The sequence below is a fragment of the Sphingobacterium sp. BS-2 genome, from assembly GCF_046161205.1.
Classification (GTDB): Bacteria; Bacteroidota; Bacteroidia; order Sphingobacteriales; family Sphingobacteriaceae; genus Sphingobacterium; species Sphingobacterium mizutaii.
Map to the genome: position 1 here is coordinate 173,015 of NZ_JBIXGO010000017.1, position 189,370 is coordinate 362,384.

Sequence of the window (189,370 nt, forward strand, 5' to 3'; positions counted from 1 at the left end):
CCTTCCAAAAGGAAAACATCAAGCTTGCGGTAGTTTTTCCTGCGAATTTCAATGAGGATCTACTGCATCTGAAAAAAGCACAAATCCAAGTGATTACGGATGGGTCTGATCCTAATACTGCCAGTACCTTGCAGAATTATGCAAATGCCATCATCTTGGATTATCAAATGGAATTGATGCAGGGTCAAGAGATACCTTATTCCATCAATACCGAACTCAGGATGCTCTATAATCCTGAACTCAAGGGCGCGATGAACTTTGTTCCGGGGATTATGGCCTTGGTCCTAATGCTTATCTGTGTGTTGATGACAGCCGTTTCTATAGTGAAGGAAAAGGAAATGGGAACCATGGAAATCTTATTGGTTTCGCCGTTTAATCCATTTCTGGTGATTGTGTCAAAGGCACTTCCTTATTTCATGTTATCATTGATCAATTTGGCGGTCATCTTGATCATGGCAGTGACGCTTATGGGGATGCCGATCCATGGCAGTTTGATCTTGTTGGTCGCTGAGAGTGCCCTGTTGATCATCTGCGCCCTATCCGTAGGCCTTTTGATTTCCAATGTGACTAATTCCCAGCAGGCAGCTATGTTGATCTCAATGATGGGGATGATGTTGCCAATTCTTCTGTTTACCGGTTTTATGTTTCCGATTGAAAACATGCCCATGCCATTGCAGATAGTTTCCAATTTAGTTCCTTCGAAATGGTACTATATCATCGTAAAATCCATTATGTTGAAAGGGTTGGGGATTACTGCCATCTGGAAAGAAACCTTGATTCTGATCGTAATGACGGTAATTCTTTTGGTATTAAGTTTGAAAAATTTTAAAACAAGATTGGAATGAGATCATTGTTGTTTTTATTAAGAAAGGAATTCAAGCAGATCTTTAGGAATAAAGCATTGCTGCCATTGATTTTTATTGCACCCATCATGCAATTGATAATCCTTCCGTTTGCGGCGGATTACGAGGTGAAAAACATCAATGTCTCCATTGTGGACCATGACCATTCTCCATCTTCCCAACAATTGATTGCGAAAATGACGGCTTCTGGATATTTTAGGTTGACAGATTATGGGCAATCCTTTAAAGAAGCTTTGAAACAGATTGAAAACGAAAAAGCAGATTTAATCCTGGAGATTCCAACGAATTTCGAAAGGGATCTGATCAAAGAGAAGTCAGCCGAATTGTTTATAGCTGCCAATGCGATCAATGGCGTGAAAGCAGGTTTAGGTTCAAGCTATCTCAGCCGAATAATCAGGGACTTCAATGAAGATATCCGGACCAAATGGGTTAACCAAAATGGAGTTTCTGCCAATTCGCTTATTGATGTCACCTCTTCCAATTGGTTCAATCCATACCTGATCTACAATAAATTTATGGTACCGGGTATTTTGGTCGCTCTAGTTACCATGGTCTGTTCCTATATGTGCGCCTTGAATATCGTCAAGGAAAAAGAGGTCGGAACAATTGAACAGATCAATGTGACACCGATAAAGAAATATCAATTTATTCTTGGTAAACTGATTCCATTTTGGATCATTGGCATGTTTGTCTTTACTGTAGGATTATTTGTGGTTGGCCGATTTATATATGGAATTGTGCCCGTTGGCAATCTGTTTTGGTTGTATGGTTATTTATCGATTTACCTGATTGCCATTTTAGGGCTAGGCTTGCTGATATCAACCATTTCGGAAACACAGCAACAAGCGATGTCGGTCGCATTCTTTTTCATCATGATCTTTATGATGATGAGCGGATTATTTACATCTATCGACAGCATGCCTCAATGGGCATACATAGTCACGAAAATGATTCCTGTAACTTATTTCATTGAAGTGGTCCGGATGATTGTTTTAAAGGGCAGTGATTTCTATGATATCCAACATCATTTCTTGATCATCACCGGATTTGCCCTTTTGCTGAATGGCTTAGCGATCTGGAATTATAGAAAAACATCATAGGGCAATATCATTAATTTAAGGATTTTATGTCGAGGTCACAATCTTTTAATGGTTTCTCAGACCAGACTTCAATCCTTCCGCAGGAAGTCCTTTAGCAACCGGCTCATTTCCAGTGGCGGAAAAATGGAAAGAATGCCGTTGACCTGTGCGATGGGATTGGCCTTGGGATGCTTTCTTCAAAATTCTCCAACTAAAGGGAGAATTTTGAAGAAAGATATCCCCGACAACAAGGCATTCTTTTCATGTGCGCTGGATGGTGCGAAAAGCCACCTTAAATGAGCCAAAGCGTTTTGGTTACTTTTGCGCTTCAAAAGTAACGAAGGATCTTTGTTTTTTAAAACTTAAGAGGTTTATTCATAGGGGTTTATTCAATCCCTATCCACCATTCCTTGGTGTCATTATCTTTATCTAAATAAATAAGCTGTCCCATTCTTGGAGTCCAAATTGGGACATTTTTATTCTTAGCCTCTTTCGTAATACGGATCATGGGGTCATCCCAAGCATGATTGGCAAGAGGAAATTTAGAGTTATGGACAGGGATTATTCTTTTCGCCTGCAATTCCTGAGCTGCTGTAACAGCTTCTTCCGGCATCAGGTGAATGTATTTCCATAATTCATTGTATTGCCCATTTTCAAGGATGGCAACATCAAAAGGACCATATTGATCGCCTATTTCCATAAAATGTTTGCCATAGCCAGAATCTCCGCCTACAAATATTTTCAACGAATCAGCTTGAACAACAAAGGATGACCATAAGCTAGTATTTCTCTTTAACCAACGGCCAGAAAAGTGCCTTGCAGGTGCAGCGGTGATTTGTAAACTGTCTAGCGTCAATTTCTCACCCCAATACAATTCATGGATCCGTTCAGTAGGGTAGCCCCATTTTTCGAAATGGGCTCCAACCCCTAAGCTCGTCACCACGTCCTTTACCTTACTCTTCAATTGCAATATGGAAGGATAATCCAAGTGGTCATAATGATCATGGGTAAGGATGAGGATATCGATTTCAGGAAAATCTTCCGCATTATATTTATGGGTCATTTTGAATGCCTTTACACTGCCCGGAATGGGTGAGGCATTCCCATTTAAAACAGGGTCCACCAAGATCCTTTTTCCATTCAACTGCATATAGTAGGAGGAATGACCAAACCATACATATACATTTTGGTCCAATGGAATGTTCTTTAAATCAGTAATCTCGACGGGTAAAGGTTTTGCAGGGACATTTCTCTTATCTTTTTCAAAGAAAAAAGACCTGAATACAGCAACTTGGCTTACACCTTCCTTAATAGCTGGTGTTTTTTCTAAATTGTCAAATACCCCATCTTTAAAGGTGGCGGTATGCTCCATTCTCTCCAATCGATCAGCAGAAGCCAAAGCTCCCATTTGATCCGAACGGCTTAATAAATATACTGCCACAGCGATAATTAGGACTAAGGCAAGGATGATATACATAAGTATCTTAAATATTTTTTTCATGTTAATGCGGCACAATTTACAGTATTATCTGTAATCTGATTGCAATAAATGAATTAGGTAAAGTATCTCACTCTTGATTTCAATAATTATGTAAAAATTAACCAATAAAAAATAAAAAAATTAACGAATAGTTAATTTTCATTTATAATTTTGTGTTAGTTCTTTAACATAAACAGTGAATCATGTATTTAATTGGAGATTCTTCGATCAAATTGTTTTATAAAACTATTAACGATTTGGACAAGAAGTATCAAGATTACCTCGCCAATGATGGGAAGTGGTTAGGCGGGGGATTTCAAAATTTATTTTGCGTCTTACCAATACCAGGCTCAAAAAACTACCAACTAAATTTAAAACCAGAGGTATTTATGCAATTACCTCGAACATTACGAAAAGAAATCAGCGGATTAGTGTTTATGGATGGCTAGGCATATAAAAGGTTTAGCCCTAAAGTAAAAAAGCAAGTTAATTGATATTAACTTGCTTTTTTTATTGTGAAATCAGGCTTATTGGTAGCCCAATAATTTCATGACTTGTTTTGAATTTTGCTCTTCGCCAAACACCTCATAGTTAAATGTCTCGTCTCTATTTCTGCGGATCAAAACATGCTTCGGTGAAGGTAATAAACAATGGTGAATTCCACCGTAACCACTCAATACTTCTTGATAAGCTCCAGTGTGGAAGAAACCAAGATATTGTACTTTTCTGGTTTTTGGCATAAATACCGAGTTCATATGGGCTTCTTGGTTATAGTAATCTTGACCATCGCAAGTGATACCACCAAGGTTAACACGCTCATATTCCGAATCCCAATTGTTGATCGGCAATAAGATGTACTTCTGGTTCAACGCCCAAACATCAGGAAGGTTGGTGATAAAAGAACCGTCCAACATTAACCATTTTTCACGGTCGTTCTGTTGTTTTCTGCCCAATACCTTATAAAGGATACCTGAAGCCTCAGCAACAGTGTACTTACCAAATTCCGTAATGATATCCGGTTCTACAACCTCATGGTGAGCACAGATCTGTTTGATGCGGTTGACAATCTCGTTAACCATGTATTCATAATCGAAATCATGAACCAATGAGTCTTTGAATGGCATACCACCACCAATGTCCAAAGTATCTAAGTCAGGGTTGATCTTTTTGAACTTACAGTACAAGGTCACATATTTCTCAAGCTCATTCCAGTAATATGGAGTGTCAGAAATACCTGAATTGATAAAGAAGTGCAATAACTTCACTTTGAAGTGTGGATTATCTACGATTTTGCTGTTGTAGAAATCGATCACATCTTCCATCCTGATCCCTAATCTGGAAGTATAGAATTGTGAATCTGGTTGCTCCTCAGCAGCAATACGGATACCAAGGTTACAAGGTTCAGAAAGCTCAACTTCATCATCATACATGTTGAATTCCTCTTTGTTATCCAATACTGGGATAATATTACGGAATCCATCATGCAACATGTCAACAATGTACTGTTTGTATTGGTAGGTTTTAAAACCATTACAGATCACTGTAATGTCCTTAGTCACCTTACCTTGTCGCTCTAAGGCATCAATCATAGGCATATCAAAAGCCGAAGAAGTTTCCAAGTGGATATCATTCTTCAAGGCCTCTTCAACGATATGTTTGAAATGCGAAGATTTTGTACAATAGCAATATTTATAGGATCCGCGATAGTTATATTTCAACATGGCTGTTTGAAATAAGATTTTCGCTTGTTGTATCTTTTTGCTGATAATGGGTAAATAGGTAAAACGTAGGGGAGTACCGTACGTTTCTATCATTTCCATCAAATTCAAATCGTGGAAGTACAATTCGTCATCGATGATATCGAATCCGTCTTGCGGAAAACCAACACTTAAGTCAAGAAATTCCTGATAGCTCTGCATTTTTTATTATTTTTGGCAAAGATATGCTTTCACGATGAATACCTAAATAATCAATGCGTTATTTTTTAAATTCATTATCAGAAAGTTACGAATATTACGAAATATTTACATGGCAAAATCAATCCAAGAGCTGCTTATTGAGAAGACAGTTGAAGCGGTAAATGCATTGTATGGAGCAGAAATCCCTGCTTCTCAACTCGCATTACAAGAGACTAGAAAAGAGTTTGAAGGTCAAATCACTATAGTTGTATTTCCGGTTACCCGATTTTCTAAAAAATCTCCGGAAGTTACTGGAAATGAAATAGGTACTTATCTAAAAGAAAACATCCAAGAGATCAGTGACTTCAATGTGATCAAAGGTTTCTTGAACCTGAGTTTCTCTGATGATTACTGGATCTCCCTGTTGAATACAACCATCCTCCCTGATTCATTCGGAAAATACCCGCAGAACGGTAAAAAACTGATGGTGGAATATTCTTCACCTAACACCAACAAACCACTGCACTTAGGACACATTCGTAACAATTTATTGGGCTATTCCGTGGCCGAAATCCTTAAAGCTTATGGTTATGATGTGGTAAAAGCCAACCTTGTCAATGACCGTGGTATACATATCTGTAAATCCATGTTGGCATGGCAAAAGTTCGGTAACGGTGAAACACCTGAATCCGCAGGATTAAAAGGAGACCATTTAGTTGGTAAATATTATGTGGTTTTTGATAAAGAATACAAAAAGGAAATCGACCAACTGAAGCAAGAAGGCCAATCGGAAGATGATGCCAAAAAGAATGCCCCATTGATGAAAGAAGCGCAAGTGATGCTTCAAAAATGGGAAGCAAACGATGCTGAGGTCATCAACCTTTGGAAAACCATGAATGGCTGGGTATATGCCGGTTTTGATAAAACTTATAAACAGCTTGGTGTAGATTTCGATAAATTCTATTACGAATCGGAGACCTACCTTTTGGGAAAGGATATCATCCAAGAAGGTCTTGAAAAAGGCGTTTTCTTCAAAAAAGAAGACAACTCTGTATGGATTGACTTAACTGATGAAGGTCTGGACCAAAAGTTGGTGCTAAGAGGAGATGGAACATCTGTATATATCACACAAGATCTAGGTACTGCGCAATTGAAATATGATGAATTCAAAATGGATGAATCCATCTATGTTGTAGGAAATGAGCAAGATTACCACTTCAAGGTATTGTTCGCCATTTTGAAAAAATTAGGCAAGGAATGGGCAAATGGTCTTTACCATTTATCCTATGGTATGGTGGACCTCCCATCTGGCAAGATGAAATCCAGAGAGGGAACTGTCGTGGATGCCGATGATCTAATGGCGGAAATGATCGAAACTGCCAAAGAAAGAACAGAAGAATTAGGGAAAACTGAAGGTTTTAATGAAGAAGAAAAAGCTTCCTTGTATCAAACCATCGGTATGGGTGCTCTTAAATATTTCCTATTAAAAGTAGACCCTAAAAAACGTTTGCTTTTTGATCCAAATGAATCGGTGGACTTCCAAGGCCATACGGGTCCATTCGTTCAATATACCCACGCAAGGATTAAATCTGTGCTTCGCAAAGCGGAATATACAGGAGCGGATGTGAAAACACCTGCTTCCATTTCTCCTTATGAACGCGATTTGATTCAGGCATTGGCAAATTATCCTGCTATCATTGAAGCTTCTGCGCAAGAATTCAGCCCTGCGCAATTGGCAAATTATGCATACGATTTAGCTAAACTCTACAATAAATTTTATCACGAGGAAACGATCCTAAAAGCTGAAGACGAAAACGTCAAAGGCTTCCGTCTGCAAATGTCTGCCTCAGCAGCAAGGATAATTGCGGAAAGCATGAACATGCTAGGGATCCAAGTACCGGAAAGAATGTAATTATGAAAAACCTTAAAGTCGGATTAATCGGATTTTCAATAGGGGGGCATGTTTTTCATGCCCCATTTATTGATGGCAATCCTGATCTAGAATTATACAAAGTCACTGCCCGCAAACCTGAACAACAGCAAATGTTAGCCGAGCGCTATCCCAATGCTACTGGGGTCCTGTCTGCAGATGATATCATCAATGACCCAGAAGTAGATATCGTTGCGATCGCTACATCAAATGATGTACATTTCAGCTTAGCGAAAGCAGCTCTGGAAGCTGGTAAGCATGTGGTCGTTGAAAAACCTTTCACCAATTATAGCACTGAGGCCGATGAATTAATTGCTTTAGCAAAAGAAAAAGGTCTGCTATTATCGGTGCACCACAATGCCCGTTTCCATTCCGACTTCAAAACCGTTAAAAAGGTGATTGAATCTGGAAGATTAGGAAGAGTGGTGAATTATGAAGCTCGTTACGACCGCTTCAGGAACTTCTTGAGAGCCGGAGCATGGCGTGAAGAGAACTTACCTGGATCTGGTATACATTATGATCTAGGTGCTCACTTGCTCGATCAGGCTTTGCAAGTCTTTGGAAAACCAGAAGCGATATTTGCTGACCTCCGTGTTCAACGTGATGGTGCAAAGGCAATCGATGATTTCGAGTTTATCCTGTCTTACCCCGGTATCAAAGTTTCCTTGAAAGGACAGATGCTGGCTAAAATATCCACCGCTCGATATGCTGTTTATGGAATGAATGGCTGTTTTGTGAAATGGGGCGTGGATGCTCAGGAAGCTTTATTGCGTGACGGAGTTGTCCCTGCCAGCATGCAAGACTGGGGTAAGGAAGATCCATCTTTTCAAGGCACACTTTCCATTGTAGAAAATGGAAAAGATGTTGAAGAGAAAATTGAAAGCGAATATGGTTCAGGCCAAGATTTCTATAAGAATATTGTCGCTGCTATCAAAGGTGAAGAAAATCTGTTCATTAAGCCTGAGCAAGCACGCGATGTCATCCGTTTATTGGAACTTGCAGAAAAATCTTGGGCAGAACAAAGGACTATTCCTTTGGAAGGAGAGTTGATTTCCTAATGAAAGATTATGATGCGATAATCATTGGAGCTGGTGCCTGCGGACTGATGTGCGCGGTGCAGGCAGGATTTCTGGGTAAAAGGACTTTGTTGATTGAACGCAATGAAAAACCTGGCGCCAAGATCCTGATCTCTGGTGGTGGTCGATGTAATTTTACAAACCTTTATACCTCAGTAGATAACTTCGTTTCTGAAAACCCAAAATTCCTTAATGCTATGTTTTCCCAATGGACCGTGGAAGATACCATAAACTTCTTCGAACAGTTCGGGAATATACAAGGGCAAGAAAAGACCTTAGGCCAGTTATTTCCAGTCTCGAATAAAGCGAAGGATATTGTCGCAGTTTTTACCAAGTTAATGTATGAAACAGGACAGGATATCTGGTTAGATACCTTGGTGACTGATGTGCAGAAAACAGATGCTGGCTTCAAAATCAGCTACGAGAAAAACGGCAAACAAGCAAAAATATCTACGCCAAAAGTTGTTCTGACTACCGGAGGTTTGCCGGTTGCCAAACTAGGCGCTTCCGATTTTGCCATAAAGCTGGCACGTAGGTTTAACCATAGAATAGTGGAAACAGCACCGGCCTTGGTTCCATTGACCATTACCGGTAAAGATGCAAACTGGTATGCCTCACTTGCTGGTAATTCCGTGTTCTCTAGGGTATTTAACGATAAGATCTCCTTTGAAGAAAATATCCTTTTTACCCATTGGGGACTTAGTGGGCCAGCAATCTTACAGATCTCTTCCTATTGGAGACCTGGAGAGCATTTCAGCATTGACCTATTGCCGAAATTCAAGTTAGATAATTTGATCAAGGAAGAACGGAACAATGCAGGGAAAAGGACCGTTGGACAATTATTAAATGACCATTTTACCAAAAAAATGGTGGATGCCCTTGGTGAGTTCCTGCCCATTCAGTTAAAAATAGCCTCCCTAAGTAAGGCAGATGCCAAATTGGTGTCAGATAGCATCCATCAATTTAAAGTGAAGCCTGCCGGAGATAAGGGCTATGATAAGGCCGAGGTTATGCGAGGAGGGATAGCAACGGACGAGTTGAACCCGAAAACGCTGGAAAGCAAAAAGCAGGAAGGACTTTATTTCGGTGGTGAAGCTGTGGATATCACAGGCTGGTTAGGCGGATACAATTTCCAATGGGCATGGGCAGCCGGCTTTGCTATCGCCCAAGATCTATAATCAAAACTTTTGGACATAAAAAAAGGCTGCAACCTATTGGGTACAGCCTTGGTAATTATTTTGGGGAAAGTAGTTTCTTGTTTTTTAGATCCTTTAATTAAAATTTGTGTTCCAAAACACCTTCTTTTTTAATGTCTGTAATGTTTGCTTCTAATTTTTTCACTGATTTGTTGTCAACCAAGATTTCTAAGTTTACTTTTCCTGGTTTGTCTACTGTAGTTTTGATTTTCAATGCAGCGTTCTTTGCTGGAGCCGGTCTTCTCAATCTGATTTCTCTTGGAAGTTTGTCTGTATCTTTAACCGCAATAGTTGAATCTTGACCTTTGTACCCAGTTATCACTAAAGATTTTAACTTCAAATCTTTTACTTGCGAGTTAATTTTGTAAACCACGTTTACCAATTTTGTCTTTTTCTTTTCTGGTTTTGGATCCCCCTTTTTCGTGCAAGAAATAGTTGTTAATGCGCCTGCCATTGCTGTAACAGCTAATAATGTCCTTAAAAATGTAGTAGTTTTCATGTTAAGTTATAAATAATGTTTAATAAATAATTAAAAAGAACATCTTGTCGACTTATGTTTTATCATATAACGACAATAAAATTTAGCTCGCTACAGGTGAAGTGAAAAATATTTACTTTTCTTGTTAATTATTTTTCAATTCTATCAAAAATGTATGTTTAGCCTTATTCCATTGAATTTTTTGTAGTTTTGCACATTGAAGCAAACTGGTTCTATCGCTGCATGTTACATGGAGAGGAAAGTCCGGGCAACATAGGGCGATACGCTTCCTAACGGGAAGGCTGATTTTTTATCAGACAGCAAGTGCCACAGAAAATATACCGCCCCTCGGGGTAAGGGTGAAAACGTGAGGTAAGAGCTCACGGATTTGTATGGCGACATACATCTCGGTAAACCTCGTATGTTGAAAGACCAAATAGGTTGCAAGATTAGAAAGCGGCTCGTTTTCTGCCTTCGGGCACTTGCAATGGGTAGGTTGATGGAGTCTGTGTGTGAATGCAGACCTAGATAAATGATAGAAATTCTTATTTTAGAATACAGAACCCGGCTTACAAGGTTTGCTTCTTTTTTTTTAATTATTGTACATTTTCTATTGCCTATAAACAAGTGTGTTAAGTTATGACAACAATTTTAATTATAGATGATGAGCGCCCAATCCGTAGCTCGTTACGTGATATCTTGGAATATGAAGATTATAAAGTCCTCGATGTCGACAACGGTGAGGATGGTCTGAAGATTTTGCAGAAAGAAAAAATCGACTTGGTATTATGTGATATCAAGATGAACAAAATGGACGGTATGGAAGTACTGACCGCTGCAAAAGAGTTTTCCGATATCCCGTTCATCATGATCTCAGGACATGGTACCATTGAAACAGCGGTTGAAGCTGCGCGTAAAGGGGCCTTCGACTTCCTGGAAAAACCTCTTGACCTCAACAGGTTATTGATCACCGTAAGGAATGCCCTAGAAAAGGGCTCCTTGGTTAAGGAAACAAAAGTCCTTAAACGTAAAATCTCCAAAACAAAAGAAATTCTAGGTGACTCTTCCGGTATCAACTTGATTAAAGATACCATCGAAAAAGTAGCCCCAACTGAAGCACGCGTCTTGATCACTGGTGCTAATGGTGCTGGTAAAGAATTGGTGGCGCGTTGGTTGCACGAAAAATCATCTCGCTCGGGTTCTACCTTAGTCGAAGTAAACTGTGCTGCAATCCCTTCTGAATTGATCGAGTCTGAATTGTTCGGCCATGAAAAGGGATCCTTTACCTCAGCGGTAAAGCAACGTATCGGTAAATTCGAACAAGCAAACAACGGTACACTCTTCTTGGATGAGATTGGTGATATGAGCCTTTCCGCTCAAGCCAAGGTATTGAGAGCCTTGCAGGAAAATAAAATCACTAGGGTAGGTGGTGAAAAAGAAATCGATGTCAATGTGCGTGTAATTGCCGCTACCAACAAAGATTTATTGCGAGAAATCGAAGAAGGTAACTTCCGTATGGACTTGTACCACCGTCTGAGTGTTATCTTGATCCATGTGCCATCTTTAAATGAACGCAAGGACGATATCCCGACTTTGGCCAATGCCTTTTGCGAAGAGGTTTGTGCAGAGTACAGCATGCCTGTCAAAGCCTTTACGCCTGATGCTATGAAAGCGCTTCAATCGTTGCCTTGGACCGGGAATATCCGCGAACTGAGGAACATGATCGAACGCTTGATCATCTTGTGTGATAAGAAGATCACCGAAGAAGATGTCCTGAAATTCGCTAATCCCGGAGGTCCTATCACTGCAAATAGCCTGGCAGGAAACCATACGAGCAATGGATTCGATATGGAACAATTTACCTCCTTCCAAGACTTTAAAGACTTCTCTGAATGCGAATTCATTAAATACAAATTGGAAAGAAACAATTGGAATGTCTCCAAAACAGCAGATGACCTGGATATCCAACGAAGTCACCTGTACAGTAAGATCGAAAAATTCGGACTGAAAAGAGACTAAGCATAATATCTTGAAATATAATACAAACACAATACAACGAAAAAGGCCTGATCTAATCAGGCCTTTTCTTATTATACGTATATTTTAATACGTTGTTAATCGTTGAATTTCCGTTTTTGTCGGCTATATAACATGTATATAGCAACGGTTAAAACAATAATTCCGATTATTAAATACGGTAATGCAGATCCCTCACTCGTGCTAGCGTTGGTGTTGTCCTGTGCAAACAAACCAATAGATACTGCATTTAGTAGTACTAACACATTCCACTTTCTCATGATCAATTGATTTTTAAGTTTATATAATAATATGCGAATAATATAATGCAAAAACCATGACAAAGCAAATGTATTAACAATTATTTAACCTATTGAATGCCAAAATCTGTTAATGTAATGATAATGTTACCTTTAGAATGCAAATATTATCCGCTTCCAGGCTTTATTTTTCTAAAAAACAAAAACTTTCAGAAACAAAACATTTTTGTGGGATGCTCTTCCATGCTTTATGACCTAAAATGAAAGCGTTGCAGAATAAAAAAAGTGTTAATCCTTTACAGGAAAAACACTTTCTATCTTAATTTAAAATGGAATTAAATGATTTCAGCCAAGAAATTTCCTTGTTGATGGATAATCTCTCGCTTTGCAATGATTTCTTGGAGATTAATGGTTCCAATCACATATTTGTGATCATCACTATAGAATCTTTCTGAAATACTGATAAACTCAATATTTTCCAATACATCTTCGTCCTCATAGCGGAAATAAGCTTTTAGCGCATAATCAGTTGAATATTCAACCTGTTGAGCCTCTAAATGTTTCTTGTACTCATATTTGTAATCATATCTTAATGCAGCAATATCAGATAGCACAGCAGATCCTGTTGGGTGACCGCCAGCTCCTTTTCCATAGAAAAATTGCTCATCCGCAAATGCAGCTTTTACCAATACACCATTGTATTCATTTTCTACATTTCGCAATATATTGCCTTTAGAAATGAATTTAGGGAGTACATAAAGCACAACCTGATTATTAGTGATTTCTTTAGCTAAAGGAATCAACTTGATTTTGTAGTTTTTCTCTCGTGCATATCGGATATCCGCATTCCCTAAGGTATCAATCCCTAAGTTAAGGATCTCATCTGGGTTGATATAAATGCCATAAGCGTGGGAAGCTACAATAGCCAATTTGTATTTTGGATCATATCCGCCAACATCCAATGTGGGGTCCGTTTCTGCAAAACCCAACTCCTGCGCTTTTTTCAAAGCCTCATCATAGCTTTGGTTTTCGTTGAAGATCTTGGAAAGAATATAGTTGGATGAACCATTGAAGATACCGCTTACAGAGTGCAAAAGCTCATTGTCATAGTATTCTTCCAGGTTTCTGATAATAGGGATACTGCCACACACAGCGCCTTCATACAATAGGGAAGTGCCATGTTGGTTTTGGATCTCGGTCAATTCCTCTAAATGGGTGGCAATCATTTTTTTATTGGCAGAAACAACATTCTTTCCTGTTGTCAGTGCTCTTTTTGTAATCTCAAAAGCAGCTTCGGCATCATCGATCAATTCCACCACGGTATTGATTTCAGGATCTTCTAGAATAGCATTGGCATCTGTGGTAAACAATTCCGCAGGCAAGGTCCTTTTTTTGTCTGCGTTTTTGATAACAAATTTCTTGATTTCTAAGTTTAGGTTCTTTGTCTTTATGATATCGTATAAACCTTGTCCCACCACACCAAATCCAAACATCCCGATGGTAAGTTTCTTACTCATTATTCTTTAATTAAATTTAAGTGATTTTCTGCTTTTGTATTATGTTTCTCAAGAAAGTTGCCTATAACTTGAGTCAGGGTTTTAGTTTCGATCAAGAAGCCGTCATGTCCAAAAAAGGAGTGCAGTTCATAATATTCCGCATTAGGAATATGCTTCGCGATGAATTCCTGTTCCTGAGGAGGGAATAGCACGTCCGATGGAATACCAATGATCAGGGTATTTACCCCTTCAATGGAATTTAGTACTTGTTCCACCTGACCACGGCCTCTGCCTAGATGATGGCTATCCATCGCCTTGGTCAAATACCAATAGGAAAAGGCATTGAATCTTCTGACTAATTTATCGCCTTGGTAGGCTTGGTAGGAGGATGCCTTGTAAGCATCCGTTTTATCATGGTCCGATTCCACTTGGGTCGTTCCATAGGCATTGTAAGTCCTATAGGACAATAATGCCATACTGCGGGCCGCCTTTAGACCATTCAAGCCGGCATCATCCTTTTTCTCTTTAAAACTTGCGTCTGCTTCGATAGCTAGGCGTTGGCTTTCATTGAATGCGATTCCCCAAGGCGAGAAAAACGCATTCGTGCCGATGGCTATTAGATTATGGATCTTTATGGTTTTGGATACGGTCCATTCCAAAGCTTGTTGACCGCCTAGAGATCCTCCAATCAAGGTGTTGATCTCTTGGATCCCTAGATGATCAGCTAATAGTCCATGTGCTTTAACAATATCTCTAATCGTGAATTGAGGGAAGTCTGAATAATAGGGTAGGTTGGTGTCAGGATCAATGGATAGGGGATTCGTCGTCCCATAATGTGAGCCCAATACATTGGCACAGATTATAAAATAATCCTTATCATTAAATAATTCATTCTCGCCAAATAATCCTGGCCACCAGTCAAAAACATCTGAATTTGCAGTCAAGGCATGGCATACCCAAATCACATTGGACTTATCCTCATTTAGCTGACCATAACTATGGTAGGCTATCTGTAGATTTGCCAGTTTTTTTCCACTCTCTAATTCGAAGTCTTGGCTATATCCGAAAGTCTTTACACTCATTCTCTTTAATTATCTTCCTCCTAAAAAATCAGTTAAGCCCCCACTTACTTGATTTTGTCAAATGCTTGTGTTAAGTCTGCTTTAATATCGTCGATGTGCTCGATACCCACCGAAAGCCTCAATTGACCTGGAGCTACTCCAGCTGCTTTCTGCGCTTCTGCACTCAATTGTTGGTGTGTCGTTGCCGCAGGATGGATAATCAAGGATTTCGCATCTCCTACGTTCGCCAAATGGCTGATCAATTCCAATGAATCGATGAACTCATTCGCCTTATCAACTCCACCTTTGATGGTGAATGATAATACCGCACCATATCCGTTTTTCAAATATTTTTGTGCATTCTGATGGTACGGGTGGTTTTTCAATCCTGGGTAGCTTACTTGCTCAACTTGAGGATGTGCTTCCAACCATTGTGCAATTTCCAAGGTATTGTCAACATGGCGTTGTACACGTAGCGACAAAGTTTCCAGACCTTGCACCAAAAGCCATGAGTTAAATGGAGATAGGGCAGGACCGAAATCTCTTAATCCTTCAACGCGAGCGCGGATAGCAAATTGAATGTTTCCAAATGGTCCACCTTCACCGAATACATCGGAAAATACTAAACCATGGTATCCTTCAGAAGGCTCCGAGAATTGTTTGAATTTACCATTCCCCCAGTTGTAGTTTCCACCATCGATAATCACACCACCAATACTAGTTCCGTGTCCACCGATCCATTTTGTTGCCGATTCCACCACCACGTTAGCACCATGCTCCAATGGTTTGAACAAATAACCGCCGGCACCAAAAGTATTGTCTACGATCAATGGTAGGTCATGTTTCTTAGCAACCGATGCGATGCGTTCGAAATCGGGGATATTGTAACTAGGGTTCCCAATCGTTTCCACATAGATCGCTTTTGTTTTATCGTCGATCAATGCTTCAATTTTATCAGGATCTGAATCCTCAGCAAATCTTGCTTCAATGCCTAATCTCTTAAAAGAAACCTTGAACTGATTGTAAGTACCGCCATATAGATTGGATCCTGAAACAAAGTTTTCTCCGGATTCAAGGATATTGGTCAAAGCTAGGAATTGGGCTGCCTGTCCTGAAGAAACAGCAACCGCTGCAACACCACCCTCTAAAGCTGCGATACGTTTTTCGAAAACATCCGTGGTAGGATTCATGATCCGGGTATAGATGTTACCAAATTGCTTCAAGGCAAAAAGGTTTGCTCCATGTTCTGCATTTTCAAAAACGTATGAGGTAGTCTGATATATAGGTAATGCTCTTGATCCAGTTGTAGGGTCTACGTCTTGACCTGCGTGCACTTGTAGTGTTTCAAATTTAAGATTCTTGTTGTCTGCCATTTTTATGTTGATTATAGATGTTAGTAAATTGAATAGATGATTCTCTCCTTGCTGTGTTTCTGGTCGTCGGTACTAAATTTTTGCACTAGTGCTTAGTGCTTGAACATAGGGACGACTATCGCATTCGGGCAATGCAAATAATACAGCTGGAAATAAATTGAATACTGGAATCTGTTGCTGGTTTTCCAACAAGATATACTAATTCCGATTTTGAAAATTTTGAAGTCATAGTCTATTTCATTTATATGCTCCTGGGCTTTATTGCCTCGGACAGGAATTGGCACCTTTTCAATCCTTATTGAAGGTTGCCAGTGGGTCATTGAGCCAGTCTCTCGCCACTTCTTTATAAATCAAGACCATCTTTTTAGAGAGGTAATGATTAGCGTACCACTATCGAAGTACTCCGCAAATATAGTTCACGAAATTTAATTTTGCAATCTTTTTCTGAAAAGTTTATTCTTTGGCATCCCACAAAACTAAATTTCCCTATAAAGACCAGGGCTTCAACCTTTGTTAGTCCCTTCTCTAACGTCGGTTGAAGCCCCAATTTTTTTCTGATATGTTTTTCCGATCAACTAAAAAGTAGTTGTCTTCGCATCACGCATTTGTATAATTTTATCCACTACATATCTTGTATTTCCTCGCCAAGGCAAAACACCATGATATTCCTTGTAGTGTAGGTCGAAAGCTTTTCCGCTATTCAGTTCCAAGATATGGAAAACTGAATCGTTTTCAATGGAAAATTCAAACTCATTGCTCGACAGCCCAGTGCCGGTCTTCTGCGAACGAATGCCCTCTTGGATAAGCTTACCTTCATAAGTCTTGAATAAATTTCCCTTTTTTACCGCATAATTCAAAACCCCAGATTTAACGCCTTCTCCAAATACAAAATAATATTTGAAATAAACAAATCCAGCAAAGGCTAGAAATAGGATGAGTAAAAACCAGCTAATGAATTTTTTGAACTTTGAACCCTTAGTGCTAGGTTGTTGGTTTGATGTTTCCATTTTTTTTGATTCAGTTTCTATTTGGTAACAAAAAGAATACCTAAAAATAAAAAAGGTTGGCGAATTTTCATTGCCAACCTTATATTTTTTTTAACCTAGTAGCTGCATCTCTGCATCTATGGCTGCTTTGGTTTTATCACTTACCGGAACCAATGGCAACCTAACATGGTCTTTGCCAATGCCTTTCTTTTCCAAGATGTATTTTACACCAGCTGGATTTCCTTCAATGAAACAAAGGTCAATGATCTTCAATAATTCCAAATGAATGGCTCTGGCCTCCACATAATTTCCTTCGCGGCATAAATGAGCCAAGGCAGAAACTTTGGTTGGGTAGGCATTGCCAACCACCGAAATAATTCCAGCGGCACCCATCGCCATCATCGGCAATGTAACAGGATCATCCCCAGAAATCAACAGGAATTCCTTGGGTTTGTCACGAAGGATCTCACTGAATTGCGCAAAATTCCCTGAGGCCTCTTTGGTTGCCACGATATTCTTGAAATCCTTTGCCAAACGTACTGTGGTCGCCGGACTGATATTGCTGCCTGTACGTCCCGGTACGTTATACAGGATGATAGGAAGCTTGGAAGCCTCCGCAATCGCTTTATAATGCTGGTAAATTCCTTCTTGCGTAGGTTTATTATAGTATGGAGAAACCGAAAGGATTGCCACATAATCCAGGACTTCGAAGTTCTTGATCTGTTCAACAATTTCATAGGTATTGTTTCCGCCAATACCAGCTACCAATGGAATACGTTTATTGACGTGCTTCGAAGTAAATTGCCACAGCTTCTTTCGTTCATCTTGGGTTAGGGTAGCTGTCTCGCCAGTGGTACCCAATGAAACCAAATAATCAATGCCTCCCTCAATCTGAAAATCTATCAGATTGCCGAGGCTTTCGTAATCTACTGTGCCGTCTGCGTGAAATGGAGTGACTAATGCTACTCCCGCACCTTGAAGCTCGTTCATCGTTTATGTGTATTTATTTAATTTTTTCTTAATTATTGATCATCGCCAGCAGCTGAACATCCGAAATCATCGGAACCTGAAGCTTTTCAGCCTTCGCTAATTTGGATGGTCCCATCTTGTCTCCTGCAACCAAATAATTCAGTTTTGAGGAAATACTGCTCAACATTTTACCACCATGCGACTCTATCAGTTCCGTCAATTCTTCTCGGGAATGATCCGCAAAAACACCGGATATCAAAAAGGTCTTGCCTGAAAGGCTATCACCTGCCAATTGTACTTCTTTCTCTTCGATTTCAAACTGCAAGCCCATCGCTCTAAGTTTTTCGATCTCTTCCCAATGCTCCGGATTGACCAAATAAGCATTGATGCTTTCGGCGATACGCAATCCTATATCCTGAACGGAAAGGATCTCGTCTACCGTAGCCGAACGGATCGCATCGATGTTCTTGAAATGCTGCGCTAATTTTTTCGCAACCGTTTCACCGATATGTCGGATCCCCAAGCCAAACAATACTTTCTCAAATGGCTTGTTCTTCGATTGTTCTATGCCTTTCAGCATATTGTCTATGGACTTCTGCCCAAATCGCTCTATGCCGACCAATTCAGATTCTCTATCCTTCAGTGTATAGATGTCTGAAATCTTTCTGATTAATCCCAAACGGAAAAAGGTTTCGATGGTTTCATCGCCTAAACCTTGTATATCCATCATCTTTCTGCCGATGAAATGCTGCAGCTTGCCAACGATCTGTGGTTTACAGCCATCCTCATTCGGACAATAATGTACCGCTTCGCCTTCCTCCCTGACCAAGGCTGTATTACATTCCGGACAGTGAGTAGGGTATACAAATGGTTTTGCTCCTTCGGGACGTTTTTCAACATTTGCTGAAATAATCTTCGGAATGATCTCGCCACCTTTTTCTACAAAGACCGTATCATGCTCATGCAGTCCCAATCGCTCGATTTCGTTGGCATTATGCAAAGAGGCTCTCTTCACAGTTGTTCCTGCCAATAAAACTGGTTTTAGGTTTGCCACAGGGGTCACTGCCCCAGTTCTTCCAACCTGATAGCTGATGCTGTTCAAAATAGTTTCAACCCGCTCAGCTTGGAATTTATAAGAGATTGCCCAACGCGGAGATTTAGCTGTAAAGCCTAATTCTTCTTGCTGAGCAAAGTCATTTACTTTGATCACGATTCCGTCGATCTCATAGGATAATTGATGCCTAGCCTCATCCCAATGATGGATAAACGCCAATACTTCCTCGATGGAATTGCACAGTTTACTATGTTCGCAAACTGGGAACCCCCAAGATTTAACCTCCTCTATGCTATGCCAATGATCATGGAATAGTTTATTCCTGTTATCGCAGTATAGAAAATATAGAAAACAGTCCAATGGCCTTTTTGCAACTTCCGCCGAGTCTTGCAACTTGATGGTTCCTGATGCAAAATTCCTTGGGTTGGCATAGGTTTGCTCTCCGTTTTCTTCCCTTTCTTTATTCAACCTCAAAAAGGCCGATTTATGCATAAAGATTTCTCCGCGGATATCAAAGCTTTCTGGATAGTCGCCTTTCCTTAATTGATGTGGGATGCTGCGAATCGTTTTCACGTTACTGGTCACATCATCACCTTGTGTTCCGTCGCCGCGGGTCACCGCTTGGACCAATTTCCCATCCTCATAAGAAATGGAAATGGAAAGTCCATCAAACTTCAATTCCGCAACATACTGAACCTGCTCTCCAACCACTTTCCGGACCCTATTGTCAAAATCCTTTAATTCCTGCTCATTATAGGTATTGCCTAATGACATCATGGGCCATTTATGACGTACCGTCTGGAATCTTTGTGTGATATCACCGCCAACTTTTAGGGTAGGGGAATTAGGATCTCTGAATTCAGGGTGCTGCAGCTCCAATGCTTCCAGTTCCTTTAATTTATGGTCAAAATCGTAATCGGATATAGAGGGCTGTGCTAAAACATAATATTGGTAATTATATTCGTTCAGCTCACGTGTAAGTTCTGCTATCTTCGCTTGAATATCTATTGACATAGACCACGAAAATACAAAATATATTAAGGGTAAAATAATTTAAAACAAAAATTGATTGATTGCGCAAAGTGTTGCAAAACAATGTAATTAATGCAGGAAAAGATAATTCAGGACTTTAGCAATTAATAGAAATTATTGTCATGAAGCTCACTGTATTTATGGATATTGTTCATATAATAATCCCAAATAATGGAATTTTTATATTGACCCTTTTTGTTCTCTTTTTGCGCATACTTCCTTCTTTTCTTTGCAGTTTTAAAGAAATTCTTGAAGAAATACTGATGACCTCGGCTTACAGCCCAAGCATCTGCCGTTTTTCCGTCAAAAAGAAATTTGATTAAGGCAAATAGATCCCACCATAATCGCAAGGATATTTTCCAAATACCAGCACCTAGGGAAAGGTTCTTTTGCATCATGACCAGATTGTTGCGGAAGTTGAGATAGGTCTTCTGCGGATTGCTGGTCTTTAACGTTCCACCACCCACATGATAGACGATAGAGTCTGGACAATAGCCAACTTTATACCCCATGCGCTTCAATCGCCAGCACAGGTCTATTTCCTCAAAATGGGCAAAGAAATCGGCATCGAAACCTTCTGCTTCTTTCCAAGCCTTGGATTTGATGAACAATGCAGCACCCGTCGCCCAAAATACCTCTCGGGCATCATTATATTGTCCATGGTCTTTTTCTACCTTATCCAAGATCCGGCCACGACAGAAAGGAAATCCGAAATAATCTATATAACCGCCTGCTGCTCCCGCATGTTCAAACTCGCCTTTGCTATGGTACGCTTGGATTTTTGGTTGGCAAGCCACCATCAAGGGGTCCTGTTCCATGTAGGCAATCACAGGTTCCACCCAATTCTCCGAAACTTCCACATCGGAATTCAATAGGATGTAATAATCCGCCTCCACCTGTTTCAATACCTCATTATAACCACCAGCAAAACCTAAGTTCTCGCTGTTGCGAATGATCTTGAACATCGGGAAGTTCTCTTCCACATACGTAATGGAATCATCGGTCGACCCATTGTCTCCGATAATGAACTCAATATTGGGGTATGTACTATTAAATACCGAAGGAAGGAATTTCTCTAAGAAATACTTCCCGTTCCAATTTAATATGACAACGGCAACTTTCGGGTAATTTGACATTTAATTTCTTCTTTTACGCTTCCATCTGCGATGGGACCATAACCAATACGCCGGTTCCGAGCGAATGATCTGCTCGGTGAACCTATTGTGGATATGGGTAATTTCATGTTCTGGATATTCATCTGGATTCTCCACCAAGGTGGTAAACCTACAGCTGTAATAGCCTCTTTTTTCCTTCCGCCTGACCTCACAGAATACCACTGGAAATTTCGTCAATCGTGAAATCCGTTCGGCACCTGTATAAACCAAGGTATCTTGGTTCAAAAATTCCATGAAATAATCAGAATCCTGATAGGTAGGTGTCTGGTCCGCTACAAACATACTAATATGTGGAACATTTTTCAACTTTATAATATGTCGTAAGATCTGCTTCATAGGGACCATTTCAGCTCCAAACCGCGAACGGATCTGATTATGAATCTTATTGAACACTTTATTGTTTAAAGGTTTGTAGACAATCAGCTCCGGAACATCCATCATCAAGGACAGCCGATGGATCGATAGCTCCCAATTTCCATAATGGGAGGTCACCCCAATAACCCCTTTTCCTTGCTCTGTATATTGATATACTTCCTCCGGATTCAATAATTCAATCCGCTTGATGACCTCATCGGGTTTGATAGTCGCCATTTTTACAGATTCAACCAACAAGTCCGGAAAATACCGGTAAAATTTATAGGCGATGTCTTTGACTTCCTCCTCAGATTTCTCTGGAAATGCGTTTCTCAGGTTATCGAAAACCACTTTCTTGCGATAGCCGAACACATAGTAAATCAAGACGAAAAGAAAATCGGAGATCAGGTAAAGGCACCAAAAGGGCAGGAGTGATATTAAATACAATGTCCCGTAAATCAGTTTTTCCTTCATGCCTATTTTAAAGTACTTTACAAATATCCCCAAATAAAGTTATTTTTGCGGACAATTTGAAGTGAATATTCGTTTATGTCAACAGGAATCCTATTACCGGCACTCTACCTGCCCAATATCAGTTATTTACAAGCCATAAAAAATAACGATGGTCCCATTGTCGTGGAACAGTTCGAGAACTTTCCCAAACAGACCTTCCGTACAAGAACCCAAATTGCCACGGCTAATGGTGTTCTGGATTTGTTAGTGCCTATTCAGCACGGGAAAAAACAAAGGCAGGTCATGAAGGATGTATTGATCAATTATGACCATCCATGGCAAAGACTGCATTGGTTAAGCCTTCAAACAGCCTACCGTAGTTCTGCCTATTTTGAGTTCTATGAGGATGACTTCCGCGGATTTTACGAAAAGGAATACAGCCATCTCCTGGAATTCCATGTAGACCAATTAAAGTTGATCCTTAAATTACTCAAGATAAACCGTGAAATATTGCTAAGCGAAAAATATGAAGTGGAATCGCCAAACGAAATAGATTATCGAAAGGCCATTCACCCTAAAATGCCCTCATTGCTTCAGCAACAAAAGCCATATTATCAGTTATTTGAGGATAAGAATGGATTTCTACCTGATTTGAGCATCATCGATCTTTTATTCAGTCAAGGACCGCAGTCGAAAAACTATTTCTAATCAGTTTTTGTTTTCTTCTTGAAACAATTTCTTTATGTTTAGCGTTCTGTTTTTAAACCGTCTATTTCATGAAGAAAATTGTCTTGATCTGCTTCTGCTTTTTTATGGCAATTTCAGCATTTTCACAAACGGGTGCTGATACCCTACATTACCGTAAAGTGTATTACTTTGGAGGGACTGGACTTTCCTTCCCTTTGGGGAAGACTAAGAATGTCCTGACCACAAAGCTATTTACCGGAAGCATGGGATTGGATATTTCTCTGAAAAATCCTAAATACTACCTGCAGCCCACCTTATATATGTTGAGCTTTGGCTACGATCAATTGCTGGATGATACAGAATACAACCGTGTCTTAAAAAATGCGCGTTCTACGATGTATGTGCTGAGTTTAGCTGGAGGGATGCGTAGACAATGGGAACGCCTGAATACCTATGCATACCTTGGTCCATCTGGAGCCTTGAATATGGAACCACGTTCGGAAGATAAGGGTGATGGGACGGTGGAGCTTAATTATGAATATAGTATTTCACCAGCCATCAAAATGGGAATTGGTTCAGATTATAAATTCAAGGGATTCTTCTTGGGGATGGAAGTCGGATACATGCACAATTTTAGGAAAATGCAGGGCAATCCGGTGCATGTGCTTTCAATAATGGTCGGTTTAAAATCCGATATTACTAAATTAAGTGATAAAGTCGTCGAAGTTATTTCAAAATAATATAAAACTATTTAACTGAAAATCAATTGATTATAAGTTTTCTTCAAAAAAAGAGGTTGTTTTTTTACGATTTCATACAATATGGCAAGGTATATGTCGTTAATACACTATCTAGATAAATAGAAAATATTTAGGTTAATAATTGGTTTGGTAAAATACCTGGAGTTCTCCGCTCCGGGTATTTTTGTTTTTAAATCTTTCGAAAAAAAATAAAAAAATTTCAATCCCTTATAATAAAGCGATTTAGTTACCGTTTAGATAGTAAATTCATAATTTCATAATTTAGGTTAATAATTGGTTTGGAAAAATACCTGAGATCCCCATCTCAGGTATTTTTATTTTATTCTTCCTAGAAACGATAAGTTTTTAACCGGCCGTGTCAGCCTGAGGGTGAAACGAAGGTTCCTGGAACTGTCTGCTGTTTATTTTTTGAAAACCCCCAGCGGGGGTGAAATATTTTTCACCTTTTTTGTGTCACCCTGAGGGTGACCCGAAGGTTCCCGGAACTATCCACCCTTATTTTGAAATCGTAAGATGAGCTAACTATTTTTTATTAAATATGACCTCTTAAACGGGAAGTATTGAAAAATATTCCACCCCCGCTGGGGGTTGTCCGTTATTATCCTTCATTGACCTACAAAGATTCCACCCCTTCCAGGGGTTTAGTAAATGATCCATTTATTTTTGAAGGTTCGTATTTCTCCGAGATGCTTCGGTGAACCTCAGCATGACACAAAAAAACTAAACTTAATGACATTGCCCGCTGGGCTTCAATCTTCAATTTTTTTACTCCTCCTCAAAATTATATTTCAAATCCCTAAAGTAATACACCTTATCCCTGATATTGATCTCTCGCAGAACCCGGCAAGGATTTCCTGCCGCGACCACATTTTCGGGGATATCCTTGGTCACAACCGATCCCGACCCAATCACCGTATTGCTGCCGATTTTCACACCAGGATTGATCACCGTATTGCCTCCGATCCAGACATTGTCACCAATTTCAATCGGTAGGGCATATTCCCAACCTTCAACCCGCAATACCGGATCTACTGGATGCCCAGCCGTAAACAAGCTCACGTTAGGTGCGATCATTACATTGTCTCCAATCTTTACTTGGGCACAATCCAAAATGGTCAGGTTATAGTTGGAATAGAAGTTATCACCGATTTCAATATTGTATCCATAATCACAGTAGAATGGTGGCTCAATAAAGAATCGGGTAGTGGTCTTCCCAAACAATTGTTTGATGATCTGGTTTCTCGCCTTAATCTTTGTAGGGTCCATTAAATTGAACTTCTGTAATTCCAATTTGGCATGTTGCCTCTCCTTAAATAGTTCATCTCCCGAAGCGATATAAGGTTCGCCTGCGATCATCTTTTCTTTTGAGCTTTTATTCATCTGCTATGTCTTGTTGATTACTGATTTAATATACAAAAAATGGCTGGTTCGGAGCAAAATTAGCGGTATTACTGGTTGAATTTGGTAGGTTATGGATAAGATTTTGGCTAAGTATAAGCTTCGAGAGAAGCTTTACCCTGATTCGAGCCATATTCGGAAAATTCGAAATATGTCTCGAATATGGTTGAGCTTTAACAGGGTGGATTGGCTAAAAAACTTTCTTTCTAAGCTATGGATGGGAGCTTTGAAATAGATGGTAATGTAGTCCGTCTGATCGATTGGAGATTATTGTTGATCAAAAAAGGCCTCGAATTTCTCGAGGCCTCTTCAAATATGTTGGATGAAATTTTAGTTTTTGCTGATTACAAAGTTCTCTTTGGTAATCCTAACTTTCTTCAAGTTGACCAACCAATCATTGGATTCATCGCGGTGGCCTAATGCCAAGATGGTTACAGAACGTAATCCTAATTCGTCTAGGCCTAGGAATTGATCTAGCGCCAGGCTATCAAAACCTTCCATTGGCGTGGCATCAACGCGTTGTTCAGCTGCTGCTGCAATAGCGATACCAAAACCTATATAGGCTTGACGTGCAGCATGTGCAAAATGTTGGTCTTTCGTCTGACTGTTGAACCTGGCCATTAGGCTGTTTTTATAATCATTTGCGAACCCTGGAGCCAATCCGCGTTCTTGCTCTTGTTGTAAGAACACAGAATCCACACGTTCCTGTGTATATTCATCGTATGCCGCAAAGACCAATAAGTGTGAAGAATCAACGATTTGAGATTGGTTATAAGCCAAAGGAAGAATCTGTTCTTTGATCTCTTGGTTGCTGATTTCGATAACCTTGAAAGGATGTAAGCCCGAAGAGGTGGGTGCAAGTCTAGCTGCCTCGATGATATAATCTATTTTCTCTTGTTCTACAGCCGCTCCTGTCATTTTTTTAGTAGCGTATCTCCATTGTAAATCTTGTAGTAAGCTCATTCTCTTAAAATTTATGATAGTGTTTCGTGTTAAACCAATATGGATTTTATATAGCCTTCAATAGCGTCTTTAAGGACGGCTGAGGGGCAGATGTTCTCTTTGCTGTTCAAGGCTAGCAGGTCCATGGCGACAATACCATGCAGGATAGACCAAAGGGTCTTCAGTTTCAGGTATCGGTCCAGGTCTGTCTTGCCACTTGCTTGGATCGCTTCATCGATCAAGGCTAACATCAGGTTGGATACCTTTTTGATTTCTTCCGATTCATTGGTTTTTTCACAAGTTGGGATTCCCAGGCCAAACATAATCTCATAATGTTTCGGGAAGTTCACTGCGAATAACCAATAGCCTAATGAAAGCTGTTTGATCTTAGTGTTGATGCTTTCTTTCGTGTCAATTTCGTGGTTGATGGACTTCAATAAATTAATGAAACCTTCCTGGACGAAATGAGCGGAAATAGCCTCTTTATTCTCAAAATGCTTGTAGATCACAGGGACAGAATACTCGATGGCATCGGCAATCTTTCGGATAGAAAGTGCTGCCCAACCTTCTTTTTCGACGATTTCACGGGAGCAGGTTATGATCTGTTCCTTGAGTTCTTGTTGTTGTCTGAGTTTTCTTTCTGTAAGTCCCATTATGCATTTAGTTAACAGTGTTAGCAAAAGTAACAATGATATTTATATGTTGCAAACATATACTTAAAACAAACATCAAAATGACAATTAGCTTCGGGAAATAAGTTTTAACTTTAAGGATGAACTTCTTAAAAAGTAAACGCAAAGTATCATTGGTCTTAGGAAGCGGCGGAGCTCGTGGACTGGTTCAAATAGGGGTTATCCGTAGTTTAGAAGAGAAAGGATATGAAATCGATGAGGTGGTAGGTTGTTCGATTGGTTCTTTGATTGGCGCCGCCTATGTCGAAGGGAAAATGGGGAAACTGGAAGATTGGATGCGGTCAATTACCCGAAGGCAGGTCTTTAAACTGATGGATTTTACGAATCCAAAGTTTGGCTTGCTCAAAGGCGAGAGGGTCTTTGAGTCCTTGAAGGAAATCTTTCCGGACAAGAACATCGAAGATATGGATATTCCATTCCGGGCAATTGCTACGGATATGGTAAGTGAAAAAGAAGTGGTGTTCGATAAGGGGAGCGTTTACAAAGCTATTCGTGCTTCAATAGCCATTCCAGCTGTGTTTACCAGTATAGAAAGTGAAGACTGGAATCTGGTGGATGGAGGCGTAATCAATCCTTTACCCATCAATTATGTGCGAAGGAAAAGAAGGAACATTATCATTGCCGTGAATCTGGATGGGAAACCTGATGCTGAATATGGCCCATACAATGGCGCCAAGGGATTGAATGCGCTTTCGATGTTGCAGGAATCCTATTTTATGATGCGGAGACGATTGAGCCAATTGTCTGTTGAATTGTACAAGCCCGATTATGTGATCAATATCCCCCATAATATCGCTGGGATATGGGACTATGACAAAGCTTCTTTTATGATCGAGAAAGGTAAGGAACTTACAGATAAGGTGGTCCCTGATGTGCCCATCAAGAAGAAGGAGGCTAAGAAGAAAAATAAGTCTCCTAAAGAAAAAGAGAAAGAAAAAGAGGTCGTTTAATCGACCTCTAACAATAATTTATTCATGTGGAGATTAAACTCCTCTGGATGTTCCAAGTTTGGAAGATGACCGCATTCTTCCATTTCGATATATTTTGATCCTTTGATTTCTTTTGTCAATTCTTCCATGAGATTGGCAGGGGTAATTTTATCTTCCTTGCCGCGGACCACGAGGGTAGGGACTTTGACTTTTGAAAGGACTTCTGTGGTATCCGTTCGGGCCGCTAAGGCAAGTAAGGTTGCACAGATGGACTCGATGCTATTTCTTCGGATGCTACTTTTGATCAATTCAATGGCATCGGGGTTATTATCGATACTTTTCTTCGAGAATAGGTTAGCGATAAAACCGATGGCATAGGGTCTGCGTCCGTATTGCAGGACGGCCTGGATGGCATCAAAGCGCTTCTGTTTGCCAGCGTTGTCATCCGCTTTGCTGTGTGTATCGGAGAGGATCAATCCAGAAATCCGATCTGGAAACAATTGATAGGCTCTCAGGGCAATATAACCACCCATAGAGACGCCACATAAAACAGCTTTTTCAATTTCAAGTTTGCGCATGAATACGCCTAGGTCTTTAGCAAAGACATCGATGGAAAAAAATCCATGACCTTTTGTTGTATTGCCATGTCCGCGAATATCGACCGCTATTCCAGTGATATTATCTTCTAAACTTTCGAGCTGTTCGCGCCACATTTTTTTATTGAAAGGAAAACCATGTAGGAAAATGATCGTTTTTTCAGGTTGTTCGCTGGCCTTTTTGATATAATAGGAGATACTGATATCCCCAATCCGGATCTTGTTGCTTTTAATTATACGTTCCGCCATAATTTTAAATATATAAATATCAACACGATAAGCAAAATATAGTTTGAAATTGATTAAAAAAGGGAAAAAGGGTTTGGAAAATCTAAAAAAGTCCCGATATTTGCGCCACCTCAAAGGACAATTCGTCCTTTAAAGAATGCGCTCATAGCTTAATTGGATAGAGCATCTGACTACGGATCAGAAGGTTAGGGGTTCGACTCCCTTTGAGCGCACTTTCTTTTTAAACCCACAGCAAAAATCTTCCTTTAAAAAAATAATTCCTGCAGAGGAAAAGTGGAAAAATAAGTCATTGAGGCTGAAAGGAATTGGTTTTAAAATAAAAAAAAAATTTTGCTGAGGATATTATTTCCTTATATTTGCATCACCAAAACAGAAAGGGCGTCAGTCGTATAGTATTGGTTGCCGCGCTCATAGCTTAATTGGATAGAGCATCTGACTACGGATCAGAAGGTTAGGGGTTCGACTCCCTTTGAGCGCACTTGGAAAGAGCCTAATTCTTATACGGGATTAGGCTTTTGTTTTTTTACATCTAAAAAAATAACAACACATTATGCTAAACCTAGTTTTATTCGGACCTCCAGGGGCAGGTAAGGGGACCCAATCGGCTAAATTGATCGATAAATATGCCCTGCACCATATTTCTACTGGAGATATGTTCAGAGGACACATCAAAAATCAGACTCCACTGGGTAAAGAAGTGAGTCAGATCATTGCTGATGGTAATTTAGTTCCTGACTCGATTACAATTTCTATGTTGGAAGAAGAGTTGAAAAACAATCCTGATGCAAAAGGATTTATTTTTGATGGTTTCCCACGTACAGTAGCACAAGCAGAGGCATTGGATAAATTTTTGGAAGCTAACCAAACTTCCATTACTGGGGTGATTGCATTGGATGTGGATGAAAATGAACTTACCCAGCGTATCGCTAAACGTCAGGAGATTTCTGGACGTGCTGATGATGCTGCTGATAAGTTGAAAAAACGTATCGAAGAATACTTCGGAAAGACCATTCACGTGTTGCCTTACTACGAAAACCAAGGTAAGTTGACCAAAGTGAACGGTATCGGTGAAATCGAAACGATTTTCGCTGACCTTTCAAACGTTATCGATAATTATTAATAAAATATTCTGAATAGGGAGAGATATGGCTCAGGGGTCAAATTTTGTTGATTATGTAAAAGTATGTTGTCGTTCGGGACACGGAGGTGCCGGATCAGCCCATTTGCACCGTGATAAACACACGGCTAAAGGTGGTCCTGATGGTGGTGATGGTGGTCGTGGTGGACATATTATCTTGAAAGGATCGCATCAGCACTGGACTTTATTGCACCTGAAATTTAGAAAACATATTATTGCTGAACCTGGTGAATCTGGGGGAAGTGCCCTGCGTACCGGCGCAAACGGAAAGGATGAAATCCTAGAGGTTCCATTGGGGACTGTTGCCAAAAACGCCGAAACAGGAGAAGTCCTTTTTGAAATCACGGAAGATGGTGAAACCAAGATCCTGACTCCGGGAGGGAAAGGTGGATTGGGTAACTGGCATTTCAAGTCTTCTACCGTTCAAACACCAAGATTCGCTCAACCGGGATTGCCGGGTATTGAAGAGTGGATGATCTTGGAGTTAAAGGTATTGGCAGATGTTGGTCTGGTAGGATTCCCGAATGCGGGTAAATCGACCTTACTTTCTGTGGTATCGGCAGCAAAACCTGAAATCGCAGATTATCCGTTTACCACCCTGGTACCTAATCTAGGGATAGTAAGCTATCGTGATGGCAAGTCTTTCGTCATGGCGGATATCCCAGGGATTATCGAAGGGGCATCTGAAGGTAAAGGCTTAGGACACCGTTTCCTAAGACATATCGAAAGAAATTCGGTATTGTTGTTCTTGGTCCCTGCAGACACAGATCGTACCATCGCCGAGGAATACGAGATCTTATTGAATGAATTGACCGCATATAATCCAGAATTATTGGATAAGCCGAAGCTTTTGGCGATCAGTAAATCGGATATGCTGGACGAGGAGTTGGAAAAGGAAATGGCCCTACAAGTACCGAAAGGGATACCTTATCTATTTATATCTTCCGTTACCGGTAAAAATATCCAGCAACTGAAGGATATGATCTGGAAAGAAATTAATTCTTAATATTAAAATATAGAAGCCATCGGAAGATGGCTTTTTTTTGAACCAGGATTTGAGGATGGACCAAGATCATACTGGACATTTTCGCTGGAAATGTTGATTTTTTTCTGTCATTTTGAGGACCGAAACATCTCGGAACAATCCAAACTTCCAAAACTAATAACAACATTTATTTTATTGACATACAGTTCCTGTACCTTCGGTACAGAATGACAAAATCCTAAGGGAGAAGAACCTTACAGATTCTTCGCCTTTCTCAGAATTCCTCTTTAGCGCATTTCCAATTCTGAACGGAAAGTGAAGAATCTGTACGGTTCTCCACTATTAATGCGTCTCATCCTTTACCGAAGGTAAAGGACCTGTACGCCAATGCAAACCTATTATATGTTCAAAATAGGATGCGGGCTTATGCGATAAGCCCCTACGGAATTGGGGTCAATTATAGTCAAGGAAGCAAGCTTCATATCATAATCTTGGTCTATCCTCTCATCCTCGGTGGGTGAGCGGAGCCGAAGGGCATCCTGGTTCAAATATCCACTGGGTTCAACTGCCCCCTCGACTCCGCTCGGGAATCAAACCCTTTCCCGCTTCAAACTCTCCCGCCATTCTCCTTTCTTTTCCTTAATTTCGCAACAATGGATTTATCATTAAAGGAATTTTTGGACCGCAAAGTGGAAGAATTCAATCAACCGAATTTTATTCCAAATGACCCGATCAGTATTCCGCATCAATTTTCATTAAAGCAGGATATCGAGATCATGGGTTTCTTTGCGAGCATCTTGGCTTGGGGACAACGTAAAACCATTATCAATAAATGTAATGAGCTTATCCAAAGAATGGATGGCAGTCCCTATGATTTTATTATCAACCATCAAGATCATGACCTGAAAAATATGCTTGGATTCAAGCATAGGACTTTCAATGATACGGATCTGCTATATTTTATCAGCTTTTTCCAATACCATTATAGGCATTTCGAGAGCTTGGAAGATGCCTTTTTACAGATTGATGAAGGGGAGAAGTTCACTGTGGAGCAATCCTTAAATGGTTTTAAATCTTATTTTTTCTCTTTGGCGGATTTTCCCGAAAGAACCAGGAAGCATGTCAGTTCGCCGCTTCAGAAATCAAGCTGTAAGCGATTGAATATGTTTCTGCGTTGGATGGTCAGGAAGGACAATAAAGGCGTGGATTTCGGGATCTGGAATAAGATCGATGCCAAAGATTTGATCTGTCCTTGTGATGTGCATGTAGAAAGGGTGGGTAGGAAGTTTGGGTTGATCCAATCGGACAAGGTGAATTGGAAAACTGCCTTGGAATTGACCGAAAATCTACGTTTATTGGACCCAAAAGACCCTGTGAAGTATGATTTTGCTCTTTTTGGACTAGGAGTAGCCGGAGAATTATAAGGGCTTAATAAAAAGGGATATACATTTCCTTATGTTTTCCTGCATCCTTATATTCGAATTCATCGGAGAAGAACTCAAATCCCATTTCTAGATAGAATGGATAGGCGATTTCACGGGCGATACACCATAGGTAATCCCCATGCAATTGGGTTTTGATATGTTCTATGGCTGCGCCTAATAATTCTTTCGCATAACCTTTCCGTCGAGCGTCTGGCTGGGTTGCCATTCCGCGCAAGCGATATCCTTCATGGGGAAGCTTGGGATGATTGGTCTTGTGGACCGTTAGAATACATTGCAGGATGTTTTCATCGTCATAGAGGCCTAAATGGAAGCTGTCTGGCTTTAAATCTTCTGGATTGATGCAAAGCTCCAAAGCTTTGCCTTTTTGCAAGACAGCGCTCCTTAGGGGCAAAGTATCCTCTACTTTGATAAATCGGATCATCGGCTTGCCAGTTTCTGTAGGATATCTACCAATCTATTGGAATAACCAAATTCATTGTCATACCAGCCTACTACCTGGACCAAACCACCGACAATACTGGTAAGTTCAGAATCAAAGACGCATGAATATGGATTATTGATGATATCTACTGATACGATAGGGTCTTCCGTGTAATAAAGTACATTTTTTAATTCACCCTCTGCTGCTTCCTTAAATTTTTGGTTGATTTCTTCCACCGTTGTTTTTCGGGCAAGGTTACAGGTGAAATCCGTTAAAGAGCCATTTAAGACAGGTACCCTGATTCCTGCACCGCCAAGCTTTCCATCCAAATGCTTAAAGACATTGGTAATGGCTTTTGCAGCACCGGTGGTTGTTGGGATGATGGATGCTGATGCAGCCCTAGATCGCCTAAGATCACGATGTGGCGCATCGTGTAAGTTCTGGTCACCGGTCATGGAATGCACGGTCGTGATGTAACCATCGACTATCTCCCAGTTTTCATCCAAGATCTTGATCAGTGGAGCGACATTGTTGGTAGTACACGAAGCATTGGAGAAGATCGGGGTATTCCAATCAAAATCCTTATCGTTGATACCCAATACTACTGTCGGGATTTCTTTGTCAGGGGAAGGCGCAGAGATGATTACTTGTTTGGCTCCAGCTTCCAGGTGCTTTGCTGCCAATTCTTTCTTGACAAAGAAGCCTGTTGATTCTACAACAAGGTCAATATTTAAGTCTTTCCAAGGAAGGTCTTCTGGATTCCTTTGGTTCAAGATCACAATGGATTTGCCATCAATGATCAAATGGTTTCCATCAAAATCTACCGTTCGATTCAATGGTCCGTGGACCGAATCGTATTTGAATAAATGTGCCAATGTTTTTGCATCTGCAAGATCATTAATGGCTACAACCTCGATCTGGTTGAGGTTTCTGTTCAGTAGATTTCTAAGGGTATGGCGGCCAATACGGCCAAAACCATTGATGGCAATTCTCATTATTTATTAAATTCAGCGATTACTTCATTGATATCTTTTTCACCTTCCCAATAAGTTTTCAATTGGCCATCAGGGCCATAAACATAATTGGCAGGGAACATATTCGGGATATGGAATTTCTGTACGAACTCTTGGTTTCTGTCCCAAAGCATTTCAACATTTGGTTTTCCGTCAAGTTCCTTACCGAAGGTACTGAAGAATTGCGCCATCAAAGCAGGGTCATTCATGGATACATAAACCACATTGATATCTTTGATCTTGTCGTAATTTTTAGCTAGACCTTTGGTCTCATTTTGACAGTGGCTACATCCTGGATCGAAAAGTACGAATACGGTATTTTTCCCAGCAGGTAGATCAGCCTTGGTATAGGAGATTCCAGATTTTACTTTATAGAAATTGAACTCAGGGATACTCAATGCTGCAGCTTTTGTTGTTTGTGGTGCAGCAGGAGCAGGGCTACTTGATTGTGCCGTATGCTCGTGAGCAGAGTGGTCATGGGCAGCATGGTCATGGCCGGCATGGTCATCATGCGCTTCCGTATTTTCTGTTTTTTGCGGTTGGTTATTGCATCCCACAGCTAATACACCTAAGGAAAGGCAAAGAGAGGATAGGATTAATTTATTTCTCATGTCTTGTGTTTAAGATTCAAAACTAATAAAAAATATAGAGTATGCCGGCTGCGATGCTAGAATAAACATTATTTTGACATAATAAATGGCCTATTCTGACCTAAGGATTTAAGATGGCATAAAAAAAGGCCCTGAACGTTCAGGGCCTTCTATTTTTCAGGTAGATTCCAAAAGTTATGGAGTTACTACTTTTGCTTGTTTTTTGTCTTTTTCTTTGGCAGAATCTGCTAAGTGTTTACCAGCACTTAGGTCATAAATAGCAGGAGCCGCTAAGAAGATCGAAGAGTAAGTAGCTACTACGATACCCACAAGGATAGCGAATGAGAAACCACGGATAACCTCACCACCAAAGACGAACAATACAGCTAACACGAAGATTACAGTCAATGAAGTAATCACGGTACGGCTCAATGTAGAGTTGATCGCTTTGTTGATGGTAGTTCCCATATCTTCATGGTGTGCATTTGGTTTCTTCAAGTATTCACGAAGACGGTCAAATACAACCACCGTATCGTTCACCGAGTAACCTAATACAGTTAGGATCGCTGCAACGAAGTGTTGGTCAATATCTAATGAGAACGGAACGATACCATCTAAGATCGAGAATAGACCCAATAGGATGATCGCATCGTGTACTGTTGCAATCGCTGCACCAGCTGAATATTGCCATTTGTGGAAACGAACCAAGATATAAGCTGCAATCACGATAATCGAGAAGATTGAAGCATAGATAGCACGGTCGCGGATGTCGCTTGCAATGGTTGGTCCTACTTTTTGTTGAGAAAGGATTTCGTATTTGTTTCCTTGAATTTTAGAAAGACCTTCATTCAATTTACTTAATACTTCCTTGTCAGCTTCATCGCTTGTTTCTTCAATATGATAAGAAGTTGTGATACGCAATTGGTTTTCACTACCAAAAGTCTTAACCTCTGTTGTAGTACCAAAGATATTGTCTAGGTTCTCACGAATTTCTTCAGGAGCAACGTTTTGATCATAACGTACAGTATAAGTACGACCACCTTGGAAGTCAACTCCATAAGAGAAACCTTTGACCATGATGGCAGCAAATGAAAGGATCACGGCGATTAATGAAATTCCATAAGCAACTTTTCTTTTCTTGATGAATTGGAAGTTGGCATTTTTCAAGGTATGGTTTGACCAAGGGAATGACAAAGTGATTTTCATGTCTTTGCTCAACATGTATTCGAAAATCAAACGAGTGATGAAAATCGCTGTGAACAAAGAGGTAATAATACCGATCATTAACGTTGTTGCGAAACCTTGGATTGGACCAGAACCTGTAAAGAATAGGATCAAACCTACCAAGAATGTAGTGATCTGCGAGTCAAGGATCGAAGGCATGGCATGTTTATAACCATCGGCAACAATCTGACGCGGAGATTTACCAAGCGCTTGTTCCTCACGCATACGTTCATAGATCAGTACGTTTGCATCCACCGCGGTACCCATCGTCAATACGATACCTGCGATACCTGGTAAGGTCAGTACTGCATTCAAGGAAGCAAGAACCCCCATTAAGAAGAATACGTTGAAGATTACCGCGATATTCGCTGCGATACCCGCACGGTTGTAATAAGCGATCATGAACGCCATAACCACGATAATACCGATAACAGCTGAGTTAACACCTGAATCAATAGCAACTTGACCTAATGAAGGACCTACGATAGCTTCTTCCACGATCTTAGCTGTTGTAGGAAGCCTACCAGCTTTCAATACGTTTGCTAAGTCTTTCGTGTCTTCAATAGTGAAGTTACCAGAGATTTGAGAGTTACCGTTAGGGATTTCTTCGTTTACACCAGGTGCTGAATATACCACACCATCCAAAACGATAGCGATTGCATCTCTGTTTTGAGCAGCTTGGGCAGTTACACGTTTCCATTGACGAGCACCATCAGCATTCATTTCCATAGAAACGATAGGGCTGTTTTGTTGGTCGAAACCTTCACGGGCATCGGTAATCACCTCACCTGTCATTACTGGGCCGTTTTCAGCTCCAGTAGTTTTGATCGCATAAAGCGAAAGGAAATCCTTTGCATTGTTTTCAGGTTTTACAGCCCATAACAATTTCAAGTTTCCAGGGATAATCGATTTTACCTCTGGACGAGCAAGCAAAGCATTTACTTTAGCAGTGTCTTTTAAGTTAGCATAACCTACTACGGCACCAGGAGCCAATTGTTGTTGGCCATTTTGGCTGAAGGTAGAAGGGGATAATACGGCAAATAGAGGGTTTTCCGCTAATGCTGCTGCATTTGGTTGTGCTGAAGAGTCAGCTGATGCAGAGTCAGAAGATTTTTGGTTAGCCCCTAATTTTGCCAATAAGTTTTCTTCTTTCTTAGTGCTGTCTGCCGCAGTAGTTGCAGCGGTAGAATCAGAAGCAACATTTGCAGCTGGTTTATTAGCTTTCAAAGTTGTTGCCAAGGTTCTGTTCACATTTTCTAATAAAGAATATACCTGTGGATTTTGATAAGTTTCGTAGAATTCCAATTTCGCAGAACCTTGTAATAGCTTACGAACGCGTTCTTCATCGTTTACACCAGGTAATTCGATTAAGATACGGTTGGTTCCTTGTTGGATTTGGATGTTTGGAGAAGCTACACCGAATTTGTCGATACGCGTACGCAAAACTTTATAGGAGTTTTGGATAGCGTTGTCTGCTTCTTTGTCCAAGAAATTACGGACATCCGATTCAGAGCTGTTACCCGTGATTACTGCGGAGTTATCTTTTGTAGCAAAGAAAGTAGCAATCGGCGTGGTAGCACCAGTAGCTTTATATTCATTCAAAAATAATTCAATCAACGAAGTGTTGGTTGTTTTACTTTTTTTCACTGCATTCTCTAATGCTTTGTTGAAGTTTGCATCCTTAGGATTGTCCGCTAAATTGGCGATCAATTCGTTCAATGAAATTTCCATTGTAACGTTCATACCACCTTTTAGGTCTAAGCCTAGCGCAATTTCATTGGATTTTGCTTCGCGATAAGTGAATTTAGCAATACCTATATTATATACTTCCTCACCAGCAATGGAATCTAGGTAGGCTTTTTCTTTAGCCATGTCGCCTTTGGCGTATTCCGCTGCGTCTTTCTCAACTTTTCTAGTTACAAAAGTGAATGATAAGGAGTAGAGGCACGCTAAGGAAACCACTATCACCAAAAATTTAATCAGCCCTTTACTCATTGTCTAATCGTAATAAATTATGGTTTTTTATGTTTTTTTTAAGCTTAATAATATTTTACCAAGATTCGCAAAGGTATAAAAAAATTATATAATGAAAATAGTATATCAAACTTAATACGGAAAAAGTTGTTATTAAATATTGTCTTCATTTTCAGATAGAATTGGAATGTCATAAACCTAATTTTCCGTGTTATTTTTGGGTTAATCTTTTTGCTCTTTGGAAAGGCTCCTATTTCATGGCATAAAGGTCGAAGTTTGAACGATTACCTGAAAATGCCCTGAATTCAGGGATACCTTGCCATGTTGTATTTCGATAAGTTTGCAGTTCAGGTCATTTATACATTGGCCATTGCACAGCTAGAAACTAATAATCAAAAAAATATGGACAGAAATGAATTGAAATTGAATGAGGTAAAGAATCAAGATAATAAGGGCATTGGGATAATTTCCTATTTGACTTGGATCGGTTTATTGGTCGCATTTATCCTGAACAGGGAAAAGAACGATCCATTTGTCAAGTTCCATATCCGCCAGAACTTGGGCTTATTTGTATTGGGGCTTGTAGCGGGAGTATTGCATTATATTCCAGCAGCAGGCGGGATAGTTGCTTATGTAGCATTTACAGCATTGTTTATCTTTTGGGTAATCGGTTTGATAGGAGCGATCAATGGGAAGGAAAAGGAGGTTCCCCTTATTGGGAATATGTTCCAAGACTGGTTTAAGGGGATTTAAGTAAGACCAAATTAAAAAAGGCTTTTCGCTAATTGCGAAAAGCCTTTTTTATAAATTTTAATTCAGCTTATTTCAAAGTGAATTTAAATCCTAAGCTAAAACGTGCAGCTTCAAAGTTAGACTCATGAGAAAGGTTCCACCAAGGTTTCCAATCAAAATGTAGAGCTAAAGGAGCAGCAGGGATTTTGTACTCAAGACCAGCAGCTGGACGTACAGCAAACCAAGTCTCATCACCACCGAAACCTAATTGAGGACCAACACCTACATACCATCCTAAACCGTTAGTACCAGCGAATTGTTGGTTGTAAGAGTAGTCAGCACCAACAGCAGTGAAGTTGTCACCGAATAATACCTGAGCGTTACCCGCATTGTTACCACCGAATGAATGTTTGATCTGTGGACCGAACAAAGTAGCGCCATCACCTAAGTCAATAGCTAAACCGATTGCTGTTTTATAAGGAGTCTGAGCTTTTGCTTCGTTAAAACCAAAAACTAATGCAGCTGCAGCTGCTAATGATAGTAATGTCTTTTTCATAAATATTGTGTTAATTAAACTTTAATTTATACATGATTAGCAATTAGCTTGCCAAAAATTTAACATTCCTTTAACTAATTGCTCAAATACCTGTTTTCCGGTAGTGGGTGACTAATGTCGATTTTATGTAAATAGTTATTTAGAGTTTTATTATTTTATAAATTTTCGTAAATTTGCCTCGCAAATAGGAAACCCCATTTAATATTTGCTATGCAATTAGATCCACAAAAATTCGTACAAGAAGGACTTACCTACGACGATGTATTATTAATTCCTGCATATTCAGAAATCTTACCTCGTGACGTAGACACAAGTACATTCTTAACTAAGAAAATCAAATTAAATATTCCTTTGGTATCGGCCGCTATGGACACTGTAACGGGTGCTGATTTAGCGATAGCGATTGCTCAGGCAGGCGGAATCGGTATGTTACATAAGAATATGACCATCGCAGAACAAGCTGCTGAAGTGCGCAAAGTAAAGCGTTCGGAAAGCGGAATGATCCAAGACCCGGTCACCTTATTGGAAAATGCTACCGTTGGTGATGCTTTTCAGATCATGAAAGATCATAAAATCGGCGGTATTCCAGTGATTAATTTGGAAAGTAAATTGGTTGGGATTGTTACAAACCGTGACCTTCGTTTCCAAAAGGATATGGCTCGTCCGATCAGTGAATTGATGACCAAAACCAATTTGGTAGTTGCTCCTGAAGGGACCGATTTGATCAAGGCTGAGGAAATCCTTCAGAACCACAAAATCGAAAAACTTCCTGTAGTTGATACAAACGGTGTTTTGAAAGGATTGATTACTTTTAAAGACATTCAGAAATACAAACACTATCCTAATGCAGCAAAAGATGAACATGGTCGTCTTTTGGTTGGAGCAGCGGTAGGTGTGACTCCAGATACCTTAGAACGTGTTGAAGCTTTAGTTAAAGCTGGTGTTGATGTGGTGACTATTGATACGGCGCATGGACATTCTCTAGGGGTTATCAATAAATTAAAAGAAGTAAAAGCGGCTTACCCGAACCTTCAGGTGATCGTAGGTAATATTGCTACCGGAGATGCGGCAAAAATGCTCGCTGATGCTGGTGCAGATGCGGTGAAAGTTGGTATTGGTCCTGGATCAATCTGTACTACCCGTATTATCGCAGGGGTAGGTGTTCCGCAATTATATGCAGTTTATGAAGTCGCTAAGGCTTTAAAAGGAACTGGAGTTCCTTTGATCGCTGATGGTGGTATCAAACAGACCGGAGATATAGCGAAAGCGATTGCTGCTGGTGCCAACACCATTATGGCAGGTTCCTTATTTGCAGGTGTTGAAGAGGCACCAGGTGAAACCATCTTATTAGAAGGTAGAAAATTCAAGTCCTATCGTGGAATGGGGTCTGTAGAAGCTATGGAAAAAGGTTCTAAGGATCGTTATTTCCAAGATGTGGAAGATGATATCAAGAAATTGGTTCCAGAAGGAATCGTAGGTCGCGTGCCATATAAGGGTACCCTAGCAGAAGTCGTTTACCAATATATCGGTGGTTTGCGAGCTTCTATGGGTTACTGTGGTGCTGCAACCATTGAAAAATTACAAGAAGCGAAGTTTGTCCGTATTACGGGAGCTGGATTGCGTGAGTCTCATCCTCATAATATCCAAATCACTAAAGAGGCACCTAACTACAATAGTAGAGGATAAGTTCGCCTTCATGGGGTATTTGAACAGGGTTATTATTTCAATAACCCTGTTTTTTTTATAGTCCTTTCCTTTTTAGCTTATTTTGTAATACGCCTCATTTTTAGTAACTTGAGAATCCAAAATATATTTTTATTTAACAATAACATAATAACTAGCTTATGGGAAAAGGAGATAAAAAAAGTAGAAAAGGAAAGATCATCATGGGATCATACGGTAAAAAAAGGCCTAGAGACCCCTGGAAACATAAGACTACAGTAAAGTCTACAGAAGAAAAATCTAAATAGAACATATTTTCTGAAATGTAAGAAGCATCTTGATGAAAGGTAAAACTGGATCAAGATGCTTTTTTTATGCTATGGATATTGGTTAAAATTATCCTTCCCTTAAATTTTCTGCTTGTATTTTATAGAAAAATTGGGTCAATTATTTCTATAAAATTAGCGTGATGTATAGAGATTATCTATGCAATAATTCTGTAAAGCATTGGAAGTATTCTATATTTTAGCGGACCTACCAATTGAGGGACGGATTTATGCAGGAAATTATAGATAAAATTTATAGTATAGTTTGGAGTGATGCTTTGGTGTACTTATGCCTTTTGGCTGGAGTATATTTTACGATTCGCTTTAAATTTCCCCAGTTAATTTATTTGAAAGAGATGGTCCGACTTCTCTTTAAAGGCAATAGTTCCAAAAAGGGAATATCCTCTTTTCAGGCATTTTCATTGGCCATTTCCGGCCGTGTTGGGACTGGCAATATTGCGGGAGTAGCCACAGCGATCGGAATGGGTGGACCAGGAGCCGTGTTTTGGATGTGGATCATTGCGTTTTTGGGCAGCTCTTCAGCGATCATTGAAGCAACGCTTGGCCAATTATATAAGGAAGAGAAGGATGGGCAATATCGTGGTGGTCCGGCATATTATATCCAAAAAGGATTAAAGAGTAGGGTCTTTGCGTGGGTTTTTGCCATTGTGACCATTATCAGTACGGGCTTTTTATTGCCAAGTGTACAGAGTAATAGCATTGCATTGGCTATGAAGTCGGCTTTTGACTTCTCGCCAATGGTCATTGGGATCTTTTTAGTATTGCTTTTGGGTTTTATAATCATCGGCGGAGTAAAAAGGATCTCTAAAGTTGCTGAATATGTAGTTCCATTTATGGCAGGTGCCTATATCTTGATGGCTGTAGTCATCATTGTCCTGAATATCCAACAAGTTCCAGCGGTTTTTAAATTGATCTTCCAATCGGCCTTGAATTTAGAGGCTACATTTGGAGGAATAGTTGGTTCTGCTATTTCTTGGGGTGTGAAACGTGGTATCTATAGCAATGAGGCGGGGCAAGGTACAGCTCCACATGCGGCAGCCGCTGCCGAAGTGAGCCATCCGGTAAAACAAGGCTTGGTACAAGGTTTTTCCGTTTATGTGGATACCTTATTCGTTTGTACAGCTACTGCTTTGATGATCCTGTTTACGGGTCAATATAATGTTGCGGATTCCGCAGGAGGCTTTATTGTACAGCATATCCCTGGGGTTGAAGCTGGACCGGAGTTTACCCAATTGGCAGTTTCGCAACATTTCCCTTCATTAGGAGCAGGATTCATAGCAATCGCATTGATGTTCTTTGCTTTTACGACGATCATGGCTTATTACTATATCGCAGAATGTAATGTGAGCTTTATCGGTAAAAATAGGAGTAGGACCGCCCTGATTTGGGTTCTGAGGGTAATGATTCTGGGTTCAGTCTATTTGGGATGTGTCTCAACAGCCAAGATGGCTTGGGATCTGGGCGATATTGGCGTAGGAATGATGGCTTGGCTAAACATGATCGCCATTATTTTGTTGCACAATAAGGTCTTGAAACTTTTTAAGGATTACAACCAACAACGGAAAGAAGGGAAAGACCCTGTTTTTAATAATTCGGAAACGAAGTTTTCGGATGTGGGGATTTGGGAGAAAAATAAAAATATATAATTACCTATGGCTAAATTAATTAATCTGAACGTTTTTAAGGATTTCTTTGCGTCAAGTAACGCGGGTGGGATCATGTTGTTTCTATGTGTTATCCTTTCCATGATCATTGCAAATAGTCCCTTGGCGGCATCCCTTCAAAATCTTTTGGACTTGCCATTAGGATTTGAAACTGAATCCATCCACTTGAAATATTCTGTTCTACTCTGGATCAATGATGGTCTGATGGCTGTTTTCTTTTTATTGGTAGGCTTAGAGATCAAACGTGAAATTGTAGAGGGTGAACTGTCTTCCCCTAAGAAAGCGAGTTTGCCGATTCTATGTGCTATTGGTGGTGCTGTTGTTCCAGCCTTGATCTATTTATCTTTTAATGCAGGACAGGAGACTGCAAGCGGCTGGGGGATTCCAATGGCAACGGATATTGCTTTTGCATTGGCAGTGATCAATTTACTGGGAAATAGAATTCCTTCCAGTCTTAAGATATTTCTAGCGGCATTGGCTATCGTGGATGATTTGATAGCGATCTTGGTTATTGCCTTTTTCTATTCATCTGGTATCGAATTGACTTATCTATACTATGCAGCTGCAGGAATGGTTGTTCTGATCTTGATGAATAGGTTCAATGTGTTGAATCCTTATCTATATTTGATCCCGGGAGTGTTTATTTGGTACTTTATCCACCATTCTGGTATCCACGCGACTATTGCTGGGGTTTTGGTGGCGATGACCATTCCTACCAATGATACGGCTATTGAATCGCCGTTGGAGCGCCTTGAGCATGCATTGACCAAGCCAGTAAATTTTCTGATCATTCCGCTCTTTGCTTTTGCAAATACCAATATTACCTTGGAAAAGGAAATGCTAGGCGGTTTGACCTCCGGCTTGGGTCTGGGAATATCATTGGGCTTATTGGTCGGTAAGCCGATCGGTATCTTATTAACTTCTTTTTTATGTACGAAGGCTAAACTGAGTTCATTGCCTGAAGGAAGTAATTGGAAGCATATTATCGGAGTTGGTTTATTGGCTGGTATCGGATTTACCATGTCCATCTTTATCGCAATCCTTTCCTTTAACGATCCAGAACATGTTTCAGAGGCTAAGCTTTCGATCTTATTGACTTCATTGTTAGCTGGAGTATTTGGCTATCTCGCCTTAAATTCCAAGAAAGAATATAAATAAAAGCAAAGGGAGGCAATTTGAAATGCCTCCCTTTGTTTTTTATTGATTTGTCCTTACGATTTGGATATTCCCTGTTTGCAGTTTGTTTTCCAGCCATTTCCTTAATTTGTCCAGCTCATCCGGATTTATTGGTTTTTGAGCATTGTAGGTAATGATGTTTTGATAGTGGCTGCTATCTGGAGAAACGACTACCAATTGCTTTCCTATGCTATAAGGGGCCAATTCCGGGAATAGGATGTTGATTTCTTTGATCAGGTTTTGATCGTCAAATGTATAGGTAGACAATTCTTTCCTTAAATTCTGGATCGTTACATCTTTCTCGGAAACATTGCGGGACTGCCTATTGATCTCCGCCAAGATATCCCTTTTTAGGTCGGTGCTATCCTGTCTGATCAAAAGCGCTGTATTTTCAATGTTGTATGAAGCTAATTTCATGTTCAGATCCTTGATTTCCAAGGAGTCGAATTTTTTGTCCAAGAAGGCTAGTTCTATCTTCTTTGGTCTGCTATTGAAATAGGTGTTCTCATATATTAGAGTATAGCCCTTGTTTACAAACTCATTCTGTATGAAATTATCAACATTTTGGCTGTATTTCTTTTCTTGAAGCAGGAGGTAGGCTAAATAGAAACTTGGAATCAATATCACCAAGATTAAGGTGCTGATGGTCCTTGTGATGCGTGTTTCCTTGGCTTGATCAACAAATTTTACTTTAGGGTATTTCAGTAATTTGACAATTAAGAAGGTGGATATACAGATAAAGAAACAGTTGATGGTATATAGATACAGTGCCCCGCCGAAATAACTGAAATTTCCGATGGCTAGTCCATAGCCTGCGGTACAAAGGGGAGGCATCAATGCAGTGGCGATGGCTACTCCTGGGATTGGGTTACCTTTTTCTACCCTGGTTAGGGCTATGACGCCGGCTAAGCCGCCAAAGAAAGCGATGAGGACATCGTAAATGTTTGGTGCTGTACGAGCCAGTAATTCTGATTGGGCTTCCTTAAAGGGGCTTAAAAGAAAGTATAAAAAGGATACAAATAGGCTGACGATCGTGGCGATGGCCAGATTCTTTATCGATTTTTTCAATAAGGTGAAGTCATAGGTGCCCAATGCAAAGCCGGCACCCACAATAGGTCCCATCAATGGAGAAATAAGCATGGCTCCAATGATGACCGCCGTGGAGTTTACATTCAAGCCTACCGAGGCCACGACAATGGCGCAGGCTAAAATCCAAACATTGGCTCCTCGAAAGGAAATGCTGGAGGTTACATTCTCTAAAACTTTGTCTTTGGCTTCTTCTCCAAAATGTAAGTTTAAAAATCTATAAAGTTTGTTCATGGCAGTGTGATTCTGCCTGCAAAAATATTGTTTAATATTAATTGAAAAAATAAAATGGTTTGCTTTCGGGAAATTTTACCAAGATCTATTGACTGGTCCCTTAAGTCCTGAACTGGTTGGGGGTGGTGCCTGTAATGCTTTTGAAAGACTTGTGGAAGCTCACAAAATTGTTGAATCCAGAATCATAGCAGACTTCCTTGAGGCTGATATTACTGTTTCGCAATTGAAAACAGGCATGCGAAATCCTTACTTCATTGATAAATTGCACCGGTGTCTTACCGGTTTTATGCTTGAAATACCTGCAAAATGAGTTTTCAGTCATCCCTGCTACCTTTGCCAAGTCCTGAAGCATGATTTTGTGCTTATAGTTTTCGCGGATGTAGCCCATTAGGCTATTCATCCTAAACTGGTCTTCAGACTGATTCAGGATAGAGTAATTTTCACTGATCAATTCCTCCGATAATAGGTTAGGAACCGCATTCAAGCACTCAAAGAGGAGGAAAAATTTGATCATTCCGCTAGATTGGATGCATTTTTGGATCTGGCTGTCAAAAAATCCATCTTGATCGATGGAAATATACCTTCCTCGGCTCGATTGGTCTAATAACTGTTTGATTTGAATCATCTCAGGGGCATGCAATAACTTCTCTATGCCAAAATCATGGATAAAATGCACCACGATACAATCAATGGGTTCTTCGGGCTTTTCGGGGTTGGATATTTCATCAAATAGCCAATAATGTGGGATCTGAGAAGGGATCAACACCGCAATTCCAGCATGGAAACTTTTGATGCGATCACCAATAAACAGGGTTCCAGACCCTTTTTTCACATAAACCAATTCCCATTCCTCATGATAGTGCCAGATGGATTGATACTTAGGGAAATAATCCCTGCGCATCTGGAAACTTTGATTTTCAGTTTTAGGGACAGCAAGTTGTTTGATGATCATGATGTCTAATTTATTCATAAAAATTGAATTGCAAAGGCAGACTATGGTAAAATAGTTTATTAATTAGGTAATATAGTTCAATACTTTCTGCTGAAATATCTCGTATTTAGTTTTTCAATTATATCCCACAACATGAACAATCGCAGTAACGCTGTAGCTATCGTATTAATCACATCCCTATTTTTTTTCTGGGGATTTATCCATAACCTGGACCCTATATTGATAGCTCACCTAAGAAGTGCTTTCAGTTTGACCCATCTTCAAGCCTCTTTGGTGGATTCAGCAGTGTTTATTGCTTATTTGGTAATGGGGATCCCGGCTGGTCTGATCATGCAGAAGTATGGGTATAAGGTTGGGATTTTAGTTGGATTGGTTCTTTTTTCGGTAGGTTGCTTTTTGTTTGTACCGGCAGCAAACACCATGAGCTATGTGTTTTTTCTATCGGCCCTGTTTGTGGTTGCATGTGGTATCACGATCCTTGAAACGGCTGCAAATCCATATATGACTGTTTTAGGCGATCCTAATACAGCTACGCAAAGGTTGAATTTCGCTCAATCTTTTAATGGTCTGGCTGCATTTGTTGCTCCAATCGTAGGCGGAAAGTTTATCCTGACTGAAGATCCAAAGACGGTGGAACAGGTGGCAGCTTTGACAGATGCGGAGCGATTGGCTTATATCCAAACGGAAACTGCTGTGGTAAAGGGGCCATATGTTATTTTAGGAATCATTATTTTGGTCGTGGCCTTGATCTTTTTCTTTATTAAACTTCCTGAAGTGAAAGAGGAAGAAGGTGAGGGAAAAGGCTTTTTAAAAGCCTTGCGACATAAAAATGTAGCTTGGGCTGTGCTAGCACAGTTCTTTTATATTGGTGCGCAGGTATGTGTTTTAAGTTTTCTGATTGTGTATGCCGTGGAAGTTTCAGGGATTGAGGCAAGGGATGCGAAATATTATGCTGGTGTAGCAGGTTTGATGTTTATGTTAGGACGTTTTGTGGGAACATTCTTTATGCGTTATATCGCTCCTGCGAAGCTGTTGTTGTATTATGCGGCAATTTCGGCCTTGCTAACCTTGCTTTGTATTTTTGGGACTGGCGTTATCACGCTTTATAGCATGGTAGCCATTGCATTCTTTATGTCGATCATGTTTCCGACGATCTTTGCAATTGGGGTTGAAGGTACTGGTGCTGACACCAAATCTGCTTCAAGTTTGATCATTATGTCCATTGTGGGAGGGGCATTATTGCCTCCTGTCTTGGGCTATGTATCTGATTTGACGGGACACATGCAGTATGGATATTTTGTAGTGTTGGTTTGTTTCTTGGTGGTGGCCTTGTTTGCTACCCAAAACAAGAGCGACAAGCTAACTGTTAAACAAGGACATTGATAAATAGAATATGAGTATTAAAAGATATGCCATGGCCTTGGATTTAGTGGATGATCCAAAAATGATCGCTGAATATGAAGATCACCATAGGCGCGTTTCTGCGGAAATAAAAAAGTCGATTACCGACGCTGGCGTGACGGTAATGGATATATATCGCTTTGCTAATCGACTGTTTATGATTATGGAGGTGGATGAAAGCTTTAGTTTTGAGCGCAAAGATAAAATGGATGCTGAGAACCCCGCTGTACAGGTTTGGGAGCAATTGATGTGGAAATATCAGCAGTCTATTCCAGGATCTAAACCTGGCGAAAAATGGGTAATGATGGAACAAATATTTGAATTATAGTACCAAATGGAAAAAGAGAGATTGGAGTTTTTACAAATCCATCCAAAAGATAATGTCCTGGTAGCTCTTCGCGACCTGCCAGCTGGCTATTCCCTGAAGTTTGAAGGGAAAGATATTACCCTGAAAAGGGCAGTTGCTGCGAAGCATAAGTTTACTATTGGTCCTTTTCGCAAGGACGATGAGGTTTACATGTACGGTGTATTGGTTGGAAAGGTGAATGAAGACCTGGAAAGCGGCGAGCTACTGGATGTAAACAACCTGCGTCATGCAGCTGATGATTTTAAGTTAGGAGAAAGGAAATTAGAGTGGCAGCAGCCAAATGTTTCTGCATTCCTAGGGAAGACGTTCCGAGGGTATCACCGGAGTAACGGAGCCGTTGGTACTGCAAACTATTGGTTGGTGATTCCATTGGTGTTCTGTGAGAACAGAAATGTGCTGACCTTGAAGTCTGCTTTGGAAGAAAAGCTTGGTTATCAAGTTGAATCAAAGGATTATTCTGATGAGGTTGATGAGTTGATTTCCAGGTATCAAAGCGGTGCTTCTGTTGACGATTTAATGTCAGTAGATCTAAGTGCTGCTAGAGAGAATAAAACAAAAAAGAGGCTGTTTCCCAATGTGGATGGTGTAAAGTTTCTCAACCATGATATGGGCTGCGGTGGCACTAGAATGGACTCTGATGCATTATGTGGTTTATTGGCTGGGTATATCACACATCCCAATGTAGCCGGTGCGACAGTGCTTAGTTTGGGCTGTCAGCATGCTCAAGCTTCCATCTTGAAAGCGGAGATTGCCAAGCGTGATCCTAATTTTGATAAACCGCTCTTTGTTTTTGAGCAGCAGTTTGAAGGAACTGAACAGGAATTGATGCAAAAGGCTATCAAATCCACCTTCACGGGCTTGGTAGAAGCCAATAAATTGGAACGCAAAGAAGCTGGATTGGATAAATTGTGCATTGGTTTGGAATGTGGTGGTTCAGATGGTTTCTCCGGTATTTCAGCAAATCCGGCATTAGGATATCTTTCAGATATGTTGGTGAGCTTGGGAGGGTCGGTGATACTTTCTGAATTTCCAGAGTTATGTGGGGTGGAGCAAGAATTGAGCGATCGCTGTGTAGATGAGCCTACCGCCGAGAAATTCATTCAATTGATGCGGACCTACAATGCAAAGGCAGAGGCAGATGGATCTGGATTTTATATGAATCCATCACCGGGAAATATCCGCGATGGTTTGATTACGGATGCGATTAAATCTGCTGGTGCAGCGAAAAAGGGTGGAACTTCCCCTGTGGCGGCGGTAATTGATTATCCCGAATTGGCCAATGGTCCTGGGCTAAACCTGTTGTGTACTCCTGGGAATGATGTGGAAAGTACGACAGCCGAAGTTGCTGCAGGTGCCAATGTGGTGCTGTTCACAACGGGCTTGGGGACTCCAACTGGAAATCCGATAACCCCTGTGATCAAAGTGGCATCCAATACAAAAGTTTTCAATAAAATGAACGATGCCATCGACCTCAATTGCGGAACCATCATCGATGGAGAAGAAAGTATTGAGGAAGCCGCTCATCGCATATTGGATTATGTCATTGCTGTTGCGAGTGGAGAACAAACTGCTAAGGCTGTTAAGCTTGGGCAAGATGATTTCATTCCTTGGAGACGTGGAGTTTCACTTTAATTAAGAAAATTAAAACATTTAAATACAAATAATTATGTCTAGGCTAAAAGATAAAGTAGCAATTGTGACGGGCGGCGCAAGTGGAATTGGGAAAGCCATTTCAACCTTGTTTGCCAAGGAGGGAGCAGTTGTGCATATCCTGGATCTGAACCCTACTGGTGGGGAAGAAACCAAGAAGTTGATCGAAGACGAAGGCGGAAAATGTGAAGTCCATATCTGCAACGTGAGCAAGCAAGTTGAGGTGTTGGATATAGTAAAGCAAATCGGCAAGGTAGATGTATTGGTGAATAATGCGGGTATAGCCCACGTAGGAAACCTTGAGGGCTGTAGCGAGGAAGATATGGACCGGATTTACCAGGTGAACATAAAAGGCGCTTATAACGCCTTATTTGCGGTCGTTCCAGTCATGAAGGCAAATGGTGGTGGTGCAATCTTGAATTTAGCTTCTATTGCCACTTTAGTGGGGATCCCAGATCGCTTTGCCTATTCCATGAGCAAGGGCGCCATGTTCGCCATGAGCCTATCTGTAGCGAAGGATTATTTGAAGGATAATATCCGTTCAAATTCCATCTCCCCAGCTCGAGTGCATACGCCTTTTGTTGATGGATTCATCGCCAAAAACTATCCAGGTAAGGAAGCGGAAATGTTTGAAAAACTTTCTAAAACCCAACCTATAGGTCGGATGGCAGAACCTGAAGAAATCGCGAAATTAGCCTTGTTCCTTTGTTCAGATGATGCATCGTTTATTACTGGTAATGACTATGCTATCGATGGAGGATTTGTTAAGTTGAATAACTAGCAATAAGAATTGAGGTCTGAGATTTGATAGAAATCTTCAAATGCCTCAGGTCTAGAAATAATAATATAATACTTCAAAAAGGATATGTAATGGGTTTGATTTTCTCAAATCTCATATCACAATACTTAGGAAAATGAAATTAATCAGATACGGAGAATCAGGAAGAGAAAAAATCGGTGTAAACATCGATGGAAAGAATTATGATGTTTCGGCATTTGGCGGAGACTATAACGAAGAATTTTTTACAGACAATGGATTGGCTCGATTGGAAGAGTTTGTGAAAGCGAATCAGGGGAAACTGATTGAGATTCCAGCAGATTCTCGATTAGGGGCTCCGTTTACGAGACCATCCAAGATCGTATGTATTGGCTTGAACTATAAAGACCATGCGGAGGAAACTGGAGCAAAGATTCCAGCAGAACCGATCATCTTTATGAAGTCTACGACTGCCTTGGTTGGGCCTAATGATCAGGTGATGATCCCAAGGAATTCTGTGAAGACCGATTGGGAAGTCGAATTCTGCATTGTTATCGGAAAGAAAGCTTCTTATGTCGAAGAGGCTGATGCTTTGGATTATGTTGCAGGCTATGTGCTGCACAATGATGTCTCTGAACGTGAATTCCAACTTGAACGTGGTGGAACTTGGGATAAGGGTAAAGGTTGTGATACCTTCGCGCCGATTGGACCATTTATGACGACGGCGGATGAAATACCAGATATCAACAACGTAAAACTTTGGTTGAAGGTGAATGGTAAAACTTACCAGAATGGTAATACCTCTAACTTAATCTTTAATGTACCTTTTGTGGTTTCCTATGTTTCGCAGTTCATGACCCTTTTACCTGGGGATGTTATCTCTACTGGAACACCTGCTGGTGTTGGTTTGGGCTTTGATCCACCAATTTACCTTAAAGCGGGAGATGTTATTGAATTAGGAGCAGATTACCTTGGTGAACAACGCCAAGAAGTAGTTGCTTTCCACAAAGGTTAAAATGATATTATGAGAATAGATACTCATCAACATTTTTGGCTCTATGATTCCGTAAAGGATGCATGGATTACTGATGAAATGTCCGCCATTCAGCGCAATTTCCTTCCAAATGATATTTCAGGTACGCTAAAGCAACTGGGATTTGATGGGGTGGTAGCTGTACAGGCGGATCAAACCCACCGCGAGACCGAATTTTTAGTAGAGCTTTCTCAAGTATATGCCCTGATCAAAGGTATTGTGGGATGGGTAGATCTCAGGTCCGAAAAGGTTGAGGAATATCTTCAAAACTTCTCAAAACATCAGGTTATCAAAGGGTTCAGGCATATTGTGGAAGGAGAGGATGATCCTGATTTTCTTCATCGTGACGAATTCTTGCGTGGGATTGCCGCCTTGACGAAATTCAATTATACTTATGATCTCCTTTTGCGTCCACGTCATTACCCGAGCTCACTGAAGTGTGTGGAAGCCAATCCTAATCAAGCTTTTGTACTGGATCATATTGCCAAACCTCCAATCAAATCCCAGGAATTTACAGAATGGGCCATCTATATTGAACAGTTGGCCAATTATCCGAATGTCCATTGTAAGATTTCGGGCTTAGGGACTGAGGCAGATTGGAAGCATTGGAAATTAGACCATTTTACGGAATACCTAGACCATGTTATCAAATGCTTTGGCAAGGAAAGGTTGATGTTCGGATCTGACTGGCCAGTATGTTTGTTGGCAGGGAGCTACGAAGATGCCCTTAAGATTGTGGAGCATCGCTTAGGAGATTTTAATGAACAGGAGTTGAAAGGGTTTTGGGGAGATAATGCGGTGAAATTCTACGGATTAAAATAGTTTATATGAACTTAAATTTAAAAGATAAAGTTGTTTTGGTTACCGGGGGAGCCAAAGGGATCGGGAAAGGAATTGTGGAGCTTTTAGCAGCAGAAGGAGCGATACCCGTTATTATAGGAAGAAAGGAAAAAGACAATCTTGCCGTAGAGGAGGAGTTAGCTGCCAAAGGCTTTAAATCATTTGCTGTCCAAGCTGAATTAACCAATCCAGAGGATTGCAAAAAGGCAATTGAAGCTGTGGTTGCTAAATGTGGTCGAATCGATGGATTAGTGAACAATGCGGGGTTAAACGATGGGGTAAGCCTTGAGAATGGCGATTACGACTCATTTGTCAAGTCCTTGCACAATAGCTTGGTTCATTATTACCTGATGGCCCATTACTGTCTGCCGGAGCTGAAGAAAAGCAAAGGGAATATTTTAAACATCAGCTCTAAAACTGCAGAAACTGGTCAAGGAGGTACTTCTGGCTATGCTGCCTCCAATGGAGGAAGGAATGCATTGACAAGAGAGTGGGCAGTTGAACTGCTACCTTATTCCATCCGTGTCAATGCCATTGTCGTTGCGGAAAGCATGACTCCACAATATGAAAACTGGATCAAGACCATTCCTAATCCTGAAGAAACATTGAAAAAGATAACCAGTAGGATTCCACTTGAAAACCGGATGACCACTGTGGAAGAAATCGCCAATATGGCTGTTTTTTTATTGTCAGATCGCTCTAGCCATACCACTGGCCAGTTAATCCATGTAGATGGGGGCTATGTGCACTTAGATCGGTCTTTGATTAATGACTAAGTATACCAAGATATATTTGTAATCAACCTTTAGTAAACTCAATTGAGCTGTTTTTATTTAAACAGCTCATTTTTTTTCTTCTATCGAAATCGAGGAAGGCCATAGACCTTGTGGTATCCAAATTGAATTGTTACAAAACGATAAACTTTATTAAAAATGTTGTTAGAATTAAAATAACTCCTGTTTTCATTGGATTATCAAATTTCATGGCCCTTTAATTTGTTCATTTGAGCCAAAATATTTTTACAATTTATTTTGATATTAAACGATTAAGCATTAACATTGTGTAATTATAAACTGAAAAGTTCCGCAATTGTTTTAATGAAATCGTCTCCAGCAGACATCGTTTATTCCTGAAATGCTTAAACGATTAAAGCAATAGCCAAATTCTTTTTCTAACCGGAAGTTTTGGTCGCTCTTTTCAAAAGTAAAATGTGATTTCCGAGTGAACATTTGAATAATCAACTAATAAATAAATCATGAAAATTAAATTATTATTAGCTTCCTTATTTCTTTGCGGCATGTCCTATGCGCAGCAAAAGCAGCCTTTTAACGGAATAGATATGAGTTTGGGAAACCTATCCAAACTTTCCAATGCCAAAACCAGATCAATTAGCCCAGAAAACTTTACCGGTGCAAAAGGGAAAGGCGGAATGGCAGACCCAGCAAAACAGGCGGGTCAAAAGAACGTTGCCAATGCTTCCCATGCTTCCCGTGAACTGGGAGTGGGTTGGAAAGTCAACCCTTATATCACCATTGCGCCAGGAGAAACCTTTACCATGGCTGAAATCAATGAATCCGGGGTAATCCAACACATGTGGATGACACCAACTGGAAACTGGAATCATACCATCTTCAGAATCTATTGGGATGGTGAGTCCACTCCTTCCGTAGAATCTCCGGTAGGACCGTTTTTCGGAATGGCTTGGCATCGTTTTGCTCCTTTGAATTCCCTGGCAATGACGGTCAACCCGGGTAGCGCCTTCAATTCCTATTGGAAGATGCCTTTCAGGAAAAGCGCTAAGATCACGATGGAGAATATTTCCAGTGAACCGATGAACCTGTATTACCAGATTGATTACGCGGTTACGGAGGTTCCTGAAGATGAAGGTTATTTCCATGCACAATATCGCCGTTCCAATCCAACCCAAGGCTCATTGCATACCATCATCGATGGCATCAAAGGAAAAGGACAATATGTAGGAACCTATCTAGGCGTAGGAGTCAACAACATTGGTTGGTGGGGAGAAGGAGAGATTAAGTTCTTCATGGATGGTGATAAGGATTATGCTACCATTGTGGGGACAGGGCTAGAAGATTATTTCTGTGGTTCCTACAACTTCGAAAACAAGGCTACAAGGCAATATCAAGAATATTCAACACCATTCGCTGGCCTGCACCAAGTAATCCGTCCTGATGGCGTATATGAGTCCCAGGCGCGTTTTGGCATGTACCGTTGGCATATCATGGATCCGGTGCGATTCGATGGCGACCTAAAAGTGACGATCCAGGATTTAGGTTGGCGTTCAGAAGGACGATACCTGCCGCAGAAGTCCGATATGATCTCTGTTGCGTATTGGTATCAATCTGAACCACATAACAAGTTTCCAAATCTTCCATCCAAGAACGATCTAGAAGTAAACTAAATTTCTATGAAAAACATATGGTTACATGCATTAATGGGCGCTTCGGCACTTATGCTGGCTAGCTCCTGCCAAGAAACAAAGAAAAATGAATCTTCAACCCAGGATACCGTGAGTACAAATTATAACGTAGGCCAATTTGGCTATGATCTGCAATTCTTGCAGAAGCACGATAGCATTTTGATTTTGAGCAATGAGAGTGGTCTAGGGCAAATCCTGGTGTCTCCAAAATATCAAGGCAAGGTCTTTACCTCTACGGCTGAAGGACCTGATGGTAAAAGTTTCGGCTGGGTGAATTACAAGGCTTTTACGGCGCCGGTCGATCCACACATGAATGCTTATGGTGGGGAAGACCGTCTGTGGCTAGGTCCTGAAGGCGGTCCGTTTTCCCTGTACTTCGAAAAGGGGAGTGAAATGGTCTATGATCAATGGAAAACACCTGCAGCAATTGATACCGAGGCCTGGACCTTACTTTCTGCGACTGGAAATTCAGCAAGCATGGAAAAAACAGCAGAATTGAAAAATTATGCAGGTACCGTGCTCAGCATGAAACTTAACCGTGACATCAAAATGTTAAGTAATTCCCAGATTGAAACCGATTTAGGTATTCAACTATCCGATCAGGTAAAATCCGTAGGCTTTAGCACGATCAACAGCATCAGCAATACCGGTAAAGAAGCTTGGACCAAAGAAACTGGGGCACCGTGTCTCTGGAGCTTAGACATGTTCATGCCTACCGACAGCACCGTTATTCTGGTCCCTTATGAAGAGTCTGCTAAAGGAAAGGTGGCCACGACTGATTATTTCGGAGAAATCGATAAAGATAGAATCAGTTACAAAAATGGTGTCCTTTATTTCAAGGCTGATGGTAAGTCAAGGGGCAAGCTAGGATTGTCGCCTTCCAGAGCTAAAACCATTGCCGGAAGTTATGACCTAGCGAACGGGATCTTGACGGTAACCAAGTTTTCGATCGATTCCAGCAAAGTTTATTTGAACCAGGAATGGACAACCAAAAAAGACCCTTTCGTGGGTGATGCAGTCAATGCCTATAACGATGGCCCATTAGAAGATGGAAGCCAAATGGGACCTTTCTATGAGATCGAAAGTGTTTCTCCGGCAGCATTCCTAAAACCTTCAGAAAAATTGGAGCATACCCACAACGTGTATCATTTCGTAGGGAATAAAGCTCAAATAGCTAGTTTATTAAAGAAATTATTTAACATAACTGTTGAAGACATTCAAACTGCATTCTAAACCGCTTAATAATGAACAAATATCCAAAAATCGGGATCAGACCCATCATTGATGGCCGCTGGGGTGGAATCCGGGAATCCTTAGAAGATACCACCATGAACATGGCCAAGGCTGTGAAAAAACTATATGAATCAGAATTGAAATATCCAGACGGAAGTCCAGTACAGTGTGTCATTGCGGATAGCTGTATCGGTGGGGTCAAAGAAGCGGCAGATTGCCAGGAAAAGTTTGACCTGGAGCAAGTCGGTGTTTCCCTATCCGTAACCCCTTGTTGGTGTTATGGATCTGAAACCATGGATATGGATCCCATCCGACCAAAGGCCATTTGGGGCTTCAATGGAACCGAAAGACCTGGCGCCGTTTATCTTGCGGCAACGGTAGCTGCACATAATCAAAAAGGACTGCCCGTATTTAGTATTTACGGACATGATGTGCAAGATATGGGGGATAGCAAGGTTCCGAACGATGTGAGAGATAAACTGCTCTCCTTTGCCAAATCCGGCCTTGCAGTTGCGATGTTACGCGGTAAAAGCTATTTGGCTATCGGTTCGGTTTCCATGGGGATTGTTGGCTCCATCGTAAATGCTGAATTCTTCCAAGAATATTTAGGCATGCGCAACGAGTATGTCGACTCCTCAGAAGTACTGAGACGCATTCAGTTAGGAATCTATGATGAAGACGAATTCAAGAAAGCCTTAGAATGGACCAAAAAGCATTGTAAGGAAGGTGCCGATTTCAACCAGAAGCATAAAGTAAAAAACAGGAAAGAAAAGGATGAGGATTGGGAGTTTGTAGTAAAAATGACCCTCATTATCCGTGACCTCATGATCGGCAATCCGAAATTGAAGGAAATGGGCCATGCTGAGGAAGCAATGGGCCACAATGCCTTTATTTCAGGATTCCAAGGCCAAAGACAATGGACAGACTTCCTACCAAATGGTGATTTCTCAGAAGCCATCTTGAACTCTTCATTCGATTGGAATGGAATCCGCAACCCTTTTATGGTCGCAACAGAAAACGACTCCCTAAATGGGGTTTCTATGACTTTCAACTATCTTTTGACCAATACTGCGCAGATATTCGCAGATGTCAGGACCTATTGGTCCCCAGAGGCAGTAAAAAGAGTGAGTGGATGGAAACCTACAGGTGCCGCTAAAGATGGCTTTATACATTTGATCAATTCGGGCTCGGCAACCTTGGATGGTACCGGACAGCAATCTGCCAATGGAAAACCAGTCATGAAACCATTCTGGGAGATCTCCGATAAAGAGGCAAAAGCCTGTTTAAAGGCCACGACTTGGTACCCCGCAAACCGTGATTATTTCAGGGGAGGAGGCTATTCTTCCAACTTCCTGAGCAAGGGCGGTATGCCCGTGACTATGTGCAGGATTAATTTAATCAAAGGTTTAGGACCTACTATTCAAATAGCTGAAGGATATACCGTTGATATTCCGGAAAAAGTGCATAAGGTCTTGGATGAACGTACCGACAAAACTTGGCCGACCACCTGGTTTGTGCCTGAACTGACCGGTGAAGGAGCCTTCACCGATGTGTACTCCGTCATGGCAAATTGGGGTTCCAACCATGGTGCCATCAGCTATGGCCATATCGGGCATGACCTGATCACCATGGCGGCCATGCTACGCATTCCTGTCTGCATGCATAATGTTCCCGCAAACCGCTTGTTTAGACCAGCTACTTGGGCAGCTTTCGGTATGAACCAAGAAGGTGCGGATTATCGAGCATGCGAAGTATTTGGACCACTTTATAAATAACAACATGAGCAACCATAAGAAATCATTGTTTCGGGATGATGAAGGGAACTATTTGTTGGTTCCATTTCTGTTCATCTGTAGTTTATTCCTTTTATGGGGCTTTGCCCATGGTTTTTTGGATGTGCTTGATAAGCATTTCCAGGATCTATTGCATGTTTCCAAGGCGCAATCGGGTTTTGTACAATTCTCATTGTACATCGGTTATTTGGCCATGGCCATCCCTGCAGGGCTTTTTATCAAGAAATTCGGTTATCAGAAAGGGATTATCTTCGGCTTGGTACTGTTTGCTATTGGTGCATTTATGTTCTATCCGGCCGCCAAACTCGCAGCATTTATCCCATTCTTGACCGCATTGTTTGTGATAGCCTGTGGCTTGGCCTTCCTAGAAACGGCCGCAAACCCTTATTCCATTGTTTTAGGATCAAAGGAAGGGGCAGCAAGAAGGATCAATATTTCCCAGTCATTCAATGGCTTAGGCTGGATCTTAGGGCCTTTGATCGGCGGATTGATGATCTTTGGAACGGAAGCTGAAGGCGAGCATGATAAATTCGATTCCTTGGTTCAACCCTATATTGGGATAGGATGTGTGGTGGTTTTGGTTGCTATCGTGTTTTTGATTATTAAATTACCTGAAATCAAAGAGAAAAAGGAGTCTGGGGAATACGAGGAAAACCCACCGATGCGGAATTTGCTGAAGCATCCGGTCTTTATTTTCGCTGTAGTGGCGCAATTTCTCTATGTAGCGGCCCAAACTGGTACCAATTCATTTTTCATCAACTACGTGATCGATGCGATTCACGACCTAAAAACTCCGATTTCCAATATCATGGGCAATCTGGGTTCTTTCGGCGAATTCTTTATGCCCAAAAATGATGAACAGGCGGCTTCCCTTATCCTTGCCATCGGTGGGATGGGAGCTTTCTGGATTGGTCGATTGACAGGGTCTTATCTGATGAAGTTTATTGCACCACATCGCCTTCTAGGCTTTTATGCGGTCATGAATGTGATCTTGAACATCTTGGTGTTCATGAACCTGGGTTGGGTATCTGTGTTTGCGTTGTTCTTAACCTACTTTTTCATGTCCATTATGTTCCCGACCATTTTTGCCTTAGGCATCAATAACCTAGGTACCCTAACTAAAAAAGGATCTTCCTTCTTGGTTATGGCAGTAGCAGGTGGGGCATTCTGTCCACCATTGATGGGCTTGATCGCAGACCATAGTTCTATGGCCACTGGATTCATTATTCCAGTGCTTTGTTATGTGGTGATTGCGGTCTTTGCGATTTGGGGAGTAGGTAAAGTAGAAGGTAAATTGGATATGTCAAATCCATCACATTAATAGGAGTTTAAATGAAACAATCATATGTAATTGGCGTTGACTTTGGAACCGATTCCGCTAGGGCTCTACTGGTCGATTCTACTAATGGAGAAGTCCTTGGATCGGCTACATCTAACTTTAAAAGATGGAAGGAAGGACTGTATTGCGACCCGAAACAAAGTCAATTTCGTCAGCATCCATTGGATTATATAGAAAGCCTGGAAGCCTGTCTGAAGGGATGTTTGGCAAATGCCAATGATGAAATCAGGGCCAATGTTGTCGCCATATCCATTGATGCTACGGGCTCAACCCCGGTAGCCATTGATAGGCATGGTCAACCTTTGGCAATGTCAGCGGAATTTTCTGAAAATCCGAATGCCATGTTTTTCCTATGGAAGGACCATAGTTCCATCAAGGAAGTGGAGGAAATCAACCAAAAAGCCCAGGATTTTGAAACCAATTACCTGAGTTATTGTGGGGGTGCCTATTCTTCCGAATGGTTTTGGTCCAAATTGCTCCACATGGCAAGAACTGACGAAGAAGTCTATAAGGCGACGCATTCCTGGTTAGAGCAAAGCGATTGGTTGCCCTATCTTTTGACGGGCAATCAAGATGCGCAGCTCCTCAAGCGGAATGTCTGTGCCGCAGGGCATAAGGCTTTATGGGCACAGGAATTAGGAGGGTATCCTCCGCTGGAATTCTTTACCCATTTAGACCCTAAACTGGAAAGGATTTACCATTCCATTAATAAGGAAGTGTTTACTGCAGATGAGCTTGTCGGGAACCTATCCAAAGAATGGGCCGATAAACTAGGCTTAAAAACCGATGTTTTGATCTGTGTTGGGGCCATTGATGCCCATGTAGGCGCCATTGGAGCACAAATCCAACCGGGGTATATGTGCAAGGTCATGGGAACTTCGACCTGTGATATGATGGTGATTGATAAAGAAGAATTACAAGATCGATTGGTTCAAGGGATCTGTGGACAGGTCCAAGGCTCAATCGTGCCACAATATATTGGTTTAGAGGCTGGTCAATCCGCGTTTGGTGATGTATATAATTGGTTGAAGAACTTGCTGTTGTGGCCAATAAAGAATAGTCTGAAAAGATCTGCATCACTGGGTAGTCAAGCCATTTCAGATTTAAGGGATGAACTTGAGCAAAATTTACTTTCAGAGCTTTCTGAATTGGCCAAACAACAGCCTATCCAAGAAGATTCCGAACTGGCTTTGGATTGGTTCAATGGTCGGCGAACGCCTGACGTAAACCCTTCTTTGACAGCAGCATTGTTCAACCTGGACTTGGGTAGCAATCCAGTCAATATCTTTCAGGCCTTGGTGGAGGCCACCTGTTTTGGCTCCCGTGCCATTGTGGAGCATGTGGAAAACCAAGGTGTGGCCATCCAAGGGGTCATCGGAATAGGGGGGATTGCCAAGAAATCAGATTATGTAATGCAAACCTTGGCTGATGTCCTGCAAAGACCCATTATGGTCCATCGGTCTGATGAAACCTGTGCTATGGGCGCATGCATGCTGGCTGCCACTGCCGCAGGGATTTATACTTCACTGTCCGAAGCCATGGATAAGATGGGGTCAGGCTTCGAAAAGGAATATTTGCCCAATCCAGAAAAGAAGGAGTTGTTTGACAAACGTTATGCAAAGTACTTGGCTTTTGGTTCCATGATTAATACTGTAGAATAAATTGAAATGAGAATTTATTTGATTTACATAGTTGTTGTTTTGGTTACCTGCTTGAATGCTATGCTCTCTTCATTAGCCTTTGGCCAAGGAATCCCGAAATCCTTAAAGTCTTATATTTCCAATCTTGAGTATTCCAAAATTGGAAACCAAAGCCCTGAAATCAAATTCAAAAAAATCGATAAACAGACTTATAGAGTCGAGGTAAATTGGAAAATATTGTCCGATACCAGTCTAGAAAGGCTCTATGTGGCTGTTAAGCCTGCCTTTAAACCAAGCTTTCATTGGGCTCCGCATCTAACACCTACGGATAACCATATCGTAGCACAGCATGTGTTTCGTTCTGCTGCCATGATCGTGCATGGTGCCCAAAAATCCTTGGCTATCATTCCAGATGTGTCCTTGTTGGAGACCAAACCTGCTGTTCCTTGGTATTTGGATCTCAATGCCACAGCAAATTTATTGACCTTGGGACAAGCTAATTCGAAAATTACCGACCATATTCTCTATGAAAAGGAGGAAAAAACCAAGTTCCCCGCAGGTTCCTATCGTTTGGCATTTTATGTCAAATACTCTTCCGATCCCGACAATATTCAAAATCCATTTGCCAGTGTCAACCAGTTTATGTGGAATCAATGGGGTGAAAAACTTTATCAAAAAGGGGAACCTTTTCCAAGCAACAATTTGGATTCTTATGTCGATTATACCTATCAATGGGCTTTCAAATATTGGCGGGATGCGGTCTGGCAAGAGTTTGATTTGAATGGAAAAAGGGTAGGAGCCGCAACCTTTATCGTCAATGTTACCCAAAGCCCAAATTATCCCAGCGAAGTCAATGAAAGGGAGTTTAGGTCGATTTGGAACCAAGCATGGTTCAACTCTTTCCGATCTGCGTCTGGTTTATTTCGCTATGCGAAACGAAAAAACATCGACTCGTTGAAACGTTATGCCAATATGACCAAAGAATTGGCCCTTTCCTTTCCCCAAAAGAACGGTTTCTTTCCGGGCTTGATTGCTACCGAGATGAAGGAAGTGGAAATAGGCGGGAAGAAATATTGGCGTTCTGCAGGTTGGGATACCTATTTCTTCGGCAACTCCAACCGTAATCCTTATACCTGGAATGCAAAGGAGTCGCCTTATCATGTCTTGGATATGAGCTATACCGCTCTATTGATGCTGGACTGGTATATGGAGTTGGAGAAGGATCCACGGCTTTTGGATTATGCGGTTCGTTATGCTGATGCTTTGATCAATACACAGCGACCAGATGGTTATTTTCCGGCATGGCTGGACCTACAGGACCAAAATGATATGGATATCTTGAGCAAATCGCCGGAATCTGCCATGTCTGTAAGTTTTTTGCTGAAACTATATCAAATTAGCAAGCTGGAAAAATATAAAGAATCTGCCTTAAAGGCCTTAGATGTCATTGAAAAGGAAATTGTGCCAATAGGGAGATGGGAGGATTTTGAAACCTATTGGTCCTGTAGCCGCTTTGGACATGACAGCCTAGTTGACAAGAAAATTGCAAGAAATAATATGTACAAGCAGAATACCTTGAGCATGTACTATACCGCTCAAGCAGCGATGGAAGCCTATAAGGTAACCGGTGATAAGGCATATTTACTAAAAGGAAAACGGGTGCTGGATGAATTGTTGATGTGGCAGGCAGTTTGGCAGCCATCCTTCATCTATATACATGCACTTGGAGGTTTTGGCGTGATGAACGCTGATGCTGAATGGAATGATTCTAGGCAAAGCTTATTTGCAGAGCTGATCATGCAATACGGGAAGGAATTAGATCGTAAAGACTATATGCAGCGTGGCATTGCTGCCCTCAAAGCATCCTTTGTGATGATGTATGCGCCAGAAAATCAAGAAACCAAAGAACAGTGGCAAAAACGCTGGCCTTTTCTCGGAAAACAAGATTATGGCTTTATGATGGAAAACTATGGGCATGATGGCTATACGGATTCCAATGGGATTGGAATCGGCGAATTTACCATCTATGATTGGGGGAACGGAGCCGCATCCGAAGCCGTAAATAGAATAATCGACCATTGGGGAGAAAATGTGCTCTCTAAATGGTAACGAAAGGTTAATTATGAATTAATAATAATATATTTACAACATGGTAAAAAAGGTATCATTAAAGGATATTGCTCAGAAAATCGGTGTTTCTACAGCCTTAGTTTCTTATGTGTTAAGTGGAAATGAGGAGAAGGGTAGAGTAGGGAAAGAAACTGCTGAGAAAATCAGGCAAGCCGCCAAAGAACTGAATTATCAGCCCAACCATATTGCGAAAAGTTTAAAAACGGGCAAAACCAATACGATTGGCCTGATCGTGGCAGATATTTCAAATCCTTTTTTTGCCTCTATTGCGCGAGGTGTAGAAGATGAATCTGGACATTTTGGATTGACCACCATTATTGGTAGTTCGGACGAAAGTACAGAGAAGCTAAAAAACTTGGTCGATGTCTTTATTAAAAGACAGGTCGATGGCTTTATTATCTCTCCACCGGATAATTCGGAAGAAACCATTGAATACATAATCTCCCTCGGAATTCCCATCTGTTTGATCGATAGACATTTTAACCATGTCAATTCCAGTTATGTCATTACGGACAATAAGGAATCCATGCAGACTGCCGTCAGCCATCTGCTGGAAATGGGCTACAAGAACTTGGCATTTGTAGCTTATAAAAGCAGCCTTCAGCATATGAAAGATCGTGAGCAGGGATTTTTGGATGCCAGTGCAAGGATTCAATCCAAGGTCTATAAAATCAATTTCAATAAGCAACAGCAGGAACTGAATAAGGTGCTGGATGAAATCTTGGAGACCCAAAAGGCTGATGCCATTGTATTTGCCACCAATACACTTTCCGTTGCAGGATTAAAATACCTGACACAAAAATGCGTTCAGATCCCGAAAGACTTGAATGTGATGTGTTTTGACTTTAGTGAGGTATATGATTTCTTTTACCATCCTATTATTCACGTAAAACAACCTATTGACCAGTTGGCAAAGGATAGTGTGGTTGCTTTGACCCAACAGATGAAAGATCATATCATACAGAAAAAGGTGTTGCGTTCAGAATTGATTGCCAAGACTAGGGCATAGTTTATTACTGGAACAATCTTGAAATCATTATTCCAAAGTATACCGCGGCCAATCCCAATAGGACGCTAAGGCCTATATATAAAATAGCTTGGGAAACCTGTTGATTTTGGATAAGAGTGATATTCTCGGCTGCAAAGGTGGAAAAAGTGGTGTAACCTCCGCAAAAGCCTGTTACAAGCAGAAGTTTCCATTCATTGCTCAATCCTTGGTTCTTGGCGAAATAGCCCAGTAATATTCCGATCAGCAGGCAGCCCAAAAGATTGACGATCAAAGTGCCCAGTGGAATCTGGCTAGGATAATTTTTACTGATAAATTGTCCACTGTAATACCTTAACACACTTCCTACAGCTCCACCTGCACCTATAATGAATGCCTCTTTGATCATGAATAGTAAATTTTCAGTGATTTATTTTTTCGAATTTAATGAATTCCTGTAGAAGTTGCGAATGGATTGTAATTCAATAAAAATACTCGAAATGAATGAGAATGAATGAAATATGATTTATGTCAGAAATTTATTACGGAAATATTCTTATATATTTTCAAATAATATCCTGAGATTGTAAAAAATTGATATTTTTGTTATAACTAAATTATGAATATCATTATACCCAAACAACATTAACCAGTTGAATAGGGACAAAAAATAGGAATGTATGGAAGCTTTAAAGACAATGGAAGCAAGGTATCCAATTGAATTTACTGTGCCTGCTTTCGGAGCTGGTTCGTTTTATATTCAAGAAGACCTGAGGGAGGAATTCTATACTCATTACCATAGGCACAAGGAAATCCAGGTTTCCTATATCCTAAAAGGTAGGGGTTCGGTCGTTATCGGAAACTTGATACAGCCATTTTTTGAAAATGAAATCTATATCCTTAAGGCCAATGATCCCCATATCTTTATTAAGGAAGGAGCGGAGGAGGACCAAATCCATGTGGTCCATATTTTCGTAGCCTTTGACAAAATGCAGTCATTCTTCAATATGCAGGAGTTGCATCGGATCCGAGATATCTTTAATTCCTTAGATTCCAGTAAAAAGCTGATCCAGCGATACAGCCTTCCAGTTAGGTCCATTTTCCAATCCCTATTGCGGGAGGAAGGCCTCCCTAAACTCATGCGCGTCTTGGAGATTTTCGATTACCTGATTGCCAACGAAAAGGAGATGATCTCCTTGTATTCCGGTCTGCCAGAGTCAAACTTCAACGATAAGGTCGGAGTAAGGATCAATGAGGTCCTTCGCTATTCCCTAGAAAACTATAATCGGGAAATTAGTATCGACGCAGTCGCCAAACTCATCCACATGACGCCATCTGCATTCTGTAAGTATTTTAAAAAGCACACCATGAAAACCTACGTGACCTTTTTAAATGAAATCCGAATCGAAAAAGCCTGCCAATTGCTCATCAATAAATCCACCGAAAACATTTCCGAAGTCGCCTACCAATGTGGCTTCAATACCGTTGTCCATTTTAATCGGGTATTCAAACATATCTTGCATAGTTCACCGTCGGAGTTTATCCATAGGCATGCAGTGAATATGGCGAATTAGGGGGGGATAAGTCAATAGACATAAGACAATAGACATAAGACAATAGAACCTGCTGAAAGTGTTATTTTTTTTGTCATGCTGAGGAACGAAGCATCTCGGAGTAATGCAAACAAAGGTTGCATTGGCGAACAGGTCCTGTACCGAAGCTAGAGGATTACACAAAAAAAATCTTTCCTTTCCGGTGTCAAACTGAGGCACGAAATTCTCGGAACTATACAAACAATGATTGTATTAGCGTACAGGTCCTTTACCTTCGGTAAAGGATAACAGGCATTAATAGTAGAGAACCGTACAGATTCTTTACTAATCGTTCAGAATTGGAAATGCGCAATTGTTCATCTATTCAGTTGAACCCTATCGGGGTTCCATTATTTTAGCAGGCATGGCACGTTAGCCTGGAAGTCGCGCAAAAACGATGTTCGATTAATCGAACATCGTTTTTGCATTAACCCTATATTGTTTACCATCCATGCTAAAATAATTCATCCCCTCTGGGGATGTATGGCGGATAAAAATATTCTTCTGGAAAATATAAATAGGTCTAAATACCTAGAAACACAATCGAATGAATTTGTCATTGGTAGAAACGAAGCATCTCGGTAGTATGCAAACAATGATTGCATTGGCGTACAGGTCCTTTACCTTCGGTACACGATGACAGGCATAAATAGTAGAGAACCGTACAGATTCTTCACTGTTCGTTCAGAATTGGAAATGCGCAATTGTTCAACTATTCAGTTGAACCCTATCGGGGTTCCATGATTTTATCAGGCATGGCACGTTAGCCTGGAAGTCGCGCAAAATCGATGTTCGATTAATCGAACATCGATTTTGCATTAACCCTATATTGTTTACCATCCATGCTAAAATAATTCATCCCCTCTGGGGATGTATGGCGGATAAAAAATATTCTTCTGGAAAATAGAAATAGGTCTAAATACCTAGAAACACAATCGAATAAACTTGTCCATTGGTAGGAAGGAAGAATCTCGGAACCATGCAAACCATAATTCCATTGGCGAACAGGTCCTTGATCTTCGATCAAGGATGACAAGCACATGTTGGGGCATTTACGTACAGATTCTTCACTAATCGTTCAGAATTGGAAGCCTCCTGAGAGGGATTCTGAGCGATTAGTGAAGAATCTATTTTTTTGTTTTTTTGAGATGTCTGCCATCGTGGGCACCGCGAACGCACTGTTTTTAAAAGGTTTTTCAGAAAAATATTTCACCCACTCTGTGGGTTATCCGTTTGAAGATTCGTTTTTCTACAAAGATTTCACCCAGGCTGTGGGTTTACTACAAACATCAAATCTTCCGCAGGAAGCCCTTTAGCCTCCGGCTCATTTCCTTGGCAGAAAAATGGATAGAATGTCGATGCCCCGTGCGATGGGATTGGTTTGTAGAAATTGTTCGACCAAGAATTTGAAAATCTATGAATTTCATTAATCAGAAGATGATAATAATTTAGGTATGGATGCTGCGGGCGTATGCGATACGCCCCTACAGTATTGGGGTCTTTCCAGCGACAAATTGACCATAATCTTGGTCCATCCTCCAATCCCTTCCATCCTGGTTCAAATTCCGACGGTCTAAAAAAATATCAAAAACAATTTCCTTTACTGTCTAAAAACAATCCTCCACGCAGGTCTCTTGTCTTATGTCTTCCCTTAATTTGGAATTTGGCTCAAAATTTGTTATATTACTAGCAAACAATAAAAGAAAGGTAATAATATGATTAAAAAAGAAAGAAGTAAAAAAGAAAAAATGATCCAGAACCCATTTTCATTCTATGTGACGAATGTAGGGTTTATCGGAAACCAACCAAGCCCACAAACTAGAAGTGTTAACAAGAAAAGTTAACCCTTCTACAAAACCAAAACAAATTAAATTAGACGTGCTTTTTGAGAAAAAAGCATTTTGTGTTTCTAGAGGGTTCGTATTCTCCTGACCCTAAATCCCAAAAACTAAATAATTTTAGAATGTGAAACTGGCTGTCCGTTTAGGATTGTCGAGTTTGGTGCTTTTTTTAGTGTTGTTGACTTTGATGTGCATGATGTTCGATTGGTTCTTGAAGTCCTTAAACAGCAGCTGGTTGACGATGTCCAATTTGCTGATGGCAGCAACATCGCTGACCTCTAAATAACACCAGGCTACATCTTCCTCGATTTCATAGCCTACATAACGGAGGTTACGCGGTTGATTGTTGACATTGATCTTGAAGTTTTGACGGATATATTTCGATATAGCAGAATCTGCTGCCGCCTTGTTTTTTGGGTGGATCACATCTATGTGTTGACCCAATTGGTTTTTCAAGGCTACTTCCAGGTCATCATAAAACAATCGACAGGAAACCTCTACCCGTTTTTTGCTCAGGTTGAAGTCGACAGAGGTAATGCTGACATAAAAAGGATGCGCAAAGGCAATTAAAGCACTAAAAACCCCAATTAACAACAATCCTAATTTTAATTTCTTCCAATCCATGCTCTAGACTTTTTGCAACAATTATGTGCAAAATTGCTTAAAATTAGTAAATCCGTTTGTCTATGTTAAAATAATATTAATTTTGCTATGTTATTATTACAAGACCTAATTAATGAGCGATTTTTCTATCTATTTTCAACTTGGTTGGCAGCATATCTTAGACTTGACCGGTTACGACCACATTCTGTTTGTCCTCGTATTATGTTGTAGTTATACGCTTAAAGATTGGAAGAAAATCCTTTGGCTGGTAACCGCTTTTACCGTCGGACACTCCATCACCTTGGCACTGGCCGCTTTCAAAATAGTAAGGGTGGATACCGCTTGGGTAGAATTCTTGATTCCAGTTACCATTCTGGCTACTGCTTTCTATAATCTCCCAAAAAGAAGAAAACAGCGCAGTCCTTATGTCCTGTATGCAATGACCTTGTTCTTTGGACTGATCCATGGTCTTGGATTTTCAAATTACTTGCAATCTTTATTAGGGCAGGAGGCGAATATTGTCCTTCCATTGTTGTCCTTTAATATAGGTCTGGAGTTTGGACAACTGATCATCGTATTTTTTGTTATTCTGTTGTCGGAACTGATGCTGAAGATTTTTGCGGTCAGCAACCGCGATTGGAGCTTTTTCCTTTCATCGGCAGTGATCGGGATCTCCTTTATTATGGCACTTGAACGTATTCCATTATGAAATTATATTCAAAATTAATCAAAACCATTTGCCTGGCCCTGATAGGTTCGGCAAGCATATATTCTGCCCACGCGCAGATGCAGCATAACCCAGGGTCCAACCATGGGAATAAGTTCGAGCAATTGGGAAACCTTTTGACGGATCCGAATATCTTCCGAACGGCATCTGGTGCGCCAGGTTCCATGTATTGGCAGCAGAAGGCGGATTATGTGATTGATGTGGAGGTGGATGATGTCAATCGGGTACTGAAAGGATCGGAAACGATCACCTACACCAACAATTCTCCTGATCCCCTGACTTATTTATGGATTCAATTGGATGAGAATGAGCATGCAGATAATGCTGAAAATAAACGTTTCGACCAAAGCAGCTTAAGGGAGAAAATGTCTATCGGAGAGCTGAAATCCTTGGTTCCAGAGAAAAAAGGATTTGGCGTCAATATCCATAAGGTTACCGATGGTGCCAACAAGGCTTTGAAATATACCATCAATTATACCATGATGCGTATCGATCTTCCTACAGCATTGAAACCGGGGGCTAAATTCGTCCTGAAAATTGATTGGGATTATAAGATCTCTGATCGTATGGTAGAAGGTGGACGTGGTGGATTTGAGCATTTTGCTAAAGATGACAATAACTTATATACCATAGCACAGTGGTTTCCACGAATGGCAGTCTATTCCGATTTCCAAGGCTGGCAAAACAAGCAGTTTACAGGAAGAGGGGAGTTTGCTTTAGTTTTCGGCGATTATAAAGTGAATATCACCGTTCCAGCTGACCATGTGGTTGGTGCTACCGGTGAATGCCAAAACTATGCACAGGTATTGAGCGCTGCTCAACTAGGTAGGTGGAAACAGGCCCAGCAATCGAAAGAACCGGTTGAGATCGTGACCCTAGAGGAAGCAAACAAAGCGATCCAACAGAAATCGACCGCCAAGAAAACTTGGGTATATGAAGCTAAGAATGTACGTGATTTTGCATTCGTAACGTCCCGTCGCTTGATCTGGGATGCTCTGCGGGTCAATGAAGGTATTCCAGGAAACCAGCCTATGGCCATGTCTTATTATGGTCCTGAAGCCTATCCGCTATACCGTAAATATTCTACTAAGGTAGTTGCGCATACCTTAAAAACTTATTCTAAATTCTCTATCCCTTATCCTTATCCGGTAGCTATCTCTGTAGAAGCTGCAAATGGTATGGAATATCCGATGATCTGTTTCAACTATGGTCGTGCAGATGAAGACGGTACCTATACTGAGGCGGTGAAATATGGGATGATCGGGGTAATTATCCACGAAGTAGGCCATAACTTCTTCCCGATGATCGTCAATTCAGATGAGCGTCAATGGACTTGGATGGATGAAGGCTTGAATACCTTCCTTCAGTATTTGACTGAACAGGAGTGGGACAAGGATTTTCCTTCCCGTCGTGGTCCTGCCTACAAGATCGTGGATTACATGAAGCTTCCAAAAGACCAATTGGAGCCTATCATGACCAACTCTGAAAACATTGTCCAATTTGGACCAAACGCTTATGCTAAACCAGCAACTGCATTGAACATCTTGAGAGAGACCGTGATGGGACGTGAGCTCTTTGACTATGCCTTCAAGGAATACGCAAGGAGATGGGAATTTAAACATCCTACACCAGCAGACTTTTTCCGTACTATGGAAGATGCTTCAGCGGTAGACCTTGACTGGTTCTGGAGAGGTTGGTTCTTTGGAACGGACCCGGTTGAAATTTCATTGGATAATGTGACTCAATATAGAATGAGTGGAGCTGACCCTAAGAAAACGCAACAAGAGAAAAAAGATGCTTTTGAAAAAGACCTAAACAGTATTACACGCCAAAGAAACATGGAAGAAAATATGGCTTTCTTGGTGGATAAGGATACCTCTCTTTTGGATTTCTATAATAAATGGGATCGTTTTGCGGTTAAACCAGCAGATGAGGCAAGCTACCAAGAATTCTATAATAAGCTAACCGATAAAGAAAAAGACATCTTTAATGGTAAGACGACATTCTATGAGTTGAACTTCAAGAACAATGGTGGATTGGTGATGCCATTGATCATAGAATGGACTTTCACCGACGGAAGCAAGGAAATCGATCAAGTACCTGCTTATATCTGGAGAATGGATGAAAATGAAGCTACGAAAGTATTTGCCAAGAGCAAGCAAGTTGCCTCCATCCAATTGGATCCATACCGTGAAACTGCGGATATAGATGAGTCCAATAATGCATGGCCGAGAACATCGCAACCTTCCAGGTTTGAATTGTACCAACAGAATGGCCGCACTGCTCGGGGTCAATCGGCAGAAAGCAACCCGATGAAGGAAGCAAAAAAGCAAAACAATAGATAGGTAATACTAAACCAAAATTTAAAAGGGCAGTTCATTTTTTGAGCTGCCCTTGTTTTATATCCTACCTTTTTTTTGCAATATTATGTTGATTTTAATTGGGTTTTATTCGAGACACATTTTGAATTTTCCGAATATGCCTCGAACGAGAGTAAAGCTTGGGTAAGAGCACGTCCTGCATGAACGTTTGAACCGTGAAATTTTCGGAGGAGCAGGAATAGCTTTTAGTTTTCCTAAACTTATGGTTTATCTGATTTCAGCCTGCTGAAGACCAAGAGGTCCCTAAACTGGAAGTTGCCCATCCATTCGCCATTTCTCTTTGTCCCTTCGAGTTTAAAGCCCAGTCTTTTGGGGATATTGATGCTTTTTTCGTTGCCGATTGCACAACAGATCTGGATGCGTTCTAGCTTAAGTTCTTCAAAAAGCTCTTGGATCAGGGCTTCCACCGAGCGGGTCATGATACCCTGATTTTGGAATTCTTGGGAGAGCCAATAGCCAATTTCTGTGTTTTTGTTCAGTAGATCGGTCTCCTTTGTGCCGATCAAGCCAATCATACGGTCATCGAAACAGATCTTATAGACATAATCTTTTTTAAGCTTTCGGCTGAGCATCGCCATTTCAACAAAACCTTTGCTGTCTTCCACTTTGTTGGTGAACTGTACGAAAGGGAGCCATTCGCCAAGATATTCCCTTTGGCTGTTGATGATATTGAACATCCGGATGGCATCACTCTCTACGATCGCTTTCAAGCTTAAATTTTGATCTATTTCGATGATTCTTTTCATGTTTGCGTCTTTGTCAGTATTTCTCTAAGTGCTGCTGAAACACGTTCTTGGTCTTGCTCGGTATTGAGGTCAAGACCGCAGAAAGTACTTCCGTTCGTTTTTGCGTGAAGGGCAAGGTAATATAAACCTGCTGTCTGTAGTGCAAGGATGGCACAGGTATCGACATCGCTATTGGGACGGCTCTTTTCGTATTTACGGATGAGCTCGGCTCCAATTTCCTCGCGGCTATCGGCTAATTTGCGGAGGATTTCCTTGTTTTCAGAAAGTTCCCATTGTAGGATGCGCTGTAGGATTTCGTCGTTAAGAACAGCATTAAATTGTCCTTGCAAGAGGGCGAACATCTCGTCATCCTGAATGATTTCCTGGCCCAACAATTTGGAAATAGTGGATTTGGCCTTGGTTTTCCAATAATCCCTTTTCTCGATATACAGCTCCACCAAGTTGTCCAAATTATCGAAATAGGTGTAGATCAATTTACGGTCTACTTTTGCTTCTGCAGCAATATTTGCAATGGTCAATCCAGGATAGCCATGTTTTTTTAATACTTTTCCGACGGCATTGACGATTTTATTCATCGTTCTTGCCTTTTCGCGTAGGGGTCCAGAAGTGACCTTTCTGGACTTTTGCTCAGTATTCGGAGCTTTTTTCATATCTGTCTAAAATAGTAGGCTAAATTTAAGCATTATTCACAGTATGGAGAATAAAGTGAGTTATATCATTATTTATCAACCTGTTTCTGCTGTTCCTTATCTTCTCTTATGATCTGGGCCTTGGCGTATTGATTTAACGCCTTATAGTGTCGGTAAAGTATCCGTTTTTCTAAGCTTTTTGGTGTCAATACCTTGATGCATTCACCGAAACCCAATATCTCGCGTTCTAATTCAAGATTCAGTGTCACATCAATCCGGATCGTGATGGAACCATCCTCATGTTTTTTTAGGATCTGTTGTGAACTGTGTAATGGTTTGGTCTCTACATAAGGCGCATTTGCAGCATTTATCAGTAGAATAACCTTCTGTCCACGGTCTTTTGCAGATTTGGTGACCCCAATAGTGTCTGCAAAGTATCGTTCGAAGTCGACCCCTTCATAAGGTTGGAAACCATTTTTGGCCATCATATCAATTTCTGCAATCCGGTCTAGCGCCAAAGTGATCAGGCTGGATTGGTTCTTTTTGCAACAAATAAGGAACCAGCGGTTTCTATATTCCTTTAAAAGATAGGGACTGTATACCTCCACAGTGGGCTGTTTTGACTTGAATGATTTGTACTTGATCAAAACCGGGTTTTCATCCTTTATAGCTTGATAAAGTGGGGTGATCCATTTCAATCCTTTTAATAAGGGGTTGGCTTCTAGTTGTACGATGGATTTCCCTTCTCCCTTAGATGCATATAAATGGCTCTCCAAACGGACGATCATATCGCTCATTTCCTCGAAAAAGGTAAAGCCATTCAAATGTTTCAAGACATCGACGGCTTCTTTCATTTTTTCCATGTCCATGGAAGAAATAGGGGAATTGCTGATGCTGTAGTTCGGATCTTCATAGCTATAATATCGACGGTCTTTGACCACGATGGGAGCGTTATAACCTAGTTTATTGCTCCGCATCAATTGGATGTCACCCTGTATAGTCCTTTTGCTGACCCCACTATTGATTCCTTCCAACTCATAAAGTGCTTCCGAAACCTTTTCTATCAAGTCTTCTAACGTCCATTTCCGATGGGTTTGTTGAAGGCATTGGTCAATGATTTTGTATCGAATGAGTGCAAGTTTGTTTGTAGACATGGATTTCCTTTCCCTTTTGGTTAATATAAAGATAGTTAATAAAAGGTATCTGCGCAAAGTATCTGCGTAGTAATACGAATCCGTAAAAATATTATTTTAAAAATGTAAAATTATTGATTTGTAAATCAGGTTATTATCTATTTAATATTTAAAAATATGTAATTATTTTTTATTGCGCATTAGTACTGCGTAGTACCATGCACACCTTTGTATTGTCGGGTATGACAAATGTTCTTTGATTAAACAAGCGATAAGCTTTTTATACGATATATGTCCGAAAGGATATATAATCTGTAGAGATCAAATCGTAATCCTGGTGTCCTGTTTCTGTATGGCAGGCTAGTGCTTATCCGGTAGGATGGAGTATACTGATTATGAGATGGGTCTATGGGTTAATTGTTTGCAGTGCAGGTTCGAATCCTGCTCCTGGTTTCCAGGATAATTCAAATGGCTAGAATAACAAACCATTGGTTGAAATAGGACCAATAACATCCTCACACGATGCATTCCGTGGTAAAACACGCTGGACGAGTTTAGGTCTTCTCTAAAAAGATCAAAAGCTTATTGCCAATGGTTCGGTTGGAGGCATATAATGCCAAAAACAGTTGGAAAAGATCTTTGCAATTTTTTGCTAGACCTAGACCAAAGGAGAATTGTACTTGAAAGTCTGGAAGACCTGTTCTTCTTGGGCGGAAAGACAAGATCGCTGGATGGCCTAGGACTACCCTAAAGTTCCGGTCTGGACCAATGAACGGTTGGCAATAGCTTTTTAGGATTAAATGAATGAGTGTAGAAATTAAATAAATAAAAAAATGAAAAAGGTATTAATTAACAGAAACGAAGTAGGATTGATCATCAAAAACAATGCTGTGAAAAGGGTTGTGACTGAAGGGAAATACTGGTTAGGCTTTGGGGAGTCCCTAGAGCGCTATGATATGGCGGATCCATTCAAGGTTGCTCATCATCTAGATGTTTTGTTGACTATACCTGGATTTGAAGAATTGGTGGAAATCGTTGAGGTTTTGGACAATGAGATCGCTTTGATGTTCAAGAACAAGAACTTTGTAGGCTTATTGAATGCCGGAAGACATGTGTTCTGGAAAGGATTGGACGATTTGGAATTCCAAATCGAGAATATGGAAACCTTGGAGGTGCCAGCGAGCATCAACAAAGTTTATTTAAGGAAAGACTTGTTCAAAGCTTATGTGAGCAGATATCAGATTGAAGAGTTTCAAGGAGCTTTGCTTTTTGTGAATGGTAAGTTTGAGCGAGAATTGATGGCTGGCGAATACTTCTTCTGGAAAAATGCGGATGTGGTTCAGGTTTCCATCGTGGATAAAAGAGCCTTGTATATGGAGATTCCAGGTCAAGAGATCTTGACTAAGGACAAGGTTCAGATCCGATTGAATATCGGTTTCCAATATCAAGTTGAAGATATCAAGATGGCCTTGTTGGAAAACCAATCTTTTGAAAGTCATTTATATGTTTTGATGCAGATGATCGTGAGAACCTATGTATCTGACCAAACATTTGATGGATTGTTGGAGAATAAGGATGCGATCGCTAAGGTGATCTTGGAGGAAGCGAAAAGGTCGGTTCAGCGATTGGGAATTGAATTGATTTCCATGGGTATCAAGGATATTATCCTTCCGGGTGAAATCAAGGATATTATGAACCAAGTGTTGGTTGCTGAGAAGAAAGCTCAAGCGAACATCATTACCAGAAGGGAAGAAACGGCCTCGACAAGAAGTTTGTTGAATACCGCGAAGCTTTTGGAAGAGAATGCGATGTTGTTCCGATTGAAGGAAATGGAGTATGTGGAGAAGATTGCGGACAAGATCAATACGATTTCCGTTTCTGGAAACGGTCAGATCGTGGATCAATTGAAACAATTGTTCTTGAATAAATAGGAAGCCCTGCAGGGCAATAAGGCCCTGCAGATTTATTAAATGCTCATTATTTGTTAAATTAAAGAAAGATGGAAAATAAAAGAATAAATGGCAATGATTTAGTTGCCTTAGGATATAAAGAGAATTTAGCCATTGGTGTGGCGCTGAAGATCAATAAGAAGCGATTAGGCTTTACAAAGGAGGAAATGTTGGAGAAGTTCAAAGCAGTGTTGGATGATCCAAAAGCCTTTGCCGAAGACGCCATATTTTCACCGCTATCCTTTGCCCTGTTGAATATAGAAGAATTGGAGAAATACAATGTTCCCTTGAAAACGGAGGAGCTGCCGTATGAAGTATATGGCGCGGAGCATATTGAGGATGGCGCTATGAAACAAATGAAAACGGCGATGAAATTGCCTGTAACAGTTGCTGGTGCGCTGATGCCTGATGCTCACCAAGGCTATGGATTGCCTATTGGTGGCGTTTTGGGAACGAAAAATGCGGTCATTCCTTATGGTGTCGGTGTGGATATCGGTTGCCGTATGGCCCTTTCTATTTTTGATCTTCCGGCTAGCTATGTGGATACCCATCGTGACGAGCTGAAAAAGATCTTGCTGAAAACCACTCGATTTGGTGCTGGCAACGGTTTTTTGAAACATGAGCGCCTAGATCATGAGGTCTTTGAAAACGAGCAGTTTGAGGCCAACCCTTTTGTGAAGCAATTAAAGGATAAGGCTTGGATTCAGTTGGGATCTTCTGGTGGTGGAAATCACTTTGTGGAATTTGGGATCATGGAATTTAAGGAGACGGATCAGGAGTTGGGGATTCCAAAAGGGGAATATCTGGCTTTGTTGACGCATTCTGGTTCTCGAGGTTTGGGAGCAATGATTGCCAATCACTATACCAAATTGGCGATGCAGGTCTGTAAACTTCCTCATGAGGCGAAGCATTTGGGCTATTTCGACTTGGATTCTGCTGAAGGGCAAGAGTATTGGTTGGCCATGAACTTAGCGGGGGATTATGCATCGGCCTGTCATGGGGTGATCCATGAAAAGGTGCTTTCGGAATTGGGGGCCGTACGATTGACGAAGGTGGAAAACCACCATAACTTTGCATGGAAGGAGATGTGGAAAGGCGAGGAGCTGATCGTTCACCGAAAAGGTGCTACGCCAGCGGCAAAGGGTGTGATGGGGATTATCCCGGGATCGATGGCTGCACCTGGTTTCTTGGTCCGCGGTAGAGGGGAGGAAGAGGCTATCAATTCGGCTTCACATGGGGCTGGACGATTGATGAGCCGTACCCAAGCGATAAAGACCTTGTCCCGAAAGGATTTGAACAAGCGATTGGAGGATTTAGGGATCAGCTTGATCGGAGCTGATTTGGATGAAGCGCCAATGGCTTATAAGAACATCCATGAGGTCATGGATGCCCAAAAAGAATTGGTTGATGTCATTGCTTCATTTCATCCTAAGGTAGTCCGAATGGCTGACGATGGGTCCCGAGAGGATTAGTTCGAAATTTCCTGAGATTTTGTTACGGAAGAGTGTTCCAAATTAATTAAGAACTAAAATATTTTAAATTAATTTGGAACTTAATCGGTTAAGCACTAAACTTGTATTCATTATAAACTGAATTTCTAATTAATATTTTTTTTACTAAGTGCCAATAGTCTTGTTGTTACTTAGTTGCTTAATCGATTAAACTTATTGTTATGACTTATTTTTCATGGAAAAAACACCGAATATCGGGGCTCTTTGTCCTCTATTTTTGGTTCCAACTGCTGAGCATGGGAGAAGTACATGCTCAGGCAGGAATGCTAACTGGCCAAGTAATCGACAAGGAAGGCGTGCCTATCGTTGCGGCGACAGTGGCGGCACTTCCTACAGGGAAGAAAACAGCGACTGGAGAGAACGGGGAGTTTTCGCTAGAAATCGGGAGCAGTACCCAGATCAGGGTCACTGCCATTGGTTTTAAACGCCAGGATGTACCCATCGCTCAGGCGGGTAAAATTATTTTAGAAAAAGATGAATTAGGGGTAGAGGAAGTATTGGTAACGGGGTATATGACCCAGCGCAAGGCTGATCTGACGGGTGCGGTATCGGTCGTGAAGCGGGAAGATTTTGTCAACAACCCCAGTGCCAATGTGATGCGTTCCTTGCAAGGCAAAGTACCGGGGGTAAGGGTGACGACCGACGGGAACCCAGCAGAAAATGTAGGGATCCAGTTTAGAGGGATTACCTCCTTTAATTCTTCACCTCCATTGATCGTTTTGGATGGGCAACCGGTATCCATCAACCTAAGAGACATCAATCCAAATGATATTGAGAGCATACAGTTTTTGAAAGATGCCTCTTCAGCTTCCATTTATGGTTCTAGGGCAGCAGGTGGGGTTATTTTGGTAACGACCCGAAAAGGCATCAAGGGCAAAGCCAAGGTTACTTATGAAGCTTATGCTGCGGTGAATAACCCTGGGAATGTTCCGCAGATGTTGAATGCAGAGGAATATGGTAGGGCGCTGTGGCAAGCAACCGTCAATGATGGCGATGATCCAACGGCGGCTGTCAGGTATTACAATTATGATTGGACCGTAAATGCGCAAGGGATTCCGGTATTGAATTCCGTAAAACCAATTGAGTGGCTGAATGATGCCAAGACGATGCCTTCGGCAAATACCAATTGGTTCAACGAAGGGATGCGGACCGGTTTCCAACAAAATCATCAGGTATCCATTACTTCGGGGACCGAGAACTCCACTAGTTTCTTCTCGGTGAACTATTACAATAATGAAGGTACGCAGATCACATCCTTCTTCAGGAGATTGGCTGCACGGATGAACAATGAATACGAACTTTTTGATGGGAGAGTGAAAATAGGTGAGAACCTCACGCTGACCAATCTGAGGATGCGGGATGTCAACAGTACCTATGGTCTTTTGGTCATGCCGCCAAATATACCTGTTTATGCGAATGACGGCGCTTGGGGCGGTGTAGCAATGCCTTTGGGAATGGATGATTTTGCCAACCCAATTCGCGATATGGAATTGAACAAGGATAATACCGGTAATTTTTTGAAAGTGCTGGGTTCTGCCTATCTATCGGCAGAAATCATCCATAACCTGACCTTTAGGTCTCAGTTTGGAGTGGATTATAGCATGTGGTATGATCGGAAAATTGACAAGAAATGGCAAGAGGCAGGGGGTAAAGCTGGGACTATCAATGGGGTAAGCCAGAATAACTGGCATGACTTGGGGCAGACCTGGACCAATACCTTATTGTACAATATCGCTACTGGAGAGCATCACTTGGATGTGTTGGTGGGTATTGAGGCCTTTAAATTCTTGAATGAAAGCATGAGTGGATATCGTTCCGGACTGCTTTTGGAGGACCGCGATTATGCCTATTTATCTACCGCCACTGGCGAGCAAAGGACATTTAATGGAGGAGGAAATGAAAGGACCATGCTTTCTTATTTTTCAAAAGCTAACTATGTTTTTGCAGATAAATACTTGGCTTCGGTTACTTTCCGTCGGGACGGTTCTTCGGTCTTTGGCAAGAATTATCGTTTCGGAAATTTCCCTTCCTTCTCAGTCGGCTGGAGGATGAAGAACGAGGAATTCATGAAGGATGTGGCCTGGATAGACGATTTGAAGTTTAGAGCAAGCTGGGGTCAAAATGGTAATTCGGAACCCTTGAATTCAGGCAAGCTAGTGAATATTTATGTGACCGACATCAATGGTACTTCTTATGCCATCGGTGGAAATGAGACCGGTAATATCCCTTCTGGATTCCGTAGGGCTAGTCTCGGTAATCCTGACTTGAAATGGGAGACTACGACACAAACCAATGTCGGAGTAGATTTCACTTTTTTACAGAATAGGTTGTATGGCTCCTTGGATTGGTTCAACAAGAAAACCACAGGGATGCTGTTTGAGCCGCCATATATAGCGGCATTGGGCGAAGGTGGATATCGCTGGATCAATTCTGCAAACATGACCAATAAAGGAATCGAAGCCCAATTGACTTGGGCAGTGAGCAAAGATGATTTCAGGTATGCGGTATCCGGAAATATATCGACCTATAAACATCAGGTTAATTCCTTGCCGGAGAACGTGAAGTATGCCTTTGGTGGAAATGGATTGCTGGACAATATTGTTGGGAGGCCATTGAATTCGATGTATGGACTGGTTGCTGATGGAATCTATAAATCGCAAGAGGAGGTGGATAACGGTCCGATTCAGCCGGGTAAAGGCGTGGGAAGGATCCGTTATAAGGATTTGGATGGTGATGGGGTGATCAATGAGGTTTTTGATAGGACCTGGATCGGGGTGAGTGATCCGAAATTGGCGGCAGGATTGAACTTTGAAGCTGCTTATAAGAATTTTGACTTTAGCTTTTTCTTGCAGGGTGTATTTGGGAATTCGGTTCGGAATTCCTGGAAGGAGCTGAGCGATTTCTGGAATATTGGTGTCCAAAATGACCGAAATCACCCCAGTAGGATTTTGGATGCTTGGTCGCCGACTAATCCGGATTCAGATATTCCAGCCTTGTCAAGGCGGGATGCCAATGGAGAAAGGCGCTTCTCGAGTTATTTCGTTGAGGATGGTTCCTATGTCAAGCTGAGAAATCTGAACATTGGTTATACGCTTCCGACTTCGGTAGTGGAGAAAATCAAATTGAGTAACCTGAGGTTCTATGTCACTGCGCAGAACTTATTTGCCATCAAGAAAACATGGGGTGAGGATAAATTCACGGGTATGGACCCTGAAAACCCAGGAACGGGTTATCCTATGCCACTCTCTTTGTATTTCGGATTAAATGTTTCATTCTAAACTTCTTGTCATGAAAAAAATAAAATCTATAATATCAGTTTTAATGACGCTCTTTTTGTTTTCTTCCTGTTCAGATTTTTTGGAAGTGAAACCTAAAGGGGTCTTATCCGAAGAGCAGGTTTCAAAACCTGAGCTTATCGATAATTTTGTGGTAGCAGCCTATGCTTCCATGCCGGGCTTGGGATATGGGACGACGCATGCTCCATGGATCCAAAGTGTCCGTTCTGATGATGCTTACAAAGGTGGAGGAGGATTGGGTGACCAAGCTCCATGGTACGAAATGGAAATCTTTACAGCAGTAACCTCCAATATCGGGAATAATGATGGTCCTTGGTACTTGGGTTATGTGGGCATCAGCCGGTGTAATACAGCAATTCGTCTCTTGAATGAGATCGATCCTGCAGCTTATGAGCAAAGGGATTCCAGGATTGCAGAGATGAAATTTTTAAGGAGTTGGATCTATTTGGGGATGAAGTTGCGCTGGAAATATATCCCTTTTATTGACGAAACGGTGCCTAATGATGCGGTGGTCGTTGAAGGAATCTCTAATCGACCTGATTCGATGAAGAATGACCTGGGTTTATGGGATAGGATCATAAAGGATTTTGAGGATGCGGCGAAAGTGCTTCCAGAAACCCAAACTGATAAAGGAAGGCCTACCCGTTATGCGGCGCATGCCTTTGCAGCTAAAGCTTTGCTATTTAGAGCGTATGAGCAGAATGATCAGCATAAGGTTGTCAATATCAATAAACAGACCCTTCAACGTTCTCTTGATCATATCAATACAATTATGACTAAGGATAAAAGTCAGTTTGATCTAGAGCCTGATTTTGCCAATAATTTCTTGCCGGAGTTTGATAATGCCACCAAGGAATCGCTATGGGAAATCCAATATTCCATTGATGATGGGACTACAGATGGTCGTGTGAACCGAGGGGATGAGCTGAATGCGCCTTGGTGGTCGCCATATTTCAGTTGCTGTGATTTCCATAAGGTTTCTTATACCATGATCAATGCCTTTAAGACTGATAAGACTGGGGTTCCTGATTTTGATAATTACAATCAGACGGAATTCAAAGGGGATAAGTACAAGGATTACTTTAAACAGCATTCTTTTGATCCACGCTTAGGTCATACGGCAGCAATACCTGGCTATCCTTGGAAGTATAACAATGCGATTCTTTATCAAGAGTCGGGCTCTAGAGCACCATTTCAATATGGCTTTTTCAATTCGATGAAAGAGCAGGTGGATCCAAATTGTAACTGTCTGTTCAAGCCATTCTATATCTATAATTCGATGAACAAAAAAGAGATCAGGTATGCTGAGGTTTTACTCTGGAAGGCCGAAATACTGATGAAGCAGGGACAGCTGCAGGAATCCTTGAACCTGGTGAACAGGATTAGGGCTAGGGCTGCCACGAGCCTTAACCGATTAAAAAAAGCTGATGGAACCTTATGGATGGACTATAAGATTGAGGAGTATAAACCTGGAGTAAACTTTACCCTAAACAAGGAAAACCTGAAAAAGGCTATTATTTGGGAAAACAGGTTAGAGCTAGCCAATGAGGGTAGGAGGTTTTTTGATTTGCTCCGTTGGGGTTTACTTTCTGAAACCATGAATGCTTTTATCAATAAGGAGAAGGGAAGATTTGATTGGTACAATCAAGGTCGTTTTGTTGCTGGAAGGGATGAATATTTGCCGATTCCGCAACAGCAGATGAACTGGTCCAAAGGTTCCTATAAACAGAATCCTGGTTATTAAGAAATAAGTTATGAAAAGATATATCTTAGGCATCCTGCTCGTATTGAGCATCTGCGCATGCCGAAAAAATGATTATGAAATGAAGGAAGGTCCAAGCCTCCCGACGGTACAGAATTTAAAGTCTGAAGCGGCAGGAACCAATAAGGTTCGATTGACTTGGCAAATTCCGCAACAGATTCCTGCTGAAATTGAAAGGCCCCTTAAAGTGGCTTTGGAAGTGAATAAGGTGATCGGACCTACCAAGCACATCACGGTTTTCAACCATACGATTGAGGAAGAAGCCACATCTTTTGTTTTTGATATTCCAGAGGAAGCAGGCGAATACCATGTTGTGGTGCGATTAAATGGACAAACCAAGTTGCAAGATCCCAATTATTCGAGGAATGTATTTTCCTTGGGGCAGACTGTGGTTTTAAAGAAGTAGTTGAGTTTAAGTTAGGTTATATTAGTTTAGGACAAGGTTAGGCAGGGTTTTACCTGCCTACCTGTTCTTAATTAATTGTCACACTAATTACTGTCTTTAATATCTGAGTTGGTTAAAGTTCCAATTTTTGCTATCGATAATGGTCAGTTGATTGAAAGGTACATTGATTCCAAGGATGACTTTCAGAGTTAGCATCGCCATCATGGTCCCCGTGATACCAGCTAATGCACCCAATACTCCAAATTGGTCGCAGTTCTGCACATCCTCCGGATTGGGAGGACTTGGGAATATATCCCTTAAGTTTTTGCTGCCCTCATAATTGAAAACAGCTACCTGACCTTCGAAGGAGAATATGCTTCCATATACGAGGGTTTTACCCATTTTGATACAGTGGTCATTTACTAAATACCGAGTTTCGAAATTGTCTGAACCATCCACGATGATGTCATATTCAGAAAGGATGTTTTCGATGTTATCGGTTGTGAGTTTTTCGTTTATTGGGGTGAAAGAAATTCCCGAATTGAGTTGTTGGACAAAAGAGGCTGCACTTTCGACCTTAGGTTGCCCAATGAAAGCCTCTTGGTGGATGATTTGTCGGTTTAAATTATGGATTTCAAGTAAATCAAAGTCAATTACTGCCAAATTTCCTACACCTGCAGCCGCCAAGTATTGAAGAACTGGCGAGCCCAATCCACCTGCACCAATCACGAGAACTCTTGAATTTCCGATTTTCCGTTGGCCTTCAATGGAAACTTCCTCCATAAATATTTGTCTACTATAGCGGCTGAATTCTTTATCCATGGCTGACATTTGAAGGACTGAAATTCTCAGAAAAACAAGAATCCCAATCTTTCATGACTGGGTCATATCCTTTGGCTTTTATCCTGTTTTTAATTTCTTCCATACTTCGCTCATCAGAAATCTCAAATTGTTCCAGTGATTGTGGATCAACAGCATATCCACCTGGATTAGTCTTTGAAGCAGCACTCATGGTTGTTGCTCCCAAAGCGATGACATGGTCCCTGAAGTTTTCGCTTTCGCGAGTAGAGATCGATATCTCTAGGTCTGGATTCCAGATTCGATAGGCGCAGATCAATTGTAATAAATGGCGATCCTCCATAACAAAGTTAGGTTCAATGATGCCTTCAGCTGGTCGCAAGCGAGGAAATGAAACGGAGTATTTCGTTTTCCAATAGCGTTGCTGTAAGTAATCCAAATGAACTGCATTGAAGAAGCTGTCGATTCTCCAGTCTTCCAAACCTAATAATACTCCTAATCCGATTTTATGGATTCCTGCTGAACCAATGCGGTCTGGTGTTTCTAACCGGAAGTTGAAATTGGACTTTTTACCTTTTGGATGATATACTTTATAAACCTCTTCATGATAAGTTTCTTGATAAACCAACACGGAATGCACGCCTGCTTGATGGAGCATCAGGTACTCTTCTTCGGATAAGGGTTGGACCTCAATGGAAATATTAGAAAAGAATGGTTTCAATAAGCTGATGGCATTCAGGAAATATTGGATTTCCACGGTCTTATTTGCTTCTCCAGATACTAATAAGACATGGTTTATGCCCATATCCTTTAATGCCATTGCTTCCAAGATAATTTCAGAATTGCTCAAGGTCCTTCGCTTTATTTTGTTATCCATACTGAATCCACAGTAAGTACAAATATTCTGGCATTCATTACTGAGGTATAGCGGCGCATAGAGTTGGATGGTCTTGCCAAAACGCTGTTGCGTGAGCTGATTGCTCAGCTGTGCCATCTGTTCCAAGAAAGGTTCTGCAGCAGGAGATATCAAATTAAGAAAGTCGATGACCGACCTTTTAGGTCTATTTAGTGATGCTTCAACATCCGATGTTCTGCAATTTTCAAGTAGCTTTTTGATCTCTTTCCAATCGTATTGGTTTAAGGTTTCTTTGATGTCCATTTTGTTATTTATCCATTAAGAAGCTAGTTAGTGGAGAAGATGGATTCGCATTGTAGCTTTTACTCGCCAATCCGGACTCATAAGCCATTCTACCCGCAATAACAGCCAATCTAAACGCTTCCGCCATCTTAATAGGATTAGAAGCTGTAGCAATAGCCGTATTCACCAATACGGCATCTGCACCGATTTCCATTGCCTGTGCGGCATCAGAAGGTGTGCCTATTCCAGCATCAACGACAACAGGTACTCGGCTCTGCTCGATGATGATCTCTAAAAAGTCAATGGTTTTTAATCCCTTATTACTACCAATCGGAGAGCCCAAAGGCATGACCACAGAGCTGCCGGCATCTTCCAATTTTTTACATAAAACAGGGTCCGCATGAATATAAGGCATGATGATAAAGCCTTGCTTTGCCAATGCTTCCGTGGCTATCAACGTTTCTATCGGATCCGGCATCAGATATCGTGGGTCAGGATGGATTTCCAATTTGATCCAATTGGTTTCAAATGCCTCTCTCGCTAGTTGGGCTGCAAAGATCGCTTCTTTTGCATTTCTTGCTCCCGAGGTATTGGGGAGAAGATCCACTTGAGGTAATGACAAAGAATTCAGTAAAGTGTCCTCTTCGGATTGGTGATCCACCCTTTTTAAAGCCAAGGTCACCAATTCAGTTTGTGAAACTAAGATAGCTTCCTCCATTTGAGAGAGGTCACCAAACTTTCCAGATCCTAAGAAAAGTCTGGATTGAAATGTTTTATCTGCTATTTTCAACATAATCTTGAATATAAAATTGATTCATTCTTGAGGCTGCAGAAGGATCATTCTGAATGAGGCTGGATACAGCCACACCATAAACTCCTGCAAGCAGTAATTCCTGTAAATCTTGCTCTATTATCCCTCCAATAGCATAAATTGGGGGGTATGGGATATTTTTCACATTTAGTCTATTGATGATTTCACTGTATCCTGAGAAACCTAAGACCGGACTGAGCTTCTGTTTTGTAGAAGTAAATCTTAATGGCCCTAGCCCGATGTAATCACATCCTTCTTGGCTCCTTTGCAGAACATCCTGAAAGTTGTTAGCCGTCCCACCAATGATCTTTTCATTACCTAGCATTGCGCGAGCTGTTTGAATGGACTCATCGTCCAGCCCAAGGTGTATTCCATCTGCATCGAGGTCTTTTGCCAGTTGCAAATGATCATTGATGATAAAGGTTGAATTATAGCTTTCACTGCGTTTTCGAGTTGATTCAGCTAGTTGATAAAGCTCCTTCTCAGAACCATGTTTCCACCTGAGCTGTATCCAATTTATGCCTGAGTCCAAGGCATTACTGATGTTTCGCTCCTGTTCGGAGAAAGTCAACCCATCAGAAATGTATTGTATTCGACTTAAGTTTACTTTCATTGCTGTTCCGCCTTCCATAATGCTAGTTTTTTATTACAAGTGATCAAATAATCAGTCGGATCGATCTGATTCCAAATAGAACCTAACAATGCAATTCCATTAGATCCTTTTGCTAATACTCGTTCCATATTTTGATACTCAATGCCACCCAAGCCAATTAAGTCCACGTTCGCATTGTCCTTAAGTTCAATATCCTCAAATACACTATTCTCCACACCATGTCCAGGCTTTGAGATACTCTGGAATATGGGACTTAAAAATGCATAAGACCAGGTCTTTTTCAACTCATTGAACTCTTGGATGGAATGTGTAGAAGTTGAAAGCCTGAAATTTCCATTAAACTCCATTTGCTTTTCCCGCATGCGGTCATAACTATTGAAGTGCAAGCGTTCAATATCAGTAAACTCGCTGGCAAGATGATGGTGGGAGTGGAGCACAATTTTTCTTCGTTGACAAACATCAATATTGTCCAAATACTCCAAAGCAAGTTCATCCGAAGATCCGTATTTACGGAAATGGAAGAGCTCTAGACCATTGTCCAACATGTTGTTGACATGAAGAGGCTCATTCGGATAATTGCTGTTTGGAGAGACTACTATGATCATAAGTATATTTCTTTTCCGCTTTCAATAAATTCCTTCGATTTTTCCAACATCCCTTCCTCGGTCGCTTCCCTGATCTCTTGGGTAATTTTCATTGAACAGAATTTAGGACCACACATCGAACAGAAATGGGCCACCTTTGCAGCATCAGCAGGTAAGGTCTCATCATGAAATTCCCTAGCGGTATCTGGATCCAAGGAAAGATTAAATTGATCTTCCCATCTGAATTCAAACCTTGCTTTGCTCAACGCATTATCCCTGTATTGGGCTCCCGGATGTCCTTTCGCTAAATCAGCAGCGTGGGCAGCAAGTTTATAGGTGATTACACCATCCTTAACGTCTTTTTTGTTAGGCAGTCCTAAATGCTCTTTCGGAGTCACATAGCACAGCATTGCGCAGCCGTACCAACCGATCATAGCAGCGCCGATGGCAGAGGTGATATGGTCATATCCTGGTGCAATATCAGTTGTGAGAGGGCCTAAAGTATAGAATGGGGCCTCATCACACTCTTCCAATTGCTTTTCCATGTTCTCTTTGATCATGTGCATAGGAACGTGTCCTGGCCCTTCGATCATGACCTGGACATCATGCTTCCAAGCTATTTTGGTGAGTTCGCCAAGGGTTTCCAGCTCTGCAAATTGAGCCGCATCATTGGCATCCGCAATAGAACCCGGTCTAAGCCCATCACCTAAAGAAAAGGCAACATCGTATTGTTTCATGATTTCGCAGATTTCCTCAAAATGCGTATACAAGAAGTTTTCCTTATGATGGTACAAGCACCATTTTGCCATGATAGAACCACCTCTAGAAACTATCCCTGTCACCCTTTTTGCCGTTAAATGGATATACCTCAACAAAACACCTGCATGGATGGTAAAGTAAGATACCCCTTGTTCAGCCTGTTCAATCAACGTATCTTTAAAAATCTCCCAAGTCAAATCCTCAGGAACTCCCTTTACCTTTTCCAAAGCCTGGTATATCGGCACCGTTCCGATTGGAACAGGAGAATTTCTAATTATCCACTCGCGGGTTTCATGTATGTTCTTACCAGTCGAAAGGTCCATGATGGTGTCAGCACCCCAACGGCATGCCCAAACTGCTTTTTCAACTTCCTCCTCAATACTTGAACTGACAGCACTATTACCGATGTTAGCATTGATCTTCACTAAGAAGTTTCGCCCAATGATCATTGGCTCACTTTCAGGATGGTTGATGTTATTGGGGATAATGGCCCTTCCTGCGGCTATTTCATCCCGTACAAACTCTGGCGTAATTAATTTCGGCGTATTGGCACCAAAACTTTCGCCTTTATGTTGATCAGCCATTCCTTTTGTAGCGGCCTGCAATTGTTCTATTCTTTGATTCTCGCGAATGGCAACATATTCCATTTCCGCTGTGATGATCCCTTTTTTAGCATAGTGTAACTGGGTTACATTTTGTCCTACAGCAGCTCTTTTGGGTCTATGGTTGTAAGCGAAGCGCAAATCATCTAAACTCGAGTCATGTAATCTTTTCTGTCCATACGCTGAACTGATGCCCTCTAAAATTTCGACATCATTTCTATCTAGAATCCACTGATCCCTGATCCTTTCCAATCCTTTTCGGATATCGATTTCACAGCTCACATCCGTATAAGGACCCGAAGTATCATAGATCGTAACTGCTGGATTTATTTCCAAACCACCATTGCTCAATTTAGTTGGGCTTAGGGAAATTTCCCGCATCGCAACTTGGATGGGATGAAGGTTTCCTGGAATAAATACCTTTTTGGAATTTGGAAAAGGATGGGTCGTAATCTTTTGCTCTGTCATGTCTTCAAAAATTTAAGGGTTATCCGCCTTGAGTTGCGGTTATGATTAGGATAGAATCGTTATCAGTCAATAAGGTATCAGCCCAATTGTTCCTTGGGATGACTTGGTAGTTTAGCGCAATAGCAACACCTTTGGTCTTGCCTTTCAGCTCCAATTCCATTAATTCCTCCAAGCTCAAAGGAGACTTCTTGTACTGTTTCGTCTGATTATTGATAATAAGTAGCATTCCTGAATTATTATTTAAGCATTAATGCTTTAGGAATATCTACTCTAAGTGCAGGACGCACCCATGAATGATATTTTACTTTTCCCTACGCTAGTATGATCTAGATCAGGTTGTAAGGGTAAAATCTCAGCCTGCATTTAACGCAGACACCCCTAAAGCATTGGCAAGTTAGCTAAACGAGTTAACTAAAAGAAATTATTTGTGATTTTTATATAAATATGCATTTGAATCTTTACCGAAAAGAAACTCCGTCTAAAGCCCTAAACTACTTTAGAATCAATCTTTCAGCATCATTCTTTTCCTTAAATTCTTTGTAATATTTTTTGACATACACATGCAAGTCATACGTGGTCCAATATTGGGCGACCTCAAAGTCGGGACGGTATGCGACCATAAAGAGCTCTAGCTCTTCATCTTCCATGGGAATGATATCGCTGATGGTTGCCTTATTGAAGATCTGGTCAACCTCCATATTATGGATCTCCTGCTGCATAAACTCCTCAAATCTTCTGGCATTCCGGCCTGCTTTGCTGAATTTTTCATAGAAATAAGTAATGGTAGGCATACCAAAAGGCAAGAGCAGCTGCCAAGGAGGGTTCCCTGAATAGTATAAACCACCTTTTACATTGAGATCATTTTTCATGCTTTGCAGCTCTTTCAGCTTTGCTGCCTTTGTGTTCCCCATAACCACGACCTCATCAATCACAATGGCTTTTTTCTGCAGAAAAACATTTTCTTCAAGCTCTTCCGCCAAGATGCTGAACCGGTTCCAGTGGGGATGTACAAAGGTAATGCTATCAGAAGGGCGAGCATCAATTCCAAAAGAACCATCAAAATCCGAACGTAGCATCTGTTTGGTTCTTTGATTCATGACATCCACATTCTTGATCAGCAAAGTACTGTCGCTCGAATAGATAGTTCCGGTATATCTCTTTTGGGCTTGGGAAAAGGCCACCAAACTATATAGAAATAAAAGAAAGGAGATAATAATCGGTTTTAATGCCATTGCTTTGTGATTAAGCGTTCATTTTCTTTAGATGAAAATAAATCATCCAGTCTAATTTACTAAATCTAAAAGCTTTGTGTCGTAGCGATAACTATATTTAACATTTTGATTAAGATTATTAAATATGGAAACTCTTTAGCTAATTAATTGTCAACAATCGCCTGCTTTTTATAAAATGAAAGGCTATTTTTGGAGTCAATTTAAAAGTATCGATTGACCATGTCAGCCAAAATTCGAAATACCAATGTTGCTGTTGCTGCAGCGATATTTTCCATGATTTGTGTGCAAGGAGGAGCATCATTTGCAAAACAGTTGTTTCCAGCCATCGGTCCAATCGCTACTACGACCTTGAGGATAGGCTTATCGGCCATCCTCCTTTATGCCATCAATAGGCCAAAACTACATACCTTCAATAAACAACAATGGTTTTACTGTGGCTTATACGGAGTAGGGATCGCGGTCATGAACCTCATTTTCTATATGGCCATCCAAAGGATTCCTTTGGGTTTAGGGGTTACCATTGAATTCGTAGGGCCATTGTTCCTTGCCTTCGCTTTATCTAAAAAATGGACCGATGTCATTTGGGCCTTACTGGCATTGACTGGGATTTTATTGATCGTTCCTTGGAAAAGCAATGGAATAGATCCATTAGGATTAGGCTTAGCCTTATTAGCCGGCGTATTTTGGGCGGTATATATCCTGATGGGAGCCAAACTTTCCAAAGTGATGGAAGGCAAACAGGCCGTTACCACCGGAATGATGATCGCAACGGTTTTTATCCTGCCATTTGCCTTGATGGATGGTGCGATATTGCATATCAATATGGGTCAGTTTTCTATAGGACTTCTCGTAGCCATATTATCCTCGGCATTACCGTTTTCACTAGACATGATGGCCTTGGGAAGGTTGCCAGCCAAGACCTTCAGCATCCTCACCAGTCTTCAGCCAGCTTTTGGGGCACTTTCAGGATTGATATTCCTGCAAGAATACCTTAGTATCAATCAATGGATCTCGGTCTTGTGCGTGGTGCTGGCAAGTATTGGAACTACCATTTTTTCTCGGAAAAAGGAAAATCTCGAACTATAATTAAAAAAATCCAACCAATCGTGCCATGATATGTTCAATGGGTATAAACAAATTTTCAATATTATGCCCAGAACAAAAACACCACAGATAAAAAAGCCAAAAACTTACGACGCTTTGGTAGACAAGGGGATGAGTAAAGAAAAAGCTGCTCGGATTTCCAATGCGCAAGCCGCTGGAACCATCGATCAAAACTCTAAAAAACTAGAAGACAGGTCTAAAGCAGATTTGCTAGCAGAAGCTAAAGAAATCGGGATAAAAAACCGACACAACATGAACAAAGACCAACTCATCAAAGAAATCAGAGGGCATTAATTGTCCTCTTTTTATCCGCCCAGATGGACTATGCGATTTAGCGAATCCAAGGTCGCCCTGCATTTATCATTCCCTTTCGTGCCAACAATTTGATTTTCGCTCTCATCAATTTCGTATCCTTTGCTTTTTAGATAATGGGTCAAGGTATTCTTATGGTCCACCTCGAAGTTAGAGATAACTTGAGGGAAGGTGGTGAATATCCGATGATGATTATCTTTTCTGTTATTTTGGATTGTATCAGATTTGACGGTCATCAGCATGATTCCACTACCATAGTCTGCTAGGTAATAGGCATCAGCATCAAACATGCCCACTGCGATCAAACCTAATCGGTGCAATTCATCCTGTTTTATTGGGAATTCAGGCGTTCTCAGCTGATCTATCTTATTCTTTACTCCATACTCTTTTAATATTTTCGCATCTTCAAGAAGGCTTTCTGGCAAATTGGATTGACTATTTGCCCAAGACCATAGCCAAGTATTAACCGAATAAGAAAAGCTGCCGATTATCTGCAAAGGAAATTCAAATCCTTCACCAAAAGAAATCGTCCCACGGGTCAAATCTGCATCCCAACTCTTGTCTTCTATCAATTCTGTAAAGTCTAGCTGCTTTTCAAAACCATAAGCTGCGTAACTTTCAAATAATTCTTTTTCTGTTTTTATCGGTTCAATGATTGGGGATTCATTGACGGTCGGTTGTTCTTTAATTTCATTTTCTTTTTTAGGTGCAGGTTTTCCAAATAACCTATTTAAAAATCCCATATTGTATGTCTTTACTGAGTTAGTTTATTTTGATGTTTTAAGTTAGCAAAGGCAAGGTGAATTCCATAATCAGGATGGTCTATTGATAAAGGAAATTCAATTTTCGTAGTGTAATATCTACTGTTTGTAGGGGAAAATACTTCTCTGCTCAAATCGCTTATTATTAATTATCCCTCAATTAAAATGATGTTTTGTTTTAATTTGCATTTCAAAAAGTCGCTTAACTACATATTTGCTTAAATTCCTAGACATCTTAATTTATCACCCAACTAAAGCATTTGTAAAATTTATACAAATTGCTAGTTGTTAAATAGTTGTGTAACAATTTGTTATTGCTTTTTCGTGTAAATTGTTACAAGTTTATTTGTCTAAACATGGGTTTCGCTCAAGAAAATATTCTTTCATTCTTGTGATTATTAGTCTATTCTTCTGAAAAGTAATTGTTTTATTGGCTACTTTTGATCATTATTATTTTTACCTGTGAAACCATTATTACTCTTAATTGGGATACTCTTTTTAGTATCCTGCGAAAGCCGAATTAAATCCACTCAAGAAGCTGAAAAGAATCCGTATTACGAACAGGCATACGAGTTCTTGGACAAAAATGAGTTTGATAGTGCATTTGTTTATTTCGAGAAAGCAAAGTCTTTGTTCTTAGAAAGGAATGATAGTGTCGGTGTGGCCGAAAGTCTCATCAATATGGCGATCACCCAAGCCGATTTTGGAGATTATTATGGATCCCAAGAAACCTCCACTCAGGCAATTGAGTATCTGAACCTCAACGATAGCAGCCAACATGCCCTGCTTGGAATGGTCTACAATAACCTGAGCAATGTATATACCTCTTTAAAAGATACCAAAAAGGCAATTGAATCCAATCAATTGGCTATCCAATATACCAGCAGTCCAACCAATAGAAAGGTTTATGAAAATAACCTAGCCTCTACCTATATCGCCAATCAAGAATATGAGAAAGCGAGCGAAATCTTAAAAGAACTTGTTAGCAATGCAGATTCAAATTCTATTGATTATGCACGCTTCTTGACCAATTATGCTAGAGCAAAGAGCCATCTCGATACCGCCTATAAGCTATTGCCGGTATTAAAAAAGGCCATGCAGATCCGTAGGAAGAACAAAGACCCTTGGGGACTCAATTCTAGCTATTCCCATATTGCGAATTACTATAAAGAAAGGAACAAGGATTCGGCACTTTTCTATTCCATGCAGCAATTTGACATAGCAAAGACCATTAAAAATCCAGATGCGCAAATGGATGCTTTGCAAAGGGTATTGGAGCTATCCGTATTGGAGGAGAACCGCCCTATTCTAGAAAAATACCATCAGATCCAAGATAGTGTTGAAATTGCACGGTTAACAGCAAAAAATCAGTTCGCTTTAATCCGATATGAGGTGGAGAAAAGTAAAACCAATAACCTCAAGCTCAGCAATGAAATCGCTGAAAAGCAGTATAGATTGAACCTGATGCGTGTGCTATTGGTTGGCTTGATCATCGTGGCGGCCCTTTCTTCCTTCTATTTCCTGAATTGGCATAAGAGAAGGAAACAAAGGATGGAACTGGAGGCAGAAAATCGAGTTAAGGAAAGCCAACTGAAAACTTCCAGAAAAGTGCACGATGTAGTGGCAAACGGCATATACAGAGTCATGGCGGAATTGGAAAATCGAGATGATGTCAATCGGGAAGAACTTTTAGATCGTTTAGAAATCCTCTATGATAAATCTAGGGATATTTCTTACGAGGTGGAAGATCTTGGGATGGGTGACATTCCGTTTCACCTGACTATTTCCGAGTTGCTGAAATCCTTTGCGAATGAAGAGCGAACAGTCTTGATCGCAGGAAATGAAGAAGCTACTTGGGATAGGTTGAATGCTGTCCAAAAAGACAACCTTGAACAGGTCCTACAGGAATTGATGGTCAATATGCAGAAGCATAGTAAAGCCCAAGAAGTCATAGTCAGGTTTGATTATGAAGGAAATATCCTTCATATATATTATAAAGATGATGGTATAGGACTATCAGAATCTCCAAAATATGGTAATGGTTTTATGAATACGGAAAACCGTATAAATCTATTGAAGGGGACCCTTACTTTTGAGAAAAATAATAATAGCGGTTTAGGAATTCACATTTCCATCCCTATTCAAAAATAGGTTGTTATGTTTAAAAAAGTATTGATTGCTGAAGATCATGAGGTGGCAAACCTTTCTGTCCATAAAACGGTGCAGGAGATGGGAGTCACTGATGCCAAATATGTCTATTACTGCGATGATGCACTCAATCGGATCAGAAAAGCTGTATCTGAGGGAGAGCCCTATGACCTGCTGATTACTGATTTAGTTTTCGAAGATGATATCGTTCCACAGAAGATCTCTCATGGGAAGGATTTGATCAAGGCAGCCAAGGAACTGCAACCAGACCTCAAGGTTATCGTCTTTTCTTCCATTGATCGGATCAGTCTGATCGAAGACCTCTTTAGAAATTACCAGATCGATGCCTATGTCAGAAAAGCAAGGCACGATGGTCAATATTTCAGGGAAGCAATGAAGGCCGTGGCAAGCAACAAGATCTATCAATCACCTGATATCCGTTTGGCCCTGAGATCCAAGAATTCACATGAATTTACCAATATGGACATTCAGATCATTTCTTCGCTATCGCAAGGTGTCCTCCAAAAAAACATCCCACAAATCCTGCAGGAAAAGAACATCAAACCTTCTGGCTTGAGTAGTATTGAAAAAAGATTGAACCTGATGAAAGAAGTATTGGGCTTCACCAAGAATGAACAATTGGTATTATACTGTAAGGACAAAGGATTAATATAAATTTAATTAATGCTTTACGGGAAACCGTATGGGATTCCCATACAAGGAAAGTATCTTTGGGTATTGATTTGACCAACCCTTATTAACCAAAATAAATATTAATGGCTTCTACGGATTTAGAGGCCATTCTTTTTTAGGCATTTATTCCTGTTCCTTGTTAAAAAATGTTAATCCACTGCTGGTTTTATACAGTTAGGCATTGGCTTTGCGTTAATAATAGCAAACAGAGTAAAAAAGTAAAAGAGTAAATAATTTCATAATTTAGGTTAATAATTGGTTAGTAAAAAAAACCTGAGCTTCCCCGGCTCAGGTTTTTTATTTATGTTAATTGTAGCAGGTCCAAATTATTTGCCTTTGATTGATTTTGCCATTGACTAGGTCAAGTCAAAATTTACGGCAAACTTCAATAATTCAGCAAAGGATTTATTATCCAGTTTTTTACAGATGTTTTTTCTATGTGTTGATACGGTATGTGAAGACAAAAAGAGCTGGTCCGAGATTTCCGATGTAGTGAAACCATTTGCCAACATGCGAATAATCTCCTTTTCCCTTTTGGTCAGTTGTGCATACTTTTTATAATGGGCATGCACATATTCGTTTTGGTCCAAGGTCTTATTGACCCGTTGAATGATATGGTCCAAACCATCAATAGGGGCAGAAATCAAGATCAACTTAGACTCGGATTGAATTTCAGCTAGCTTACAGTTGGTAAAACACCATTGATACTGCTGATCAGAATACCTTCTTACCCTTTGGAAGAAATTATAGGTTTTATCAGACTCTCCATTGATGATATATTGCTGTAAACCAACAAAAAAGCTGAAGATTTCCTCCTTTACAAAGAAATGGTCATAATAATTCATCCCCATTGCAGGGATTTCTTCAGGATATACCCCCAAATAACTGGTTCCCCAATGGTTCATATAACTGCATCCATTAGGCGAATTTCCGTTCAAGTCATGGATCATGAGACTTGCCGGTAAGATATCGCCTAAGTCAGATATGGTGAATTTCCCCAGATGAAGACCATGTGAGATTTCAAATAATTGGGTGTCAAGGCTAATCATAATAATTAATAAATGGTTTGGAAATTAATTATCGCTTATCCTAAAATAGTGAACAATGTTTAAACACTAAAATTAATTTTTGAAATCTTTGGTTTGATTTTCAATAATTTTTTTGAAAAATCGTTGAAGTACCTATTTAATTATTTTTTTGTCAATTATTTGTTGAAGTTAATTTGTTGGTAATCAATAAAATATGATTGATGATTGAGAGGCTGTTCAAAAGATTGATTTTTATTTTGAAATAATAAAAAACTTAACACAATTTTGCCTAACCACGAGGTAATATTTATTTTCGTAACAGTTTAATCTTTTTTGCGAAAATTGATTCCAACGGTAAAGTAGCATCATGAAAAAACTAACTATCTTTCTCCTTATTATTTTCAGTAGCCTCGGCGCATGGGCGCAAAGAGGCAAGATCAGCAATAATTTTTTTGGTCATCTCGAATTCAATTCCCTCGATGGACGATATAAAGCTACCCTTGAAAAAAATGTTTTCAATGGACTTGAATTTTATGATAATTCAAAAAATAAAGTGTCCTATGATCAAAAATATCTAGCCAAGCATTTTCCAGGGATATTGAGCGATAATGAATGGAAAACAAGTTTCCTGCGAGATTTAGTGCGCAAATATTCCCAAGAGAGCAATTACAAACTATCCCATAGGATAAATGTATTTGGCGGGGAAGAGATCGAGGATAACCGTGGCTATTCTTCTGAGTCGGGAACGGATACTTTTGGCCATGAATATTATGAGGAAACAGGGAAATATGGTACGGTTAGCATCAAACGGAATTTGCGTGGTGTACTGGAATATACTCGAAATAACTTTTCCGCCAGCTTGGGCAAGGACTTTAGAAACCAATGGGTGTATGAGGATTCCCAAAAAAATAGGATGGAGTTCAACCAAACAGCTTGGGGTAAAATGACCAAAAGACTAGGATCCGATAAAGATATCATGTTCTTCTTAATCCGACAACTGACCGATTTCTATGATCAGGAACAAGATCCTTATCAAGACGATTATTAATGCTCCTTTAGGCCATTGTCATTAGGTTAACAAAAAAAACAAAATTTAGATTCTTCGTTACTTTTGAGGCGCAAAAGTAACCAAAACGCTTCGGCCCATTTAAGGTGGCTTTTCGCACAATCATCCGCACATGGACAGAATGCCTTGTTGTCGGGAATATCTTTCAGAAGATCATCCCTTTTGATGGGATGATCTTCTGAAAGCATTCCAAGGCCAATCCCATCGCACAAGTCGACGGCATTCTATCCATTTTTCCGCCACTGGAAATGAGCCGGGGGCTAAAGTGCTTCCTTCGGAAGGATGGATGATTGTATAAATTGGGAACCCCTGGAAGGGGTGACATCTTTGTAGAAAATCTGATCGTTAATCGGATAACCCACAGTGTGGGTGAAATATTTTTCAGAAAATCCCTACGGAATTCATTTCCAATTCTGAACGATTAGTGAAGAATCTGTACGGATCTCCTTCTAAAGGCTTTGTCATCTTTCAATCGAAGATTGAAGAACTGTTCGTCAATTCAATAAAGACCATCGTTGAGTTTAAAGGTGTGCAATTCTCCGAAATCCTTCGGATGAGCCTCAGTTCAAAAAAACCTTAACTTAATGACATTGATCCTTTAGGGGTGCCATTATTTTAGCAGACATGGCACGTTAGCCTGGAAGTGGCGCAAAAACGATGTTCGATTAATCGAACATCGTTTTTGCATTAACCCTTTATTGTTCGATACCATTGCTAAAATAATTCTGCCCTTCCAGGGCAGTATGTCGCAAAAAAGAGATTTTTATGGAAAATAAATAAGGGTCTAAATAGCTAAAAACACAGTTCTAACAAACTTGTCATTGGTTGGCACGAAGTTTCTCAGAACTATACAAGGGAGAGAGGTGTTGGCGTACAGGTCCTCTATCTTCGATAGAGAATGACACGATCAGGGTGGGGGAAAACCGTACAGATTCTTCACGAATTGTTCAGAATCAAAAGTGTACAAATTGGTATTATTGTTCTTCAGGAAAGTTCCGCTTTGTTTTTTTCCTAACTTAATGACATTGCTCTTTAAGCGTTCAATATAAATTCTTCGCTTCCTTCGTCATCTATTTTCAAACAGTATAGCCCAGCAGCACCTTCCAGGTCATCCTGATGCGCCGAGCTGCTAATGAATAATTCATTCATTTCCGGCCCGCCAAAAGTACAAGAAGTTGGGTTTTTGGAAGGTAAATTGATATAATCGATGATCTCTTTGCGGACAAGATCAAATATGATGATCTGATTTCCGCCCCAATTTGCGATATACAGTTTCCTGCTTTTTGATAGGCACATTCCATCCAAGGACCCAATTCCTTCAAACTGAAAGATCAATGTTTCTTCTTCCAATTTTCCATCGCGATATTCGAATTGCCTTACAGAATTTAATTCCGAATCGATGAAATAAATAAGAGTATCTTCAAAGGCTATCCCATTGGAAATGATAACCCCGTCCAATAAGGTCTTTGCATCCCCATCTTTGAGTTCATATAAAGTAGCATCAGGTAAAAAAGGACCATTATCCCCATTGTTGAGGTTATTCATGCTTCCGATTAACCAAGTTCCCCAAGGGCTGACTGCCCCATCATTGTATCTGTAATTATTCCTATGCTCCGGTTGGCTGATCAACGTTTTGCTCGCTGTGCTCAACTTAAATTCATACAGGCCACTCTCCAGGGAAATCAAGATTTTATCCAGATCAGCAGTCAATGCAACGCAGCTGATATACTCGTTGAAAATATGTTGCTCAAAACTTTGATCCTTGTAATCATAGACGTACAGTTTTTTATCCAGTATATCTACAAAGAAAAGTTGCTGAGTTCGATAATCCCAAAGAGGGCCTTCACCGAGCTTTAATCCTTCTTTATAAATTCTTTTTAGTGCCATGCGTATAGGTTTGGGTTAAAGGTTCAAAATCATGGAATTCTTTAATTTTCTGTTTTGATTCCTTGGTCATTATCAGCAATATAAGTTATTTTTAGGTTTAATTTAAACCTACATGAGATTTTTAGAGAAACTGGAAGCAGGACAGACTGTGGTGGGTCCATTTTCAAAGACTTCGGATCCCTCCATGATTGAAGCTATGGGATATGCCGGCTTTGACTTTATCATCATCGATCTGGAGCATGGTCCTAATAGCATATTGAATGCCCAAAACTTGGTAAGGGCAGCACAGATCACCGGGACCTTTCCCATCATCCGTGTTCCGGAAAATTCAGCTTCGGCTATAGGCAAAGCATTGGATATTGGGGCTTTGGGTGTTCAGGTGCCTCAGATCAGTAATGCAGAACAGGCCAAGCTAGCTGTTGAATACGCCAAGTTTGGACCTATAGGGATGCGGGGGGTGTGCCGATTTGTCCGTGCAGCTGAGTTTTCCAATAAGGATAGGTTTGAATATTTTGCTGGAGCTAATCAGAATTATTTGATTTTGCAGCTGGAAGGAGAGGAGGCCATCAAAAACATAGAGGCGATCATTGAAGTGGCGCATATCAATATCATTTTCCTTGGTCCATATGACCTTTCTCAAGCCTTAGGTGTACCCGGTCAAATCAACCATCCCGCTGTGATAGAAAAAATTGAATATATCGTCAATCTTTGCAAAGCTAACTCTAAGAAAACTGGAATCTTCACGGATAATCTTTCCGATGCCAGAAGATGGAGGGAATTGGGAATAGATTATATTTCATATTCTGTTGATGTAGGAATAATACAAGAGGCTTCAAAGACTATTATTTCCGAAATCCTGAGATAGATTTTTCTGGAAGTTTTATTCGAGTTTCATTTTGACCTTATTCGAGACATATTCGGAAAATTCGGAATATGTCTCGAATAAGATCAAAGCAAATCTCCACTAATACTGAATAATGATCAAGGATAGGGACAGGTTTAAACTTATGTTTTTACTGTTAAAGAATTGTAAATTCCTTAATATGTATAAACATATTGATATTTTTCTTTGATATGTAGGTACAATGTCTTAATATTGTGTTGTAAACCAATTGAAATTAAAAATTTTTTAGATCGCAATAAAATATGTTGGAAGATTTGTCAACCATGGAAAGCACTAAAATAATACGTGGGACCAAACAACCTGAGATGCCTGCAGTTCTTTCAGGTGATTTAAAGGCTGGATATAGCATTTATCCATCTTTTTCCATTGCAGAGGGATTGATTTCTTCTGGTTATTCATCATTAGCAGATTGGATGGTATCTAGAAAGACAGTTTGTGTAGATGGTTATGTGGCGGTGGATTGGGATGGCATCAAGGCTTCCCTAGAAAAGGAATTTGCCGAGCAATCCGTTTCTGTCAATTGGATCGATACGAAGGATTTCTTGAAGCCTGAAGCTGAGCTTGATAAAATGGTCGAACCGTTTATGGGAACCGATGACTCGGTGTGGGGAAAGGTCTGTGACCTTAGTCTAGGAGATTTCTTTTTGTTGGATGATCTAAAAAACCTAGAAGCCAATACGGAATTTGATCTCAATATTGTTTGGGGCATAGGTGCCAGTTTTGTTTCTTCCTTTGATTCCATCGCATATTTTGATATTCCAAAGAATGAACTTCTGTTTCGAGTAAGGGGCAAGTCTGCCTTTAATATCGGCTCAAACACGAGGTTCAATATGAAAAATACCTACAAGCGTCTGTACTTTGTAGATTGGATCGTGCTGAATGCTTATAAAAAAGAAATCCTGCCCAGGATTGATCTTTTTGCGGATACCCAGTGGTTGGATACCTTAAATTGGATCAAAGCTGAGGATTTGAGAAATTCCTTAACAGCTATGAGCAAAACGGTATTTAGACCAAGACCATGGTTTGATCCTGGCGTTTGGGGTGGACAATGGATGAAAGAACGTTTTCATGAATTGGCACAAGATGAGGTAAATTATGCATGGTCATTTGAGATTATTGCTCCTGAAAATGGTTTGGTACTGGAAAGTTCGGGCAAGTTGTTGGAAATCAGTTTCGATACCCTCATGTTCCAAGAGTCCAAGAATATATTAGGATCGGGTCATCAGCAATTTGGAGATTATTTCCCGATCCGCTTTGACTTTCTGGATACTTTTGATGGCGGTAACCTTTCTGTTCAATGCCATCCCGCATTGGATTATATACAAGAAAATTTTGGCGAGCAGTTTACCCAAGATGAGACCTATTATATCATGGATTGCAAAGATAATGCAAAGGTGTACTTAGGATTTCAAGAAGGGATTGAGCCCAATAGTTTTCGAAAGGCCTTGGAGCAAAGTGTAGCCGAAGAGAAGGAGTTGGACGTCACGCAATATGTTCAAGAGTTTGATTCAGAGAAACATAAGCTATATCTTATTCCAAATCAAACCGTGCATAGCGCTGGTAAGAACAATCTGGTTCTTGAAATATCAGCTACACCCTATATCTATACCTTTAAGATGTATGATTGGCTCCAACGCGATAAAGAAGGTAAACCTAGGCCTATCAATATAGAACATGGCTTCAAAAACCTTGATTTTTCAAGGCAAGGCGAAAAGGTGGAGCAGGATCATATCTCCAAACCTTATGTTTTGGAGGAAAGGGATGGCGCAAAGATCATTCAATATCCTACGCATCCTGTGCACTATTATGAGATCCAAAGATTAGATTTTCAGGATCAAATCCAAGTAAATACAACGAATAAGGCGCATGTATTGATGCTGGTTGAAGGAAGTTCCATCGAGCTGGAAGATAGACAGGGAAATAAGCAAATTTTCCATTATGCTGAAACCTTCATTGTACCGGCCTCCGCAGAAAGCTATAAGATCAAGAATTTAGGAAATGAAGAAGCAAAGGTGATTCTATCTTTCCTGAAATAGTCAAATCAATAACCAATACCAAAATCATGGATATGCAATTTTATCGAAAGATGTTTTTTTCTACTGCTCTGTTACTAGCCTCAGCAACGGGTTTGTTAGCCCAAGAGGCAGCGATTTGGGAATTAGGAAAAGCAGATCAATCGAGTCAGGAATTTGCCTTAAGTCCGCTGGGATATAAGGACTTTTTAGCGCATGATTTTGGCTATGAAGATAATTTTTTCGTGGTTGGACAAAGTGTGCTCAACAAAGATTTCCCTTATGTCTTGCCAGGTCCAGCAAATGGATGGGGTGGAACAGGAGGGACTTCCGGAATCCGGACCCATTTTTTGAACCTCTTTTATCAATTGAATGCCATTGATTTGCAAGGGAAGTATGTCTTGGAATTGGATTTCGTTAATTCAGAAAGCAAGGCTAAGCCTACTGTTCAAGTAGCTATCAATGGGGTTCTATTCAATTATGAACTCAAGAATGGAACTGGAGAAAGCAATCCTGTTGCTGGACAATTGGGAGCCGAAAAAATCAGGATCGATATTGAGCCTGAGATCTTGAAAAATGGCTTCAACCAAGTGAGCATAACCAGTTTAAAGGGCGGTTGGGTTGAATTTGATTCTTTTAGGTTATTAGGGCCTTCGAAGACCAAACTGCTGTCTGATTACAGTACCGTAATCAAAGATATCCAAGTCTCTGATTTTGAATTTGAAAATAAGAAAGAGAGGGTCCAAAACTTATTGGTAGAGGTGCTGCGGTTAAAGGACAATCAAACCGTAAAGGTTGTGGTTGATGGCAAAACTGCCTATCAGAAGTCCATGGATCAAGGATTATCTAAATTAGAATTACCGTTAGCTGCAGTAAAAAAAGAAAAGGCAAGTAACATTGAAGTGTTTGTCAACGATAAACTTCTTGTTAAAGAGAAAGTAGTACGTGGTCCGAAACCATTAGGTTCGGTTTCAAGTTATGTCAATACCATGATTGGTGCCTCCCATTCCCGATGGATGATTGCACCGGGTCCTTGGATGCCTTTCAGTATGGTGAAATTAAGTCCTGATAACCAGAATGTAGGTTGGCAGGCAGGTTATGAACCTTCCATTGAATCGATAGGGATGTTCAGCCATATCCATGAATGGACCATGGCGGGCTTAGGTACCTTTCCGACTGCCGGACCATTACAGATCCAGGTTGGGGATCAATATGACCCTGATTCAGGTTATCGATCAAGGATTGATAAAACAACGGAAAAAGCTCCCTTGGGATCTTATCATGTGAAATTGACAGACCACAATATCGACGTAGATCTTACGCAGACAACCAGAGCCAGCTTCCAACGATATACCTTTAACCAAACGGATAAAGGGCGAGTCATGATTGACTTGAAGGTCAATGGAGAATATCCTTATACCATTAAGGATTATCAATTAAAGAAGGTTTCAGACCATAAAATTATAGGCTATTCGGATCAATTGTCTGAGAATGTCTGGTCTACGGATGCGAAACAGGATTATAAGGTCCATTTTGTCATCGAGTTTGATCAGCCCATTGTGGATTTTGGAACTTGGGAATCCGATCGCATCCAAAAAGGGCAGAATGCCGCTGGAATAGAGGTCCAAGAAGCTGGGATGTATGTAGAGTTTGATGTCCGCCAAGAAAAGACGGTGCAAGTAAGGACTGGGATATCTTATGTGAGTATTGAAAATGCCCAAGAAAATCTGGATAAGGAAATCTCAGCACCCTTTGGATGGTCTTTTGAACAGGTTAGGGACAATCAATTAAAAACCTGGAATACTTTACTGGAGAGGCTCAAGGTGAAATCGGATGATTACTTTGAAAAGGAAAAGTTCTATAGTAATATGTATAGATCCTTAAGCCGAAATACCTTTAGTGATATCAATGGAGAATGGCGCGATTCTCAGGAACGGGTACGTCAATTCAGCGATCCGCAGGATTTGGCTTTGGGATGTGATGCTTTTTGGAATACCTTCTGGAATCTGAATCAGTTTTGGAATCTGGTAACGCCAGAATGGAGCAACAAATGGGTTAAATCGCAACTGGCTATGTATGATGCTGATGGTTGGTTGGCTAAAGGACCGGCAGGTATGGAATATATACCCGTGATGGTTGCTGAGCATGAGATTCCCTTGATTGTTTCAGCCTATCAAATGGGGATCCGCGATTATGATGTAGATAAAGCATTTGAAGCGGTCAAAAAAATGCAGACTACACTACCTTCGAAATTTGCAGGTGGATTTGCTGGAAACAGAGACCTTGAGGTTTATCTAAAATATAAATATGTCCCTTCAGATTTGGGAAGGTTCTCCAATACCTTGGAATACAGTTTTGATGATTGGACCGTTGGTCAGTTTGCCAAATCATTAGGCCAAGAAAAGGATTATACTTATTTCAACGATCGTGGGAATTGGTGGAAAAATGCCATTGATGTGGAAAGTGGCTATGCCCGGATGAAAGATTCAAAAGGGGAATGGCTAAAGGATTTCGACCCATTCAAGTCGGGAGCAAACCATCATTATGTAGAAGGGAATGCTTGGCAATTGACTTTTTTTGTTCCGCAGGATATCCCGGGACTAGCCCATTGGATTGGGTCAGATGTGTTTTCAAAACGTTTGGAATGGGGATTTGATGAAAGTGTAAAATGGCGATATAATGGGCCTAATGATCAATATTGGGATTATCCGGTTGTTCAAGGAAATCAGCAATCGATGCATTTTGCCTATTTATTCAATTATTTGGACAAACCTTGGTTGACGCAGAAATGGAGCCGTTCGATAGCGGAACGGTATTATGGCCGCGGAATATCCAATGCTTATTTGGGCGATGAAGACCAAGGGCAAATGAGTGCATGGTATGTGATGACAGCCATAGGTCTGTTCCAGATGGATGGAGGGACCAGAAGCCAACCGGTCTATGAAATTGGAAGCCCGATGTTTGAGGAGGTGCAGATAGACCTTGCTGAACAGTTTGGCAGGGGCAAACAATTTGTAATCAAGGCTAAAAACAACAGTAAAAAGAATGTATACATTCAAAATGCTACCCTAAACGGAAAGAAATTAGAAACCTTTTATTTCAATGCTGAGGAGTTGTTGAAGGGAGGCGAATTGATTTTAGAAATGGGAGCAGAACCGAATAAAAATTGGGGAGTATCGAAATAACAATTATAAACTAAACTCCGACATGTGAATATTTCCAGCAAGCAATTGGCCTTTGTGGCCATAATAGCCTCATTAGGAGGTTTTATTTTCGGATTTGATATGGCTGTGGTATCTGGGGTGTTGCCCTTGGTAAAAATGCAGTTTAACTTAGACAGTTTTTTGGAAGGCTGGTTTGTGTCATCCGCACTTTTAGGCTGTATCATCGGTGTCATGATATCCGGTCATCTTTCGGATAAATATGGCAGTAAAAGCAGTATGCAATTTGCCGCAATCATCTTTGTCATTGCTACATTTGCCTGTATTTTTCTGGAATCCTTTTCCTTGATTATTTTGACCAGGATCTTTACCGGCATTGGGATTGGTATTGCTTCCAATGTGGTGCCTCTTTACCTTTCGGAAATAGCTCCGATCAAGGATCGTGGAAAGTTGGTTACCTTTTACCAATTGGCATTGACCTTTGGTATCGTGCTGGCTTATGTATCCAATGCTCTGATCATCAAGGATCAGGATGTATTGGCACAATTCTCCAATCACTCCTTCTTCCAATATGTGTTTGTAGAAGAGGAGTGGCGAGCGATGATCGGAATGTCCTTGATTCCATCCTTGGCTTTTTTTATCGGTTTGATGTTTGTGCCAGAAAGTCCGAGCTGGTCGAAAAATATGGATGGGATGGCCAATTCAGGATATTCCGAAGTTTGGAAACCGATCTATAGAAAAGCCCTGATCATTGGTTTGTTTTTGCCCATCTTTTCGCAGTTCTGCGGAATCAATGTAATTATCTATTACGGTCCTACGATCTTGAAGACCTTAGGTTTCAGTTTGGACAATTCCCTTTATGGGCAGATTATCATTGGGTTAGCCAATATGTTGTTTACGCTGATTGCCATTTGGAAGGTGGATAGTTTGGGGAGAAGACCTTTGTACCTGATCGGGACCATGGGAGGGGCTATATCGCTATTTCTGACCAGTGTGTTGTTCTATTTAGATCTAGCAGACAGTTGGCTATTGGTAATTTCTGTTATCTGCTTCTTGGCATTCTTTGCATTCTCCATAGGTCCATTGAAATTTGTGGTGGCGTCCGAGATCTTTCCAGCGCATATACGCGCCAAGGCTATGGGTTTAAGTATTCTGGCGATGTGGGTATCCGATTTTCTGATGGGACATATCACTCCATTCCTATTGGACGATATTGGCGTGGCAGGGACATTTATCCTCTTGGGATTGGTTTGCCTGATAGGATTTGTATTTGTCCTTAAATATCTGCCGGAAACCAAAGGAAAGAGCAGTGAAGAAATCCAACAACTATTAAATCAAAATTAAGATGAAAAGATTGTTCAGCTTATTGTCCTTAGTATTCATAAGCCTTGGTCAAATGGCTTTGGCCCAACAACCCATTCAATCGGTAGATCTCTTTATTGGGACTGCCCATGCCCGATGGTTCCATTTTGCCCCAGGGGCAATGCCTTTTGGAATGGCTAAGCCCGGTCCATCGACCAATGGAAGCTTGGGCAATAAGAGTGGGTGGGAAGCGACCGGCTATGATTTTCGAGACCATAGTATCGAGAGCTTTCCCAATTTCCATGAGTTCCAGATCGGTGGGATTTCTTTAATGGCGAGCAAAGGCGATTTGAAGACTATTCCTGGAAAATTGGAAGATCCCCAATCAGGCTATCGCTCTAGTTTTGACCGGAAGGATGAACTGGCAGAACCGGGATATTATAAGGTATTGCTGAAAGATTATGGCATTACAGCTGAATTGACAGCGACAGAAAGGGTGGCTTTCCATCGGTATACCTTTCCTAAAAGCCAAGAGTCACATATCCTTTTTGATATCGGCAATGTAATGGGGGAGAGTGGAAAAGTGAAAGGAGCAGAGGTGAGAATAAATCCTGATGGCTCTGTTGAAGGCTATGCCATTACGGCGCCATTTTACGTAGAGAAATACCAGGCAGGTTCAGATATCAGAATGTATTTCTATGCGGAAAGCAATAAGAAAGCGACGAAACACGGGGTTTTCCAAGGCGAAAAGCAGTTCGAAGGATTGGATAAGATTTCAGGAATTTCCACTGGAGCTTATTTTACCTATGCTACAGCAGATCAAGAGGGAATAGAGGTCAAACTAGGCCTATCCTATACCTCAATAGAAGAGGCAAAAGCAAATTTTCTTGCGGAGGCCAGAAATTTGGATTTCGATGCTGCGAAAGAACAGAACCAAGCGAAGTGGAATGCCATGTTGGGGAGGATTCAAGTGAAGGGAGGTAAAGATAATGATCGTAAGAAATTTTATACTGGATTGTACCATGCATTATTGGGAAGAGGGTTGGCTAGTGATGTTTCAGGAGCCTATCCAAGAAATGATGGTTCGGTGGGTTATATTGAAAAAGATTCAGCTGGAAAACCAAAATACCAGCATTATAATACTGATGCGGTTTGGGGTGCATTTTGGAACTTGACCCAGCTATGGACCATAGCCTATCCCGAATATTTATCTGACTTTGTGAATTCCCAATTATTGGTCTATAAGGACTCAGGATGGTTGGCAGATGGAATCGCCAACAGTAGATATGTTTCTGGGGTTGGGACCAATTTCGTGAGTCTGGTTATTGCGAGTGCTTATATCCAGGGGATTCGGGATTTTAATGTTGAATTGGGCTATGAGGCGGCTTTAAAGAACGAAATAGATGGCAAAGATAGACCCAGGGGAGCTGGAAAATTGGATGTAGATCAATTTGTAGCACAAGGTTATGTACCGCATATTGATAAATCGGATAATGAAATCCATGAATCTTGGATGTTTTCAGCATCCCATACTTTGGAATATTCTTTCAGTTCTTATGCGGTAGCCCAATTTGCCAAAGCATTAGGCAAGAAAAAAGATTATGCACAGTTAAATAGCTTGTCGCAAGGATGGAAGCATCTATTTGACCCCAAATTGAAGTTGATACGACCAAAACTTGCCAACGGCGATTTTATTGAGGGTTTCAAACCTAGCCAAGCCTGGCGGGGTTTTCAAGAAGGGAATGCCTATCAATATACCTTTTATGTGCCGCATGACCCTAATGGCCTGATTAAAGCGATAGGGAAAACCGCATTTAATAATAGATTGGACAGTATCTTCATTCAATCGGAGGAATTAGGCTTTTCCGGAGGCAAGAATATCGATGCATTCTCTGGATTGGAAGGATTGTACAATCAAGGGAATCAACCGAATCTTCATGTTTCTTGGTTGTTTAACTTCTCGGGCAAGCCTTCGCTGACGCAGAAATGGGTACAGGAGATCTGTAATAAGTTCTACGGCAATGAGGGCATACATGGATACGGATATGGTCAAGATGAGGATCAAGGGCAATTGGGCGCTTGGTATGTGATGGCGGCCATGGGATTATTTGATGTAGCTGGACTGACCGATGCTGACGCCAAGATGGGTCTTTCAACTCCGCTCTTTGATGAGATCAAGATTCAATTGAATCCAAAATATTACAGTGGGAAAGACTTTGTGATCAAAAAGGTAAATCCTTCAAATGGAGGAATTTATATCGAACAGATTAAATTGAATGGAAAGTCTGTCCATGAACCATTTATTCCCTTAAAAGCGATTACGGCTGGAGGTCTGCTGGAATTGAAAACAGGTGATAGTCCAAAAGATAAGTACTAATCGAAAGGAAAAAGAAAAATCAGGGTTTAAGACCCTGATTTTTCTAGCATTTGAATAGCATCATATAGTACTCCGGCTTCCCCTCTGAAGGTTCCCGATCCTTCGGGTTTATTATCCTTGGTATACCATTCATAAAAACCCTTATTTTTGATTACCCGGTCTAGCATAGGTTTCATCTGTTCCTTTGCTTCATCAATAAATCCATTTCTAATTAATTGTTGGATCATCCTACCTCCAAACCAGGTCCAGTCCCCACCATTTTGATAGCCATAAGGATACATTCCTTTATTTTTGAAGAATCCCTCTGGATAGGTTGGATAAACGGTAAGCCCTATGGTAGCAGCACCCGATTCTTTGACATTTGCTATCATTTTATCCAATGAGGTTTTGATCTGCTCTTTATTCAGCAAGTTTGCTTCAATGGCAATGGCAGTTCCGCCGTGATAATAGATTTTATTCTCATCGAAATCTGCAGGAAATGGAGATCCTTTGAGATAGATATGCGGAATGAATTTTTGATCCTTTTCATCCCAAAGATGTTTCATGGTATTGCTTGCGATATCTTTTCTGATGGGTTCCCATTTTGACTTGCTATCTGGCGCTAATTCCATGAAATTGTCGATTGCGATCAGGAACATCGCATTGTCATAGATGTCAATGGCGAGATGTGAGTTTTCATCCAAATGTACTCCCCAATCATGTTCCGGTTGGACATCCCCCCAATCCGAAGTTGTGGCTCCCCATAATAAGCCATGCTCCTTATCAAATCGCTTTTCCATTAAAAACAGTAGCGCTTGCTCCATTCGTAGTTCTACGCTGGATTTGCCTACCATGGTCTTTAGGAAATCACGGTCATTGGAAACTTGGATGTATTTATATACCGCTTGAATGAGCGAAGCTTCTTGGTCGGTCTCCACGGTGTTTTTGTGGGCCGCCAATAAAGGTTCTAAATCCGAGGTTATGGTATAGTAATCACTGGGTTTTCCTTTCAGGCTTTCCTTTGTTACAAATCCATCTGGAATATTTCCGTCCTGACCTTGAAGTCCGAAGAATGCAAGTAAGTTTTTCTTGATCTGGTCGGCGGGTTGTACTTCGTATGCCAATCGAATGAAGGTATTATAATCGCGGATCCATACTTCTTGGTAACCATCGCCAGCATTGAAACCAGACTTTACCACATTCTTTGCCATTTCTTGGACAAGGGCATAAGAGCTATCGGTAACGGTCGAATCAGGACTGAAAGAATTTTGATTGTTATTGTTGCTTGTATGGTTATTGCAGGCCGTTAGAGACAGGCCAATTGCGAGATAAAATAGATAACTTTTCATTGTTTACATTGGTTTTAACACCGAAATCCTAGGGGATTTCGAAGTGTTGATATGTATATACAAACATACATAATTTGCTATTTAAAAAAGAATTATCTTACTTTAAGTTACAATAAAAAAAGTATGAATCTGAAGATAGACCATAATAGCCCCATTCCATTGCATGTGCAGGTAGAAGCTTTGCTTCGAGATTTGATAAAACAGCCTGAATATCAGGATGGGAAGTATCTACCCAATGAGATCGATCTAGCGAAGAAATTATCGATTTCAAGGTCTACCTTGCGTTTGGTGATCAATAAGTTGGTCTATGAGGAATTATTGGTCAGGAAAAAAGGAGTTGGTACGAAGGTTACCCAGCAGAAATTCAGTTCAAAGTCAAAGAATTGGTTGAGTTTTTCGCAGGAGATGAAAAATAGGGGCTTGGAAGTGAAGAATTTTGAGCTCCATGTGCGTTGGGTTGTACCTGAGCCTGCAGTTGCTAAGTTTTTCGAAATCCCTGAAGATCAAAAGGTATTGAAGTTAGAAAGGTTGCGGGGCAAGCCAGGTGATCCATTTGTCTATTTTATATCCTATTTTCATCCGAGGGTTGGTTTGACTGGTGAAGAAGATTTCAAGTTACCATTATATGATATATTGCAACAGCAATGTAATATTATTGCGGACCTTTCCCAAGAAGAGATTGATGCAAAGGCGGCTAATAAGTTTATTTCGGAGAAGTTGGAAATAGCTATTAATGAGCCAATCCTTTCTAGGAAGCGTTTTGTATATGATCAATCGGGAAAACCGATTGAATACAACTTAGGCTATTATCGGGCTGAGAGTTTCACCTATAAAGTTGAAAGTAGAAGGGGCGAGGTCTAATGGGTTAGATTGAGGTCTATCCAAAGATTAGCTATTCTCGCTAATTTTTTGTACCTTTGTGTACATTCAAAAAGGCCCCTATCTTAATCCTCAGCCAATCCAGGTTATTTAAAGAGATACCCCTTTCATTTTTTAACTTAATTATTTTTAATGTCAAGAAACCAACTCACATTCAAGAAAAAAGAACTAGCAAAAAGAAAACAGCAAAAACTTCAAGAAAAGCAAGAGCGTAGAGAACAGAACAAAGCTCAGAACAACAAAGGGAAGTCATTGGAAGAGATGTATGCTTATGTTGATGAATTTGGAAACATCGTTGATACACCTCCAACTGAAACCTATAAGTTTAAACCTGAAGATTTAGAGAGACCGAAAGATCCTGAAGATGAATTCCTTTTGGGTCGTGTGTCTTATTACAATGAAACAGGTCATTACGGGTTTATCCGTGATAATGAGACTAGAGAAACTGTTTATTTCAATGATACCCTTGCAGGCAAGATTCTTTCTTTGCACCAAAATGTGAGGTATAAATATACTAGGACTAGACAAGGAAACCAGATTTCAGAAGTGGAATTGGTATAATCAATCCGTATAGAAAGATATAGAAGAAACTAATGAAATGAAATTAGTTTTGCACAAAAAAAAGCAGCCATTGGCTGCTTTTTTTTTGTGCAAAAATGCGGGTATAGTTAGATTATCTAACTACACGTACATTAATTGCGTTAATTCCTTTAGGACCACTTTCAGTATCGAAAGTAACATTGTCATTTTCTCTGATTTCGTGTACTAAACCTGTTGAATGTACGAATACATCTTTTCCTCCTTCGTTTGGAGTGATAAAACCGAATCCTTTAGTTACGTTAAAGAATTTTACTTTTCCTTCTTGCATTGTGTTATTATTTACTTACTTAATTATTTAATTCGTTGCTAGTTGGAAGCCAATCAGTTTTTGGATTCCGTTTAATGCTTTTTTCTCATCTTCACTACAGAAAGAATAAGCATGTCCCGCATTTCCTGCCCTTCCTGTTCTACCGATCCTATGCACATAGGTTTCAGACTCAGAGGGGAGATCATAATTGATGACCTGCGGTAATTTATGGATATCAATGCCACGAGCAGCAATATCCGTTGCGATCAAGATCTTGGATTTTCCAGTCTTAAAAGATTCCAATGCATTTTGTCTTGCATTCTGGGATTTATTCCCATGGATGGCATCTGCCTTGAAGCCTCTTTTATTCAATTGCTTTGCCAATCTATCCGCAGCATGCTTGGTACGGATAAAGACCAAGGTTTGTAGATTCTTGTCACGGTTCAATAGATCAACCAATAAATCTGTCTTCTGTTTCTTTTCGATAAAGAATACGGATTGGTTGACATTTTCCGAAGCTTTCACAACAGGGTTGATGTTTATTTCTGCTGGGTTATTTAGGATCGTATTGGCAAACTTCCTGATTTCAGTAGGCATGGTTGCTGAAAAGAACAATGTCTGTCTTTTCTCTGGAACAAATTTCAGGATTCTCTTAATGTCATGGATAAATCCCATATCCAACATGGTATCTGCCTCGTCTAATACAAGGGTACTAATGTTGCTAAGCGATATATACTTTTGATTGATTAAGTCCAATAACCTACCGGGCGTTGCAATCAAAATATCCACTGGCTGTTGCAGTGCTTTAATATTTCTGTTGATAGGGACACCGCCGAAAACGACCAAAGGTCTTAGACCAAGATATTTGTTTAAATCGCTAAAGGTTTTTTCAATCTGGATCGCTAATTCGCGAGTAGGCGCTAAGATCAAGGCTTTTGGAGCTTTGGAATTAGATCTTTGGCCCGCACAGTTTTGTAGGATAGGAATGCTAAAAGCTGCAGTTTTTCCTGTTCCTGTCTGTGCACATCCGATGATGTCTTTTCCCTTTAAAATAAATGGTATTGCTTGTGATTGTATATCCGTAGGGGTCTTGTAGCCAAGACTGTCTAGTGCTTTTATGATTGGAGCGATTAACTCCATATTGTTAAAATTCATTGATGTTTTTAAAATTTGTCTACTAAAAATTTGTTGTACGAATTGCTCTTCGCCTGAACAAACTGCTTTCTTACATAAAATATGCCTATTAATATTAAAATGAAGTCTGAAGAAGCAGTGACAAAGTTTATTAAGGAGGGTTTACAAAGTCAATGATATTATAGAATAAATTCCAATATTATTTCAAAATTACTAAAATATTTCGATAATATTTTTCTTTTTTATTAATGGGCTGTTTAAATGGGCCTAAACGGACATGAGTTTGATGACTTTGACGTGCGATTTGAACGCGGACCAAAAGGAGTTATACTCGTTGTATTTGATTTCATACTCCTTACATGCCTGTCTGACAATTTTGTTTAACGCTGGATAATGGATATGGCTGATCTTAGGGAATAGATGATGTTCGACCTGAAAGTTCAAACCGCCCAATAACCAAGTTAGCATCCTATTTTTCGTGGAGAAGTTTGCAGTGGACTGAATCTGGTGGATCATCCATTCTTCTTCAATTTTAGGTTGATCGCCAGATTTAAATTCAGTTTCTGAAACCACATGCGCCAATTGAAATACGGTCGCTAGGCAAATTCCACATACTGCACCTGCAATCAATAGCCCTGCAAGGGTTTGTAACCAGCCTACGTAAATGATTGGGATTACAATAAAAATCAATGCATGGATTAGTTTACTAATCCAAAAGATCACTTTTTCTTTTAAGGGGAACTGAAATGTCCTTTCAGAACCACTCATCTTTTGTTTGAAATATTTCTCGTAGTCTTGGTAAAAAATCCAAGCAAAATAGGAAATGCCATACAGAAAAATAAAATATATGGGTTGGAAACGATGATGTTTCTTTAGCTGCTGGTCTTGGTGGATACGCATGAATTTTACCTCGATATCTGGATCCTCGCCATCGATATTCGTGTAAGTATGGTGCGCAATATTGTGTTTTTGTTTCCAGAAGAATATGTTTCCACCCAATAAGTTTAGGGAATAGGAAAGGATATTATTGACATGCTTATTTTCCGAAAAAGAATTGTGCCCCGCATCATGCATGATATTAAATCCAATGGCTGCAAGGTTAACCCCAAAAATAAGACACAATATTATGCTAATAGCCCAGTGCGGTTGTACAAAGACTAATATGCTGTATATTAAAACAAAGGAGGCCATCAAAATAATTGCCTTCGTGTACAGCTTGCTGTTTCCGGTCTTTTTTTGGATGGTATTATTAAAATATTCGTTGATATTGTTTTTTAAGGACTTTGAGAATAAGCTGTTTAAGTTGTTGAACTTTATGGTTGATTTCATATTATTATTACCCAAAACACTTTGTCGCACTAGTTCGACAACCATGTTTTATTTGTGCAAACTTACAATTAAATTGGCAAAAGATTATTTTACTTAAGTTAAAAAACTCTAATTTTTACAAGCCATTAACTCAAACTCTGCTTTCTGATTTCTTCGATTTCATCTACTGATTTCACCAATTCTGGTCCTAATAATCTAAAGCCATTTTCTTCGATCAAGAAATTATCTTCGATCCGGATTCCAGAAAAATTGCGGTAATCTTCCAAAAGGTCATAATTGATGAATTCTTGGTTTCTTTTCTCTGCTTTCCACATATCGATCAAATCAGGAATAATGTATATACCAGGTTCTACGGTCAATACAAAGCCGGCTTCCAATTCTTTGCCTAATCGCAATGATTTTAGGCCAAAGGTGTTTTTGTCCTTAGGTTCAGCTTCAGTATATCCAACATATTGTTCACCTAAATCTTCCATGTCATGAACGTCCAAGCCCATCATATGCCCGAGTCCACATTGGAAGAACATGGTATGTGCATGGTTGGCCACAGCATCTTCAGCATTGCCTTTCATCAATCCCACTGCCGTCAAGCCTTCTACCAGCGTTTTTGCGGCTTTAAGATGGATATCTTTGAATTTAATGCCAGGTTTCATCATGTCCCTAGCATCAGTGAATGATTTTAAGACCACATTGTAAAGGTCTTTCTGTCTATCCGTAAAAGTTGCGGATACAGGAAATGTTCTGGTCAAATCCCCTGCATAGCCCATTGGCGTTTCAGCTCCAGAGTCATTCAATACCAAGTCACCGTTTTTAAAGCTGTTTTCGCGGAATTGGTTGTGCAAGATTTCGCCATGTACCGTCACGATAGGAGGATAGGCAAAGGTGAAATTTTGGTCGGCAGCATATTTTTGGATGGCATTGACCAATTCGTATTCCTTCATGCCCGGTTTAGCAATTTTCATGGCTAAGAGATGCATTTCAGTAGAAACTCGAAGGGCTTCTTCGATCTGTTCAATTTCCTGTGGTTCTTTGATGGACCTTTGTTTAACAACAGCTTTGATCAGTTTTTCAGATGGTAGCAATTCATCTAAATGTCTGTCCAATAGTCTGCTCAAAAGAATCTTGTTGTAAGATTGATATGGAGGGAGAAAATGGATCGGACGGTTATTGAATTTTGCTTTTTGCAGATAGTTCTCCAATTCTTTAAAAGGCAAGGTTTCTGAAACACCTGCTTTTAGACTTTTATCTTTTAATGTTTCTTGTCGTCCGGTCCATACCAATGCGTCCATGTCCAATTCATCGCCAAAAATAATTTCACGGTTTTCATCGATGTCGATGAGTCCGGCAATATAGGGTGCCTGGATCCCGAAATAGTATAAAAAACTACTGTCTTGGCGGAAAGGGTAAGTGTTATGCTCGAAATTGATTGGATTTTCAATATTCCCCAATAAAACGATAACTCCATGGGCAATCTCATGCTTTAATTGGGTTCTTCTATTCTGATAGGTGCTTGACGAAAACATGGTTCTTAAATTTTATTACGAAATTAAACAAAAACTGTGGAACCGCCTTTCGGAACCACAGTTTTTATAGGAATAAGTTGTTACCGATCTAACTAGCTTGTTAATCTTTGCTAAGCGTAATTTTTGTAACATTATTTGGGATGAGGTATCTACCCAATGCATCCTTTTCAAATCCTTTTAAGCTATAACCGCTATCCGTATTGAACCGGATCAGATTATTGGATAGAATTTCAGCATTAGGAACAAGGGTCAAGGTGATTTCCTTGTTTTTCTCATTGTAAGCAAGTTGTTCGACTTCACCGGCATCGAGTTGGATCCAGAGTTTTTCTGGAGCCAGGAAGATCCTGTTTCTTGCCGCTGTTTTGACTTCAACCTCGATGTTGACTTTCTTTTTGCTCAGGTTTCCCGAGAAAGCTAGCCAATCAAATTCGGGATGTTTGATGATATAGGTTCCGGAGTTGACCGCGTAGCCATAGAAACCTGAACCATAATCTCCGGTGATACCATCGATTTCCAGGGTTGAAGGGTAAGAGTGAAAAGCCGCTGGACCGAAACCTTCTTGGGTCACATTGGCCAGTGCTCCCATCATTCCCGCATGACCTACGCGCAATAAGTAGAAATCTTCGGGATGGTCTCTATATTCTGTTAATACAGGTATGGAGTTTAGGGCGGAGCCATAATGGTGCAATTGTCTTTCAATCCTGGATAGTTTTCCGCCGTATACAAAGTCCCAATAGCGACGGGCACTACCATTGTAGCCCCAATGTGGAACGGTCGGCATATAAGCTAATATGGCGTTCAGGGTTACCTGTGCTTTTTCGTCAAAGCCAAAGAACTTAGACCATAAGTAGACCTCTTCTTGTCCTGTAGAGTCCCAAGGCATTTCGCTGCCAAAGGGGTAATTTAAGGTTTTCCAATGCTCTGCACGCTTCCTCATTTCGGCCTCCAATTTATTTGCAGAATCCATTAAGCCTTCTCTTCTTAAGTCGTTTAGAATCAATAGGAATATGCTGCCTTCCATCTGTCCGAATTGAGCATAATGAGGTGCTTTTTCCACCATGGCAATTGCCGTATGGAAAGCGCGATCTAAATATTCTTCCCATGGCTCTTCGGAGACCAGGTTATTGTAATTTCGGGCTAGACGATACATTACCCAATGAGCTGCAGCAACATGCGGGTAATTGTAGGAACGGCCCAAATTATCAGCTTCTTTCTTAGGCCAAGCTGACCAGGTTTTCCAGTTGATATCTTCGCTGTAGGTACCTTTTGGCAGGGAGTCTGGTTCATAATAGAATAGACTTTTGACTACGCCATATTTATTTTTGCCATCCTTGTGTTGGATGCGTCCATACATAGTTTCATTGACAAAACGCTTCAGTTTTTCGATTTCCACTTTATTAGGAACTAAAACCTGTTTAATCATTGCTGCCAGCCAGCTAGCAGCACCAGCCTCATCACTCAGACCTGCATACCAAGCTCTTTGTTCTTGGGTTACAGGTTTTCTTTCTTCGATATCGTAGGTGATAACCGAAGGAGATCTTTTGAAAGGGTCATTGGGTTCTTCAAACCATTGTTCATTGGTCAGGAAATTTCCTAAATCATTGACAACTTGTTGTTCAGGTTTGATGACTTTATATTGAATAGTTTGTTCAATACCGTCTTCGTAAGTGATTTGCAGTCTAGCCCTTCCCCATGTGTTACCGGAAATTTCGTACTGATTCCAGTTGTCTTTGGTTTTTTTCAAGGTCTTTACTGTAAGTGCATCTTTTGGGAATACTGCTATATTCTTGATTTTCTTATTGTGCTTCAGGAATAATTTGCTGGGGTTGTCCATTGGGACTACATAGCCAGGAGCTGCAATGGCTACAGGTCTGTTATTCGCCAGTAAAGTGTTTTCAATCTCTTTAATGCTCGGAGCCAGGACAAACTTCAAGGAAAAGTTTTTGGATTCACCAGGCTTTAAGGTCGATGAACTAGGCGTATTCCAAGGATTTACGTTTTTCCATTCCGTTTCGGCATAAGCTTTACTATGGATCAACCACTCGTGAAAACCTTCGAAAGTGATGCTTCTAGGGGTGGGATCTGTATTTAATGGGTTGTATGCTTCAAATCCTGCATTTTCACTTGGTAAAACCAATAGGCTTGGGCCATTACCATGAAGTCGGTTTACCTGCATATAACCAGCATCCTTACCAATATAAGGATCGAAGAATACATTTTTAGCATGGGCTTCATCTAGGCTTTTCCAATCCATGTTGTTGTTAAATGGAAGCGGGATGCCCAGTCCGCCAATTTCGATGGCATTATTCGAGTTATTGATGATCTCGAAGGTGAGTTGCAAGTTGCCATTGTTGTTTTCCCACTTCCTGATCACCTTCAGAGGTATATTTTGCAGGGTTGGACTTAAATCTGCCACAGCCAAAGCATTGCCCTCAGGCTTTAATGCTGTTACATTCTTGCGATCTTTTGCGGAAGAAAATGATTGCCAGTCGTTGTTGCCGACCTCACGGATCTTGAGATTGATATCGCCGATATGAAAGAAACCGTTCCGATCCCTTTTGTTTAAGAGTTCGGTGACTGTATAGTCAAAATTGCTATCGCCATTTAAAAGCTTAATCGAAGATGCCGTTTGGGAGGAATTTAATATTTGGAGGTTAAGTTCTTTCAAGGGAAAGTTTTTATTTCCCTGGTCTATTCCGAGGGTTGGCGTTTCAGTAGCCACTCTTTTCCAAACGGGATGTTCATCTTGCTGGGCAAGTGCTGGTGAGGACAAACTTGTTGGCAAGGCAATTAAAAGGAAATAACAAATATTTTTTAGTTTCTTCATTTCTGCTCAAGTCTTAAATTTTTAATAAAATGACTGCTATTCTAATTTGTTAAAATGAATGGAAGGAAAAATATAATTGTATTAAGAAAAACTATTAGATTAGTGGTAGAGAAATCTCAGTTTGAAGGTGATAGGATGGGTTGCTTTCCATTTACTCTTAATAACTGGGATTATTAGCATGAATCCAAAGTCTACATCTATACTGACTATTAAGTTTTTTCCTGTTTGTTTGTTACAAATATGGTTTTAATAATTCTTTAATGTTTGCCGGATTTTAGCTATCTATGGCCATTTATTAGCCATTCGTAGTAATTTTTTTGCTTAATAACCACTTTATAAGTACATTTAGTGTTAAACTGACATTTAATAAACTTTTTAAATTATGAAACCAATACAATATAATGTACCAGTTCCTAAGGATAGGACGGTATTTGTGCAGGAAGACATATTAGATAAGTTTTATCCTTATATGCATCGTCATGTGGAGTATCAGATTATTATGATTGTAGCTGGTAGCGGTCAACTTCTAGTTGATGACAATCTCCATAATTTCCAACAGGGCGATATCTTTTTAGTTGGTTCCAATCAAGCTCATGTTTTCAAGAATGATCAAAACTCGGAGGGCATCAGGTCCGTATCGGTGTTTTTCAATCTAGAAGGCGCTTTGCTTAATTTGTTGAATTTGCCAGAGCTGAGTGTATTAATGGAATTCATCAGTAATAACTGCAGAGGATTTCAAGTTCCAAAACAACATTTAGCACCGATTCGAAGAAGGATTGAGGTTTTGAAGCGATCGGATAGGATGGACCAATTGGTTAACTTTTTCTACCTATTGAAATCATTGAACATGGTTTCTTCAGATTTGACACCACTTTCAGGCGTTTCTCATTATGAGTCTGATGCATTTGGAGGTTTTAAGATCAATACCTTATGCAGGTATATAGAAGAGAATTTTAAAGAGAACATTTCACTATGCGATGTTGCCGAGAAAGCGAATTTAACGCCACAGGCATTTTGCAGATATTTCAAAAAATGTACAGGAAAGACTTTTGTATCTTATTTAAATGAAGTTCGTGTACGAGAAGCTTGTCGTTTATTGGGTAATGATAAGTATGATTGTGTTTCAATTATCGCCTATAGCAGTGGTTTTAACAGCATCACGAATTTCAATCGGGTGTTCCGGAGTGTAATCGGTACTTCACCAAAGGAGTATGCGTTAAATTATAAGAACTTTTTATACCAGTAGACAGAAAAGGTTAAAATTCAGTAAACAAATATTAAAAGGCGGTTAGGCGAGGAGCTTTTAAGTGGCTAGTTTTGGTTATACAATTATAATTTAAAACAAGAAAACTTACTATGGCTCAATTAAATTGGAAGGGAATTTATCCTGCGGTTTTGACTCCATTTAAAGAGAATGGAGAAATTGATTTTGAAATGTTTGCCAAAAACACTGAGGCACAGATTTCAGCGGGTGTACATGGGATCATTATTGCGGGAACTCTGGGAGATGCTGCTGTATTGGATAATGACGAGAAATTCGAATTGCTGTCTTATGCAAAAAAGATTGTTGCTGGAAGAATCCCTTTGATTCTGAACATTGCAGAAAACACCACCAAAAATGCTGTTGACTTTGCTAAAAAAGCTAAGGAACTAGGCGCTGATGGACTGATGTTATTACCTCCAATGCGCTATAAAGCCGATGACCGCGAGGTTGTGGAATACTTTAAGGCTGTAGCAGTTGCTACCGATCTTCCGATCTTAATCTATAACAATCCTGTAGATTATGCTACTTATGTTTCATTGAGTATGTTTGATGAGCTTAAGGACTATCCAACCATCCAAGCTGTGAAAGAATCAACCCGAGACCTATCCAATATTACCCGAATGAAGAATAAGTTTGGTGATCGTTTCAAGGTATTGGGCGGTGTTGATACCATTTCTTTGGAAACGGTTTTATTAGGTGCAGATGGTTTGGTTGCTGGATTAGTTGATGCTTTCCCAAGAGAAACAATGGCAATGTACAATTATGCATTGAACGGCGAAGTGGAAAAAGCGATTGAGATCTATAGATGGTTTATGCCATTGTTGGAATTGGATATTCATCCAAAACTAATCCAATACATTAAATTAGCTGCTACCGCCGAAGGAATCTGTACGCCGCATGTGCGTGCGCCAAGATTGCCTTTGGTAGGAGAAGAAGCGACAAGAGTAAACAAAATAATTGCTGATGGAATTGCAAGTCGACCGGTTTTAAATTAAAACTGGAAGAAGCAAAGTCTTTGGAACATAAAGTCGGATAGGCCGACTTTATGTTCCTTTAATTGAAAATCCAATTGAATATGAACCAAAAAAAAGAATACTTAGATAAATGTGTTGAACAGGCTGCTGAGGCATATCAATTTTTAAAGACGACGACAGTTCGCGATCGGGCTAAGTTCATGCATGCTGTTGCTGATCGGATTGAAGGCTTAGGCACTGAATTGATTGAGACGGCCAATCGGGAGACCTCATTGCCTTTTCCTCGTTTGGAGGGCGAGAAGGCAAGGACAATCTGGCAATGGCGGAGTTATGGCAATGCGATTTCCAATGGTCTTTACAGTGAGGCAAGGATCGATCTAGCCAATCCAGAGAAAGGAAAGAATGATATTCGCAAATACAATTTAGGCATTGGGCCGGTGGTTGTATTTGGGGCTAGCAACTTTCCTTTTGCTTTTTCCACTGCAGGCGGTGATACGGCGAGCGCCATCGCTGCGGGTTGTCCGGTGATTGTAAAAGGTCATTCGGGTCATGAGCAAACCTCAACCCTGATGGCAAAGGCAATCAGCGAAGTAGTTCAGGAATTTGGTTGGCCTGAGGGTATATTCAATCATGTGCTGGGTAGTGAGGTAGAAGGGACTAAGGAAAAGATTGGTGCTTATTTAGTAGCTCAATCGGGTATAAAAGCTGTAGGTTTTACTGGTTCATATTGGGGAGGGAAAGCCCTGTTTGATATTGCCAATCAAAGGGAAGAGCCTATTCCTGTCTTTGCTGAAATGGGAAGCATCAATCCGGTATTTGCTTTTGGGCATATTTTGGAGGAGAAAGCTGAAGCTTTGGCAAAGGAATATGCATCTTCTTTAACTTTGGGAGTTGGTCAATTTTGTACCAATCCAGGTTTATTCATTGCGGTGAAGGGAGAAGCTTTAGAACGATTTAAGGCTAGCTTACAAGAGGCGATTGCTGAGATCAACTCGGCTAATATGTTGAATCAAGGGATCTATTCACATTATGAGAAAAATAAGGACCTGTTGAGTAGCCAATCTGATGTGGCCGTGCTTTCAGAGTCTAAATCTATTGCAGAGTCTGGCCAAGGGAGACCGAGGGTAGCTTTGACTTCAGCTGCAAATTTCCTTACTAATGAAGTTTTGGCTGAGGAGGTCTTTGGACCTTTTGGACTTTTGATTGAAGCAGATTCCATTTCTGAGGTAGAGAAGATTGCCCAGAACCTAAAAGGACAATTGACAATCACTTTTGCAGGAACGGAGAAAGATGCAGAAGAAAATAAGACGATATTTAACATCATAAAAGATAAGGCTGGAAGGCTCTTGTTCAATGGTATGCCTACTGGGGTTGAGGTGGTTTATGCTATGCAGCATGGCGGACCTTTCCCTTCAAGTACCGATCCGAGGTTTACATCCGTTGGGCCTGATTCCATCAAGCGGTTTTTACGTCCATTGGCATTTCAGAATTGGCCAGATCAGTTTCTGCCAGCTGAATTGAAAAACGGTAATCCCCTTGCGATCAGTCGACTGGTAGACGGAACGAGTACAAAGGATTCCATTAATCCAAACCAATAAATAGATGAAGAAAACATTTTTTTGTATTGATTCCCATACCTGCGGATGCCCAGTGCGTTTGGTCGCTGGAGGAGGTCCATATTTAAGGGGGAATTCCATGATGGAACGCAGACTCCACTTTATGGAAGAATATGATTGGATCAGAAAAGGTTTGATGTTTGAACCTCGTGGCCATGATATGATGAGTGGCAGCATTCTGTATCCGCCAATTGATCCTAATAACGACACCGGGGTTCTCTATATTGAAACCAGTGGTTGTTTGCCAATGTGTGGACATGGTACCATCGGAACGGTGACTATTGCCATCGAAGAAGGATTGGTAATTCCTAAAGTGCCGGGAAAACTTAGGCTAGAAACACCAGCAGGTTTGATTTTGATCGATTATGTTCAAGAAGGACCGAAGGTCAAGACCGTAAAGTTGACCAATGTGAAATCCTTTTTATATAAATCAGAATTGACCGTAGACTGCCCTGATTTGGGAGAAATCGTTGCGGATGTTGCCTATGGGGGTAATTTCTATGCCATTGTAGATCCGCAGAAGAACTTCAGGGATATCAGTGATTTCTCTGCAAGCCAATTGATCCATTATGGAAAGTTGATTCGTTCCCTATTGAACGAAAAATATGAATTTATCCATCCAGAGAATGAAAACATCTATGGCTTGAGCCATATTCAGTGGACTGGCAAGCCGACCAAAGAGAATTCTACGGGAAGAAATGCCGTATTGGTTGGTGAGAATGCCCTTGACCGTTCGCCTTGCGGCACAGGTACCTCTGCTCGGATGGCGCAATGGTATGCAAAAGGTAAATTAAAGCCAGGTGATGAGTTTGTGCATGAAAGTTATATAGGCTCGCAGTTTATTGGCCGCATTGAGGAAGAAACCCAATTGGCAGGACAGGCGGCAATCGTTCCATCGGTAGAAGGATGGGCAATCATTACGGGATATAGTCAAATCATCATAGATGATATTGACCCGTATAAAGAAGGATTTCAAGTTATGTAATTCACAATAACAATAGAATAAGGTGTCAAAAAACCATAAAGGAAATGTAGTTATTATTGGAGCTGGGATTGCAGGTCTATCCTCAGCATATTATTTATTAAAAGATGGTTGGCAGATCACTGTCTTGGAGAAGGACAATGGCAAGAACAATTGTTCCTATGGGAATGCGGGCATGATCGTTCCCAGTCATTTTACACCTCTAGCAGCGCCAGGAATAGTCGCCCAGGGAGTAAAATGGATGCTGAACAGTAAAAGCCCTTTTTATGTTAGGCCATCTTTGAACCTAGGTTTGATCGATTGGGGATTAAAGTTCCTTAAACATGCTAACGAAAAGCATGTGGAAAGGAATGCAGAAGCTATCCGAGATCTGAACTTGGCGAGTAGCAAGCTGTATGATCAGCTGGCTGCAGAAGAAGGTTTTGATTTCGAATTGAGGCAGAACGGTATTTTAATGCTGTACAAGTCGAAAGAAGTTGAACACGAGGAAATAGAATTATCGGAAAAGGCCAATCGTCTAGGATTGGATACTCAAGTATTAGATCGGAATGGCGTGCAGGAATTAGAACCCAACCTGAAGATTGATACTTTGGGAGCTGTTTTGTATAAATGCGATGGCATTATGTATCCGCCTAAATTAATGCAGGAATTGACTACTTTCCTGCTGAATAATGGAGTGGAATTCCATTATGATACAGAGGTAAACGGTTTTGAAGCGACAGGAAATAAGATCAAATCAGCGGTAACCAACAAGGGTAATTTTCAAGGCGATGAGTTTGTTGTTACTGGAGGTGCAGCATTAGGAAAGATTGGCTCGAAACTAAACCTGAAATTACCGTTGATGCCAGGGAAGGGTTATTCCTTTATGTATAACCCTGAGGAAGGAACGTCCATGAACCATGCTTCGCTTTTATTGGAGGCTCGCGTTGCGGTGACTCCGATGAACAATCAGATTCGATTTAGTGGCACGATGGAACTGGGGCCAGCCAATGATAAAATCTATGCAAACAGGGTCAAAGGAATTGTGGAATCTATTCCAAAATATTATCCAGATATCCAAATTGACTATCCTCAGGATATTTGGTTTGGTTATAGACCATGTTCGCCAGATGGGCTCCCTTATTTAGGAAGAACCAAAAAATATAGCAATGTCAGTATAGCCGGAGGAGGGGGCATGATGGGCTTGAGTTTAGGGCCAGCCTTTGGACAAAGCATTGCAAAGATCCTGTCCAATGAAAAGACAGCGTCGAACATATCGGGTTTTAACCCGGATCGATTCCAATAGGAATTAAACCTACCTAAATTATGATTATGAAAAACCAGAAAAAAATTAACCTTAAATCATTTATTGGAATTGGAATTATCGCTATGACCAGTGCGACATCAAATGCTCAAGAAAGTGGCTTATACGATCATACCACACCCATCGAACCTTATATCATACAATACCGAAATGACCTGCAGGCCATCAACTATTTTTATGGTCCGATGCCAAAGGGCTGGGGATTTCAGTATGCAGCAGCCTCTCCGGAACAAATGGATCGACTGCTTCTCCTTGATCAGGAGTATGAAAAGAAAATGAAACAATTTGACTATAAAAAACTCAATACCAATGGTCAGGTTGATTATATCTTACTGAACAGAAAAATCAAAAAGAATATTGAGGACCTAAAATCCAATCAATCCGCTTATAACCGTGTGAAGAACTATCTGCCCTTTGCAGACAGTATCCTTGAATTTGAGAAAAAGAGGCGACGCGGTGGAGCTGTTGATGCCAAAGAAGTGGCAACAACTTTTGAAAAGGCATCGGCTCAAGTAGATCAAGAGATTAAAAAACTGGAAGGGGTCAAATCCATTCCTTCTGCCGATGTGGAGTACCTAGAGAACATCATAGCCTCTTTAAAATTAAGATTGGAAAGCTCTTTTGATTTCTACAATGGCTATGAACCTATGTTTACCTGGTGGGTTCCTAAATCGCATGATAGATTGCAAGAAAAGCTGAAAGAGTACAAGGAACTGATTGCTGCAAAAACAGATTTGAAGCCATTTGATGATGGTAGCAATATCGCTGGCAAACGCGTTGGAAAAGATGTATTGAATAAAATGCTGAAGGATGAAATGATTTCCTACAATGCGGATGAACTCTTGAAAATTGCTGATAAGGAATGGCAATGGTGTGTTTCCGAGCTTTTAAAGGCGTCGAAAGAAATGGGCTTTGGCGAAGATTGGAAGAAAGCACAGGAAAAGGTAAAAAATTCTTATGTCCCCGAAGGAAAGCAACCCGAATTGATCAATGAGCTATACGATAAGGCGATGAACTTTATCAATGAAAAGCAATTGATCGATATTCCGCCATTGGCGGATGAAACTTGGGGAATGATCATGATGACGCCAGAACGTCAATTGGTCAATCCATTCTTTACAGGAGGTCGTGAAATCAGTATTTCTTATCCGACCAATACCATGACTTACGACCAGAAAATGATGAGCATGCGCGGAAATAACCCTCATTTCTCATTAGGAACGGTTCAGCATGAGTTGATTCCTGGCCATCATTTGCAATACTTTATGAATCGACGCCATAAACCCTATAGAGAACAGAATTTCAATACACCATTTTGGACGGAAGGCTGGACCTTATATTGGGAGCTTTTATTGTATAGGATGGGATTCCCAAAAACACCTGAAGAAAGGATCGGGATGCTATTTTGGAGAATGCACCGTTGTGCAAGGATTACCTTCAGCATCAAATTCCATATCGGAGAATGGACTCCACAGCAATGTATAGATTATTTGGTGGACCAGGTTGGGCATGAACCTGCGAATGCACATGGGGAAGTTAAAAGATCCTTTGAAGGTTCTTATGATCCTCTGTACCAATTGGCCTATATGATCGGTGGATTACAGTTGTTGAGCATCAGCGATGAAATGGTAGGATCTGGTAAAATGACCTATAAGGAATTCCATGATCGAGTGATCAAGGAGAACTATATGCCAATGGAGATGCTGAGGGCGATTTTGACCAATCAAAACCTCGACCCTGATCATCAGTCTTCTTGGAAATTCTATAAGTTTTAATCCAGCAGCCTAAATTATGGAAGAAAATAAACAAGAATTTAAGAAGTCATTAGGTCTATTGGATGCGACCATGTTGGTGGCTGGCAGTATGATTGGATCCGGTATTTTCATTGTTTCCTCCGACATCGCTAGAAATACGGGTTCAGCGGGATGGTTGATGATCGTCTGGGCGATATCCGGATTTATGACTTTAGCAGCGGCATTGAGCTACGGGGAATTAAGCTCGATGTTTCCGAAAGCCGGCGGTCAATATGTTTATCTTAAAGAAGCTTATGGACCTGTGGTCAGTTTTACCTTTGGATGGACTTTTTTCGCTGTTATCCAAACGGCTACCATTGCCGCTGTAGGCGTGGCATTTGCAAAGTTTACCGCCTATTTGTTCCCAAGTTTGGACGAGGATGTCTATTTGCTGACCATTGGGACCTATCATATATCATCGGCGCAGGTGCTGGCAATTGCCGTTATTTTGCTGCTTACCTTTATCAATACCTTAGGGGTACAGAATGGGAAAGTAGTGCAGACAACATTGACCCTAATCAAGATATTAAGTTTGGTATTGGCAGTGTTGTTTGGATTTGCAGCCTTTGACCTTGAAGTCTGGAATCACAATTGGAACAGCGCCGATACTTGGAACCTCAGCCGTTTGGCTGTGGATGGTGGCAAAAGCGACTATACCTTTTTAGCTGGTTTAGGGGCTATTTCAGCTGGTTTGGTGGGTGCATTGTTCAGCAGTGACTCCTGGCATTCCTCATCTGCTGTGGCTGGCGAGATCAAAAATCCGCAGCGTAATATCGGCTTAAGCTTAGCATTAGGGACTATCATCGTAACGGTAATCTACCTGCTGACCAATTTAATGTATACAGGAGTCCTCCAAATGGAGGAAATGGCTAGCGCCCCTAAAGATAGGGTAGCGATGGTTGCCGCTCAAGAAATATTTGGACCAATCGGGATCACTGTCCTTGCCATTATGATTATGGTGAGTACATTCGGTTGCAATAATGGACTGATCATGGCAGGTGCTAGAATCTATTATTCCATGGCAAAAGATGGCCTGTTCTTCAAAAAAACCAAAGAGCTAAACAAACATGCAGTACCGAGTTACGCGCTATGGCTTCAGGGAATTATAGCTTGTGTTTGGTGTCTAACTGGGAAGTATGGCGACCTTTTGGATATGATAACCTGTGTCGTCGTGATTTTCTACGTGCTCTGCATTATTGGGATATTTATTTTAAGAAAAAACAGACCGGATTTACCAAGGCCCTATAAAGCCTTGGGATATCCTATTATTCCGGCAATTTATATCCTGCTGGGAATATCCTTTATATTGTTACTTGTCTTTTACAAACCACAGTTTACTTGGCCGGGAATAATTATTACATTATTGGGCATACCGATTTATTTTATTGTTAAGTCTAAAAAATCGTCACTATGAAATTGAGAATTACTGCTTTTTTGCTGTTTATTCTTCAAGTTTCCAGCTATGCACAAGGAACCTTGGATGATTATAAACGAGCAAAGGAGGTTCGAAACAATTTTGGAAAGATCTATAATATCCCTCAGCAAATCACTTGGGCTGAAGATGGCGGGTCTTTCGTCTACAAACTGAAACAGAAGGACAACAAGAGCATCCTGGTTTTAGTTGATGCGCAAGCAAAGAGCAAAAAGATCATTGATCTTGAAGCCATGTCTGAACAGATGTCTAAGCTCCTTTCTGAAACAGTACCCTTAAATAACAGTTGGTTTGTTGGTTTAAAACCGATCAACAACAATGAAATCGAGTTTACGGAGAAGAAGAAGGTTTGGCGCTGGAATGTATCGGAGAATAAACTTTCTATCCAGAAGGAATTGAATGATAATGAAAGAGGATCTGGATATTGGGGACAAAAATGGGATGATAGCAAAGGGGAGCCTATTGAGTCGCCGGACAAGGTTTATCTGGCTTATATCAAAAACAACAATATCTATGTCAGAAAGAAAGCTGATCTGAAAAGTGAAAAGCAAATGACCTTTGATGGTAGTCCTGGCTTGTATTATTCCGCTAGACTTGATTGGTCTGCTGATTCCAAAAAACTGAGCAGCAGCAAAGTCAGAAAGGCTGAGGTTCGTCAATTAACCTTGTTAGAATCATCGCCAACCGATCAATTGCAACCAAAACTGCAGTACAGAGATTATGCAAAGCCTGGAGATGCACTTTCACAATATTATCCAGTCATCGTAAATGTAGAATCTGGCCAAGTTGTGGAGGTTGATCCTAAGCAAGTTGAAAACCAGTTTTCGGTTTATAATATTCGCTGGAGACCAGATAATAACGCCATCACTTTTGAATACAACCAGCGCGGTCACCAACGCTATGATATCTTGGAGTTGGACGCTGTAACTGGCCAAACAAAGCCCATAATTTCTGAAACAAGCAAAACTTTTATTGATTATAGCGGCAAGAAATACAGAAAGGATCTCGAAAAGAGCAATGAAATCGTTTGGACTTCCGAACGCGATGGCTGGAACCATCTATATTTAATTGATGCCAAAACTGGCAAAGTGAAGAACCAGATTACTAAAGGGGATTGGGTCGTTCGGAAAGTGATCAATGTCAATGAAGCTGACCGCAAAATCATATTTGAGGGCAGTGGTAGAAATAAAAATGAGGATCCTTATCTAGTACGATATTATACGATTGGTTTGGATGGTAATGGATTAAAAGAGTTGAGTCCTGAGGTCGCCAACCATCAAGGATATTTTAACAAAGATTTCTCTAAGTTTATCGATGTCTATTCCTTGGTTGATCAAGCTCCAAAAGCAGTATTGCGAGATGCAAAAACAGGAAAGGTCGAACTGGATCTAGAATCCGCTGACCTATCCGACTTGACTGCTAGCGGCTGGAAAGCACCTGAAGTGTTTTCAACAGCAGGTAGAGATGGTAAGACCGATATCTGGGGTATTATTATCAGGCCGAATAATTTTGATCCCAATAAAAAACACCCTATTATAGAATACATCTACGCAGGTCCACATAGCTCCTTTGTTCCGAAATCTTTCACTTCAGGCTTATCTGGCATGTATGAACTGGCAGAATTAGGCTTTATTGTCGTGCAGATCGATGGAATGGGAACTTCTAACCGCTCCAAAGCATTTCATGACGTAGCTTGGAAGAATTTGAAAGACGCTGGTTTTCCAGATCGGATTGCTTGGATGAAAGCTGCTGCCCAGAAATATCCATACATGGATATCGATAAGGTGGGTATCTATGGAACCTCAGCGGGAGGGCAGTCCTCAACTGGCGCTGTATTGTTCCATCCTGAATTTTATAAGGTTGCGGTTTCCTCTTGCGGCTGTCATGATAATCGAATGGACAAGATTTGGTGGAATGAACAATGGATGGGCTGGCCTATTGGACCACAATATGCCGAATGTTCGAATATAGAAAATGCCTATCGCCTTGAAGGAAAGTTGATGTTGATTGTCGGAGAACTCGATGATAACGTAGATCCTGCTTCCACCTATCAGTTAGTCAACCAGTTGATCAAAAATGGCAAGGAACATGAATTGATCATGGTACCGGGAATGGGGCATTCTTCGGGTGGTGATTATGGCGATAAGAAAAGGAGAGACTTCTTCGTGAAGAATCTACTCGGAGTGGAACCTCCTGCTTGGAACTTATATTGATAATATTTAATCTCAAATAATTTATAAAAACAGAAAGAAATGATGAGAACGATTGACAATGAAACAATAGATCAAGTATTGAATTATGATAAGATGTTGGAGGCATTATATAAGATCTTTATTTCCAAATTTACTATGCCGGTTCGACATCATCATTTTTATAATACCCCTGATTCTGCAGAAAATGCATTGATCCTGATGCCTGCATGGACTGACAAATATTTAGGCTGCAAGCAAGTGATTGTGGCACCGAAAAACGCTGAGCAACATTTGCCAGCCATTCATGCCTTATATACCTTGTTCAATGCTGAAACAGGCGTGCCATTGGCGCAGATGGATGCTACTAAGCTAACTTCTGTGAGGACGGCCTGTGCCTCAGCTTTGGCAGCAAAGTATCTAGCCAGAGAAAATGCAGAGAATCTACTGGTAATCGGAAGTGGGAGTGTAGCCTATCATTTAGCGCAAGCTCATTCGTCGGTCAGGAACTATAAGCATATAGAAGTTTGGGCAAGAAATAGCGATAAAGCTCAGGCATTGCTGGATAGTTTGAAGCAACAAGGTTTTACCAATGTATCTTTAGCAAATGATCTACAGGCAGCCATCCAAAAAGCCGACGTAATTTCCAGTGCAACGCTTTCTAAGGAACCTATCATCAAAGGTGAATGGTTAAAACCTGGTGTCCACTTGGATTTAATTGGTTCCCATACGCCAAAAACCAGAGAAGCTGATGATGAAGTGATCCGAAGAAGTACCATCTATGTAGATTCTAGAGAAGGAGCTCTTCATGAAACCGGTGAACTTGCCATCCCAATTGCTTCGGGCTTATTGGATCCTAAAGACGTCCAAGCCGATCTTGTAGAACTGTGCAAAGCAAATAAATTGGCAAGGAAGAACGAGAAGGAAATTACCTTGTTTAAATCTGCTGGATTAGCAATCGAAGATTTAGCTGCTGCATTAATGGTTTATGAAGCTGTTGCTGAATAAAAAAATACACATAAAAGTTAAAATAAATTAAGCTGAAAAGGTCGCTATATTATTAGCGACCTTTTTGTTTCTACATCATACCAGATCCCAATTCCAATAAGTTAGAGTTTTTTATGTTGAGGTTTTCTCCTTAATCAATTCATTTTTCTAGGTCGAGGTCACAATCTTGTAGGGGTTAGCTCAACAAACATCAATCCTTCCGTAGGAAGTTCTTTAGCCCGCGGCACATTTCCAGTGGCGGAAAAATGGATAGAATGCCGATGCCCTGTGCGATGGGATTGGCCTTGGAATGCTTTCAAAAGGTCATCCCATCAAAAGGGATGATCTATTGAAAGATATTCCCGACAACAAGGCATTCTTTTCATGTGCGAAGAGCAGTGCGAAAAGCCACCTTAAATGGGCCGAAGGTTTTTGGTTACTTTTGGGCTCCAAAAGTAACGTTGAATCTAATTGAGTTGCTTAACTTAATAATATTGCCCAGATCTCTCCATTTTTTCCTTTCAAACGAAAACTTTCATTTTTATATTATAAGCTTATTCTCTAATTGATTGATTGGCAGAATGATGTGAAAAATCTATTCCTATTATTCTAATATTCAGAATTATTGGTATTACGGTTAAAAATTGATAAATACTAGGTAAAATATGCCTCATGTGGAAGACCTTTCCTTACTATCTTCGGATTAATTGTCTAAAATACATTTAACCATTATGAAGAAACCAAATATTATGCTCGTCATCCTATTTTCTTGTATTCAGGTTTTATTTGCCCAAAATAAAATCCAATTAAACGGGGAAGTAGTAAATACGACAGGAGAGAAATTATCGGGAGTGACAATTTCTCTAAGCAACTCTAACCAAAAATATATGACCGATGAAAATGGCTCATTTTCATTCGAATATGTTCCAGGAACTAATTTGACTATTAATTCCTTAGGGTTTGCAACCCAGCAAATCACCTTGACGAATCAAACTTCTTTGAAGGTCGTGTTGATTGAATCTGAAGAAAATCTTGAACAGATTGTAGTTGTAGGATATGGTACGCAAAGAAAAGGGGAAACGACGGGTTCGGTGGCTAGTGTCAAATCCGAAAGCTTTAACCAAGGAGCCGTAAAGGATGCCGGTCAATTAATCCAAGGGAAAGTAGCTGGCTTGCGAATCACGACGCCGAGCGGTGATCCAAATGGTTCTACGCAAATCAATTTAAGAGGGCTGAACTCCATTCAAGGGGCAGTAAATCCACTTGTTATTATTGATGGAGTACCCGGCGACTTTAATTCGGTTGCTCCAGAAGATATCGAATCGGTCGATGTCATGAAAGATGGATCTGCAGCCGCGATTTACGGTACGCGTGCTACGGGAGGGGTTATTTTTATCACTACCAAACAGAACCGTTCTACAGATGGAAGGACAACGATAGAGTATAACAATTACGCATCGCTTCAGACCTTATTTAGGGTGCCTGAATTGATGAATGCAGATGATTATAGAAGGTTGATCGCTGAAGGTCAAAATTATACCGATTTAGGCCATAGCACCAATTGGGTAGATGAAGTGACACAAAATCCATTCTCACATAATCATAATCTTTCCTTGTTCGGTGGCAACGCCAGAACGAACTTCACTGGAACAGTCAATTTCCGTGATTGGAATGGAGTCTTATTAAAAAGTGGTCAACAGCGATTAAATGCCAGAGCCGATTTAAACCATGAAATGTTTGATGGAAAACTGAGAAGCAGAATCCAGATTATCAGCAATAGCATCAAGGCATTGCAAGGGGGAAGTTCTAATTATATGTGGAGGCAAGCCTTGATCAGAAATCCTACGGATAGGATTTATAATGATGAAGGAAAATGGCAAGAAAACAATGCTTATATGTATGATAATCCCTTGGGGATGATTAATGAAACTGTGAATGATAGGATCTTTAGAGAAACCAGAATGAACGGTTCCTTAGACTATAGACCCATCGAGTCCTTGAGTTTCAAGGCCATGTTTTCGAGGGTGCAGGATAATGATCTAACAGGTACATCGACCTCTTTCAATCATGTCAATACAACCAAAAACAACCTAAATGGGACAGCTAGCCGATTTACCCAAGCGGGGGTCGAAAATCTTATGGAACTGACCGGAAACTTCAATAAATCTTTTGGAGACCATAATTTCGCAGTTCTAGGTGGATATAGCTGGCAACGCAATACTTTCGAAAACTTCAGTGCCTACAACTTCAATTTCCCAACCGACCAATACAGCTATAACTCATTGGAATCTGGAATGGCATTAAAAGAAGGTCTGGCAACCATGGATAGTTATAAACAAGAATCTACTTTAGTGGGCTTTTTCGGAAGATTGACCTATAACTATAAAGAGAAATACATGGCCATGTTGAGTTTGAGAAGAGAAGGGTCCAGTACCTTCGGAGAGAATAACAAATGGGGTAATTTCCCAGCGGTTTCCGTAGGTTGGGATATGGCAAAAGAGGATTTCTTAATGGATCAAACCGCTATTAACCAGCTTAAACTGAGAGCAGGTTATGGGGTAACAGGTACCATTGCTGGTTCTCCATACAACTCGCAAATCAGCTATAATTATACCTTCGATCAAGGGGCTTATATCAATGGCAAATGGGTACCAGGATTCGTTCCTGCTCGAAACTTCAATCCAGACCTAAGATGGGAAAGAAAGAATGAATTTAATGTCGGAGTCGATTATAGTTTGGCGAACAACCGAATCTACGGTTCCTTGGATTATTACAACAGAAGGGTAAAAGACCTATTGTACTGGTTCGAAGTTCCTGTACCTCCGTATTTGACATCCACCATGTTTATCAATGCCGGCGAAATGAGCAATAGCGGTTTCGAAGCCTTGGTTAATGCAGATGTGTTGAACAAAGCAGGCGGAGTGCAATGGAAAACGGGAGTTGTTTTCTCTACCAATAAAAATAAATTGATCAACCTATCCAACGATAGATTTGGTGTAACGCAAGAGTTTTTTGATGCCGGTTATACTGGTGAGCCTATCCAAACCTTTACTCATCGTGTGGAGGTTGGCCGTAGCATTGGTGATTTCTATGTATGGAAAACTGTTGGTTTGGATGAAGATGGAAAATGGTTGGTGGAATCTCAAAATGGAGAGATTATTCCAATCCAGGATGCCAGTGTAGAGGATAGGCAATATTATGGAAACGGGATTCCTGACTTCAATTTAGGATGGAACAACAATTTCCAATACAAAAATATTGATCTAACCATCAACTGGAGAGGCGCCTTCGGACACCAAATCCTTAATATGCCAAGGATGTATTATGAAAATCCAGTCAACAAAGCATACAATGTCCTGAAAACAGCATACGACCCAATCGATGGCAAATTATTGAACAATGATTTAGTATATGTTTCGCATTACATCGAAGATGCAGATTATTTCAAACTTGATAATCTAACCTTGGGCTATACCTTCAACCCTCAGTTGATCAAGGGAATCAGTAACCTACGGATTTATGTTTCTGGCTTGAACTTAGTCACTTTTACCAAATACAAGGGGTTAGATCCTGAGGCAACAAGTTATGAAGGAGAATTTCAGTTTGCACCAGGAATTGAGCATAGGGACCGATATCCAACTACGCGGACCTATACCATCGGATTGAATGTTAAATTCTAAGATTACCATGAATCACATTCATAGTTTGTATCAATTAAACTAAATCAAAATGAAGAATTTAAAATTAAAAAACATATTGCTACTCAGTGGTTTATTCGGTTCGATCATGACATTCAATGCCTGTACCGATTTAAATGAGGAAGTATATTCAGAAGTTTTAGGTAGCACCGTGGACCCAAAAGAAAGGGATCTTCCCTTTATTGTGGCACCTACCTATAGTTCATTCAGATCATTGATGTTTGGTTGGCAGGGCTATTTTGACCTGCAAGAGGAAAGTGCCGACCATATCATCACGCCAGTCCGTCCAAACGGCTGGGATGATGGCGGAACCTATAGAAGAATGCACCAGCACATGTGGACCACCGAACAATGGCAACCATATAATACCTGGAATCAAGCCTACGCAACCATTACCAAGGTCAATATGGTTATCATGCAGATTGAAGATGGCCTATTGGCCTTGCCTGAAGAGACCGGAAAAGATGCTATTGCAGAATTGCGTGCCACTCGTGCGCTTGCTTATTACCTTTTGCTGGACAACCATGGCAATGTTCCTATTGTGACCGACTACCGAGATGATAGCCTGCCCCAACAAAAGACCAGAAAGGAATTGTATGATTTCGTGATCAAGGAATTGGAAGAGGTCATCCCTATGCTTTCTGAAGAGGTCAGCTCAATGTATGGCCGGATCAATATTTGGGCTGCAAAAACCTTGTTGGCCAAGGTCTATCTGAATGCAGAGGTTTACACTGGAGTAGCGCAATGGGATAAAGTCATCAAGGAAACCAATGATATTATCGCGAGCAATGAATATAGGCTGGACGATGATTACAAGAATGTATTCTCCCATACTAACCAAAACTCACCTGAAATAATCTTTTCTGTGCCTTATGATGAAGTCTATGGGTTCGGGAATCAAATCCACATGAAAACCTTAGATCCATTGAGTAGGCTAGTTTATGGCATGGCTGCAGGGCCATGGGGCGGTAACTGTGCCGTGCCACAGTTTATCGATTCTTATGACAAGGATGATACTCGCTTGTATGACACTTGGATCCAAGGACCTCAATTGAATGCCAGCACCGGAGCTGAAGTAATCAACTATGTGAAACAAGTACCTGGAATTGGAGGAGATGGAACAGTAGCGGCTTCAAATGCAGGGTTTAGAATCGGGAAATATGCGATTAAACAGGGTGCTACCAATAATTTGGATAATGATTATCCGATGTTTCGCTATGCCGATGTCTTGATGATGAAGGCAGAAGCTTTGCTTAGGACCAATAAAGCCAACGAAGCCGCAGTTTTAGTGAGCCAAGTTCGAGCCAGATCCTTTAAGGATAATCCTGCTAAAGCCCAGGTTACCGGTGCCCAATTGTTATTGGGCAGTAATTACAATTATGGCTGGCAAGAAAAGAACAATACGGTTTCTGGAGCAAATGGGGGAGCAGATGTAAAGTATGGAAGATTTCTAGATGAGCTGGGCTGGGAATTCGCTGCTGAGGCAAGAAGGAGACAAGATATTATCCGCTTCGGGGTGTTTCAGTCTAAATCATGGTTTAACCATAAACCACATACGAATGCACAGTCAAGAACCCTTTTCCCAATTCCAAATGCAGAGATTACCAAGAACCCAAATCTTAAGCAAAATCCTGGTTATTAGTTAAAGTTAAATATAGGTTCAGCCCATCTCATTCCCTTGAGATGGGTTTTTTATTTATTCTAGTCATCCGTTTATCTAATTCCTTTCCACTAATGAAAATCCTGTTAAAAAATGTCAAAAAACAGGTCTTTTGACCCCAAAACCCATCATTATTTTCTATTTTATGAGAACATCGAAAAATAAAAGCTATGAAATGTCCAAATTGTAATGAAATATTATTGATGACAGAACGCCATCAAGTCGAGATAGATTATTGTCCTAATTGTCGGGGTGTGTGGTTGGATAAAGGTGAATTGGATAAGCTAATGGATTATGCCTCCAACCAAACCCAAGCTAGGGATCCAAGAGAAACTCAAGACTATGATCGTCAAAATTCCTATCAACATGTCCAGCGCGAAGAATACCGTGACGATCGTTATGACAGAGACCATCGAGACCATCGGGATTATCGTGGCCAAAACCAGAAATATCCGCGGAAGAAGAAATCCTTCTTATCTGATTTTTTTGACTTCGATTAAGGGTTTATTGGAAAAAAAAGATCTTTAAGGCAGTCGTTTTGAGTAGACATTACGACTGCCTTATTATATAAATAATACCCTGTTAGCCCAATATTTAGGCTAAATCTCTGCTCAGTTCCTTCGCTGTATCAATTCCCCCTTGATACAAAAAAGGATACTCTAGCGTATGCAAGAACCTGTGTTTCAATTCGTCATTTTCAATTATCAGCGTATTTTGGCTCTTCGAGCATTTAACTAATAATCTTTCCTCATCACGCATTATAGAGAAGGAATAAAACTCATTGCTTTCAGTTCTTACAGCATGATACAAGGTCCAAACCTGGTTAATGTTAGATAGTTTAACATTTTGGTTTAGCCAAACGTTAAAGTCTGTGGTTTCCATGATGTTAGTGTGATAGGGCGAATGTAGATATTAAATTGAATTTTACATTACGGTTTCCCGTAAATACATATCAATTTTACATTTATTACCGATTATGGATACCGGTTTTTCTTTCTATTGTTGATTTTCGATTAAATTATGATTATATGGCCTGTTAGATTGTATTAGATTTTATTTTGTAACTTAAACTTGCAAAAACACCTATACCTACCAATATGAAAAGAATTTACCTCCTAGTTTTTATTCTTCTTATGGCTATTGGTTCCCAAGCCCAAGAAAAATTAGTGCCTTTGGGAGACCCATTCATTATGCTTCACCAAGGAACCTATTATGCCTACGGCACCAATGCTGCGAATGGCATTCAAGTCTATACCTCAAATGATCTAAAGGAATGGACCCAAGAGTCTAGTCTTGCCCTCAAATCAGAGGATTCCTGGGGCGGTAAATGGTTTTGGGCACCAGAGGTATATTACATCAAGGAAAAGAAGAAATTCTTCATGTATTACTCTGCTAATGAGCATATCTGTGTCGCAAGTTCCGATTCCCCTTTGGGACCCTTTGTCCAAGAAAAAAAGGCTCCCATGCTGCCCAATGAAAAAGCAATTGACAATTCCCTTTTTATCGATTCCGATGGAAAACCCTATTTATATTTCGATCGCTTCAATGATGGCCTGAACATTTGGGTGGCTAAGCTCCAAGATGACCTGATTACCATTGATACCAATAGCATGAAACCCTGTATCCATGTTTCCCAAGACTGGGAGACCGTTTGGCCAAGGGTAAATGAAGGCTCATTTGTAATTCAACATAAAGGACTATATTACATGACTTATTCTGCCAATAGTTATGAAAGTCAACATTACGGAATCGGTTTTGCAACTTCCAAATCTGTCGAAGGACCGTGGACAAAGTATGATAAAAATCCCATCTTCCAGATGCCTGAAGACTTAGTAGGGGTAGGGCATAGTGCGATGTTTCGGGATAAAGAAGGGAAATTACGGATTGTGTTCCATGCCCATCATTCCAAAGAAAAGATTCATCCACGAGCGATGTACATCGCAACAGTTGATTTTAGTAAGGATAAGTTACCGGTGATGCAGATAACAGGAAAAGTCCTGCGCCCCAAGCTGAAATAGAGGGGCCTAGCAAAAAGAATAATAACAATCTTTAGCTAGGCTGCTATTAACCTCTCAGACTCAATAAACTCTTTATTCTTGATAAATATAAACTGTAACCGGATATTCACTATAAAGCTTATTATCAAAATTATAATCTTTCAGCGCCAAAAAATCTATTAATTCTTGGCTTGCCTTGGATTCTCCTTTTAGTATGATTGGATCCAAAAATTCATCGTATAAGAAAATGTAGGAAAGAACAATTTTATGTTCAGACAAATCAGGTTTTTCTTTGCTAGCCTTGACCTCTTGATTCTGGGGGTCAATGGAAAAATATGCGATTCTGTTAACCTCAAAATCAAAGGCTTTTGTTTTTAAGAAATCTTCTTTAAATAATGTATCGGTTTCAAAATATTCAGTTACAAGATAACCCGATTCTATAGAGGGATGCCATTTTCTTAATTTTTTAAGGTCTATCAAATCGGCAAGATTATTCTTGTTCATAAAAATCATTTCTCCCGATGATTTTATCTTGAACTGGATTTTTTGCCCCCAGTCGTACTGGTCTAATTTGCTGCTATCCATGTTTTCCTCCATCATAGCAAAAATTATTTTTTTAAATTCATTAATTCCACCTGGATAACTGGCTAGAGCGTTATATTCTCCAAACACATATAATTGTTCAGTGCCATATTTGACATAAACCTTATTTCTTATTGAATCCTTGTAAAAATGATAGGAGTATAAATAGTTTTTTTCAAGGTCAGATTTTATAGAATCAATACCTGTAATAATCCCCAGCTGATAGCTGTGAATATTTGGAGAAACGGAGGCTTCATATGATTTATTGGAATCCGTTAGAATTACAATAGAAGCCGTACTGTCAGGTTTTATGCCTTTTGATATCAATTTTTCAAACTTTGCTTGTAATCTTTCAGCTGCTTGCTGATCCTGCGAAAAAACCTGGCTCATGCCAAGCATAAAGACAATCATTAAAATTTGTATCCTCATAAAGCAATATTATTTGTAATAAACATAAACGCGACCAGGAAAGTGGGAGAAAATACTGGAAAGTTCCATCCCATTAGATTTTATGAAATCTATTAGTTCGGTAGCATTTTTTGTAGTTCCTTTAATTAAGTGAGGTTCAAATAATCCCTTTGCATTTACAAAGGAAACAATGGTTTGAAAATTTTCTTCTGCTATCAAATCATCACTTATTATTATGGGATAACCTTTAAAGGAAGGGTATAAAAGATCATAACTATAAAGCCGAATTCTATATTGATTCTCAAAAAGAAACTTCTCTTTATTTATCGGCTCAGTTGTATAATATTGCGGTACAGGACGCCCGTATTGAATAGCTGGTTGCCATTTCTTTACTTTAGTGCTATCAACTAGGCTAATGAGATTATTGTCCTCTATAAATTTCAACTTGCCATTTTTGTCAACCATGAAAGAAATAGCTTTGTTCCAATCGTAATAATCTATTCGATCTTTATTCATATTGGCCGAAAACTCCGTATGCAAAACTTTTAGAAAGGCATTGATTCCACCAGGATAAGAGGCTGGAATACCATAAACTCCACCGAAACCTGCCTCCTCGATCTCAGAATTTGAAAATGTTGTATCACTGATAGAATCCCTAAAGAAATAAAATTCATATAATTTGTTTTTGGCTAATGAATCTTTTTTGGATTGCATAATCAATTTTACCTGTTGGCTGTCTACTTTATTTCTATCATTATTTTGGTAGAATTGAACTTCATTTAAACTGTCCAGCCTAAAAATTAGCTTAAGTTTCCTATCTTTTTCAAGAACTTGATGGACAATTGGATTCAATTCATGCTCCAGATTTTCCATAAAAGATCGGCTTTGCGAAAAGCATACACAGGTCAGGAAATTTAAGATAATAAAGGTTATTGCTTTCATATATAAATGATGCATAACCAAGGTCAATTGCATATTATTTTGGGCAAAATCTTTTAATAATCCTTATCTTCTCCTTAATCTAACTTGAATAACAAATAAATAATCGATCTACCGAAAACATGTTTAGTAAAAAGACACTGACCATTCTATTTTTATTAATTGCTTTTGGCTCAGCACATGCACAGAAAAAACCTAATATTATCATCTTTATGGTTGATGATATGGGTTGGCAGGATACATCATATCCCTTTGCCGATCAGGCAACAGATTTTAACAAGAAGTACCATACGCCAAATATGGAAAGGCTAGCCCAAGAAGGAGTGTCATTCACTGATGCTTACAGTACGCCAGTCTGCACACCAACTCGTGTTAGCCTGATTACCGGTATGAATGCCAGTCGACATCATGTGACCAATTGGACGGCTCCTTTTAAGGACAATCCTACAGGAAACCAAGATGAACAAATGGAAGAGCCTGAATGGAACCATAATGGAATGAGCCCCATTCCAAATATTGCCCACACGATCTATGCGGATGCATTGCCGCAGATCTTAAAAGACAACGGTTATTTCACTATCCAAGCAGGAAAGGCACATTGGGGTTCAGCTGGAACCCCTGGTTCTAACCCATATTCCTTAGGTTTTACGGTCAATATCGCAGGAACTTCTACCGGTAGACCTGCAAGTTATTGGGGGGAAGAAAATTTTGGTCGCACCGGCAAGGATTACCATGGAATCGAGAACTTGCAAGAGTATTTTGGTGAAGATATCAACCTGACCGAAGCCTTAACCCGTGAGGCCCTGAAGAGTTTGGATTATCCAATCCAACATAAAACGCCCTTTTTTCTCAACCTCTGCCATTATGCCCTGCATGACCCCTTAATGGAAGACCGACGTTATTTTCAGAAATACTTAGATCAAGGCTTATCTCAGAACGAAGCCAAATACGCTTCCATGATTGAGAGCATGGACAAAAGCCTTGGCGATGTCATGGACTTCTTAGAACAACATAAAATCAATGACAATACCTATATTATCTTTATTTCAGATAATGGCGGATTGAGTAACGTACCTCCTCGCGATGGAATTGCACATACCCATAATAAGCCATTACGCTCGGGCAAGGGATCTATTTACGAAGGCGGAATACGAGTTCCTTTAATCATAAAGGGCATAAATAAAGATGTAAAAAATAAGCGTTCTGGAGTTCCTGTAATAGTAGAGGATATCTTTCCAACCGTTTTAGATATGGCTCAGCTCAAGAAAGTACAGACCGTACAGCAAGTTGATGGTGTCAGTAATTTAGCCCTTCTTAAAAATCCACAAACAAGCAGAGCTGATCGTGCCCTGATCTTTCATATTCCCAATAAATGGACAAAATCAGACGGCGATGGTTTCAATTATCGCTCCGCAATCCGAAAAGGGAAATATAAGCTGGTTTGGTCCTTAAGGAATGATAGTTATGAATTGTATGACCTTGAGCAGGACTTAGGCGAACAGCATAATATTATCCAGCAAGTCGGAATGGCTAAGATCGCTGAAGAATTAAAGGCTGAGCTAAAGGCTACCCTAGAAAAAAATAAGGCTCCTATGCCTAAAAAGAAGGGGTGATGAAGGCGCAAAAACGGAGTTCAATAAATCGAACTCCGTTTTTGTATAACATAAAATAATTCTGCCCTTTTAGGGCAGTAGGACGTAAAAAAGCTATCTTTTCCATCGTCATCCTGACGCAGGAAGGATCTCGGAACTATACAAATTGTTATGTATTGGCGAACAGCCTTCAACCACGTTAACCACGTTGGGGTCAGCCTGAGAAGAAAAAATTTGGACTAAATTTATAGGAAGGTGATGACAGCATGTTGGTCATGAAAATAAATTAGCTCTTTTATTTTTTAAATATAGAACCCCTTTTAAGGTTCCATTATTTTAGCTGGCATGGTACGTTAGCCTGGAAGTCGCGCAAAAACGATGTTCGATTAATCGAACATCGTTTTTGCATTACCCCTTTATTGTTTACCATCCATGCTAAAATAATTCATCCCCGCTGGGGATGTATGGCGGATAACAAATATTCTTCTGGAGAGGAAATATAGGTCTAAATACCTAGAAACACAGATTTAACAAACGTGTCATCGGTAGGAACGAAACATCTCGGAACTATTCAAAGCATTATTGTATTGGCGTACAGCCTTCAACCACGTTAACCACGTGGGGGTCATCCTGACGCAGGAAGGATCTCGGAACTATTCAAAGCATTATTGTATTGGCGTACAGCCTTCAACCACGTTAACCACGTTGGGGTCATCCTGACGCAGGAAGGATCTCGGAACTATACAAACTGTTATGTATTGGCGTACAACCATTCAACCACGTTAACCACGTTGGGGTCATCCTGACGCAGGAAGGATCTCGGAACTATACAAACTGTTATGTATTGGCGTACAGCCTTTCAACCACGTTAACCACGTTGGGGTCATCCTGACGCAGGAAGGATCTCGGATCTATACAAACTGTTATGTATTGGCGTACAGCCTTTCAACCACGTTAACCACGTTGGGGTCAGCCTGACGCATGAAGGATCTCGGAACCATACAAACTGTTATGTATTGGCGTACAGCCTTTCAACCACGTTAACCACCGTGGGGTCATCCTGACTCAGGAAGGATCTCGGAACTATACAAACTGTTATGTATTGGCGTACAGGTCATCCATCTTCGATGGATAATGACAAGCAGGTTGTGGGACATTTATGTACAGATTCTTCACTCATCGTTCAGAATTGGAGGCCTCCTGAGAGGGATTCAGAGCACAGCGAAGAATCTATTGTTTTTATTTTTTAGGAAGATTTTGTCATTTCGAAATCGCAAGATGAGAAAACCATTTCAATTGAAGGTCCGAGCGTTCCGAGACCCTTCGGCAGAGCCTTAGGGTGACACGAAAAGGGTATAGAAAAATATTTAACCCCCTCTGGGGGTTATCCGATAAACAATCCAATTTTTCGACAAAGATTCCACCCCCGCTGGGCAATGTCATTAAGTTAAGAAAAAACAAGGCGGAATTATCCCAAGGAACAAGAATGCCAATTTGTACACTTTGATTCTGAACAATTCGTGAAGAATCTGTACGGTTCTTCTCCCTAAGATCTTGTCATCCTTAACCGAAGGTTAAGGAACTGTAAACCAGTGTAAACCATGATGTTTTTTATTTTGAAGTTTCGCATGATGAGATAATCGGATGAAGGTCAGTACTACACAAAAAAGCTTAACTTAATGACATTGCCCGCCAGGGGTTTTCAATATGTGCTGATAATTAATCATTAAAGAAAACCATTTCAAATGAAGATTGGATAGTTCAGAGACCCTTCGGGAAACCCATCAGGGTGACACTGCGAATAAAAAGCTTTTTGTTTACTTTTGGGCTCCAAAAGTAACAACCTCCTACTTACTAGCCTCCAGCTGAATTGTTTTACCGTTTTTCTCCTTCTTGCCTTTTGCCAGTTTCTTGGAAAGATCCTCAGCCTCTGAAATAATGTTATTGATATAATGCACTTTTTCTTCCATGACCTCGGGTTCCAAAGTGAAACCTAATTTTGTCATATTTACGGACAAACCAACCAATAGGGCATTGATGCGGTAAGCCAGGGTTTGGAAATGTGCTATATCCGCTTTAAGGTATTTTCCTTTTAGGGGTTCTTTGGCAAATTGATCAAGGGAATCGTAGGATTGCGCTAAGGAAGCCTGGGTAGACTTCCTAAGGAGCCTCAAATCATAATAACTCAAATTGCCGGTTTGGTAGCTCTCTTCAATTTTATGCAGATAAGATTTGAAATGTTGGAGCATGGCATTGGTACTTTGTTCGACGCTTCGATAATGGTTGATAGGAATTGCAAGACAACCTAGAACTGCGAAAATCGATCCCAATAAGGTGAAAGCAAAACGACTGCCTAATAGGTCTTGTATATTGCCTTCATGGATATGCTGACCTAACAAAATGGTAATGGTGATAAAAATCACACAGACCAAATAATTAGGTTTATTGAAGAGCAGGAATAGATATAGGCAAAACGCAGCTATGGCAATCAGTACCCAAGCATTTTTAATATAAACCAACAATAATAAACTGATTGCAATGCCGATAACCGAACCTACAATACGTTCGTAATTTCTTTTTTGGGTATTGGTATAACTAGGTCTTGCAACCAAGATAATGGTTAGCAGGATCCAGGAAGCATAGCGATATTCGGGAAGGAAATAGCCTATCAGTCCTCCAGCCATTAAAAGCGCCGACATCCTAACCGCATAAGAGAATATAGGCGACTTAAAGCTTAAGTTCTGCAAGATCGTTTTGATATTGCTTTTAGGAGCCACGAAATCAGCGTAATTCTTGCTTTCCACCAAGGTAATGTCTTGATAGATCTCTTTGGCTTGAATCTTTTGCAAGATATCGGCAACATGCCTTAACTGGGTGCTAATGGAACAAATCAAGGCCCACTTTTCTGGAGAAGCATCAGCCTCCTCAGTTTCCAATTGCAAAAGAAGTTCCTCCAATTTATATCTTTTGGTGAATTTGTTTAGCCTGATTTTTTTATTGGAAATGGTCAACCTTTTGGTTTCCTTAGATAATAGGGATAAGGATTGACGGATCAATTTCAGCGTGTTTCCACCTTTTAAGGTTTCTCGGATATGTTCATAGTCATTGTCGATGGCCATCAACAATTCATAGAGATCGACTAATTGATAAAGTTTGGCGAGCCATATTTTGCTCTCTTGGTCAGCTTCCGAATGCAGTTTTTTATCGCGAAGGAGAATGGAGCGGATAGCCTCCAATTGATCGCTTAATTTTGTGTGTAAAGCACTCAATTCCTTGTAAGCTTTAGGAAGTGAAGCCAGTTCATCATAGCAAGCTATTTTTAAGCGGATCAGCTGGGCCATGGTCTTCAAACCGCCATCTACAGCATAACGCAAGGAACGATGGGGATGTAGGTAGACCTGGATGATACAGACCACAAAAAAGAACATTGCTCCTGCGGTAACGGAAAGACTAAAACTGATAGGGTCAGCAGGTCTCAAACCAATGGTGAAACTGGCAACGATTAGCCCCAAGTTTCCGACCACATTTATCCTGAAACCTAATAAGGCGATGATCGTATAGATAAAGCCGAAGAGACCCAATAGCGGGACGATAATCCAGGACTGATGGGAAAGGGCAGTGGAAATGCTAAGTGCAGTAATAAAGAAGATGGGTAGACAATAGGCCGCAGTACTTAATTTGTCGGTTTTGTTTCCAGGTACATCGGTCAATGCCGCTAGGAGGGCACCGACGGCAAAAGCGACCGCAATGGCACCATCAATAAAGAAAAAGATGAAAAAACTGGGAACTAAAACGACCAGGATGTTTCGAAGTGCATCTAGACTTGATTCCGTCTTTAAAAATGATAATAACCTCGAAAATAAAGCTGCAACCAATATTTTATAATTGAATTAATTTATTACAGCGCAAAAATAATAATTTCAATCGGTTTTTGAAATATGATATGGAGTCAAATTTTTTTGACAAAATATTATTTTAGTATTTCGAGGTTTTATTTAGTTTAATTTTGTTCTATTTTTTTATTTATCTCCCGTTTTTAAAAATTTATAGACCATTCCAAGTAGAAAATACTGCCTCAAGGTCGTAGTCGAATTGAAATAGGTGCTATTGGAAGAAGATCCAAAATAATTGGATACGTTTTGGTTTAAAATATCGAATGCGGACAATTTCAACTCGCCTTTGCCCAATATGGGATAATAGACAGATGCATTGACGATATGTAGGTTTTGTCGTTGGTTATTGATGCCGACCACTTGGTTCTTAATGTTATAAGAGCTCTCCAATCTGAATTTTTTGATATTATTCAATAATAAAGTAGCGCCATATCGCTTTGTATTGTTGTTCATGTTCCTGAAGTTTTCAGAGTCGAACTTAAACTTCGTGTTATTGGTATTGAATTCAAACATGGGCGTAAGGGTGAACACATTTTTATAGGTCAGGGTCAATGTATTATTGAAATTACTGAAAAAAGCAGATCCGATGTTTTCCTCTCCATTGACCTTACTGTAGGTATCCTGAAGTACTCCGTAGCCATATCCGTTATAATTCAAATTCCAGACTTTGTTTTGGATTATAGTTTTTGAAAAGGATAAATAGTAGTTTTTTACCTCAGTAGGTCCGGCCTGATAATATTGCCCCGTGCTAAAGCTACTCTGTACATCGTAGGTCCTGGAATGGGCAATGCTATTGGAGTTCTTGGTCCATCCAGCAGATACATTGAGATTGATTTTAGATTTTGAAAAGAATTTATTGTAAGAAATCCTATAATTTTCTTTCAGGTTGTTTTCGAAAAATGGACTTGCAATTCGAAGATAATTGGGTGACAAATCTGATTTTACCGTTACAATGGAATAATAGCCTGGAGCTTCTAGGTCTTTATGATAATTGAAGTTTAATCCCTTATAAGATATGTTCATGTCCGGGAGCCAATGGGATTCCTCTATTTTTCTGTTTTCCAATTTTTGGTAATAGTCAAAATGATTGGAAAATGAACCCCATTTGAGACCAAGGGAAATGGGTAGGTTTTTTATGAATTGAACATTCCATTTCGTTCCAATAATAAAATTTTTATTCAGCAAACCCTTGTCATTGGCGACATCATTTCGGTTCTGAAGGATATCGGAATTTATGCTGTTTAGAATATCTTCTGTGGAGGTCTGTTCATTTAGGTTCTGATGTCCAAAAACATCAAAATTCACCTTCTTACCCAATGGGATCTGTAAATTGAGTTGATGGCTAAGATTGAATGTGCTAGTATTTGTTCTTTGTCGGTTAATCTGATGAAAAGCACTGTCATCCAATAGGAAAAATTGAGTATTAGAGGTATTATCATCTGTAGAGGATCCATTTTGGTTCGAAATCCCCTGATTTAGGGAAAGCAACCATTTGTTCTTAAATTTCTTCTCAGCATACAGGTTATGACCATAATTTAAGCCCTTATTGGAATCATCATTCTGAAATTCGCCTTGAGTAACCTTTTGCAAATTTCCTCGCCATCTTTCACCATATCCGCTAGCCGTGGATTTCCCTCGATTGCCTGAAAGGGAAGGGGAGAAGGTCACTTGGGAGGTCGTGTCGAGACGATACCTCATGAAGCCTCTTAACTCGTGCGTATACCTCGAGTTATTGGACGTATTGTTGTTACTGTTCTGTTCTGCGATCTCATTATAAAAGGAATTGGATTCGCTTCGGGAATCATAATAAAAATCGTGTTGGCCATAGTTGTACATCAGATTGACCTTCAGTTTTTTCTCGATATCATAGTTGATGTTTACACCTGCAGATATTTGGTTCATTAAGCCACTTGTCCCATAGTTGGTAAAGCTTTGATTTTCGGATCTATTCATCCCTCCATGTTCATTGAGTTCAGAATAGTCAAATCCTTGTCGGTTAATATTATTGGCGAAACCAATAAAACTGACCTGTAGGGTATCCCTAAAGGTATTGATCAAAGCCCCAGCTTCATATCGGTCTCGCGTGGCCGCCCCTCCATAAAGCTTGCCGAAATTGGCTTTTAAAAACTCTTTCTTCATCTTTAGGTTTAGGACAATCGGTAATTGGCTATCGTCTAAAATCTCCCTTTTGGATTCACCTTTGTCCTTGATGACCTGGACCACATCAATTAAAGAAGCATCTAAATTTCGGGTTGCTATTTTCAGATCCTGTGCAAAAAAATCTTTGTTGTTCACCCGGACACTTTGTACCTGCCGACCTTGATAGTAGATTGTTCCATCCGAGTTAACCTGTAAGCCTGGTAATAAACTGATCAATTCCTCCACATTAGCATTAGGTCTAGTCTTGAAATAGCTGGCTTTATATTCTAAGGTATCTCCATTCAATCGGATCGGTGGCACAGCCGTAATCTCAATAGCTTCGATGGCATTCCCTTTCATGATTATGCTGTCCATTTTTAGCTTTTCATTGGGCTTTAAGTTGATTTTCTTTTGAAAAGCCGAACTATTGACATGGGAAATATAGAAGGTCAATTCTTTATTGGTTGGAATTCTGACCAATTCAAACTCGCCCTTTTCATTGGTCAAGGCATAGGTAACAACCAAAGAGTCTTGTTCGGAAACGAGGGATACGGTTGCTTTTTCGAGTGGGTTAAGTTCGGAATCAAAGACTTTTCCTTTAATACCAGCATTATTTTGAGCGTGCGCAAAACTGAAGGTCAATACAAGAAAAGTGATGAGGTAGATTTTCTGCATATGGGTTAATAATGGTTAGTTATCCTAAATTAGTTTATTTTTTTTGACTAATAATTCCCATAGATAGGATTTAACATTATTTAGCGATTTGGAACAAATAATTTAGCTTAAAAACGAAAGCCCCAACTTTTGTTGAGGCTTTACTTTCATTTGATAGATAGATGTGAACTTAATTTTTTCTAATAAATATCAAATGGGTTTTATTAATATACTGTGTGAAAGTTAAGCTGGGATCATGCCATGCGGATCGATCACATATTTCCGTGCTGCTCCTTTGTCGAAATCTGCATAACCTTGCGGCGCATCATTCAAGCTGATTACCTGAACGTTTACGGCATCGGCAATTTTGATTTTATCATACAAAATAGCGTTCATCAACTGCCGATGGTACTTCATGACCGGACACTGTCCCGTATGGAAGCAATGTGATTTTGCCCAGCCCAAACCAAACCTGATCTTCAGGTTTCCTTGTTTTGCAGCTCCATCTACCGCTCCGGGATCTTCCGTTACGTATAGTCCCGGAATACCAATAGCGCCACCAGCACGGGTGATTTCCATCGCTTGATTCAATACCACCGCTGGTTGTTCCTCCGAACTGCCCCCATGTGAATGGGCCCTTGCTTCAAATCCTACACAGTCCACAAAGCAGTCCACCTCGGGAACACCAACGATGGCAGCAATCTGTTCGGAAAGTTCCTCACCTGTATTTAAGTTGACCGTCTCACAGCCAAAACTCTTGGCCTGGGCCAGTCGTTCTTCATTTAAGTCACCTACGATTACCACTGCTGCGCCCAAAAGATGGCAGCTTGCTGCACAGGCCAATCCTACCGGACCCGCACCCGCTACATACACTACCGATCCCGGACCTACACCCGCCGATACAGCACCATGAAAGCCCGTAGGGAAGATGTCTGACAACATCGTCAGGTCGCGGATATATTCAATGGCCTGTTCATTGTCTGGAAATTTCAAGAGGTTGAAATCTGCATAAGGCACCATGACATATTCAGCTTGGCCACCAACCCAACCGCCCATGTCTACATAACCATAGGCAGCTCCGGGTCGAGACGGATTAACATTCAGACAGATTCCCGTCTTTCCTTCTTTACAGTTTCTGCACCTTCCACAGGCAATGTTGAATGGAACGGATACGATATCACCTACATTGATGAATTCTACGTCCCTTCCTTTTTCGACTACCTGTCCCGTGATTTCATGGCCTAAGACCAAACCTGCCGAAGCCGTTGTCCGACCTCGAACCATGTGTTGATCTGATCCACAAATATTAGTTGAAACGATCTTTAGGATAACTCCATGCTCACATTTGCGATCTCCTAAAGCCAGTTTTGGGTAATCTATTTCTTGTACCTGAACCTCACCGGGGCCCATATATACAACACCGTGATTTTGACACATAATAAATAGCTTTAATCAAACATTGAGATTTAATAATTCTGGACTATACTGCCGATGCACCTGCTGCAGCAACGGCATGGTCATCTTCCACCGTACTGCCACTCACGCCAACTGCACCGATGATCTTGCCACTACCGTCTTTGATCACTACTCCACCTGGGAAGGTAATCAAGCCATTATTGGAATGCTCAATGTTGTATAGAGAACCTCCGGGTTGAGATAATTTTCCAATTTCTCCAGTGTCCATATTGAAGTATCGAGCAGTTCTCGCTTTCTTCTGTGATATATCAATAGATCCTAACCAGGCATCGTCCATCTTGTTGAAAGCAACTAAATTTGTCCCTGCATCCACAACGGCAATATTCATTTTTACTCCTAATTCCTCAGACTTTTTAAGGGCTGCATCTACAACTTTTCTTGCTTGTTCTAATGTGATGTTACTCATAGCTTATGTTTTTTTAAGTTTATAAACATAAAGTTATTCCATAATGCCTTGGAATGGTGTAAGTATAGTTTCATTAAGTATTACGATAGTTCCAAAAAATAAATTTAACTTTAGGCTATAAAAACCTCAAATCCGAATGAACAATACCATTGATTTATTGTCTTTACAGACGCCTGAACACTTGCGAAGTGGACAGGAACATCAGACGCGATTTGATTGTGGCGAGTTTGAAGTCAATATTTTTGAGACTTTTCAGTCTTCCACTAAAGTGAAGATTACTTATGAGGGGCTTTCAATTTCCAGTATGATCCGTGGTTATAAAACAGTCTATACTAAAAAAGGGGAAAGCTTTAAATTCCTTCCGGGAACTTCCTTGATCCTTCCAGAGGGTGAGACCATCTATGCCGACTTTCCCGAAGCGGACTTGAAGAACCCGGTACAATGTGCTACCATTCTTATATCTAAGGATTCATTGGAGAATCAATTCAAGTTTCTGAATGAAAACTACCCTGAAAAGGAACAATGGAATCTGGATTTCTCCAATTTCCACTTTAATAATAATCCTGGCTTGGTTCGCGCATTCAATGAGCTGCTACAGGTGGCCACGCAAACCGATCCGAACATTCCCTTGAGCGACCTATTACTGAAATCTTTGCTCATCAGGATCAAAGAGTCGCAAAAGGAACATGGTAAAGAACAAAATAGCCTGGCTGCGAAGAGCCAATTGCACGTCATCAAAAACTATATCCGCGAAAACCTTGGACAAACCCTAAATACAGAACTCCTAATGAAGATCGGTAACTGTAGCAAGAGTACTTTGCATCGTATGTTTGAAGCGTACTGTGGAAAGACTCCTGGAGCCTATATCTTACAGGAAAGGATGCTCAATGCTAGAAACCTGCTATTACAGGCAGATTCCAATGTTTCTGAGGTAGCCTATAAAACCGGTTTCAGTTCATTGAGTTACTTTGTAAAACAGTTTAAAGCCTTCCATAACTGTACCCCTGGAGATTACATCAAGAAATTTGGGAAGTAACCCTTCTTTTTAAAAAATTTCACCTTTTAATTCCTGCTTCTTTTTGACCTTATTCGAGACTCATTCGGAATTTTCGCAAGCTGTCCCGAATATGGGTAAAACAAGGGTCGAAGCATTTTCGGATTTCTGAAACCATTTCATTTTAAATTGTTTATTGAAAAAATGAAAGATTTATTGAAAAAGAATATGGAATTATCCTGCCGAAAGCATCCTATTTAAAAGGAAAACAGTACAAGGAATTGTTTCCATCTCGAAATATATATGATTTTTAGCTATGTAAGTGGTTTGAAAATTGTATTTTTAGTAGAGTATCCTTGGCGTGTAAAGCAATTTAAATAACCAACATTCGATCTAATCCAATCGTTATGAGTGAAAAATTCTTAATTGATGAACAGACCTTACAAGATATCCAACTTAGGGATAGGCATAACCGTACCATTTTAGAATTCTTTGACCATACCATTACCGATGGGGGAATGTACTATTTAATGGAAGTGTTCTATAATCCAGTCTTGGATGTGGATGTTATTAAGGATCGGCAGACCAAGATCCGCCGTCTAGAGCCTGTCGCCGATCAGGATTTTTTATTCTATAGGGTGATTGTGAAGGATTTGGAGAAATATGTCAAATCCTCGCATTCCGGTCGTGCAGCGTCATTAACCTTGATGGATTTTATTGGGGTTCGGAGTCCGGTTTATTATTATAAGAAAAGGTCCATTCAAGAGGCCTGTGACTTTATGATCAAATGCCGCGATTATTATTTGCAGATCAACAAGGATGTGAAATATCCCGACGTGGAAGAAATCCTTCAATTAATCGAGGATTGCCTATCTATGATTTTCAAAAAGAAGAAATACGATGCGGATAAGCTTCGCATCAATATCTTTAATATCGAGAATTTTGATAAAATGGTGCGCTATACCTTGGCGCCAAAGATCAAAAAGATCATTACTTTCTTTTATGAGATCGATGCTTTCTTGTCGGTGGCAAAAGTCTCCAAAGCGCATAGTTTTTGCTATCCAGAGGTCTATCCTAAAAATCAGACCGGCGTGATCGAGATGAAAGGGGTTTACCATATCTTCCATAAGAATCCAGTAAAGAACGATGTCAGGATGGCGAGGGACAAAAAGATCTGGTTTTTGACGGGGGCCAATATGGCTGGGAAGTCTTCGATCATCAAGACGATTTCATCGGCACTTTATCTGACCCATATCGGCTTTCCAGTTCCAGCAGATTCTATCAAGACCGATTTGATCGATGGTGTATTTACCAGTATCAACCTGCAGGATAACCTAGAAATGGGCTATAGCCATTTTTATGTGGAGGCTATGCGATTGAAAACGATCGTGGACCAATTGCCTAAGGATTCCAATGCGGTGATTATCTTGGATGAATTGTTTAAGGGGACCAATCATAGCGATGCTTCCAATGCCATATTAAAGGTATTACAGAATTTAGCCGAAGTTGATGGACCGTATGTGATCGTATCATCACATATTACCGAGCTGTCCAAAGAACTTGAACATATCCCTTCTGTCGGTTTCTTTAAAATGAATATTGAAAGCGATCCCGAAGGCTTACCTATTTTTACCTATAAGATCAAAGAAGGGGTTGCCGAGGAAAAATTAGGGATGTGGTTGCTGAAGAAAAGTGGCGCATTTGACTCTATTGATAAGATAAAAAATACGGCAGATACAACTTCTTAAGATTATATTAAAGAACAGTAAAAGAAGTAACATAATTATTTCAGAAAAAACACCTCCAAATATCTTGGAGGTGTTTTTTATTCGTTAAATTTAGAGTAACTTAATTCCAATGCATTTGCTGATAGGCAAATAGATGCTTGAATAAACCTAAATCATAGCTTTATGAAAACATTTTTCCGGAGAACCGAAATGCTCGCCGTTATGGTAGTTCTTTCCATGCTGTTTTTTTCTTGTACGGGTCAATCTAAACCCGCAAAGGACCAAATCCTGGAAGTTGAAAATATGGAGGTTGGAGTAGGACTGTATTCATTCAATCGTTTTCCTTTCGATAAATCGGTGGAAATGGCAAAAGCTGCCAATTCCCAAAAAGTGGAAGGCTTCTCCTTTCATAATTTAGGAGAGCGGTTCGGAGGGAAGGTAATTGCTTCATTGACGGATGAAGAGATTGCGAAAATGAAGGGAATATTGGATAGCAACCAAGTTCAGATGGTTTCAATGTATGCCGATGGAAAAACGATAGAAGAATGGGAGCAGCTCTTTAAGCAAGGACAAAAACTAGGCTTACAGTTTTTGGTCGGCGAACCTGACCCACAGCTCTTGGATAAAATCAATGAATTGGCCGGACAGTATAAACTTCCATTAGCCATCCATGAGCATGCAAAAGGATTGAGTCGTTATTGGCATCCTGACAGCGCCATGGCAGCTGTAGAAGGACGAGATCACCTGAAGGTATGTGCTGATATTGGACATTGGGTAAGAAGTGGGCTGGATCCGGTGGAATGTTTACAAAAAGTAGAAGGCAAATTGCTGAGCTTACATGTCAAGGATCTGGATGCGAGTGGAAATATGGAAGCCAAGGATGTTGCGATTGGAGCAGGAGTGATTGATTTTGATAAGGTATTTGCTGAATTGAAGCGTCAGCATTTCTCAGGTGATATCTTTATAGAATGCGAGCATAATTGGGATAATAATTTTGAGGAAGTAAAAGAATCCGTAAATTATATCAGGCAAAAAGCCAAATAAACCTTTTGATAAAAATAAGCTACGACATATGAAACTAAGAAGCAAAGAATGGTTTGCTAGAAAAGGCAAGGATGGCTTCATCTATCGCGCATGGATGAAGAACCAGGGAATTCCAGCAGATATGTTTGAAGGAAAGCCGGTGATAGGCATCTGTAATACATGGTCAGAATTGACACCATGTAACGCCCATCTTCGTGATCTAGCGGAGGCTGTAAAAAAAGGCGTATTGGAAGCAGGTGGTTTTCCATTGGAGTTTCCAGTAATGTCATTAGGGGAAACCCTAATGAAGCCAACAGCAATGTTGTTTAGGAACCTCGCGAGCATGGACGTTGAAGAGTCCATCCGGGCAAACCCCATTGATGGAGTCGTGTTATTGGTAGGTTGTGATAAGACCACACCATCTTTGGTAATGGGTGCTTGTAGTGTGGATCTTCCAAGTATCGTAGTTTCAGGGGGCGCCATGTTGACGGGTAAATTTAGAGGGAAGGATATTGGTACCAGTGATGTTTGGCGATTTGCGGATGATTCCAAAAAAGGACTTATTTCTGAAGAGGAGATGAATATGGCTGAAGCAGGGATGTGTCGTAGTATTGGACATTGTGCGGTGATGGGAACAGCATCGACCATGGCAGGTATGGTGGAGTCCTTAGGGATTACCTTACCTGGCAATGCAGCTATTCCTGCGGCTGATTCCAGAAGAAAGGTATTGGCCAGGATGTCAGGTCGAAGGATTGTGGAGATGATCAAGGAAAACCTGAAATTATCCGATGTATTGAAACGCGAAGCTTTTGAGAACGCCATTAAGGTGAATGCCGCTATCGGTGGTTCAACCAATTTTGCGATTCACTTGATGGCCATTGCTGGAAGGATTGGTGTGGATCTTAACTTGGAAGATTTCGACCATTATTCAAAGGATATTCCTTTGGTAGCCAATTTGCAACCCTCGGGGCAGTATTTCATGGAAGACCTGTATTATGCGGGTGGCATACCGGCCGTGATGAACAGTATCAAAGGGTCCCTGAATGCCGATATATTGACAGTAAGTGGCAAGACCGTTGCCGAGAATATACAAGATCAAGAGAGTCTAAACGATGATGTGATCTCAACCAAGGATAATCCATTCAACCCTATATCAGGGATTGTGGTGCTCAAGGGGAATCTCTGTGAGAATGGAGCAGTACTGAAACCTTCGGCGGCTACGCCAGAATTGATGAAGCATACAGGGAAGGCGGTTGTATTTGAGAATATTGAAGATTATAAAAACAGGATAGATTCGGATGACTTGGATGTTGATGCCAATTCGGTTTTGGTCTTAAAAAATGTTGGGCCTAAAGGCTATCCGGGTATGCCTGAGGTCGGCAATATGGGTATCCCTAAGAAATTGCTGGATGTGGGCGTAACGGATATGGTCAGGATTTCAGATGGGCGGATGAGTGGAACTGGTTTTGGAACGGTGGTATTGCATGTGTCTCCGGAGTCAGCTGTAGGCGGGACCTTAGCATTAGTCCAAAATGGTGACCTGATCGAATTGGATGTGGAAGCGCGGAAATTGAATCTATTGCTTGACGATGCGGAGTTGGAGAGTAGAAGGCAAAATTTAAAAGTTGAAGGAAATCCATATACCCGCGGGTATTGTAAGTTATATGTGGACCATGTGGAACAGGCGCATTTAGGAGCAGACCTTGATTTTCTTAAGGGAGGTTCCGGAAGCGAGGTGCTTCGTGATTCGCATTAACAGCTATTAAAAGATAAAGTATGGAACAAAAAAGATTTGTAAATAAAACGGCCATCGTGACGGGTGCTGGGAAAGGGATAGGGTTTGAGATTGCCAAGAGTTTGGTTTTGGAAGGAGCAACAGTTGTCTTAAATGATGTGGATCCGGGATTATGTGATGAGGCCACAGCTCAATTAAAAGAGATTGGAACCTGTTATTCCTTTGCCGGCGATGTATCAACAGCGAGTTTTAATCAGGAAATCGTTGATTTTGCCGTTTCAAAGACGGGAACCTTAGATGTGGTGATGGCTAATGCGGGAATCACTTTGTTCGGGAGTTTCCTGGAATATAAAGCAGAAGATTTATATAAAGTGCTACAGGTAAATATTGGTGGCACTTTCTTTTTGGCGCAAGCGGCAGGAAAATATTTTATAGAACAAAAGAAGAGAGGTTCTATTCTGTTCACCTCTTCAGTAACAGGGCACCAAGCGCATAAGGAACTTGCAGCCTATGGAATGACCAAAGCTGCGGTTGAACTATTAGCTAAGCACTTGGTCTTGGAGCTTTCACCTTTTGGGATCAATGTCAATGCGGTAGCACCGGGGGCGACATTGACGGAAAGAACAATGGAAGATCCAGAATATAAAAAGACTTGGGCACATCTGACTCCGATCGGTTCTGCTGCTTATCCAAGTGATATTGCCCAAACCGCACTTTTCCTGGTCAGTGAACAAGCGCGGCATATTACGGGGCAGACGATTGTTGTAGACGGTGGTTGGTCTGCAGTAAGTCCATCCCCATATTAGAGTGAAAAAAGGTTATGAAAATAAATTCAGTGTATAAGTTAAAATTAAAGTGATTATGGAAAACAGAAAATTGAGGATGGGCATGATCGGTGGGGGACAGGGATCTTTTATTGGTGCAGTTCATCGATCTGCAGCCTTGTTGGATGGGAAGATAGATTTGGTATGCGGGGCATTCAGTTCGCGGCCAGAGGTTTCTGCCCAATCTGGTAAAGATTTGGCCTTGCCAGCGGATCGTGTTTATTCTTCTTTTCAAGAAATGATCGAAAAGGAAAAGGAATTGCCTGCGGATGTCAGGATGGATTTCGTTTCCATAGTAACACCAAACCATGCTCATTTTGAGCCTGCTGTTTTGGCTTTGAGGAATGGTTTCCATGTTGTAATCGATAAACCGGTAACATTTACCCTTGATGAAGCTAAGGCCTTGGCAAAGGTGGTTGAAGAAACTGGTTTGATGTTGGCATTGACCCATACTTATGTGGGTTATCCGATGGTAAAACAGGCAAAAGATTTGGTTGAAAAAGGCTTGATTGGCAAGATCCGCAAGATCTTTGTGGAGTACCCGCAAGGTTGGCTAACCAAGGGAATCGAGAATACAGGCAGTGTTCAAGCAGCATGGCGAACAGATCCTGCCCGAAGTGGGAAAAGTGGTTGTATGGGCGATATTGGTACCCATGCAGCACATTTGGCAGAGCATATTTCAGGGCTCAAAATAACGCATTTATGTGCGAATTTGAATATTTACGGAACCGACCGGGTAATTGATGATGATGGGGATGTATTATTGAAATTTGAGGATGGTGCAACTGGAGTGCTGAGTGCATCACAGGTAGCGACAGGTGAAGAAAATGCTTTAAAGATCCGCATTTATGGAGAGAAGGCAGGTTTGGAATGGAGACAAGAAGAGCCAAACTCCTTGTTTGTCAAATGGGATAACCAGCCGATCCAGATCTATAGGACTGGAGGCAATCAAGTTTATTCGATGTGCCAAGCGACGGGTGCCTTTACCAGAACACCGACGGGACACCCTGAAGGCTATATTGAAGCGTTTGCCAATATCTATCAATCTTTCGCTGCTCGACTGTTGCAGAAAATAACGGGGGATAGCAGTGAAATTGCCTTTCCTGCTTATCCGAATATTGAAGAAGGTATCCGCGGCATGTTATTTATTGATCGGGTATTGGAGTCCAATCAGTCTGAAGCCAAATGGACGGCATTTTAAAATATTAAACTCATCATTTGATGAGTTTTTTTGTTTTTAGGGAGGCAAGTTCTCTAAAAATATAAGCTTGAAAATTTATCTTAAAATCGTGAATTATTTCATTGTATTTTAGCGGATTAATTATTAATTTCTAAGCTGAAATAGAGTCTTAAATTATTAAATAATTTCAATAATATAATTTTTATAAATTATTAATAATCAGTATGTTGTAATTGTTATTAATGGTTAATTTGATTGAATTGCTTGAATAGTTTATTTATCTTTATGCCTCTAATCTGATCAATTATGCTAAATAGAAAGGAATGTCAGCTTTCCATCCGAAAGTGGCAATCTTCAAAAGGCAATATAAATGAAATCTTGAGGGTATTTCCTTCGAACTTCATTTTTAAGGTAACTGAAGAAAGTATCAAATGGGTACTGAAGAATAACGATAATGAATGTTTTGTTGTCAAGATGGGAATCCATGATGACAAGGCGATCGTTATATTTTATCCTTTGGATCCTTCTGGTCAAGAAAAGGATCTTAAAGAATATCCCTTTTCCATTTTAGGACCACTGGAATCTGATATAAAATTTGTGGAGCAGGAGGTCAGGACCCAAACTAAGGTAGCGGTTTTATCCTGTGATCTGAAGGTTATTTCGCGGGTCGTGGAAGAGTCACAGCCGCTATATCAGCATCAGATTGAATGTCAGGATACCATTTTGGAACAAGTGGAAGATTGGAGGAATGAGTCGGCGGATTGGTTTTATAAACAGATCAAGGAAACAAAAGGCGAGAGCATCTTCAATTTATTCCATGTTCCGATCGAGGACCTGGAGGATGGGAGCCGTGATATTATAGGATTATTTGCATTGAAATATTCAAAAATATATTCAGAGGTGTTGCCAACGATCATTTTCGTTCACCATGAGGGGGCAGTATTAGGAAATTCGAAATTGCATTCCATTCAGACGAATTTATATAATTGGTCGCAGCCTTGTCCACCATTTTGTAAACCAAAAGGTGGTTAACCCATTTTATGAAGATAAATTATGTTCTTTTTTTACTTGACAATTGGCTTGTCCAATGTCATGTTGTTGCTAGCGAGTCTTTGGAATATTAAGTACCATTTTGAGTTCAGTGTCCCAGCCAGAAATCTGAGGTATTTCCTGCTTTTTCTCTTGGGGATCGAGCTTGTTTCGAAACTGTTGATTTATGTGTTTTCTGCAGAGAAAACAGAGTTTTTGTTCAATATTTTTGTTGCCGGCGAACTCTTATTATTAACGAATTTTACCAATAGTATAGTATCTAAGAAAAGCAGGTTGTCCATGGTATACCTGGCGCTGTTTTTATTTTTGATAGGAGCTGCTACTATCCACAATTTCATTCAGGTCGTGACTTGGATGAAATGGATAAAACCAATCTCCAATATTATAATAGTTTTTGAATTAGGCAGGTGTTTATTACATGCATTGAAGTCGGGTTTTAAATCAAACAATCCTGGACTCTTTCAGGTATTGTTTGCCCTCTTGCTCTATTACTTTGTTTCGACCATACTGTTTTTGATTTTAAATCAATTGAGTAATTTGAAGATCGAGTATGCGGGCTATTTGTGGTCAATAAACAACATTCTGTCCTGTAGCTTATATGCCGTATGTCTGTATTACTTTTTTTCCTTTCGAAAATTTACATCGAAATCTATGAGATAATCATCTTGTTGATTTTGGCCATTATGATTGTGCTATTCGTAATCGTCCTTTATAACCAATACTATAAGAAAATCCAGGAGGAGAACGATCTCAGGCATGAACAGGAACTGAAATTTCAAACGGAGACTAAGGCCTTGGCGATCAAGACCCAAGAAGAGGAACGCAAGCGGATAGCCAGGACATTGCATGATGAAATTGGCAATAAATTGCAGGTGCTCAAGCTGAACTTAATCTCCAATAAGGAACAGATTGAGTCGCAACAATATGAGGCCTTGAGCGAAAAGATAGAACAGCTGATCGATTCTGCCCGAGAGATTTCGCATCGCATGTATCCAGTGAACCTGGAATATTTTGGGTTGATCTTGACCTTGGAAGAGATGAAACAGAATTTGATTGGTTATGAAGTCGATCTGTACCTGCATCAGCAGTATCAGGAAAGGCCTATTGATTTTGAAGTACAGATCTATCGGGTAATCCTGGAATTTATCAGCAACACCATCAAGCATGCTAAGGCAAATAAGATATCGATCTTGGTTAGAGATGGGCATTATTTCCTCAGTTTCCTTTTGAAGGATAATGGACTAGGCTTTGAGAAGGTAAATGGAAGTGGGATGGGGGTGTCCAATATTAGCAATCGGGTAGAATTATTAGATGGTAAATCAAAATTGAGTTCTTCATTAGGTAAGGGAACTAGATTAATGATGGTGTTTCCCAAAATGGCGGTATGATGAGTGTGATGAAAATTGCTTTGATGGATGATGAGTCCTTGTTTGTTGAAGGACTGAGTATGTTGATAGGAAAGATTCCTAATTGTGAGGTAATCTATAAAAATACAAACCCAAGTACCTTGATCGCTGATTTCTCGGCAATGGATGAAGGTCAATTGCCTGATATCTTGTTGCTAGATATCCAAATGGAACCAATCTCCGGTTTGGTGCTGGTGGAGCAGCTCTTGCCAAACTTTCCGAAGATCAAGATCTTGATTTTATCTTCCCACTATAAGTCGAATATGATTGGGCACATGTTGAAGTTGGGGGTTTCAGGCTTCCTGCCTAAGGTAATAGATTTAGAAACCTTACAACTGGCGCTGGAGACAGTTTATAAGACCGGCGTATATGTTACTGCTGCTGATTACCAATTGTTGCACCAATACCTCAATAATCCCAATAAAAAAGTCTCCTTTGACCTAAAAGACCAGTTGACTGAGCGCGAAATAGAAGTAATCCGCTTAATCTGTGAAGAATATACCAATATAGAAATTGCTGAACAGCTCTTTTTGAGCAAGAGAACCGTTGAAAGCCATAGACAGCGAATCTTGGATAAATTGGGTCTCAAAAATACGGTTGGCTTGGTCATCTACGCCTTAGCCAATGAATTGTTTGTTCCCAAGAAATAGCATTCCGTATAAATACCTAATTGCAACTTGCCGTTTTTGTGCTCTAAAAAACTGGGGACAGGTTCATTAACTTTGATATATCAAGTTCAACGAAATTTAATTGCTAAGAATCTAAGACCAATCTGTTATGACACGAGAATTGAATAAGAAACCAGAAGAAAATGTAGATACCATAGAATCTACCTACTGCGATCCGAATTTGACCAATTACATCAACAGTATTGTAGCGTATAAATTTTTGTACAATGATTATCTAGAAGATCTGAGCTCGGAACATGCAGAGATCAAGATCAGGGCCGAGAAATGTTGGCAAGATAATGTACAGAGCTTGGAAGCGAATATCAAGACGACCTTCCAAAAAATGATCGCGAGCAAAAGCAAATTTATTGGAGATGCCTTGCATATTTTCGAGAATACGATTCGGGATAATAAACGGATCAAGCTTTATGGGTAATACCCATATCAAAAATGTACCATACCAACTTTATTCAGGCTCTGAGCAGCTAATTATTTTGCCTGAGTAGTTTATTAACTAAGTAATAATGTAAAAGTTCCTAATTAGGTTAGGGACTTTTTTTTGTGTTTGTGAACTCGACTCTGCTCAATCAATCGCTATTTTTAATTTTAAAAAAATGGCAGGGATTGATTGTTATTGCTTCATTAGTTTTCTCTATTTTCACTGATTTTTAATCAAATAATGTATCCTCTGAACTACAATTAATATTTCCTAAATTTGATGTAAGAACCAATTGAAAACCCATGAAAACAAATCCAAAAAGAGGGAAAAGTGCTTACGTATTTTTCCTTATTTGCTTAGCTACTTGTTTGTTGTTTTCCAAACTTAGCTTTGCGCAAGAATCCGTTAATTCCAAAGTCACTCATCATTTTCAAGAAGGAAAAGCAAAATATAATTTAGGTCAGTACCCCGCGGCAATTTCAAGTTATACATCGGCATTGACTATTAAGCCCGTGGATTCCATTTACCTTAATCTGGCTGCTGCGTATTACCTGAATGGGGATTATGGAAAGGCTATGGATGCCATTAATTCAGGTCTAAGCCTAAAGCCCATCAGTACCGGTCCATATCTTAAATTGAGGGGAGAAACTTATTATGTTTTGAATAATATTGATGCTGCAATCGCTGATTATGATGCAATCATTAAGGTTGAAAGCGATTGTGTTCCTTGTTTTATCAATAGAGGGAAATACAAAACTGATAATGGTGAGATTGAGGATGCCATTGTGGATTTTACCCAGGCGATATCATTGTCCGACACTTCTTCAGTGGCATATTATCGTAGGGCAATTGCCAAATTTATGAACCAAGAGTTTGAAGAAGCTTTGGAGGATGCGGAACAATCAATTCGAATTAATCCGAATAACAGTACGCCCTATTTTACCAAAGGGGTCGTGAAGACCTTGATGAAGGATTATAAAGCAGCCCTCAGCGCATATTACAAGGTTAGTGAACTAAGTCCAACCTTTGAACCCGCCTATCAAGCTCGCGCCTATATTTTTGGAGATACTAAGGAATATTTGGAGGCGGTCAAGGAACTCAATCAGTCCATTGCCTTTAATCCTAGGCAATTTGAATCCTTTAGGAATCGAGGTACGATGTATTATTTTATGGGGGATTATGCCATGAGTTTAAAGGATTTCAATAAGGCCATTGAACTGAAACCGTCGGAAGAGGAGCTCTATCATAAAAGGTCCAAGGTATACAATGCAAACAAAATGTACAACGAGGCATTAGCTGACCTGAATAAGGCTATAGGAATGAATCCGGATTTTTATGAATACTATTTCCTTCGGGCGAATAATTATGAAGAGCTGAAGAAGTATGATCTGGCATTAACAGATTACAATCAGGCGCTAGTAATGAATCCTAAAGATTTTAGGGTTTATCGAATGCGAGGAGGTTTGTACAAGAAATTAAATAAAAATAAGGAGGCTGAGACTGATCTTGAAAAAGCAAAAGAATTGGAAACAAATAGCCAGAATTAGGTATTATTAAAGGAGACTGGAAACCGTCAAGGGTATAACTGGGATACATGTTAAAAAGGATTGGAATTCCTTGACGATGACTTCCGATTCTCTGAATGAAAACCAGCAAGAACTGGCGAAAAGGATTTTTAATACGGTAAGATTGAAAGATCAGAAAAAGATTAATTGATGATAATGGCATTGGGGTCTCGATGTATTTTTGCTAGGTTCTCGCGCCAGCGTTGTAATTCTTCAGGACTCAGTCGCGGCCAATCACTTACCTCGGCTAGGACTTTCAAGGCAGCTTTACTTCGGTAGGATTGTGTAGGGTTGCCTGGGAATTTTTTATCCGTAACATTGGGGTCGTCCTCAAAATCACCAGTCACTTCGACCATATAAACTCGCGGCTCGGCATCACCGGGCGCTAGCTCGGCTGCTAATCCTGCTCCATTGACCTGTAAGGTGAAGTATATATGGTTCATGATAACATCTGGATGATAGTTCGATTTTCTTCCGGCAGTCAATAGATCACCAACTTTTAAATCGGCTTTAGTGCCATGGTAGAATGGTCCGTATTTGCCTTTTTTCAGGTCCTTTGCATACATAAATTGAAAGATTAGTTTTAGGATTTAATACTCATTAGAACGTTATGTTTTTCAGTATATTATTTTCAAAAATTAATTATCTTTATTTTGCTTTAGAGGAAATCCTTTAATCCAATAATTTATTTTTAAAACTGACCCTTTCTTTAGCATTGAAAGGTCCTAAACCTATGTCAAATAATATGTTAAAATCAATCCAATCAGTATTTTACCGGCTCCGTATTGTTGCTGTGTTCCTTTTCTTACTCATTCAAGGAACTTCTCTAGCGGCAGCTAAAACAACCTACATCCAACTTAGGGTCTATCATTTTCAGAATGCCCAACAAGAACAACAATTAGATCAATATTTAGGGAATGCATACTTGCCAGCCTTGCATAAACTTGGATTTAAGCAAGTTGCGGTATTTAAGCCTTTGAAGAATAGTGAAAACACCGATAAACTTATTTATGTCCTTACTTATTCAGAGCGATTAGAGAATTTCGCGAAACTGGATGTCAACCTGGAAAAAGACAAGCAATACCTGGAAGCAGGAAAGGCATATTTGGATTTAGCCCATAGCAATGCTCCATTCCAAAGGATAGAAACCATTTTGATGCGTGCATTTGATGGAATGCCATTTGTGGAATTGCCAAAACTGAAAGCCGCTAAAAGTGAAAGAGTCTATGAGCTGAGGAGCTATGAGGGGCCCACTGAAAAGCTTGCTGCGAATAAGGTTTCCATGTTCAACAACGGGGAGATCGATATTTTTAAGAAATTGAACTTCAATGCCGTCTTCTATGGTCAGGTGATTGCTGGCAGTATGATGCCTAATTTGATGTATTTGACAACTTTCGAGAATATGGCTGACCGAGAAGAACATTGGAAGGCATTTGGACCGCTTTACAAGCCAATGAGTGAAATGCCTCAATACCAAAATAATGTTTCTAAGAACGTGACCATACTATGTGCGCCGACTGCTTATTCTGACTATTAAGCCTTTGGATAAACGTATTTTTATTATCAATGAAACCCATTGAAAATAAATATATTGGGTTCACTTGTTTAAACAAAAGCCGTTTTATATTTTTATAAAATGGCTTTTGTTTTTTCAGGATTTTAATACCTAAAAAAGCTTAAGTTCAGGTTGAAGAATTTGACCGCCAATCACATTATTATACCTGACCATTCACCTAATTATTTACTATTTATGAAAACTAGAATTTCTTTCCAACGTTGTTGGTATTTCTCATTGTTATTTATTGCAGTTCTTTCTTGCCAAAAGGATAAGTTTAAGCCGGAGTTATCTGCTGAAAACGAACTGGTTAGTTTCGTCTTTGCAGCTGATAAGCACCCGAATGTTCTGAATGAGATTGAAACGGAGATCATTGGGGATACCATCTTTGCTCGGACCTTGGTGGGTACTAATGTGCAAGCATTGACACCAGACTTTGAACATAAAGGGGTTAAGGTTACGGTTAATAATGTCGAGCAGGTCAGTGGAAAGGATAAGCAGGATTTTTCTAAGCTGGTAAAATATACTGTTGCGGCTGAAAATGGTGATGGAAAAACCTATATCGTCAAATTTGTGGATACAGGCTTACCAGCCATTTACCTTTCTACGGATGGTAAACCCATTGAAAGCAAAGAGGATTATATCACAGGAAGTATTAAAATAACCAGTGGATTTGAAGGAACGGTAGTTTATGAAGGTGTAACAGAGGTTAAAGGTCGGGGTAATTCTACTTGGTGGATGCCTAAAAAGCCTTACAGAATAAAATTAGATAAGAAGGCGGGTTTATTAGGGATGCCAGCGGATAAGAGTTGGGCTTTATTGGCAAATTATGGAGATCAGTCTTTGTTGCGAAATGAGATTGCTTTTGAGGTTAGTAGAAGATTAGATATGGGTTATACGCCTCGTCAGCAGTATGTAGAGTTATTCCTGAATGGAGAGTTTATGGGGAATTATACCCTAACTGAGCATATCAAAGAAGGAATTGATCGCGTCGCTATTGATGAGAAAAATGGTGGTTTTATTCTTGAAGGTGATGGTTATGCCTATTCTGAGCCGGTACATTTTATTACCCATCAAAATATGCCTATCACGGTTAAATTCCCAGATGAGGATGATATTACTCCGGCTCAACTGGAGTATATTACCAAGTATGTAGGCACTTTTGAGAACAGTTTGTTCAAGATTGGAGATCAAGCAAATTCCAATTATCAGGATTATTTTGATTTACCAAGTTTTGTGAATTACTATTTGGCAAATGAAATTTGTGGTAATTCGGATTTGCTATGGAGCATGAGGATGTATAAGAAGAGCAGTTTAGATCCCAAGATATACGTAGGTCCGGTTTGGGATTTCGATCTTGGGTTTAATAACGATAAACGACTTGGAGACAGCCAAGAGGTTATGATGATGGATAAGGCGCATGAACCAAGAGCATGGATGAATAAATTGATGGTAGATCCAAGTTTCAAGAAAATGGTTAGGTCTCGCTGGAAAGAAGTTAAATCAAAATTGGAATCTATGCCCGAGTATATTGATCAAAGAGCTAAAAAGATCAGTTATAGTCAGAAGTACAACTTTAAACGTTGGGATGTACTCGGTATGAATATCAATCAAAGTTGGTTTGTTGCAGCGACCCATCAAGAATATGTAGGTTTTGTTCGAGACTTCTTGACCAAACGGATTACTTGGTTGGATGGGGTAATCAACGGGCCACAGTTTGATTAATAGGGAAAATTGCCTACTTTTTAAATCTTTTTTGCTTTTGCTTAGGAATCAAAACGAAGATTTAAAAAGTAGCAAATTGCAACCCTTTTAATTGCCGGTAATTAGCCTTTAGAAGTTCTCTTCAGTTAAGATATAATTAACCATTGCTCCCGTGAGGTTTCCGGCAGCAACAGCATTTGCCACTGAGCGCATAGGACTGGTATTATCGCCGCAGGCAAATACTCCTTCTATATTCGTCATTTGGAAAGAATCAGTTTTGATATACCCTTGTTCATTTAACTCAGATCCTAATTCTTGAGGGATTTGGGAGTGCTGTATAAATGGAACTGAAGCATAAATTGCGTCGAATGGGACCTGGCTACCATCAGTAAAGGTCACTGCATTTACGTTTCCTAGGTGATGCACAATTTCTAAGACTTCTTTGTCAATGATATCAATGTGATGATCCTTTATTTTTTGAAGTTGAACATCGGAAAAATATGTTTTTCCAGAGGTCAAGATTGTAATGTTATCGGTCAGATTGTTTACCAATTGGGCTATATGGAATGCCTTTTCATTGTCAATCATAATAGCTGTCTTTTTGCCCTTGAACTCATATCCGTGGCAATAAGGACAATGAATGACAGAAATTCCCCAACATGCCGAAAAGCCTTTGATTTCAGGGAGCAGATCCTTAATCCCGGTAGCAAAGATTAATTTCTTTGCGAAGAGTTTATCACCTTCTTCGGTCTGGATTTCAAATTTACCCTCCAGCTTTTTACCTTTTATAGCTTTAGCATTTAGGAACTCAATGCTCTTGTATTGAGCGACCTGTTCTCTAGCTCTTTCAGCAATAACCTTTGGTTTTTCTCCATCTTGGGTAATGAAATTATGGGAATGAGGGGTTTGCCGATTGCAAGGAATGCCATTATCAATGATTAGGGTGTTTTTCAACGAACGGCCTAAAGCCATTGCAGCAGAAAGACCAGCATAACTTCCGCCAATAATTATGACATCATATAAAGGTTTCAATTCCATAGTATCAAGAATAAATTGTTAATGTAATATTGACTAATTCACATAACAAATATAAAGGATGAAATGGAGATGTAACTGTGTTGCATTTAATCTTAATGTAAAAAAGGCTCAAACATTGTTTGAACCTTTTTTGATCCTTATGGAATATTACAATTCAGCAGATTGCTGCCAGATATTGATCCCGCCATCTTTGGCATATTGATCGATCTGTTTTAATTCTGTTTCTGTAAACTCTAGATTATTTAAGGCACCGACGCAATCAATTACCTGCTGGACTTTACTAGCACCAATCAATGCCGAAGTTACTTTGCCATTTTTTAATACCCAAGCGATAGCCATTTGGGCCAGAGTCTGATTTCTACTTGCGGCAATCTCATTTAATGTCCAGATATTTTTTAGGTTTTCCTCCGAAAGAAAGTTCTTATTCAGAGATTTATCCTGATTCGCACGACTGTCTTGAGGGACTTCGTTTAAATATTTATTGGTCAACATACCTTGAGCAAGAGGAGAGAAGACAATGGATCCCAGTCCTAAATCCTCCAACGTGTCCAATAGATGATCTTCTTCTACCCATCGATTCAACATGGAATAGCTAGGTTGATGAATAATAAATGGTGTACCCAAAGATTTTAAGATATCATAAGCTTCTTTCGTCCTATGTGTATTATATGAAGAAATACCCACATACAGAGCTTTTCCGGAACGAACAATCTGGTCTAAAGCCAACATCGTTTCCTCTAATGGAGTATTTGGATCAAAACGATGCGAATAGAAAATATCGACATAATCTACACCCATACGTTTTAAGGATTGATCACAGCTTGAAATCAAATATTTTCGGCTTCCCCATTCTCCGTAAGGTCCTGGCCACATCAGGTAACCGGCTTTGGAGGAAATGATCAATTCATCTCTCAGGCCAGCAAACTCCTCTTTTAAAATCCTTCCGAATGCCAATTCAGCACTACCAGCTGGTGGGCCGTAGTTATTAGCTAAATCAAAATGGTTAATTCCTAGGTCAAAGGCAGTTTTGCAGATCTCAACCTTTCTGCTGTGAGGGGTATCATCTCCGAAATTATGCCATAGACCTAATGAGATTGCAGGCAAATGTAATCCGCTTTTTCCACAACGGTTATAGATCATCTTGTCATATCGTTCACTTTTTGGTTTCCAGTCCATTGTTTTTGTTTGTTTATTAGTTGATTTATCGATCAGAAGGATATGTTGTTCAATAAATATCCTGTTTTGAACATTACTAATTTAGTATTAATAGCTTGTTTTTAAATCTGAAAATTGTCTTATTTTATGTTAATTTTACGAATTCTCCATTTCCTAAAACCTTCGGGGGAACGATTTTTAATTTAAAGCAATTTTTCTGACTTTTAGGTATCACTAATGGTTAATAATATGAAGAAAATATGCACAAAAACCTTTGTTTTGGTCCTTATTCTAGCATTTGCGATCCAATCATGTACGCAAAACAGCAAACAAGGAACAACTCAAGAAAGTCAGTCAGATAGTACAAATGCTGTATCAACTGATACAATTGCAAGTACTGAAGATACAAATCCAGAAAATATCCAATTGACTGATAAGAAGGTTAAATTTCTATGGCGAGAGAAGAAATACAATCAGGAAGTAAAGGCAGATGTTAGCAGCCTAGTCCTTAATGAAGATTGTATTAAAACCATTTCAGACCCTGAACGAGCAGTATTAGGATTGATAGCCACATTCGTTGGAAATGAATGCGCTTGGGATGGGGAAGCTAAGGAGGATAGGAGTAACCTAAAATGTAAGATCCTTTGGGCCTTAGATCTAGGTTATCAATGCTCATCCAAACAAATGGATTTCTTGAGACATTGGTTCCGTGCTGAGCCTAAGATTCTTGAAGAATTAAAGAATTGTCCAACTACACCGGATGGTGCAACCATTCAAGATACCTTTGATGAAATCAATTTAGAAGTAAAGGGTAATCAGATTCTAGTTTCTTTCAAAGCTAATGGCATCAATCTAAGAGATGCGACCTCATGGAACTGGACCGAAGATCATACTTATGAATTGAGAGGGGATGAGTTGTTTTTGATAAACAAAAAGGTTTCGGAGAAAAAGCAATCGAAGATTTCCGTCGGAGAAAACTAATCCTATAAAAAAGCGAAACTCCCCGATACAAGGCGTACGGGGAGTTTCTATTTGAACTAACCTAATTACTCTAACTACTTAAATTTCTATTTAATAATTAATACCCTTCATTTTGAACAAGATTAGGATTCACTGAGATCTGTTGGCTTGGGATAGGATAAACCAAAGTCTTTGGATCTGGATCTGCAGCTTTCTCTTGCCAAGCATCCAAGAATTTCCCAAAACGGATCAAGTCCTGTCTTCTCCAACCTTCCCAATACAGTTCCCTTGCTCTTTCATCAAGCAGGTTCTCCAAGGTCAAGCTTGGGAAAGCTGTAATACCGCGATTTGAACGGATGGAATTGACGATAGTCAAAGCCTCCGCAGCAGTTCCAGTACCTCCTCTTAAAATAGCCTCTGCCTGCATCAATAGCACATCAGAATATCTAAAAACGACCCAATCGTTGTTTCTTTGTCCATCAACTGCATAATCAAATGCATATTTCATCGGTCTTATTCCAGCTGTTTCAAGGGTTGCTCCAGAAGTCCTGATGGTTACTTCTCGCGTAAATACCAATGGAGCATTCGCAGGGTTTCTCGCCATCAAAGGCTTGTTGGTCGTCCAATTGTATTGCTGACCAGCAAAGAATCCCACATTTTGTCTACCATAGTTTTTCTTTCTGTTAGATGTGGTATCCGCAGGGTAATTATAGTAAATCCCTCTTCTTTCATCTATCGATTCAAATTTGTCGTAGTAGTCTGATAGGGTACACCATCCGTTCCATCCCCCTGGATTTAGGTTGTAATGGGCGATAGTATACCATGTACGATCAACATTCCCACCGCGGACTCCATTTTCGTTGTATAGCGTGAATATGTTCTCCGTAGATTTCACATCGTTATCAGGTGCAAAATTATCAAAGTACTTACCAGGGGCCGCTACAGTGTATTTTCCTGAACTTGTAATTTCTTTTGCCAATGCAATAACCTTGTTCATGTCTTCAGCAGCAAAGGTTGGCTGTTGGCGGTTTAAGAAAGTACCTTTGTTCAAGTAGACTTTCATCAATAGGGTTTTGGCTGCATTCTTATTCGCGACATAGGCCAAATTAGGTCCATTATCCGGTAAGCTATTGATGATTTCTTCCATCTCCTTGATCAAAAAATCTATCGCAGCTTGAGGCTGTAGCACATTAGGAGGAATCCTGAAATCTTCAATGGATTCCCCTTCGCGGATAGGCACCACGCCATAAAGATCCAATAGATCAAACATGGCTAAAGCACGGACAAACCTTGCTTCAGCACCTTGTTGAGGATTTGGATTATAGCGTAAAACCGTTCCGGCGTTATAGATGACCGTACCTAAGCTCACAAAGGTTCCGTTCATATAACCATTGTCCGCATTCCAAGTATGTAAGTGAATGGCACGGTGCATACCGTTATCATCCCAGTCGCCACCGCGGGTAGGAGCCATTGCTGCGTCTGTAGATATCTCTTGCATTACCCAGCGTTGTTCTTGTTGATATGGCGTGTTCAGTGAGTTGTAAGCAGTGACCAAAAGTTCCGCAGGATTAATGTTGGATGCTTCCCCTTCCTCCATTTCACTTCTAAATTCTTCGTTCAGTTTCGTGCAGGAATGGATCCCAACAAACGTAGTTCCTGCCAAAGCGATATATAATAGTGTTCTTAATTTCATTTGTCTAATGTTTTATTGTTACCAATAATATGTTGCTATCCTCCCTTATTACAGTGAAAAGTTGACACCTAATAAAATATTCCTTGCAGGAGGGTATGGCAGGTATTCAATGCCCAATGAAGGAATACCATTGGTTGATCCGTCTGTGTTGACTTCAGGGTCAAAACCAGTGTATTTAGTGAAAATAAATAGGTTTTGTCCAGTCACGGAAACATTGAAATTCTTGAAGGTCTTGCCAATATTGCCCAATGAATAACTCAAGGAAAGGTTAGCTAACTTCAGATAATCGCCTTTTTCCAAGAAGCGTGTAGAAGGAGCAGATGAATTGGAAGTAGATTCCTTCACCGAAGTATCAAAGAATTGTTCTCCGATATTTCTGGAAGAAAGGTTACTCAATCCCAATACGGTTGCTGCAGTATTATTGAATAAATAATGGCCAAAAGCTCCGTTCATATTCGCCGATAAGGTCAGTTTCTTATAACTTACATTCGTAGAAATACCCAGTAGTGTAGTAGGATTCGGACTGTTTGAATAGAACTTATTGATTGCAGGGTCATTTTGGCTGCTGATGCTACCATCTTGACCACGATACATGCTCATGCCTGTATCAGGATCGATCCCCTCATATTGTGCTAAATACCAAACATTCAAGGGTTGTCCGTTCACCATTCTTTGGCCTAATACGCCTGTAAACCCTTGTCCACGTAAGGCACCAGTTTCATAATAGCCGACCAAACCACTAACGCTGTTTTGTAGGAAAGTCGCATTTCCGGTCAAGTCCCAAGTCCAATCGTTCGTATTTACGATGGTACCTGTCAAGGCAACTTCAAGACCTTTATTGACAATCTCACCATCCAGGTTTACCCAGATTAATCCGGCAGGTGATGGTTGGGCAAGGGTTTGCTCAAACAAGGCATCGGTGGTCTTTTTATTGAAGTAGTCAATCGATCCGTACAATCTGTTTTTCAAGATGGCGAAATCCAAGCCCACGTTGATGGTTGATGAAGTTTCCCAGCGCAGGTCATCATTACCGTAGTTGGCTTGGCTGATGCTCTGGTTACCAAAGATAAACCTATTCAATGAAGCGCCAGATGGGAACTCTTGGTTACCTGTTCTACCCCAACCTAATCTAAGCTTCAATTGATCAAAGATCTCATTGGATTGCATGAATTCTTCTTCATTCACATTCCAAGCAACCGCTAGGGACGGGAAGATCGCGTATTTATTGTTTGAACCAAATTTGGTGGAACCATCACGGCGAACTGTTCCTGTAAATAAGTAACGGTTTTTATAATTGAAACCTCCCCTTAAGAACATGGATTGCAGCTCGTTGGTAGGGCTTTTATAGGATGAAATATCGCGGGTAGCCACAGTAGAATATTGCAGATAGTCGAAATAATCAAGGCCCATGTATTTAAATCCACCTCCGAAGGTCATGTTATTCTTGTAATTATAGTTCAAGAACTCATAACCGATCAAACCATTGATATTCCAATCTGGATTGATTTGCTTGTTATAAGAAAGGGTATGCGTCATTTGCAGGTTAGTTTCTGCATTATTGGAGATAAATGCTTGCTCGACCTCTGAAGCAGAAGGGTCAATCAGACCTGCGCGGTACATCCCTTCACGAGCACCAGTTTGGCGCATAACACTGTAAATGAAACGGTATTCCAAATCATCAGTTATTTTGTAATAAGGGGATAGATTGGCAACCATGGTATTTGTGGTCGATTGATCCTTGAATGCATCAATGCTCGTCAGCGGATTTCTTGTTGTTGTACTGACAAAAGTTAAGTTTCCATTTTCATCTCTTATCGGTAGGGTAGGATTCCATTGCATTGCTTGTGAAATCACATTTCCTTCAGCACCTACCATGGCATTGATTGGAGCATACCTATTATCCAATTGGGTAAGGAATAAAGAGACATCCAACCCTAATCTTTTATTTTCCAGGAAGTTGAAATTCCCAGTAAAGTTACCTGTGTATTTTTTAAGTTGGGAACCACGGATGATACCGTTCTGGTTTAAATATCCAGCCGATAGACGGTATTTACCATACTCAGAACCGCCAGAAACATCACCATAGTAGTTTTGTGTAATGGCTTGTCTAGTGATAGCTTTGAAAGCATCCTCATTGCCACCGAAATCAGAATTAGCTGCTTCAGATGGGGTGTAATAATTTAAGGCTTCTCTAAATCTTGCCGCATCCAAAACATCTGGATATTGACGCATGCCCGATACACCGGCAGACGCTCCAATTTGAACTACTGGTTCACCAGCTACACCTTTCTTGGTGGTAATGATAACTACACCATTCGCACCTCTAGATCCATAAATAGCCGTTGCCGAAGCATCTTTCAAGATGTCCATGCTGGCGATGTCACTAGGATTCAAGTAAGTCAAGGGATTTCCACGGTCCGAAGAAAAGCCTCCACGACCTGCAGGAAGTGGTGAATTTCCAGACATCGGTACTCCATCTAATACAAATAAAGGATTGTTACTGGCGCGTATAGAGGAATTTCCACGAATACGAACAGTCGCAGAACCGCCTGGTTGGCCAGTATTGTTGATAACCATGACTCCAGGAGTCTTACCTTGGATTAATTGGTCAGGGGCGGTCATCAAACCTTTGTTAAAGTTCTTGGCTTGAATAGTGACCAACGAACCAGTTAAATCTTTCTTCCTTGCGGTTCCATAGCCAATTACTACGACCTCATCCAATCCCTGATCAGAAGATGATTGCAGTTGGATATCAATATGCTCGCCCGCTATAGCAACTTCTTTGCTTTGGTATCCCACAAAGGATACTTCTAATGCGGTTGCAGCGTTAGGAACTGCTAAATTGAAAGCACCCAGATTATCTGTGGTTACAGCTAATGATGTTCCTTTTACTCGGATGGTAGCTCCAGCTAAAGCTTCACCAGCTTCATTTTTAACCGAGCCAGTAATGTTCTTTTCTTGTGAAAAAACAGGAATCGATAGCAGGATAACCATAATAGTAACCAGGTACTTTTTAAGTAAAGTCTTTTTCATACGGTTGTTTCTAATGTTTGTGTTTTAAGGTTTAGTAATTTATTGAGGAGCTCCTTAACCTAAGCATGCTGCAATCTATGTCAATTAGATTGTCGACTTGGGTTTTCTCCTCGGGCTTCTTGCTGTAAGATTGGCTTTCGTAATTTGGATCGCCACGAAATAAAATTCCGGGCATAGTCCATGCGGATAGAGTGGTTCATATTTGATTAGTTCTGTTGATGTAAAAGTCAATAAAGTAGGTCTTTCTCTGACGTCAAATCGTCTCAATTTTATATCATTTCGTCTCAATGTGTCTTCTAATTAACTTTTTGTTAATGTTTGTCATAAAAGTGGCTGAATGATAAACTTTGATTAATTGTTGTTTTTTTTGTAAATTAGGATTAGACCTAGATTAAACTATTAAACTTATTTATAAACATTACTAATTTTATGAAGCCGATATCTGTACAGTTTAATAAACCTTGCTTAATCAAAAAAAACTCTTGGAATTCCACTACCGAGGGATCTGATCTGATCAATGCTGAACTTCAAAAACCGCAGATTCTATTGCTGGAAAGTGATAAGGAATTATTGGCCTACCTATTCAAAGAATTAAAGAGTGGGTATATCATCCTACGTGCAGAAAATATGGAGGAAGCTGAGCAGATTTTGTTAAAAAACAATATTCAGCTGGTTATTGCAGAGATTTTGTCGCCTGAAATGCAGGGGATTCAATTATGTGAGCGAATCAAATCTGATCCTATGCATTGTCATATTCCTTTGATCTTTCTTACCGAGCAACGTGGTTACGACCTGAAGATTGAAGTATTGCGACATGGAGCCGATGTCTGTATCGAGAAACCATTTTCATTGGAATATCTTTTGGTGCAAATTGAAAATTTATTGTTCAATCGGCAGATGATAAGGGAATATTTCAGCAACCTTTCCATTGTTGGAAATAGAACAGATCTAGAGGCTGATACTTCTGATTATTTTTTAGAAAAATTGTATACTATCGTTGAAGAGCATATTGCCGAAGCGGATATGACTGTCGATCTCTTAGCCGAATTGATGCATATGAGTAGGCCTACCCTCTATCGAAAGGTCAGTAAGTTCTCTGACCTCAAACCCAATGAAATCATAAAGTTGGTGAAATTGGAAAAGGCAGCTGAATTAATCATGCTCCGCCAATTTACCGTTTCCCAAATTGCCAGTATGGTGGGCTATTCGGAACAGTCCAACTTCTCTAGGGATTTCCATAAACATTTTGGATTGCGACCGAGTAACTTCATCAATAGGATGGGGAATAATTTCGCTTCTTAAAAAGGAAGGATACTTTGCGTATGTTTGTTATAGCAAATTACAGCGCTATGAAAAACTCACTCCACATTGAAATACTCCTTCTTTTTTCCTGCATTAGCAGCACTGTCTTTTCCCAGAAAATGGAAAAGAAGAACAAGAAATGGAAATTAGTCTGGCAAGATGAATTCAATTACGAAGGTTTACCAGATTCCACAAAATGGAGTTTTGATACCAAAGGGAATGCCTATGATTGGGGTAATAACGAAGCCCAACATTATACCGCTCATGATACCTCCAATGCTTATGTCAAAAAAGGTTATTTGACGATTACGGCCAAACGACAGGATGCAGGCGGCAAGAAATATACCTCAGCGAGATTGAGGACCATCCATAAAGGAGATTGGAAATATGGGCGTTTTGAAATCAGGGCAAAGGTACCCACTGGACGCGGTACATGGCCTGCTATCTGGATGATGCCTTCCGCAGATACTTATGGTGGTTGGCCAAAGAGTGGCGAGATCGATATCATGGAATATATAGGCTCCCATCCTGATTCTGTCTTGGGTACGGTCCATACCGAAAGCTATAACCATGTCATCGGTACCCAAAAAGGAAAATCAACATACCTGCCAGACGCCCACAAGAAATTTTATACCTATGTTTTGGAATGGGATGCCAATGAGATCAAGATCTATGCGGATAAAAAACTCTATTTCACATTTAAGAATGAAGGGAAAACAGCAGCAGAATGGCCATTTGACCAAAAATTTCACTTGCTCCTTAATTTGGCAATAGGAGGAGGTCTCGGTGGGCAGAAAGGAATAGACGATAGTTTATTTCCACAAAGGTATGTTATCGATTACGTCAGGGTCTATCAACGATAGAAGCTCCCTAAAATATACAGGCCATGATGAAAATCCATCATGGCTTTTTTTATATAAATAGCTCTAATTCTGCCTTATGCACACCGTCGGGAGTTGTGTAGAAAGGTCTTCCTTCCACCACCACATTTTTTTGCGGATCGATGCCAAGGGCATGGTAGATAGATTGATGGATTCTTTCAATCCGAATTGGTTTTTCTATTGTTTTGCAGGGCCTTTCATCAGCCGTTTTGCCATATACAAAGCCTTTTTTGACTCCGCCACCAAACATGAGGATGGAGCTTCCATCTGTAAAGTGCCTGTGCATGCCATAGTTCTTGATATCATTGATAATATCAGGTTGATCAACTTGATGCAGCACTTCTGCACCAGGCCTACCTTCCATCACCATATCGCGGCTGAACTCACTGGCTAATATTACCAAGGTGCGGTCCAAGTGGCCAGAACGCTCTAGGTCTTTCAATAATTGGGCGATGGGTGCATCGATCAATTTCTTCATGTCCTTGGCTCTGGTATGGCCGTTTTCATGGGTATCCCAACCCATGAACGGTTCATATTCACTGGTAACCGAAATAAAGCGTGCCCCTTGTTCAACCAAACGGCGCGCCATCAGGCAACCTAAGCCAAATTTTCCTGTATTATAGATGTCGTAAGTTTCCTTCGGTTCCTCAGATAAATCAAAAGCCTTCGCCTCAGGAGATTTAAGTAATCTATAGGCCTGTTCCATCGAACGTTTAAAGGATTCCTTTTGGTAATCACTGCCTAGGTCGCCAATGGCATTTTTCCCTAAGAGTTCATTATAAAGTTGGTTTCTACGCTCGAACCTACTGAAGGACATCCCTGCAGGCGGTTTAACGGAGTCCAATCCAGAAGAGGGATCAGGAATCATGAAGGGACCAAATTCACTGCCTAATATACCGGCAGTATGGAATGCCTTGAGTTCTTCCGCTTCACCCACGGTCATGCGTTGTCCAATATTGATGAAAGCAGGGATTACCGGGTTTTTTGGACCCAATTCCTGCGCGATCCATGAACCAATATGTGGTGCAGCCACCGTTTGGGGTGGTTCATAACAGGTATGCCAATGGTATTGATGCCTAGAATGTAGAATATGGCCTAAATCCGCCGCCATATAGGAGCGAATCAATGTGCCTTTGTCCATCAAGGCAGCAATCGATTCCAAGCCTTCCGAAAATTCGATTCCATCCAATGCCGTTGGTATAGACTTGAAAGTGCTCAGCACCTTATTGGAGTCCAAGCCTTTTTCATAAGGCGTATAGCGTTTGGGGTCGAAGGTTTCGGTATGTGCCATTCCACCTGCCATCCAAAGCAGGATCACAGAATCGGCGGTGGCTGTTCCGCTGCCCGAACAGGAGGATAACAAGGCAGAAAGGGGAGAACCAGCAGCTAATGCCGCCAAGGTTCCTACACCTGCCGTCCTCAAGAAATCCCTTCGGTTATAATTCAGTTTCATGATTGATTCATTTATCCCATCTGTTTTTATTCAATAAATTGAAATTCTGGGAGTAATACGATTGCCCAAAGAAGTTCCTGCACAGAACCTTCTTCCAGCTTTCCTTCAAATAATTTATTGGCAATCTTTAATTCATCCGCACTAGGCTTTCTTCCCAAAGTTTGTCCATATATAGCTTGGGTCAATTCATTAGGGTCTTTGTATTGCGCCAGCCATTTCTTGGCTCCTTGAATCAAAGTCTCGTTTAATTTAGTTCCATTTGTCAATTCCATGGCTTGCAAGAGAGTGACATGCCCCTCACGCACGCTGATTACGTTTTCCCGGCTTGGTCGCCCTAAGGCCGTTAAGAATGGATCGTTTTGGACCAAGGCTGCCCTTACAAAAGTGGAGGCATCCATATAGGCTTTAGGATCTGCAAGTGGATTGTATTTCAGGGCATCTACCGTATATACCGGAGATACTACCGTACTTAAGGCATCCGAAAATTGTTCGGCAGTGAGTTTCTTTTTTAATATACCCCTGAAGACAAAGTTTGGCGCATTGATCGCACTCTGATCTTCCAATCCAATAGAAGGTTGTTGATAGGTTTTCGAAGTAGTGATCAGATACAGTAATTTTTTGATATCATAGCCCTCTTCCACAAAATTGACTGCCATCCAATCCAATAGATCAGCGCTCCATGGCTTTTTGTCCATTTCATCCGTTGGAGACACGATTCCTCTACCCATTAATTGCGCCCATATCCGGTTCACCAAAGTCCGGTAGAGTCTGCCATTTTCAGGTTGGGTCAGGAGTTGGGATAATTCTTTAGATTTTTCCTGTACAGTCCCGGTTTTGCTGATGGTTCCTAATTCTGGCCATAAAATCCGGGTATCCGCCATTTTTCCAGTAGGGATATCACAGCGGTTGATTTCCAGCTGTTCTTCAGAAAATATATTGGCAAATGCATAGGCATCATCTAATTTCCAATCACTCACAAAGCTATCATGGCAAGAAGCACATTTCAGGTTGACCCCCAATAAGGCCTGGGAAACATTTTGCGCGGCCTGCATAGCGGTGGTCTGGCTGCTATTGACTGCACCCCTCCAAGCAATTCCTTTGATAAAACCTTTGGACTCTTCCGTAGGATCCAGCAATTCCATAGCAAATTGTTTATAAGGCTTGTTGGTTTGCAGAGATTTAAATAACCAATCAGAAATATTGAAGCGCCCTCCAGTGATATAGCCTGTTCCAGAATAATCATTTCGTAATAGATCGTTCCAGAAGGTTGTCCAATGCGTTGCGTATTCTCGATCCTTAGCAAGGAGGCTAGTGACCAGTTTCTCCCGCTTTTCAGAATTAGCATCGGCTACAAAACTCTTGATTTCCTGATCAGTAGGTGGTAAACCGATGAGATCGAAATACACCCTACGGATATAGGTGCGATCGTCCACAGGTTTTTGCCACTGTATTCCATTTTTCTTAAAATAAGCATTCACCAAGCGGTCAACAGGATTTTCCATTCCTGCAACAACGGCTGGTAATTCTGGTTTTCGCGGTTCCAATGGCGCATTTGGAAAAATTCCTTTAATATTATCTGGCCAAGGCGCACCTTTATCGATCCATAATTTGATAATAGCAATATCCTTTTCTCCCAGTGGTTTTCCTTTGCCTGGCATCGCTTCTTTATGACCGGGAGGGAGAGAAACCCTACGGAGCAATTCACTGTGTTCTGAATCTCCAGGTAGTATGACTGGTCCAGACTCACCGCCCTTGAAGACCATATCCTTTTGGTCTAGGCGTAACTCTCCTTCGGTTTTATCACTACCATGGCATTGAAAACAATGGTGGGCAAATATCGTCCGTACCGCTAGGTTCAAGTTGACCTGCTGTTCGGTTGTTAAGCTATCGGATTCAGTGGAAAAAGAGGCGAAATCAAACTCTGCAGATGATACTCCACCTGCAATTTCAGCTAAGTTCTCATCTTGAGGCGCCCAAGGCGTAGTGCTCAGTAGATAATCCTGTCCATGGGTTAAGGATCCACCAAAATGGCCTGCCATAAAAATACTTAAGACCGTCAAGAGGAGCGAAGTGCGATATATGGGGATCAATCCTTTTTTATCATGCTTCATGATCTGCAGGAGAACAAGAGCGCTAATGGCTCCAAAAACGGCGGTGCTGATACCGGACCATTGATGCCATTCAAATGTTTCCCCAGAATATGTACCTGTATTGGCCAAGAATAACCCTAATCCAGCTGCAAGGACAGCCGAAACTGCCCCAATATAAATTAACCAATTCGTTCCTGTCCTTAGATTGGATTGAAAGCTGCGGAGCTTCGCAAGCTCCATAAAGCCAGCAACCAAAATCAGGGCAACCGGAAAATGGACCAGCATCGGGTGTAGTCTCCCTAAAAATACCCAACCCCACCTAGGCTCTGCTTCAGTATTAGTCATTTCCTGGGTTTCAACCACAACTTCTTGGGCTGAAACTATGAAAAACAAAAGCATAAAGCCCAGCATAAGGCATGCGGATTTATGGAAGGAAAAAATCTTTTGACTAGTTGGTTTATACATGATTGGTCCTTTATTGCTGACCGGGTTTAACTAAAGTTAATAAATAATTCCCAAGGACCATCCTGCACCATCATGTTATGAATAGCCTCGAAATCAGTAATTAACAGCTTTCTGCAACAGTTTGCCCGATTGTTTGTTGTATATATATTCTAATTGTTACGATGTTTCCTTCGTAACCCTAATTTTTTAAATCTTAACACTATTACTATGTCAGAAAGAAAAGCAGAGAAAGACCCACAAATCATAGTTCAAATCCGTGAATTTTTAGATGGCCTCAACAATAGCGGTGGCGAGCCATTGGAGACGCTGTCTCCTGAAGATGCACGTCAAGTCTTGGTTGATGCTCAAAAATCCGTAAAGGTGGACTATTCAGGGATTTCAGAATCGGAAAGAGAAATTAGCCAAGATGGTATTAAGGTCAATATACATATCGTTAAACCAGAGAAGTCCAAAGATAAAAAGCTGCCCGTATTTATATTTATCCACGGTGGCGGCTGGATTTTAGGAGATTACCCAACCCATAGGCGTTTGGTTCGGGATTTGGTGGTTAATTCTGGCGCAGCAGCTGTCTTTGTTGACTATACGCCTTCACCAGAAGCAAAATACCCTGTTGCCATCAATGAAATCTATGCTGCTACAAAATGGGTTGCGGAGAATGGTGATGAAATCGGAGTCGATGGATCAAATCTAGCCATTGCTGGAAATAGCGTTGGCGGCAATATGACCGCAGTAACCTGCCTGATGGCAAAGGATAAAGGCGGACCCAAGATTAAGTTCCAATTGCTATTATGGCCAGTGACCGATGCAGATTTCAGCAGAGATTCCTGGAAGAAATATGCAGAAGGAAGGTTCTTGACCTCCAATATGATGAAATGGATGTGGGATAACTATTTGCCCGAGGAAAGTAAAAGAAAAGAATACTATGCTACCCCTTTCAATGCCAGTATCGAGGAATTAAAAGGATTACCTCCAGCATTGGTTCAATTAGCAGAGAATGATATTCTTTTCGATGAAGGCTTAGCCTATGCAAGAAAATTGGATGAAGCAGGAGTACCTACCACCATTCAAACTTATAATGGGTTTATCCATGATTATGGTTTGTTAAATCCTTTGGATCATATCCCTGCAGTAAAATTTTCAACAGAATTGGCGGCTCTTGGTCTGAAGAAAGCCCTTTTTGGTTTGGAATAGATCTGGTGTTTCTCATTTTTTTATTCAAAGAGGATGTTAAGAGGGGCAGTTTGTCGCAAAAAAGCATTTCTATTCGGGTGTCAAACTGAGGCACGAAGTTTCTCAGAACTATACAGACAATGATTGCATTGGCGTACAGGTCCTTCAAACCACGTGCACAACTCTGGGGTCATCCTGACGCAGGAAGGATCTCGGAGCTGTACAAAGGATGGAGGTATTGGCGTATATTTCTTCACACCACGTGCACAACCTTAGGGTCATGTTGAGAAGGAAAAATTTGCATTAAATTTATTGGAAGGTGATGACAGCATGTTGGCAATGAAAATAAATTAGCTTTTTTATTTTTTAAATATAGAACCCCTTTTGGGGTTCCATTATTTTAGCAGACATGGCACGTTAGCCTGGAAGTCGCGCAAAAACGATGTTCGATTAATCGAACATCGTTTTTGCATTAGCCCTATATTGTTTGAACCCATTGCTAAAATAATTCTGCCCTTCCAGGGCAGTAATTCGCAAAACAGCATTTCTATTCCGGTGTAAAACTAAGGCACGAAGTTTCTCAGAAATATACAAACAATGATTGTATTGGCGTACAGGTCCTCTATCTTCGATAGAGGATGACAAAATGTAATGGACATTTACATACAGATTCTTCACTATTCGTTCAGAATTGGAAGTGTCCCAGAGAGGGATTCAGAGCGCAGCGAAGAATCTATTTATTATTTTTTTTAAAGAATCTTGTCATCTCGAATCGTAAGATGAGAGAACCTTTCAAATGATTGTGAATAGTTCCGAGACCCTTCGGCGGGGCCTCAGGGTGACACTAAAAAGGGATTGAAAAATATTTCACCCACGCGGTGGGTTTTCCGTATTGCAATCTAATTTTTTTTCTACAAAGATTTCACCCCCGCTAGGGGTTCCCTAAAAATACAAACATCTTCCTTCCGCAGGAAGCCCTTTAGCCTCCGGCTCATTTCCTTGGCGGAAAAATGGATAAAATGCCGATGCCCTGTGCGATGGGATTGGCCTTGGAATGCTTTCAAAAGATCATCCTATCAAAAGGGATGATCTATTGAAAGATATTCCCGACAACAAGGCATTCTATCCATGTGCTATGGGTTGTGCGAAAAGCCACCTTAAATGGGCCGAAGCGTTACGGATTCGAGTTGTCTTTGGTATCCGTGAGCTCCTTCGTCGGTTTGTTTACTTTTGTGCTCCAAAAGTAACAGAGAAATATTGGCATCTCGATGTTCATCTCGACGGTTATCGAAGCCGAGATGCCGCTCGATGTTCATCTAAGGTACAATGGATGTTCATCTCGACGGTTATCCACCGAAGCCGAGATGCCGCACGATGTTCCTTTGAGAAATAGAAAAATATGGTCTCCAGCCCCTTAACATTCAATTATTAATCAGGTTATTATCCTGACCTGCTTCGAGACTTATTCGAGACATGTTCGAGAATTATTTTATCCAGTTCGGCGTTTTCCGAATATGCCTCGAATAAGGTCAAGGAATAATTGCCAATTATTTGACAAGTCTGTTAGCTTAAGTCAATTTTATTTATTGTAAAGAGTGAAAAATGGAATATCCACCAATAAAGAAACATTGAACCTCGAGACTGAAATATTCTTTTCAGCGATAGCAGCTTCTCCATTTCCGATCTTGATGGTTCTTAGGTTTGGAATATAATTATAATGAGCTCCAAGGGTAATTGGCGAATTTTTAAAGTTATAATAGAGCCCTATTCCTGGGGCTAGGAAATGTTCAAATTTTAGGTTGGAAAAGAAGGTGGTGTCATTGTTCAAGCGGACATTGACTAGGGTTCCTAGATCAATGATGCTGGCAAATACAGTGAAATTTTTATTAAAATTGATCGATACGCCAATGGGGGCTGCTAATCCGATATTGGTCTTTGCTTGGTTTTCGGAACCATAGGCTATCTCGTTTCCGGCAGTTAGTCCAACATATCCATTCAAACTGACATTGAAATTGCTATTTCTTTTGATAGAACTTCCTCCGATGGGCAGGGCGTAGGCTTCCAGCAATTGTTCCATATCCTTATCATCTTTTGTTTCCGCAAGTTGGACCATAAAGATGAGGGATCTACGATATTTATTTTCATCATCTTCTGGTAGGTACTCTTTCATTTGGCTTAAGATGCTTACTAGGGCTTTTTGGTAATCTCGTCGGACTAATGAGGAGGCGAAGTTCTGATAATTTGAAAAGAAGGTGAGATATTCTTTGTTTAAATAGAAAATATCTTCTGCAATGCCTGATTTCAAGAATGTTGAAAATGAGGATTGGAGCATTCCTAAAAGGGCCAGACCCTGTTCGGTATTGAGATAATAATTGTTTTTGGCAATAAACTGGCTTGCAGCATTTAACTCATCAAAATAGAACAATAATTGTTTTATAGAATTTTCAAAGCGATAGATGTCATATTTATAGGAATAGGGTTTAAATTGTTCATTTAGGAGGCCGATAAAATATCTTTTGGTCTTATAATTTGGATTAGTGATGTTTAGTTGGTTGAAATTGATCCAAGTACTCTTTCCTCCAACAGTATCTCTCAAGGCTTCTGATAATAGGTGATTTATGGCGATTGCTTTAGCAATTTCCTGATCATGGTAGATTTCACTGTTTAATTTTTGAAATATGCCAGGTAGTGAAATCCCAGTGCCTAAGTCAGCGTGTAAATTGGCTGCAATTTTTAGGATGTCCGCACCTTGAGGCGGAATCCTTGGAAAAACCCGATAAGCTTCACTGGCCAGCCTTTTATGGATATTGCCAAGGTCATTATCGACCACCTGTCTTAGGAATATCAAATCTGCACTATAATAACTTTTTAGATCATATAACCTTTTGGTTTCTTGATAAGTTTCTGGGAGTAAGGCATCGAATATCTGCTCTTCTTTGGCAGAGATCTGGTCAAATAGTTTATTTAATCCATAATATATAACTTCTTGTTTGAATCGATTGGCCATAAAGGTTGAAAGGCCATTGATTACTGCTGCTTCCCAACCAAATCCTGGAGCTGTATTTAACCCAATTGCCTTAACATCTACGTCCTTAGATTTCGCTGAAAGATTACTGCCCTTATCCTTATCTTGATTAGCTTTAGTAGTTAGTTCAGAAATCTTCTGTTCCACCGAAGGCTGAATCTTTATTGCATCTAATAAATCCTGTAAAAATGGGTTTTGTATGTGATCTGCATTTTTTTCATTGATATTATACCTTGCTAAGACGGATTTTATTTCCTCTGAAAAGGAGCGTAAGTTTGAAACTTTTTTTGTTTTTACCAGATTTTCCAATTCTGCAAGATATACAGCATCAGCATAAGTTGGCTGAATATTGGGTTTGGGAGGATTTTGTCCAAATGAAAGCATTGGAAGAATAAGGAAAAGAAAGAAGGGCCATTTCATATTCAGGAATAATTAGGTATTGGCAATTATAGCTTGCCATTAGTGTAAGTGATCGTAATAATTGGTTGTTGGTTTGCAATACACAAAGTGTATTTTAACCTATTCTAAAATACAGGAATAAATAGTGGATGGAAATACCTATTGGTAGGTATTTTTAGAGAAAATATTGGGATTAAAGAGGATTTAAAGAGCTATCCAATCATTAAGGTATAAAGGAATCTGCCCAATCCGCCAAAAATAAGGGCTAGACAGAATGAAACTATCCCAAGTATGTTTTTCTTTGTTTCGATAAATTTCAAATCTGCCTCTTGGTATCCATTGAAGCGTTTGGCAATTTCTACCCCTACTGTTCCATCATAAAAGCCAACCATTCCTGATAAAAAAAGAACGGTATTGGCCGTTGCGAACATCGATAAAAAAAAGCCACTCAGAAAATAAGTAGCAAATGAAAAGATGATGAAATATGCGTAATTGAATTTGAATTTGTTAGCGATTATTGGTCCTAAAGTGTCAATGATGGATACAGAAAGAAGAGCCAATACAAAGATGATTACAATTTGGATACTCATATTATCAGTTTTGATAAAGTATAAAAATAAGATAATCTGAAATGTTATAAAAAGATTATGAAGAATATGTTAGGTTACAATTGATAAGTGTATTTCTTTTTGTTAAAAATGAAAGCAAACAGACCATACGGCCTGTTTGCTTCTTTGAAACTTTGTTTATTACTATGAGAAGCCTATCCTAGATAGGTTGAATCATACATTGATTTATCGCCAGATCAGATTCGCACTACAAGGTACTCCTGCATAATCTGCATCTGGTTGTTTGAGCCAAATAGCACCGCTATCCTTCTTTTCCAGATCATACATTTTTCCATCGGCAGGAATAATAACGATGTATCCATACTTACCACCTACAGATGCCACCCATGATCCATCTGCATAGTCATGGTCGCTCCAAGGTGTACCCCCTTTACTTGCACCTGTAAAGGCTATGTAGTTGCCGTCAGGGGAGAAGGTAGGTCTATGTTCGCCATCATAGCTTACCACTTCTGACAATTCGCTGGTAGTGATCTGCTTCATGTCGCTGCCATCAATATTGCACATCCACAGATGCCTTTCCTTACGGAATGCCAGTTTTGTGCCTTGTGGATTGACGGTAACTGAACTAATGCCTGGTTGGGAAAAAACATTAGGAGCGGTCTTAAAGCCATCTGCTGCTGAACTCTTAAAAACTGAGTTGCCAACCCTGAAAAAGACCGTATTATCAGCAGTCCAGACCGGGATACCATAGTTCAGGAAACTCACTCCCTTCACATACCATGAATTGATAAAATTTCCATTTGTAGCGTCAATGATCGTTATTGGCATATCTGCAAAATGTTGGGCATCTAAAACCAGGTATTTTTCATTTGGGGAAATATGGGCATCAGTAATTTCAATATCATCGGCTTCATAGGTGATATCAAAAACGTTTTTTCCATCCTGTAAGGAACTATAGTCCATTTTTGCCCCTTTATCGCGAAGCACAAATCTTCTTTCCGTAAAATTAAAGGCGCCTTCAACATCCATCGTCAGCAGGGTCTTTTTGTTGTCCCAACTGATATCATAACTATCATACCTAGAATTACCAGGGCCAATACCTATCCATTTGTCATTATATTTTCCTGAGCCAAAATCCATATAGCCCACTTCGCCAGCAAAATACCAATACAAACTACCAGGTAGGTTTTTTATCGCTTTGCCATCAGCACCCATGATGTCATCTTTGCTGCAAGCTGAGATGGAAAGAATTATTCCTATTATTAGGGGCAAGATTAATTTTATCGTTCTCATAAACCTGGATTTATATTTTTTCTTGTTAGCATTTTTCTTTTTGACGATTTCTAAAGCTTAATACAAAGTTAAATCCAGCCCATTTTTATAGCAATACTATAAATTGACTAAAACCTTCTACTAGTTTTCAAGTAGTTTTAATTATTAGCGTAACATTTTTGATAAAATCCACGTATCTTAATGCATACTTATGCCTGTCGTTCGAGCCTATATTGTCGCCATATTTCTGCTGCTACTCCATATTATGGCCAGTGGACAGGAACTTCCAGCTCTAGAATCGAAACTCAACCAAGCTAAAACCAAAGAAGAGAAATTTAATGCCTTGGTCAAACTTTCCGATTATTGGTCCTATCGGGATACAGCAAAAGCCTTTGAAACCTTAAGACAAGCACAGCCTTTGATCGAAGGGAAGGACTTCTTGCAGGGAATCTATCTTTTTTATGAAGCTGGAATATACTATGGGTATGACAATCCGAGAAGTCAAAAGCTCTATCTAGAGGCTGAAGAATTCCTTAAGAAAATAGACCGGCCAGCTGCCTATGGCTATCGGGCAAGATTGTGGCATAATTACGGGTCGCTGGAGCAACAGGCTGATAATGATAAGTCATTTTTGGATATCACATTGACCTATAGTATTCCATTTGCCATAAAATCAGGGGATAACGATCTGCTGTTGAGTTATTTTACGGATGTAGGATTGGTGTTCTATAACAATAAAGAATATCAGAAAGCTTTAGATTATTTTGAAAAGGCGGTTTCATTGGTCCGAACTCCTGAACAGGAATCAGCAAACCTATTATTTGCCTATCTCAATATGTTTGATTTGTTCTATTCGATGAAGGAAATAGAAAAAGGAGAAAGGGTTTTGAGTAAGGCCGAGAGTTTGCTGAATAAGTTGGAGGATAAGAAGTTTGCTGCTGTATATTATAAGAATAAAGCGAGGTCACAGATCCATAAGAAAAATTACAAAGAGGCATTAAGGAGTATTGAGAAAGGGCTGGAATGGGCAAAGGAATATAACTCCTATTGGGATTTCTATTATTTAAAGTATGAAAAGGTTGTTGTATATAATTTGATCGAAAATTATCAGGCGGCAAAGATTGAACTTGAAGAGTTATTACAAGATCCAAGAGGGACAGTCATGACCAAGAACCGATTAGGTTTGATGAGTGATCTTGCGGAAATGGAGGCGAAATTGGGAAATATGGGGGCTGCATACCAACTAATCCGCAAGCATAAACAGATGAGTGATAGTCTGAGTTCATTGGACTTCAAAAAGCAAATGGCTGAGCTGGAGACTCGGTATAGGACAAAGGAAAAGGAGCAAGAGATCGTACTTCTCGAAAACCGCAATTTATTGAACAGGGCTATCCTGATCGGAGGGCTGCTATTGACCAGTATTTTTGGGCTCTGGATTTGGTATGCATGGAACGTCCGGAAAAGGCGGAATATGAAGGATACCCTTCTTCTCAAACAACAACGTGAAATTGATGTGGCTAAGGCCTTGGTCGATGGGGAGGAACAGGAGCGAAAGCGTCTGGCGAGAGAACTTCATGATGGCCTATTGGGTAGAGTTACAGGGCTAAAGATGAATGTGGAACGGATTGCTAGGGATTCTGAACAAAAGGATCTGCCCATTGTAGTCAATGAACTGGAAACTGTTATAGTCGATTTACGGCATACAGCGCAAAATTTGGAACCGTCAGTCCTGAAGAGGAATGGGCTGGATGAAGCAATCCGACATTTCTGTCGGTCCATGCAATCCGGTAGTACTCCAATATCCTATTATGGGCAGGGATTGGAGGAAATAAAAGATAAGAACCTTCAATTATCTATTTATAGAATTGTGCAAGAACTTATTACCAATGCCGTTCGGCATGCTGATGCAAAAAAAATATTGCTGCAATGTTCCGTAGAAAATGCTTACCTCATGATTGAAGTGGAAGATAATGGGAAGGGCTTTATGCCTGACAGTATAGAGAGAAACATGGGATTGGATAATCTAGAATCCCGAGTAAAATCTATTGGGGGGATATTGAAGATCGATTCCCAACCTGCTGAAGGAACGCATATTATTATTGAATGTCAATTGTAAATTATGATTAGAACCGTTATTTGTGATGATCATCCTTTGATTACCCAAGGATTGACTAGTTATCTTGCCGCACACGAGACTATTGAAATTATTGCCTCTACTTCCAGTGCTAGTGAGTTGCGGAATTTAATCTCAAAGATTGAAGTTGATGTCCTCTTGTTGGACATTCAATTGCCAGATGGTAATGGAGTTGACCTGTGTACGGAGTTCAAGGAAGTCTATCCTGATCTGCAAGTTTTGGCTTTGAGTAATTTGGATGATAGGAATGTTATCCTTAGGATGCTGAACGCTGGGGCTTCAGGGTATTTGCTCAAAAGTGCTGCGATGGATGAAATTGTAAAAGCCATTAACCATATCCATGAAGGTGGAGTTTATCTGGATCAGAATGCACAAAAAAGTTTGGGTAGCTCGAAGGTCAACTTAGCGGAGGAATTCCCGCCAATTACCCGACGGGAAAGGGAGGTGATAAAATATCTTTCTGAGGGCTTGAGTTCAGTTCAGATCGCTGAAATCATGTTTGTCAGTCCATTTACGGTAGATACGCATCGTAGGAATCTCATGCAAAAATTCAATGTGAATAAGACGGTCAATCTGCTGCAAAAGATTAAGGATTTGGGATTGGATGAATGAGAATAATGGTAATTAGGTTGAATGGTTGAAAGCCCCTAGAAGGGGTGAAATATTTTGCTACGAATCCCCATTATGACAATAAAACAATAAAAAATAGTTCTCTCATCTTACGATTCGAGATGACAGCAATCCTTAAAAAAAATAAAAAAATAGATTCTTCGATCCTCTCTGAATCCCTCTCAGGTATATCCAATTCTGAACGATTAGTGAAGAATCTGTACGTAAATGCCCACTACATTTTGTCATCCTAAATCGAAGATTTAGGACCTGTACGCTAATACAAAAATGGTTTGTATTGTTCTGAGATCCTTCCTGCGTCAGGATGACCCCTTCGTTGTTAACGTGGTTTGGAGGATTGTTTGCCAATACAAAAATGGATTGCATGGTTCCGAGATCCTTCCTGCGTCAGGATGACCCCACCGTGGTTAACGTCGTTGAAGAACTGTACGCCACTACAAAAATGGTTTGTATTGTTCCGAGATCCTTCCTGCGTCAGGATGACCCCATGGTTGTTAACGTGGTTTGTAGGATTGTTTACCAATTCAAAATGGTTTGTATGGTTTCGAGAAACTTCCTGCGTACCTATGACACGTTTGTTAAATCTGTGTTTTTTGGTTTAGACCTATATTTATTTACCAGAAGAATATTTTTTATCCGCCATACATCCCCAGCGGGGGATGAATTATTTTAGCATGGATGGTAAACAATATAGGGGTAATGCAAAAACGATGTTCGATTAATCGAACATCGTTTTTGCGCGACTTCCAGGCTAACGTGCTATGTCTGCTAAAATAAT

General features: G+C 40.3%; 147 protein-coding genes, 2 tRNA genes, 1 other RNA gene and 2 riboswitches (1 of these 152 only partly in view). Of the genes, 90 read left to right on the plus strand and 60 right to left on the minus strand.

Features of this window, described 5'->3' with window-relative positions:
- Window positions 1–845, plus strand: the 3' portion of a protein-coding gene (locus tag ACK2WI_RS09555) for an ABC transporter permease (RefSeq protein WP_409150547.1). The gene continues 262 nt to the left of window position 1, outside the view; 845 of the gene's 1,107 nt are visible here — the last part of the coding sequence; its start codon lies off the left edge, out of view; the stop codon is at window positions 843–845.
- Entirely contained in the window at window positions 842–1,963 is a 1,122-nt protein-coding gene (locus tag ACK2WI_RS09560; protein ID WP_409150548.1) for an ABC transporter permease, read from the plus strand. Before ACK2WI_RS09555 ends, ACK2WI_RS09560 begins: the two co-directional genes overlap by 4 nt.
- A gap of 364 nt (window positions 1,964–2,327) precedes the next feature.
- Here the strand turns inward: ACK2WI_RS09560 and ACK2WI_RS09565 are convergent, their stop codons facing one another.
- Entirely contained in the window at window positions 2,328–3,443 is a 1,116-nt protein-coding gene (locus ACK2WI_RS09565; protein ID WP_409150550.1) for an MBL fold metallo-hydrolase, read from the minus strand.
- Window positions 3,444–3,625: 182 nt separating this feature from the next.
- Here ACK2WI_RS09565 and ACK2WI_RS09570 point away from each other — a divergent pair, with 182 nt between their 5' ends.
- A complete protein-coding gene (locus ACK2WI_RS09570) occupies window positions 3,626–3,871 on the plus strand; it encodes a hypothetical protein (protein ID WP_312697285.1) in 246 nt (81 codons plus the stop codon).
- 78 nt (window positions 3,872–3,949) lie between these two features.
- Here ACK2WI_RS09570 and ACK2WI_RS09575 read toward each other — a convergent pair whose 3' ends face one another.
- Complete coding sequence (locus tag ACK2WI_RS09575) at window positions 3,950–5,341, minus strand: arginine decarboxylase (protein ID WP_093095091.1); 1,392 nt, start codon at window positions 5,339–5,341, stop codon at window positions 3,950–3,952.
- Window positions 5,342–5,450: 109 nt separating this feature from the next.
- On the opposite strand from ACK2WI_RS09575, the gene argS reads away from it, so the two are divergent.
- From argS to ACK2WI_RS09590, 3 genes are read left to right on the plus strand one after another with little or no spacing between them, the layout of a single operon-like run.
- Complete coding sequence (gene argS / locus ACK2WI_RS09580; RefSeq protein ID WP_409150552.1) at window positions 5,451–7,232, plus strand: arginine--tRNA ligase; 1,782 nt, start codon at window positions 5,451–5,453, stop codon at window positions 7,230–7,232.
- Between the two features lie 2 nt (window positions 7,233–7,234).
- Window positions 7,235–8,308, plus strand: coding sequence for a Gfo/Idh/MocA family oxidoreductase (locus ACK2WI_RS09585; RefSeq protein ID WP_409150553.1), 1,074 nt, complete (start codon window positions 7,235–7,237; stop codon window positions 8,306–8,308).
- Complete coding sequence (locus ACK2WI_RS09590) at window positions 8,308–9,504, plus strand: NAD(P)/FAD-dependent oxidoreductase (protein WP_409150682.1); 1,197 nt, start codon at window positions 8,308–8,310, stop codon at window positions 9,502–9,504. Before ACK2WI_RS09585 ends, ACK2WI_RS09590 begins: the two co-directional genes overlap by 1 nt.
- A 97-nt stretch (window positions 9,505–9,601) precedes the next feature.
- On the opposite strand, the gene ACK2WI_RS09595 is transcribed toward ACK2WI_RS09590, so the two are convergent.
- Window positions 9,602–10,021: a hypothetical protein gene (locus ACK2WI_RS09595; RefSeq protein WP_313367277.1), complete on the minus strand. Its 420-nt coding sequence runs from the start codon at window positions 10,019–10,021 to the stop codon at window positions 9,602–9,604.
- A gap of 199 nt (window positions 10,022–10,220) precedes the next feature.
- Here ACK2WI_RS09595 and rnpB point away from each other — a divergent pair.
- Window positions 10,221–10,588: RNase P RNA component class A (gene rnpB, locus ACK2WI_RS09600), an RNA gene on the plus strand.
- 51 nt (window positions 10,589–10,639) lie between these two features.
- Entirely contained in the window at window positions 10,640–12,019 is a 1,380-nt protein-coding gene (locus tag ACK2WI_RS09605; protein ID WP_093095101.1) for a sigma-54 dependent transcriptional regulator, read from the plus strand.
- A 592-nt stretch (window positions 12,020–12,611) separates the two neighbouring features.
- Here ACK2WI_RS09605 and ACK2WI_RS09610 read toward each other — a convergent pair.
- From ACK2WI_RS09610 to ACK2WI_RS09645, 8 genes are all read right to left on the minus strand, one after another.
- Window positions 12,612–13,793: a homoserine dehydrogenase gene (locus ACK2WI_RS09610; protein ID WP_409150555.1), complete on the minus strand. Its 1,182-nt coding sequence runs from the start codon at window positions 13,791–13,793 to the stop codon at window positions 12,612–12,614.
- Window positions 13,793–14,854: a homoserine O-acetyltransferase gene (gene metX, locus ACK2WI_RS09615; RefSeq protein WP_409150557.1), complete on the minus strand. Its 1,062-nt coding sequence runs from the start codon at window positions 14,852–14,854 to the stop codon at window positions 13,793–13,795. Before metX ends, ACK2WI_RS09610 begins: the two co-directional genes overlap by 1 nt.
- A 44-nt stretch (window positions 14,855–14,898) precedes the next feature.
- Window positions 14,899–16,206: an O-acetylhomoserine aminocarboxypropyltransferase/cysteine synthase family protein gene (locus ACK2WI_RS09620; protein WP_093095106.1), complete on the minus strand. Its 1,308-nt coding sequence runs from the start codon at window positions 16,204–16,206 to the stop codon at window positions 14,899–14,901.
- A gap of 238 nt (window positions 16,207–16,444) precedes the next feature.
- Window positions 16,445–16,558: riboswitch (SAM riboswitch) on the minus strand.
- Between the two features lie 223 nt (window positions 16,559–16,781).
- Complete coding sequence (locus ACK2WI_RS09625; RefSeq protein WP_175486268.1) at window positions 16,782–17,213, minus strand: hypothetical protein; 432 nt, start codon at window positions 17,211–17,213, stop codon at window positions 16,782–16,784.
- A gap of 90 nt (window positions 17,214–17,303) precedes the next feature.
- Window positions 17,304–18,182: a 4-hydroxy-tetrahydrodipicolinate synthase gene (dapA, locus tag ACK2WI_RS09630; RefSeq protein WP_093095108.1), complete on the minus strand. Its 879-nt coding sequence runs from the start codon at window positions 18,180–18,182 to the stop codon at window positions 17,304–17,306.
- 28 nt (window positions 18,183–18,210) lie between these two features.
- Window positions 18,211–20,229 carry an NAD-dependent DNA ligase LigA gene (gene ligA / locus ACK2WI_RS09635; protein WP_409150559.1) on the minus strand — a complete coding sequence of 673 codons (2,019 nt, stop codon included), beginning with the start codon at window positions 20,227–20,229 and terminating at the stop codon, window positions 18,211–18,213.
- Between the two features lie 122 nt (window positions 20,230–20,351).
- Window positions 20,352–21,383: a glycosyltransferase family 2 protein gene (locus tag ACK2WI_RS09640; protein WP_409150561.1), complete on the minus strand. Its 1,032-nt coding sequence runs from the start codon at window positions 21,381–21,383 to the stop codon at window positions 20,352–20,354.
- Complete coding sequence (locus ACK2WI_RS09645; RefSeq protein WP_409150563.1) at window positions 21,384–22,250, minus strand: lysophospholipid acyltransferase family protein; 867 nt, start codon at window positions 22,248–22,250, stop codon at window positions 21,384–21,386.
- A gap of 75 nt (window positions 22,251–22,325) precedes the next feature.
- Here ACK2WI_RS09645 and ACK2WI_RS09650 point away from each other — a divergent pair, with 75 nt between their 5' ends.
- Both ACK2WI_RS09650 and ACK2WI_RS09655 read left to right on the plus strand, forming a co-directional pair.
- On the plus strand, window positions 22,326–22,937 hold the full coding sequence (locus ACK2WI_RS09650) for a WbqC family protein (protein WP_312697294.1): 612 nt from the start codon (window positions 22,326–22,328) through the stop codon (window positions 22,935–22,937).
- 68 nt (window positions 22,938–23,005) lie between these two features.
- On the plus strand, window positions 23,006–23,656 hold the full coding sequence (locus tag ACK2WI_RS09655) for a hypothetical protein (RefSeq protein WP_093095116.1): 651 nt from the start codon (window positions 23,006–23,008) through the stop codon (window positions 23,654–23,656).
- A 786-nt stretch (window positions 23,657–24,442) separates the two neighbouring features.
- On the opposite strand, the gene ACK2WI_RS09660 is transcribed toward ACK2WI_RS09655, so the two are convergent.
- The 3 genes from ACK2WI_RS09660 to ACK2WI_RS09670 all read right to left on the minus strand — a co-directional run bounded on the left by ACK2WI_RS09660 (window position 24,443) and on the right by ACK2WI_RS09670 (window position 26,670).
- Complete coding sequence (locus ACK2WI_RS09660) at window positions 24,443–25,057, minus strand: sugar O-acetyltransferase (protein ID WP_409150565.1); 615 nt, start codon at window positions 25,055–25,057, stop codon at window positions 24,443–24,445.
- A 348-nt stretch (window positions 25,058–25,405) separates the two neighbouring features.
- Window positions 25,406–26,038 (minus strand): nitroreductase family protein, encoded by a 633-nt coding sequence (locus ACK2WI_RS09665; protein ID WP_093095121.1) that lies wholly within the window; start codon window positions 26,036–26,038, stop codon window positions 25,406–25,408.
- A 29-nt stretch (window positions 26,039–26,067) separates the two neighbouring features.
- Complete coding sequence (locus tag ACK2WI_RS09670) at window positions 26,068–26,670, minus strand: TetR/AcrR family transcriptional regulator (protein ID WP_312697297.1); 603 nt, start codon at window positions 26,668–26,670, stop codon at window positions 26,068–26,070.
- A gap of 119 nt (window positions 26,671–26,789) precedes the next feature.
- Between ACK2WI_RS09670 and ACK2WI_RS09675 the strand changes: the two genes are divergently transcribed.
- The gene (locus ACK2WI_RS09675) at window positions 26,790–27,659 is read left to right on the plus strand and encodes a patatin-like phospholipase family protein (RefSeq protein WP_093095125.1); all 870 of its coding nucleotides are present in this window, start codon (window positions 26,790–26,792) and stop codon (window positions 27,657–27,659) included.
- On the opposite strand, the gene ACK2WI_RS09680 is transcribed toward ACK2WI_RS09675, so the two are convergent.
- Window positions 27,656–28,483, minus strand: a complete 828-nt coding sequence (locus ACK2WI_RS09680) for an alpha/beta fold hydrolase (RefSeq protein ID WP_409150567.1) — start codon at window positions 28,481–28,483, stop codon at window positions 27,656–27,658. The two genes, ACK2WI_RS09675 and ACK2WI_RS09680, sit on opposite strands and share 4 nt — an antisense overlap.
- Before the next feature lie 138 nt (window positions 28,484–28,621).
- On the opposite strand from ACK2WI_RS09680, the gene ACK2WI_RS09685 reads away from it, so the two are divergent.
- The 5 genes from ACK2WI_RS09685 to ACK2WI_RS09705 all read left to right on the plus strand — a co-directional run bounded on the left by ACK2WI_RS09685 (window position 28,622) and on the right by ACK2WI_RS09705 (window position 32,030).
- Window positions 28,622–28,695, plus strand: a tRNA-Arg gene (locus tag ACK2WI_RS09685).
- Window positions 28,696–28,887: 192 nt separating this feature from the next.
- Window positions 28,888–28,961 (plus strand) — tRNA-Arg (locus ACK2WI_RS09690).
- 72 nt (window positions 28,962–29,033) lie between these two features.
- Window positions 29,034–29,603 (plus strand): adenylate kinase, encoded by a 570-nt coding sequence (locus ACK2WI_RS09695; RefSeq protein WP_093095129.1) that lies wholly within the window; start codon window positions 29,034–29,036, stop codon window positions 29,601–29,603.
- Window positions 29,604–29,628: 25 nt separating this feature from the next.
- On the plus strand, window positions 29,629–30,627 hold the full coding sequence (gene obgE / locus ACK2WI_RS09700) for a GTPase ObgE (RefSeq protein ID WP_093095132.1): 999 nt from the start codon (window positions 29,629–29,631) through the stop codon (window positions 30,625–30,627).
- Between the two features lie 632 nt (window positions 30,628–31,259).
- Complete coding sequence (locus ACK2WI_RS09705; RefSeq protein ID WP_409150569.1) at window positions 31,260–32,030, plus strand: TIGR02757 family protein; 771 nt, start codon at window positions 31,260–31,262, stop codon at window positions 32,028–32,030.
- A 4-nt stretch (window positions 32,031–32,034) separates the two neighbouring features.
- Here ACK2WI_RS09705 and ACK2WI_RS09710 read toward each other — a convergent pair whose 3' ends face one another.
- From ACK2WI_RS09710 to secDF, 4 genes are all read right to left on the minus strand, one after another.
- Window positions 32,035–32,472, minus strand: coding sequence for a GNAT family N-acetyltransferase (locus ACK2WI_RS09710; protein ID WP_409150570.1), 438 nt, complete (start codon window positions 32,470–32,472; stop codon window positions 32,035–32,037).
- Complete coding sequence (gene gap / locus ACK2WI_RS09715) at window positions 32,469–33,467, minus strand: type I glyceraldehyde-3-phosphate dehydrogenase (protein ID WP_409150571.1); 999 nt, start codon at window positions 33,465–33,467, stop codon at window positions 32,469–32,471. The genes ACK2WI_RS09710 and gap overlap by 4 nt, the downstream gene beginning before the upstream one ends.
- Window positions 33,467–34,096, minus strand: coding sequence for a redoxin domain-containing protein (locus ACK2WI_RS09720; RefSeq protein WP_312697843.1), 630 nt, complete (start codon window positions 34,094–34,096; stop codon window positions 33,467–33,469). Before ACK2WI_RS09720 ends, gap begins: the two co-directional genes overlap by 1 nt.
- A 174-nt stretch (window positions 34,097–34,270) precedes the next feature.
- Complete coding sequence (secDF, locus tag ACK2WI_RS09725; RefSeq protein ID WP_409150572.1) at window positions 34,271–37,294, minus strand: protein translocase subunit SecDF; 3,024 nt, start codon at window positions 37,292–37,294, stop codon at window positions 34,271–34,273.
- Window positions 37,295–37,675: 381 nt separating this feature from the next.
- Here secDF and ACK2WI_RS09730 point away from each other — a divergent pair, with 381 nt between their 5' ends.
- Window positions 37,676–38,026: a DUF4870 domain-containing protein gene (locus ACK2WI_RS09730; RefSeq protein WP_409150573.1), complete on the plus strand. Its 351-nt coding sequence runs from the start codon at window positions 37,676–37,678 to the stop codon at window positions 38,024–38,026.
- A 67-nt stretch (window positions 38,027–38,093) separates the two neighbouring features.
- Here ACK2WI_RS09730 and ACK2WI_RS09735 read toward each other — a convergent pair whose 3' ends face one another.
- The gene (locus ACK2WI_RS09735; RefSeq protein WP_093095147.1) at window positions 38,094–38,561 is read right to left on the minus strand and encodes a hypothetical protein; all 468 of its coding nucleotides are present in this window, start codon (window positions 38,559–38,561) and stop codon (window positions 38,094–38,096) included.
- 210 nt (window positions 38,562–38,771) lie between these two features.
- Here ACK2WI_RS09735 and guaB point away from each other — a divergent pair, with 210 nt between their 5' ends.
- The 4 genes from guaB to nhaA all read left to right on the plus strand — a co-directional run bounded on the left by guaB (window position 38,772) and on the right by nhaA (window position 43,392).
- Window positions 38,772–40,247, plus strand: a complete 1,476-nt coding sequence (gene guaB / locus ACK2WI_RS09740; RefSeq protein WP_093095148.1) for an IMP dehydrogenase — start codon at window positions 38,772–38,774, stop codon at window positions 40,245–40,247.
- Window positions 40,248–40,405: 158 nt separating this feature from the next.
- The gene (locus ACK2WI_RS09745; RefSeq protein WP_093095150.1) at window positions 40,406–40,531 is read left to right on the plus strand and encodes a 30S ribosomal protein THX; all 126 of its coding nucleotides are present in this window, start codon (window positions 40,406–40,408) and stop codon (window positions 40,529–40,531) included.
- 248 nt (window positions 40,532–40,779) lie between these two features.
- Entirely contained in the window at window positions 40,780–42,216 is a 1,437-nt protein-coding gene (locus tag ACK2WI_RS09750; protein ID WP_313368009.1) for an alanine/glycine:cation symporter family protein, read from the plus strand.
- Window positions 42,217–42,222: 6 nt separating this feature from the next.
- The gene (gene nhaA, locus ACK2WI_RS09755; protein WP_409150575.1) at window positions 42,223–43,392 is read left to right on the plus strand and encodes a Na+/H+ antiporter NhaA; all 1,170 of its coding nucleotides are present in this window, start codon (window positions 42,223–42,225) and stop codon (window positions 43,390–43,392) included.
- Window positions 43,393–43,431: 39 nt separating this feature from the next.
- On the opposite strand, the gene ACK2WI_RS09760 is transcribed toward nhaA, so the two are convergent.
- Together ACK2WI_RS09760 and ACK2WI_RS09765 are read right to left on the minus strand one after the other, a co-directional pair.
- Entirely contained in the window at window positions 43,432–44,730 is a 1,299-nt protein-coding gene (locus ACK2WI_RS09760; RefSeq protein WP_409150577.1) for a DUF389 domain-containing protein, read from the minus strand.
- Between the two features lie 100 nt (window positions 44,731–44,830).
- The gene (locus ACK2WI_RS09765) at window positions 44,831–45,700 is read right to left on the minus strand and encodes a helix-turn-helix domain-containing protein (RefSeq protein WP_409150578.1); all 870 of its coding nucleotides are present in this window, start codon (window positions 45,698–45,700) and stop codon (window positions 44,831–44,833) included.
- 114 nt (window positions 45,701–45,814) lie between these two features.
- On the opposite strand from ACK2WI_RS09765, the gene fucP (ACK2WI_RS09770) reads away from it, so the two are divergent.
- The 14 genes from fucP (ACK2WI_RS09770) to ACK2WI_RS09835 all read left to right on the plus strand — a co-directional run bounded on the left by fucP (ACK2WI_RS09770) (window position 45,815) and on the right by ACK2WI_RS09835 (window position 63,314).
- Window positions 45,815–47,065 (plus strand): L-fucose:H+ symporter permease, encoded by a 1,251-nt coding sequence (gene fucP / locus ACK2WI_RS09770; RefSeq protein WP_093095161.1) that lies wholly within the window; start codon window positions 45,815–45,817, stop codon window positions 47,063–47,065.
- A gap of 16 nt (window positions 47,066–47,081) precedes the next feature.
- Window positions 47,082–47,411 (plus strand): L-rhamnose mutarotase, encoded by a 330-nt coding sequence (locus ACK2WI_RS09775; protein WP_093097687.1) that lies wholly within the window; start codon window positions 47,082–47,084, stop codon window positions 47,409–47,411.
- 6 nt (window positions 47,412–47,417) lie between these two features.
- Window positions 47,418–49,082, plus strand: coding sequence for a UxaA family hydrolase (locus ACK2WI_RS09780; protein WP_409150580.1), 1,665 nt, complete (start codon window positions 47,418–47,420; stop codon window positions 49,080–49,082).
- Between the two features lie 34 nt (window positions 49,083–49,116).
- A complete protein-coding gene (locus ACK2WI_RS09785) occupies window positions 49,117–49,881 on the plus strand; it encodes an SDR family NAD(P)-dependent oxidoreductase (RefSeq protein ID WP_409150581.1) in 765 nt (254 codons plus the stop codon).
- Between the two features lie 133 nt (window positions 49,882–50,014).
- Window positions 50,015–50,872: a fumarylacetoacetate hydrolase family protein gene (locus ACK2WI_RS09790; RefSeq protein WP_313368003.1), complete on the plus strand. Its 858-nt coding sequence runs from the start codon at window positions 50,015–50,017 to the stop codon at window positions 50,870–50,872.
- 9 nt (window positions 50,873–50,881) lie between these two features.
- Window positions 50,882–51,712 (plus strand): amidohydrolase family protein, encoded by an 831-nt coding sequence (locus ACK2WI_RS09795; protein WP_409150583.1) that lies wholly within the window; start codon window positions 50,882–50,884, stop codon window positions 51,710–51,712.
- A gap of 5 nt (window positions 51,713–51,717) precedes the next feature.
- Entirely contained in the window at window positions 51,718–52,506 is a 789-nt protein-coding gene (locus ACK2WI_RS09800) for an SDR family oxidoreductase (protein ID WP_312697855.1), read from the plus strand.
- 479 nt (window positions 52,507–52,985) lie between these two features.
- Window positions 52,986–54,152 carry a glycoside hydrolase family 172 protein gene (locus ACK2WI_RS09805; RefSeq protein WP_313368000.1) on the plus strand — a complete coding sequence of 389 codons (1,167 nt, stop codon included), beginning with the start codon at window positions 52,986–52,988 and terminating at the stop codon, window positions 54,150–54,152.
- Window positions 54,153–54,158: 6 nt separating this feature from the next.
- Window positions 54,159–55,403 (plus strand): DUF6786 family protein, encoded by a 1,245-nt coding sequence (locus ACK2WI_RS09810; RefSeq protein ID WP_409150584.1) that lies wholly within the window; start codon window positions 54,159–54,161, stop codon window positions 55,401–55,403.
- 11 nt (window positions 55,404–55,414) lie between these two features.
- Complete coding sequence (locus ACK2WI_RS09815) at window positions 55,415–57,178, plus strand: L-fucose isomerase (protein ID WP_409150585.1); 1,764 nt, start codon at window positions 55,415–55,417, stop codon at window positions 57,176–57,178.
- Window positions 57,179–57,182: 4 nt separating this feature from the next.
- Window positions 57,183–58,517 (plus strand): L-fucose:H+ symporter permease, encoded by a 1,335-nt coding sequence (fucP, locus tag ACK2WI_RS09820; protein ID WP_093095174.1) that lies wholly within the window; start codon window positions 57,183–57,185, stop codon window positions 58,515–58,517.
- A gap of 11 nt (window positions 58,518–58,528) precedes the next feature.
- The gene (locus ACK2WI_RS09825; RefSeq protein ID WP_409150586.1) at window positions 58,529–60,196 is read left to right on the plus strand and encodes a ribulokinase; all 1,668 of its coding nucleotides are present in this window, start codon (window positions 58,529–58,531) and stop codon (window positions 60,194–60,196) included.
- Window positions 60,197–60,202: 6 nt separating this feature from the next.
- The gene (locus ACK2WI_RS09830) at window positions 60,203–62,284 is read left to right on the plus strand and encodes a hypothetical protein (protein ID WP_409150588.1); all 2,082 of its coding nucleotides are present in this window, start codon (window positions 60,203–60,205) and stop codon (window positions 62,282–62,284) included.
- 40 nt (window positions 62,285–62,324) lie between these two features.
- Window positions 62,325–63,314 carry a LacI family DNA-binding transcriptional regulator gene (locus ACK2WI_RS09835; protein ID WP_409150590.1) on the plus strand — a complete coding sequence of 330 codons (990 nt, stop codon included), beginning with the start codon at window positions 62,325–62,327 and terminating at the stop codon, window positions 63,312–63,314.
- Between the two features lie 4 nt (window positions 63,315–63,318).
- Here ACK2WI_RS09835 and crcB read toward each other — a convergent pair whose 3' ends face one another.
- On the minus strand, window positions 63,319–63,699 hold the full coding sequence (gene crcB, locus ACK2WI_RS09840) for a fluoride efflux transporter CrcB (RefSeq protein ID WP_093095180.1): 381 nt from the start codon (window positions 63,697–63,699) through the stop codon (window positions 63,319–63,321).
- Between the two features lie 271 nt (window positions 63,700–63,970).
- Between crcB and ACK2WI_RS09845 the strand changes: the two genes are divergently transcribed.
- Complete coding sequence (locus ACK2WI_RS09845; RefSeq protein ID WP_409150592.1) at window positions 63,971–64,864, plus strand: AraC family transcriptional regulator; 894 nt, start codon at window positions 63,971–63,973, stop codon at window positions 64,862–64,864.
- Window positions 64,865–66,840: 1,976 nt separating this feature from the next.
- On the opposite strand, the gene ACK2WI_RS09850 is transcribed toward ACK2WI_RS09845, so the two are convergent.
- A complete protein-coding gene (locus ACK2WI_RS09850; protein ID WP_409150593.1) occupies window positions 66,841–67,347 on the minus strand; it encodes a DUF6702 family protein in 507 nt (168 codons plus the stop codon).
- 112 nt (window positions 67,348–67,459) lie between these two features.
- Here ACK2WI_RS09850 and ACK2WI_RS09855 point away from each other — a divergent pair, with 112 nt between their 5' ends.
- Window positions 67,460–68,035: a HupE/UreJ family protein gene (locus ACK2WI_RS09855; RefSeq protein ID WP_185211509.1), complete on the plus strand. Its 576-nt coding sequence runs from the start codon at window positions 67,460–67,462 to the stop codon at window positions 68,033–68,035.
- Window positions 68,032–70,398, plus strand: a complete 2,367-nt coding sequence (locus ACK2WI_RS09860; protein ID WP_409150595.1) for a M1 family metallopeptidase — start codon at window positions 68,032–68,034, stop codon at window positions 70,396–70,398. Before ACK2WI_RS09855 ends, ACK2WI_RS09860 begins: the two co-directional genes overlap by 4 nt.
- 236 nt (window positions 70,399–70,634) lie before the next feature.
- On the opposite strand, the gene ACK2WI_RS09865 is transcribed toward ACK2WI_RS09860, so the two are convergent.
- The 3 genes from ACK2WI_RS09865 to ACK2WI_RS09875 all read right to left on the minus strand — a co-directional run bounded on the left by ACK2WI_RS09865 (window position 70,635) and on the right by ACK2WI_RS09875 (window position 72,963).
- Window positions 70,635–71,180: a GNAT family N-acetyltransferase gene (locus ACK2WI_RS09865; protein WP_093095187.1), complete on the minus strand. Its 546-nt coding sequence runs from the start codon at window positions 71,178–71,180 to the stop codon at window positions 70,635–70,637.
- A complete protein-coding gene (locus ACK2WI_RS09870; RefSeq protein ID WP_409150597.1) occupies window positions 71,177–71,830 on the minus strand; it encodes a TetR/AcrR family transcriptional regulator in 654 nt (217 codons plus the stop codon). Before ACK2WI_RS09870 ends, ACK2WI_RS09865 begins: the two co-directional genes overlap by 4 nt.
- A gap of 68 nt (window positions 71,831–71,898) precedes the next feature.
- Window positions 71,899–72,963, minus strand: a complete 1,065-nt coding sequence (locus ACK2WI_RS09875) for a helix-turn-helix transcriptional regulator (protein ID WP_409150599.1) — start codon at window positions 72,961–72,963, stop codon at window positions 71,899–71,901.
- Between the two features lie 812 nt (window positions 72,964–73,775).
- On the opposite strand from ACK2WI_RS09875, the gene ACK2WI_RS09880 reads away from it, so the two are divergent.
- The 5 genes from ACK2WI_RS09880 to ACK2WI_RS09900 all read left to right on the plus strand — a co-directional run bounded on the left by ACK2WI_RS09880 (window position 73,776) and on the right by ACK2WI_RS09900 (window position 81,866).
- Window positions 73,776–74,873: a slipin family protein gene (locus tag ACK2WI_RS09880; RefSeq protein ID WP_409150600.1), complete on the plus strand. Its 1,098-nt coding sequence runs from the start codon at window positions 73,776–73,778 to the stop codon at window positions 74,871–74,873.
- Between the two features lie 68 nt (window positions 74,874–74,941).
- On the plus strand, window positions 74,942–76,363 hold the full coding sequence (locus ACK2WI_RS09885) for an RtcB family protein (protein ID WP_409150602.1): 1,422 nt from the start codon (window positions 74,942–74,944) through the stop codon (window positions 76,361–76,363).
- 200 nt (window positions 76,364–76,563) lie between these two features.
- Complete coding sequence (locus ACK2WI_RS09890; RefSeq protein WP_409150604.1) at window positions 76,564–79,680, plus strand: SusC/RagA family TonB-linked outer membrane protein; 3,117 nt, start codon at window positions 76,564–76,566, stop codon at window positions 79,678–79,680.
- Between the two features lie 10 nt (window positions 79,681–79,690).
- Window positions 79,691–81,442 (plus strand): RagB/SusD family nutrient uptake outer membrane protein, encoded by a 1,752-nt coding sequence (locus ACK2WI_RS09895; RefSeq protein ID WP_409150605.1) that lies wholly within the window; start codon window positions 79,691–79,693, stop codon window positions 81,440–81,442.
- A gap of 10 nt (window positions 81,443–81,452) precedes the next feature.
- Window positions 81,453–81,866: a DUF4945 domain-containing protein gene (locus ACK2WI_RS09900; protein ID WP_409150606.1), complete on the plus strand. Its 414-nt coding sequence runs from the start codon at window positions 81,453–81,455 to the stop codon at window positions 81,864–81,866.
- Between the two features lie 96 nt (window positions 81,867–81,962).
- Here ACK2WI_RS09900 and ACK2WI_RS09905 read toward each other — a convergent pair whose 3' ends face one another.
- From ACK2WI_RS09905 to ACK2WI_RS09940, 8 genes are all read right to left on the minus strand, one after another.
- Window positions 81,963–82,667: a HesA/MoeB/ThiF family protein gene (locus ACK2WI_RS09905; RefSeq protein WP_409150607.1), complete on the minus strand. Its 705-nt coding sequence runs from the start codon at window positions 82,665–82,667 to the stop codon at window positions 81,963–81,965.
- A complete protein-coding gene (gene thiH / locus ACK2WI_RS09910) occupies window positions 82,660–83,802 on the minus strand; it encodes a 2-iminoacetate synthase ThiH (protein ID WP_409150608.1) in 1,143 nt (380 codons plus the stop codon). The genes ACK2WI_RS09905 and thiH overlap by 8 nt, the downstream gene beginning before the upstream one ends.
- Window positions 83,803–83,806: 4 nt before the next feature.
- Window positions 83,807–84,574 carry a thiazole synthase gene (locus tag ACK2WI_RS09915; protein ID WP_093095203.1) on the minus strand — a complete coding sequence of 256 codons (768 nt, stop codon included), beginning with the start codon at window positions 84,572–84,574 and terminating at the stop codon, window positions 83,807–83,809.
- Window positions 84,555–85,223, minus strand: a complete 669-nt coding sequence (thiE, locus tag ACK2WI_RS09920; protein ID WP_409150610.1) for a thiamine phosphate synthase — start codon at window positions 85,221–85,223, stop codon at window positions 84,555–84,557. Before thiE ends, ACK2WI_RS09915 begins: the two co-directional genes overlap by 20 nt.
- Window positions 85,202–85,810, minus strand: a complete 609-nt coding sequence (locus tag ACK2WI_RS09925) for a thiamine phosphate synthase (protein WP_312698004.1) — start codon at window positions 85,808–85,810, stop codon at window positions 85,202–85,204. Before ACK2WI_RS09925 ends, thiE begins: the two co-directional genes overlap by 22 nt.
- The gene (thiC, locus tag ACK2WI_RS09930; protein ID WP_409150612.1) at window positions 85,807–87,618 is read right to left on the minus strand and encodes a phosphomethylpyrimidine synthase ThiC; all 1,812 of its coding nucleotides are present in this window, start codon (window positions 87,616–87,618) and stop codon (window positions 85,807–85,809) included. The genes ACK2WI_RS09925 and thiC overlap by 4 nt, the downstream gene beginning before the upstream one ends.
- Window positions 87,619–87,637: 19 nt before the next feature.
- Window positions 87,638–87,844: a sulfur carrier protein ThiS gene (gene thiS, locus ACK2WI_RS09935; RefSeq protein ID WP_093095208.1), complete on the minus strand. Its 207-nt coding sequence runs from the start codon at window positions 87,842–87,844 to the stop codon at window positions 87,638–87,640.
- 65 nt (window positions 87,845–87,909) lie between these two features.
- Window positions 87,910–88,008, minus strand: a riboswitch (TPP riboswitch).
- Between the two features lie 101 nt (window positions 88,009–88,109).
- Complete coding sequence (locus tag ACK2WI_RS09940) at window positions 88,110–88,850, minus strand: hypothetical protein (protein ID WP_312698001.1); 741 nt, start codon at window positions 88,848–88,850, stop codon at window positions 88,110–88,112.
- A 219-nt stretch (window positions 88,851–89,069) separates the two neighbouring features.
- Between ACK2WI_RS09940 and ACK2WI_RS09945 the strand changes: the two genes are divergently transcribed.
- Window positions 89,070–89,936, plus strand: coding sequence for an EamA family transporter (locus ACK2WI_RS09945; protein WP_313368625.1), 867 nt, complete (start codon window positions 89,070–89,072; stop codon window positions 89,934–89,936).
- A gap of 63 nt (window positions 89,937–89,999) precedes the next feature.
- Entirely contained in the window at window positions 90,000–90,248 is a 249-nt protein-coding gene (locus tag ACK2WI_RS09950; RefSeq protein WP_409150614.1) for a Rho termination factor, read from the plus strand.
- Between the two features lie 11 nt (window positions 90,249–90,259).
- Here the strand turns inward: ACK2WI_RS09950 and ACK2WI_RS09955 are convergent, their stop codons facing one another.
- Window positions 90,260–91,009, minus strand: coding sequence for a DUF6882 domain-containing protein (locus ACK2WI_RS09955; protein WP_093095211.1), 750 nt, complete (start codon window positions 91,007–91,009; stop codon window positions 90,260–90,262).
- A gap of 480 nt (window positions 91,010–91,489) precedes the next feature.
- Between ACK2WI_RS09955 and ACK2WI_RS09960 the strand changes: the two genes are divergently transcribed.
- Complete coding sequence (locus ACK2WI_RS09960) at window positions 91,490–93,178, plus strand: ATP-binding protein (protein WP_409150616.1); 1,689 nt, start codon at window positions 91,490–91,492, stop codon at window positions 93,176–93,178.
- A 6-nt stretch (window positions 93,179–93,184) separates the two neighbouring features.
- Window positions 93,185–93,850 (plus strand): response regulator transcription factor, encoded by a 666-nt coding sequence (locus ACK2WI_RS09965; RefSeq protein ID WP_093095214.1) that lies wholly within the window; start codon window positions 93,185–93,187, stop codon window positions 93,848–93,850.
- A gap of 374 nt (window positions 93,851–94,224) precedes the next feature.
- Here ACK2WI_RS09965 and ACK2WI_RS09970 read toward each other — a convergent pair whose 3' ends face one another.
- Entirely contained in the window at window positions 94,225–94,917 is a 693-nt protein-coding gene (locus ACK2WI_RS09970) for a helix-turn-helix transcriptional regulator (RefSeq protein WP_312697997.1), read from the minus strand.
- Window positions 94,918–95,263: 346 nt separating this feature from the next.
- Here ACK2WI_RS09970 and ACK2WI_RS09975 point away from each other — a divergent pair, with 346 nt between their 5' ends.
- Complete coding sequence (locus ACK2WI_RS09975) at window positions 95,264–95,944, plus strand: hypothetical protein (RefSeq protein WP_409150618.1); 681 nt, start codon at window positions 95,264–95,266, stop codon at window positions 95,942–95,944.
- Between the two features lie 1,050 nt (window positions 95,945–96,994).
- Here ACK2WI_RS09975 and ACK2WI_RS09980 read toward each other — a convergent pair.
- Window positions 96,995–97,849: an SMP-30/gluconolactonase/LRE family protein gene (locus tag ACK2WI_RS09980; RefSeq protein WP_409150619.1), complete on the minus strand. Its 855-nt coding sequence runs from the start codon at window positions 97,847–97,849 to the stop codon at window positions 96,995–96,997.
- A gap of 112 nt (window positions 97,850–97,961) precedes the next feature.
- On the opposite strand from ACK2WI_RS09980, the gene ACK2WI_RS09985 reads away from it, so the two are divergent.
- From ACK2WI_RS09985 to ACK2WI_RS10005, 5 genes are all read left to right on the plus strand, one after another.
- Window positions 97,962–98,714 carry an HpcH/HpaI aldolase family protein gene (locus tag ACK2WI_RS09985; protein ID WP_409150621.1) on the plus strand — a complete coding sequence of 251 codons (753 nt, stop codon included), beginning with the start codon at window positions 97,962–97,964 and terminating at the stop codon, window positions 98,712–98,714.
- Between the two features lie 281 nt (window positions 98,715–98,995).
- Window positions 98,996–100,789: a class I mannose-6-phosphate isomerase gene (locus tag ACK2WI_RS09990; RefSeq protein WP_409150622.1), complete on the plus strand. Its 1,794-nt coding sequence runs from the start codon at window positions 98,996–98,998 to the stop codon at window positions 100,787–100,789.
- 32 nt (window positions 100,790–100,821) lie between these two features.
- Window positions 100,822–103,950: a GH92 family glycosyl hydrolase gene (locus tag ACK2WI_RS09995; RefSeq protein ID WP_409150624.1), complete on the plus strand. Its 3,129-nt coding sequence runs from the start codon at window positions 100,822–100,824 to the stop codon at window positions 103,948–103,950.
- Window positions 103,951–103,974: 24 nt separating this feature from the next.
- Complete coding sequence (locus tag ACK2WI_RS10000; RefSeq protein WP_409150625.1) at window positions 103,975–105,270, plus strand: MFS transporter; 1,296 nt, start codon at window positions 103,975–103,977, stop codon at window positions 105,268–105,270.
- 1 nt (window position 105,271) lies between these two features.
- Window positions 105,272–107,605: a GH92 family glycosyl hydrolase gene (locus ACK2WI_RS10005; protein WP_409150626.1), complete on the plus strand. Its 2,334-nt coding sequence runs from the start codon at window positions 105,272–105,274 to the stop codon at window positions 107,603–107,605.
- A gap of 26 nt (window positions 107,606–107,631) precedes the next feature.
- On the opposite strand, the gene ACK2WI_RS10010 is transcribed toward ACK2WI_RS10005, so the two are convergent.
- Window positions 107,632–108,933 carry a hypothetical protein gene (locus ACK2WI_RS10010; RefSeq protein WP_409150627.1) on the minus strand — a complete coding sequence of 434 codons (1,302 nt, stop codon included), beginning with the start codon at window positions 108,931–108,933 and terminating at the stop codon, window positions 107,632–107,634.
- A 123-nt stretch (window positions 108,934–109,056) separates the two neighbouring features.
- Between ACK2WI_RS10010 and ACK2WI_RS10015 the strand changes: the two genes are divergently transcribed.
- Both ACK2WI_RS10015 and ACK2WI_RS10020 read left to right on the plus strand, forming a co-directional pair.
- A complete protein-coding gene (locus tag ACK2WI_RS10015; RefSeq protein ID WP_409150628.1) occupies window positions 109,057–109,794 on the plus strand; it encodes a GntR family transcriptional regulator in 738 nt (245 codons plus the stop codon).
- Between the two features lie 150 nt (window positions 109,795–109,944).
- Window positions 109,945–110,373 (plus strand): cold-shock protein, encoded by a 429-nt coding sequence (locus ACK2WI_RS10020; RefSeq protein WP_236736434.1) that lies wholly within the window; start codon window positions 109,945–109,947, stop codon window positions 110,371–110,373.
- Between the two features lie 112 nt (window positions 110,374–110,485).
- Here ACK2WI_RS10020 and ACK2WI_RS10025 read toward each other — a convergent pair whose 3' ends face one another.
- The 5 genes from ACK2WI_RS10025 to ACK2WI_RS10045 all read right to left on the minus strand — a co-directional run bounded on the left by ACK2WI_RS10025 (window position 110,486) and on the right by ACK2WI_RS10045 (window position 117,469).
- On the minus strand, window positions 110,486–110,680 hold the full coding sequence (locus ACK2WI_RS10025; RefSeq protein ID WP_093095228.1) for a cold-shock protein: 195 nt from the start codon (window positions 110,678–110,680) through the stop codon (window positions 110,486–110,488).
- 27 nt (window positions 110,681–110,707) lie between these two features.
- Window positions 110,708–111,814 (minus strand): DEAD/DEAH box helicase, encoded by a 1,107-nt coding sequence (locus ACK2WI_RS10030; RefSeq protein WP_312697900.1) that lies wholly within the window; start codon window positions 111,812–111,814, stop codon window positions 110,708–110,710.
- A 246-nt stretch (window positions 111,815–112,060) separates the two neighbouring features.
- Window positions 112,061–113,122: a fatty acid desaturase family protein gene (locus tag ACK2WI_RS10035; RefSeq protein WP_409150630.1), complete on the minus strand. Its 1,062-nt coding sequence runs from the start codon at window positions 113,120–113,122 to the stop codon at window positions 112,061–112,063.
- A gap of 125 nt (window positions 113,123–113,247) precedes the next feature.
- Window positions 113,248–114,642 (minus strand): aminopeptidase P family protein, encoded by a 1,395-nt coding sequence (locus ACK2WI_RS10040; RefSeq protein ID WP_409150631.1) that lies wholly within the window; start codon window positions 114,640–114,642, stop codon window positions 113,248–113,250.
- 100 nt (window positions 114,643–114,742) lie between these two features.
- Entirely contained in the window at window positions 114,743–117,469 is a 2,727-nt protein-coding gene (locus ACK2WI_RS10045) for a DUF5695 domain-containing protein (RefSeq protein ID WP_409150632.1), read from the minus strand.
- Window positions 117,470–117,851: 382 nt separating this feature from the next.
- Between ACK2WI_RS10045 and ACK2WI_RS10050 the strand changes: the two genes are divergently transcribed.
- The 14 genes from ACK2WI_RS10050 (at window position 117,852) to ACK2WI_RS10115 (ending at window position 137,385) form a co-directional block, all read left to right on the plus strand.
- Window positions 117,852–118,715 carry an AraC family transcriptional regulator gene (locus ACK2WI_RS10050; RefSeq protein ID WP_093095234.1) on the plus strand — a complete coding sequence of 288 codons (864 nt, stop codon included), beginning with the start codon at window positions 117,852–117,854 and terminating at the stop codon, window positions 118,713–118,715.
- Window positions 118,716–118,825: 110 nt separating this feature from the next.
- Window positions 118,826–119,728: a dihydrodipicolinate synthase family protein gene (locus ACK2WI_RS10055; RefSeq protein WP_312697905.1), complete on the plus strand. Its 903-nt coding sequence runs from the start codon at window positions 118,826–118,828 to the stop codon at window positions 119,726–119,728.
- A gap of 80 nt (window positions 119,729–119,808) precedes the next feature.
- Window positions 119,809–121,305, plus strand: coding sequence for an aldehyde dehydrogenase (NADP(+)) (locus ACK2WI_RS10060; RefSeq protein ID WP_409150633.1), 1,497 nt, complete (start codon window positions 119,809–119,811; stop codon window positions 121,303–121,305).
- Window positions 121,306–121,309: 4 nt separating this feature from the next.
- The gene (locus ACK2WI_RS10065) at window positions 121,310–122,308 is read left to right on the plus strand and encodes a 4-hydroxyproline epimerase (protein ID WP_312697907.1); all 999 of its coding nucleotides are present in this window, start codon (window positions 121,310–121,312) and stop codon (window positions 122,306–122,308) included.
- A 22-nt stretch (window positions 122,309–122,330) separates the two neighbouring features.
- The gene (locus tag ACK2WI_RS10070; protein ID WP_409150634.1) at window positions 122,331–123,590 is read left to right on the plus strand and encodes an NAD(P)/FAD-dependent oxidoreductase; all 1,260 of its coding nucleotides are present in this window, start codon (window positions 122,331–122,333) and stop codon (window positions 123,588–123,590) included.
- Between the two features lie 26 nt (window positions 123,591–123,616).
- On the plus strand, window positions 123,617–125,383 hold the full coding sequence (locus tag ACK2WI_RS10075; protein ID WP_409150635.1) for a DUF885 family protein: 1,767 nt from the start codon (window positions 123,617–123,619) through the stop codon (window positions 125,381–125,383).
- Between the two features lie 16 nt (window positions 125,384–125,399).
- Window positions 125,400–126,815, plus strand: coding sequence for an APC family permease (locus tag ACK2WI_RS10080; protein WP_093095241.1), 1,416 nt, complete (start codon window positions 125,400–125,402; stop codon window positions 126,813–126,815).
- On the plus strand, window positions 126,812–129,046 hold the full coding sequence (locus ACK2WI_RS10085; RefSeq protein ID WP_409150636.1) for a prolyl oligopeptidase family serine peptidase: 2,235 nt from the start codon (window positions 126,812–126,814) through the stop codon (window positions 129,044–129,046). The genes ACK2WI_RS10080 and ACK2WI_RS10085 overlap by 4 nt, the downstream gene beginning before the upstream one ends.
- Before the next feature lie 39 nt (window positions 129,047–129,085).
- Entirely contained in the window at window positions 129,086–130,030 is a 945-nt protein-coding gene (locus tag ACK2WI_RS10090; RefSeq protein ID WP_409150637.1) for an ornithine cyclodeaminase family protein, read from the plus strand.
- A 289-nt stretch (window positions 130,031–130,319) separates the two neighbouring features.
- Window positions 130,320–130,484, plus strand: coding sequence for a hypothetical protein (locus tag ACK2WI_RS10095; protein ID WP_157739413.1), 165 nt, complete (start codon window positions 130,320–130,322; stop codon window positions 130,482–130,484).
- A gap of 256 nt (window positions 130,485–130,740) precedes the next feature.
- On the plus strand, window positions 130,741–133,689 hold the full coding sequence (locus ACK2WI_RS10100; RefSeq protein ID WP_409150638.1) for a SusC/RagA family TonB-linked outer membrane protein: 2,949 nt from the start codon (window positions 130,741–130,743) through the stop codon (window positions 133,687–133,689).
- Window positions 133,690–133,738: 49 nt separating this feature from the next.
- Window positions 133,739–135,349, plus strand: coding sequence for a RagB/SusD family nutrient uptake outer membrane protein (locus tag ACK2WI_RS10105; protein WP_313367874.1), 1,611 nt, complete (start codon window positions 133,739–133,741; stop codon window positions 135,347–135,349).
- Window positions 135,350–135,537: 188 nt separating this feature from the next.
- Entirely contained in the window at window positions 135,538–135,867 is a 330-nt protein-coding gene (locus ACK2WI_RS10110) for a zf-TFIIB domain-containing protein (RefSeq protein WP_312698430.1), read from the plus strand.
- A 597-nt stretch (window positions 135,868–136,464) separates the two neighbouring features.
- Entirely contained in the window at window positions 136,465–137,385 is a 921-nt protein-coding gene (locus tag ACK2WI_RS10115; RefSeq protein ID WP_409150639.1) for a glycoside hydrolase family 43 protein, read from the plus strand.
- 72 nt (window positions 137,386–137,457) lie between these two features.
- Here ACK2WI_RS10115 and ACK2WI_RS10120 read toward each other — a convergent pair whose 3' ends face one another.
- The gene (locus ACK2WI_RS10120; protein WP_409150640.1) at window positions 137,458–138,375 is read right to left on the minus strand and encodes a hypothetical protein; all 918 of its coding nucleotides are present in this window, start codon (window positions 138,373–138,375) and stop codon (window positions 137,458–137,460) included.
- Window positions 138,376–138,384: 9 nt separating this feature from the next.
- Window positions 138,385–139,227 carry a hypothetical protein gene (locus ACK2WI_RS10125; protein WP_409150641.1) on the minus strand — a complete coding sequence of 281 codons (843 nt, stop codon included), beginning with the start codon at window positions 139,225–139,227 and terminating at the stop codon, window positions 138,385–138,387.
- A gap of 188 nt (window positions 139,228–139,415) precedes the next feature.
- Between ACK2WI_RS10125 and ACK2WI_RS10130 the strand changes: the two genes are divergently transcribed.
- The gene (locus tag ACK2WI_RS10130) at window positions 139,416–140,906 is read left to right on the plus strand and encodes a sulfatase (RefSeq protein ID WP_409150642.1); all 1,491 of its coding nucleotides are present in this window, start codon (window positions 139,416–139,418) and stop codon (window positions 140,904–140,906) included.
- Between the two features lie 1,826 nt (window positions 140,907–142,732).
- Here the strand turns inward: ACK2WI_RS10130 and ACK2WI_RS10135 are convergent.
- The 4 genes from ACK2WI_RS10135 to ACK2WI_RS10150 form a co-directional block, all read right to left on the minus strand.
- Window positions 142,733–144,760 carry an FUSC family membrane protein gene (locus tag ACK2WI_RS10135; RefSeq protein ID WP_409150643.1) on the minus strand — a complete coding sequence of 676 codons (2,028 nt, stop codon included), beginning with the start codon at window positions 144,758–144,760 and terminating at the stop codon, window positions 142,733–142,735.
- 144 nt (window positions 144,761–144,904) lie between these two features.
- Entirely contained in the window at window positions 144,905–147,592 is a 2,688-nt protein-coding gene (locus ACK2WI_RS10140) for a hypothetical protein (RefSeq protein WP_409150645.1), read from the minus strand.
- A 222-nt stretch (window positions 147,593–147,814) separates the two neighbouring features.
- Window positions 147,815–149,008: a formaldehyde dehydrogenase, glutathione-independent gene (gene fdhA, locus ACK2WI_RS10145; RefSeq protein WP_409150647.1), complete on the minus strand. Its 1,194-nt coding sequence runs from the start codon at window positions 149,006–149,008 to the stop codon at window positions 147,815–147,817.
- 43 nt (window positions 149,009–149,051) lie between these two features.
- A complete protein-coding gene (locus ACK2WI_RS10150) occupies window positions 149,052–149,453 on the minus strand; it encodes a heme-binding protein (protein WP_093095265.1) in 402 nt (133 codons plus the stop codon).
- 136 nt (window positions 149,454–149,589) lie between these two features.
- On the opposite strand from ACK2WI_RS10150, the gene ACK2WI_RS10155 reads away from it, so the two are divergent.
- From ACK2WI_RS10155 to ACK2WI_RS10205, 11 genes are all read left to right on the plus strand, one after another.
- Window positions 149,590–150,489: a helix-turn-helix domain-containing protein gene (locus ACK2WI_RS10155; RefSeq protein WP_409150649.1), complete on the plus strand. Its 900-nt coding sequence runs from the start codon at window positions 149,590–149,592 to the stop codon at window positions 150,487–150,489.
- A gap of 365 nt (window positions 150,490–150,854) precedes the next feature.
- Window positions 150,855–152,195 carry a MutS-related protein gene (locus tag ACK2WI_RS10160; protein WP_409150650.1) on the plus strand — a complete coding sequence of 447 codons (1,341 nt, stop codon included), beginning with the start codon at window positions 150,855–150,857 and terminating at the stop codon, window positions 152,193–152,195.
- 162 nt (window positions 152,196–152,357) lie between these two features.
- Window positions 152,358–153,218 (plus strand): sugar phosphate isomerase/epimerase family protein, encoded by an 861-nt coding sequence (locus ACK2WI_RS10165; protein ID WP_409150651.1) that lies wholly within the window; start codon window positions 152,358–152,360, stop codon window positions 153,216–153,218.
- A gap of 28 nt (window positions 153,219–153,246) precedes the next feature.
- A complete protein-coding gene (locus ACK2WI_RS10170) occupies window positions 153,247–154,953 on the plus strand; it encodes an IlvD/Edd family dehydratase (protein ID WP_409150653.1) in 1,707 nt (568 codons plus the stop codon).
- Between the two features lie 20 nt (window positions 154,954–154,973).
- Window positions 154,974–155,738 (plus strand): SDR family NAD(P)-dependent oxidoreductase, encoded by a 765-nt coding sequence (locus tag ACK2WI_RS10175; protein ID WP_409150655.1) that lies wholly within the window; start codon window positions 154,974–154,976, stop codon window positions 155,736–155,738.
- Between the two features lie 55 nt (window positions 155,739–155,793).
- Window positions 155,794–156,957 (plus strand): Gfo/Idh/MocA family oxidoreductase, encoded by a 1,164-nt coding sequence (locus ACK2WI_RS10180; RefSeq protein ID WP_312697713.1) that lies wholly within the window; start codon window positions 155,794–155,796, stop codon window positions 156,955–156,957.
- A gap of 285 nt (window positions 156,958–157,242) precedes the next feature.
- Complete coding sequence (locus tag ACK2WI_RS10185) at window positions 157,243–157,968, plus strand: hypothetical protein (protein ID WP_409150656.1); 726 nt, start codon at window positions 157,243–157,245, stop codon at window positions 157,966–157,968.
- A gap of 623 nt (window positions 157,969–158,591) precedes the next feature.
- On the plus strand, window positions 158,592–159,374 hold the full coding sequence (locus ACK2WI_RS10190) for a sensor histidine kinase (RefSeq protein ID WP_409150657.1): 783 nt from the start codon (window positions 158,592–158,594) through the stop codon (window positions 159,372–159,374).
- Window positions 159,371–160,042, plus strand: coding sequence for a LuxR C-terminal-related transcriptional regulator (locus ACK2WI_RS10195; RefSeq protein WP_409150658.1), 672 nt, complete (start codon window positions 159,371–159,373; stop codon window positions 160,040–160,042). The genes ACK2WI_RS10190 and ACK2WI_RS10195 overlap by 4 nt, the downstream gene beginning before the upstream one ends.
- A 127-nt stretch (window positions 160,043–160,169) precedes the next feature.
- Window positions 160,170–160,496 carry a hypothetical protein gene (locus tag ACK2WI_RS10200; protein WP_409150660.1) on the plus strand — a complete coding sequence of 109 codons (327 nt, stop codon included), beginning with the start codon at window positions 160,170–160,172 and terminating at the stop codon, window positions 160,494–160,496.
- Window positions 160,497–160,801: 305 nt separating this feature from the next.
- A complete protein-coding gene (locus ACK2WI_RS10205) occupies window positions 160,802–162,046 on the plus strand; it encodes a tetratricopeptide repeat protein (RefSeq protein ID WP_409150661.1) in 1,245 nt (414 codons plus the stop codon).
- 161 nt (window positions 162,047–162,207) lie between these two features.
- Here ACK2WI_RS10205 and arr read toward each other — a convergent pair whose 3' ends face one another.
- Window positions 162,208–162,630 (minus strand): NAD(+)--rifampin ADP-ribosyltransferase, encoded by a 423-nt coding sequence (gene arr, locus ACK2WI_RS10210; RefSeq protein ID WP_409150662.1) that lies wholly within the window; start codon window positions 162,628–162,630, stop codon window positions 162,208–162,210.
- 179 nt (window positions 162,631–162,809) lie between these two features.
- On the opposite strand from arr, the gene ACK2WI_RS10215 reads away from it, so the two are divergent.
- Window positions 162,810–163,601, plus strand: a complete 792-nt coding sequence (locus ACK2WI_RS10215; RefSeq protein ID WP_409150663.1) for an NIPSNAP family protein — start codon at window positions 162,810–162,812, stop codon at window positions 163,599–163,601.
- Window positions 163,602–163,814: 213 nt separating this feature from the next.
- Window positions 163,815–165,344: a CotH kinase family protein gene (locus tag ACK2WI_RS10220; protein WP_409150664.1), complete on the plus strand. Its 1,530-nt coding sequence runs from the start codon at window positions 163,815–163,817 to the stop codon at window positions 165,342–165,344.
- Window positions 165,345–165,452: 108 nt separating this feature from the next.
- On the opposite strand, the gene ACK2WI_RS10225 is transcribed toward ACK2WI_RS10220, so the two are convergent.
- Together ACK2WI_RS10225 and mgrA are read right to left on the minus strand one after the other, a co-directional pair.
- Complete coding sequence (locus tag ACK2WI_RS10225; protein WP_409150665.1) at window positions 165,453–166,361, minus strand: NAD(P)/FAD-dependent oxidoreductase; 909 nt, start codon at window positions 166,359–166,361, stop codon at window positions 165,453–165,455.
- Window positions 166,362–166,508: 147 nt separating this feature from the next.
- Complete coding sequence (mgrA, locus tag ACK2WI_RS10230) at window positions 166,509–167,537, minus strand: L-glyceraldehyde 3-phosphate reductase (RefSeq protein ID WP_409150666.1); 1,029 nt, start codon at window positions 167,535–167,537, stop codon at window positions 166,509–166,511.
- Window positions 167,538–167,765: 228 nt separating this feature from the next.
- Between mgrA and ACK2WI_RS10235 the strand changes: the two genes are divergently transcribed.
- Entirely contained in the window at window positions 167,766–168,497 is a 732-nt protein-coding gene (locus ACK2WI_RS10235) for a hypothetical protein (protein WP_409150667.1), read from the plus strand.
- A gap of 97 nt (window positions 168,498–168,594) precedes the next feature.
- Here the strand turns inward: ACK2WI_RS10235 and ACK2WI_RS10240 are convergent, their stop codons facing one another.
- Window positions 168,595–170,169, minus strand: coding sequence for a RagB/SusD family nutrient uptake outer membrane protein (locus ACK2WI_RS10240; RefSeq protein WP_409150668.1), 1,575 nt, complete (start codon window positions 170,167–170,169; stop codon window positions 168,595–168,597).
- 48 nt (window positions 170,170–170,217) lie between these two features.
- The gene (locus ACK2WI_RS10245) at window positions 170,218–173,202 is read right to left on the minus strand and encodes a SusC/RagA family TonB-linked outer membrane protein (protein WP_409150669.1); all 2,985 of its coding nucleotides are present in this window, start codon (window positions 173,200–173,202) and stop codon (window positions 170,218–170,220) included.
- Window positions 173,203–173,631: 429 nt separating this feature from the next.
- On the opposite strand from ACK2WI_RS10245, the gene ACK2WI_RS10250 reads away from it, so the two are divergent.
- Both ACK2WI_RS10250 and ACK2WI_RS10255 read left to right on the plus strand, forming a co-directional pair.
- Window positions 173,632–174,504, plus strand: a complete 873-nt coding sequence (locus ACK2WI_RS10250; RefSeq protein WP_312697727.1) for a DNA-binding response regulator — start codon at window positions 173,632–173,634, stop codon at window positions 174,502–174,504.
- Window positions 174,505–174,551: 47 nt separating this feature from the next.
- Window positions 174,552–175,367 carry a family 16 glycosylhydrolase gene (locus ACK2WI_RS10255; protein ID WP_409150670.1) on the plus strand — a complete coding sequence of 272 codons (816 nt, stop codon included), beginning with the start codon at window positions 174,552–174,554 and terminating at the stop codon, window positions 175,365–175,367.
- A 49-nt stretch (window positions 175,368–175,416) separates the two neighbouring features.
- On the opposite strand, the gene ACK2WI_RS10260 is transcribed toward ACK2WI_RS10255, so the two are convergent.
- Window positions 175,417–176,838 (minus strand): DUF1501 domain-containing protein, encoded by a 1,422-nt coding sequence (locus ACK2WI_RS10260; protein WP_409150671.1) that lies wholly within the window; start codon window positions 176,836–176,838, stop codon window positions 175,417–175,419.
- 26 nt (window positions 176,839–176,864) lie between these two features.
- Entirely contained in the window at window positions 176,865–179,273 is a 2,409-nt protein-coding gene (locus tag ACK2WI_RS10265; protein WP_409150672.1) for a DUF1549 domain-containing protein, read from the minus strand.
- Between the two features lie 327 nt (window positions 179,274–179,600).
- On the opposite strand from ACK2WI_RS10265, the gene ACK2WI_RS10270 reads away from it, so the two are divergent.
- Entirely contained in the window at window positions 179,601–180,584 is a 984-nt protein-coding gene (locus ACK2WI_RS10270) for an alpha/beta hydrolase (protein WP_409150673.1), read from the plus strand.
- Window positions 180,585–181,617: 1,033 nt separating this feature from the next.
- Complete coding sequence (locus ACK2WI_RS10275) at window positions 181,618–181,956, plus strand: hypothetical protein (protein WP_409150674.1); 339 nt, start codon at window positions 181,618–181,620, stop codon at window positions 181,954–181,956.
- Window positions 181,957–182,142: 186 nt separating this feature from the next.
- Here ACK2WI_RS10275 and ACK2WI_RS10280 read toward each other — a convergent pair whose 3' ends face one another.
- The 3 genes from ACK2WI_RS10280 to ACK2WI_RS10290 all read right to left on the minus strand — a co-directional run bounded on the left by ACK2WI_RS10280 (window position 182,143) and on the right by ACK2WI_RS10290 (window position 185,849).
- Complete coding sequence (locus ACK2WI_RS10280) at window positions 182,143–183,972, minus strand: hypothetical protein (RefSeq protein WP_313368218.1); 1,830 nt, start codon at window positions 183,970–183,972, stop codon at window positions 182,143–182,145.
- A gap of 227 nt (window positions 183,973–184,199) precedes the next feature.
- The gene (locus ACK2WI_RS10285) at window positions 184,200–184,577 is read right to left on the minus strand and encodes a hypothetical protein (RefSeq protein WP_093095326.1); all 378 of its coding nucleotides are present in this window, start codon (window positions 184,575–184,577) and stop codon (window positions 184,200–184,202) included.
- Between the two features lie 204 nt (window positions 184,578–184,781).
- Window positions 184,782–185,849 carry a TolB family protein gene (locus ACK2WI_RS10290; RefSeq protein ID WP_409150675.1) on the minus strand — a complete coding sequence of 356 codons (1,068 nt, stop codon included), beginning with the start codon at window positions 185,847–185,849 and terminating at the stop codon, window positions 184,782–184,784.
- Between the two features lie 190 nt (window positions 185,850–186,039).
- Between ACK2WI_RS10290 and ACK2WI_RS10295 the strand changes: the two genes are divergently transcribed.
- Window positions 186,040–187,944 carry an ATP-binding protein gene (locus tag ACK2WI_RS10295; protein ID WP_409150676.1) on the plus strand — a complete coding sequence of 635 codons (1,905 nt, stop codon included), beginning with the start codon at window positions 186,040–186,042 and terminating at the stop codon, window positions 187,942–187,944.
- 3 nt (window positions 187,945–187,947) lie between these two features.
- Window positions 187,948–188,574 (plus strand): response regulator, encoded by a 627-nt coding sequence (locus tag ACK2WI_RS10300; RefSeq protein WP_409150677.1) that lies wholly within the window; start codon window positions 187,948–187,950, stop codon window positions 188,572–188,574.
- The last annotated feature ends 796 nt before the right edge of the window (window positions 188,575–189,370 follow it).

Coding starts and splice junctions, on each gene's coding strand:
- ACK2WI_RS09560 (WP_409150548.1), top strand. CDS start 842: ATGAGATCATTGTTGTTTTTATTAAGAAAGGAATTCAAGCAGATCTTT.
- ACK2WI_RS09565 (WP_409150550.1), bottom strand. CDS start 3,443: ATGAAAAAAATATTTAAGATACTTATGTATATCATCCTTGCCTTAGTC.
- ACK2WI_RS09570 (WP_312697285.1), top strand. CDS start 3,626: ATGTATTTAATTGGAGATTCTTCGATCAAATTGTTTTATAAAACTATT.
- ACK2WI_RS09575 (WP_093095091.1), bottom strand. CDS start 5,341: ATGCAGAGCTATCAGGAATTTCTTGACTTAAGTGTTGGTTTTCCGCAA.
- argS (WP_409150552.1), top strand. CDS start 5,451: ATGGCAAAATCAATCCAAGAGCTGCTTATTGAGAAGACAGTTGAAGCG.
- ACK2WI_RS09585 (WP_409150553.1), top strand. CDS start 7,235: ATGAAAAACCTTAAAGTCGGATTAATCGGATTTTCAATAGGGGGGCAT.
- ACK2WI_RS09590 (WP_409150682.1), top strand. CDS start 8,308: ATGAAAGATTATGATGCGATAATCATTGGAGCTGGTGCCTGCGGACTG.
- ACK2WI_RS09595 (WP_313367277.1), bottom strand. CDS start 10,021: ATGAAAACTACTACATTTTTAAGGACATTATTAGCTGTTACAGCAATG.
- ACK2WI_RS09605 (WP_093095101.1), top strand. CDS start 10,640: ATGACAACAATTTTAATTATAGATGATGAGCGCCCAATCCGTAGCTCG.
- ACK2WI_RS09610 (WP_409150555.1), bottom strand. CDS start 13,793: ATGAGTAAGAAACTTACCATCGGGATGTTTGGATTTGGTGTGGTGGGA.
- metX (WP_409150557.1), bottom strand. CDS start 14,854: ATGAGTGTAAAGACTTTCGGATATAGCCAAGACTTCGAATTAGAGAGT.
- ACK2WI_RS09620 (WP_093095106.1), bottom strand. CDS start 16,206: ATGGCAGACAACAAGAATCTTAAATTTGAAACACTACAAGTGCACGCA.
- ACK2WI_RS09625 (WP_175486268.1), bottom strand. CDS start 17,213: ATGGAAACATCAAACCAACAACCTAGCACTAAGGGTTCAAAGTTCAAA.
- dapA (WP_093095108.1), bottom strand. CDS start 18,182: ATGAACGAGCTTCAAGGTGCGGGAGTAGCATTAGTCACTCCATTTCAC.
- ligA (WP_409150559.1), bottom strand. CDS start 20,229: ATGTCAATAGATATTCAAGCGAAGATAGCAGAACTTACACGTGAGCTG.
- ACK2WI_RS09640 (WP_409150561.1), bottom strand. CDS start 21,383: ATGTCAAATTACCCGAAAGTTGCCGTTGTCATATTAAATTGGAACGGG.
- ACK2WI_RS09645 (WP_409150563.1), bottom strand. CDS start 22,250: ATGAAGGAAAAACTGATTTACGGGACATTGTATTTAATATCACTCCTG.
- ACK2WI_RS09650 (WP_312697294.1), top strand. CDS start 22,326: ATGTCAACAGGAATCCTATTACCGGCACTCTACCTGCCCAATATCAGT.
- ACK2WI_RS09655 (WP_093095116.1), top strand. CDS start 23,006: ATGAAGAAAATTGTCTTGATCTGCTTCTGCTTTTTTATGGCAATTTCA.
- ACK2WI_RS09660 (WP_409150565.1), bottom strand. CDS start 25,057: ATGAATAAAAGCTCAAAAGAAAAGATGATCGCAGGCGAACCTTATATC.
- ACK2WI_RS09665 (WP_093095121.1), bottom strand. CDS start 26,038: ATGAGCTTACTACAAGATTTACAATGGAGATACGCTACTAAAAAAATG.
- ACK2WI_RS09670 (WP_312697297.1), bottom strand. CDS start 26,670: ATGGGACTTACAGAAAGAAAACTCAGACAACAACAAGAACTCAAGGAA.
- ACK2WI_RS09675 (WP_093095125.1), top strand. CDS start 26,790: ATGAACTTCTTAAAAAGTAAACGCAAAGTATCATTGGTCTTAGGAAGC.
- ACK2WI_RS09680 (WP_409150567.1), bottom strand. CDS start 28,483: ATGGCGGAACGTATAATTAAAAGCAACAAGATCCGGATTGGGGATATC.
- ACK2WI_RS09695 (WP_093095129.1), top strand. CDS start 29,034: ATGCTAAACCTAGTTTTATTCGGACCTCCAGGGGCAGGTAAGGGGACC.
- obgE (WP_093095132.1), top strand. CDS start 29,629: ATGGCTCAGGGGTCAAATTTTGTTGATTATGTAAAAGTATGTTGTCGT.
- ACK2WI_RS09705 (WP_409150569.1), top strand. CDS start 31,260: ATGGATTTATCATTAAAGGAATTTTTGGACCGCAAAGTGGAAGAATTC.
- ACK2WI_RS09710 (WP_409150570.1), bottom strand. CDS start 32,472: ATGATCCGATTTATCAAAGTAGAGGATACTTTGCCCCTAAGGAGCGCT.
- gap (WP_409150571.1), bottom strand. CDS start 33,467: ATGAGAATTGCCATCAATGGTTTTGGCCGTATTGGCCGCCATACCCTT.
- ACK2WI_RS09720 (WP_312697843.1), bottom strand. CDS start 34,096: ATGAGAAATAAATTAATCCTATCCTCTCTTTGCCTTTCCTTAGGTGTA.
- secDF (WP_409150572.1), bottom strand. CDS start 37,294: ATGAGTAAAGGGCTGATTAAATTTTTGGTGATAGTGGTTTCCTTAGCG.
- ACK2WI_RS09730 (WP_409150573.1), top strand. CDS start 37,676: ATGGACAGAAATGAATTGAAATTGAATGAGGTAAAGAATCAAGATAAT.
- ACK2WI_RS09735 (WP_093095147.1), bottom strand. CDS start 38,561: ATGAAAAAGACATTACTATCATTAGCAGCTGCAGCTGCATTAGTTTTT.
- guaB (WP_093095148.1), top strand. CDS start 38,772: ATGCAATTAGATCCACAAAAATTCGTACAAGAAGGACTTACCTACGAC.
- ACK2WI_RS09745 (WP_093095150.1), top strand. CDS start 40,406: ATGGGAAAAGGAGATAAAAAAAGTAGAAAAGGAAAGATCATCATGGGA.
- ACK2WI_RS09750 (WP_313368009.1), top strand. CDS start 40,780: ATGCAGGAAATTATAGATAAAATTTATAGTATAGTTTGGAGTGATGCT.
- nhaA (WP_409150575.1), top strand. CDS start 42,223: ATGGCTAAATTAATTAATCTGAACGTTTTTAAGGATTTCTTTGCGTCA.
- ACK2WI_RS09760 (WP_409150577.1), bottom strand. CDS start 44,730: ATGAACAAACTTTATAGATTTTTAAACTTACATTTTGGAGAAGAAGCC.
- ACK2WI_RS09765 (WP_409150578.1), bottom strand. CDS start 45,700: ATGAATAAATTAGACATCATGATCATCAAACAACTTGCTGTCCCTAAA.
- fucP (WP_093095161.1), top strand. CDS start 45,815: ATGAACAATCGCAGTAACGCTGTAGCTATCGTATTAATCACATCCCTA.
- ACK2WI_RS09780 (WP_409150580.1), top strand. CDS start 47,418: ATGGAAAAAGAGAGATTGGAGTTTTTACAAATCCATCCAAAAGATAAT.
- ACK2WI_RS09785 (WP_409150581.1), top strand. CDS start 49,117: ATGTCTAGGCTAAAAGATAAAGTAGCAATTGTGACGGGCGGCGCAAGT.
- ACK2WI_RS09790 (WP_313368003.1), top strand. CDS start 50,015: ATGAAATTAATCAGATACGGAGAATCAGGAAGAGAAAAAATCGGTGTA.
- ACK2WI_RS09795 (WP_409150583.1), top strand. CDS start 50,882: ATGAGAATAGATACTCATCAACATTTTTGGCTCTATGATTCCGTAAAG.
- ACK2WI_RS09800 (WP_312697855.1), top strand. CDS start 51,718: ATGAACTTAAATTTAAAAGATAAAGTTGTTTTGGTTACCGGGGGAGCC.
- ACK2WI_RS09805 (WP_313368000.1), top strand. CDS start 52,986: ATGAAAATTAAATTATTATTAGCTTCCTTATTTCTTTGCGGCATGTCC.
- ACK2WI_RS09810 (WP_409150584.1), top strand. CDS start 54,159: ATGAAAAACATATGGTTACATGCATTAATGGGCGCTTCGGCACTTATG.
- ACK2WI_RS09815 (WP_409150585.1), top strand. CDS start 55,415: ATGAACAAATATCCAAAAATCGGGATCAGACCCATCATTGATGGCCGC.
- fucP (WP_093095174.1), top strand. CDS start 57,183: ATGAGCAACCATAAGAAATCATTGTTTCGGGATGATGAAGGGAACTAT.
- ACK2WI_RS09825 (WP_409150586.1), top strand. CDS start 58,529: ATGAAACAATCATATGTAATTGGCGTTGACTTTGGAACCGATTCCGCT.
- ACK2WI_RS09830 (WP_409150588.1), top strand. CDS start 60,203: ATGAGAATTTATTTGATTTACATAGTTGTTGTTTTGGTTACCTGCTTG.
- ACK2WI_RS09835 (WP_409150590.1), top strand. CDS start 62,325: ATGGTAAAAAAGGTATCATTAAAGGATATTGCTCAGAAAATCGGTGTT.
- crcB (WP_093095180.1), bottom strand. CDS start 63,699: ATGATCAAAGAGGCATTCATTATAGGTGCAGGTGGAGCTGTAGGAAGT.
- ACK2WI_RS09845 (WP_409150592.1), top strand. CDS start 63,971: ATGGAAGCTTTAAAGACAATGGAAGCAAGGTATCCAATTGAATTTACT.
- ACK2WI_RS09850 (WP_409150593.1), bottom strand. CDS start 67,347: ATGGATTGGAAGAAATTAAAATTAGGATTGTTGTTAATTGGGGTTTTT.
- ACK2WI_RS09855 (WP_185211509.1), top strand. CDS start 67,460: ATGAGCGATTTTTCTATCTATTTTCAACTTGGTTGGCAGCATATCTTA.
- ACK2WI_RS09860 (WP_409150595.1), top strand. CDS start 68,032: ATGAAATTATATTCAAAATTAATCAAAACCATTTGCCTGGCCCTGATA.
- ACK2WI_RS09865 (WP_093095187.1), bottom strand. CDS start 71,180: ATGAAAAGAATCATCGAAATAGATCAAAATTTAAGCTTGAAAGCGATC.
- ACK2WI_RS09870 (WP_409150597.1), bottom strand. CDS start 71,830: ATGAAAAAAGCTCCGAATACTGAGCAAAAGTCCAGAAAGGTCACTTCT.
- ACK2WI_RS09875 (WP_409150599.1), bottom strand. CDS start 72,963: ATGTCTACAAACAAACTTGCACTCATTCGATACAAAATCATTGACCAA.
- ACK2WI_RS09880 (WP_409150600.1), top strand. CDS start 73,776: ATGAAAAAGGTATTAATTAACAGAAACGAAGTAGGATTGATCATCAAA.
- ACK2WI_RS09885 (WP_409150602.1), top strand. CDS start 74,942: ATGGAAAATAAAAGAATAAATGGCAATGATTTAGTTGCCTTAGGATAT.
- ACK2WI_RS09890 (WP_409150604.1), top strand. CDS start 76,564: ATGACTTATTTTTCATGGAAAAAACACCGAATATCGGGGCTCTTTGTC.
- ACK2WI_RS09895 (WP_409150605.1), top strand. CDS start 79,691: ATGAAAAAAATAAAATCTATAATATCAGTTTTAATGACGCTCTTTTTG.
- ACK2WI_RS09900 (WP_409150606.1), top strand. CDS start 81,453: ATGAAAAGATATATCTTAGGCATCCTGCTCGTATTGAGCATCTGCGCA.
- ACK2WI_RS09905 (WP_409150607.1), bottom strand. CDS start 82,667: ATGGATAAAGAATTCAGCCGCTATAGTAGACAAATATTTATGGAGGAA.
- thiH (WP_409150608.1), bottom strand. CDS start 83,802: ATGGACATCAAAGAAACCTTAAACCAATACGATTGGAAAGAGATCAAA.
- ACK2WI_RS09915 (WP_093095203.1), bottom strand. CDS start 84,574: ATGTTGAAAATAGCAGATAAAACATTTCAATCCAGACTTTTCTTAGGA.
- thiE (WP_409150610.1), bottom strand. CDS start 85,223: ATGGAAGGCGGAACAGCAATGAAAGTAAACTTAAGTCGAATACAATAC.
- ACK2WI_RS09925 (WP_312698004.1), bottom strand. CDS start 85,810: ATGATCATAGTAGTCTCTCCAAACAGCAATTATCCGAATGAGCCTCTT.
- thiC (WP_409150612.1), bottom strand. CDS start 87,618: ATGACAGAGCAAAAGATTACGACCCATCCTTTTCCAAATTCCAAAAAG.
- thiS (WP_093095208.1), bottom strand. CDS start 87,844: ATGCTACTTATTATCAATAATCAGACGAAACAGTACAAGAAGTCTCCT.
- ACK2WI_RS09940 (WP_312698001.1), bottom strand. CDS start 88,850: ATGGCATTAAAACCGATTATTATCTCCTTTCTTTTATTTCTATATAGT.
- ACK2WI_RS09945 (WP_313368625.1), top strand. CDS start 89,070: ATGTCAGCCAAAATTCGAAATACCAATGTTGCTGTTGCTGCAGCGATA.
- ACK2WI_RS09950 (WP_409150614.1), top strand. CDS start 90,000: ATGCCCAGAACAAAAACACCACAGATAAAAAAGCCAAAAACTTACGAC.
- ACK2WI_RS09955 (WP_093095211.1), bottom strand. CDS start 91,009: ATGGGATTTTTAAATAGGTTATTTGGAAAACCTGCACCTAAAAAAGAA.
- ACK2WI_RS09965 (WP_093095214.1), top strand. CDS start 93,185: ATGTTTAAAAAAGTATTGATTGCTGAAGATCATGAGGTGGCAAACCTT.
- ACK2WI_RS09970 (WP_312697997.1), bottom strand. CDS start 94,917: ATGATTAGCCTTGACACCCAATTATTTGAAATCTCACATGGTCTTCAT.
- ACK2WI_RS09975 (WP_409150618.1), top strand. CDS start 95,264: ATGAAAAAACTAACTATCTTTCTCCTTATTATTTTCAGTAGCCTCGGC.
- ACK2WI_RS09980 (WP_409150619.1), bottom strand. CDS start 97,849: ATGGCACTAAAAAGAATTTATAAAGAAGGATTAAAGCTCGGTGAAGGC.
- ACK2WI_RS09985 (WP_409150621.1), top strand. CDS start 97,962: ATGAGATTTTTAGAGAAACTGGAAGCAGGACAGACTGTGGTGGGTCCA.
- ACK2WI_RS09990 (WP_409150622.1), top strand. CDS start 98,996: ATGTTGGAAGATTTGTCAACCATGGAAAGCACTAAAATAATACGTGGG.
- ACK2WI_RS09995 (WP_409150624.1), top strand. CDS start 100,822: ATGCAATTTTATCGAAAGATGTTTTTTTCTACTGCTCTGTTACTAGCC.
- ACK2WI_RS10005 (WP_409150626.1), top strand. CDS start 105,272: ATGAAAAGATTGTTCAGCTTATTGTCCTTAGTATTCATAAGCCTTGGT.
- ACK2WI_RS10010 (WP_409150627.1), bottom strand. CDS start 108,933: ATGAAAAGTTATCTATTTTATCTCGCAATTGGCCTGTCTCTAACGGCC.
- ACK2WI_RS10015 (WP_409150628.1), top strand. CDS start 109,057: ATGAATCTGAAGATAGACCATAATAGCCCCATTCCATTGCATGTGCAG.
- ACK2WI_RS10020 (WP_236736434.1), top strand. CDS start 109,945: ATGTCAAGAAACCAACTCACATTCAAGAAAAAAGAACTAGCAAAAAGA.
- ACK2WI_RS10025 (WP_093095228.1), bottom strand. CDS start 110,680: ATGCAAGAAGGAAAAGTAAAATTCTTTAACGTAACTAAAGGATTCGGT.
- ACK2WI_RS10030 (WP_312697900.1), bottom strand. CDS start 111,814: ATGAATTTTAACAATATGGAGTTAATCGCTCCAATCATAAAAGCACTA.
- ACK2WI_RS10035 (WP_409150630.1), bottom strand. CDS start 113,122: ATGAAATCAACCATAAAGTTCAACAACTTAAACAGCTTATTCTCAAAG.
- ACK2WI_RS10040 (WP_409150631.1), bottom strand. CDS start 114,642: ATGTTTTCGTCAAGCACCTATCAGAATAGAAGAACCCAATTAAAGCAT.
- ACK2WI_RS10045 (WP_409150632.1), bottom strand. CDS start 117,469: ATGAAGAAACTAAAAAATATTTGTTATTTCCTTTTAATTGCCTTGCCA.
- ACK2WI_RS10050 (WP_093095234.1), top strand. CDS start 117,852: ATGAAACCAATACAATATAATGTACCAGTTCCTAAGGATAGGACGGTA.
- ACK2WI_RS10055 (WP_312697905.1), top strand. CDS start 118,826: ATGGCTCAATTAAATTGGAAGGGAATTTATCCTGCGGTTTTGACTCCA.
- ACK2WI_RS10060 (WP_409150633.1), top strand. CDS start 119,809: ATGAACCAAAAAAAAGAATACTTAGATAAATGTGTTGAACAGGCTGCT.
- ACK2WI_RS10065 (WP_312697907.1), top strand. CDS start 121,310: ATGAAGAAAACATTTTTTTGTATTGATTCCCATACCTGCGGATGCCCA.
- ACK2WI_RS10075 (WP_409150635.1), top strand. CDS start 123,617: ATGAAAAACCAGAAAAAAATTAACCTTAAATCATTTATTGGAATTGGA.
- ACK2WI_RS10080 (WP_093095241.1), top strand. CDS start 125,400: ATGGAAGAAAATAAACAAGAATTTAAGAAGTCATTAGGTCTATTGGAT.
- ACK2WI_RS10085 (WP_409150636.1), top strand. CDS start 126,812: ATGAAATTGAGAATTACTGCTTTTTTGCTGTTTATTCTTCAAGTTTCC.
- ACK2WI_RS10090 (WP_409150637.1), top strand. CDS start 129,086: ATGATGAGAACGATTGACAATGAAACAATAGATCAAGTATTGAATTAT.
- ACK2WI_RS10095 (WP_157739413.1), top strand. CDS start 130,320: ATGCTTTCAAAAGGTCATCCCATCAAAAGGGATGATCTATTGAAAGAT.
- ACK2WI_RS10100 (WP_409150638.1), top strand. CDS start 130,741: ATGAAGAAACCAAATATTATGCTCGTCATCCTATTTTCTTGTATTCAG.
- ACK2WI_RS10105 (WP_313367874.1), top strand. CDS start 133,739: ATGAAGAATTTAAAATTAAAAAACATATTGCTACTCAGTGGTTTATTC.
- ACK2WI_RS10110 (WP_312698430.1), top strand. CDS start 135,538: ATGAAATGTCCAAATTGTAATGAAATATTATTGATGACAGAACGCCAT.
- ACK2WI_RS10115 (WP_409150639.1), top strand. CDS start 136,465: ATGAAAAGAATTTACCTCCTAGTTTTTATTCTTCTTATGGCTATTGGT.
- ACK2WI_RS10120 (WP_409150640.1), bottom strand. CDS start 138,375: ATGAGGATACAAATTTTAATGATTGTCTTTATGCTTGGCATGAGCCAG.
- ACK2WI_RS10125 (WP_409150641.1), bottom strand. CDS start 139,227: ATGGAAAATCTGGAGCATGAATTGAATCCAATTGTCCATCAAGTTCTT.
- ACK2WI_RS10130 (WP_409150642.1), top strand. CDS start 139,416: ATGTTTAGTAAAAAGACACTGACCATTCTATTTTTATTAATTGCTTTT.
- ACK2WI_RS10140 (WP_409150645.1), bottom strand. CDS start 147,592: ATGCAGAAAATCTACCTCATCACTTTTCTTGTATTGACCTTCAGTTTT.
- fdhA (WP_409150647.1), bottom strand. CDS start 149,008: ATGTGTCAAAATCACGGTGTTGTATATATGGGCCCCGGTGAGGTTCAG.
- ACK2WI_RS10150 (WP_093095265.1), bottom strand. CDS start 149,453: ATGAGTAACATCACATTAGAACAAGCAAGAAAAGTTGTAGATGCAGCC.
- ACK2WI_RS10155 (WP_409150649.1), top strand. CDS start 149,590: ATGAACAATACCATTGATTTATTGTCTTTACAGACGCCTGAACACTTG.
- ACK2WI_RS10160 (WP_409150650.1), top strand. CDS start 150,855: ATGAGTGAAAAATTCTTAATTGATGAACAGACCTTACAAGATATCCAA.
- ACK2WI_RS10165 (WP_409150651.1), top strand. CDS start 152,358: ATGAAAACATTTTTCCGGAGAACCGAAATGCTCGCCGTTATGGTAGTT.
- ACK2WI_RS10170 (WP_409150653.1), top strand. CDS start 153,247: ATGAAACTAAGAAGCAAAGAATGGTTTGCTAGAAAAGGCAAGGATGGC.
- ACK2WI_RS10175 (WP_409150655.1), top strand. CDS start 154,974: ATGGAACAAAAAAGATTTGTAAATAAAACGGCCATCGTGACGGGTGCT.
- ACK2WI_RS10180 (WP_312697713.1), top strand. CDS start 155,794: ATGGAAAACAGAAAATTGAGGATGGGCATGATCGGTGGGGGACAGGGA.
- ACK2WI_RS10185 (WP_409150656.1), top strand. CDS start 157,243: ATGCTAAATAGAAAGGAATGTCAGCTTTCCATCCGAAAGTGGCAATCT.
- ACK2WI_RS10190 (WP_409150657.1), top strand. CDS start 158,592: ATGTCTGTATTACTTTTTTTCCTTTCGAAAATTTACATCGAAATCTAT.
- ACK2WI_RS10195 (WP_409150658.1), top strand. CDS start 159,371: ATGATGAGTGTGATGAAAATTGCTTTGATGGATGATGAGTCCTTGTTT.
- ACK2WI_RS10200 (WP_409150660.1), top strand. CDS start 160,170: ATGACACGAGAATTGAATAAGAAACCAGAAGAAAATGTAGATACCATA.
- ACK2WI_RS10205 (WP_409150661.1), top strand. CDS start 160,802: ATGAAAACAAATCCAAAAAGAGGGAAAAGTGCTTACGTATTTTTCCTT.
- arr (WP_409150662.1), bottom strand. CDS start 162,630: ATGTATGCAAAGGACCTGAAAAAAGGCAAATACGGACCATTCTACCAT.
- ACK2WI_RS10215 (WP_409150663.1), top strand. CDS start 162,810: ATGTTAAAATCAATCCAATCAGTATTTTACCGGCTCCGTATTGTTGCT.
- ACK2WI_RS10220 (WP_409150664.1), top strand. CDS start 163,815: ATGAAAACTAGAATTTCTTTCCAACGTTGTTGGTATTTCTCATTGTTA.
- ACK2WI_RS10225 (WP_409150665.1), bottom strand. CDS start 166,361: ATGGAATTGAAACCTTTATATGATGTCATAATTATTGGCGGAAGTTAT.
- mgrA (WP_409150666.1), bottom strand. CDS start 167,537: ATGGACTGGAAACCAAAAAGTGAACGATATGACAAGATGATCTATAAC.
- ACK2WI_RS10235 (WP_409150667.1), top strand. CDS start 167,766: ATGAAGAAAATATGCACAAAAACCTTTGTTTTGGTCCTTATTCTAGCA.
- ACK2WI_RS10240 (WP_409150668.1), bottom strand. CDS start 170,169: ATGAAATTAAGAACACTATTATATATCGCTTTGGCAGGAACTACGTTT.
- ACK2WI_RS10245 (WP_409150669.1), bottom strand. CDS start 173,202: ATGAAAAAGACTTTACTTAAAAAGTACCTGGTTACTATTATGGTTATC.
- ACK2WI_RS10250 (WP_312697727.1), top strand. CDS start 173,632: ATGAAGCCGATATCTGTACAGTTTAATAAACCTTGCTTAATCAAAAAA.
- ACK2WI_RS10255 (WP_409150670.1), top strand. CDS start 174,552: ATGAAAAACTCACTCCACATTGAAATACTCCTTCTTTTTTCCTGCATT.
- ACK2WI_RS10260 (WP_409150671.1), bottom strand. CDS start 176,838: ATGAAACTGAATTATAACCGAAGGGATTTCTTGAGGACGGCAGGTGTA.
- ACK2WI_RS10265 (WP_409150672.1), bottom strand. CDS start 179,273: ATGACTAATACTGAAGCAGAGCCTAGGTGGGGTTGGGTATTTTTAGGG.
- ACK2WI_RS10270 (WP_409150673.1), top strand. CDS start 179,601: ATGTCAGAAAGAAAAGCAGAGAAAGACCCACAAATCATAGTTCAAATC.
- ACK2WI_RS10275 (WP_409150674.1), top strand. CDS start 181,618: ATGCTTTCAAAAGATCATCCTATCAAAAGGGATGATCTATTGAAAGAT.
- ACK2WI_RS10280 (WP_313368218.1), bottom strand. CDS start 183,972: ATGCTTTCATTTGGACAAAATCCTCCCAAACCCAATATTCAGCCAACT.
- ACK2WI_RS10285 (WP_093095326.1), bottom strand. CDS start 184,577: ATGAGTATCCAAATTGTAATCATCTTTGTATTGGCTCTTCTTTCTGTA.
- ACK2WI_RS10290 (WP_409150675.1), bottom strand. CDS start 185,849: ATGAGAACGATAAAATTAATCTTGCCCCTAATAATAGGAATAATTCTT.
- ACK2WI_RS10295 (WP_409150676.1), top strand. CDS start 186,040: ATGCCTGTCGTTCGAGCCTATATTGTCGCCATATTTCTGCTGCTACTC.
- ACK2WI_RS10300 (WP_409150677.1), top strand. CDS start 187,948: ATGATTAGAACCGTTATTTGTGATGATCATCCTTTGATTACCCAAGGA.